This is a genomic window from Jejuibacter sp. L23 (assembly GCF_050815825.1).
In the GTDB taxonomy this organism is placed as follows: Bacteria; Pseudomonadota; Gammaproteobacteria; order Enterobacterales; family Enterobacteriaceae; genus Jejubacter; species Jejubacter calystegiae.
In genome coordinates this window covers 346,029-576,714 of record NZ_CP138199.1, presented here as the reverse complement: position 1 = coordinate 576,714, position 230,686 = coordinate 346,029, and the positions used below count along the sequence as shown (strand labels likewise).

The window sequence follows — 230,686 nt, the reverse complement described above, 5'->3', positions numbered from 1 at the left end:
AACGGGCTGCCGCCCAGCCGCGCCGACACATCGAAGTTGCCGGGAACGCCGCCGATGACAAAGCCTGGCTGATAGCCGCAGGATTCCAGAATCCAGGTGACCATGCCCGCCGTGGTGGTCTTGCCGTGAGTACCGGCCACTGCCACAACCCAGCGGTCGCGCAGCACGAAGTCGTGCAGCCACTGGGGGCCGGACATATAGGGAATGCCCTGTTCCAGTACCGCTTCCACGCAGGGGTTACCGCGTGTCATCGCGTTACCGATAATCACCATGTCCGGGCGCGGCTCCAGCTGCGCGGGGTCATAGCCCTCGGTTAACTCAATTCCCTGCTGTTCCAGCAGTGTGCTCATCGGCGGATAGACATTGTCGTCCGAGCCGGTGACCTCATGGCCCAGCGAGCGTGCCAGCATCGCCAGCCCGCCCATGAAGGTGCCGCAAATCCCCAGAATATGAATGCGCATAATCACTACCTTTGTTTGGTTCGGCGCACATTCTACCCATATGTCTGCGCAGTGGCACCTGATTTCAGGTTTTTCTGGTGTCTGCTGATGCGATTCACCTGAGCGCAGAGTGTTCAATGTTTGTTAAGCTAACCTCCACTTTTTTTTAACCGACTGATGCAGGGATCGTGTTATGAAGACGTTAGGTGAATTTATTGTTGAGAAGCAGCATGAGTTTCCTCATGCAACCGGTGAGCTGACCGCGCTGATCTCAGCGATAAAACTCGGCGCTAAAATTATCCATCGCGATATCAACAAAGCCGGACTGGTTGATATTCTGGGGGCCAGCGGCGCCGAAAACGTTCAGGGCGAAGTGCAGCAGAAGCTCGACCTGTTCGCCAATGAAAAACTGAAGGCCGCGCTGAAGGCCCGCGACATCGTGGCGGGTATCGCCTCTGAAGAAGAGGACGAAATTGTGGTGTTCGAAGGCTGCGAGCACGCGAAATACGTGGTATTGATGGATCCGCTGGACGGCTCTTCCAATATCGATGTTAACGTCTCCGTCGGCACCATCTTCTCTATCTACAGCCGCGTAACGCCGGTCGGCACGCCGGTTACCGAAGAGGACTTCCTGCAGCCGGGCAGCCGCCAGGTCGCAGCGGGCTATGTGGTTTACGGCTCATCCACCATGCTGGTCTACACCACCGGCTGCGGCGTCCACGCCTTCACCTACGATCCCTCCCTTGGCGTCTTCTGCGTCAGCCAGGAGCGCATGCGCTTCCCGGAAAAAGGCAACACATACTCCATCAACGAAGGGAACTACATTAAATTCCCGATGGGGGTGAAGAAGTACATCAAGTTCTGCCAGGAAGAAGATAAAGCGACCCAGCGCCCTTACACCTCGCGCTATATCGGTTCGCTGGTAGCCGACTTCCACCGTAACCTGCTGAAAGGCGGTATTTATCTCTACCCCAGCACCGCCAGCCACCCTCAGGGCAAGCTGCGCCTGCTGTATGAGTGCAACCCAATGGCCTTCCTGGCCGAGCAGGCGGGCGGTAAGGCCAGCGATGGCAAAGAGCGCATCCTGGATATTATTCCGGATAGCCTGCATCAGCGTCGCCCGTTCTTTGTCGGCAACACCCATATGGTGGATGACGTCGAGCGTTTTATTCGCGAATTCCCCGACGATTAATTTTCCCGGGTGTAAAGCCCCTCTCTCGTGAGAGGGGCTATCTTCAAATCACTCCGCCGTGGTTCGCGTCACCGGCGAACTCTGACGGTTTTCCCACAGTACGGTCAACCCGCGCTGAAGAGCGATAAACACAAACAGTAGAATGCCGATGGCGATTTTCGTCCACCAGGAGCTGAGCGTGCCGTCGAAGTTAATATAGGTTTGAATCAGCCCCAGAATCGCCACCCCGAATAACGTGCCCAGCACGGTGCCAACCCCACCGCTCAGTAGCGTACCGCCAATCACCACCGACGCGATGGCATCCAGCTCTACCCCGACGCCCGCCAGCGCATAACCGGCCTGGGTATAAATGGAAAAGACAATCCCCGCCAGCGTCGCCAGTCCGGTAGAAAGCATATAGATGCGGATGGTGGTGGCACGCGTTGAGATCCCCATCAGATTTGCCGAGGTTGCATTTCCGCCGATCGCGTAGACCTGGTTACCAAAGCGGGTACGGTGGGCAAGAAAAATACCGATAACCACCACGGCCAGCATCAGCAGCCCCATGGCGCTGAGTCGCCCGCCGCCGGGAATCTTCCACGCCAGACTGGAGAGCATATCGTAGACGGGATGATTAATGGGGGTCGAGGCTTCAGAAACCAGATAGCTGACGCCGCGCAGGAAGAACATGCCGGCCAGGGTGATGATAAATGCCGGGATCTTCAGCGCATCGATCAACAGCCCCATAAAGGCCCCGAAGGCGCAGCCCATGATCAGCACCAGTGAAAAAGCCAACCATGGCGATAACCCCCAGGTACCAATCACCTTAGCCAGAAAAACGCCGGTAAAAGCGATCACCGATCCCACAGAGAGATCGATACCGCCGGACAGAATCACAAAGGTCATTCCGACAGCGATAATTCCAAGAAAAGCGTTATCCGTCAGTATATTGCAGATAACCCGCGTCGTGGCAAAGCCTGGAAATTGCGTCAGGCAGTAGAGATAGCCCAGAACAAACACGCCCAGGGTTATCGTTAACGGCAAATTACGTTTTATCATTAGCGCGCCCCTTCTTAATCAGATTGATAAAGCGCGGCGACTGAACAATCAGCACGCAAAGTACTACCACGGCTTTCACGACCAGGTTAAGTTCCGGTGGAAAACCGGACAGCAGGATACCGGTATTCATACTCTGAATAATCAGCGCCCCAACCACCGATAGCGCCATATTAAAGCGCCCGCCCATCAGCGAACCACCGCCGATAACCACCGCCAGAATCGCGTCCATTTCCAGCCATAATCCGGCATTATTGGCATCCGCGCCGCGAATATCCGCCGCTACGATAACACCCGCGATCGCCGCACAGAGACCGCTCAGAACATAGGCCAGAATCACCATAGTTCGGGTTTTCACCCCGGCATTTTTGGCCGCCCGGATATTAATCCCCACCGCTTCAATAAACATCCCCAGCGCCGTTTTACGCGTAAGCAGCCAGAACAGCAGTAGCGTGACCAGCGTGATAATGACCGGCACAGGGAATAGCAGCAGCGAGCCGCTACCCAGCCACGCCAGGCTGGGATCGTTGAAGGTGACGATCTGGCCGGAGGTGATCAACTGCGCCACCCCGCGCCCGGCGACCATTAAGATAAGCGTCGCAACGAACGGTTGGATTTTAAGGACCGCCACCAGAATGCCGTTCCACAAGCCCGCCAGTACGCCAGAGCCCAGCGCCGCCAGTAACACCACGAAAAGGGGATATCCGGCCACCGTCATTGAGGCCGCCGTGGCGCCGGCAATGGCCATCACCGCGCCAACGGAAAGGTCGATACCGCCCGTGGCGATCACCAGCGTCATTCCAATAGCCAGCAGCGCCACCGGCGCCGCACGGTTAAGGATATCTATCGGGCTGCCAAACAGGCGGCCATCCTGTAAGACAATCTGGAAAAAGTGCGGCGCCACAAGGCTATCCACCGCCAGAATCAGCAATAGCGCCAGAATTTGCGGCGTGCCTGTGGGCCAGTTGAAGCGCCGCTTCCGCTGCCCGGTTTGAGGTATCGTCGAACCCATCACGCGTTACTCCTTATGCCGCAATGGCCGTCATGATGGCGGGAACCGACAGCTCATGCAGCGGAATTTCTGCCACCTGTTGCCTGTCACGCATAATGATGACGCGATCGGCATAACCGACCAGCTCTTCCAGCTCGGAAGAGATCACCAGCAGCGCCAGGCCGTCGGCACAGAGCGACTCCACCAGCCGGATAATTTCCGCGTGAGCGCCAACATCAATGCCGCGGGTTGGCTCGTCGAGTATCAGGAAGCGAGGTTTGGTCAGCAGCCAGCGCGACAGCAACACCTTCTGCTGATTGCCCCCCGACAGAAACTCCACCGGCTGTTCGGCGTTTGGCGTGCGAATGCCAAGCTGGCGTATAAAACGCTGCGCAATCGCATTCTGTTCTTTGCGGGAGATAGGCCTCAGCCAGCCACGCTGGGCCTGGAGCGCCAGCATAATATTCTCGCGCACCGACGCAGCGGCGATAATGCCGTCGGTTTTTCTGTCTTCCGGGCAAAAGCCGATCCCCTGGCAGGAGGCCTGCCAGGGCGACCGCAGTACCTGCGGCTTGCCTTTGATCTGCACGCTGCCGCTGTCCGCAGGCTTAATGCCGAAGATCACTTCTGCCGTTTCGGTTCGCCCGGAGCCCAAAAGTCCCGCCAGGCCGACAATCTCACCGGGACGAACCGCCAGATCGAAGGGAGCGACCGTCCCTTTCCGGCCATAATTTTTAAACACCGCAACGGGTTTATCGCTCAGTTGGGTGCGGCCCGCACGCCGTAAGGCGTTGTCCATCAGATCGCGCCCCAGCATCATTTTTACCAGCTCGATTTTCGGGAGAGAGCGGGTTTCGCGACAGCCCACAAAGCCACCGTTGCGCAACACGGTAATGCGATCGCTGACTGCGTAAACCTGGTCCAGGAAGTGCGTCACGAAGATCAGGCTAATGCCGCGATCGCGCAGCTGGCGCATCAGCGTAAACAGCCGTTCCACTTCTTGCGCATCCAGACTCGCCGTAGGTTCATCCAGGATCAGCACGCTGGCGGAAAGGGAGACCGCACGACAAATGGCGACTATCTGCTGCATCGCGACAGAAAACCGGTGCAGCGGCTCGCGGACATCGAGTGAAAAGCCATAAGAGGCCATAAGCTCGGTGGCGCGCGTCTCCATTTCTTTGCGCCTGAGCAGACCAAAGCGGCGGGGCTCGCGGCCAATAAACAGATTATCCGCCACCGACATATTCGGTAGCAGATTCACTTCCTGATACACCGTGCCGATCCCTAATTTCTGCGCGTGGGCGGTGTTTTTCGGTGAAATCGCGACATCATCCAGCCAGATGGTACCGCGATCGGGTTGATACACGCCGGTTAGCGCTTTGATTAGCGTCGACTTCCCGGCGCCGTTTTCTCCCAGCAGCGCCATAATCTCGCCGCGATTCAGGGAAAAATCGACGTTATCCAGCGCCTTTACGCCGGGAAAGGATTTGCTAAGGCCTTCGGTACGAAGGAGTGCCTGGTGTGGTTGAGTCATATTTTCCCCTCACCCTGGCCCTCTCCCCGACGGGGAGAGGGGAAAGGCTTTAGTAACCCATATTTTTCTTCTTCTCTAACTCCTCTTTCGCGGTATCCGGCAGGTAGAGGGTAGACTTTGTCATGGTCATCTTTTCTGGCAGGGTGCCATCTTTTTTGAACTTCTCCAGCGCATCGAACGCCGGGCCTGCCATGTCTGGCGTCAACTCCACGCTGGCGTTTGCTTCGCCGTCGATCATCGCTTTATAGATATCCGGTACGCCGTCGACCGAGCCAATCAGAATATCTTTGCCCGGCTTCAGACCCGCCTCTTTGATGGCCTGGATGGCGCCGATCGCCATATCATCGTTATGGGCATATACCATGCAGATGTCTTTGCCGTTGTTTTCCGCTTTGATAAAGCTTTCCATCACCTCTTTACCTTTGGTGCGGGTAAAGTCGCCGGACTGGGAGCGAACGATTTTGATACCGGGGGCCTGGCCGATAGCCTCTGCGAAGCCCTTCTTACGGTCGATAGCTACGCTGGCCCCGACGGTGCCCTGTAATTCAACAACGTTACACGGCTTGCCGTTGACCTGTTTTACCAGCCAGTCGCCAATCATTCGGCCTTCCAGAACGTTGTCCGCCGTCACCGTGGTCATATAGAGCGAGGGGGTCTTTCACATCGATGGAACGGTCGAGCAGAATGACCGGTATTTCCGCGTCTTTCGCCTCTTTTAATACCGGTTCCCAGCCAGTTGCGACGACAGGCGCGATAAAGATAGCATCCACCCCCTGCGCAATGAACGAACGTACGGCCTTGATCTGGTTTTCCTGCTTTTGCTGACCATCGGCGATTTTCAGGGTAATACCGCGCTTCTGCGCTTCAGTTTTCGCCACGTTGGTTTCTGCCGCTCGCCAGCCGGATTCCGACCCGACCTGCGAGAATCCTACGGTTAAAGAAGAGGCTAACGCCATAGACGACATGGCTGCTGAAACGGCCGTCACAAGAAGTAAACGCTTCCACATATGAGCATCCCCGTCAGTTGTTAATTATTAGTTAAAATGCCGTGCGGACAAACTATAGCCAATAGGGGAAGTGGCTTATTGCGCCACTTCACATTTCAGCAATGTGAATAAATAGTTAAATAAAAATCTGTAAGCGCTTTCACTTTGTCAGGAAAAAAACTGACTGAGTTTATGGACTTTTGGGTTATGGAAACGGTCTGAAAACGGGTCATCAGGAGGCCGGAAACCAAAACAGGCAAAGACTTTCAGCACCAGTTAGCTATAATACCCGCCACGTGTTTGCTACACATTTCAAAGGAAACAGACATGAGCTTAAACAACGTTCCCGCGGGCAAAGATCTGCCGGAAGACATCTACGTCATCATCGAAATTCCGGCCAACGCCGACCCCATTAAATACGAAGTGGATAAAGAGAGCGGCGCCCTGTTTGTGGACCGTTTCATGTCCACCGCAATGTTCTATCCGTGCAACTACGGCTACATCAACCACACGCTTTCTCTGGATGGCGACCCGGTAGACGTGCTGGTCCCGACGCCGTATCCGCTGCAGCCGGGCTCCGTGATCCGCTGCCGTCCGGTTGGCGTTCTGAAAATGACCGACGAATCCGGTGAAGATGCCAAACTGGTTGCCGTACCGCACACCAAACTGAGCAAAGAGTACGATCACATCAAAGATGTGAACGACCTTCCGGAACTGCTGAAAGCGCAGATCACCCACTTCTTCGAGCACTACAAAGATCTGGAAAAAGGCAAGTGGGTGAAAGTAGACGGTTGGGACAACGTCGAAGCCGCGAAAGCCGAGATCGTCTCTTCTTTCGAGCGCGCCGCGAAGAAATAATTCGCGTGCGATGATATTCGTTATGAGAAACGCCGCCCATCCGGGCGGCGTTTTTTTATCCGGATCGCATTTCCCTTTATAAATAATAAACAAATCGTAAACGAGATTTAAAAATAACTTTACTACCCGAATAAAACTGAGTACCAGGCCATTCTTCGATGCATTCGTATAAATAATAACTCTGGTTTCAGTCAGATGCGCTCATTATAATGATCTGCCGTTCTTCCCGTCGTGCATGTTATTCATGCAGTAAAGGAAATGTAACCACCGGCTAATACATCTATAAAAACCAGGTATCTTCATGAGAAAGCTTTTTCTTTTTACATTACTTAATGTTTTGCTTTCAGCCCTTATTGCCGTCAGATATTTTATGGTACCTGGCGCGTCTGTCACCCTTTACGGCAGCGCCTTCTCCTTTTTGGCCGTACCGGCCCACTTCTTCTCGCTGTATCTGATTCTGTTTTTAATCTGTACACCGCTACTGTGGGTGAATAAATATGTCAGATACTCGTTGCTGGCCATCCTGTTCGGCTTTGCGCAAATCGCGCTTTATGTCGATACCATCGTCTTCGAACAGTACCGTTTCCATATCAATGAATCGGTGCTGATGATGGTGCTGTTTGGCCAGGTGGTGGATTTCTCGTTTGCCACATACCTGCTAATGGGCGCGATTATTATCGGGGTATTCGCGGCCGAATACCTGGCCGCGTGGAAAATTGACCGCAAACCGACGCAACGGATACGGCAGAGTGCCGCCAAACCCCGCACGCTGTTAACCACATCGCTATTCCTGGTGGGCGCACTGCTGGTCAGTAATATCGGCTATATGATCGCATTCTACTACGCCTGGTCCCCCGTGATGGTAGTGAAAGAGTATCTGCCGCTTTATTACCCTTTGACGTCAAAGAAAATCATGGGTTTCTTTGATAAAAACGGGCAGCGCCGCAATCTGCTGGCTAATCCTAACGATCGGCAGCATATTCGTTATCCTTTACGGGAGCTGGTGATTAACCCGCAAAATAAAAAACCGGCTAACATTATGTTTATTGTGGTCGACTCCTGGCGTTTCGATACCTTTAATGAAGCGGTCTCTCCGAATACCTGGAACTTTGTTAAGCAGCATAACGGCGTCGCTTTTAATAATCATTACTCCACCGGTAACGCCACCCGAACCGGTATCTTTGGTCTGTTTTACGGCATCCCCGGCACCTGGTGGCAACCCTTTCTGAATAACAGCATTCCGTCGTTATTTGTCACGACCATGCAGAAAGAGGATTACAACATCGGGATATTCACCTCCGCCAAAGTGACCTTCCCGGAATTCGACCGCACGGTTTTCGCCACTATTAAAAACCTGCGAATCAATAGCGAAGGCAAGAGCACGCCAGAGCGCGACGCCCGTCTGACCGAAGACTGGCGCGAATGGTACCAGAAACGCGACGCCAGCCGTCCGACCTTTTCATTCCTGTTTTATGATTCGGCGCACGCCTATGATTTCCCGAAGGATGAGCCGCTGAAGTTCGGCCCGGTTAGCGACCTGAACTATATGACGCTGAAGAACGATACCGACCCAACGCCGCTGTTCAACCGCTACAAGCAGAGCGTGTATTACATCGACAGGCTATTACAACAAGTCTACGACCAGCTTGCCGCCTCTGACTCTCTGGACGATACGCTGATTATCCTGACCGGCGATCACGCCCAGGAGATGAACGACAATAAAATGGGGTTCTGGGGTCATAACGGCAACTTTACCGATGCCCAGACCAAAGTGCCCTTTATCATCGTCGGCGCAAAAAATGACCGCTGGCTGCGGGAAAACGCCGGTAAGCTCACCAGCCACGAAGATGTGGTGCCGTCGCTGATGAAGCACTATCTGCATGTCGATAACGATACCCGCGACTACGCCACCGGCTACGATCTGTTCAGCCAGATGCCGGATCGTAAGTGGCTGCTGATGTCCAGCTACAGCGCTTATGCCATACGCACGCCGGAGAATATCTATACCGTCAACGGCGTGGGGATGAGCCACTATCTGGACAGCCATAACCGCCAGGTGAGCGGCCAGCCGGATTACAGCTACGTCTACGAAGCCATGAACGAGATGAAATACTTTGTCGATCAGGGCGATAAAAAGGCGCAGTAGCGGTTACACGCGCCTGACTCTCTGGCCCCACCGTCTGGTGGGGCTTTGTTCTACCCCACTACTCCGCCTCCGGCACCAGCAGCACCTTCACCGCCTCCGGTGTCCCAAAGGTCTTAAACGCTTCCTGCCAGTTATCCAGACTGAATTTATGGGTGACAATCCCTTCGGCGGTCATCAACCCGCGGTGAAACAGATCGATAACCGTCTCGTAGCAGCCCGGGCCAAGGTGGGCGCCGCGAATATCCAGCTCCTTGCGATCGCCAATGATGGACCAGTCTACCGACGTTTCCCGGCTGAATACGCTGAACTCCACAAAGCGCCCCAGCTTACGAACCATCTGTAGCCCCTGGTTCACGGCGGCAGGATTACCGGTCGCCTCAATATAGACATCGCAGCCGTAACCTTCGGTCATCGCCTTCACCCGGGCGACCACATCTTCATCCAGCGCGTTGAGCACTTCGTCGGCACCCAACTGTTTTGCCAGCGCCAGGCGATGGGGCATGGTATCAATGACGATCAGCTTTTTCGGGGTTTTCAGCCGAATGGCCTGCACCATTCCCAGCCCCAGGGTTCCCGCCCCAGCCAGCACCACTACATCATTAAATTCAATGCTGGCGCGGTTAACGGCATGCACCGAACAGGCAAAGGGCTCGATCAGCGCGCACTCTTCCAGACTCAGGCTTTGGGGAATCTTATGAACCCGACTGGTGGGCTTAAACAGCATGTAATCCGCCATGCCGCCATCGGCATCCTGAGCCTGAAAGCCATAGATATCGTGCTTTTCGCACATCCAGTACTGCCCGGAGCGGCAGAAGCGACACTTGTCGCAGGGAACAATCTGTTCAGCAATGGCCCTGTCTCCTGGCGCGACACCAAAATGCTCTTCAGCGCCCGGTCCCGCCGCCACCACTTCCCCGTAAAACTCATGGCCCGCCACCACCGGCGTTTTCACATAGCGGGGAAAGGTCTCGTTACCCCAAAACATCGGCGCGCCGTGATAGCAGTGGAAGTCCGATGCGCAGATGCCGCAGGCGCCAATCTTCACCAGCAGCTCGCGCTCACCCGGCTGCGGGAGAGCAGCCGTTTCCAGTCGATAGTCTTCAGGGCCATGATTCACCAGCCGCTTAATGGTTGTGGGTAAAGTCGTCATAAATGCTGCTCCACACAGTGAGGTTATCATGTCATCTACGCTAAAATGTTTTCGTAAACATTTCCATGCATTACTCACCCTTATGTGATCTAAATAACAAATCAAAATAAATACTTTTTATATCAATAAAATAAACACAAGAAGCCACCGACCAGTTCAAAAAAACATCACAAAATCCTGGATCGACATCATAAAAAACAGTCAAAAATGTTTACGTAAACATTTTGTACACTAGAGTAATCCCCGGACTGTTTATTCACATATCAATAACAACCGGGTGATTTATGAGCAGATTACCGACAGGCAACGATGCACAATGGCTGGGCATGCCCCTGCGCCTGACAGGCGGCTATATCGCACTGTTTTTGTTTATGGCCGGGGACGGTTTTGAGCTGGCGTTCCTTTCTAAGTATATTGTTTCTCTTGGCTTTCCACCCGCCAGTGCCTCTCTGGTTATCGCCGTTTACGGCCTGGTGGCGGCACTGGCCGCCTGGGGAACCGGCGTGGTGGCCGAAATCCTTACCCCGCAGAAAACCATGAAGATAGGCCTTGGGCTGTGGCTTATCTTTCACGTGTTGTTCCTCTGGCTCGGGCTACACCAGGCCAACTATCCACTGATGATCTTCTGTTACGCCATACGCGGCATCGCCTATCCGCTGTTCTGCTACGGCTTTCTGATGATGATTATCCATCAAGTGAAAAAGGAGCAGGTCGCAGCGGCCAGCGGCTGGTTCTGGGCCGCCTATTCGCTGGGCATTGGCGTGATTGGCAGCGCGCTGCCGGGGCTGATGATTCCGTGGATTGGCGAATTTAAGATGCTGTGGGTATCGCTGCTGTTCGTGGCTCTGGGAGGCGGCGTGGCGCTGGTGACGTTGCGCAACGTCACCACCCCTGAATCTCTTGCCGGGCGCAGTCATAAAGAACGGTTAAGGGAGTTGCCTATGGCGCTGACCCTGCTGAGCCGTAACCGGAATATCGCCCTGTCATTTGTGGTACGCATCATTAATCAACTGGCGGTGTTCGGGTTTTCGGTGGTGATGCCGTTCCAGTTTGTACGGGTGGGTTTTACGCTGTCGCAGTGGTTGCAGACCTGGGCCGTTTTCTTTGCCAGCACTATCGTCTTCAACATCTTCTGGGGCGTGCTGGCGGAACGGCTGGGGTTGTTGCGTATTATCCGCTGGTTCGGCTGTGTGGGTTGCGCCGTAGCCTGCCTGGCGTTCTACCACGTTCCACTGGCCATGGGGCCGAATATGCTGGCTGCTGTGGGTTGCGCGCTGGCGTTGGGCTTTTTTATGTCGGCTTTTGTCCCCATGACCGCGCTATTCCCCGCGCTGGAGCCGCATCACAAAGGGGCGGCAATTTCGGTCTATAATCTGGCCGCCGGACTGAGCAACTTTGTGGGGCCAGCCATTGCCACTCTGGCGCTGCCGGGGCTGGGCGTTCAGGGAGTGGTCTATATCTACAGCGCGCTCTACCTGGGCGGCGCCGTGCTAACGCTGTTTATTGGCCGTCAACCTGAGCGAGTCGCGCAGATCAGGGGAGTCACTCAGCGGTGATTTTTAAGAAAGCCGTTAATCACCGTGCGCCGCTGCCAGGGCCGCCCTTCAATTGCCGAGATCAGGTTTTCAGCAACCACGGTGGCCCACTGCTCGTAGTCGTGCACCACGCAGGTATAAAACAGTCCGAAATCTTCGGCATTGGGGATTTCATCAATCGACAGGAAATCAACCTTTGGAGACAGAGACCAGCGCACGGCCACGTTGCTGGCCGCCAGCGAAATAGCGCCGTTAATGCCGACGATAGCGTCGTAGTCGATAGACCCGCAAGAGAAGTGGTTGGCGATGATCTCCTTCGCCGCATCGTAACGATAGTCGGCGTAGAGTCGGGTTACGCGAATGTCGCCCGGGATGTTATCGCAAATGCTGGTTACTCGTTCCCGGGTAATGCGCGACTGTTCGCCGCCGCCAACAATCAGGATATTGCGATAACCCTTTTCACGAATAACCGAAGCTATCAGCTCGCCCGCACGCTGGTCGTTCACACACACCGCCGGTAGCGAGGTATCAAACTGGCGATCCAACTGAATAAGCTGGGTCGCGGAGTTTTTCAGAATATCCAGGTGGCTACTGTCGTAATCCGGCGCATCGCTGATGGCGGAAAGCACCACCCCGGCCGCCTTGTAGCTGACCAGAGTATTCACGGCCCTGGCTTCGGATTCCCGGCTGCCGCGCGTGGTAAAAATCATTACCGAATAGTCGCGCTCTTCGGCGTGGCGGCACAGCTCCTGAATCACCCAGCTATAGCTTTGGTTAAAGGTGTCATCGGTGACGATGCCAATAACCGGACTCTGGGCGTTCTTGATGTTTTGGGCGAACACGTTGGGCACGTAGTTCATCTGACCCGCTATCTGCAAAATCCGCTCGCGAGTCTGCGGCTTCACCTTTTCCGGGGCGGTAAAGGTGCGCGAAACGGTAATGCTGCTCACGCCTGCAAGGCGGGCGATATCTGTAATGGTCGGAGATTTATTATCAGACGCTTTCATAACCAGAGAGTTACCGGGCACCAAAGGAGGTGCAGTATATCATTGAACGCCTGACGAGCCGCGGCGCAGACAAGAAAAAAGCGACCGTGCCTAAGCACGGTCGCTCTGGATTATCCGCAGAGACTGACTGCTCATTTATACTTATCGCGATCGATCCAGTCTCCACTTTCAATGAGCGTCAGACCCCCTACCGGGCGCTGGTAGACATACATCCACGCGCTACCGTAAGGCGTCTGAATCAGCTTTCGCTGATATTCGCCCCCCTGGGTACGTAAATCGTCAAGCTCGGCCAGCGTAGAGGCATCCACCCGGTAGACTTCGCCATAGACTGAACCATCACCCGGTACCGCCCCAGGATAGTGCCCCAGGCTGTACAGTTGGTAACCCTCAAGACTAAAGCTGCCCAGTAGCTGTGCGTTGGTCATCCAGTGGCTGTTGCCCTGTTTGTGCCGTAAACTGCCGTAGACAAATATTCGCATTGCTAAAACTCAAACTGATAGAGCAGATCCAGTGCCTGATCCAGTCCAGACACCGCTTCCAGATACAGTTTAGGCATCAGACGGTAACGTAGCGTCAGCGTCGCCAGCGAATCAAAAATGCCCATACCATATTTCACCTGCAGGCCCGGTAACACATAGCCACTGACCACCACCTGGGACGAGTCACCCACCCCTTCGGTATCCAGCGCCAGATTACTCACGCCAAAGGTTTCGCCGATTTTACCCACAACCTGACCACTCTGTGCAACCCCCAGGCCAATTAGCATTGAAGTCATGGCCTGACTGTCGGTACCGGAAGAATCCAGACCCTGGCCACGCAGCAGGTAAGAGAGCGCCTCCTGCTGGGAGAGAACCGGGTCGGAGAAGACCTCCACCTTGGGTTCATCCGCAGAGCCGGTAACCCGCACCCCCGCGGTCACATCGTCTTCGGTGGCATCCGGATTTCGGATTGCCTCGATATTCAGCAGCGGCTGATCCGGCGGTCCGGAGAACAGCAGCTCCCCTTTACGCACCAGCAGATCCTGGCCATAGGCGTGGAAACGGCCTTCCGGAATATTGATCTGGCCATTCAGACCCAACCCCTGTTTATCCTGAGCCACTTTCAGATCGCCGTTAAGTTTCGCTTTCAGCCCGAAAGCATCCAGCCGCACGTTATCACCTACGTGGATATTCAGGTTGCTGTTGATCGGGATCCCGGCGCTGACCGCCTCTTTGGGTTTGAGATCTTTATCCAGCATCACTTCGTCGCTGGAGACCCCTACCGCGCTTTCCGGCAGCTCCTGTACCGTGATCCGCGCCCAGGGCACATCCACGTTACCATTTAGCGTGAACAGGCTGGGGTTGGCTTCAAACACCACATCCGGCGACACGTCCAGCCGCACCATCGGCGGCACGGTGACCCGCACCCGGTTGCCCTTCGCCGCCACCCTGGCACGCCAGTTATCAAGCTGGCTCCAGTCGGCGTCGCCGCTCAGATTGATCTGGCCACGACCGGTACGCACCACGCCCTGCAGGGTGGAACTCATGCCGTTAAAGGCCAGTGACAGCTCGCTGGGCTCCATATCGAAAGGCATAAAGTTGCCGTCGATATCCAGATTACGCAAGCGCAGATCGCCAAACATTTGCGGACTCTGGGCATTGCCCCCCAGCCGCAGATTGGCGTTCAGATTGCCTGCCGCTTTTTCGCCGCGCGAGAAAATAGCATTCGCCATTGCCAGCGAAAAGTCGCGAATATTAATGTTACCGGCCAGGTTTCGCTGACCCATGGGGTCGCTGACCTGCACCTGACCGTCGAACTGGCCATTGTTGGCGATGCGGAGAGTCCAGCCCATCTGGGCGCGATTATTGCGCAGCTCGGCATCCAGATTCAGGGTATCGAACGCCACCGGCAGCGGGTTGTTATTCACCTCCTGCACGACCTTGACGCCACGCCCCTGTAAGGTCACTTTGCCCTGAGGCAGACCGCCTTCGCTATTCCAGGTCACGTCAGCGTTACCGCTGAATACCCCGCTGGCCTGGGTGGTCTCCGGCATAAATGGCTTGAGCATCGCCAGGTCAAAGCGGTTAAGGTTCACCACCGCGTGGCCGCTGGCTCCGGCCTCAATAGTCTGAGGTACGCAAAGCTCAGCATTCGGGTTATTCCAGCAGTGAGGCCCGACGCTGACCTTCTGCTGCTGGTTGCGGTAATCGAGCGCAATAGCGCGCGACAGCGACCAGGGGCCGACCGGCGTATCAAAGCGTGTATCGCTAAGTTGCCCCTGCCAGCGTTCGGCTTTACGATCAAAGCTACCGCTCAGGCGCAGCTGGCCGGATACCGGTTCCCCCTGGATTCTGAGCTGTAGCTGGTGCTGTTTCTCATTCCCCTTTGCATCCATGGTTACCTGGCTGATATCCAGGCCCGGCTGTTTCACGCTATCTACCTGAAGCGAGAGGTTCCCGGCAATCTGGTCGCTGGAGGTGACATCCCCCAACAGCCGTACGCGATTGATGGAAAGCTCCTGCCAGCGCAGGCCGTTAGCGGTGAGATCCGCCAGCACCTTCGGCGCCTGCAGATTACCGCGTAGCTGAATCATCCCTTTGGCCGTACCGCCCAGGCCGGGCAGCGCGTTATCCAGATTAGGAGCATCGATGCTGGCGTCCAGCGCCATGGCTTTATCGCTCACCTGCCCCTTCACGTCGGCGCGGTTATGGCCCAGCGCCACATGCAGGCCCGGAATATCCCACTGCATATAGCTGTTGCCTTTGAGCTGACCTTCAACGTTAACCGGGTTCTGCTTTACGTTGCCGCTCAGCTTCAGCGTCGGCACTTCCATCTGCCAGGTTCCGCCGTACAGACTGCCGCGGGTTTTCACCAGGCCATTCAGCCTGGCCGGCCAGTCCGGATACTGCTTCGCCGTGTTGATGCCGTCCAGATTCAGCTCGCTGCGCCAGCTGATGGCCTGCTCCCAGTCCAGCACCGCTTTAAGATCGATATTGCCCTGAAGCGCCGCAACCCGCAGCTTATCCAGATTGATCTGGCGCTCGTTGCCTTTCGCATTCAGGGTGATGGTGGCGGGCGGCACCTGATCGCCCTTCACTGCGGTACGGAACGACAGCAGATAGTCGGTCGCCTTGCCGCTAAGCTTCAGATGGAGGTCGTCCGCCTGGTACTGCTTCGCCCCGCTCAGAGGCCAGTAGAGCTGCGGACTGTTAATTTCGACGTTGAGCGGCAGCCCCGCCTCCGCCAGCCTGGCATCGGCCTTCAGCGCGACCGCCACCGGCCCGCTCAAATTAAGCCCCAAATTCAGGGTGTCGCGTAGCGCGCCGCCCACTTTCAGCTTGATCTTCTCACCCTTAAGCGGCTCCACGTTCAGCGCACTATCCAGGGTGATATCCACCGGCCAGTTGCCGCGCAGCTCGGCGCCGCCGCTGGCGGTCACCTTGCCCTGATCGGAATCGATATCCAGAGTGTCGATCTTCATATGCCCGTCACTGCTGCTTACCTTCAGCAGCAGGTTATGCACCATCAGATCGGTATCGCCAGTCATGCGCAGTTGTTCGCCCTTGAACGACTGGATATTCAGGTTGACCGGCAGATGCACATCGGTCATTTCCGGCAGCAGCGGTTTGGCGAACATCTGGCGTAGCGTCTCGCCCAACGGCGGCGCATTGGGATCCGGTTTTTCTACCGGTTCCACCACCTGTTCCTGCGCCACATCGGCGGCTTTCGGGAGTGCTATCAGCAGCCCTTTCAGCGAGGTAGGGGTCAGCGTCAGGTTACGCTGCTCCCACGCCATGCCCGACGAAAAATCCATCACCGATACTGTGGTGTCGTCAATTTTAATATTGACGTTATTCAACGCCAGGCGGCTGAGGGTTATGGGGTAAGGGGTGCTGAGATTGAGCGGCCCGCTCTCTTCCGGCTCCGGCGGCGAGGCAGAAGGCGGCATCTTTTTGGTATCCACCACCACATTGACATCGCGCAGGGAGATATCGTTAACGCACAGGCTGGAGTTCCACAGGCAGGCGGGCTTCAGCGCAAAATGAAACTCACCGGCGCGTACCGCCACGCCAGGCTGTTGATAGCTCAGCCCCTTTACTGACAGATCGCGCCAGCCGCCGGTGACCTGAGCTATCTCCAGCCCCGGCACCCAGCGATTGGCAGCCTTAAAGATCAAATGCAGACCCGTAGTGGTCCCGACCAGAAAGGCCACGCTGCCGAAAATCACCAGCAGAACCACCAGCACCGCGAGGCTTATCTTCTTCCATCGACTCATAATTCAGGCCCCAGACCGATGTAGAACTGCAAACCATGCTCCTCGTCATCCCCAACCGGCACCGCGAAGTCCAGCTTGATGGGGCCAACCGGCGACTGCCAGCGCACCCCGACACCGGCGCCGGTCTTGAAATTACTACGTTTGATATCATTCACCGCCTCGCCGCCATCGACGAAGACGGCGCCCCACCATTTGCCGGTCACGTTGTACTGGTATTCCACCGAACCGGTGGCCAGTTTGGAAGCACCGGTCAGCTTGCCTTCGCTGTCTTTAGGCGAGATCGATTTGTAGTCATAGCCGCGAATACTGCGATCGCCCCCGGCAAAGAAACGCAGGTCCGGCGGCACCATATTGAAGTCATTGGTTTCGATCCATCCCAGGTTGCCGCGGAAGACAAAGCGGTGACGATCGTACAGCGTGCGGATCCAGACGTTCTGGGCCTGCATCACGATAAAGTCGACGTCAGAGCCCCACATGGTGTTGGAGTAGTCAACGGAATAGCGCTGGGAATCGCCCCAGGTGGGCATCAGACCGCCGCGCGAACGGGTACGGCTGATGCTGGCGCCAGGGTAAAGCAGCATGGTGGTGTTGGTGATTTGCCCCTGGGTAAAGTGGTCGAGACTCCAGCGCAGGTTCAGCGCCTTGTTCCAGCCGCTCTCGTTATCCCAGTTGCGCGACACCGCAAGCGTGGTGGAGTCCGCTTCGGTATCGTTCAGATCGGTACGCTTAAAGCCGCCCTGCACCGTGTAGTACTGCTCCAGCGGGCTTTTCAGCAGCGGGATCTTATAGCTAAAATCGAGGATCTGCTCCGGCGAGGAGACGCTGGCGCTGGTGGTAAAGCTGTGGCCTCTGGAGTTGACCCACGGTTTTTTCCAGGTGGCTTTCACCCGCGGCCCCACGTCCGTGGAGTAGCCGATCCCGGTTTCGATAGTGTTGCTGCTGCGCGGCGTCATCACGCCATTCAGGGGCAGGATTTTGGTTTTACGCGATTTTTCGAAATCCGGCGCCACCACCACCGAGTTAAACCAGCCGGTAGCGGCCAGTCGCCGGTTCAGTTCCGCCAAATCGCTGGAGCTGTAATAGTCCCCTTCTTTGAAGGGCACCAGCTTATCGAGATATTCGGTACGAATCTGTGAGCCCTGGAAATTGACTTTGCCAAAGCGATAACGTTGACCGCTGTCGTAGTCGAAATCCCAGAAAGCCTGATGCCGGTCGAGAGAAACCCCCAACTGGCTCTTTTTAAATTCGCTGTCGAAGTAGCCACGGCGCAACGCAATGCTGGTAAAACCTTTTTTAAAACTGTCGTAGTCGCCGTGATTCAGCACCGTGCCCTCTTTCGGGCGCTTTTTCAGATGAGCCAGGTAGGCTTCATCCGTGCGGGCGCCGCCGCGCAGAATCACATTGGTCCCACCAATGCGAATCGGCTCACCGGCGTTGACATGAACCTGCAGCACCTGACGGCCCCCATTCGCAGGGGGCGGCTGCAGATTGAAATCGATTGTCGGCTCATAGTAGCCCAGCGCCTTCAGTCCCTCACGGATGGCGTCATCCACGCGCGCCTGGAAACGTCTGTCAGGCGTGACCTCATCGCTCTGGATGGTAGATAGCTGCGCCCGGACGTTTTTTTCCAGCTCTCCGCTAAGTCCCTCAACCTTTAGCCTCACGCTGGCGGCGTTCGCCAGGCCGCTGATCAGCCACAGGCTGGCCAGACAAATAATTCGAATTCGTGGCACGTATTCTCCTGATATCCCTTGTCTCCACTCCATGAAAAAGCGTCTCGCCACTCCACGGCGTCGCAAAACCCCAAAGCCAGGGGGTTGAAAAATTATCGATGCCCCAAATAATTCTTATAGTTTAAGGATAACCCGATTGAAGCGTTTATTGTCCGCAAATGGGCGCCGGGTTACAACCTTACAACGCCAGTCTGTTCATTTTCTTACTCTCTTCGGGGGCAACACCGTGACTCTCTTTGATAAAACCCACCTTGTGGCACCGTCGGAAGCGCTACCAGGCCGTAGTACACCTATGCCGGTTCCAACGCTGAATACCGTCACCGGCCACTCGATGACTAACGTACCGGAAGGCATGGAGGTCGCGCTGTTCGCGATGGGCTGCTTCTGGGGCGTGGAGCGCCTGTTCTGGCAACAGGAAGGCGTTTACAGCACGGCGGCGGGCTACACCGGCGGCTATACGCCTAACCCCACCTACCGCGAAGTGTGCAGCGGCCAGACCGGCCATGCCGAAGCGGTGCGGGTGGTTTACGATCCCAAAATCATCAGCTATGACCAACTGCTGCAAATTTTCTGGGAAAATCACGATCCGGCTCAGGGCATGCGTCAGGGCAACGATAACGGAACCCAGTACCGTTCCGCGATCTACCCTTTAACGCCGGAGCAGGAAAGCGCGGCCCAGGCCAGCCTGGAACGCTACCAGCAGGCGATGATTCAATCCGGCGACCAGCGTACCGTCACCACCGAAATCGCCCACGCCACGCCATTCTACTATGCCGAAGAGGAGCATCAGCAGTACCTGCACAAAAATCCTTATGGATACTGCGGCATTGGCGGTATCGGCGTCTGTCTGCCTCCTGCCAGTTGAGCCACTGGCGGCCAGAGGGGAGCCCCTGCTATAATGCAGGGCGTTACCCCGCGATATCGATAGCTTTGTTGATGTGACATCGCGGGGAGCATTAACCGGCTATAGTCTCCTTCGGCCGGTTTTTACGTGTTTACCCGTCATACTTCAGGCTGCCGATGCGTTGGCTGCGCTTGCTCACCCCAGTCACATAGTACGGCTATGCTCCCGGGGATTCACAAGCTTGCCGCCTTCCTGCAACCTGAATGATTTAGGGTAAAACTCACACGGATTATCAACTTCCCTTCCGAGGATCTGGCCAGACGGCCGGATAAGATATGTTAAACAGTATTTTACTGATACTTTTCCTGATCGCTGTCAGTGCGTTCTTCTCGATGTCCGAGATCTCTCTGGCCGCTTCCCGTAAGATTAAGCTGAAACTGCTGGCAGACGAAGGCAACGTTAACGCCCAGAAAGTGCTGGCGATGCAGGAGAACCCCGGCACCTTCTTTACCGTGGTGCAGATTGGCCTGAACGCCGTCGCCATTCTGGGCGGTATCATCGGCGATGCCGCGTTCTCTCCGGCCTTTCGCGAGGTACTCGACAACTTCGTCTCCCCTGAGCTCTCTGAGCAAATCAGCTTTATCCTCTCGTTCTCGCTGGTCACCGGCATGTTTATTCTGTTCGCCGACCTGACCCCGAAACGCATCGGTATGATCGCGCCGGAAACTATCGCGTTACGGATCATCAACCCGATGCGCTTCTGCCTGGTGGTCTTTAGTCCGCTGGTGTGGTTCTTCAACGGCCTGGCTAACTCCATCTTTCGCCTGTTTAAGCTGCCTATGGCGCGCAAAGACGACATCACGCCGGATGACATTTACGCCGTGGTGGAAGCCGGGGCGCTGGCCGGAGTGCTGCGAAAATCAGAACATGAGCTGATCGAAAACGTCTTCGAGCTGGAATCACGCACCGTGCCTTCGTCCATGACTTCCCGCGAGAACATCATCTGGTTCGATCTGCATGAAGACGAACAGAGCCTGAAGACCAAGATCGCCGAGCATCCGCACTCCAAGTTCCTGGTGTGTAACGAGGATATCGACCACATCATCGGCTATGTCGATTCAAAAGATCTGTTGAACCGCGTACTGGGCAACCAGAGCCTGGCGCTGACCAGCGGCGTACAGATTCGTAATACGCTGATCGTGCCGGATACCCTGACGCTTTCCGAAGCGCTGGAAAGTTTCAAAAGTGCCGGTGAGGACTTCGCCATCATCATGAACGAGTATGCGCTGGTGATGGGGATCATTACCCTGAATGACGTAATGACGACCCTGATGGGGGATCTGGTGGGTCAGGGCCTGGAAGAGCAGATTGTGGCCCGCGACGAAAACTCCTGGCTGGTGGAAGGCGGAACGCCCATCGACGACGTGATGCGCGCGCTGGATATCGATGAGTTTCCACACTCTGACAACTACGAAACCATCGGCGGTTTTATGATGTATACGCTGCGTAAGATCCCCAAGCGTACCGATTCGGTGAAGTATGCCGGTTACAAGTTCGAGGTGGTGGATATCGACAACTTCCGCATCGACCAGTTGCTGGTGACGCGCCTGGACAAGCGAGCCACGCCGCTACTGCCCAGACTGCCTGACGAACAGAGTGTCTCCTGACGCCAGAAACATCAACGGCCCCTGCGGGGCCGTTAAGACTGTTGATAAACCTGGGCCGAACGCGTTCGGCCAGAATCATCAGAAAAAAAAGGAAAATCAATTCATTGGTTTTCAGCTGATAACCACAAAGAGGGAAAAACCACGTTTTTTTCCTCTTTGTTATAAACCTGAACGGCCCCTGCGGGGCCGTTTTACTTCACTCCATTCATGCTCCGAACGGTTATGCCATCTCTGTCTGTAGACGCATAACCTGACGGTTGACTTCGGACATGACAGATAAGTGAAGCTTATCTTTCACTTTCGGGATCAGGATTTTACCTTTATCAAACTCGAAAGCGCCAACGTCCTTGATATACAACCGTCCACGGAACAGGATCTTCACGTACTTCGCCACCTGAAGCGGGTTGTAACGTTGGAAAATTTTCATTCTCAATTCTCTCCTGCTTTTGGGTCTACGCCCCGCGGTGCCAGACCTGGCTAACCGACATAGTGAGACGTAAATTTTAGTGCCCGAAAACTATAGACCATAAATCACAGGGTACCCAGTCTGCCTGATGTTATTTACCGTTTTATTACACTTTTTCAGAGCTTTCTTTTCAGTTCCCCACAGAACTCAGAATAACAATCCAAATATTTCAGGATATGTGCGCCAGCCCCCAGACTGGCATTAACCTTGCGTGAAAGGGGTTGAAAGCGGGCATATGCTTTAGTGACGCGCTGAAAAAAGAGGAACCGCTATGTCGCTACGTACCGTTCTACCCCTGTTCTGTCTGCTGCTGCCGGTTATCGCTGGCGCCCATAATCTGGAAAACGGCCAACGTGTGGCTCCGGTGGGTATAACGGACCGTGGGGAACTGATGCTCAACCAGGATAAGTTTAGCTACAAAAACTGGAACAGTAGCCAGCTAATTGGAAAAGTGCGAGTGGTGCAACATATTGCCGGACGCGCTTCGGCAAAAGAGATGAATGCCTCACTGATTGAAGCCATCAAACAGGCCAGACTGCCGCAGGCGCGCTACCAGACCACCACCATCGTCAACACCGACGACGCCATTCCCGGCACCGGTATGTTTGTGCGTAGCAGCATTGAGGGTAATAAAAAGCAATACCCCTGGTCGCAGTTCGTGGTAGATGACCAGGGACGGGTACAGCAGGCCTGGAAGCTGGAGTCCGGCGGTTCAGCTATTGTGGTGCTGGATAGCGACGGGCGGGTGCGCTATGTCAAAGACGGCGCCCTGAGCGCTCAGGAAGTGCAGCAGGTAGTCGCCCTGCTGCATCAGCTGGTTAAAAAATAGAGACCCGGAAGCCCGGATTCAGGAAGGATTCACGCGGTGTGTAGTCCAGGGGCCGTCCCTGCCAGTCGTTAACGTGCGCTCCGGCGGCCACCGCCACCGCATGGCCCGCAGCGGTATCCCAGATATTGGTCGGCCCGAAGCGCGGGTAGAGCTGCGCCTTACCTTCCGCCACCAGGCAAAACTTCAGCGACGAGCCAATCGAAGTGGTCTGATGTTCGCCCAGTTGCTGGAGGTACTCATTCAGTTCAGGATCGTTGCCATGGGAGCGGCTAATCACCACCAGCGGCGGCTTGCCGTCGCGAATATGGATGGGATTATTCACCCCGCCCTCTTCCTTCCAGGCCTTCCCTTCCGCCGCGCTGTACATCTCTTTCAGCACCGGGGCATAGACCACCCCCATCACCGCTTTGCCGTTCTCGATAAGGGCAATATTCACGGTAAACTCGCCGTTGCGCTTCAAAAACTCTTTGGTGCCATCCAGCGGATCCACCAGCCAGTAGCGCTGCCAGCTCTGACGTTCGTCCCAGCTCTGGGGCGCCTCTTCTGACAGCACCGGAATCTCCGGCGTCAGCTTTTGCAGCCCTGCCATAATGATTTCGTGCGCGGCGATATCCGCCGCCGTCACCGGTGAATCGTCTGATTTACTGCTGGCTTCCAGCGGCTGCTCCCCGTTGTAGACCCGCATAATGGCATCGCCGGCCTCCCGCGCGAGCTGGCAAATATTCTCTAACATCGTTCACCTCGTGTTGTGTTGCCTGTTAACCACCTTCTGGCGATTAACCTATTGTTTTAACATATGAGTTTTTATATCTCATTATGCCAGACTGCGCTATCTGTGAAGGAATTCCGGTTTCCCCGCTTCGTTTTCTGGCAGGATTCACGCTTTTAACCGCAATTTACTCTTTCCTGCGCGACGTTTTGCGAAACAGTTCGGAAAAAAGGACGTTAATGATGATTAAGTTTAGCGCAACGCTTATTGCCATGCTGGTCGCGGTCGGCGCTCACGCTGTGACGCTCGATCTGCGGATTATGGAAACCACGGACCTGCACAGCAATATGCTGGCCTTCGATTACTACAAGGATACGCCGAGTGACAAATTTGGTCTGGTACGTACCGCCAGCCTGATCGGAATCGCCCGGGCAGAGGCAACCAACAGCGTACTGGTGGATAATGGCGATCTGATTCAGGGCAGTCCGCTCGGCGACTACATGGCGCATAAGGGACTGAGTAAAGGTGAAGTGCACCCGGTCTATAAGGCGATGAATACCCTGGATTACGCCGTCGGCAACCTGGGAAATCACGAATTTAACTACGGGCTGGACTATCTGCGCCGGGCGCTGGCGGGGGCTCGCTTTCCCTACGTTAACGCGAATATCCGCAGTGTAAAAACTGGCGAGCCGCTGTTTACCCCATACCTGATAAAGAAAACCCGGGTAAAAGATCGCGACGGGCAGCCCCATACGCTGAACATCGGCTACATTGGCTTTGTGCCACCGCAGATTATGGTCTGGGATCGGGCGAATCTGAAAGGCCGGGTGACCGTGGATGACATCACTGAAACCGCCCGCCGCTACGTGCCGCAGATGCGTAAAGAGGGCGCGGATATTATAGTCGCGGTGGCCCACTCCGGTCTTTCCAGCGATCCCTGGCAGGCTATGGCTGAAAACTCAGCGGGCTACCTGAGCCAGGTGCCGGGTATTGATGCCATTCTCTTCGGCCATGCTCACGCCGTTTTCCCGGGTAAGGATTTCGCCAGCATTCCCGGCGCCGATATCGAAAAAGGCACCCTTAACGGCATTCCCGCCGTGATGCCAGGGATGTGGGGCGATCACCTCGGCATTGTGGATCTGGCGCTCAGTAACGACGATGGCAGTTGGAAGGTGGAGCAGGGCCGTGCTGAAGCACGCCCCATTTACGATAACGTCGCCAAAAAATCGCTGGCCCCGGTAGATAAAAAGCTACAAAACATTCTGAACGACGCCCATAACGCCACCCGAGACTTTGTCAGCCAGCCCATTGGCCGCTCGGCGGACAATATGTACAGTTATCTGGCTCTGGTGCAGGACGATCCCACGGTGCAGGTGGTGAACAACGCCCAACGCGACTACGTCAAACGCTATATTCAGGGCGATCCCAATCTGGAAAACCTGCCGGTACTTTCCGCCGCCGCTCCGTTTAAGGTCGGCGGACGTAAAAACGATCCGGCCAGCTTCGTGGAGGTGGAAAAAGGCGCACTCACCTTCCGCAATGCCGCCGATCTCTATCTCTACCCCAATACCCTGGTAGTGGTGAAAGCCAGCGGCCGCGAGGTTCAGGAGTGGCTGGAGTGTTCCGCCGCCCAGTTTAACCAGATAGACATTAACAGCAGTAAACCTCAGCGGCTTTTGAACTGGGAAGGCTTCCGCACCTATAACTTCGATATTATCGATGGGGTAAATTATCAAATCGATGTTACCCAGCCCGCACGCTACGACGGCGAATGCCAGTTGATTAATCCGCAGGCCCATCGTATTAAAGCGCTGACCTTTAACGGTAAGCCTGTCGATCCTACGGCCACTTTCCTGGTGGCGACCAATAACTATCGCGCCTGGGGCGGTAAATTCGCAGGTACCGGCGAGGAGCACATCGCCTTTGCTTCGCCGGATGAGAACCGCGCGGTGCTGGCCACCTGGATTGCCGAACGCACACGCAGCGACGGCGAAATCCGTCCGGCGGCGGACAACAACTGGCGGCTGGCCCCCATCAACAGCAAAACGCCGCTGGATATTCGCTTCGAAACCTCGCCGACAGAAAAAGCCAGCGCCTTCATTCAAGCCAACGCCCGGTATCCAATGACCCGGGTAGGCAGCGATGATATCGGTTTCGCTATCTGGCAGTTGAATCTGCAACAGCCGTAACGGACTGTCTCGCCTCGCCGGTGCCGCGCTCTTCGGCCCGGCTGACTTCCTGCACCCGTGGCAGATTGTCCTCTATCCAGTCGGCCAGCGCGGCCACCTTCTCGCTCACCTCCCAGCCCAGCGGCGTCAGGCTATACTCCACATGAGGCGGCACCACCGGGCGGGCGCGTCTGAGTACAAAACCATCGGCTTCCAGCCATTGCAGGCTTTGGGCCAGCATCTTCTCACTTACCCCCCCCATCTTACGGCGCAACTCGCTGAAGCGATGAGTGCCATCGCGCAGCGCCACCATAATCAGTACGCCCCAGCGACTGGTAAGGTGCTTCAGGACTTCGCGTGACGGACATTTTTCGGCAAACAGATTCCCGGTCCGCAGTTTTTCACTCAGGGAATTGGCCGACTCGTTCTGTTTCATAGTTACCTTCTGGTACGTACTTACTAAAAGTTAGTCAGGGTGATATTGTGCCACAGCAAACCCACAATAAGGAGCAGAAAAATGATTGCTGTCACTGGTGCATCCGGCCAACTGGGCCGTCTTGCCATTCGCGAACTGTTAAAAAGCATTCCCGCCAGCCAGCTTATCGCCATCGTGCGCAATCCGGCGAAGGTCAGCTACCTTGCGGAAGCGGGCATCAGCGTCAGACAGGCTGACTATAGCGATGAAACCGCGCTCAGCAATGCACTCAATGGCGCAGAACGACTCCTGTTTATCTCGTCCAGCGAGGTGGGCCAGCGTAGCGCTCAGCATCGCCATGTAATCAACGCAGCACTTAGCGCAGGCGTAAAATTTATCGCCTATACCAGCCTGCTGCACGCCGATCGTTCACCGCTGGGACTGGCGGCGGAACACGTGGAAACAGAAGCCATGCTGGCCGAAAGCGGCATTCCTTATGCACTGCTGCGCAACGGCTGGTACGTAGAAAACTATCTGGCAAGCCTGGGTCCAGCCCTTGAACATGGCGTCTTTATTGGCTGTGCAGGTAACGGCAAAATCGCCGCCGCACCGCGTGCCGACTATGCCGCTGCGGCCGCCAGCGTCATGACTCAGGACAACCCGGCCGGTAACGTCTGGGAACTGGCCGCGGACGAAGGCTGGACGCTGAGCCAGCTGGCGGAGGAAGCCGCGCGCATCAGCGGAAAGCCGCTGGTCTACCGCAATCTGAGCGAGGCTGACTATCAGGCAGCGCTGCTCGGAGCCGGGCTGCCGGAAGGACTGGCCGCCATGCTGGCGAATTCCGACAGCGGCGCCGCCCAGGGAGGGCTCTATGACGACAGCCATCAACTCAGCCAGTTGCTGGGGCGCCCCACTATCCCACTAACCCAGAGCCTGAGCGCAGCGCTGTCATAATCCCGCCATCCCCCTATAATGGGGGGAGGCTAACGGGAGAGCGGTATGCAGGGCGTTCCTGACGAGTTCAACGATATTCGCGACCGCGCCAGCTTCCGGCACCTGCCGGGGCTGCCTGGCGTGGAGCTTTATCGCGCCCATATCGCACGCTACGCCTTTGAACCCCATACCCACGAGGGGTTCGGCATTGGCGCCATCGAGCAAGGGGCCGAGCGCTTTCGTTACCGCGGCGCCTGGCATGTCGCCGGAGCCGGTTCGCTGGTCACCATGAATCCCGACGAGCTGCATACCGGCCAGGCTGAAAGTCAGGACGGCTGGCGCTACCAGATGATCTATCTGGATCCTCACACCCTGAGTGAGATCAGCGGCGAGCCGGTATGGTGGTTTCACGATGCGGTCCGCCAGGATCCCGCCCGCGCCAGTGCGACGCTGGCGCTGATTCAGGCTATCTGGCAGCACGACGATCCGCTGGCCCGTCAGGGAATTCTGTTGCAGCTGGTGGAACTGTTACGCCCGATTGCCTCGGCGCCCCCCGCGCCGCGTGAGGCTACCCGGCGCTTCTCGCGGGTGCGGGAATATCTGCATGATAACTACATGCGCCCTGTGACTCTGGATGAGCTAGCCGCCATCGCCGCCCTGAGCCCCTGGCACTTCCAGCGCCAGTTCAAAGCCCACTTCCACGTCACGCCGCACCAGATGCTGATGGCGATTCGCCTGTGGCGCGCTAAACAGTTGCTGACCAACGGCATGGCCCCCGCCGCCGTTGCCGCCGCAACTGGCCTGAGCGATCAGTCCCATCTGACCCGCGCCTTCTCGTGGCGCTATGGCATTACTCCTGCACGCTATCAGAAGCAGGTACGCGGCTAATACCGCAAGCTGCGACAATATTTCCACCTCCCATCTCCCTACACTCGCCGCCAGACAGTTAAGAAGGATGAAAAGATGCTGAGCGGTATTATCTGGGCCCTGATGGCGGGGCTGATGTGGGGTTTGATCTTTGTGGGGCCGATGCTGGCGCCAGACTATCCGGCGGTGCTGCTGTCGACGGGGCGCTATCTGGCGCTGGGGGTGATTGCGCTGCCACTGGCCTGGCTCGGACGTCGACGCCTGCGCCAGCTCAACCGCCGGGACTGGCTGACCGCACTGCGCATCTCCACCATCGGTAATCTGGTCTATTACCTGTTCCTTGCCGCCGCCATTCAACGTACAGGTTCGCCGGTATCCACCATGATCGTCGGCGCCCTGCCGGTAGTGCTGCCCATCTGCGCCAATCTGCTCTACAGCCAGCGCGACGGCCATTTGCCCTGGCGTCGACTGCTGCTGTCGCTGACGATCGTCGCCGTAGGGCTGGTGCTGGTGAATATCGCCGAACTCCGCCACGGACTGCCCAATTTCAGCCCGCTGCGCTACGGCGTGGGTCTGGGCATGGCGCTACTGGCGATGATCTGCTGGGCCGTCTATGCCCTGCAAAATGCCCGCTGGCTGCGAGAAAACCCCGATAAAAGTCCGATGATGTGGGCCACGGTACAGGGGCTGGCGATTCTGCCGCTGTCGCTTATTGGTTATCTGGGGGGTTGTCTCTGGCTCGCCTGGCAGGAGCCCGACTTCCCGCTGCCCTTTGGTCCGCAGCCGGGTCAGTTTATCGCCCTGATGTTCGTTATTGCCATTCTCTGCTCCTGGATTGGCGCCCTGTGCTGGAATGAAGCCAGTCAGCGACTTCCCACCGTGATCCTCGGCCCGCTCATCGTCTTCGAAAATCTGGCAGGGCTGCTCTACGCGTTTGTGCTGCGTCATAGCTGGCCGCCACTGGCGACGCTGTTCGGCATTGCAGCCCTGATTGTTGGTGTTGTGATGGCGGTACGCGCCAGACCGGCACCGACCGTTGTCAGCGCCAATGTAAAAGAGTGATAGCTTTCCCTTAAAGATGTATTTAAAATGCAATTTATAATTTACTGATGAGGATTTTGGCTATGGCTTTCCGTGACCAGGCTTTAGGGGAACTGGCGTTAACGATTCCGCGTGCGTCAGCGCTGTTCCGTAAATACGATCTCGACTTCTGCTGCGGCGGTAAGCAAACTCTGGCGCGCGCCGCAGCCCGCCGCGAGCTGAACCTGGAGGCCATTGAAGCCGAACTGGCTCAGCTTGCCACCGAACAACCCGAAAAAGAGTGGCGCAGCGCACCACTAAGCGAAATCATCGACCATATCCTTGTCCGTTACCATGATCGGCACCGCGAGCAGCTTCCTGAGCTTATTATGCAGGCGACTAAAGTCGAGCGCGTTCATGCCGATAAACCGGGTGTGCCGCGCGGCCTGGCGAAATATCTGACCATGCTGCATGAAGAGCTGAGCAGCCACATGATGAAAGAGGAGCAGATTCTGTTCCCAATGATCAAACAGGGTATGGGCACCCAGTGCGCTGGCCCCATCAATGTGATGGAGAGCGAGCACGATGAAGCGGGTGAACTGCTGGAGGTGATTAAGCACACCACGAATAATGTCACGCCGCCGCCGGAAGCCTGCACCACCTGGCGCGCCCTGTATAACGGTATTAATGAAACCATTGACGATCTGATGAACCACATCAGTCTGGAAAACAACGTTCTTTTTCCGCGCGCCCTCGCAGGAGATAAATAACAAAAAGGCGCCCTTAAGGCGCCTGCGTTGTCTCCCATTCGGCCCCATTACGGGGCCATTTTTTATCCGTTAGCGCGTGCGGCCTTACGGCGCAGCATCAGCCAGCCCAGACCCAGCACCACGAACCAGAGTGGCGTAACCATCAGCGCCTGGCGGGTATCCTGTTCCAGCGTGAGCAGTACGATCACGCAGGCGAAGAACGCCATGCAGACCCAGCACATCAGTTTCCCCATCGGCATCTTATACACCGACTTCTGGTGCAGCTCCGGACTGCGCTTACGGTAGACCAGGTAAGAGCAGAGAATAATGGTCCAGACAAACATAAACAGGATAGCGGAAACGGTGGTGACCATAGTGAAGACCTTCATCACATCCGGAATCAGGTAGATCAACACCACACCGCCCAGCAGACAGATGCAGGAGAAGGTCAGGCCGGATGCCGGTACCGCACGACGCGACAGACGGGCAAAACGCTGAGGCGCCACGCCATCCTGGGCCAGACCGTAGAGCATACGGCTGGTGGAAAAGACCCCGCTGTTGGCCGAAGAGGCGGCAGAGGTCAGTACCACGAAGTTGATGATACTGGCTGCGGCCGGAAGTCCCACCAGTACAAACAGCTCCACAAACGGGCTCTTGTTTGGCACCACCGAGCCCCAGGGGGTGACCGACATAATAATGATCAGTGAGCAGACGTAGAACATGATGATACGCAGCGGAATGGAGTTGATCGCCCGCGGCAGCGTCTTCTCCGGATCTTTGGTTTCTGCGGCGGTGGTCCCCACCAGTTCGATCCCCACAAAGGCGAATACCGCTATCTGGAATCCGGCAAAGAAGCCGCTGATGCCTTTCGGGAACCAGCCGCCGTCATTCCACAGATGGGAGAACGACGCCTGAACGCCAGAAGGCGCCTGGAAGTGCATCAGCACCATCACCAGCCCCACCACAATCAGCGCCACGATAGCGACAATTTTGATCATGGCGAACCAGAACTCCATTTCACCAAACATCTTTACGGTCGCCAGGTTCAGCCCCAACAGCACCAGCACCACGGCCAGCGAAGAGACCCAGTCCGACAGCCCGGGGAACCAGAACTGGGCATAGGAGGTAATCGCCACTACATCGGCCATTCCTGTCACCACCCAACAGAACCAGTAGGTCCAGCCAGTGAAGTAGCCAGCCCAGGGGCCGAGCAGATCGGCAGCGAAGTCGCTAAAGGATTTATATTGCAGATTAGAGAGCAGCAGCTCCCCCATGGCCCGCATCACAAAGAACAGCATAAAGCCGATAATCATGTAGACAAAAATGATCGACGGCCCGGCAAGACTGATAGTTTTTCCCGATCCCATAAACAGACCGGTGCCAATGGCGCCACCGATCGCAATCAGCTGAATATGGCGGTTGCTTAGATTACGCCGCAGCGAACGTTCGGCGGGATCGTCAGACACCTGTCCATCCACGTTCTTTACCTCATCTACCATGTTATTTTCCTGTACTTGTGTTGTGTTTTGCCAGGCTCTGATGGCCCTTATCTGTCCTGAGATCTGACACCGGGTCGCTCCCCGGGTGCGCAAGTCGTAAAGCCTTTCTTACTCCATCTTCAACAAGATGTTAATATCTTGTTGATATTCAGTATCAAGTTATTCTCATTTCGCGAAATGACTCACAAAAATACCCCTGACGGGGGCATTTGCAAAATAAAATTATCTTTTCGCAGAAAAATTGAAACGAAACTTCGGATTTGGCAGGGATATTGTCCGGCGCGCCATGGACAGCGCGCCGCAAGACGGGGCAATCAATAATGACGCGTCTGGCGGCAGTCCGGCAGCAGTCGCCCCTGATGCAGATGCCAGCACTGTTCCGCCAGTGCCCTGGCCTCACGGGGTTCATGGGTGACCAGCACCAGAGCGGTGGCGCCGCCACGCAGTTCGCGAATCACGCGCCAGAGCCGGGTCCGGGTCGCCCAGTCGAGGCTGGCAAAAGGTTCATCCAGCAGTAGTAGCGGCGGGCGGGAGATCAGCGCCCGGGCCAGCGCTGCCCGCTGCCGCTCGCCGCCGGAGATCTGTCCGGGGTAGCGATCTCTCAGATGCTCAATCTCCATCTGCACCAGCACCTGCCGCCTGGCCAGGGGACATAAAGGCTGGCCCGCGGCATACTGCGCCAGTCTGAGATGTCCGTCCAGCGTCAGCCAGGGGAAGAGCCAGAGCTGTTGATCCAGATAGCGACAGGGGCGGCGCCAGGGCGGTAGCCGCGCTACGCTACGGCCATCAATCTCCACCGCTCCACGGCTGGAGATCATACCGGCAATCGCCTTCAGCAACGTCGTCTTTCCGCTTCCCGAAGGACCACAAATCGCCGCAACCGAACCTGCGGGCACCCGCAAACTGATCGGCTTCAGCACACCTGCGGACAGATTATCCACGCGCAGCACTGCGGCTTTCCCCCAGATATTGCAGGCCGCGCAACACCAGCAGTAGCACACCCGCCAGCAGTATCAGCGCCAGCGCGCAGCCAATGGCCCGCGAGAAGTCCCCGGTCGCGATATTCAGATAAACCGCGACCGGCAGCGTTTCGGTTTTCAGTCTGACGGCGCCTGCCAGCATCAGCGTGGCGCCAAACTCGCCGCAGGCCCGGGAAAACGCCAGTACGCAGCCGCTAAGCAGCGACGGCCAGCACAGGGGAATTTCTACCAGTATCAGTGTCTTCAGCGGCGTCAGCCCCAGGTTCTGCGCCGTCAGCAGATAGCCGCTCTCAATCGCGCTGAAAGCGCCGCTGGCCGCACGCAGAAGGATCGCGCTGGCGACGTAGGTCTGGGCGATGATGACGCCTGCTGGCGAAAAGAGCAGACCAGACAGTACGGGAGAGAACGGCCCCTGCTGCCCCAACAATAACAGTAGCCCCAATCCGACGACCAGCGGTGGCGTAACCAGCGGCAGGTCAAGCAGCACATTAACGAGGCCGCGACCTGGGAAGTCGAGCCGCGTAAGCGCCCAGGCCGCCGGAACGGCGATAATCAGCGCCAGCAGCAGTGAGCAGCTGGACGTTGCCAGTGAAAGCAGCAGCGCAAAGCGCAGTTCGGGATCGCCGGACATACTCCGGAGTATGCCCGGCTCCAGTTGGAAAATCAGTGAACAGAGCGACCCTGCCACCAGCAGCAGCATCACTCCTAAAGGAAACAGCGCCAGCTTTGCCAGAAGACCCCCTTACTGCGCTGGCGCCAGAAAACCCGCATCGAGAAACGCCTGACGTCCCTGGGGCGACACAAAGCGTTCGGCGAGCTGGCGGGCCAGTCGGGGATCGGTGCTGGAAGAGAGCAGAGTCAGCGTGGCTACCTCTTCAGGCCCACCGGATGGAGAAGGCAGAATCACCAGACGGTCACGATGTTTTAGTGCATCGGAGCGCCCCAGAATGGCCGCGTCCACATCACCGTTCAGCAGGTAGATCACCAGTTGTTTAATGGTGGCCGTGCGCACCACCACCCGGCTACGCAGCGCGTCTCCTGTGCCGGAGGCGTCAAGCAACTGTTCGCCGCTCTTCCCCAGGGCAATCGCACTGGCGTCGCCCATTCCCAGAGTCAATGAGCTGGCAGCCAGATCCTGAAGCGAATGAATTCCCTCAGCTCTGTCTTTACGTACCGCCACCACCGGGATATGGCGCGCAACGGGGAAAGAGGCGATCGCATTGCCACGCAGCTCATTGATATAAGCCGCCGAGCCAGCCAGGAAAAGATCGCCCTTCCCCGTGAGTCGATACCGGGCCAGGATCTGGCCAGATCCGCCATATTCGACAAGCACCCGGTTCCCGGTTTCCTGTTCAAAACGGCTTACCACCGCCTCCACCGGTTTTCGTAATCCGGCTCCCGCATAAAGATGGAGTTCGGCGCCATAAAGCGGCGAGACCAGCAAAGCCAGTAACAGAAAGCGTAAAAAGAAATGGGTCATCCTGACCTCCGGAAGAGATAGAGTCGGTATATATCAATATATATAGCGATTAATGCAATCACGGAAAATAAAGATCGGGGTGGCGGTCACAAACAAAAAGAGGCGGACCAGTGGCCCGCCTCTTTTGTATCGCGCTGTGCTGTTACAGGATATCCAGCAGCTCGACTTCAAACACCAGGGTGCTGAACGGCGGGATAGCCGCGCCCGCGCCACGCTCGCCGTAGGCCAGCTCGTAAGGAATCGCCAGTTCCCATTTGGAGCCGACCGGCATCAGGGTCAGCGCTTCAATCCAACCTGCGATCACGCCGCTTACCGGGAATTCAGCCGGTTCGCCGCGGGCGACGGAGCTGTCGAACACGGTACCGTCAATCAGCTTACCGGTGTAGTGAACGCGCACGTGATCCTGACGGGAAGGGATAGATCCTTCGCCCTGAGTGATAACCCGGAACTGAAGGCCAGACTCGGTGGTGCTGACGCCTTCTTTCTTCTGGTTCTCTTCCAGGAATTTCTGGCCTTCCTCCGCCATGGCCTGCTGGCGCTCGCGACGTACGCCGTCCGCACGCTCGTGAACTTCGCGCAGGGCGCGATGAACCACGTCTACCGGTACTGCCGGTGCGTTCCCTTCCAGCGCATCGCGCAGGCCAGCCAGCAGAGCTTCCGGCAGCAGACCCTGCAAACCGGACTCGCGCAGCTGCTGGCCCACCTGTAAACCAATACCGTAACTTGCTTGCGCCTCTACGCTTTCAAAAGAAGGGGTCGTCATGGCTTTTCCTTTTTTATTGCGGTTTATGAAAATTAGCGGGCAGCATATCAGCCAGGCCGCGTCGGGTAAAATGCTCATCGGTGATGACAAATCAGCGCGAAAGAGAAACAATAGCGGGAATACGGTCACGGAACCTTACATTGCTACCTGCATCAAGCAGTTAGCAGGCTATACTAAAGGACAGACGTGGCGCCATCAGGCTATGCCACGCAGACATCGGGAAACGGCATGGTGCAGACATTTTTCACGGAGCAGGAGGTCGCATGCCAAAGCGAGTCGTAAACAACCCCATTCTGGCGCGGATTTGGCACGCCCCGGACCAGGTACGCCTGATGGATCCCCTACCGCCCATGCATCGCCGCGGTATTATTATTGGCGCGCTACTGATCGTTATTGGCATTCTGCTGCCGGGTTCCAAACCGGCCCCTGAAGCCGATCGCGACTCCCGCGAAGCGCAGTTGCATATGAATAATGATGCCCCTGCCCCCATGCCTTCCGTGGTAAATAACCGCGGCAGCGGATCCGCACAGCCCAGCCAGCCCGCTACGCTGCCGACGGAGTCCGCCCGGGTTCAGGAGCAGGATGAAAGCCAGGCCCCCATTCCTTATCAGAATAACGATATCGAGCAGCAGTGGCGCAGCTATCGCGTGGAGTCAGGCAAAACTCTGGCCCAGGTTTTCCGTGACCACGGACTGCCGCCAGCCGACGTTTACGCTATGGCGAAGGTTGAAGGGCAAGGCAAACCGCTAAGCAGCCTGCAACAGGGCCAGGTGGTGAAGATTCGCCAGAATGCAGGTGGCGTGGTGACCGGTCTGACGGTCGAGGGCAGCGAACAGCAGGTGCTGTTTACCCGCCAGCCGGATGGCAGCTTCCTGCGGGTACGCTAACCTCGAATCTGAAATGAAAAAGCCGACCCTGAGGTCGGCTTTTTTACTTAAACGAAACGCGTCGCTTATTCAGCAACCACGTTCACGTTCAGCTTAGCGAATACTTCGCTGTGTACCTGGAAGCTAACTTCGTGCTCACCGGTAACGCGCAGAACGCCTTCCGGCAGACGAACTTCGCTCTTGGCCACTTCAACGCCAGCTGCGGTAACAGCATCAGCGATGTCGCGAGTACCGATAGAACCGAACAGTTTGCCTTCGTCGCCCGCTTTGGACGCGATGGTCACAGAGCCCAGCGCATTGATTTTCTCTGCGCGAGCTTCAGCGGCCGCCAGAACGTCAGCCAGTTTGGCTTCCAGTTCAGCGCGACGCGCTTCAAAGAACTCGATGTTCTTTTTGGTTGCCAGGACAGCTTTGCCCTGAGGAACCAGGAAGTTACGTGCGTAACCCGCTTTAACATTTACCTGATCGCCCAGGCTACCCAGGTTTGCTACTTTATCAAGCAGAATAACTTGCATTACCTTATCCTCTCAAAGTCGTATTAATGGACCGTGGCCGATTACTGATGACGATCAGTGTACGGCAGCAGAGACAGGTAGCGCGCGCGCTTGATAGCACGAGCCAGCTGACGCTGGTATTTTGCACGGGTACCGGTGATACGGCTCGGGACAATCTTACCGCTTTCGGTGATGTAGTTTTTCAGCGTTGCGATATCTTTATAGTCGATCTCTTGAACGCCTTCCGCGGTGAAACGGCAGAACTTGCGACGACGGAAATAACGTGCCATTTGGCTAGTCTCCAGAATCTATCAATTCAATCTGCTCGGCATGCAGTACCAGTTTATTGAGGCCATTTCGCGCCTGATGGCAGCTGAGAAAGCCATGAACAATAATATGCGTGCCGACCGTTATACTGTGAGTAATGGCCTGGTTGTCCTGCCCGCTAACAATAACCGGCATTCTGCACCACGCCTGCCGGTGAAAACCGGCTTCCTCCTGCACGGAACGATGCTCAAGCACGAACTGGCAGTGAGGAATTCCTGACGGACTGACCTTTCGAAGGGGCTCCCGACACACGGTACCGGATAGCGCCAGACGGTTGGCCATCAGTAATTACTCTTCAGAATCCCCAGCATTAGAGGCTTCAGCGTTGTCGCTGGTAGAAGCGCTATCTTCACGACGCTGTTCGCGACGCTCATCTTTCGCTTTAACCATCGGGGAAGCTTCAGTCACAGCCTGCTTGGTACGCATGACCATGCTGCGGATAACGGCATCGTTGAAGCGGAAGCTGGTTTCCAGCTCATCGATCGCTTCCTGCGGAGCTTCCACGTTCAGCAGAACGTAGTGTGCTTTGTGCAGTTTGTTGATCGGATAAGCCAGCTGACGACGGCCCCAGTCTTCCAGACGATGGATCTGGCCTTCAGCACCAGTGATAACACCGGTGTAACGCTCGATCATGCCCGGAACCTGTTCGCTCTGGTCAGGATGGACCATAAAAACGATTTCGTAATGACGCATCGATTTTGCTCCTTACGGATTATTCAGCCTCCTGTCTGGGTCAGCCGGGGCCCGGGGAGGCAAGGAACGTGTTTAGATCGGCTGAAAAATTGACGCGCCATTCTACTGGTAACCGGCTACAAACTCAACGCCGCGCAGCAATAAAAAGGTGAAATAAAGGCACGCATCGCCACACTGCCGCTCCTGGAGAAATCTACAATTAATAACATTAGTGATTATACCGTTGCGTTATCGGGTAACCAGGGACAAAACGATCGTCGGTTCACAGCGGGCAAGGCGCCGTGGAAAAGGAGCCTGCTCACGCAGTAGTGGAGCGCATCATCATGAAAACATTATTTTTTATTATCGTCACGCTGATGCTTATTGTGTCCGCGCCCGTTACCGGCGCCATCAGCGCCCAGTCGCCTCAGGCGCTGGCACGCGATATGGATGACGTCCAGAGCCTTGGGGTGATCTACATTAATCGTCATAGCGCCAGTGAAGCGCCCGAAGAACAGGAACCGCCTGAAGTCGTCTCACCCGCTGAAATGCTGTGAGCCCCTACAGATGCTGCCCGAAAAAATCCACCGTGCACGCCAGCGCTTCTGGCGTGATGCGGTGTCGCACGCCCTGCTGCCATTCGCAGCGCAAGTTACCGTCCAGCCCTTGCTGTATCAGCGCCTGCTGGAGCCTTAGCGTCTCTACGGCGGGCACCACATCATCCTCTTCGCCATGCCAGAGCAGTAACGGGCGCGTTGCCAGGCTCGCCAGTTGATGCCCCACGTCATAGGCCGCCAGCGCGGCGATGGCGCGCTCAACGTTGCCGACGGGCGGAAACAGCGTATGCGCCAGCGTCATATAGTAACCCGAACCCATCAGGCTGGCGCCGCAGCGCAGTTGTGGATGACGGGCCAGCAGGCCCAACGCGGTCATGCCTCCCATAGAGGCACCGCCAACGCCCAGACGCCCTTCAGCCACCAGCCCCCGGTCTTCCAGCTCGGCGGCCAGCGCCGGAAACTCCTCAAAGTTACGCAACAATATCTGCCAGAAACGACCCAGCCGCCCTTCCGCATCCCCGGAAAACCGTTCACCGTGATCGAAAGCGTCGGGCATGACGACCCGAAATCCCGCCTGAGCCAGCGCTACGGCGAAATAGCTATAAACCAGTTTCGATGAGGTAAACCCATGATAAAAAATCAGGGTGGGCAGCGGCCGGTTTGCTTGCCCGGCAGGTGCCGCGCGCAGCACGCTTATGTCCGCCAGGCGGTCGGTTTCAATCTCAATCATTTTGGCATCCCGTTGTCTCAGCGCTCTGACACTGACTTTCGCGCAATGCCCAACGACTGGCAAGATGTGTTACGTAGTGGGTGATCAATTGTTGCCAAATAGTAATCCGAAGCCGCTCAGGTTAACAGAATTGCGATCCTGTCCCTGGTGATACCGCATCTACTGGCTACAATAATTCCTAAAAGGAAATGAACGATGTTTATACGATGGTCTGCATCCGTGCTACTGGCACTCTCTCTGACAGCCTGTTCCGTGCTTCAGGGAACGCCGCAGCCACCGCCGCCGGTAAGCGATCACCCCCAACAAATTCAGCGCTATCAGACTCAGGGGTTGCAAAGAATCGGTTCGGCGAGCGTTATCGTTCGGGGGGCCCCCTCGGACGGCGAAGCTGCCATCTATAACAAGGCCGTGGCCGCTGGCGCCGATTTCTACGTTATCGTCATGAATGATGAAACGGTGGTGCCAGGACAGTGGCACGTACAGGCGACTCTGTACCGTGATCCAGGACACGTGCCCTTTTCTTAGTCTTACACGTCTTTGCACGCACTTATCCGTTTCGTGTGCACAATGGAAGCCAGACCTGCGGCAACAAAGGACGAAGTGAATCAAGGAAGACCCTAAGACCGGGGTATATGAAAAGGAGCTGCTTATGACACGAACGCTGGCACTACCCGCCGTACTGTCGTCTGTCGGGCTGATCACCCCCTTTGCGCGCTCCGCTGAAGAAGCGCGCGCCGACCGGGTGACCGGCCTGAATGAGATAGGCACCATCTGGGTGAACGCACTCAGTGAAGATATGCAGGATATGGAACATATTGTGGCGCAGAAGGCGGATGAACGGGGCGCCTCTTACTATCGTATTGTTCGGGTGCAGGAAAATCAGATCCCGGACAACTGGCGCGTGCAGGCGATACTCTATGCCTGAACCGTCGACTCCCTGACAACGGCCCCGTTCACTCATCTGACCGGGCCGTTCGTTCCCCTCTGTTAGCACACACCTCCCGATGCCCGCAGCAGTAAATTGCCAAGCTGGCGCTCTGGCAGCAGCGTATCGCCACGCGGATCGAGCCGTATTCTGCACCAGGCTTCGGCCAGCGGCGGCGAAAGGTGGCGCAGCAACTGGGCACCGCTTGCCAGTAGCGCCAGCTGTCGGGTTATCGTCCGGCCATACTCTTCGCGCGGATTGGTGAGACGCCGCTGGAGCTGACGCCAGGCGCGATCGAAATGGCGACTCTGCCCTTTGACCTCATCAAACTCCACTTTTAACATCTCTATCATACCGCTCTGGGTGGCGAGCGCCCGCAGCACGTCAAGGCACATGATATTTCCAGAGCCTTCCCAGATACTGTTGACCGGCATTTCACGGTAGAGACGCGGCAGTTCGCTCTCTTCACAGTAGCCGATGCCCCCCAGCGCTTCCATCGCCTCGGCCACGAAGGGGATGCCATCTTTACAGAGGGTAAACTTGGCCGCCGGGGTAAACAGCCGCCGCCAGGCACGCTCCCGCTCGTCATTTCCCCCTTCCCACGCCCGGGCCAGCCGGAACAGGAAGGCGGTTTGCCCTTCCAGAATCAGCGCCATGCGCCCCAGCGTCTGGCGCATCAACGGCTGGTCAATCAGGTTCTTTCCGAAGGCCTGACGCTGATGGGTATGATACAGCGCAATGGAGAACGCCCGGCGCATCAGGCCATGGCTGCCCAACGCGCAGTCGAAACGCGTCATGCCGCCCATCTCCAGAATCCGTCGAACCCCTTCCCCCTCTTCACCGATAAGCCAGCCTGCGGCATCCTGAAATTCGACTTCAGCGCTGGCGTTAGAACGGTTACCCAGCTTGTCTTTCAGACGTTCCATACGAATGGCGTTACGCTGGCCATCCGGCAGGAAGCGCGGCACGAAGAAGCAGGAAATGCCCCCTTCTGTCCGGGCCAGGACCAGATGGGCATCGCTCTGCGGCACTGAAAAGAACCATTTATGGCCCACCAACCGGTAGGCCTCTCCAGGGCCGCGCTGTTCAAAAGGGGTGGCCTGGGTGGTGTTGCTCAACACATCAGAGCCACCCTGTTTTTCGGTCATTCCCATCCCAATCAGTAATCCGCGTTTCTGGCCACCGGGCAGTAGATGAGCATCGTAGCGATCGCTCATTAACGGTTTGCGCCAGTCGGCAAAGACCGCTGGCAGGTGGCGCATCAGTAACGGTGTGGCGGCCATGGTCATGGTCACAGGGCAGAGCGTTCCCGCCTCCACCTGGGCATGCAGCATAAAGCGTGCCGCCCGGGCCACGAAGGCGCCTTTACGGACATCTTCCTGCCACGGCAGGTTGTGCACCCGGTTAGCGCACAGCCCCTGCATCAGCAGATGCCAGGCCGGATGAAAGCGCACGTCATCCAGACGCTGCCCACTGGGATCGTAGCGCAGCAACTCGGGGGGATTAGCATTCGCCAGCCTGCCAAGCTCCAGCGATTCGGCAGTGCCCAACTGCTGGCCGATACTGGCGAGCACGTCGACATCCCAACCGCCCCCCTCACGATTAACCGCATCGAGCAACGGGCAGTCAGACAGAAAGAGGTTGCTGTTGTGTAACGGAGTGGGTTGATTAAACACGGTGTGAGTGTGCCATTGCATCACAGGAATCCCTCCATAAATGTGGCTATGGCTTAAGTATGGACGGTACAGCGGGCTTCGCGCGAGCGGAGTCAGGAAAATTGCGGAACGTCGGGCAACTGACCCGGGCGATACAGCAGGTCAGGGAGGGGGGGAGAAAAGCACCCTCACCTTAAGTCGTGAGGGTGCCAGTCGCTATCAGCCGCGCTGTCTGACGGCTTCGAACAGACAGACACCGGTCGCGACCGATACGTTAAGCGACGAGACGCTGCCCGCCATAGGGATGCTGATCAGCTCATCGCAGTGTTCACGGGTCAGGCGGCGCATGCCTTCGCCTTCCGCGCCCATGACCAGCGCCAGCGGCCCCGCCAGCTTACTCTGGTAGAGCGTATGGGAGGCTTCACCTGCGGTTCCCACAATCCAGATATTCTCCTGCTGGAGCATACGCATGGTGCGGGCCAGATTGGTCACGCGGATCAGCGGAACAGTTTCTGCTGCGCCACAGGCGACCTTTTTCGCCGTAGCATTCAACTGGGCGGAACGATCTTTGGGAACGATAACCGCATGCACACCAGCCGCATCGGCGCTGCGCAGACAGGCGCCCAGGTTGTGCGGATCGGTAACGCCGTCCAGGATCAGCAGAAAAGGCTGTGGTACGGCGGCGATCAGATCCGGCAGATCGTTTTCCTGATACTGGCGCCCGGGGCGAACCAGCGCAATGATCCCCTGATGCACCGCGCCATCGGACTTCTCGTCCAGCCACTGACGGTTGGCCATCTGAATCACCACTCCCTGCGCTTCGAGCGCCTGGATCAGCGGGTGCAGACGCTTGTCGTCGCGCCCTTTCAGGACAAAGACCTGCAGAAAGCGTTCCGGCGCGCGTTCCAGCAGGGCCTGAACGGCGTGGATGCCATAGATGGTTTCACTCATGAAGACTACTCGTTTACATTCTGTTTAATGAACTACCCCTCTCCCCACAGGGGAGAGGGGCTCAGAGGACGATGCCTCAGTGGGGGGCTCAGTCCGCCTTCTTCTTCGCACGTTTCTCTTTCGCAGCGGCGGCTATCTTACGGGTTTTCGCGGACGGCTTTTTGCCTTTCTTCCCTTTATCCGATTTCTTCCCGGGCTGGCTTTCCGCCTTTTTCCCGTCACGGAAAGCACTGTCCGGCTCGAAGTTCACCCGACGACTGGCATCACGACGTCCGCCGCTTCTCCCTTTGCCGGTATTCTTCTTCGCCTTATCGCGCGCGGTCTTGCCCGCGCCGCGCACGACGCGCTGGCTGGAGATCAGCGAGAAGTCGATCTTACGTTCGTCCATATTGACCGCTTCAACCTTCACTTCCACCCGATCGCCCAACCGGTAGGTCTGACCGCCGGATTCACCGATCAGACGCTGACCCACCTGGTCAAAGCGGTAGTAGTCATTATCAAGCGAGGAGACATGTACCAGACCGTCGATAAACAGCTCATCCAGCCGTACGAAGAAACCGAAGCCGGTCACGCTGGAGATCACGCCGTTAAAGACATTGCCCACCTGGTCCAGCATAAAGTCACACTTCAGCCAGTCCGCCACTTCGCGGGTGGCTTCGTCAGCCCGACGCTCGGTCAGCGAGCAGTGATCGCCCAGTTGCAGCATCTCTTCCATGCTGTAGTGCCAGCTACCGGTCTGCCCCGCATGGGTCTGTTCATTACGCTGCTTTTCCAGCAGGTACTTAATGGTGCGATGCAGCAGCAGGTCGGGATAGCGGCGAATCGGCGAGGTAAAGTGACCGTAAGAAGAGAGCGCCAGCCCAAAGTGACCACGGTTTTCCGGATCGTAGATCGCCTGTTTCATAGAACGCAGCAGCATAATCTGCAGCATTTCGTGATCGGGACGATCGGCAATGGAGTCCAGCAGCGCCGCATAGTCGCCCGGCTGCGGCTTATTGCCACCCGGAAGCTCCAGACCCAGTTCCGACAGTACCGAACGGAACGCCGTAATCGCTTCAGTTGTCGGACGATCGTGCACCCTGAACAGCGCGGGCTCTTTATGTTTTTCCACAAAACGCGCCGCCGAAACGTTAGCGAGGATCATGCACTCTTCGATCAGCTTATGGGCGTCGTTGCGCTGGGTTTGCTCAATACGCTCGATGCGACGCTCGGCGTTAAAGATAAACTTCGCCTCTTCGCTCTCGAACGAAATGCCGCCGCGCTCGCCGCGAGCCTGTTCCAGCGTCTTGTACAGGTGATGCAGCTCTTCAATAGGCTTCACCAGCGGCTGATACTGTTCGCGCAGTTCGCCATCGCCCTGCAGGATGTGCCACACCTTAGTGTAGGTCAGACGGGCGTGGGAGCTCATCACCGCTTCATAGAATTTATACGACGAGAGATTGCCGCGCGCGGAGATGGTCATCTCGCATACCATACACAGGCGGTCCACCTGCGGGTTCAGCGAGCAGAGACCGTTAGAGAGCACCTCCGGCAGCATCGGCACCACCTGAGAGGGGAAGTAAACCGACGTACCGCGGCTACGCGCCTCTTTATCCAGCGCCGTGCGCGGACGCACGTAGTAGCTTACATCGGCGATGGCGACCCACAGGCGCCAACCGCCGCCGCGTTTTTTCTCACAGTAAACGGCGTCGTCAAAATCTCGGGCGTCTTCACCGTCGATGGTGACCAACGGCAGATCGCGCAGATCCACTCGACCCTGCTTGGCCGATTCCGGTACCTGCTCGCTCAGGCCCGCGACCTGCGCTTCTACCTCTTTAGGCCATACGTAAGGAATATCATGGTTGCGCAGGGCGATATCCACCGCCATACCGGTCCCCATATTGTCGCCCAGGACTTCGACTATCTTACCCACGGCCTTGGTACGCCGCGTCGGGCGCTGGGTCAGTTCGACCACTACCACAAAGCCCATGCGCGCGCCCTGAATCTCTTCAGGTGGAATCAGGATGTCAAAGCTCAGGCGGCTGTCGTCCGGTACCACAAAGCCGACCCCGGCTTCGGTAAAGTAACGTCCGACGATCTGGCCGGTACGCGGCTCCAGCACTCGCACGATACGCGCTTCGCGGCGCCCTTTACGATCTGCGCCCAGTGGCTGGGCCAGCACTTCATCGCCGTGAATACAGCGCTTCATCTCTTCGGATGAAAGATAGAAGTCGTCTTTGCTTCCTTCGGCTCTCAGGAAGCCATAGCCATCACGATGGCCGATAACCCTGCCCTTCACCAGGTCAAGGCGCTCCGGCAGCGCATAGCACTGACGACGGGTAAAGACCAGTTGTCCGTCGCGCTCCATAGCGCGCAGACGGCGACGCAGCGCCTCTTCCTGCTCTTCGCCTTCAATATTCATTTCACGGGCCAGCTCATCGCGGCTGGCCGGTTTTTCGCGTTTAGACAGGAGATCGAGAATGAATTCACGGCTGGGAATTGGGTTGGTGTATTTCTCGGCTTCTCGTTCCTGAAATGGATCTTGTGACATTGCGGTTCCTCCGTTGTCATCCGCTGGCGGAATTTTCGTCATTCCACCAGCAATAATTTGTATAACGGCTGGTTTTCTTCCACTAAATCGGCCAGCGTGTAGTTATCCAGTTCCTGAAGGAAGCTTTGCACCGCCCGTGAGAGCGCCTGTTTCAGACGACAGGCCGGTGTGATATGACAAAACTCGCTACTGCAGTTAACCAGAGTCAACGGCTCGAGATCGCGAACGACATCGCCCACGCGGATCTCATGCGCCGCTTTGCCTAACCGGATACCGCCGTTCTTACCGCGCACGGCGGTAACATAGCCGGCGCGGCTAAGCTGATTGATGATCTTCACCATATGATTACGGGAGACACCATACACCTCAGTCACTTCTGAAATGCTGGTCATACGCCCCTCCGGCAAAGCCGCCATATAAATTAAAGCTCGCAGGCCGTAATCCGTAAAACTCGTTAACTGCACATAAACCTCGGGTAAAGGGAGGGAAAACGCTCTTTATTTACAATGATGATAAACCAGCCGACGGCCTGGCCGCTAATTAATTTGGGCGTACCTGGCTGAAAGTGGGTTATATGGTGGACGGGAATATGAGGAATGGGCAGACCATGTCGGGCGCGTGACCGCGCCCGATCTTTGATTATGCGTCGTACGGGTCGCGCAGAATCATGGTTTCGCTACGGTCCGGGCCGGTAGAGATAATATCCACAGGAACCCCGGTCAGCGCTTCGATGCGCTCAATGTAGTTCAGCGCAGCCTGAGGCAGCTGGTTACGATCCTTCACACCGAAGGTGCTCTCGGACCAGCCCGGCATGCTTTCGTAGATCGGCTCAATACCATCCCAGTTTTCAGCCGCCATCGGCGTGGTGGAGACTTCACGGCCGTCCGGCATACGGTAAGCCACGCAAATCTTCACCTCTTCCAGACCGTCCAGAACGTCCAGCTTGGTCAGGCAGAAACCGGACAGCGAGTTGATCTGTACGGCACGTTTTACCGCCACGGCATCCAGCCAGCCAGTACGGCGGCGACGACCAGTGGTGGCGCCAAATTCGTTACCCTGCTTACACAGGTACTCACCCACATCGTCAAACAGCTCGGTCGGGAACGGACCGGCGCCCACGCGGGTGGAGTATGCCTTCAGGATACCCAGCACGTAGTCAACGTAACGCGGCCCCAGACCAGAGCCGGTGGAAACGCCGCCAGCGGTGGTGTTGGAAGAGGTCACGTAGGGATAGGTACCGTGGTCGATATCCAGCAGCGTGCCCTGCGCGCCTTCAAACATAATGAAGTCGCCACGCAGACGCGCCTGATCCAGCAGGTCGGAAACGTCCACCACCATGCTGGTCAGCAGATCGGCCACCGCCATCGCATCGTCCAGCACTTTCTGGTAGTCCACCGGAGAGGCTTTGTAGAAGTGCTCCAGTTGGAAGTTGTGATATTCCATCACCTCTTTCAGCTTGCTGGCGAAGGTCTCTTTATCGAACAGATCGCCAACGCGCAGACCGCGACGGGCCACTTTATCTTCATAGGCCGGACCGATACCACGACCAGTGGTGCCAATAGCTTTGGCGCCGCGCGCTTTTTCACGAGCCACGTCCAGCGCAATGTGGTAGTCCAGGATCAACGGGCAAGCTTCGGATAACAGCAGACGTTCGCGAACCGGAACACCGCGATCTTCCAGCTCTTTCATCTCTTTCAGCAATGCTTCAGGAGAAAGCACCACACCGTTACCGATGATGCTGATGACGTTCTCACGAAGAATACCTGATGGAATAAGATGGAGGACGGTTTTTTCACCGTTAATGACCAGCGTATGACCTGCGTTGTGACCGCCCTGATAGCGCACAACATATTTGGCCCGTTCAGTCAGAAGATCAACAATTTTGCCTTTACCTTCGTCACCCCATTGGGTGCCCAGTACGACGACGTTGTTACCCATTTTTCAATATCACCGTTTGCTTAAAAATGGATTCTACCATCGGTTTTGCAGATGTTCAGCTCCTTTTGGCTATAAAAACGCGCATGTTATGCCAGTTTTTTCATCAGACAATCGTTTTCCTCAACATGTAGTAGATGACGATGCCGGCAACCACAAGAGCGCCGCCATAACGTCTTAATATTCCATCAGGCAACTGGGTTATGCTGCCGATCATTCGACGCCACAGACCGGGAAACAGCATCGGGCCAAGGCCTTCCAGCACCAGTACCAGCGCCAGTGCGGTCAGAATTGTTGCGTTCATTCGCTTTCCATCACATAAAAAAAGAGCCGGAGAAATTCCGGCTCTTTATATCACACTCAGCGAGATGCTGGATTAACGTGAGCTATGGGTCGGCGTCTTCATATAGCGGAAGAAGTCGTTTTCCGGGCTCAGCACCATCACATCCTGGTTAGAGTTAAAGCTGGACTCGTAAGCGCGCAGGCTACGGATAAAGGCATAGAAATCCGGATCCTGACTAAAGGCGTCGGCAAACAGCTTCGCCGCTTCGGCGTCGCCTTCACCGCGCGTCATACGCGCCTGACGTTCGGCCTCCGCAAGTGTGCGGGTAACCTGGTAGTCCGCGGCAGCGCGCAGCTTCTCGGCCTCTTCCTGACCCTGGGAGCGGTGACGACGGGCAACGGCGGCACGCTCGGCGCGCATACGGTTGTAAATCGCCTCGGACACTTCGGTCGGCAGGTTGATCTGCTTGATACGCACATCCACCACTTCGATACCCAGCGCCGCCATACTGTTCGGGTTAATAACCGGCACCTTACCGTCGGTCTCTTTCGCTACGCGCTCCGCCGCTTTGGCAATAGCGTCGTCAGCGGCTGGCGTTTCGACTTCATCTTCAGTACCGGCAGAGCCAGAGTTCAGGGCTTCACGCACTTCAATGGTCAGACGGCCTCGGGAATCGGTAACGATATCCTTCACATCCAGACGACCGATTTCAGAACGCAGACGGTCACTGAATTTACGCTTCAGCAGCACTTCGGCCTGAGAGATATCGCCGCCGCCCGTCGCCAGGTAGTAACGGCTGAAGTCGCTGATACGCCACTTGATGTAAGAGTCGACGATCAGATCTTTCTTCTCTTTGGTCACGAAGCGATCCGCCTGGTTATCCATGGTCTGGATACGGGCGTCCAGGGTCTTTACAGACTCGATAAACGGCACCTTAAAGTGCAGACCCGGCGCATAAACCAGCGGCTTATTCTCGTCGTCGCGCACCACTTTACCAAAGCGCAGCGTAATACCGCGCTCGCCCTCTTTCACCACAAAGATGGAGGCGTAGAGCACGACCAGTACAATCACGATGATTGCAATTAATGACTTCCGCATCGTTATTCACCCCCCCGGCGCTGAGTATCGTTGCGCTGCGCGTTAGCACGGCGCTGGTCCATGATGTCGCCACTGCTGGATGACGATGACTGGCTGGCGCTACTGCTGGACTCCGGCGCAGGCGGCAGACGCAGCAGATCGCTGCTGTCCGAATTTTTGGCCGGTGCTTTAGCGCCGCCCTTCAGCATCTGGTCGAGCGGCAGCACCATCAGGTTGCCTCCCTTATCGTTGACCAGCACTTTCCGGGTATGGCTGAGCACTTTCTCCATGGTTTCAATGTAGAGACGCTCACGTGTGATTTCCGGCGCAGCTTTGTATTCCGGCAGAATTTTAGCAAAGCGAGAGACCTCACCCTGGGCTTCCAGAACGGTCTGGGTCTTATAGGCCCGGGCCTCTTCCAGAATACGCTGAGCGCGACCGTTAGCACGGGGCTGAACTTCGTTAGCGTAAGCTTCTGCTTCACGGATGTACTGCTGCTCGTTTTCACGGGCGGCAATGGCGTCGTCAAACGCGGACTTCACCTCTTCCGGCGGACGTGCGGCCTGGAAGTTCACGTCCAGCAGCGTAATCCCCATATTGTAGGGCTTAATAGTCTCTTCCAGCTCGCGCTGGGTATCGCTACGGATAACGGTACGCCCTTCGGTGAGGATGCGATCCATGGTGTACTTACCGATGACGCCGCGCAGCGCGCTGTCGGTTGCCTGGCGCAGACTGTCGTCGGCGCTGGTCACAGCGTACAGATATTGTTCGGGATCGGTCACGCGGTACTGCACGTTCATTTCCACGCGCACCACGTTTTCATCAGAGGTCAGCATCACGCCGGATGCGGCCAGTTCCCGCACCGATTCCACGTTTACCGCTCTGACGTTATCAATAAAGGTAGGTTTCCAGTTCAGACCCGGCTCAACCAAATGACTGAACTTGCCGAAACGCGTCACGACGCCGCGCTCCGCTTCTTTGATGGTATAGAAACCGCTGGCCGCCCAGATAATCACCGCCGCTACCGCGACAATGCCGACTACCTTACCGCCCATATGACCGCGCGGACCTTGTCCGGTACCGCCGCCTTTGTTGCCGCCGCCAAAGCCGCCAAGCTTTTTGCTCAGCTTGCGGAAGATATCATCCAGATCGGGAGGCCCCTGATCGCGGCCCCCTTTATTTCCCCCAGAATTTCCCCCAGAGTCGCCGCCAGGTTTGCTGCTTCCCCACGGGTCGCGGTCCTGTCCGTTATTACCGGGCTGATTCCACGCCATGTATGTGCTCCATATTTGTTGTGCGGTGATATACCCTTCATTCAACATTCCGGGTATTCCCCTCTCAGGGGAAAGTCTTCAGGCCAGCTCGACGATTAAACCAGATAATCCACCAGTGCCGGTTCCTGCTTACAGAGGCGACGCCATTCCACCACGGGCAAACGAATCTCCAGCCCGACGCTGCCGTCCTCCTCCATCCACTCTTTTTCTATCGCCTGAAGCTGATAAAACCGGCTTCGCAGACGCCCCTCGCGCGGAGGAAGCCGCAGGGTATGCTGCGCGATCTCCCCGGAAAGCCGCTCCGTCAGAGCCTGGAAAAGCAGTGGTAAACCGTCACCAGTCTGCGCTGAAAGCCAGACCCGTACCGGTACATTCTCTTCATCGCGATCGATACGCGGCTCAAAACCATCCAGCATATCGATCTTGTTCATCACCAGTAGCGTCGGCAGTTCCCTGGCATCAATTTCCTCAAGAACCGACTCTACGGCTTCAATGTTCTCCTGCACCCGGTGATCCGCAGCGTCAATAACGTGCAGCAGCAGCGTTGCCTGACGGGTCTCCTGCAGCGTCGCCTTAAACGCGGCGACCAGGTCGTGGGGCAGGTGGCGGATAAAACCTACGGTGTCCGCCAGCACCGTTTCACCTACGTCCGCCACGTCGATACGACGCAACGTGGGGTCCAGCGTGGCAAACAGCTGATCTGCTGCATAGACGCCGGACTCGGTGACCCGGTTAAACAGCGTGGATTTACCTGCGTTGGTATAGCCGACCAAAGAAACGGTAGGCACATCGGCACGGGTACGGGCGCGTCGGCCCTGCTCACGCTGCTTCTCAACTTTTTCCAGCCGCGAGAGGATCTGGCTAATGCGGTTGCGCAGCAGACGGCGGTCCGTCTCAAGCTGGGTCTCCCCCGGTCCACGCAGACCAATCCCCCCTTTCTGGCGCTCAAGGTGGGTCCAACCCCGAACCAGTCGCGTCGCCAGGTGGCGCAGCTGCGCCAGTTCAACCTGCAGCTTACCCTCATGTGTACGGGCACGCTGGGCAAAAATATCCAGAATCAGTCCGGTGCGGTCGATAACCCGACATTCGCACAGGCGCTCAAGATTACGTTCCTGAGCGGGGGTTAACGCATGGTCAAAGAGCACGACTGATGCCCCAGTGGCTTTAACTGCGTCGGCAATTTCAGTTGCCTTGCCCTCACCAACAAAATACTTCGGGTGCGGCGCCTTTCGGGTACCGGTCACCACCTGCAAAGCCTCGACACCGGCGGAAGAAACCAGGGCTTCAAACTCCTGGAGATCCTCCATGTCTTTGTCTTGCGAAAAATAGATGTGTACCAGTACCGCCTGCTCACCGGCATCATAACGGTCAAACAAGCGTATAACCTCTCAAAAAGACCAGCGGGGAACGCAGATAACCTGGTTCCCCGGCATGGGATTACAGCCCGCCACCTTATTCAGTTGCGTCGCTGTCCTGCTGCCCGGCGGAACCCGCCTGCGCGTTATTGCTGTTGCCATGGTGATAGTTGCTGGAACCGCCGCCGGCATTGTTGCTGTGATGAGATACCGGACGTGACGGAACAACAGTAGAAATCGCGTGCTTATAGACCATCTGGCTGACCGTGTTTTTCAACAGGATCACAAACTGATCAAAAGACTCAATCTGACCTTGCAGCTTAATACCATTCACCAAATAAATAGAAACCGGAACACGTTCCCGACGCAGCGCGTTCAGAAACGGGTCTTGCAAAGATTGCCCCTTAGCCATTCTATCTTTTCCTTATAGCTTGTTGTTTGTACTCATGAACCCTTGGGCTCTGAAAAAACTGTCTAAAAAATTTGCACACACACGAGTCGCCATAATTGTACACGTTCAATACGCTCACGCACCAACTACCTGCAACACTCGCTGCAGAGATTGCCGGGGATGGTCGCTATCCAGCCATTCCACCCCTTCCCAACCCCTCAGCCAGGTCATCTGACGTTTAGCCAGTTGCCTCGTGGCGCAAACACCGCGATAAACCATCTCATCGTAAGCGATCTCGCCGGTCAAATATGACCACATCTGGCGGTATCCCACACAACGAACGGAAGGCATATCCGTATGCAAGTCTCCGCGGGCAAAAAGTGCCCGAACTTCTGCTTCAAAACCTGAAGCCAACATCTGATGAAAACGCTGCTCGATTCGCTGATGGAGCAGTTCACGGCTCGCCGGGGCGATAGCGAACTGATGCACCTGATACGGTAGAGCGTCTCCGGAAGTTTGCGTCAACTCCGTTAAAGTTTTACCCGAAATGAAAAAAACTTCCAGTGCCCGGGAAAGTCTTTGCGGATCATTCGGATGGATTCGCTGCGCCGCCACCGGATCAATAGCTTCAAGCTCCCGGTGTAGTGCGCCCCATCCCTGCTCTGCCGCCTGTTGTTCGATTCGCGCACGCACCACGGGATCCGCGGAAGGCAGTGGCGAAAGTCCTTCGAGTAATGCCTTGAAATAGAGCATGGTACCGCCAACCAGTAGCGGAATACGGCCAGATGCCGTAATTTCTGCCATCTGTTCCAGCGCGCTTCGGCGAAAATCCGCCGCCGACCAGCTTTCGGCAGGATCCAGAATATCCAGCAGACGGTGCGGCGCCTGGGCCAGTTCGTCGGCCCCCGGCTTCGCAGTCCCCACATCCATACCCCGGTAAATCAAAGCGGAATCCACGCTAATCAACTCTACCGGTAGCAGAGTGCGCAGCTTAATCGCCAGCGCCGTCTTGCCAGAGGCGGTGGGTCCCATCAAAAAAATCGCCTTCGGCAGGCCAGCCTTACTTTCGTTACTCATGCTTCAGGGCATTCATCGCCGGATGTAGATCTACGGGTTGCAACAGGCCACCAGGCGGTGATTTCACCAGTTGCGGACAGAGGCGTTCCAGAGAGGCCAGCAGCGTTATCGCCTGCGCCTGGCTCCACTCGACTTGCTCGCTCGCTAAATGGCGGGCCAGCCAGTGGGCTATATGGGAAGCCTCGCACTCTGTCTGCTGCGCCAGGTAGCCTATCAGTTCAGGAATCAAGATTTGTAAATTTTGTTGTCGTAAGGGTAAAGGCACCGCGCGGAGCGTCACATGCCGCGCATCGATGGCGAATTCTACGCCTGTTTCCGCCAGCAGCGCCTGGTACCGGCTCAGAGTATCACGCTCTGGGGCCTGAAGCTGCAGGCGTACCGGAATCAGCAGCGGCTGCGGGCGTAGTCTTTCGCTGCCAGGTGACAGCTGTGCCTGACGCAGCCAGCGTTCCGCTACCGGCAACGCCAGTAATGTCAGCGCCCCGTCGCGCTCCAGTAGCGCCAGCTCGTTCTGCATCACCGCCAGCACCCGGCCAAAACTCTGGCTGTGGGCTGATAACGCAGCCTCACCCGATGCCGGAGCAGGCGCGGACGCCGCCTCTTCTTCCTGAGGCGTATCCAGTAGTTGGCGATACAGCGCCCCCTGCCGTTTCTGATAGCCCGGCGCGGCATGGGGCCAGTCGCCCGCGCCCTGGCCGCTCCCACCCGCCGAACCACTGCCGCGCCGCGTTTCAGATGTCGAAGAAGTGGTCGATGCGCTATAGCGCGGCTCCGGCTCCCGGGCCGGACGTGAAAAATGGTTTTCACCGGCAGCAGCCCGGTTTTCCGGCTGCCAGCGCGGCGATGTCGCCTCGCCGTTCTCTTCCAGCGGCAGCGCGCTTTCCGTTTGCTGATGCAGGACGCTCAGCACGCCCTGGTAGATAAAATCGTGCACCAGTCGCGACTGATGGAACCGCACCTCATGCTTGGCGGGATGGACGTTAACGTCCACCTGGTGGGGATCCACCTCCAGATAGAGCACGTAAGCGGGCTGCCCGGCGTCACCGCGCCCCTCTTCACAGGCCTGGCGAATGGCATGGTTAATCAGGCGATCGCGCATCATGCGCCCGTTAACATAGCAGTACTGAATTTCAGCGAAAGAAGCGTCAGAGCCGCGGGGTTCCGCCACCCAACCGCGCAGCGCCAAATCACCATGCTGCCACTCAATAGCCAGCGCGTGTTCCATAAAGGCAGTGCCGCAAATCGCCCCCAGCCGCCGCTCGCGCTGGCCGCCTTCCGGCACCGCACGATACTGGCGCACCAGCTTGCCGTTATGGGTCAGGTTGATGGCGACATCGAAGCGTGCCAGCGCAATGCGCCGCACCACTTCGTCGATATGACCGAATTCGGTCTTTTCGGTACGCAGAAATTTGCGGCGCGCCGGAGTGTTGTAGAACAGATCCAGCACTTCCAGCGTGGTTCCCGTGGGGTGGGCCGCCGGTTTTACCGTCACCGCCATCTCGCGCCCTTCGGCATAGGCCTGCCACGCTTCCTGCTGGGCTTCGGTGCGGGAGGTGAGCGTCAGCCGGGAGACCGAACTGATACTGGCCAGCGCCTCGCCGCGAAAGCCAAGGCTGATGATCGCCTCCAGGTCGTCGAGCGTGGCAATCTTACTGGTGGCATGACGCGCCAGAGCCAGCGACAACTCTTCTTTATTGATGCCGCAGCCGTTATCGCGGATGCGAATAAGTTTGGCGCCGCCGCGCTCGATATCGATATCGATACGGGTCGCGCCGGCATCGAGGCTATTTTCCACCAGCTCCTTAACCACCGACGCCGGCCGTTCCACTACCTCCCCTGCGGCGATCTGGTTCGCCAGCTGCGGGGGTAAGATCTGAATCGGCATACTCTCTCCTTAGTTAGTCGCGGTGGTACGTTCTCCCGCCCCTTCCGCATTGGCCAGCTGCGGCTGGGCCGGGTCCGGTGCGTTTTGCAACGGATGCGCCTGGAAGTAATCGCGCAGCCCCTGATAGATGGCGTTAGCGATCTGCTGCTGGTAGCTGTGGCTTCCTAACAAACGCTCTTCGCTGCTGTTGCTGATAAAACCGGTTTCAACCAGCAACGAAGGGATATCCGGCGCCCTTAGCACGCCCAGACTGGCATGCTGGGGGCGAAGCTTATGGATCTGCCCCACGCCATCCAGTCGTGACAGAACGCTGCGCGCCACATCATAGCCAACACGCTGCGAATGGCCGAACTGCAAGTCGAGCACCGCCTGGCTGAGATAAGGATCCGCCTGGCTGTTTGCCAGTACATCGCCCGCGCCGCCCAGCAGCTCGGACTGTTTCTCGTGCTGCTCCAGCCAGCTAGCCATTTCGCTGTTAGCGCGGCGGTTAGAGAGCACCCATATCGAAGCGCCCCTGGCCTGGCGATTTGGCGCGGCATCGGCGTGAATGGAAACCAGCAGATTAGCGTTATGGCGACGCGCCACATCGGAACGCCCCATCACCGAAATAAAGTAGTCACCGTCGCGGGTCAGAACCCCTTTAAACTGCGGATCGCTGTTCAGCAGGCTTTTCAGCTTACGGGCGATAGCAATAGTGACGTTTTTCTCCCGGGTGCCGCTCTGACCGATGGCTCCCGGATCCTGACCGCCGTGACCGGCATCGATGGCGATAATAATCGGCCCGCTGGTCGCACCGGTGTTGCGCGCCTTCGCCGGGCGGAGCGGTCGGTTATCACTCACGACGGTCGTAGCGCTGTTGCTATCTGCCCGGAAGGGATTTTTCGCAGGCTGAGTAGGTGCCTGCGTCGCTACCGGCGTGGGCGCTGGTGCCGGGGCAGGCTGGCGCTGGGCCACAACCGGGGCCGGAGCAGGCTTCGGCTTATCCGCGTCAATGGTAAAGACCAGGGTATAGCTGGCACCGCTGTTATGCTTTTCAACCCGCGGCTTGCCATCGCGGGTGAGATCCACCAGCAGACGCAGCATCTGGCTGTTTTCCGGTGTACCGGATCGAATACGCTGCACCAGGTTCTGCCCGCTAAAATTGAGCGGTAACCCCTGAATAATGCCGGTCTGGCGGATATCCAGCACCAGCGTGCGGCTCCCCTGGCGGGACCAGGTATACTCGGGGTCCCCCATGAAGCTAAAGGTAATACGAGCCTGGTCATCCTTGTTGGAGACCTGAATATCAGACAGACTCGCCGCCTGAAGCGGTGCGCACAGCACCACCAGTGCAGCTAACAGCCAACCTTTAACGCGCCACATAGTTAATCCCTGTTAAGCCAGACGAGCCAACAGCGCCTCTCCCGCGGGTGATACGGCACGGATTTCCGCTTCCCGCCCCTGCGCCTGGTAGCTCAGATAAATTTCTAAATCCGGTTCAGGCAGCACGCCTGCGCCCTGCTGCGGCCACTCCACCAGGCAGATAGCATCCCGGGTGAAATAGTCGCGAATCCCCATGAACTCCAGCTCTTCAGGATCCGCAAGACGATATAAATCAAAGTGATAAATTCGCTTATCCCCCAGCTCATAAGGTTCAACCAGGGTATAGGTCGGGCTTTTCACGTTGCCCTGATGGCCCAGCCCCTGAAGGAAACCACGGCTGAAAGTCGTTTTCCCGGCGCCCAAATCGCCATACAGCCAGAGGGTGGTCATTCCCTGAGTGGCCAGGGCAATACGTTGCCCCAGCGCCAGCGTGGCGGGTTCGTCGGGTAAAGGCGTTACAAGGTTCGTCATGATTCAGTTACTTCACATCCGGGTTAACAAAACGATAAAGCACAGTAAACAGATCGCTGGCCAGCATACCGCGCTGGCCATAGCGGAGGGCCAGTTCATCGGCTGCCGCACCGTGCGCGACGCAACCAGCACACAGCGCCTGCCAGAACGGGAGCTTTTGAGCCAGCAGGGCGGCGATAATGCCGGTCAGGACATCTCCCATACCGCCGCTTGCCATGCCGGGATTCCCGGCATCGATAATGCCAGCCAGCCCCTGTTCATCCGCCACCACGCTACCGGCCCCCTTCAGCACTACGCCGCCGCCATACCTTTTTACCAGAGCTTGCGCGGCAAGTAAGCGATCGCTTTCAACTTGTGTCACGCTACTGTTGAGCAGGCGCGCGGCTTCGCCGGGGTGCGGTGTTATAATGCGATTCTGACGTTTATCGGGATTGATTGCCAGCAGGTTAAGCGCATCCGCGTCCCAGACCATCGGTCCCCGGAAGTTTTCCACCTTTTGCAGCGCCTGTTTCCCCCAGTTACCCTGCCCCAGCCCCGGGCCTATCGCCACCACATCGGCCCACTCCAGGCTCTGACTCAGTCTTTCCGGTGTCAGTTCATGCACCATGAGCTCCGGACGGGCGCTAAGCAGCGGCGCGATATTCTCTTTGTGAGTAAGCACTCGCACAAGGCCCGCGCCAGCCCGCAGCGCGGCCTCGCCGGTCATACGAATGGCACCGGCAGTCCCCCGATCGCCGCCAATCACCACCAGGCGCCCGTTATCCCCCTTATGGGCGGTTGCGCGGCGCGGCTTCAGCCACTGGGCCAGTTGGGAGGCATCGTAGCGCATGATGGGCGCGCGCCGGGCGTTAAGCCAGGGCTCCAGTCCCAGCGCATGGTGGTGAATCTGGCCGGTGAAATCGCGGCCGCGACCGGTAAGCAGGCCGGGCTTCAGGGCAATAAAGGTGACGGTATGGTCGGCAGAAACGACAGCCCCTGGGGCCGCGCCGGTTTGCGCACTCAGGCCCGAAGGCACATCCAGCGCCACCACCGGTGCCGGATGCTGGTTGATATGGTCAATCAGCCGGGCCACCGGTGCCCGGGGCGCGGCATTCAGCCCGGTTCCCAGCAGACCATCAATAATCAGATCGACGCCCTGCGGCCAGGGCGCTCCGGCGCTATGAATGGTTCCACCGGCATCGAGCCAGGCGGCCCGGGCACTCTCTGCCTCTTCCGGCAGCGGCTTGTCGCTCTCCAGGGCCAGCAACGTTACGCTAATACCCGCGCCCTGAGCCAGACGCGCCACCACATAGCCATCGCCGCCGTTATTGCCATGACCGCAAAGCACCAGCCAGTGGCTGCTGTCAGAATAGTGAGTACTCGCAATACGAAATGCGGCCTCGCCGGCGCGCTGCATTAATTCGTACAGCGTCAGCCCCAGCGCATCTGCCGCCTCTTTTTCCGCTCCGCGCAGCCAGTCTGCAGGCCAGACCTCATGTGGTATGATACTGACGTCGTTGTTCTTCAGGTTATGGTCCATCATGTCACAGCCCCTCGATCTCAATCAGTTAGCGCAAGATATCAAACAGTGGGGCAAAGCGCTCGGCTTCCAGCATGTCGGTATTACCGACACCGATCTTTCCGCCAGTGAACCGGCGCTCCAGGCGTGGCTGGATAAGCAGTACCACGGTGAGATGGAATGGATGGCCCGCCATGGCATGATGCGCGCACGCCCCCACGAACTGCTGCCCGGCACCCTGCGGGTTATCAGCGTCCGTATGAACTATCTGCCTGCCAAAGCAGGTTTCGCCAGCACGCTGAAGAATCCCAGCCTGGGCTACGTCAGCCGTTACGCGCTGGGACGCGATTATCATAAATTATTGCGCAACCGACTTAAAAAGCTGGGCGAGACAATTCGCGGCCACTGCACCTCCCTGAATTTTAGACCCTTTGTTGACTCAGCGCCGCTGCTGGAGCGACCACTGGCCGAAAAAGCCGGGCTTGGCTGGACAGGTAAGCACTCACTTATCCTCAGCCGCGATGCCGGCTCCTTCTTCTTTCTGGGTGAACTACTGATCGATCTTCCCTTGCCCATCGATCGGCCGGTAAAGGAAGAGTGCGGGCGCTGCGTGGCCTGTATCACTACCTGCCCCACCGGCGCCATCGTGGAGCCATACGTGGTGGATGCCCGTCGCTGTATCTCTTACCTGACCATCGAACTGGAAGGCGCTATCCCTGAAGAGTTTCGTCCGCTCATGGGCAACCGCATTTATGGCTGCGATGACTGCCAGTTAATCTGCCCCTGGAACCGTTTTTCGCACCTGACTGACGAAACAGACTTTAGCCCCCGCCAGGCGCTGCACGCCCCACAGCTCGTTGAACTCTTCGCCTGGAGCGAAGAGAAGTTCCTGAAGGTAACCGAAGGTTCCGCTATTCGACGCATTGGTCATCTGCGCTGGCTGCGCAATATCGCCGTGGCGTTAGGGAATGCCCCCTGGGATCCGGACTGTCTGGCGGCGTTGCAGCAACGCCAGGGGGAACATCCGCTACTGGATGAGCATATCGACTGGGCCATTGCCCGCCAGCTTGAGAAACGCAGCGCCGATGCGGTAGAAGTACGGCCAGCCAAACAGCAGCAGCGCCTGGTCAGAGCCATTGAAAAAGGGCTGCCGCGCGACGCCTGATCCCCTTCCCTGAACTGTGCATAAAAAATAAAACCCGTTGCCATTCAATGAAGAAAAAATGGTCAAGTGATCTGGTTAACAGTTCGAAATGAAAAAAATGCGTTAAAAAAGAAGTGATTACAGAAATTATGTAAAAGAAATTCTCCAGCGCTGAAAACAAGCCGGATAAGAGGGGTTGTGGATAACTCTGTTCACAAAAGTGTGAAACACGGAAAACAGGAGCTCTTTTCAGGAGCGCCTGAACAAACAAAAGTGCTGTAAAATCTGGAGCGGGAAACGAGACTCGAACTCGCGACCCCAACCTTGGCAAGGTTGTGCTCTACCAACTGAGCTATTCCCGCATATGCTTTTGAGTACAACTCAAAACACATTGAATCTGAACTGGCTGCAGTCTCATGACTGCGATTTGCGATGGCGGAAGATTCTAAAAATCTAACTTACTGATTATTAACATCTTTCCTGGCCTTACCCTCAAGGCGTGGACGCAATTTTGGCGCCGTTTGGGTTCAGAGTCAAGCCTTGTGTTTAAAAAAATCATCACCGCTTTCCGATAAGGCCTGAAAGCGCGATTCTCCCCGAATGACGGGGTCCGCAGCCTGATAGTCACGCTGGCCCGCGCCCACAAAACGCAGAAACAGAACCCGCCAGTCGCGCAGAAAAAAGCGTAGACGAAAATCTGAAAATTGCTGAATAAAAAGAATGATGAAAACCGAAAACGCATTCAGAAAGATAGCATACAGGTTATATCCCCCGTGACGAGCACTACCCGTAAGTGGATAACGACCACTAACAGTCCAAAGCCATAGAGCTCACCTTAAAAAACGCCTTAATATGACACAAGTCCGGTGAAGGAAAAGTAAGCAGGCAGAATTTAAAACGAAGTTATCAGGATGCATACAAGTAAAACGTTCATATTGCCAGCTGATACGGACCGTTTTCCCTTTCCTTATACAAATTTCTGAACGAAACGGGATAACGCCACTACACTGTTAATTATAATTTAATATCAAGCTGTTAACATGTAACAAAAAAGAGGTTTGTTCTACCGTAAACGCTAAGTTTGCTACGGACTTACTCGTCTATTTCTGGAGACCGACAAAATATGAAATTTTCGTTTCGCCCACACTGGCTGCTCCTGTGCGTGCTGTCATTCCTTCTCATCGCCTGCGGTAATGATGAACCTGAACAACGCGCCGCGTTCACCCAGTTCCTGCAAACCCGTATCATTGACAAACCAGGTCTCCACATCCCCAAATTAACCCCGGAAGAGTCGAAATCATTTGGTGAATATGCAGACCATTACGCGGTCATCACTGACTTCAACAGCGCGTTAGATTCCAGCATGAAATCTATTGATACACTGCTTCAGAAGGGAGCGATACGCTCACTGAACGATCTGATATCACGCCGCGACGACATCCAGGCTGCACAACAAAACATCAGTGAAATGAGCGAACAGGTTAAACAAATACAGGCTAAAGCCGATAGCGCCCATCAACAGCTCAAACAACCGGAAGATTTAAAAGCTGTCTACGACAAAGCCTATGACAGGACCGTCAGCATTCCCGCCAACACCCTGATTGAGATACTGCCGCAAATCACCAACGCGCTGAACAGCAGCCTGAAAGTCGCTGATTACATCAGCGCCCACAAAGCCCAAATCGAAATCAGCGGTTCAATGGCGAGAGTTCAGGATCCGAAAGTACAGGCAGAGCTAAACGAACATCTGCAGGATCTGAATAGCCATGGCAAAACGATGATGCAGGCTTATGCGCGGATACAGACCTTAATAACCGGTCGCTAATCCTCTTGCACAGGGTCACCGCCGGATACCACATACAGAATAAATGGCGGTGACAGACTGTCTGCAGATCCTGTCAGGGGTAATCATGATGATAAAAAATGGGATGCTGGAACAGCATAGTCTGGTACGACGATGAGTTTGGAAGAACGAGGGACGATAAGAAAATCTGGAGCGGGAAACGAGACTCGAACTCGCGACCCCAACCTTGGCAAGGTTGTGCTCTACCAACTGAGCTATTCCCGCATTTAGAGATGTGCTGCCCAAAGGGCTAAAATTTGGAGCGGGAAACGAGACTCGAACTCGCGACCCCAACCTTGGCAAGGTTGTGCTCTACCAACTGAGCTATTCCCGCTCTGCGTAGCTACGCATTTCTGCGTCGTTACGGGAGGCGCATTATACGAGAAATCCGCAACGTCGCAAGCCCTGGAACAAAAAATTTCGCGTTTTTTGTTTGAGTGCCGCTTTCTTCGACGATTTGGCGATTTTCGCGGCACATTTCCAGGATTCTGGCGATTTATAGCTGAATAAAGTGCTCACGATAGTACGCCAGCTCAGCCACGGATTCACGGATATCATCCAGCGCCTGATGGGTATTCTGCTTTTTAAAGCCTGCCAGAATCTCAGGCTTCCAGCGCCGTGCCAGCTCTTTCAGGGTGCTGACATCCAGATAGCGGTAGTGGAAGTACGCTTCCAGTTCCGGCATGTACTTAAACAGAAAGCGACGGTCCTGGCCCACGCTGTTGCCACAAATCGGCGATGTGCCCTGGGGCACCCACTCCTTCAGGAATTCAATGGTGGCCTGTTCGGCGGCACGATCGTCATAGCGGCTCGCCTTAACCCGCTCCACCAGTCCACTGCCGGTATGGGTACGCACGTTCCACTCGTCCATCAGCGCCAGCTGCGCATCGGACTGATGGACCGCAATCACCGGCCCTTCGGCAAGAATATTCAAATTAGCATCGGTCACCAGCGTGGCAATCTCAATGATGCGATCCTGCTCCGGATCAAGCCCCGTCATCTCCAGGTCAATCCAGATCAGATTGTTTTCATTTCCACTCATGCTCTTTTCCACCTGTTTCACGATAGCCCCACCCCATGGGATGGGTTATTTCGTATAAAATAGCGTGTATCATAGAGGTTTTGTTCATCTGGAGCGACCAGGAGCCCGACGATTGAGTAAAAACAAGCTCTCCAAAGGCCAGCAGCGCCGCGTAAAAGCAAACCATCAGCGCCGCCTTAAAAAAACGGAAAGCGTCGATTATGACGACAGCCTGTTTGGCGAACCGGGCGAAGGCCGGGTCATTAGCCGTTTTGGTATGCACGCCGACGTAGAAGCCGGTGACGGTACGGTACACCGCTGTAATATACGTCGAACGATCCGCTCGCTGGTTACCGGAGATCGCGTGGTCTGGCGTCCCGGCAAAGAAGAAGGGCTCGGCACCAGCGTTAATGGTATTGTCGAGGCCGTACACGATCGCACCTCAGTGCTGACCCGCCCGGATTTTTACGACGGCGTAAAGCCCATTGCAGCGAATATCGATCAGATTGTCATCGTCTCGGCTATTCTTCCTGAGCTGTCGCTGAATATTATCGACCGCTATCTGGTGGCCTGCGAAACGCTGAACGTTGAACCGCTGATTGTGCTCAACAAAACCGACCTGCTGGACGATGAAGGAATGGCCTTCGTTGAAGAGCAGATGACGATTTACCGTGATATTGGCTATCAGGTGCTGATGGTCTCCGGCCTGCGGGAAGAAGGTCTGCAAGAACTGGAAGCTGCGCTGACCGGGCGCGTCAGCATTTTCGCCGGGCAGTCCGGCGTGGGGAAATCCAGCCTGCTTAATGCGCTGTTGGGCCTGAAAGAGCAGATCCTGACCAATGACGTTTCCGACGTATCAGGGCTAGGACAGCATACGACGACCGCCGCCCGACTGTATCATTTCCCCCACGGCGGCGATGTGATCGACTCCCCGGGGGTACGTGAATTTGGCCTCTGGCATCTGGAGCCGGAACAAATTACCCACGGTTTTGTCGAATTTCATGCATATTTAGGCAGTTGCAAATATCGCGACTGTAAACACGATACCGACCCTGGCTGTGCGATTCGTGCCGCCGTGGAGCGGGGAGAGATTGCGGAAACCCGCTTTGAGAATTACCACCGAATCCTGGAAAGCATGGCGCAGGTCAAAACCCGCAAAAGCTTTTCCTCAACCGGTGACTGACTTTTAAACCGGGCGCCGCTACAATTCGCCCCCTTTTCTGCAATGCCCGTCCTTCGTCCAGGAGGGCGGGGAAGGACTGACAAATCAGAGGCCTGGAGGCTACTTTGCTGAACGACATCAAGCTTTCGCTTCAATATATTCTGCCCAAACAGTGGCTTACGCGTCTGGCTGGCTGGGGCGCAAGTAAACGCGCTGGCTGGCTAACCAAACTGGTCATCGATCTGTTCGTTAAATATTACAAAGTGGATATGAAAGAGGCGCTGAAGCCGGATACCGCCAGCTACCGCACCTTTAATGACTTCTTCGTCCGCCCGCTGCGGGAAGAGGTACGTCCGCTCGATACCGACCCGGGCGTGCTGGTGATGCCCGCCGATGGCGCTATCAGCCAGTTGGGCGCCATTGAACAGAACAAGCTGCTACAGGCTAAAGGCCACCTCTACACGCTGGATGCCCTGCTGGCAGGTAACACCCAGATGGCGGATCTGTTCCGCGACGGCAGCTTTGTAACAACCTACCTGTCACCGCGTGACTACCATCGCGTGCATATGCCCTGTAACGGCATTCTGCGGGAGATGATCTACGTACCGGGCGATCTGTTCTCGGTAAACCATCTGACCGCGCAAAATGTCCCTAATCTGTTCGCCCGTAACGAACGCGTAATCTGCCTGTTCGATACCGAATTCGGTCCGATGGCTCAGATTCTGGTGGGTGCAACCATCGTCGGCAGTATTGAAACCGTCTGGGCTGGCACCATCACGCCGCCGCGCGAGGGGATTATTAAGCGCTGGAGCTGGCCGGAAGGCGAAAGCGAAGGCAGCGTGGCGTTGCTGAAGGGTCAGGAAATGGGCCGCTTTAAGCTGGGCTCAACGGTCATTAACCTGTTTGCCCCGGGCAAGGTCGAACTACTGGGATCGTTGCGCAGCCTGTCCGCCACGCGTATCGGCCAGCCTCTGGCGCTGTCGGCTGAAGCGGCTAAAGCCGCTGCCGACGCGAAGGCTGCCGAAGAGGCCAAAGCCGCTGCTGACGCTAAGGCCGCCGAAGAAGCCAAAGCTGCCGCTGAGGCAAAGGCCGCCGAAGAGGCTAAAGCCGCTGCCGACGCTAAGGCCGCCGAAGAGGCCAAAGCCGCTGCTGACGCTAAGGCCGCCGAAGAGGCTAAAGCCGCTGCCGACGCGAAGGCTGCCGAAGAGGCTAAAGCCGCTGCCGACGCTAAGGCCGCTGAAGAAGCCAAAGCTGCCGCTGAGGCAAAGGCCACCGAAGAGAACAACCCCACCGCGGGCCGCTCTTCGGCACCAGCACAGGCACCGGCCAGCGCTCAAGATGAGCAGCCGAACGCCTCCGCCAGCGATAAAACCGAACGTTAAGGTTCATCAGGGATAAAGGTAAAGCGACGTGCGCCTGTTGATGATCTTTCTGCTGGCCTTTGGCCTGAGCATGGGGGCGCACGCCGCCACCGCCGTTCCTGACGAAAAGCAGGTTGCCCAGGAGTTGGAGCAGGCCAAAGCGGCCAAAAACCAGCCAGGGCAGACGGAAACCGTCGATGCGCTCCAGTCGGCGTTAAATTCGCTGGAGGAGCGTAAAGAGTCTCTTGAGCGCACCCGCCAGTATCAGCAGGTTATCGACAACCTCCCCACGCTGACCCGAACCCTGCGCCAGCAACTCACCAACCTGACCGATGAAACGCCCGTTATCAGCGAGAACATCTCCACCGATGCGCTGAATCAGGAGATTCTCCAGGTCAGCAGCCAGTTGCTGGAAAAGAGCCGCCAGGCCAGGCTCGAACAGGAGCGCAATCGCGAAATCGCCGATTCTCTGGGTCAGCTCCCTCACCAGCAGACCGAGACCCGCCGTCAACTCAGTGAACTGGAGCGGCGGCTGAATAATCAAACCACGGCCACCACGGCGCTGGGCCAGGCGCAACAGCTGGCCAGTCAGGCAGATGCCGCACGCCTTAAAGCCCGGGTGGATGAACTGGAGTTGGCCCAGCTTTCCGCCAGTAATCGCCAGGAGCTGGCACGGCTGCGCGCCGAACTGGCTCAGAAACAGGCGGGCCAGCTGGATTCCCGACTCCAGGCGCTGCGTAATCACCTGAATGCCCAGCGCCAGCGCGAAGCGGAAAAAGCGCTGGAAAGCACCGAACTGCTGGCGGAAAACAGCGATAACCTGCCGCCGGATATCGTGGCGCAGTTCCGCATTAACCGCGAACTCTCCCAGGCCCTGAATCAGCAGGCACAGCGTATGGATCTGGTCGCCTCCCAGCAGCGCCAGGCGGCGCACCAGACTCTACAGGTGCGTCAGGCGCTGGATACGCTGCGCGAGCAGTCCCAGTGGCTCGGCGCCTCTAACGTGCTAGGTGAAGCGCTGCGCGCCCAGGTGGCGCGGCTGCCGGAGATGCCCAAACCCCAGCAGATGGATACCGAAATGGCGCAGCAGCGGGTACAGCGGTTGCGCTACGAAGACAGGCTCAATAAACAGGGCCAACTGCGTCAGATTCAACAGGCGGATGGCAAGCCGCTCACCGCCGAACAGCAACGTATTCTGAATGCCCAGTTAAAAACCCAGCGCGAACTGCTGAGCTCTCTGCTCCAGGGCAGCGACAGCCTGATTCTGGATCTCACCAGGCTCAAGGTCGCCAATAGCCAGCTGGAAGAAGCGCTGAAGGAGATGAACGAAGCCACCCATCGCTATCTGTTCTGGACCGCCGATGTCAGCCCGATGGGGCTCTCCTGGCCCATCAGCGTGGTGCAGGATCTGCGGCGCCTGATCTCTCTGGATACCCTGAGTCAACTGGGCAAAGCCAGCGCCATGATGCTAACCAGCCGCACTACCCTGCCGCCGTTGTTCTTCGCGCTGGTACTGGTCGCCTTCAGCATCGGCTCCCGCCGCCACTTTACCGCGTTTCTGGAACGATCCAGCGCCCGGGTAGGCAAAGTCACCCAGGATCACTTCTGGCTGACCATGCGCACGGTGTTCTGGTCGATTCTGGTCGCCTCGCCGCTACCGGTACTGTGGGCCACGCTCGGCTATGGACTGCGCGAAGCCTGGCCTTATCCGCTGGCGGTCGCCATCGGTGAAGGGGTGACCGCCACCGTTCCCCTGCTCTGGGTGGTGATGATCTGCGCCACCTTCGCACGTCCCAACGGGCTGTTCGTGGTGCATTTCGGCTGGCCGCGGCTCCAGGTGGGGCGCGCCATGCGTTACTACCTGATGAGCGTCGGCTTTATCGTGCCGCTGATTATGGCGCTGATCATGTTCGATAAGCTCAACGACCGCGAATTTTCCGCCTCGCTGGGGCGTCTGTGCTTCCTGCTGATCTGCGGCGCGCTGGCGATTGTCACCCTGAGCCTGAAACATGCCGGTCTGCCGCTCTATCTGGATAAAGAAGGCAGCGGCAACAATCTGGTCAACCGCGTGCTGTGGGGCATGCTCATCTGCGCCCCGCTGCTGGCGATGATGGCGGCCAGCATCGGTTATCTGGCCACGGCTAAGGCGCTGCTGGCGCGCCTGGAAACCTCGGTGGCTATCTGGTTCTTCCTGCTGGTGATCTACCACATTATCCGGCGCTGGATGCTGATTCAGCGTCGGCGTCTGGCCTTTGACCGCGCCAAACAGCGCCGCGCCGAGATGCTGGCCCAGCGCGCCCGGGGCGAGGAGGAAGCCACTCACCCGCACAGCACCGAAGGCAACCAGGAGATTGAAGAGCCGGTGGTGGATCTGGATACCATCAGCGCCCAGTCGCTGCGGCTGGTACGCTCCGTGCTGATGCTGATTGCGCTGGTGTCGGTGATCCTGCTGTGGTCCGAGATCCACTCCGCCTTCGGTTTCCTGGAGAATATCTCGCTATGGGACGTAACCACCACGATACAGGGGGTCGAGAGCGTCGAGCCCATCACCCTTGGCGCGGTGCTGATCGCCATTCTGATTCTGATTATCACCGCCCAGCTGGTGCGTAATCTTCCGGCACTGCTGGAGCTGGCGCTGTTGCAGCATCTGAGCCTGACGCCGGGCACAGGCTACGCCATCACCACGATCACCAAATATCTTCTGGTGTTGATCGGCGGCCTGGTGGGCTTCTCGATGATCGGCATTGAGTGGTCGAAGCTCCAGTGGCTGGTGGCCGCGCTCGGTGTCGGTCTTGGCTTCGGTTTGCAGCAGATCTTCGCCAACCTGGTCTCAGGTCTGATCATCCTGTTTGAGAAGCCGATCCGCATTGGCGATACCGTAACGATCCGCGAGCTGACCGGCAGCATCACCAGGATCAATATCCGCGCCACCACCATCAGCGACTGGGATCGCAAAGAGATCATCGTCCCTAACCAGGCGTTTATTACCGAACAGTTCGTTAACTGGTCGCTCTCTGACGCGATCACCCGTGTGGTGCTGACGATCCCGGCCCCCACGGAGGCCAATAGCGAAGAAGTCACCGAACTGCTGACCACCGCCGCAAACCGCTGTTCGCTGGTGCTGGAGAACCCGCCGCCGGAGGTTTATCTGGTCGATTTGCAGCAGGGTTTACAGATTTTCGAACTGCGTATCTATGCCGCCGAAATGGGCCACCGTATGCCGCTGCGCCACGAAATTCATCAGTTGATCCTTCAGAGCTTCCGCGAACACGGTATCGATCTTCCTTTCCCGCCGTTCCAGACGCGTCTGGAAACGCTGGGCGGCGGTCAGCGAACCATCTCCTCAGCCGGACGACGCAGCGCAGGGAGCCTGTAAGGCTCCCTGATTTACCCTACTTCGCCGGAATATCGCTCACCACCGGCTCCATGGTTTTGGGATCGAGCGTTATCCAGTGGCCGGTTTTCCGATCCACGCCGGCATACTCGATCGCTTCTCCACGGGCTTTGATCACCATGGTGTCATCAGCAAACTTACGCCAGGCTTCGCTCAGCTTGCGGACTTCATCAGGATGGCTGGCGGCAACATCATGGGTTTCCAGCGGATCCTGGCGCAGGTTGAACAGCCCCCAGGGGGCATCCCCAGCCTCCGGTCCGCGCTTCACCAGGCGCCTTAGCTTCCAGTCGCCGTCTATCCAGGCCACCTGATTATGGAGCTCCACGCCAATCTGCCTGCGTGGCCCCTGCTCCGCTTTCCCTGTCAGATAAGATTTAAAACTGACGCCGACCATCGGCAGCGTAGCCTTATCCTTAATCTGACGCCGGGGATCGATACCCGTCAGGTCATAAAGCGTGGGCGCAACATCATAAACCGCCATCGGGGTATGGCTGACGCTCCCCTGCCTGGCGATCTGCGGTGCGGCGATAATAAAATCGGTATTGATACCGCCCTGACCGCTACTGGTCTTATGGAAGCGGGCATAAGGCGCATTACTGACGTTCGCCCAGTGTGGGCCATAAGAGACAAAAGAGCCTCTGCGCCCGATATTGTCATAGCTGTTGTCGAACTGCTTCCAGTATTCCGGTTTAGAGCCGTAGTGGAAGCCGGGCGCCGCATTGGCGCCGTTATCGGTCAGGAACACCACAATGGTGTTTTTGTCGCGCCCGGTTTGCTTTAACGTCTCCATCACCTTGCCAATCTGGGCATCCATATTGGCGATCATCGCCGCATAAACCTGCATCACCTTCGCGGTATAGCGCTGCTGTTCTTTGGTCAGGCTGTCCCATTCTTTGTCGAGCTCAAGATCCGGCAGCGGCGTCTGATCGTTAATTATGCCAAGCTGTTTCAGTCGGGCGAGACGCTGACGGTATACCGGCGCATAGCCCTCTTCATACTGGCCCTTAAACTTCGCGATCCACTCATCCGGCGCCTGTAGGGGGTCGTGGGGCGCAGTAAAGGCCAGATAACCGAAGAAAGGCTGGTCGCGCGGCGTCTCTTTAATCCAGCGGCTCATCTGCCGCGCATAGGATTCACTCGAATAGAAGTCCGACGCCAGCGCGATACGCTTGCCATCCAGGGTATACCAGGTATGGAACTCTTCACCAGTGCCTAGCGGCATAGCGTCGCTATAGTGGCTGGCGCCACCGCCCATTAGTGCAAAAGCGTGGTCGAAGCCGCGATCGGTCGGCATAGTGCCCGGCAGGTGTCCAAGATGCCACTTACCCGTCATCAACGTGGCGTAACCGGCATCCTGAAAACGTTCCGCCATAGTGGTCACCCGTGGGGTCAGGTGTAGCTCATAGCCATCTTTCCCCATGGTATTTTGGTACCACCACATTCCCCCCATACCCGCCTGCTGATTGGTGTTTCCGGTCATCAGCATCGAGCGGGCCGGGGCCGACATCGGCGAGGTGTAGTACTGACTCATCCGCAGCCCCTGTTCGGCCAGGTGCTGCAGATTAGGGGTAGGGATCTCTCCGCCGAAGGGGCTGATATCGGAATACCCCATATCATCGGCGACAATCAACAACACGTTAGGGCGTGCCGGAGCGGCTCCCTGGGCGCTGCCAACCATCAGGCCGCCAAGCGCCAGTGCGACTGCTGTCTTTCTCACTGATTTCTCCCATGTCACTGTCAGGATGGAACTGACCGGCGCTTACAGCGTGGCCCGCCAGGCATTGAACCCCGCCATATCACGCGGCCAGCGCCGCAGCGGAGTGACTAACTCGTTGAAGAAACGGAAATACCCGGCACAGAGCGCGTTCTGACCGCGAGCGTCAAGATGAGCGGGACATCCTCCCTGGCACAGGATACGCACGCTGCATCGCTGACACTCCGGCCGCGTGCTCTTACGATGCCCGAAAGGCAGCCGGGTGGAGGCCTCCACCATGTCGGCCAGGGGGGTATCGCCGTTCAGGTTTCCCAGGCGGTGCTTATCATCAATCAGGTGGTCGCAGGCGTAGATCTGCCCATCCTGTTCCAGTACCAGGTTGGTGCCGCAGCGTGCCGAATGGACGCATACCGGACTGACGCCGGTGAAATACTGCGCCAGGGCGTGTTCGATATTCATCACGAAAACCCGGCCGATATCACGCCGCTTCTTCCAGCGCCGCAGAATGGTCACCATAAAGCGTCCCCACCCCTCGGCACTTAGCTGGTAACCCTGGTCTACAGCATCGCCTTCCGCCATCAGCGGCTGAAACTGAAGCAAACGCGCGCCCAGTCCCACCAGGTGGTCGTAGATCTCTCTTGCCCGCTCCACCACGCCGTTATGCACCACCACCAGCACATTGAACTCCACACCATGCTGTTGCAGCAGGCGCACACCGCGCAGCGCATCCTGATAGCTGCCGTTGCCACGCTTATCGGGGCGATGGCTATTCTGTAACGTTGCGTCGCCATCCAGACTGACGCCAATAATGAAGCCATACTGGCGAAACAGCTGGCACCAGGCTTCCGTCACCAGGGTAGCGTTGGTTTGCAGGCTGTTGCTGACCGTAACGCCCGGCGGGGTATGCCGCTGCTGTAACGCCAGCGCCCGCTTGTAAAAACCAATTCCGGCCATCAACGGCTCTCCCCCCTGCCAGACGAAGTTAATCTCCTTTACGCCCGGAGGCTGAGCCGCAATATATTGACGAATAAAGGTTTCCAGCACCTCATCATCTATTTTTCCCGGCGGCGTATCGCGCTGCGGATAGTAGCAATAGCGACAGGCCAGATTACAGGAGGGACCAACGGGCTTAATCAGCAGATGAAAAGGAACGGCGGCGCGCGGCACCATCCGAACAGGAATCTGGTGCTGACGCAGGGTCGAAATATTCATAGCGAGCGTCCCTTTTATTTATGGCGGCTCCACAGATTATCCGGCGCAAAAGCGTCAGTTCTCCGTTAACCAGCAAAGGAATAAAATATGGTTCTCAGAAAATACTAAGAAAAGAAAGTACCGTGAACCCTAAAACAAATAAAGCCGATACAGAATATGATTCAATAATTGTGACCTGCACAACGTTCATTAGGCTAAAAACAGCCATTAAAATATAACCCTATGTCAGCAAAGGACTATTTTTAACAGGGATAATCGAAGAATAACGTATAAGCTAGCGACAAAAATGTATAACGCATTTTCATATAAAATAATGCATTTAGTTCTGGAAATAAAATAGCGCCGCAGTTTCATATATTAAACCATGGCGCCATTAATAATGGTAATAATAGTATCGCGAATCAGGCGCGATCGACCGTAAAGGCAATCACCTCGCTCAGACTTTCTGCCCCCAGCGCCAGCATAATCAGACGATCGACCCCCAGCGCTACGCCGGAACAGTCGGGCATCCCCGCTTCCAGGGCCGCCAGCAGGTTGTTATCTATCGGCTGCTGCGGCAGTCCCATTGCGGCGCGCTTGCGATTATCCTGCAGAAAGCGCTGATGCTGCTCTTTCGCATCGGTCAACTCGTGGAAGCCATTCGCCAGCTCCACGCCTTTAAAATAAACCTCAAAGCGCTCCGCCACCCGGTGATCTTCAGAGCTGATCTGGGCCAGCGCCGCCTGGCTGGCGGGGAAATGGTAAATAAAGGTCGGTCGCTCTTTGCCGATATTCGGTTCCACCCCGGTGACAAACAGCAGCTGTAGCAGGGTATCGCGATCCTCTTCTGTATCAGCCACATTGCTCACATCGAGCCGCGCCGCCACTTCACGCAGTTGTGTCTTATCCGCCGACAGCGGATCCACTTCCAGATAGCGCTGAAACGCCTGCTGGTAGGAGAGCGTTTCGGCGGCTTCGCATTCCAGAATCTGTTGCAGCAGGTCGTCGACTTCGTTCATCAACCGGTACATGTCATAACAGGGGCGGTACCACTCCAGCATGGTGAATTCCGGGTTGTGATAGCGACCCATCTCTTCATTACGGAAGCTACGGCAGATCTGATAAACCGGCCCACAGCCTGCCGCCAGCAGGCGCTTCATATGGTATTCCGGGCTGGTCATCAGCCAGAGGGGCGTCCCCGCAGAATGGCCGGGGCCAATAAGACGGGTTTCAAACGGGAACAGATGGACATCTGTCACCGTGGCCTGACTCATGCAGGGCGTCTCCACCTCCACAACGCCGCGATCGGTAAAAAAGCGTCGGATGTCTGACACCAGTTTCGCGCGTTTCAACAGATTAGGAATCGGGGCGCCAGGCTGCCAGGTGGCCGTCTCGCTCATGGGAACGTCTCCAAAAATAAACCAGCCCGGAAGTCTACTCGCATCTCATGGGCGAAACAAACTTTGGCCAGCTGTTTTCGCGCTTTTTACCCCGGGGGGTTTTTTGGGATCTGCATCATCAAATCCAGTGATAAATCACCCGCGATAACCGCAAAAAAATCGAACACATCAAATTTCCTTATTAACACCCCGGTTATACTACGCTACCCACAAAGGGGCAGGTGAATATGCTGCGACTCATGGCTCCCCGCCACAGTGTGGTCTATACCTTTGGTCAGCAATAGCCTTACGAACGATAAAAATTACGGAGGAATGTCGTGCAAACTTTTCAAGCCGATATCGCCATTATTGGCGCTGGCGGAGCGGGATTGCGAACTGCCATTGCGGCAGCTCAAGCGAACCCCGACGCCAAAATTGCACTGATATCTAAAGTCTATCCCATGCGTAGCCACACCGTGGCAGCCGAAGGCGGTTCCGCCGCGGTGGCTCAGGATCACGACAGTTTTGAATATCACTTTCACGATACCGTCGCCGGTGGTGACTGGCTGTGCGAACAGGATGTTGTCGATTACTTCGTTCATCACTGCCCCACCGAGATGACCCAGTTCGAACAGTGGGGATGCCCCTGGAGCCGTCGCCCGGATGGTTCCGTCAACGTCCGCCGCTTTGGCGGCATGAAGATTGAGCGCACCTGGTTTGCCGCCGATAAAACCGGCTTCCATATGCTGCACACCCTGTTCCAGACCTCACTTCAGTTCCCCCAGATTCAGCGCTTCGACGAACATTTCGTTCTCGACATCCTGGTGGATAACGGCCACGCACGCGGTCTGGTGGCCATGAATATGATGGAAGGCAGCCTGGTGCAGATCCGCGCCAACGCGGTGGTAATGGCGACCGGCGGCGCCGGGCGCGTCTATCGTTACAACACCAACGGCGGTATCGTCACCGGCGACGGGATGGGCATGGCGCTGAGCCACGGCGTGGCGCTGCGCGATATGGAGTTCGTGCAGTATCACCCCACCGGTCTGCCCGGCTCCGGCATCCTGATGACCGAAGGCTGTCGCGGCGAAGGGGGCATCCTGGTCAACAAGGATGGCTATCGCTACCTCCAGGACTACGGTATGGGCCCGGAAACGCCGCTGGGCGAGCCAAAGAACAAATATATGGAGCTGGGCCCGCGCGACAAAGTCTCTCAGGCCTTCTGGCACGAGTGGCGCAAAGGCAACACCATCGCTACGCCGCGCGGCGATGTGGTCTGGCTGGATCTACGTCACCTGGGCGAAAAGAAACTGCTGGAACGCCTGCCGTTTATCTGCGAGCTGGCCAAAGCCTACGTCGGTGTGGATCCGGTCAAAGAGCCGATTCCGGTTCGCCCCACCGCGCACTACACCATGGGCGGTATCGAAACCAACAGCCACTGCGAAACCCAAATCCAGGGGCTGTTTGCCGTGGGCGAATGTTCCTCCGTTGGTCTGCACGGCGCTAACCGCCTGGGCTCCAACTCGCTGGCTGAACTGGTGGTGTTTGGCCGTATGGCGGGTGAACAGGCCATTGAGCGCGCTCGTCAGGCCACGCCCGCCAACGACGCCGCGCTGGAGGCTCAGGTCGCCGATGTCGAACGTCGGCTGAAGGATCTGGTGAACCAGCAGGGTGGAGAAAACTGGTCGAAGATCCGTGACGAAATGGGGCTGAGCATGGAAGAAGGCTGCGGCATCTACCGCACCCCGGAACTGATGCAGAAAACCATCGACAAGCTGGCTGAACTGCAGGAGCGTTTTAAACGCGTCACCATTACCGATAATTCCAGCGTCTTTAATACCGACCTGCTCTACACCATCGAACTGGGACACGGGCTAAACGTCGCCGAATGTATGGCGCATTCCGCCATGGCACGTAAAGAGTCACGCGGCGCCCACCAGCGCCTGGATGAAGGCTGTACCGAGCGCGACGACGTCAACTTCCTGAAGCACACCCTCGCCTTCCGCGAGGCGGATGGCACCACCCGTCTGGCGTACAGCGATGTGAAAATCACCACGCTCCCGCCCGCGAAGCGCGTCTACGGTGCCGAAGCGGAAGCCGCCGAGAAGAAGGAGACGACCAATGGCTGAGATGAAGCAGATGAAAATCGAGGTGGTGCGCTATAACCCGGAAACGGATGACGCACCGCACAGCGCCTGGTATGAGATTCCCTGGGATGAGCAAACCTCCCTGCTGGACGCTCTGGGCTATATCAAAGACAACCTTGCGCCGGACCTGAGCTACCGCTGGTCCTGCCGTATGGCTATCTGCGGCTCCTGCGGCATGATGGTCAACGGCGTGCCAAAACTCGCCTGTAAGACCTTCATGCGTGAATATACCGGCGGCATGAAGGTAGAAGCGCTGGCGAACTTCCCCATCGAGCGCGATCTGGTGGTGGATATGACTCACTTTATCGAAAGCCTGGAGGCGATTAAGCCTTACATTATCGGCAACGCGCGCACGCCGGATCAGGGCCCCAATCGCCAGACTCCGGCGCAAATGGCGAAGTATCACCAGTTTTCCGGCTGTATTAACTGCGGCCTGTGTTATGCCGCCTGCCCGCAGTTTGGTCTGAACCCTGAGTTTATCGGCCCGGCGGCGATTACCCTCGCCCACCGTTATAACCTGGACAGCCGCGATAACGGGCGGAAGGAGCGTATGCCCCAGCTCAACGGCCAGAACGGCGTCTGGAGCTGCACCTTTGTGGGTTTTTGCTCCGAAGTCTGCCCCAAACACGTCGACCCGGCTGCGGCCATTCAGCAGGGCAAGGTGGAAAGTTCGAAAGACTTCCTTATCGCTACCCTGAAACCACGCTAAGGAGTGCAGCATGACCACGAAACGTAAACCTTATGTACGGCCCATGCCGTCCAACTGGTGGAAAAAGCTGGGCTTTTACCGCTTCTATATGCTGCGTGAGGGCACCTCGGTACCCGCCGTCTGGTTCAGTATTGTGCTACTGATTGGTCTGTTTTCGCTGAAAGGCGGTCCGGAATCCTGGGAAAACTTTGTTGGCTTTCTGCGTAATCCGGTCGTTGTGATCCTGAACCTGATCGCTCTGGCCGCCGCGGCTTTGCATACCAAAACCTGGTTCGGGCTGGCGCCTAAAGCTGCCAATATCATTGTGAAGGATGAAAAAATGGGGCCAGAGCCGGTGATTAAGGGACTCTGGGTGGTAACCGCCGTCGTCAGCGTGGTGATTCTGCTGGTCGCTCTATTCTGGTAAGGAGAAAACCGTGATCAATCCTAATCCTAAACGTTCCGACGAGCCGGTCTTCTGGGGCCTGTTTGGCGCTGGCGGCATGTGGAGCGCCATTGTGGCGCCGGTCATCATTCTGCTGGTGGGCATTCTGCTGCCGCTGGGGCTGTTCCCCGGCGATGCGCTGGGCTTTGAGCGGGTTCTGGCCTTTTCCCAGAGCTGGATCGGCCGTATTTTTATCTTCCTGATGATTGTACTGCCGCTGTGGTGCGGCCTGCACCGTATTCACCACGGCATGCACGATCTGAAAATTCACGTACCTTCCGGTAAGTGGGTATTTTACGGCCTGGCAACAATTCTCACCATTGTGACGCTGATTGGCGTTATCTCGATCTAAAATATTAAGGGCCAGCAGCTCTGCTGGCCCACCTTCATATTACGCTATCGTTCACCCGGTTTTCGCAATCACGAACTCAACTTCAGACCAACAGCCCGGATAATTTCGAGTAAACCGGCAATAAAAAGAATAATCCAGGACATAACGGACTCCCATCAGGATCCGGGACCGTCCCCTTTCAATTCAGACGCGCCTGCGGATCGTCCCACAGGGCCAGGTACGTAAGTAGGTGATGTCTCCTGACCATTTCTGGTTCGGGCCACTGGCGTAAAAATCCTGCTTCAACAGGTTCTCTGATACTGGCAGACCATGCTCGCGGTGACTCACCGGGCTGAATTTCCGTGACGTTTTCGCCCCCCTGACGACGCAGGCTGGCTGCCACGGTTTTCACGTTGAAGCGATAACCCTGAGCATGCAGTTCATCGGTCAGGCGCGGTGCGCCGTAGCTTTCAGGCGCTTCGCGAAGTATATCGCGGCCTTTTGGAGGATGGCCAGTTCTTCAGCCTGTTCAGCCAGTTGCCGTTTAAGACGGGCGTTTTCAGCAGCAAGTTCGTTTTCACGTTCAGATGATGCCATTTGCTGCTGCTGTTTGCTTCGCCAGGCATAGCGCTGAGATTCATACAGGCTGAACTGGCGGGCTGCGGCAGAGACGCCGATACGTTCAGCAAGCTTCTACGGATAAAGCACATTAATCTGACTGAGTCGCATTATTTTCTATATCTCACCTGTCTAACTTCTTTTATCAATATTGTTCACCATTTAAAATCACCAGACTAATAAATATCACCAGACATACCAGAAATAACCTATACATTGCTCTGCCACCTTTAATTATTCACCACAACAAGAAACAGACAAATCTATCAATTTCAACATTGACAAAATCTCAACTCACTATATTCACAAAAAAAGATAATTACCCCACCAATACAGAAAAATAAAAAACACAGTTAAGAAAAAACATAACAATCAGAAAGTTCAACAAAAACAACAGCAAAACACATGGTTAAAAAAGAAAAAACACAGGTATAATAATGCCCTCCCCCACCATCAACACAGAAAAACAATCAATTATACTAATGTATCCAGAAACACAGCCCTTATTCACGGCAGCTCAGACTTCTTATAAAAAATTTGACATATAAAAAAAATAAATCATTATACTCCATGCAGAAAAGGAGCTTTGTTTAACGCTGTAAATATCTTATGTAATAGAAACAAGGATGAGTGATGAAAGAAAACCCACTGGCATATTTGTTGCGTTCCCATCTTATTGCATCTTCTTTAATAGCCTCTCCGATGGCAATAGCGGCAGATTACACCAACACGGTTGATTTACCCCACCAGCAACTTACTGTTAATGATAGCGTTGATACTGCAGACGATAACGGAGTCATATCCGGAACCAGCGATACGACCGGCCTGCAAATTAACGGCGGGAAAATAGATATAAGGGTTAATAACGCACCATCATCTGAAGAGGCTGCGGGGCTTAACCTGAGAAACAGTAACGCCAACGCCCATGCGATCGGTTCCGGTTCCGTCATTAATGTAACCAGCGAAAACTCAGCCTACGGTATAGTGGCCACAGACGGCGCCAGAACCAACATCTCAGGGTCGGGCCTCAATATCAGCGTCGTTTCCGATGCCCAGGGCTGCGCTATCTGCAATATCAGCGGAAAGCTTGAACTTGGCGATAACTCAAACATTTATACCTCCAGCGGAGGCAGTGCCTCAAAAGGCATCAGCCTGGCGAATTCCGGTGAACTGACGGCGAATAATCTTCAGCTCACAGCGGAAGGTACCGCGAATGTCATCGGCATTGGCACCTCATCGGCATCCGATAGCAGCAACAGGATAGACCTGGGCAACGGCGGGAAAATTGTCGTCAAAAGTAACGGATCTGGCACTTCTGCCGGTATTTATGTCAGCAATGCAGCAAATATTATCGCCGATGGGCTAACCATAGAAACCAGTAACGCAAACGGGATTCAGGTTCATGAGGGTGCGGCGAACATCAATCTGGGCAATAACTCTTCGATCGTTAACAAGAATAATAGTGCCATCTGGTTGAACGACGATAACGCCGTTCTACGGGCCAATGCATTAACCATCCATTCCTCCGGGGAGAACGCCGAAGCCGTGACGATCAACAAGGGGACGGTGATCATTTCAGGAAACAGTACGATAACCTCTGAAAATTACCGCGGCGTCGTAGCTGCCGGTAGTTTTATGGGTCAGTCTACCGGTGGAAAGGCCTTTATCAGCGACTCGAGCATTACCGCCGGGTTTATTGCCGCCTATGCGTTAGGCCAGGGGGCCGAGATAAATCTGGAGCGGGTCGACGCGCGCAGCACCTATACCGGCACGACCAACACGGGTTTCGGCCTGTGGGCGGCAACCTCCGGTGTGATAAACGCTACCGATACCTCCGTGACCGCTAACGACAGTGATGCTATCCGGGCCTTTAACGGTGGAATAGTGAATCTGGCCGGTACCACGCAAATTAGCGGCGCCAATAACGCGATGAATGCCTATATGTCATCGGCCAAAATTCAGGGCAGCGGCATGATGTTGATCGACGGTAATCTTACCGCCCGCAATACCGGCGTTATCGATCTCAATATGTCCTCAGGCTCCATTCTGAACGGCCGAAGCACCCTTAGCGACGCCAACGGCGTGATTAACCTGACAATGACCGACAGTCGCTGGAATATGACGGACTCCTCCACGCTCACATCGCTTAACCCCGATAACAACTCCGTTGTGGATTTCAGCCATTCGCCGACCTTCAGCACGCTCGAAACCCGCGATCTGAGCGGTAGCGGCCTGTTCATTATGCGCTCTGCCCTGGTCGAGGGCGAAGGCGACAGGCTTTCGGTCACCGGTACCACCCGCGGCGACCACCGGCTCTCCGTAACCAATAACGGCAGTGCCGCGACCAATGGCAGCGAGGTTCTCACCATGGTCGATACCGCCGATGGCGGCGGTAACTTCGCGCTCACCCACCAGGTGGAGCTGGGCGGATATCTCTACGATCTGCGTCAGCAGGGCAATAACTGGGAGCTCTACGCGGCCGGCACCACGCCTCCTCCGTCACCACAGCCGGAGCCCGTACCTGAACCCGAACCGACACCAGCCCCCGAGCCTGCACCGACCCCCGAGCCTGCACCGACCCCCGAGCCTGAATCGAAACCCAATCCAGAACCAGCGCCAACGCCCGCACCAAAACCAGAGCCTGGCCCGGCGCCCATTACCCCGGCCGCTGACGCTTCAGCCAGCCTTCTCAATGTCGGCTATCTGATGAACTTCGCCGAACTTCAGACCCTCATGCAGCGTGTGGGACAATTACGCAACGGCAGCGGAGAGCATAACTTCTGGCTGCGCGGATTTGGCGGTAATTTCCGCTCTTTCAGTGGCGGCAAACTCAGCGGTTTCAATATGAACTATCGCGGTATGCAGATGGGTATCGACAAACAGTGGAATCATGCTGATGGCCTCTCCTGGCTGGGGCTTGCCGTTGGGACCACCCATTCCGATCAGGACTATCTCCATGGCGATGGCGGAATGAAAAACCACAATCTGGCGCTGTATGCAGGATATATGCACGACGATGGCTTTTATTTTGACGGCGTGGTGAAATTCAACCATCTGCGCGATCACATCAGCGTCACCGATACGGCCGGCAATAACGTTAAAGGGACGGGAAAATCTAACGGCCTTAGCCTGTCAGGCGAAACGGGCTGGCGTTTATATTTCTCCGGAACCAGAAACGGTCTCTACCTGGAGCCCCAGACGCAATTCGTTCTCACCCGTCAGGGAGACAGCCGAATCGCTAACAGCAACGGCCTGAAGGTAGATCTCGGCAGTTATACTTCTCTCATTGGCCGGGCCGACGCCCAGTTTGGCTACCAGGTAGGGGAAGGCAGCGCCACCCCAGTTAATTTCTACGTCAAGAGTAGCTATCTGCGAGAGTTCGACGGCGATACTAACTACCGCCTTAATGGCAACAAAGAGAAACACAGCTTTAAAGGCGGCTGGTGGTCCAATGGGGTGGGAGCGAACGTTAATGTCGCCGAACGCCACAATCTCTATTTCGATATGGAACGACTGACCGGCGAGCGCTTTAACAGTTATCAGATTAACGGAGGCTACCGCTACAGCTTCTGATGTCATACCGCCGCCACGACACAGAGGTAAGTCGTGGCGACAACGAACGGTCAGAGCTCTGGCCGTTCGTGAATCGACTCGTCAGCGACAGATATGAACGCGCCTGTCCCTGAATTCGCCATGGGTCAGTTCTGCGCCCGATCTGCCGCATTACTGATAGCAGAACCCCCTCGCTGCACATCCTCGCCAATGCCCCGGGTAGTATTACAACCGGCCAGCAGCGAAGAGAGCACCACCAGAGAAAAGAGTGCCGCAACAACTTTTTTGACCATAATAAGGTTCCTTCTATTGCCAGTATCGTGGGTGTACCGCTACTAACAGAATAGCCAAAAATCCGCTGCTGGAGCGGTATAAAAAAGTGTGGGGAAAATCAGTTTGTTGCGCGTTGAATGGCGCCACCCAGATGCTGGACGTCCTCGCCAAAGCCGCGGAACGTATTGCAGCCGCTCAGCAGGGCGCTGGCGACAAGAAGAGGGAGCAGAAATCGAGTCAGACGGTTCATCATCCATGCCTTTTGCAAGCGGCGGCGTGATGTGCACACCACGCCGCAACGAATCTGCGTAATAATTACTTCACGCGAGAAACGTACTCACCGGTGCGGGTGTCAACTTTGACCACTTCGCCAATCTGTACGAACAGCGGTACTTTTACCACAGCGCCGGTGCTAAGGGTAGCCGGTTTACCGCCGGTACCTGCGGTGTCGCCCTTCAGGCCGGGATCGGTATCCACGATTTCCAGCTCAACGAAGTTCGGCGGGGTGACGGAGATCGGCTGACCGTTCCACAGCGTCACAATACATTCAGCCTGGTCCAGCAGCCATTTCGCGTTATCGCCCACGGCTTTAGCATCGGCAGCCAGCTGCTCGAAGGTGTCGTTGTTCATGAAGTGCCAGAACTCACCGTCGTTGTAGAGGTAAGTCAGGGTCATATCCATGACATCTGCGCCTTCTGCGGAGTCAGTGGATTTAAAGGTTTTTTCAACGCGGGTGCCGGTCAGCAGGCGGCGCAGCTTCACGCGAGCAAAGGCCTGGCCCTTACCCGGTTTAACGAACTCACTGGACTCAACCGCGTACGGCTCTCCGTCCAACATGATTTTAAGACCGCCGCGAAAATCGTTGCTATAGTACGTTGCCATGAAAGGCCCTCTGAAATATGTTAACTGGTAGCTAGCCAAAAAAATGGCACACATTGTAACCCCAAACACCCCCTCCCGAGAAGATTGGTTATTACAACTTGCCGATGTAATCACCGATCCGGAGGAACTTCTGCATCTTTTAAATGTAGACCCGGATGAGGTCCTGCGGGCAGGATATGACGCCCGGCGACTGTTCGCCCTGCGCGTTCCGCGCGCGTTTGCCGCCCGCATGGAGAAAGGCAATCCGCACGATCCGCTGCTGCGCCAGGTCCTGACCGCCCGCGAAGAGTTTATCGAAGCCCCGGGCTTTAGCACCGATCCGCTGGAAGAGCAGCACAGCGTGGTACCGGGGCTACTGCATAAATATCGCAATCGCGCCCTGCTGATGGTGAAGGGAGGCTGCGCCGTCAACTGCCGCTACTGCTTCCGCCGTCATTTTCCCTATGCTGAAAATCCGGGGAATAAACGCAGCTGGCAGGCGGCTGTCGATTATATCGCCCAACGCCCGGAACTGGATGAGATTATCTTTTCCGGCGGCGATCCGCTGATGGCGCGCGACGCGGAGCTGGCCTGGCTTATCGAACGGCTGGCGGCGATCCCGCATCTTAAGCGATTGCGTATCCACAGCCGCCTGCCGATTGTAATTCCGGCGCGCATTACCGACATGCTGACTGAACTGCTGGGCGGCACTCGCCTGCAGGTCCTGCTGGTCAACCATATCAATCACGCCAGAGAGATCGATGACGATTTTCGCGTCGCGATGGCACGCCTGAAGCGAGTCGGCGTCACGCTACTGAACCAGAGCGTTCTGCTACGCGGCGTCAACGACAGCGCGTCAGCCTTGGCAGAGCTGAGCAATGCGCTGTTCGACGCCGGTGTGATGCCTTACTACCTTCATGTACTCGACAAGGTTCAGGGCGCAGCCCACTTTATGGTGGATGACGAAACTGCGCGACGCATTGTACGTGAACTCCTGACCCGGGTTTCCGGTTATCTGGTTCCCCGACTCACCCGGGAGATCGGCGGAGAACCCAGTAAAACCCCGCTCGATCTGCACCTTCCCTGACGCCCTTCCCGGCCAGCGGCCGGGATATTTCCCCCTCCAGTTTGATACCAACAAAATTTTAACTTTTGATGCGATATTTTAGACAATTGTCGCTAATTTGATCTGAGTCCGTAAAAATGAATTAACAAAAAGTTATACAAATAGAGCATCTAACCGTCCGTGGTTAAGGAAAACTTCTGTACCCAAAGGAAGAATAACAATGAACGACTACCTGCTGTTCCTGCTGGGCGTCTTCCCGTTGCTGGTGATGATCGTCCTGATTCTGAAAGTAAAAACCCCCATCCACTACGCTGTGCTAATCACCCTGGCCATCACTCTGGCCTTTGCCTGGCTGTTCTGGGATACCCCGCTCCAAACTCTGGGCTCCGCTGTAGGCTATGGTATCGGTAAAGGGCTGTGGCCGATTGTCATCGTGATTTTGGGCGCGATTTACAGCTATAACCTGATGATAAAAACCGGCGGCATGACGGTTCTGAAAGATGTCCTCGCCAGTATCAGCGACGACAAACGTATCCAGGTGCTGCTCATCTCCTGGTGTTTCGGCGGCTTTCTGGAAGCCGCTGCCGGTTACGGTACCGCGGTGGCAATCCCTATCGGTATTCTGATCGCCCTCGGTTTTAATCCGCTGAAAGCGGCTGTCGCTTCACTGGTCGCCAACACCGTGCCCACCGCGTTTGGCGCTGTGGGCATTCCGGTGTCGATTCTGGCGGAACAGGCCAATCTGCCGGTCACTACCCTGAGCGGCGTGGTGATCGTCCAGCTGGCGTTGTTCAATATTCTGCTGCCCTTTGTGATTGTCGCCATCATCGGCGGCGGCATTAAGGCCATTCGCGGCGTGTTTCTGATTACCCTGTTATGCGGCATCACCACCCTGATTCCTCAGTATATTGTGGCGATCAACCTGGGTGCCGAACTGCCCGCTTTCGCCGGTAGCCTGGTAAGCCTGATCGTGGTAGTCATTATGGCGAAGAGCCGTAAAGCCCCCTCCGAACCCGCCTGGCGTATTGAAACTGCTGGCGAGTCTCAGGGGCTGCACTACTCCGGCCCCCAGATTTTGCGGGCCTGTACCATCTACATCCTGATCTTTGTCTTTATTATGCTGTGCTCGCCGCTGTTCCCGGGGCTTAAAGCCAGCGTGTCGCAACTGGCCAGCACCTTCCACTTCCCGCTGGCGCATGGCAGTTCTCTACCGCTGAAAATCGAATGGATTGCCACGCCAGGCGTGCTGATTATTATCGCCTCGCTGCTGGGCGGCATTATTCAGGGCGCCTCTGTGCCTACCCTGTTTAGCGTCTTTTTCAGTACCGTGAAGCAGCTTAAAAACTCCATTATCGCCATTACTGCCATCGTGGCGATGGCAACTGTGATGGACATCAGCGGCCTTATCGCTTCGATGGCGCATACTATGGTGGATGTTACCGGCGGCGCTTACCTGTTTATCGCCCCCGTGATCGGGGCAGTCGGCACCTTTGTGACCGGCAGCGACACCAATGCCAACGTGCTGTTCGGCAAGCTTCAGGTTATGGCCGCCGACAAACTGCATGTCGATCCCAACTGGCTGGCGGCGGCCAACACCGCGGGCGCCACGGGCGGAAAGATGATTTCCCCACAGAGCATCGCTATTGCCGTCTCCGCCACTCGTATGGAGGGTCAGGGCGACAAGATTATGTCCGGCACCCTTAAGTACTGCTGTGCCTATATCGTCGGTCTGGGCCTTATAGTAGGTCTGGGCTGGTATCTGGTTATGGCCTGAATCTACTAAAAAATAAGAGAAAATTGCGTTAGCAATGGGAGAAATGTCGTGAATGTTAACTTTTTTGTCACCTGTATCGGTGACGCCCTGAAGTCGCGCATGGCGCGCGACTCGGTCCTGCTGCTGGAGCAGTTGGGCTGCAACGTCAACTTCCCGGAAAAGCAGGGCTGCTGCGGGCAGCCAGCCATCAACGGCGGTTACATTGAAGATGCCATCCCAGGGATGAAAACGCTGATTGCCGCACTGGAAGAGAACGACGATCCCATTATCTCCCCCGCCGGCTCCTGTACCTATGCCATTAAAAGCTACGCCGAATGGCTGTCTGGCGAGCCGGAGTGGGCCGAGCGCGCGCAGCGCGTCGCCGATCGTATGTTCGATCTGACCACCTTTATCGTCAAGGAGCTAGGCGTCACCAGTGTGGGCGCCCGACTGCCCGGTAAAGCGGTCTATCACCCCTCCTGCAGCCTGTTTCGTAAAATGGGCGTGAAAGATGAGCCCCTGACCCTGCTGAATCACGTTGAGGGACTGGAACTGCTGCCGTTTGACGCCCAGGAAACCTGCTGCGGCTTTGGCGGTACCTTCTCAGTCAAGATGGCGGCGATCTCCGGCGAAATGGTTAAAGAGAAGGTCTCCCACATGATGGAAGTACAGCCCGATTACCTGATCGGCGCTGACGTCAGCTGTCTGATCAACATCGGCGGTCGTATGCAGCGTGAAGGCCAGCCGGTTAAAGTGATGCACATTGCTGAAGTTCTGATGAGCCGTTAAGGAGACGCTATGTACCTGAAAACCAGCGATCTCAACTTTAAAGATCGCATCCGCGAAGAGATTAACGATCCCATCATGCGTCACGCAGTGGCCAGGGCTCAGGAGACCATCGGCGCCAATCGCCAGAAGATGGTGGACGAACTCGGGCATTGGGAGGAATGGCGCGAACGGGCAGAGCAGATTCGCAATCACGTGCTGGAAAACCTGGACGCTTACCTGTATCAGCTTTCCGAAAAAGTCACCGCCAACGGCGGCCAGGTGTTTTTCGCCAGCACCAAAGAAGAAGCGACCGACTATATCGTTAAGGTCGCCCGGGCGCAGAACGCGCGCAAGGTGGTGAAGGCGAAATCGATGGTCACCGAAGAGATCGGCATGAACCATGCGCTGAACGAGGCGGGCGTCGACGTACTGGAAACCGATCTGGCGGAATATATCCTGCAACTGGACAAGGATGCGCCATCGCACATCGTGGTGCCCGCCATTCATAAAGATCGCCAGCAGATCCGCCGCGTACTGCATGAAAAGCTGGGCTATGACGGCCCGGACACGCCGGAAGCGATGACGCTGTTTATCCGCCACAAGATCCGCGAAGATTTTCTGAGCGCCGATATCGGCGTCACCGGCTGTAACTTTGCCGTGGCCGAAACCGGCTCGATCTGCCTGGTCACCAATGAAGGCAACGCGCGCATGTCCACCACCCTGCCGAAGACCCATATCGCGGTGATGGGGATGGAGCGTATCGCCCCCACCTTCAAAGAGGTGGATGTGCTGATCGCCATGCTGGCGCGCAGCGCGGTCGGCGCCCGTCTGACGGGCTACAACACCTGGCTGACCGGCCCCCGGGAAGCGGGCCACGTCGACGGCCCGGAAAACTTCCACCTGGTGATCGTCGATAATGGTCGTTCTAAGGCGCTGGGTACCCAGTTCCAGGACATTCTGCGCTGCATTCGCTGCGGCGCCTGTATGAATACCTGCCCGGCCTATCGCCATATTGGCGGCCACGGCTACGGTTCCATCTATCCCGGCCCGGTCGGCGCGGTTATTTCACCGCTGCTGGGCGGCTACGAGGACTTTAAGGATCTCCCCTACGCCTGCTCGCTGTGTACCGCCTGCGACAGCGTCTGCCCGGTGAAAATCCCGCTCTCTAAGCTTATCCTGCGCCATCGCCGCGTGATGGCAGAAGGCGGTATGACGCCAAAAGCCGAACAGCGCGCCACCCGGATGTTCACCATGGCCAACAGCCACCCCGGCCTGTGGAAAGTAGGGATGGTGGCCGGTGCCAAAGCGGCGAGCTGGTTTATTAAGGGCGGCAAAGCGCCGATTAATTCCGGCGTTATCGGCGACTGGACCGAGGCGAGGGACCTTCCGGAAGCAGACGGCGAAAGCTTCCGCAGTTGGTTTAAGAAACACAAAAAACAGGGGAATAAATAATGGAAAATCGCGATGCTTTTCTGGCGAATATCGCCCGCCAGCTCGGGCGCGAAGTTCGCACCACGCCGGAAGCGCCCCCTGAACCGGTCAATGACTATGCCACCACGCGTCTGACGGAGCTGGATGCCCGGCAACGCTGCGATGCGTTTATTGCCTTCGCCTCCGGGGCCATGCTGGTCAGCTGTGAAATGACCAGTGAAAGCGAAGTGGCCGATGCGGCACTGCGCCTGTGCGAAGAGTACGGCGGCGCGCCGGTGGTGGTCAGCGGCGACGAGCGCCTGAAAACGCTGGGTGTCACGCAACGTTTGACTAACGCGCTGCATGCCGATATCTGGGATCCCGCCGTAGGCGAACAGAATATCCAGCGGGCGGAACAGGCGAAGGTCGGCGTGGTCTATGCCGAATACGGGCTCACCGAATCCGGCGGCGTGGTGCTGTTTTCCGCGCCGGAACGTGGGCGCTCCATCAGCCTGCTGCCGGAATCCTCTGTCTTTATTCTGCGCAAGAGCACCATTCTGCCAAGGGTGGCGCAGTTGGCGGAAACGCTGCATCAGCGGGCGATACAGGGCGAGCGGATGCCCTCCTGCATCAATCTGATTAGCGGCCCCAGCTCTACGGCGGATATTGAGCTGATTAAGGTGGTGGGCGTTCACGGCCCGGTTAACGCAGCTTATCTGATTATTGACGACTGCTGATCTCTGGAGTGACGCCAAAAAAATCTAAGGCCATGCATCGCATGGCCTCTTTGTTGGTCAGCATCATCCAAAAATCAGTTCGGGCACTTATAGACCTGGCCGGCCATCGTGCTGGCGGTGGGCACAAAGCTGGAAAGCAGGTTTTGATCCGGGCTGCTGACGCCATAGAGTACGTTCCCCCCCATAACCGCGGCCTGATTGCGCAGGTCGTTAGCCGCGCTGCGCATAGAGCCGCCCTCGCCGCCTCCGGGGCCGGATAGCCAGTTGCTCTGCTCACCCGTTGCGGTACCCAGCAGCTGACACTCGCTGCCCGGCTGCTCCTGAACAAAGCGGACGCTCTCACCAGCCGTGGACAGCGACTTGCTGCTGCTACAGCCTGCCAGCAGCAGTGCCGCCACAACCATTCCTGCTGAAAGTTTTACGCGCATGTTTTTCCTCATTATTCAATAATCAGACACTGGCTGTCGGTATGTCCTTATACCACGCTCTGTTACAAAATTATACACAGCGCCCCGGGCGGTGGTGGTTACAGTGACGGCGCCCATAAAAAAACCCCCGGCCAGGGCCAGGGGGTTTTTATCACACACGGATTTTGCGCAATAAGCGCGGCTTACATCATGCCGCCCATACCGCCCATGCCACCCATGCCGCCAGCTGCGCCTAAGTCAGCTTTGTCTTCTTTCGGCAGGTCGGTCACCATGCACTCGGTGGTGATCATCAGACCAGCAACAGAGGAAGCGTACTGCAGCGCAGAACGGGTCACTTTGGTCGGATCCAGGATACCGAAGTCGATCATGTTACCGTACTCTTCGGTCGCTGCGTTGTAACCGTAGTTACCGTCGCCCGCTTTCACGTTGTTAGCAACCACAGACGGCTCTTCGCCAGCGTTGGAAACGATCTGACGCAGCGGAGCTTCCATTGCGCGCAGAGCGACTTTGATACCCACGTTCTGCTCTTCGTTCTGACCCGTCAGGCCAGCAAGCTTCGCAGCTACGCGCACCAGCGCCACGCCGCCGCCAGCAACCACGCCTTCTTCTACCGCTGCGCGGGTTGCGTGCAGGGCATCTTCAACGCGGGCTTTCTTCTCTTTCATTTCAACTTCAGTCGCTGCGCCAACTTTGATAACGGCTACGCCGCCAGCCAGTTTAGCCACGCGCTCCTGCAGTTTTTCACGATCGTAGTCAGAGGTGGCTTCTTCGATCTGCTGACGAATCTGGGTAACACGCCCCTGAATCGCCGCTTCTTCACCAGTACCGTCGATGATGGTGGTGGTGTCTTTGTTGATAGCAACGCGTTTTGCCTGACCCAGATCTTCCAGAGTCGCTTTTTCCAGCTCCATACCGATCTCTTCAGAGATTACGGTACCGCCGGTCAGAACAGCGATATCCTGCAGCATGGCTTTACGGCGATCGCCGAAGCCCGGCGCCTTAACGGCAGCCACTTTCACGATGCCACGCATGGTGTTAACCACCAGGGTCGCCAGCGCTTCGCCTTCAACATCTTCAGCAACGATCAGCAGCGGCTTGCCAGCTTTAGCAACGGCTTCCAGCAGCGGCAGCAGTTCGCGGATGTTGGAGATTTTCTTGTCAGCCAGCAGGATGAACGGGTTTTCCAGTTCAACGGTACCGGTTTCCGGCTTGTTGATGAAGTACGGAGACAGGTAGCCACGGTCGAACTGCATACCTTCAACCACGTCCAGTTCGTCCTGCAGACCGGTGCCTTCTTCAACGGTGATAACACCTTCTTTGCCCACTTTTTCCATCGCTTCGGCAATCAGCTTGCCGACAGTCTCGTCGGAGTTAGCGGAGATGGTGCCTACCTGAGCAATGGCTTTGGAGTCAGAGCAAGGTACGGACAGCGCTTTCAGCTCTTCAACCGCGGCGATAACGGCTTTATCGATACCGCGCTTCAGATCCATCGGGTTCATGCCCGCAGCAACGGCTTTCAGGCCTTCGCTAACGATAGACTGCGCCAGTACGGTCGCGGTGGTGGTACCGTCGCCTGCAGCGTCGTTCGCTTTAGAGGCCACTTCTTTCACCATCTGCGCGCCCATGTTTTCGAACTTGTCTTCCAGTTCGATCTCACGCGCAACAGAAACACCATCTTTGGTGATGGTCGGCGCACCGAAGGACTTGTCCAGCACGACGTTACGGCCTTTCGGGCCCAGAGTGACTTTTACTGCGTCTGCCAGTACGTTAACGCCGCGCAGCATTTTGGTGCGGGCGTCATTACCGAATTTTACGTCTTTAGCTGCCATATGTTCTTTCCCTTAAATTCGTACGTTCTTAGTTACTTCACGTGTGAGATTAAGCTTCAACAATCGCCAGAATGTCGCTTTCGGACATGATCAGAACTTCTTCGTTGTCGATCTTTTCAGCTTTAACACCGTAGCCATCGTTGAAAATCACGATGTCGCCGACTTTCACGTCCAGCGGCTTCACTTCGCCATTTTCAAGGATGCGGCCATTGCCTACAGCCAGCACTTCGCCACGGGTGGATTTACCCGCCGCAGAGCCGGTAAGAACGATGCCGCCAGCAGATTTGGATTCGACTTCTTTACGCTTGACGATCACACGATCATGCAATGGACGAATTTTCATTGATAGCTCTCCTATGAGAAAGTCCGTATCAGTTTAGGGTTACGCCAGAGCCGTTATCGTCTCTGGCTTGTGACGAGAGAGATGGGGATCTCCCAATTCCCCTTCAAGGGGGAAAATGAAAATTTTTTTGTTTTTTTATCGCTCGTCGCGATCGCGCTCTTCCAGCGACTTCGGCGATTCATCTTTGCGCCGGAACTCCCCGTCGAAGGTCTGGCCCCCGCCAGCCCCAGGTCCCTGACCGAAACCGCCGCCAGGCATACGGGTAAAACGCAGATGGGGAAGCAGCCGCACCGTCAGCAGTTTCTGCACTGGCGGCAGCAGCAGCAGTAATCCCAGAAAATCGGTAAAGAAGCCTGGCAGCAGCAGCAAGATACCGGCGATAATCAGCGATACGCTCTTAATCATTTCTGCTGCCGGATTCTCTCCTTCCGACATTTTCTGCTGCATCAGAATAAAGTTTTTAAACCCCTGATTACGCACCAGCGACATGCCAATCACCGATGTAAAGATCACCAGCACCAGGGTTAACAGCACCCCTATCACATGGGCGACCTGAATAAAGATGGACATCTCTATGTAGACGTAGAGGAAGATGGCGATTAAAGGTATCCAGCGCACCCGCAGCTCCTGTAAGTGGCGGCGGTCGCGATAGCGCGACCGCGGAAAAAATGGGCCCTGAAGGCATTAGCAAGAGATGGCGACGCCTTAGTCAAAAATCAATCCTCCGTCTGTCGATTTTTACGCTAAATTTTCAGGCAGTGATATGACTCACATATTAGGAAATCTGATGAAGCGGCACCCATAATAAGTGATCCAGCTTACGGCTTTTTGGCCGAAGCAGCATATGATCATGGCAACCTGGTCGTATATGGAAATAATCATCGGCCAAATAGCTCTATAACCACAGATCCTGTATGAGTTCTTAACAATTCATCCTGCAGCTTGCATAAGAAGGTTCACATGTTAAACAACATTCGTATCGAAGAAGATTTGTTGGGTACCAGGGAAGTTCCGGCAGAGGCCTACTACGGTATCCATACTCTGAGAGCGATTGAAAACTTCTATATCAGTAACAACAAAATCAGTGATATCCCTGAGTTTGTGCGCGGTATGGTCATGGTCAAAAAGGCCGCCGCGCTGGCGAACAAAGAGTTGCAGACCATTCCGCGCAGCGTCGCCGACAGCATTATTGCCGCCTGCGATGAAGTGCTGAACAACGGTAAGTGCATGGATCAGTTCCCGGTGGATGTCTATCAGGGCGGCGCCGGTACTTCCGTAAACATGAACACCAATGAAGTGTTAGCCAACATCGGCCTGGAGCTGATGGGGCATCAGAAGGGGGAGTATCAGTACCTCAACCCCAACGACCATGTGAACAAATGCCAGTCTACCAACGACGCCTATCCCACCGGCTTCCGTATCGCAGTCTATACCTCCATCGTGAAACTGGTCGATGCCATCAACCAACTGGGCGAAGGCTTCCAGCGTAAAGGCGTTGAATTCGAAGGCGTGCTGAAAATGGGCCGCACCCAGTTGCAGGACGCTGTTCCCATGACCCTGGGGCAGGAGTTCCATGCCTTCCGGGTTCTGCTGAATGAAGAGACCAAAAACCTGCTGCGTACCGCAGAGCTACTGCTCGAGGTAAACCTGGGCGCTACCGCTATCGGTACCCGCCTCAACACCCCGGACGGCTATCAGCAACTGGCGGTGCAAAGGCTGGCCGAAGTCAGCAATCTGCCGGTGGTACCGGCCGAAGACCTGATCGAGGCCACCTCCGACTGCGGCGCCTACGTTATGGTGCACAGCTCCCTGAAGCGTCTGGCGGTGAAGCTTTCCAAGATCTGTAACGACCTGCGCCTGCTCTCTTCCGGACCGCGTGCGGGCCTGAACGAAATCAATCTACCGGAACTGCAGGCGGGCTCCTCCATTATGCCGGCCAAGGTCAACCCGGTGGTGCCGGAAGTGGTCAACCAGGTCTGCTTTAAGGTCATCGGCAACGACACCACTGTCACTATGGCGTCGGAAGCCGGTCAACTGCAGCTGAACGTCATGGAGCCGGTGATTGGTCAGGCGCTGTTCGAATCCATCCATATTCTGACTAATGCCTGCTACAATCTGCTGGAAAAAACCGTGAATGGCATTACTGCGAATAAAGAGGTGTGCGAGAGCTATGTCTACAACTCTATCGGCATCGTCACCTATCTGAATCCGTATATTGGCCATCACAATGGCGATATTGTCGGGAAAATCTGTGCCGAAACCGGTAAGAGCGTGCGTGAAGTGGTGCTGGAGCGCGGTCTGCTGAGTGAGGCGGAGCTGGACGATATCTTCTCGGTGCAGAATCTGATGCACCCCGCTTATAAAGCCAAACGCTATACCGATGAAAGCGAACAATAAAACTAAACCAGGTTAGCAATCAAAGGCACGTCCATCGCGACGTGCCTTTTTTCTTTTATGCTTCTACGAATACACAACAATTTATTTTCAACTTAGCAATCTTGTAAGGAAACCATCATGTTTGGTGCTGAACTTGTCATCGTTTTGCTGGCTATCTATCTGGGAGCCAGACTCGGCGGTATCGGGATCGGCTTTGCCGGTGGTCTGGGAGTACTGGTGTTAACGTTACTCTTTCAGGTCGACCCGGGAGCCATTCCCTTTGACGTTATTGAGATTATTATGGCGGTCATCGCCGCTATCGCCGCCATGCAGGTGGCCGGCGGTATGGACTATCTGGTGAGCCTTGCCGAACGTCTGCTACGCCGTCATCCGAAGTACATTACCTTTATCGCCCCGCTGGTGACCTGGTTTATGACCATCCTGGCTGGCACCGGCCATACCGCGTTTTCCACCATGCCGGTAATTACCGAAGTGGCGAAGGAGCAGGGCATCCGCCCCTCTCGCCCGCTTTCCATCGCCGTGGTCGCCTCACAGATTGCGATTACCGCATCGCCAATCTCCGCCGCCGTGGTGTTCTTTGCCGGAATCCTGGAGCCGCTGGGCGTCAGCTACCTGACCCTGCTCGGTATCTGCATTCCGGTCACCCTGGTGGCCGTGATGCTGACTGCCGTGGTCTGTAACTTCCTGGGCTGCGAGCTGAAAGACGATCCGGTCTATCAGGAACGACTGGCCAAAGGCGAAGTCACCCTGCGCGGCAGCAAGGTGTTTGAACTGAAGCCCCACGCCCGCCGTTCGGTGCTACTGTTCCTGGTAGGCATTGTCGCGGTGATGTTCTACGCCACCGCCATCAGCGACACGGTGGGGCTTATCAGCAACCCGGTTCTGCCGCGTAACGAGGCCATCGTGGTCTTTATGCTGACCATCGCCACCCTGATCTGCATCACCTGTAAAGTGGATACCGGCGAAATCCTCAATGCCGCGACCTTTAAATCCGGGATGAGCGCTTGCGTCTGCGTGCTGGGCGTGGCCTGGCTGGGCGACACCTTTGTAAAGCACCATATCGGCGATATTCAGGAAGTTGCCGGCGAACTGTTGCATAACTACCCGTGGCTGCTGGCGGTGGTCCTGTTCTTCGCTGCGACCCTGCTCTACTCCCAGGCCGCCACCACCAAGGCACTGATGCCTGCCGCGCTGATGCTGGGCGTCACCCCGCTGACGGCTATCGCCTCTTTTGCCGCCGTTTCCGCACTGTTTGTTCTGCCTACCTACCCCACTCTGCTGGCGGCGGTAGAAATGGACGATACCGGTTCTACCCGCATCGGCAAATATGTCTTTAACCACTCTTTCCTGCTCCCCGGAGTTATCGCCATCGCGCTGTGCGTGATTCTGGGCTTCCTTGTCGGTGGTCTGGTCCTCTGAGGCTCCACGCCCCCTTCCTGTTTAAGGGGGCGATTTACTCATTTTGTAACCCAACCGCCGTGATATAGTCTGCTGACGACTTGCTGATACGGAGGTTTGCCATGACCACGCCCGATGCCGTTGTTATCCTTTGCACCGCCCCCGATGAATCCGCCGCGCAGGAGCTGGCCTCTTACATACTGGGAGAAAAGCTCGCCGCCTGTGTGACGCTACTGCCCGGCGCAACCTCGCTATATCACTGGCAGGGAAAGCTGGAGCAGGAATACGAGGTGCAAATGCTGATTAAAAGCGACAAAGCCCACGTGGATGAACTCCTTATCAGTCTGAAACGCAACCACCCCTATGACACGCCGGAACTACTGGTTTTGCCCGTCATACAAGGAGATAGTGAGTACCTGTCATGGCTCTACGCCTCTTTACGTTAATCGTTTTACTCTTCACCAGCTCAGCCTTTGCCGGGTTATTTAACCACCAGGGACAGAGCCAGTTTGTGCCGGTGGATCGCGCATTCGCCTTCGATTTTCAGCAGAACGGCCGCGCCCTGGCGCTGCAGTGGCAGGTGAAGCCGGGTTATTACCTCTATCGCCAGCAGATCAAACTGGTGCCGGAAGGCGCCGAACTGGCAACCTTTACCCTGCCGCAGGGCAAATGGCACGAGGATGAATTTTACGGCAAGAGCCAAATCTTCCCGGATAATCTGAGTCTGGCGCTGTCGATAAAACAGGCCGGTCCTGGAGCCAGTTTACGCGTAACCTACCAGGGCTGCGCCGAGGCGGGCTTCTGCTATCCGCCAGAAACGAAAACCGTGCCGTTAAGCGCCGTTGCGACATCAAGCGGAGGCGAGAGCAAACAGGCGGTTCAGACAGCCCCGACTGCCGACCCAGCCCCCGCGCCCGCCCTGCCTTTCTCCACGCTCTGGGCGCTGCTGATTGGCATTGGTGTGGCCTTCACCCCCTGCGTACTGCCGATGTATCCGCTGATTTCCGGCATTGTGCTGGGCGGGCGCCAGCGCCTTTCCACTGGCAGGGCGCTGCTGTTGGCCTTTATTTACGTACAGGGCATGGCGCTGACCTATACCGCACTGGGTCTGGTGGTGGCCGCCGCCGGTCTGCAGTTCCAGGCGGCGCTTCAGCATCCTTACGTGCTGATTGGCCTTTCTGTCATCTTCGGGTTGCTGGCGCTGTCGATGTTCGGGGTATTTTCACTGCAACTGCCCTCGTCACTCCAAACCCGACTGACGCTGATGAGCAATCGTCAGCGGGGAGGCTCGCTGGCGGGGGTCTTTGTGATGGGCGCCATCGCCGGGCTTATCTGCTCCCCCTGCACCACCGCACCGCTGAGCGCCATTCTGCTCTATATCGCCCAAAGCGGCGATATGCTACTGGGCGGCGTCACCCTCTGGCTCTACGCCCTGGGTATGGGGCTGCCGCTGATTCTGGTGGCGGTGTTCGGCAACCGTCTGCTGCCTAAAAGCGGCCCGTGGATGGAAAATGTTAAGGTGGCCTTCGGCTTCGTGATTCTGGCGCTGCCGGTCTTTCTGCTGGAGCGAATTGTGGGCGAGCCCTGGGGCATCCGGATGTGGAGCGCCCTGGGCGTCGCCTTCTTCGGTTGGGCCTTTATTGCCAGCCTGAAGGCCAAAATGCGCTGGCTGCCGCTGCTGCAAATTCTGCTACTGGGGGCTGCGCTCATTGGCGCCCGACCGCTCCAGGACTGGGCCTTCGGCACGGTTCAAAGCACGCAGCAGTCGCACCTGAACTTTACCCGTATCGCAAGCGTAGAGGATCTCGACCAGGCGCTGGCCCAGGCCCAGGGAAAACCGGTGATGCTGGATCTCTACGCCGACTGGTGCGTGGCCTGTAAAGAGTTCGAAAAGTACACCTTCAGCGACCCTCAGGTTCAGCAGGCGCTGGAGAACAGCGTGCTGTTACAGGCGGATGTCACCGCCAACGGCCCGCGTGATGTGGCCCTGCTAAAACGGCTTAAGGTATTGGGGTTACCGACGATTCTGTTCTTTAATAAGGAAGGAGAGGAACAACCTCAGGCGCGCGTAACCGGATTTATGGATGCCGAACGCTTCCACAACCATTTGCAGAATAGCCTTAAGTAAACAACACTCAGGCTGTGCCCCGTTGCGATTTATTCGCGCACAGCCTGACAAGGGAACAATGAGGAGACAACCGTGCAACGCGAAGAAGTGTTAGAGCAGGCCCTGCATCTGCTGGAGCGGGAGGGACTTGCCAGCACCACACTGGAAATGGTGGCCGCAGAGGTCAGCTACTCACCCGACGAGCTCCGCCATTTCTGGCCCGATCGGGAGGCACTGCTCTATGATGCCCTGCGCTACCACAGTCAGCAGATTGAAGCCTGGCGCCGCCAGTTAATTCACGACGAAACCCAAAGCCCGCAGCAGAAACTACTGGGCCGCTACGATGCGCTCACCGAATTTGTAGGCAACCAGCGCTATCCCGGCTGCCTGTTTATTGCCGCCTGTAGCGTGTTTCCGGACGCCGACCACCCCATCCACCAACTGGCCATCGAACAGAAACAGGCGGCGTGGAATTATACCCACGAGCTACTGACGATGCTGGAAGTGGACGATCCGGATATGGTGGCAAAACAGATGGAGCTGGTGCTGGAAGGCTGCCTCAGCCGGCTGCTGGTACACCGCAGCCAGCAGGACGTGGATACCGCCCGCCGACTGGCGGAAGATATCCTGCGTCTGGCCCAATGCCGCACCGCGGGCGCCCTGACCTGATATTTGCCGTTGATTGCCTGAAAAGCAGGCAATCAACGCTGTTAACAGCATTTTTTCCCGAAAAGCCGTTGACGATGGTCACCCTTTAAGGTTTAATGCGCCCCGTTGCCCGGATAGCTCAGTCGGTAGAGCAGCGGATTGAAAATCCGCGTGTCCCTGGTTCGATTCCGGGTCCGGGCACCAATTAACAAATTTGCATCAAAGCACGCTGGTTAAGGATTGAGAGCCTTAACGGGCGGTAAATGCAGGGGCCGGTCATACGAAATAGCCTCCGGTGTTATCTGAACCTGAGCACTGGTTGATGATTCGGACTTGTTCCCTCAAGTCAGGGAGTCTGCTGTCACAGGCTCCCTGCTCTCGATCACCCTGAATAATTCCAGTCAATCAGATTAATGTCAATACCCACACTCCCGGGCAGTATATTTGTCGGTGTGTAATGACAACTCCTGTTCGAGCGTTTTACCCACAATATCCATCTGCAGCTCCACATATTCCATCGTCGTATTCACGTTCCTGTGCCCCAGCAAATCTTTCACCAGTTGAAGGTTACGCTCCGGTGCTTTCATCAGTTCTGTCGCCAGCGTATGCCGAAACCGATGAGGAGAGATGGTAAATCCGCATTCACGGGAAAGACGCCGAAAAAAAGACCGCACTTTTTGTTGTCTTTTTTTGGGGCTGCTTTCCTTTTCTGAACGTTCGGGGCTCTCTACATATCGACTGACATCAAAAAGTCTCTCTGACGGTTTAAGCCCCCGCTTTTCCGCCTGTTCCAGCAAATAAGCCAGTCCCTGCCGCAGTTGTTTTACAGCAGGAACCCGCCACTCCCGGTGCGTCTTGCTGCCTTCCAGCATCAGATTGATATATCCCTCATCCAGGTTGATATCCCCCAGGCGAACGTGCAGCAGCTGATTCAACCGCATACCGGTATATCGGAGCGTATCCAGTACAATTATCCAGTACCAGCCCGGTGACATTGCATTATTCCAGCTATACCGGATACAATGCCTTTTCTCATCTTCATCAAACTGCTGCATGATAAGATACGCACGCGTTAATTGCGCTCGCGACAGTGTTTTTTTCTTCTTTTTCTCACGCTGGACACTACAATCGTAAAACGGATTTTTATCCAGCGATATATAATCCCTCGATATCCATAAATTATACAGTGCCCGCATATGAGCAACTTTATTATTCCAGGTCTGCGCCGAGCGTTGTTTTTCCTTCAGTAACTCCCGTCTCCACATAAGAACATCTTTATGTGTAATATCTTCAGGTATTTTATCCCTGCAAAACTGGCGAAACACATTAACAACCTTACGGTAACTTTCCTCCGTGGCAGGCCTGATGTTTTTTTCAAAAAAATACTCCTCCAGTAATTCATCCCAGGACCAGGCTATCTTATTATCCACACTCATAATGCACTCCTGTTGCTGAAAGTTTACACCTCATCGGAGAGGTAACTCCATCCATAAACACTCCCTCAGTTAGGAAAAAACAAGAGGCCACTTTCCGGGGGAGTGATGCCTTTAAAAATATGCACAACCTTGACAAGATAACCATTAATTTTTTGGTACTTCCCGGTTCTTTCCCCCGTTTCATAAAGCCGGGCTTTCGTAAAGCGTTCTCCCTGATGGACCCGATGCAGCTGGAGTTTTTCGAATGATGACTGAAGGGCATCTCTGCTGCAGTTACTTCCTGTTTCACGAAGAAAAAGCCAGAAGATATCCGGCACGCATAGAAAAGCAAAACCGGCAACAATATGAACGCGGGAATCGATCTGATTAATGCTGACTTTTCCATCAACAAGATTTTTTGAAAGCCATGATATAAACTCCTCCCCGGCTGACAGCGATGTATTTCTTTCCCCCTTTTGATTACCTGAGACATTCTGGCTGACATCTTTGTTATTTATCTCAACAAAATTAACATCCTGCCCCCCCTGATTAATGCCTGGCTCTTTATCTGTTTCGGTATTAACCGCCCCACTATCTTCTTCATTTGAAAAAGAGGGTAATACATCCCCAAAAAGTGCAAGCAGCGCTTCAGTTTCTGCACCACTGGATTCATCCGATTCATGAGATATTTCTGAATCAATCACATTTTCGAATGTCGCTGGCACTATTAAAACGTCCACATCAGGCGTTAAGTTTGAAATAATGCTAACTTCATTATTATTATCAGGCGCAGGAATACCAGGAGACTCAGTCAGTCCGGCAGCCCGCTGCAATATTTCCCCGATAACGGGCATAGTGGTCTGTTTATTCCAGAGTGCCACTGACAGGTTTTCCATTCCTCCAGGAAGACGACAAATCCAGGGCGCCGCATCTGCGGGAAGCAGTTGGCCAGCAATCAGTGAAGCCAAAGCCTGCGCATAGTTGTCTGAAGGCACTTCAGCAAACCGGAACCGGTAAGCCCTGTCCGGTACGGAAATTCCCGGACACCAGGTCACGCCATTCTCCAGCTCCCCCTCAATATCGGCCAGCAACGGCAGATGCCAGAGCAGAGCCTCCCAAAATATAATCGCCTGCCATGCCGTTCCCTGTTCAGCCTGTTCTTCCGGTGCAGCACCTGGCGGAAACATGTACCCTTTGGCCAGCCTGACAGCATATGACGTAAACTGCAGCGTTAAATCACCAAATCCGCCAGCGCCAGCCCATATCCCCTCCCCTGTAGCCGGTACATTCTGTACCCGTTCAAGCAGGGTGTTAACAGGCGCCAGATAAAGCCGCTGCCACACATCCGTCGGCAGCGACGAACTTTCCTGGATCTTCTTCAGACACTCCCTGCGACGGGGAGTATCAAGCAGAGTCGCCGCTTTTTCCGGTAAAAAATATCCGACCGGCGCTGCAACACGAGCGGGAGAAGGAGCAACAGTATCCCCGGCGCGGGATAAAAACGTTTTGAATTTTGCGAACATGGCTTCTCCTCATAAAAACCAGAGGAGTGTTATCCTGCCCCTCCGGTCTTTCCACGAAAAACCAGTTACGCTTCATGAAAGATTTTTTTCTGTTCGCTTTCCACAGTCTCTTCAATTGCGGCTTCATCCTCCCGTACCTCATTAGCCCTGAGCATTGTCATCAGCTCATTCAGTACCAGAACCTGCCGGGCTCGCGTGACGGCCACGTACAGCAAATTCGTCTCGTCCTGGCGTTCTTCAGCAGAAAGTAACGGATCTGTGATGTCGCTAAAGTCTTCGTTCAGCACAACAACCGGCCACTCCAGCCCCTTGCTACGATGTGCCGTGGATACCGTCACCTGCGCCGCCTGCTCATTCGTCACGGCCTGACTGCGCATAATGGCCAGTTTTTCCGGCAACGGGAAGAACTCATCCAGCAGCCGGATGGCCTGGTTCATTTCCACATCCTGCGTTGCTTTTGCTATCGAACAGTACTCCTCAAAATCTTTGTAATCCCGGGTCAGACGTGGTGACTGCATACGTTCCGGCATATCAACAGAAAACCAGTAGAGGTCTTCCAGCTCTTCCGTTTTGTAGCCTGCAATTCCTCCAACCCAGAACACATTTTTATCGCGCAGGCTGGCGGCCAGTGCGGTACCAATCACGCCAGCAACCGTCCTGCTGAGTACTGAAAAATGGGGCACATTGGCAGGCAGCCGTTCAGTCACTTCATCCTCACCACCACTTCCCGTTACCTGCATAGTTTCCCCGGCCCGGGTCAACAGAATATTCGCCATCCGGGCCACTTCCGGTCCGAACCTGAAACTATTTGTCAGCCACAGCCGGTCAGCGCTCTCCAGCAGTGGTGCACTGAGCGCATTATTTGCCCCCCGAAATCGATAAATCTGCTGATAGCGATCGCCCACAAGGATGACCCGACATGGCTGGTTGAGTACAAACGCGCTGGTGACAGGGTTAGCATCCTGCGCCTCATCGAAAAGGATGGTATCCCAGCGGCGGGTAAGATCCGGCCCGGACAACTGAAACAGCTTCAGATAGGCATCATGAGTGACCGGAAATGTTGAATCGGTACTGCTCATCTGATGCCAGAGTATTTGCGTTGCTCCCAGAATTTTATCAGCCGAAAGACCGTTACGATCATCCTCCGACAGCAGGTGCATCACTCCAGGCTCTGACTCTGCGCTGCAGAGGAAAGCATTCAGGGCCGCAATCGCCTGGCGGGCAAGCGGCCAGTGCCGTGTATTCAGCATTCTGGCCACATCAGTGATCCGCAGATTAGCAACAAGCCGGTGTCGGAAATGCCGGCCAAAATGAGCCCAGGCCAGTTGATGAGAGGTCTTACATTCAACATTAAACGGAAATTTCTGCTCCGCTTCATCCCGGATAGCCCGGTTGTAGGCCAGATACAACATCCGGCTGTCCGGGTTAGCCTGCGCAAACCGGACCAGTGTGGACGTTTTGCCGGTGCCGGCAAACGCATTGACAACAAGATGGGTACCCTTCCAGTGAATAATCGCATCCTGCTCAGGGGTCGTATTCCAGGACATATATGCCTCCGGATAGGCGAGAAAGGTTTCTCACTCTGAAGAACGTGCCAAAAAACATCGACGAAAAACTCAACATGTCCAAATAAAAATAAAAAACTGGCCCTGAGACCAGCAATCCGCTAAATATTTTCCGGATACAATTCAATTTATTAGGCGACAATTACCATCCCACAGCAAATCCTGCAGCCCCCACACCATTTTGCGAATCCCAATCCACCCGCATACCAATACTATTGCTATGGTTATACACTGACGGATCGGGGAGCAGATACCCGCCTAATTCAGGATTACCCAAGCCACAAAAATATCTGGCATACAGTGACCTACACGTCAGCGAATTCACAGTGTTTTATCAATGTTCGGGAAGAACAGCAGGGAAGCATCAATACAGGACAGGAATACAACATACATCCAATTCCATCATCCATATCGGACTGCTAGTTATGCGATAAATCAGGCTGTTGTTGGATTATTTATCAGATTTATCCTAGCCAGGGACGGCCAGGGGAAATATACAGTTTTCCTGATGTTTTATGTGATAAATCCGAGTGATAATTGAGAGATAAATATGCCCAGCCTGCACCAGAACGTCTGATTTTGAGAGATATTTTTTGCATAACTAAATGATTTTATAGTAAAAAAAACAGAATAATGCTTGGTATGAATATTGAGCGGACTGGGCAACATCCATTCAGCATCATAAGTTGCATTTAATATGGCTGTTTTAACATTTTCAATCAGAAACAAGTAGTTGGCTACTTTATTCCTTATCAGATTATTCCTTGACAGATATGGGGGGGGAGTTCTAGAATTACGTCACTTTAGTGCAAAAAGTAAAAGTTCATTTCTCTGCTAGGAGATGTGGCAATTATTATCATCCTGCTGTTAACTTCAAAAGATCTTATGACATAACTCATTGTTTTTTTTCAATGTATTTGTTAATCGCACAGGCTACATATTCCCGGCGAGGGAAAATAATAAAAGGTGTTCAATATGATGCATCATCTTCCTGGTAGAAGAATACGACCAGCGTTGTTGGCCATGTTAGTAAGTATGAACAGGATATATCGTATTGTCTGGAATTCTTCATTAACAACAAATACCACAGAGTCGTGCCCCAACCCTGGAAAGCCAACTGAATTACCGCTGGCAAAAATCTCCCGCCGGTTCATTATCAGCCACAGCCTCATGATCCCGGCCCTGTTACTCAGTGCGGGTGAAGTTAGCGCCCAGCCTATTAATGGCTATACAAATTACACTTCTCCCACATCTGTCAGTGACGGCTTACAGTGGCAGACAACGGCAGCAGTAGAAGTGGGGAGCGATGTCCAGGTAGCTCCGGCAGCGGATGGTACCGCCCTGAATATGGCTCCGTCTGTAGATGCAGATACCTCATTATGGATTCATGGAGGAAACCTTAACGCGACCGGCGGGCTGTTGATGGGGAAAAACAGCATGCTGCAAATTGGAGGAACGCAGCTCGGCGGCCTGACGTCTGAGCAGTCCCCCAGCTCTGGCGGCGTTTTAACCGTCGGAGATATTCAGACCGTCTCTGGTGCGACAGATATGCATCTCTGGATGTTTGGCTCTACAAAGGCAACCGAGCTGAACGCATCAAATATAACCCTGACTGCCGATAATAACGAGATCTGGATAGATCGCCCGAGCAATACAGAGCCCGGCGCGGATATTACCGTCACAGGTAACATGAAAGTGGTAAACGGCAGTGAAGGATCTTTCTTACTGGCCGGAGATTCGCAGTTAACCGTCGGAAATAATTTGTATCTCGATACGTCGAATGGTTCATTTCTGGTCAGTAATGGAAGCAGCACCAGAGGAATAACCGTCGGCGGCGACTTAACGCTCACGAACAACGTTACGCTGTCTTCTGATATTAACAGCGTGAGTACAGAGGCCGGTATCTATTCTGCCGTTGTCGATGTGACCGGAGACATCAACGTACTTGGTAACAACTCCGGAAATACGGGGCTGCAAATCATTAATGCAGGAGGAACTGGCGTTACCACGGGAGGAGACTTTAATATCTCTTCTAAGGCCTCCGGAAACACCACTTCTGTTATTTTTGGACACGGCGCAAAAATAACAGCTACCGATAACATCAACCTGCAAAGCGTTAACGGTGGGGCAATAAACCTTTATATCGGTGATTCAAAATATGGCGCTCCGACAGATATCAGCGCCAGTGAAATCATGATGGGTGGAGAAGGTAATAATAATATCATATTTAATAACAATCAGCCAACGCAACCCGGTACAGATGGATACGTTTTCGATGTTCCCATCAACGGAAACGGAAGCGTTGAGCAGCAGTCAGGTCATACTACCCTGGCTTCCGCCTCTGACTATTCAGAAGGGACACTCATCAGTGGAGGATTGCTTTCCATCACAGATCATGACGCGCTGGGCAGCGCTACCGTTACGATAAATACTGACTCATCTGATAATACACAGGGGCTTGATATTGCCTACACGGATGGCTCCGAGTTTTCAAATACGCTGAATGGTAGCGGTGCAACAAACGTTACCGGCAATTCCCAAATTATGGGAGATAACAACGGGTATACCGGCAACTGGTATGTATCGGGAAAAGCATTAGAGAATACCAGTGCCACATCATCATCTAAAGGTTTTGGTTCCGGTAGTATTGATATCGCGTCCGGCGGGCAGTTTATTGCAGGAACATCCGGGGATTACAACTTTAATAATAAACTGACCGGAGCGGGCGACTTTCTTACCAACAACCAGAACGGCGCATTTAACTTTACCACCAACGTCGGTAATGAATTCACAGGCAACGTTTTCCTGGATAACAATACCTTCGAATTAGCAGGTGATAATACTTCAGCACTGACAAATGCAACAGTTCACATTGAGGATGGCAACGTAACAACCGTTGGTAACGGGACGCAGGATATTGGCGGTCTGGGTTTTAATGGCGGCACACTGGTATTCGGTGACGTATCTCCCGGCACCTCCGTTAGCGATCAATTCATTGAAACAGCAGGAAATCTTAATCTGACCGGTAGCGGTAAGATACAGATTACTGACGGAACTGCGTTTGAAAATACACCAGCGCACCCGGATACCACGCTTCCCTTGCTTCAGCAGGATGAGCAGGGAGTGATGGTGCAGGTGGCCGGAAGCCGGGGAACCCTCACAGGAGCGGCAGGAAATCTGGGGTTAATCGACCAGGATGGCAATACCGTTTCTACGGCCTTAATGAACCCGATTACCCAGAATGGCGAAACCGTTGCTAACGGAACCTATGATTATCGCCTTACCAGCGGAGACAGTCAGGACGGTCTCTATATCAACTATGGCCTGACGGAAGTGGAGCTACTGACTCAGGGCGATAATGCCCTGACCCTGAATGCAGAGGGAAATACCAGCAATGCCGCCGACCTCAGCGCAAAGGTCACAGGCAGCGGTGACCTGCGAATTGACACCGATACCGATGTCTCCCTGTCAAACAGTGAAAACGACTACACCGGAGCAACGTGGGTAACGGCCGGTACCCTTAAGATGGGAAATAACAATGTCCTGGGCAATACCCGTCTGCTGAACCTGGCTGACGCTACCCGGCTGGATATGAATGGCTATGCCCAGACGCTGCAAAATCTGAATACCGAAACCGGTAGTACGCTGGATTTCAACGGTGGTGACCTGACGGTAAATAACGGTACCGTAGTCGGCAATCTGACCGGTGGTGGCTCACTGAACGTCACTGGTGGGGAACTAGACATCAGCAGCGATAACCCAAGCATGACGGCGCAAACCACTATCGTAACAGATGGCACGGTACGAATGCTGGCCAACCATGCGCTGGGAACCGGCGATGTCAATAACCAGGGCATCCTGTATCTGGGGCAGCAGGGTAGTACTCTGGCGTCGTATCAGACAGGAAGTCTGACCAACAGCGGTACGGTGGTCATCGGACATAGCGACGGCACCGGTAATGCCGTTGCCGGAACCTCACTAACGGTAAACGGCGATTATACGGGCGACAATGGTCATCTGCGCTTCAATACCGTACTGGGCGCGGATGACTCTCTGACCGATAAAATGGTGGTGACAGGCAGCACGAGCGGCAATACCGGCGTCAGCGTGACCAATGCCGGCGGCACGGGCGATGAAGCGCTGAACGGCATAGAGCTCATCAGTGTGACGGGCGCGTCGGACGGTACCTTTACCCAAGAGGGTCGCATCGTGGCTGGAGCCTATGATTACTCCCTGGTACGTGGCCAGGGTGATAACATCGGGAACTGGTATCTGACCAATAATGGTACAACTCCCGACCCCGACCCGACACCCGATCCGGATCCGACGCCTGACCCCGACCCGACACCCGATCCGGCCCCCAATATTCGCCCTGAAGGTGCCAGCTATACAGCAAACCTTACTGCAGCTAACACAATGTTTGTCACCACTCTGCATGATCGTCTGGGCGAAACCCAGTATGTGGACGCGCTGACTGGCGAGAAACGCGTTACCAGCCTGTGGCTGCGTCAGGTGGGCAATCATAACCGCTGGCACGATCGCAGCGGCCAGCTCTCCACACAGAGCAATGGCTATGTTGCTCAGTTGGGTGGGGATATCGCACAGTGGTCCGGCGATGGACTGGCCCGTGGTCATCTGGGATTAATGGCCGGTTACGGCAACAGTAAGAGCAACACTTCATCCTCCCGCACCGGTTACGGCTCGCACGGCAGCGTTGATGGCTACAGCGCGGGGATTTACGGTACCTGGTTTGCCAACGACGCTGAGAAGGCCGGTCTGTATGTCGACACCTGGCTGCAGTACAGCTGGTTTGACAACCATGTAAGCGGAGAAGGTCAGACCTCTGAGTCCTATAAATCAAAGGGTTTGACGGCCTCACTGGAAACCGGATACACCTGGAAGGTCGGCGGCAACACCGGCAGCCAGGGAGTCCACACCGACTGGTTTATCCAGCCTCAGGCTCAGGCCGTATGGATGGGCGTGAAATCGGATGACCACCGTGAGGAAAACGGTACCCGTGTGAAGAGTGAAGGTGATGGTAACGTCATGACCCGCCTGGGCGTACGGACCTTTCTGAAGGGCCACCACCAGATGGATGAAGGAAAAGGGCGTTCCTTTGAGCCCTTTGTCGAAGCGAACTGGATACACAATACCCGCAACTTCGGGGCCACCATGGATGGCATCTCTGTCAACCAGACCGGTGCCCGCAATCTGGGTGAGGTGAAAGTGGGTGTGGAAGGTCAACTAAATAATCGTTTGAATATGTGGGGGAATGTTGGCGTCCAGGTGGGTGATAAAGGATACAGCAATAGCACAGCGATGCTGGGTATAAAATATAACTTCTGATAATGGCCCGAGGCCCGTCGTTCTGGCGGGCCTGATCAGTCAGTTCTGATTTCTGCATAACCGTGAAATACGGTCACTGTATTCATAATAATTTTATCCGGAACAGAGCATTTTCAGGGTGCCTTTCATTTTTCGGAATATATTAGTGGAGCAGTGTAATGAAAGTGATAACAAAAAATATCTACCTCAGCCACGGGATTACTGAGATGATGCGTGAATTTTTCCCATGGATGACGGATGTGGTTTTCCTGGATGTTACAACACCATCGCTGTACTCTGCTATTGAGCCCAGCCCTGATAATATGCTTTGTTATATTACTGCAAAGCCTACATCACAGGCACTGAGATTTCTTTTCAACCAACAGGTCGGCTCCGGAATTTTTATCAGTTTGACACAGCCATTTGATGAAATTATCCAACAGATCCGTAGCGGGTTGCCACAGCGATTTCGTTATCGCATGGCGGATCATCTCAGACTGACAGCAAAAGAAATACGGGTGATGCAGCAGCTATTTCTGAATGGACAGTCCACAGCCGTTTGTGCCCAGATGACAGGAATGGATACCAAGGCAGTGAGCCGCTACAAGCGAAGCATTATGAGTAAACTGGGTATTCAGACGCTCTCGGAGATGTGCTCTCTGACTGTCACTCTACATTCCCTGAACAGGATAGCAGGTATGTCCAGAAATGCCGTGCCAAAAAATCAAATGGCAATGACAATAAAAACCACAGAATAACATCCGAGACCTGTCACTGTTTCTGTCATTATTATTAAGCATAACAACACGAGGACTTAAATTATTCATAAAACCATCCATTTTATTGTTTTAATTTCCACATAAAACAACACCCACAAATAACAAACCTTTATATCAAACTGTACCATTCATAATTTTGAGTGGTACAGCCTTTATTTTAACCATGCAGCCACCAGACATTATCGGTAAATTTCATTGGCTGGTTATCTTATTTTTATATTACAGGCATAGCGTCATTCACTACTACCGGATAACATTGGCGCATTCAGGGACCAACGGTTTCAGCGTCAGCCATCTTTACTCTGGTAGAAGAACCATAACCCATATCAGATAGTGGGTAAGGGCCAGTACCGGTAGCGGATGTGACAAGAGGTATCCCTGCTGCAGGCGAACACACCGTACCAGCGAAGCGACAACAATCACTGTCATCAGAGTGCTTATCTAGCAGCTCCCGCCCGGTACCTACTGAGTGTGTCCGGACACTTTCTCCGTTAGCGGCGCCATAAAGTGCCAGAGCTCCATGTCCGAATTCAGGCCCAGCTAGTGCATAGCGCTACGCTTGTGCCCGCTGAACACAGCGGTACTCATTTTCAGCAGTCGTGCACAGCGCCAGGTCGGCAGCCCGAGACACAGAAAGAACACTATATCCATTTCCATTTGCGCCAGCCATTCATCAACGTCCCGCGGCTCTGGCGGAAATTTATCGCTCAACGCCTGACGCAGCGCAGCGGCAATGCCGTTGACCGGTAGAGGCCAGTTCGTCTTTCTCGGCAGCCCGGGTTGACGTTGATACGGATAAAGCGGTCAGTAACAGCAGGACAGTCATGCCCGGAATACGGGCGCTCAAATGCCGGGCCGGACGGGATGGGTTCATACACACCTCCAAAGGGAGTTAAAAAGGTGCATACAGAATGCGCAGGACAGGAGAGACGGTCAGCGATAAACTCTTTTTGCGATTATGAAAATTAATGGTTGTGGCTGTTATGATGGTGCCAGCCTTTTAAGCACAACAGGGAGTCCCGGATATGACAGACGATAGTGGGGTCAGAATGGCCCTCTCCCCGGTTCAGCTTGCCGCTGTTCTGACCGATAAATCCGTCAGTGAGGGAGAAACCCTCAGTAACCGTCTGTGGGGAGGTCTGGGGCTGGCAGGTGGCGTGGCAGAAATGTTTGGGGCGGGCGTCATGTGTGTTGCGCCCGATCCCACTATGCTCACTAAAGCGGGTTGTGTCATCGTAGGCACCCACAGCCTGGATGCCATACAGGCTTCCGTACGCCAGATGTGGACCGGCAGGCAAATCAATACTGATACTTACAATACAGCCGTGTCCCTGGCTGAAGGGCTGGGAGCAAATCGCCAGACCGCTGCTCACGTTGGAATGACAGTTGATCTCGCTATCCCGATGGGATTTGCACTGGCAGTTGGGGCCGTTCGCGTTGCAGCCGTGCGTGGTGGGCGAATAAGGTTGGCTGAACATGAATCCCGAACCGGGCGTATTCCTGGTGGTCATACCCTTGAAAGTCATGTTGGAAAAACACCAGAAGATCTGAGCGCCAGACTTGAGAATAATCCCCGGCTAAAGTCGGTCAGTAGTTTCAGGACCACACGTGAGGCTGAACACCTGATTTCTGCGGTTATCCGGAATAATAAGCGCCAGATTGAAATGTGGGTAAAGCATCTGCCTCCCGGAATGAATGCGAAAATGCAGCTGGATCGTGCATTTTCACGTCAGACGGGAATACTGTTATTCAAAGGCGCGAGAGAGGTGACAACCTGTCGCAAAGTCCGGGTCGTCATCCGGTTTGAGCACTGGCATGGAAAACCCTATTTCGTACTGACGGCCTTCCCTCTCCCCTGAGCAGGGTGTGAATATGAAAAAAATGAACCTTAATGAGCTTGACTGCTTTATCACTGTTTACTTCGGGCAGGATTACGATCTTATCGATGACAGTGATGAAATCGAACCCAAAATTGACGCATTTATCGCCGATAGCCATTTTGCTATGCGCTATGGGTTAATCGCTGATATTGACCTTTTCCTGGAGGAAGTTGACGATCCGGAAGAAACGTTCAGGAAGCGCTACGATCTGGAGTTTGATCCTGACTTATGGGGTACTGATGCCCTCAGTTTCCTGCAACGCGTAAGAGAAAAGGTGAGTTCGTCTCTGAAGGAATATGAAAGCGACTGACGCGCCAGTAACCGTTGTTACGGGGCTTGTCTGCTGACGGGAGCGCACAAAAGCAAGTTTTGTACGCCCCCGTCCAGCTTACAGGTACTTTTTAAATGACGCGGTGGTCACCGTAATCGCCGTTCCCAACAAAATTGCAGCCGGCAGCAATAGCAGGTTGGGATACACTGCCGTTGGCCAGGAAAGATACAGCATCACCGGCACCACCACTGCTGGCTTCACCATTTTTTTGGCATGGTGATAAACAAACGAACTCTCATAACCGGCACCATAGCGACGCAGATCGCGCTGCCCCAGCCCCTCGACCAGCGCTACCAGCACCGCCATGGCAAATAGCGGCAGTGACAGCGCCAGAATCGTCACCCGGATCAGGGTGATTATCGTGACCCACACCGTGGCCATCAGATATTCATGCAGATACCCGGCGAGCCATCCGCTCCAGCCACTCAACTGGCGGGTCAGTTCATTATCACTGCCCATCTGCAGTGCATACTGCTGCTGTATCCAGTCCGTGACACCGCTGTTCACAAACAGCCACTGATATGCTGTCGTCAGGGCTTTCAGCTGGCGCGCCTGCGCCAGCTGTGTTTCCCGTAGGCTCTCCAGCGTCTGCCGTAATGAGGCCGTGTCCTCACCCTGTGCGGCCTTCGCTGTCACCTGCGCCTGCAACTCCGCCACACGCTGTTTTCCCTCTGCCAGCCCTGTCTGCAGCACCTTCACATCTGACTGCAGGACAGATAACTGCGCAGTGGTCGCAACGGAACTGTTTCGGGACTCCAGCCGGGCGAGGCGCGAATCCAGATCCGTCAGCGCCAGTGAGACAATTTTGATGCCCCCGGCCAGGCTCCCCACGACAACAACCGCCGCCAGGCAGCCATAAATAAGCCCCCGGCTTACCCGAAAGCCTTTTTTATTACGCTCCCCGGGCACCGGAGCCTGTGTTTCATTGTTCATACTCATTTTTTCAGAAACCCTCCCTGCGCCGAACGGGGGGGCGGAAGCTGTCTGGCCGGCAGCTGATAACCGCTGCGCAGGCTGTGGCAGACCACCCGCTGGACATCGTCAGTCTCCAGTTGCCAGGCTGGCCCGGCCATCACCTGCAGGGCGGTACGCAGACGCATCGGCCCCAGATGGTACTGTACAGCCGGCAGCGGCTGACGATACAACACACCATTTGCCGGGCCGGTCGCGCAGAGAGAGTAGCCGGACTGCTTCAGCGCGTAGCGCAGGGCATCAGCCACGGTCGGTTGCAGGGAGGCAGGAATACGAATATCAATAATCTGGGAGAGCGGATCACGCTGTGTTGCCTGTGGGTCCGTACTGACCAGCAGATAGCGGTCGTAGCGCACCACTTCCGGCGTCCGGGCATATTCGTCTGGTGCAACCGGTTGTACGTTACGGGTGACAGTGACTGGAGGAGTGGGGTCAGCCATGTCGCGCTGCTGCAGTTTCTGCGGCTGGCTGGCACAACCGGCCAGCAAAACCAGCGGCAACATGGCAGTAAGGGCATGATATCGGGTATTCAGTTTCATTCGGGGTTTTCCTGTACAGTGTAAAAACAGGCCCCACTGTGCGAAATCCCCCCGCATTCACTCAATTAACAACTGATTATCCGCGGATAAAAAAAACGCCATCCGAAAAGATGGCGTATCAGATAACAGGTATGCTCATAAATCACAGCACAAACACTTCTGGACAGGTCCGCTCAGAGCGAGGAACGGACATTGGTCTTATAGGATAATTGAACCGTTCTACGGATAGTCTCTAAAAGTGAATGGTTCGGATTACAGAGATACTTGCTCTTACGCAACCATCAGTGTTAAAACTCTACATTTCCTAAGTGATTACCTTACAAATCACACAGTTGTGATATCATGCAATAGAATTAGTATACCTATGGGTATCTGGCATATGAAAATAATAATCATTAGTGATTTACACGTTGGCGACGCGGCTGTTTCAAATGAGTTTTCAGTAGGAAGCTCTAACAACGCTGTAAAAAATCAGTTCCTAAATGAATTACGGCAGCTTTCTAATCAAGAGGATATAAGAGCTGACTATCTTGTTGTCGCGGGTGACATCACCAATAAAGCAACCAGAGAAGAATTTGAACTTGCATCCACACGCTTGAAAGAAATTGCGGAGATTGTGGGAGTAGAGCAAGAAAAAGTCTTCTTTGTTCCAGGGAACCACGATGGTAACTGGGCTGAAGAAGAACGCTCAATGACCTCAAAAGAAAGCATTAAAATGACAATTGAACGCAAATATAGCAACTTGCGGTTCAATGACTTTTTTAAACAATGTTTAGACCGAGCTCGTTTCGGCTGTTATTTCAATGAACCGTATTTTGCTATTTGGAGTGATGAGCACCTAAATATCATTGGCGTGAACAGTTCGGTTTTTGACCACTATGACAGAAAGCCTCATCACGGTGTAATCCGCAAACAGGATTTAACAGAACTGGATAGAAAGCTTCAAGAAATGCAGATTGCACATAGCGGGAAGATTAATCTGCTAGTTGTACATCACCATCCAATCCAGCAGCCAGATTTACCTTTTGACGCCGCTGACCATAGCATCTTACAAAACGCAGCTATCCTGATGGAAATTGCGTCTAAGCATAACGTTAATTTTATTGTGCATGGACATAAACATATACCGAGGCTTGCACAGTATTCTGATGACTATCAGCATCCTATTAATATACTGTGCGCTGGAAGTTTCTCTGCGCGTTTAGATGATAGGTGGTTCCAAGGAGTACCAAATACTATTCATCAAATTGAAATTGATAAAATTTGTGATGTAAACAAAACCCCTTTAGGGAAGGTGGTAAGTTGGTCACACAACACAGGGCATGGGTGGACAAAAGATGAGTCCATTAATGGAATACCTCACAAAGAGTTTTTTGGTAATCGCATGTTACCTGTTGAACTAAAAAAGCAGCTAAAAGAATCTATTGAGCGATTTTTTGAGACGCAGACACATGTTAAGTGGAGTGAACTATCTAACCATTATGCTGATATAATATATACTTCCAGAAAACTTCTAGAAAAGACCATTATGGATTTATCGGACGAAGTTGGCTTTACAATATTTAAAACTCCAGGACAAGATGAGTTATTCATTTTGCTAAAGGGAAAATGACATGCATAACTTATTTGGATTTAACAATATATTTGAGCACTCTAATGCTAGATATTTTACGTCTAATCAATTAGCTGAAGAATTTGTTTGGACACCAGCATTTGAATCTCTAATTTCTAACAAAAATCATATAATACTGGGTTCTAGAGGCTCTGGTAAGACTGCTCTAATTAAAATGCTTTCTCATGAATGTCTTACTAAGTTAAATGATGAAAAAGCAAGAAAAATAGTAAATGAGCGCTCATTTATTGCTACGTATATTCCCTTAAAAGTTGAATGGGTAAACTCAATAGGCGACATTGATGATAATAACCAGCTTTTTAGGTGGAGTTTGAACTTATCTTCATGCGCAAGATTTCTAGATACCATACGAAGCTGCCTTCATTCGTATGTTGAGGATGAAATAGATAGAATTACCAAGGAGAAAGCTATTTGCAATAAAATATCAGAATTGTGGCTATCTAAAAAATTAAATACAATTACCGATATTTATAACGAATTAGAGATTATTGAGTATAAAAAGAATATTATATTCAATAAAATTAAATTAGGCCTAAAATTAAGTGATGATGATCTTATGGTTGGTCTTAACTTTAATGCTGATTTATTTAAGCCTCTAATAATGGCACTTTTTACGGTAAGAAAAGAAATCGGACTTTCTAATTCCTCCACATTCTGTGTTTGTATTGATGAAGCTGAATTTTTAACAAAAGATCATCATAGAATATTGAATACTCATATGAGGTCATATAATGAGATCGTGTTCAAAATAACAACAATGCCATACCGGCACTACACCCTAGAAACTGATACGGGTACTCCATTAAATATGGGGCACGACTTTGATTATTTAAATATTGATAAGCAAGGCCTACATGGTAGCTCAAAGAATAACTCTCATAATTTTTTCGAAAATTTCGCAGAGAAGCTTTTTAAAAAAAGAATAAAAAACTCATCCATTATAAATAAAGAAATAACACTCGAGTTTCTTCTAGGCAATTCAGTGTTAGTAGACTCCCCAAAAGACGCACTCCCTGATGATAAACTGATGGAGAAAGTGAGAGAGTATTGTGATTCCAGTACGATTAAAAGAGCGGAGAGGTTACTGGATCAAGATTATTCATTGTTCGAAAGCTCAATATCAAGGAAGTTGAGAGGGACTTTGATGTTAAAGGATTCCTTCCAACGTTATAAGGGTAATGCTTCACCATTTATATTTTCTGGATATTCACTTATAGTAAGATGTTCTGACGGAAACCCGCGTCGTCTATTACGGTTATTCAATTATCTTTTCTCAAATAACATTGATTCTTGTACTGAGCTTAAGCCTCTATCAGATAAGGAACAAGGTGCGAAACTAAAAGAGTTTTCATACTCAGAGTTAGATGGTTTAAACCTAGAGGTGGATGGAAAGAAAGCTTTCGATTTGTTTACAACAATTGGTAGATTTTTAAAAGACAAGCTTCATACTGATAAAATAAATACAGATACATACAACTCATTTTCATTCGATGTTGAAGATGACAAAGTATGGAAATATATAGAAACAGCTGTAGATCTAGGTTTAATCTACCCAGATTTTAGAGGATTGGACAATGATAATAAAATGCCAAATAGAAAAGGTAGATTCTCATTAGCCTTTTGTTTAGCACCTCATTTTTACTTAATGCCAAGAAAAGGAAACTCCATCAAATTATCTGTGATAATGAACAATTATTCATACAGTCGATTTAAGGCTATAAATAAGAATAATGACGATGGACAATTTAGTCTAGATTGGGAGGGAGATGATGAATAAATTACATGTTGATGACTTATCAATAGGTGAGCTAAGCCAGTCAAAATATGATATTGCATTATTTTCTTGTGGCTACGAAGAACGCTGTATTGACGTGGCTACGCGATTGCATAAAAACAATATAAACAATGTTATTGTTTTAGCTTTTGACCAACATAAAGAAGATCCAGTTCGTATCGATAGTTTAAATTACTTTTCAGAAAGTTGGACTGGCTTCAAATTACTTGAGATTTCACAAAGGGAAATTGCAAAAATACAACAGGTGCTAAGTGAAATAATTGAAAAAATTAACACTACAGAATTAAAAGTATTAATTGACTATACTTCGATGTCTCGAGCTTGGTATGCTGCGATTTTAAACTATCTAGTCAATTTTTGTGAATTAAGAGTAACTGTTGATTTGACATATGCAACTGCTGTCTATAGAAATTTAGATCTCAACGTTGAACTAGGTGAGTTGCGCATAATTCCGGGCTGCGAGGGTATTTCATTAACCAAAAGACATAATGCAGCAATATTCATGTTGGGTTTTGATAGATATGGTCCTCAACGTTTATATAACTTACTAAACCCAAACAAATGCTTTGGTATCATGGCCGCACCAGCTGCAACCTATGATTATGAGAATACTTGTTTAGAAAAAAACAAAGACTTTATTTCACACTACCTTGGCGGTGAAGATAAACTTATAAAATTACCAATCAATAGTATTGCGACATGTTATGACAACATGTCGCAAATGCTCTCTCCCCTAAGATCTGATTATAACGTTTCCATCATTCCATTTGGGCCAAAACCACATATATTAGCCGCGATATTATGTAGTTTTAATTATCCCAACGTCACTTGCCTATATTCTGAATATATTCGAAATGAAACTACAAAAGTCGAATCTTCCGGAGATTTTGTAATATCTCGCTTACATATAAAGAAAAATGAATAGATTAATCCCCCTACTAAATTACTTGATGATTTAGTAGGGGTACTGGTATATTCTTGGACCAAAAACAACACCATACTAAATTAGGATAATTTATCTTTCTGCTCTGGCAAGAAACCAGTGCACGTGCACGTTCAGTCACTCGCCCCTAAAACTGCCATTAAATGACTCGAACAACACGTTGTCCATCGACACTAAGAAGTCTTAACGGATCCCTCATTCATATATAATCCGTCCAAGAAGGTAATGTATTTTTTGATAGCTGACCTAACGAGCAATAGCTTTCTTGATGTCTTTTTTTTGGCATTTAGCAGACAGGTTCAGGGCAAAACGTCGACTATGAGCGAGGAGTGAAAGTTGGCACTTTTGTGGGTCAGTCCAGTTCCCACAAAAGTGATTACAGAAATATTTGCAATTCTAGGGACGGATTTGCATTAAGCAACCACGAGGGGCGATATAGTTTTGCATATATCAAATTTTATTTATTAGTTGAATTATTTTTTATATTTAGCATTTTAGACGAAAAAGAAAGCTATGCTTATACAATATTCATTGCATGTTAGTGATAACTATCTCCATTAGATAAAATTGACCTGCTCCCCGTTGATTAATACACCCCGATGTTAGTAATGTCTTCATAAGCCACATGAGGACATCCCCATGAAGAAGCGTTTTTCCGACGAACAGATCATCAGTATTCTTCGCGAAGCGGAAGCCGGAGTTTCTGCCCGTGAGCTCTGCCGTAAGCACGCCATTTCCGACGCCACTTTCTACACCTGGCGCAAGAAGTTTGGTGGCATGGAAGTTCCTGAGGTGAAGCGGCTCAAATCTCTTGAAGAGGAGAACGCCCGCCTCAAGAAGCTACTTGCCGAAGCCATGCTGGATAAGGAGGCACTTCAGGTGGCTCTGGGGCGAAAGTACTGACGACAGGCCAGAAGCGGGAAGCCGTTGAGTTTATGTGTGATGCGACCGGTCTGTCGCAACGTCGTGCCTGCAGGCTTACAGGTTTTGTAAGTATCCCGCATAATCGTGCCATTCACATTTAGAGATCATCCGGCATAATCAATCTGCCAACGAAGGAGATCGCTATGCGTAAAGCCCGTTTTACTGAGCATCAGATCATCGCCGTGATTAAGTCGGTTGAAGCCGGACGAACTGTTAAAGATGTCTGTCGCGAGGCCGGGATCTCTGAAGCCACCTATTACAACTGGAAGTCCAGATACGGCGGCATGGAGGCTTCTGATATTAAGAAAATCAAGGAGCTTGAGGACGAGAACCGCCGTCTAAAACAGATGTTTGCCGACCTGAGTCTGGAGAACCGGGCGCTGAAAGACGTTATCGAAAAAAAGCTTTAAAACCAGCCTTTAAGCGTGAGCTGGTTACTCATCTGATAACGACCTTCGGACTCAGTATCCGTCAGGCCTGCCGGAGTCTGAACCTGAGCAGAACGGTTTATCATTATCGTCCGGATACCACGCGTGACGAACCCGTTATTGTTGCGTTGCAGGCGGTGGCAGAGCGGTATCCCCGATATGGTTTTCCGAAACTTTTTCAGGTTCTGAGGCGGCAGGGACACCTGTGGAATCACAAAAGGCTCCATCGTATTTACTGTCTGCTGAAGCTGAATTTTCGTCGTAAGGGCAAACAACGGTTGCCGGTGCGTAATCCCTTGCCACTGGCCACGCCGGAAGCGCTGAACCAGAGCTGGTCTGTCGATTTTATGCATGATGCCCTGGTCTGTGGCCGTCGTTTTCGCACGTTCAATGTCGTTGATGATTTTAACCGTGAGGCATTGTCGATTGAAATCGATCTGAATCTGCCAGCTCAGCGAGTGGTCCGTGTACTCGACAGGATCGCGGCAAACCGTGGCTATCCGGCCATGCTTCGTATGGATAACGGCCCGGAATTTATCTCCCTGGCACTGGCTGAATGGGCAGAGAAACATGCAATAAAACTGGAGTTTATCCAGCCGGGCAAGCCGACGCAGAACGCTTTCATTGAGCGCTTTAACCGGACATACCGAACAGAAATACTCGATTTTTATCTGTTCAGAACGCTGAATGAAGTACGGGAAATCACGGAAAAATGGTTATCAGAATATAACTGTGAACGCCCGCATGAATCACTGAATAACATGACACCGGAGGAATACCGACAGCGCCATTATTTGGCCGGGATCTCAAAAAGTGTATGGAACTAAAACGGGTCTATTTACAGTTTGTCCCTGTCGACCTGCCGCTATGAGGCTCAGCGTCCGGCAGCTGATGCGCATTTATCAGGGCGCATCACTGAGCTGGCACTGGAGCGCAGGCGTTTTGGCTACCGCCGCATCTGGCAGCTGTTGCGTCGGGAGGGCCTTCACATCAATCACAAGCGGGTATACCGTATTTACCACCTTAATGGACTGAGCGTAAAACGCAGACGACGCCGTAAAGGGCTGGCAACCGAACGGTTTCCGCTTCTGCGCCCGGATGCGCCGAACCTGACATGGTCGATGGATTTCGTTATGGACGCACTGGCCAACGGTCGGAGGATCAAGTGCCTGACCTGTGTGGATGATTTCACGAAGGAGTGTCTGACGATAACCGCTGCTTTCGGTATTTCAGGCGTTCAGGTCACGCGTATTCTGGACAGCATCGCGCTGTTTAGGGGCTATCCGGCGACAATAAGAACCGATCAGGGCCCGGAATTTACCTGCCGCGCGCTCGATCAATGGGCCTTTGAGCATGGTGTGGAACTACGGCTTATCCAGCCAGGTAAGCCAACGCAGAACGGATTTATTGAGAGTTTTAACGGACGCTTTCGCGATGAGTGTCTGAATGAACACTGGTTCAGCGATATTCTTCATGGGGTCAGTTTGGATATCGAAAATTATTGTACGTTAAGGCTATTTTTTGACCTTTCGACTTTAGCTGGTCTCAGCCGACGAAACTTACCGGAAGCCGGTATCCGGTTGCTTTTCCAGATGTAATCGCCTGTCAGATTGATATGCTCCCAGCCTAATGGCGACAGATGCGACAGCAGTTGCTCGTTGATCTTAAGCCCCTTACGTTTCAGGGCATCGATCGCTCTTTCCATATACACGGTATTCCACAGCGAGATCGCAGCCGTCAGCAGCGTCAGCCCGCTGGCGCGATAGCTCTGATTTTCCGGTTTTCGGTCCCTGATTTCTCCCAGCCGATGCATAAATACCGCCCGCGCCAGCGCGTTACGGGCCTCACCTTTATTCAGCCCCGCCTGTACCCGCCGACGCAGTGCAGGATCGCGGAACCAGTCGAGCATAAACAGCGTTCGTTCAATACGGCCAATTTCCCTCAATGCTTTGGCAAGTCCGTTTTGCTTGGGGTAGCTGGCAAGCTTTTTCAGCATCAGGGATGCCGTCACGGTTCCCTGCTTTATCGATGTCGCCAGACGCAGCACTTCACGCCAGTGAATTTCGATCTCTTTCAGATTCAGGCTGGTTGTTGATATCAGTGACTGAAGCGCCGGATATTGGTCCGCTTTCCCTTTGATAAACAGTTTCTTGTCGTGGAGATCCCTGATCCGCGGACAGAACGCAAATCCCAGCAGATGCATCAGGGCAAAGACATGATCGGTGAAACCAGCGGTATCGGTGTAATGCTCCCTGATTTCCAGGTCGCTTTCGTGGTACAGCAGGCCATCGAGAACATGGGTTGAATCCCTGACCCGACTGATTATGCAGGTGTAAAACGGGCTGTATTGATCAGAAATATGGGTATAAAACTGACGTCCAGGCTCCTGCCCATATTTCGGGTTAACCTGCCCTGCGTAGCGGCCTGAGCTGCCTGTTCTGAAATTTTGTCCGTCTGATGATGACGTTGTCCCGTCTCCCCAGAATGCCGCCAGTGGTCTTTTCCCCTGCGCGTTTACCAGCTCTGCCAGGGCGGCTGAATAGGTTTCATCGCGGATGTACCATGCCTGAATATCTTCGAGTGATGATTTGGTGCTCCCGGGGCAGGCTTCTGCCATTTTGGTCAGGCCAAGATTGATGCCATCCGCAAGAATGGTGGTGAGGAGCAGGCGGGTATCGGGACGGGTAATGTCATTTTTTATATGCGAAAAATGTCGGGTAAACGTAGTCCAGCTGCTTACCTCATCGAGAATTTCCGTGATTTTAGGTCGCGGTAGCATGCTGTAAACCAGCTCTGCCAGCGGTGAAACCTGCTCCGGAACGCAGTTATCCAGCGGAGAGACTTTTACGCCCCTGTCGGATATTTCCACATCGAGCAGTTCACCAAGGGCAGCCATGGCATTGACCTCTTCAAGTCTGGACTGAAGCAGGGTCATACGGCTGGTAATGTACTCATGATAATCAGCAGATACGGGCAGGGGCAGCGCTGATGTGAGTTTGTCAAAGTCCTTTTCGGGAATGAGGTAATCATCAAAGTTTTTGTAGCGGCGTGAACCTTTAACCCAGATGTCCCCGGAGCGCAACGCCCCCTTAAGCTCGCTGAGCGCACAAAATTCATAGTACTGCCGGTCAATACCCGCAGGTGTAATCACCACCTTGCGCCAGCTTTCAGGGACAAACTCAAGCGGCGCTGTCGCCGGAACTTTACGTGACTGTTTCCGGTACATATCCTTAATCACAACCAGCGCATCAGCCAGAGGCTGCGCTGCCGGGGTGGCGACTAACTGTAAAGCGGACAACATGCGCGGGGCATATTTCCGTAATGTGCTGTATTTCTCAGTAATAATATGCAGCGGATCAAAATTATTTTTCCTGGCGAGATGGCGTGTTTCCTCCAGACTGGCGACAAATTCAGGCCACGGGAGTATGTTTTCTATTGCGAGCCATGGATCGCCACCGGAATCGCGGGCATCAGACAGCGCCTGACCGACATCGATGTACTGCCTCAGTTTTGACTGGATCAGCTTTCCGGTCTGCTGAAGGCGCTCAGCCTGTGTTCTTTTGGCTTTGCTGAAAAGGCTGTTCAGCATTCGCTCATGCAACTCAATCACTTCGTCTGTCAGTATGGCTCTGGCTTCTTCCAGCACGCACACCAGGATCGCATGACGCCGGGCTGCTGAAAATCGGGTCAAATCCCGGCTGCTCATCTTTCGGCCTTCCCGCGCCAGTTTCAGCAACCGGTTCTGGTGAATGGTACGATCTATACCTTCCGGTAATGCCAGCGATTCAATGCTACTGAGCCGATCAAGATGTTGCAGCACGTTCTTACCATTGATTTTACCCGGAGGTTGCAGAAGCCAAGTCAACCTGGAAGACTGATTATCCGATGACTCAAGTAAACGATCCAGAGCATCCCTGTGAGCCGGAGTTAACGGGGCATTCAGGGTCTGAAACACGATTTTATCGCCGCCTGCCATGGCCTCAGCACAGGTACGCTCCACGACATCAATCGCGGGGATTATCACGTTGTTCTGCCGGAGATAGATTAGTAACTCTTCAGCCAGGAGAATACCTTTATTGTTACCAACGGTGCGAAAGTGATCCATATCCGGCGCCTGAAATCAGATCCAGGGGTTAATCTGCTCTCCTGATTCGGGAGAGCTTATGGTCACTTTTGAGACAGTTATGGAAATTAAAATCCTGCACAAGCAGGGTATGAGCAGCCGGGCGATTGCCAGAGAACTGGGTATCTCCCGTAATACCGTAAAGCGTTATCTGCGTGCGCAGTCTGAGCCGCCAAAATATACGCCGCGTCCTGCAGTGACTTCGCTTCTTGATGAATACCGGGATTATATTCGTCAGCGCATCGCTGATGCCCACCCTTATAAAATTCCTGCGACGGTTATCGCCCGCGAGATCACTGAGCAGGGTTATCGTGGTGGCATGACCATCCTGAGGGAGTTTATACGTTCGCTCGCCACACCTAAGGAACAAGAGCTCGTTGTTCGCTTCGAAACTGAGCCCGGACGGCAGATGCAGGTTGACTGGGGCACCATGCGTAACGGCAAATCACCGCTTCATGTGTTCGTTGCCGTTCTGGGATACAGCCGAATGCTGTACATCGAGTTCACTGATAACATGCGCTATGACACGCTGGAAGCCTGTCACCGTAACGCGTTCAGCTTCTTCGGCGGTGTGCCACGGGAAGTGCTGTACGACAATATGAAAACAGTCGTGCTACAGCGTGATGCTTACCAGACCGGCCAGCACCGGTTCCATCCATCCCTGTGGCAGTTCGGCAAAGAGATGGGCTTCTCTCCACGGCTGTGTCGCCCCTTCAGGGCACAGACTAAAGGCAAGGTGGAGCGGATGGTGCAGTACACCCGCAACAGCTTCTACATCCCGCTAATGACGCGCCTGCGCCCGATGGGGATCACCGTTGACGTTGAAACAGCCAACCGATACGGCCTGCGCTGGCTGCACGATGTCGCTAACCAGCGGAAGCATGAAACTATCCAGACCCGTCCCTGCGATCGCTGGATCGAAGAACAGCAGTCCATGCTGGCCCTGCCACCAGAGAAAAAACAGTATCACGTACAGGTAGACGAAAGCCTGGTGACCTTCGACAGGCAGCCACTGCATCATCCGCTGTCCATCTATGACACGTTCTGCAGAGGAGCCGCATAATGGTCGAGCTGCAACATCAGCGGCTGATGGTTCTCGCCGAACAACTGCAACTGGACAGTCTTATCAGCGCAGCGCCGGCGCTGTCGCAACAGGCTGTGGATCAGGAATGGAGCTATATGGACTTCCTGGAGCATCTGCTTCATGAGGAGAAACTGGCCCGCCATCAGCGTAAACAGGCAATGTATACCCGGATGGCGGCCTTCCCGGCGGTGAAAACGTTCGAAGAGTATGACTTCACCTTCGCCACAGGTGCCCCGCAGAAGCAAATCCAGTCGCTGCGTTCACTGAGCTTCATAGAGCGTAACGAAAACATCGTGTTGCTGGGGCCATCCGGCGTGGGGAAAACGCATCTGGCAATAGCAATGGGCTACGAAGCGGTACGTGCGGGTATCAAGGTTCGCTTCACAACGGCGGCGGATCTGTTACTTCAACTGTCCACCGCGCAACGTCAGGGCCGCTATAAAACAACGCTTCACCGTGGCGTGATGGCACCAAAGCTGCTCATCATCGATGAAATAGGCTATCTGCCGTTCAGCCTGGAAGAAGCAAAACTGTTCTTCCAGGTCATCGCCAAACGTTATGAAAAGAGCGCGATGATCCTGACCTCCAACCTGCCGTTCGGGCAGTGGGATCAGACGTTCGCCGGTGATGCGGCGCTGACATCCGCGATGCTGGACCGGATCTTACACCACTCACACGTTGTTCAAATAAAAGGAGAGAGCTATCGACTGAAACAGAAACGAAAGGCCGGGGTTATCGCTGAAGCTAATCCTGAGTAAAACGGTGGATCAATATTAGATCGTCGGTGGAGATGTAAGTGGATCACTTTTTACCCGTCGTTGACATTTATCGGTGCGTGTCGCCATCGGCAGCAGGTGTGTAATACAGTTCTGCTGTATTTTGCCGGTGAACGATTTTACGCCAAGATAGCGGTACAGTTCGGTTAAATGTTCGCGTCGCGTGGTTTCCCTGCCGGAAAGGTAAGCAGGCCAGAGATCCCCGGTAAGTTTTAGCCTGCTGGCGATATGCTTCAGCAGCGCATCAGAGGGTGGGATTTTTTTATCCGGTGCAAAGCCGACATTTTTCAGATAGCAAAGAAGGACGGCAAAACCAAAACGGCTGGCGGGTTTACGGTGAGCACTGATAAGCGCCAGATCATGTTCACTGAAATAGGTCATTCGTGTCAGCGTTAACTCATCGTCCGGTAATGCCAGTAATGATTCTCTTTCCGACAGAGAAAGAATCTGCCTCCTTGCTATATAGTTTCCCTCATAAATTATTCGGTACGGTATTTTTAACAAAAATGCTTATCGCATAAGGGTACACCCTGACGCCACAACCAAAACGTGACGGCACACGATGAATGACATAACCTATATGCGATAGAATGAATGCAATAACTTAAATGCGATAATATGGTGAAAAAATGTTCATCAGAGCTTATTTGAGGGCATCGACGGAAGATCAGTTCGCCGATCGGGCAAAAGAGATGCTGGAGCAGTTTGTTCAGGAGCGGGGACATAAAATCGCCAGTTACTACCGGGAGAACATCAGCGGTACAAAACTTGACCGCCCGGAACTGGGACGCTTACTGATGGACAGTCACCGCAATGATATTTTGCTGGTCGAGCAGATAGACCGCCTGACCCGTCTGAGTAACAGCGACTGGATGACGCTGAAAAAGCAGATAGAACAACACGAGCTGCGGATTGTCAGCCTGGATGTGCCCACCTCATGGCAGGCGCTATCAGATAAAGCCCCTTCGCAGGCTGACCCGCTCACCCGCGCCGTGATAACCGCCATCAATAACATGCTTATCGACCTGATGGCCGCTATGTCGCATAAGGACTGGCTGATTCGCCGCCAGCGCCAGAAGCAGGGAATTGAACGGGCTCATACGCTGGGTAAATACAGGGGGAAACAGGCGGACCAGGAGCGGCACCAGAAAGTACTGTATTACCGCCAGATAAAAAAGCTGAGTATAAGGGAAACAGCTGATGCGACAGGATACAGTCCCTCCCAGATATGTCGAATTCAGGCACTGTACCGGAAGATACAGACAGAAGTCGAATAGATACGGATACTGAGAGAAGTTGGTCAAAAGTCAGGCTTAACGACAATAATTTCCGATATCAAAACTGTCCCTAAGCAACACAAGGACAGTTCCTTAAAATCCCCATCTACTTAATTTTCGTTGCGTTATAAGTTTGTGTAACTCCTCTCAAAACTGAATGGTTGTACTTGATACCATCACTACTGTATTTTTTAAAACAGGGACTAAGAACTTGATGAAAAGACGTTTTGCACTGACTATAGCGGCACTGGCATGTCTGGTAGCCCACGTACAGGCTTCTGATAAACTTGCAGGTAATGAGATACTTGCCGTGCAAAAAGGTGGTGTGCCCGATAAAGTCTACACCCAGCATAAGCCAGCGCTGCGAATAGCCACCTATAATATCGGTAAGAACGAAGCCTCCGATAATATAACTGATTTTACGGCACTTAATTCAGCGATTAAAAAAATTAACGCTGACATTATTGCGATACCGGAAGTGGATAACAAAACCCAGCGTAGTCAGAAAATTGATCAGTTAAAAACTATTGCCGATGCTAATAAAATGCATTACGTGTTTGGTAAGGCGTTGGATTTTGACGACGGTGAATATGGTCTGGGGCTGCTGTCAAAATATAAAATTCTGCATTCACAGGTGGTTAAGCTGCCATCAGGCAATGCCGAACAGCGCGTTGCCCTGCTGGTGCAAGTCGAGGTTCCGGGGTTTGATTCTGCACCGATAATCATGGTAACACATCTCGACTGGCAAAAAGATCCCACAATCCGTACCGAACAGGCCCGTTACTTGTTGGATCTTAGTATCGGTGATGCGCCTTCTGATTTTAAAGATATTGCCTCTGCCATTAAGATCCTGGCCGGTGATTTCAATTCCACGCGCGAAGAGCAGCCGGTAAAAGAGATAGGTTATTTCTTTAATGAAGTCTCGAAGCCAGGAACCGACACTCGCAGCTGGCCGGCAGTCAATCCCGCGATTGATATCGACCATATTTTTACCTTCAAAGGACAAAAATGGGACACGAAAAAGCTCGAAATCCCGCATAATTCTCCAGAGTTTAACTGGTCGGCGGCCAGTGATCATCTGCCAGTTATTGCCGAGATTGAACTCACAGAACAGTAAAATGACATAGGGCTTTCCTGATGAAAGCCCCGTTTCTGTTGGCTGGCTGAACTCGCCAGCTCAAAGCGTAAACCCCATCCCCGTACCTGTTCAAAAAGTAGTCTTAACGTACAATAATTTTCGATATCCAAACTGACCCCTTCATGCCCGGAAAACGATTAATGACTGGCGGCAGGATTATAACGAGTGCCGTCCTCATTCATCGCTGGATTACCAGACACCAGCTGAATTCGCAACGGACTGGCGAAACAGGAAATATGAAGAAAAACCAACCGACATTACTAACTGAAGGTTGTATCTAATCCTGGGGGCAGGTCAACGAAATCGTGATGGCTATCATTTTGAGTGCTGATCAGAACCTTTCTAACATCATCGGGAATAGGCTTACCTTCACGGCTTGCTCTACCCCATGCCTTAATAGCTTCTAAGCGTGTCATTTTCATGCTAGTACCTGAAAAATCTTTAGATGTGGATAAGTATATAAACCATTCTTATCATTCGTCTATCCATGCGACATCAAGCACTGCAAGAACTGATGGAATGAAGGCAGGCATTACAGTCATACAGTAATCCACATAGATACGGCGTAGGCGTTGTGTAAGTATCCATGTAAAACAAACCATCCTTTTTAAGGGCCTCTGAGACTCCAACGTCCGCTCTTGCCACAGAGCAGCCCTAAACTATCACTCGAGGCTGGCAGTTCCCTGATTACCCTTTGCACTCCTTCGCGGTAACACCCAAAAGTTCCCAGTCAAATTTACCCTGCCCCAAAATAAAGAAAGCCCCGAATATCGGGGCTTCTGGAGTTATGACTCACATAAAGGCCAGGGTAAATCCTAGAACGGGATATCATCGTCAAAACCAAATGGCTCACCCGCAGCATTACCTGCTGACGACTGCGCGGTTTGAACGGATTGCGCTTTATTAGCTGGCTTATTAGCCGGCTGCCCGCTGTAAGCTGGCGTGGTGGGTTGCTGAGGTTCGCCCCATGAACGGGAAGATGCCTGCGAACGGCCACCCAGCATCTGCATAACGCCATTCACGGAAACCACCACCTCGGTGGAGTAACGATCCTGACCATCCTGCCCCTGCCATTTACGGGTACGCAGCTGGCCCTCGATATAGACCTGAGAGCCTTTACGCAGATATTCCCCGGCGATTTCAGCAAGCTTTCCGAATATCACCACCCGGTGCCATTCAGTCACTTCCTTCATCTCGCCGGACTGCTTATCGCGCCACTGCTCTGAGGTCGCCAGTGATAATGTCGTTACCGCTCCGCCATTATTGGACATATACCGAACTTCGGGGTCCTGACCGAGATTTCCAATCAGGATAACTTTGTTAACACCACGTGAAGCCATGATATGTCCTCCTTATGCCCACTGACGCTGAGTCCAGGTACCGCCCTGCAGTGCCTTCGACGCTTTATCATGGGTTCTGAAGTACTCCTCAGACTCACGGGAGACAGGCCCTTCGTCGTTCATAGTCCCAATGTAGTAACCACGACCGCTCTGAAGAACCTGAAGAGGTAACTGAAAACCTGTGGCCGCAGCCAGAATACCGGTTGAATGATGCATGATGTGTTTCCTTAAAAATAAGAAAACAGGCCTCCCTGATGGGGAAGACCTGTTCAGGGAGGTGAAGGTAAAAATGATTCAGAAGGAGTTTTCAGCGTATTCGCGCTGAGCAGCACCATTCTGGGGCGGTACGGAGTCCGATTTTTCAGCTTTGAAAACCATCTCCTGGCCAATCTTGATCCAGTCCACTTTGATTAAGCGGGCTTTCAGGCTGACACGCTGTTCGCCAGCATGATCACCGTTGTTCAGCGTAAAAATGTCGGTGGAAGGATTGCTTAAGCAAAACCCCACCATAACCTTTTTGTTTTCATCGACAGCCTTCTGGCAGCGGGCAATCAGGCTGGTAGCCTCTTTACCAGCAACCACGATATCGAAACGGACATACGACGGGTTATCAGTCGGACCACTCAGTGCGTTAATAACGCAGCTGAGAAACAAGCCGTTCTGATGGTTTACCTGTCGGATATTACTGACATACCCCAGACCTCTAATGGTCAGATTGAAGTATTCAGTTTTGGCAGTAGTGTTGTTAGCAGACATGATGTTTTCTCCATGGAGTTAAAAAGAGGTACGACGGAGAAAACCTCTGCCCTGACGGGAGAAGTCTTCCCGTCGGGGAGTCAGAATCAGCTGTATCCTGACTTATCTGGTATGTTGAGTGAAATGACCTTCATCGCCGCGTCATAGCGCGCATTTCCGGCGATATCTGCTTGCAAAGGTTCGCAGATTTCCCCACAGAATTTTCTGTGCTCTCCCTTCTCAGGATACGGGAGAGTTTATCGATGTAGCCACCCGAAGGCGTCCCTCACAGGCTACCGGAACATTGGTGGTCGTAAAAACGACAGTTCAGCCATGCCATAATTAAACTGTCGTTAAAGAATGTCAACCCTGAAACAATAAAGAGAATTGCCAGTTAGTTACCGGGTTACTGTATGTCATAGGTCAGCCGTACGGTTACGGGTTTTCCCGCGTATTCATACGTCGTCGCCGGATCGAGACTGTATACCCGGCCACTGTATGCCACGGCAACGCTGTCACCATCACGGGTAATCGCCGAAACGCTGCCTGTTCCGGTCAGAAATGGCATTCTGTCATGCAACACTTTTGTGATCTGCTCCGGTGAGCCTGAGAGCTGCTGCGAAAGATAGTACCGGTAAACGATCGGAACGGTTGCATTGCCACTGCTATTTTTCGTTGTGTAGAGCCACAGGTCCTGGCTGACCTGGTGGCTGCCCTGATATACGTCATCAGCTTTTGCATCCCCGCCAGTCAACCAGACGAACCCGATAACAACAACCAGCAGAACTATTGTCACCAGGCCGTGCAGAACCTTAAAAACCGCACTGACGCGCATACGCAATTCCCTCTCTGATAGCAGCCTGGTCCTTCGGGTCATCGCCATACGGTGGCCCCTGCCATGGGTAGCCCCACTGCGGATCTGACGTTTTTGCTCGCATCTGAGCGGCGCCAGCGCCCATCAACAGGATGTTCTCCGGGATGCCCGCTGCGGTGCCGGTGGCGCCATAATTGAAGTTCCCAAACTCAGCCCAGTATGGATTGAACTGTTTGTAGTCCCATGGTCCGCGGTTCCTCACCTTCTGATAGAACCAGATATACGTCTGCGGCGGTGCCATATTCTTGCCGTAGCTGTGTTGCCTGGCCTCGGCCATATTATTCCTGATTATCTGCGGCCCCGGGCCGACAAGTGGTATCGATGCCATTCCTGCCTTTCCCTTTCCTGTTGTGACTCCCTCCTGCATAGAGAATCACAGCTCTATTTGTGGGTCAATATCAGTCCGGGATGGGAGATGGGATACGCCTGAAGAATAAAGTCAGTATTCGGGAGAAGGTGGTGGAGGTTGCTATAACAAAAAAGGCGCTGTTGCCAGCGCCCTGGGGTCAGTACGTAACCCGTGGTCATTATCCTGTTCTCCGGGGAGTATCCATGTTCTCCCTGGCGCGGTTTTCACGGAGATTTTGCGTCTTACAGTCCGGTAGTGTGCAAGTACCGACTGTCGGGCCGGCCAGCGATAAACCCCGTTATAAGTTTATCGACAGCCCCTCGGCCAGCGGGGCACCCTGCATCAAAGCCCTGCAACCATAGCAGAACTGATTCACGATGTGTAGATGGAATCAGTTGCCAGTTGCCGATGATTTCGCGGCTGTACCTTTTCCCTTACGGGCGCCTGTTTTTTTCTTTTTCCCGCCGATAATGCCGTTACAGTCCGGATAGCGAATACATCCCCAGAAATCTCCACTCTTCCCCTTCCGTTTGCGGGTCGGCCCCTTGCAGACCGGACAGGGCGGTGTGACCGGCGCCGTGATTTTTATTCCCTGGCTACGCCCCTTTTCAACCAGGTGGCGGGTCCATTGCTGCTGCTTTTGCATGAAGACATCCAGCGACATTTTTCCCTGCGCGATATCGTCCAGCGCCTGCTCCCACAGGGCGGTCATCCCCGGGCTGGTCAGGGTATCAGGCAAGGCGGCAATAAGCTCCCGTGCCAGCTGCGTCGAACGGATATATTTCCCCTTCTTCTCCAGGTAGTTACGTTTAAACAGCGTCTCCAGTACGCCAGCGCGGGTCGCTTCGGTACCCAGCCCTGCATTATCCCGCAGCACCTTTTTCAGCTTCGGATCGCTGACCTGGCTGGCCGCGTTTTTCATGGCCGCAATCAGTGTCCCCTCAGTAAACGGCTTTGGCGGCGTGGTGACCTTATCATCCACCACCGCGCCACTGACTGTACAGTTGTCGCCATTGTTCAGTGGCGGCAGCAACAACTGCTCTTCTTCGCCTTCAGCGCCGTCTTCCGGCTTTTCTGCCTGGAACAGACTTTTCCAGCCGGTGACCACATTCACTTTTCCGCGGGTTCTGAACAACTGCCCACCGATATTGAATGCGGCATCGGTAACATCAGATTCCTGCAGTGGCAGGAGCTGAGCCAGATAATGCAGGCGAATCAGCTGATAGACCTTCAGCTCATCGTCACTCAGGCGTGAAATATCAAACGCCTGCCGGGTCGGAATGATGGCATGGTGCGCTGTAATTTTTTTATCATTCCAGACACGGGAAACGAATCCCCTGTCCAGTTGTGCCAGCACCGGCGCCACTGAAGGATCGGATTTAGCGACGGCAGATAATACCTCCGGAATTTCCTGCTGCATGGAAGTCGGCAGGTAGCCACAGTCAGTACGTGGATAGGTCGTCGCTTTATGCGTCTCGTACAGCGACTGGGCAATGGAGAGCACTTTCTGGGCACCCAGACCAAATTTTCGGGAGCAGACCTGCTGCAACGTCCCGAGATCGAAGCACAGCGGGGCAGGCGTTTTCTCCCGCTTCTGACTGACCTCCAGTACCGCGGTGCTTTTATGCTGCTGACACAGATGTGCAACCGCCTGCGCAGCCTGTTTATTGATGCAGCGCTTTTCATCGTCACAGTACTGCGCAACGGGTACCCAGGTTGCCCGGAAACGAACTCCGTCTTTCGCCAGACTGGCCTGAACCTGCCACCAGGGGACGGGGACAAAACGGGCAATCTCGCTATCGCGATTCACCACCATGGCAAGCGTGGGCGTCTGCACCCGCCCGACCGACAGAACTTCTGAGACACCGGCATCACGGGCCTTCAGCGTATACAGGCGCGTCAGGTTGGGGTCCAGTTCAATCATCCAGCGGTCATAGTTCAGCTCAGGATGGGGCAGCGCCTGCAGCAAATCGCCAATCAGCTCATCCCGGAACATATCCGGTGACCACAATTCAGGAGAGTTGAACTTACGGCAGCATGCCCCAAACACGTCGGTAAAGCAGGCACCGCCACCATCAGACAGCAGCACAAACTCATCCCAGACCCGCTCCGCCTCCTGCCGCAGGGACAGAAGCGACAGAACCTGAGGTCTGCCCAGTCCGGATTCCAGCAACTCCGCCATAAAGGGATAGAGATATCTGACGGTATCTTCCATGCGATTTATGGAGGAGTAATGAACCGGCAACCCTTCCTGCGCCAGCTAGGGGAAATAACGGGGAGTATTTTCATATTGCACACTCATAAAAGTGTGCACAGGTTCAAATTAACATTTTGTTAACCTAGACACGAGGATTGAAAATCCGCGTGTCCCTGGTTCGATTCCGGGTCCGGGCACCACTAATTTGCATCAAAGCACGCTATAAATCTCTGGCCATCCCCAAATGACCTCATCATTTTGGACAACAAGGTTTGTCTGAATTGACGTGGGCTCATCTTGAAACCGCATTCTTTCGTTAACCTGGCGGAGAATATGCGAACAGGTTGAATAGCCTGCCCTGAGTCACCACCATCTGATAGATTAAAGAATCCTTCCATATCAAACAGTTCAACTAAAAGTAAAGTCTGGAAGGCGATTCCTGGCTGACTGCCTGTTCCAGGATAGTGATAGTAGTAAGAACCTCTTCTTCAGAAATATAAGGTTTACTCCCATATTTAATCGTCTGGTAAATTGAATCATAAACCTCACCATAATCGCCACGCTCATTAATAACATATTCTCTTTGTTTTTCCCCATTTTCATCTAACCACTCCAGAAGACCAGCACGGATATCCTCACCAAAACCCGTTTCCTGGGGCATTATTCCTGCCTTAAGACAGGCTTCCTGCTGATCGATACCATACTTTATAAATGATCCTTTGGTTCCGTGAACAATAAACCTTGGGTATTCACTCATGACAAGATGACTGGTTTTTAATATGACCCGTTTATCATTATAAAATAAACTAATAGTAAAATTATCATCGGGCTGGTCTTTATTACGTAGTCTTCTTACATCGCATATAACCGTTTCCGGACATCCGAATAGCGCTATCATTTGATCAATGGTGTGTACACCCAACCCATAAAGGGCGCCGTTAACAGAGATATTGTTCACTTGTGATACCTGGGGGCGGAAATAATCGAAATGACTCTCAATTTCTACAATATCTCCCAGGGTCCCACTGTCCAGGACTTTCTTTAACGTCAGATAACAACTATCAAATCGTCTGTTCTGATGTGGTAACATCACTACATCATGCTGTTTAGCAAGATAATATAGCTGCCGTATCTGCTCAGATGTTGCAGAAATGGGTTTTTCCACAAGAACATTTTTTTTGTGCTCAATACAACGCATAGCTAAGTCAAAATGCGTATCCGGTGGGGTACACACAATAACAAGATCAACCTCCTGATCCTTCAGAACCTCATTAATATCATCAGTAAATTTAATATTCTGATACTCTGGCATGACTTCCTGCTCAGTCTTGCGTACGGGTGTGTATATCGTTTTTACATTCCAGTCCTGGCGAATCAAAATATAAGGTAGATGGTAGCGTGTGGTACTTTTTCCAAAGCCAATATAAGCGCATGTCAGCATATCAGATCTCTTTTGAGTGACGGGGGGATGGTACTGGAATACCTTCGATAAACACTTCACGAAGATTAAAGTCTCGGTCCAGGATAACGTAGTCAGCCCAGGCACCCACCTCTATACGTCCACGGTCATTCACCCCCAGGAATTCAGCAGGATAAAGAGAAAGGCGTGCGGATGCCTCTTCGGGTGTCATTCCCAATTTTAGAAAATTACGCAGTGCCTGATCCATACTGAGTGTGCTGGCTGCCAGATTTCCATCTTTAAGGCGTGTAGCCGACATGCAGGGATATTTATAGATGGCATGCGTTCCCAGTCTGTATTCTCCGTCCGGCATTCCCATGGCGGAACAGGCATCAGTAACGGCATAAAGTTTTGGAATCGCCCTCCGGGCGGCAAGCAGTGCGCCGGGATGAACATGCTCAAAATCCGGGATTATCTCGGCAAACTCGGCATGTGCCAGGGCCGTTGCCAGTACACCCGGGTTGCGGTGATGAATTCCGCTCATTGCGTTATACAGATGAGCAAATCCTTTTGCCCCAGAGTACATCGCCTGAAGACTCTGCTCATAAGTCGCAAGTGTATGACCCTGTTGCACCCGAACATTTCTTTCAGTCAGATAAGGTATAAGTTCGAGATTTTCTTTGAACTCTGTTGCCATCGTAATCAGACGAACATCAGCAAGTGCCAATAGATGGTCAATTTCCTCACGGGTCGCCGCCCGTGATTCAGGTGGCTGAGCGCCAAGTTTATCCAGATTAACAAATGGCCCCTCAAGATGAACGCCGAGCACCCGGCTTGTATCGGTACTGCGCGGTTCCTCCATGAATTTACGGACATCACTAAGCACAGATGTCAGTGACTCAGGGCTAGCTGTTACCGTTGTCGCCAGTAAACTTGTTGTGCCACAACGGGCATGCGCTTGCGTCAGCGTGCGTAGCGCGTCTTTCCCCTCCATTAAATCCTTACCGCCACCGCCATGAATATGCAAATCGATAAATCCGGGCAAAATCCAGCCCTCCGCTTCCCCCTGCAGTGTTTTTATCGCACTGATCCTGCCTTGTGAATCAACTTCCAGAGCCCCTCTTAACCTGCCAGCAGGTGTAATGATGTTCCACATAAAAAGTCCTCTATCCTGGTCCAATATTTCACCAGTTTAGAACCCATGAGGTTATAGTTATAATGCATTCAAATGTTGAATATATGCGGAGCGTGCATGGAAACTCATTTACTAAAAGCATTTGTGACCGTTGCGGAGTTGGGGTCAATAAGCCGTAGCGCTGATGTGCTGGCAGTCAGCCAGCCTGCGCTGACAAGACAACTACAACGTCTTGAAGAGACTCTTGGAGGAGTATTATTTACCCGGGGGCGCCACGGTAGTGAACTGACGCAATTTGGAGCACGAATGTTGCCTCAGGCACGAGAAGCAGTTCTTCAAACGCAAAGGTTGGAATCGGAAGCTCTTAGCTATCATCAGGGCGTAAATGATCGCCTGCGTATAGGTTTTGGTTTCTGGGCAATAAAAGAAGTCACCAGACTGTCTGCCCTCTTCCATAAAAATTACCCCACGGTAGACTTTGAGCTTCGCGATATGTCAAGTATGGATCAGCTTTCCGCCCTGAATGAGGGAATTCTTGATATAGGATTTATGCGATTAAGACCCTGCAAAGGTCTTTCCAGGATGACATTAAAACATGACAGTTTATTATTTGTTTTTTCATCAGAATATACAGCTGATATAGATAAGCTACATTATGCCCCTTTAGTATTAATGAGCCAGTCCTGTGCTCCGGATTTCTGGCTTCAGGTTCATAGCTACTATTCCGGGAAAAAGATTACTCCTCATATAGTACAAATAGTGAATGAATTTCATTCAGCAATAGCCTGGGCCACCACAGGAAATGGTATAACTATCATACCGAAAAGTATGGAATCTCTGTTAGCGATTATGCCGGAGGTACAATATATTCCAGTGGATAACGTAAGCTGGGAGCTTGGTGTTATGTGGCGTCCTCAGCTACATCGCAAAGCTTTGATGAGGTTTATTGAGCAACTCAGAAATGAAAAATCAATATTCCATGTTTAATCTGTACCAACATGCCGTTCCCTTCCAGCACTGTGTTTTTATTAACTTGCTGGAATCGGAAACTCAGAAGATTTATCAGTATCCGTGGCATTACAACCATTAATGATCATTAATAAAATTTCCAAACACAACCGTATTCTTAATGTCATTCACCAGGTAAAACACAAAACGCCTGTTTTACAGGCTTCAGGTTATATTCATCAAAATGTCTGTTTAAAATAAAATCGCCTCCGTCCCTGATGTTATATAAAAAGCCGCTGACAATGCCAGCGGCTTTTTATATAAGATAATATCCCAATAAACATCTGATTCAACCAACTGGATATATCAATTATCTCTCTAATAATCCGGTTGCGTTGACGATAGCCACTTTTGCTCTGCCGGAATATGTCAGTCATACTCAATTCTCTGATATGGAGATTCTGATGGACAAACCAATAGATCACCTCCCGAATGTCCGCGACGGCCTGACGCAAACCGAACGCACCATCCTGTGGGTGCTACATAATACCCAACGCGAACTGGGTGGACGTTCGGTGCCCACCGCGATGCTCTACGGACGGGTGCTGGAGTATATCGATATCAGTCAACAGGAGCTTATCGCCTGCCTGCAACATCTGGGGGCCGGTGACCATAACTAAAAAGGCGCCACCGCAAGCGGGGCGCCTTCTGGCCACAGAGAATTTTAGTTACATCCGTTCAACGGTCTGAATCCCCAGGGTTTCCAGGCCCTGCTTCAGGGTACGCTCCGTGAGCGCCACCAGCTTCAGGCGGCTGACGCGCAGCGCCGACGAGTCGTTGTTCAGTATCGGGCAGTCGGTATAGAAGCGTGAAAATAGCCCGGCCAGATCGTAAAGGTACGCGCACATCACATGGGGGGTTCCCTCCCGGGCGACGGTCTGTAGCGTCTCTTCAAACTGCAACAGACGTACCGCAAGCATCCTCTCTCTGTCAGTCTTCAGTGAAATCTCACCTTCAAGTTGTTCCACCGTCAGATTCGCTCGCCTAAAGATAGAGGCGATGCGCGCGCAGGCGTACTGAATATAGGGCGCGGTATTGCCCTCAAACGACAGCATGCTGTCCCAGTCGAAGATGTAATCGGTAGTGCGATTCTTCGAAAGATCCGCATACTTCACGGCGCCAATGCCGATAATTTCCGCCAGCGAATCCAGCTCCGCTTCCGGCAACTGCGGCGACTTTTCCGCCACCAGTTTGCGGGCACGGACCACCGCCTCGTCCAACAGCTCGGAAAGCTTAACGGTACCGCCTTCACGGGTCTTAAACGGGCGGCCCTGTTTATCCAGCATCATACCGAACATATGGTGCTCCAGGCTGACCGATTCCGGCACATAGCCCGCCTTACGGACAATCTCCCAGGCCATCATCAGATGCTGGTGCTGACGGGCATCGATATAGTAGATCATGCGATCGGCGTGGAAATACTCGTAACGATACTTCGCGCAGGCGATATCGGTGGTGGTATAGAGGTAGCCACCATCGCTTTTACGGACGATCACCCCCATAGGTTCACCTTCCTTATTACGGAAGTCGTCCAGATAGACCACCACGGCGCCGTCGCTTTCGCTGGCGATACCGCGCTTAAGCAGATCGTCCACAATTCCGGGCAGCATATCGTTGTACAGGCTTTCCCCCATAATATGCTGCGGCTTCAGGGTGACATTCAGGCGATCGTAGTTGCGCTGGTTCTGCGCCATCGAGATCTCGACCAGCTTGCGCCACATCTTGCGACACCATTCGTCCCCCTGCTGCAGGCGAACCACATACTGGCGAGCGCGGCGGGCGAACGCTTCATCGTCGTCATAACGTTTTTTCGCCGCCCGGTAGAAACCTTCAAGGTCGGAAAGCGAAATATCATCGCGGCTTTCAGCCTGTTCCAGAAAGGCAATCAGCATCCCGAACTGAGTGCCCCAGTCGCCGAGATGGTTAGCGCGAATCACCTTATGGCCCAGGAAGGTCAGGGTACGTACCGAAGCGTCGCCGATAACGGTCGATCGCAAATGCCCGACGTGCATCTCTTTCGCCACGTTCGGCGACGAGTAGTCCACCGCAATGGTCTGCGGCGCCACGCGATCCACGCCCAGCCGCGGATCCGCCAGTGCCGCACTCAGGCGGTTCGCCAGCCAGTCGGGATTCAGAAAAATATTAATAAACCCCGGGGCCACAACCTCCAGCTTCGCAATAACGCCATCGTCATTGGCCCGACTTTCAATATAATTAGCCAGCTCAGTCGCCATTTCCACAGGCGTTTTACCATTCTGCTTCGCCACGCCCATAATACTATTGACCTGATAGTCACCAAAATTAGGGCGAGCCGAAGGACGTACAGATACTTTCTGAAAGCCATTCAAAGACAATGCCTGAAATGCCTGCTCAAGCTTATTATTAAGGATATTCCTAACATCCATGGATACGATTCCTCTTGTTGAGTGAGAGGACCCTGAAAATATAATTCAGTGATTTTAAATACCGTCAGTATTTAAAAAAATACTCTCAATGTCATTTAGTGCTAAGGATATCGATAACCGAATGATAAAGCTGTTGGGGGGTTGTTCCGGCAACGGGTGCAATAAAGATAGTATCGTCGCCCGCTACCGTTCCCAGGATCCCCTTTGTCTTTCCGCAGGAGTCCAGCAGCCGGGCAATAAGTGGTGCTGCGCCAGGCATGGTATGAGTGACAACCACGGTATCATTGGCGGCGATATCCAGAATAGAACTCTTTAAGGTGGCATCCGTCGTTGGCACGCCCAGCTCCACCGGCAGGCAATACACCATCTCCATTTTAGCATTGCGGGTACGCACGGCGCCGAAATTCGCCAGCATGCGTGACACTCTTGACTGATTAATATGGATAAAGCCTTTATTTTTAAGATACTCAACTATTTCGGACTGAGAACCAAAGCTTTCTTCCTTGAGCATCTGGCGAAATATTTTTTCCAGCTCCTGCTTATCTGTTCTATCTCTCATACTCCGCTAACCTCGCTAAGATACTTAGAAAGTTGTTTAAGACTAATCCTGGTATTATGCCCTGTAATAATTACCAGACAAGCGTGGAATTAAAACTGCCAATGACGAATTTTTATCACGGAACAAATAACGCTATTTTATTTAACCTCCCATATACATTTTTCGGCACGAAATGCGAAGATCCTTGATCCAATTCGCTTCACAGCCCTGAAACTGGCCGTTATTTTGTTTCTGGATGCTATTTACTCATGAAAAAAAATTATGTATGAAATAAAAATATTTCAATAACAAGGTAATAATTTCCCCATGCAAACGAATAGATATGCTGTCATTTGTCATACTTATGGGGTTTTACTCTATTACTCCCCAATAGTTACCCGTATCAACAGCAAAAAAATGGGGTTACCGCCTGTAGCCGTAACCCCATTTTGGGTTATTTAACGCACATCACGTGGTAGATGCCGTCTTCTTTTTCCGCCCCTTCGGTCTCATGCTCGAAGCCGGGAAAAGTGTCATCCCACGCCTGTAGCGCTTTCAGATAGGCGATCTGCGGACTCTCTTCGTCACCGAAGTTCTCGCCGGACATCAACATCGGGATTCCCGGCGGATAAGGGATAACGGAGTTCGCTGCCGTGCGACCCGCCAGGTCAAAGATGGATACCAGCTCCACGTTATCCTTAACCAATTGGGTGTAGGCTTCACGCGGCAGCATATCGATCTGCGGCAGCATTGAGTAGGCCTTATTCAGCTGTTCACTCGGGTTGTGCTGCTTCAGGAAGTCCATCATGCGATCGCCCAGCTGCTGCATGGTCATTCCGCGATACACCTCCGGCGCGCTCTCAACCAGCGATGGCAGAACCTCTTCCAGCAGCGCATCGGCATCATAATGACGTTTAAAGGCCATCAGGCTGTTCATCAGCGTGACCCACTTACCTTTAGTGACCCCCATAGAGAACAGGAACATCACCTGGAAGTCAGTGGTACGGGTCGGCACAATGCCCAGGCTTGAAAGATACGCGGTGACCAGCGCAGCCGGCACGCCATTCTCCTGGAGCGAACCGTCGTCATTCAGGCCCGGGGTCAGCAGGCTGACCTTAACCGGATCCAGCATCACCCAGTCTTCATCCAGATCGCTGAAGCCGTGCCAGCGGTCTTCCGGACGCAGCTTCCAGCAGGCCTGTTCAGTAGTCAGCAGGGAAAGCGGCGCATCGGCAAAGTCATAGCGCTCGCCGGTGGCGGGGTCGGTCACCACTTCCGCATTCCAGGGTTTAAAGAACCAGTCATGATGCTTCTCTGCCTCGTGATAAGCGCGCGCTACCGCCTGACGGAACTCCACGGCCTCTTCGATCACTTCCGTGGTCAGGTTAACGCCCTGCCTACCGTCCATCATCGCGGCAGCCACGTCGTTGGAAGCGGCAATGGAGTACAGCGGCGAGGTGGTGGCATGCATCATATATGCCTGGCTGAACTGCGCCGGTTTAATGTTGCCGCGACCTTCACGGATATGGATATAAGAGGCCTGCGACAGCGCATTCAGCAGTTTATGGGTCGAGTGGGTCGCAAACAGCGTAGGCTGATCTGCAGTATGCTCGGCTTTATCGCCGCGCATGGCGTGGAACCCTTTATAGATTGGGTTAAAGCGTGAGTAACCGAACCAGGCTTCATCGAAGTGGATACGGTCGCAGCTCTCTCCCAGCAGCGTCTGCACGGTATCACCGTTATAGATCAGACCGTCGTAAGTACAGTTGGTCACCACGCTGTAAGACGGGCGCGGGTTTTTCGCTTCGCGAGCGAAACGGCTCTCTTCGATCTGGCGAGAGATAGCCTCGCGGGCCATCTGTTTTTTCGGGATCGGCCCGATAATGCCGTAGGCGTTACGGGTCGGAGTCATGTATACCGGACGAACCCCGGTCAGCATCAGCCCCTGTTCAATGGACTTATGGCTGTTACGGTCGCAGATCGCAATGTCTTCATCGGAGCAGCAGGCCTGCATGATGGTACGGTTGGCCCCGGAGGTCCCGACTACCAGCGAATAGGAGCGATCGGCGCCGAAGACCCGGGCAATATATTTTTCACTTTCGCCGAAAGCGCCGGTGTGATCCAGCATTGAGCCCAGGCTGGCGCGTTCAATGCCCATATCGGTACGGAAGATGTTCTCTCCGTAGAAGTCGAAGAATTTACGGCCTACCGGCGTTTTACAGAAACCGATACCACCCTGATGACCCGGCGCTGACCAGGAGTACTCTTTCTCTTTGGCATACTCCATCATTGCGGCCATCAGCGGCGGCATAATAGTTTTTTCATAGCGAGCGACGGCTGCCTGCAAACGACCCACAATAAAGTCGGTGGTATCATCCAGTACCAGGAAGGTTTCAGTCACTTCGCTCATCACTTCCGCAGTAACGGAGCGGTTATCCTGATGAGAGTTGATCAGCAAAAAGACCGGTGCCTTTTCATGGCGTATACGCAGATGGCGCAGCAGAGACAGGACATTCTGTTCCTGCTGAGGGAGCCACTCCACCATAATGCAGTCGATAGAAGCGGTAGAGGTAACATAGGTCTCTGCTTCTTCATAGGTTGGGGTAAATTTTACATGCTCGCCTTTATTGGTCAGCGACGTAACAATCTGATCGATGGTTTCTTCGAGCGGTGTAAGCGGTTTGGCATGGCGGCTAATGGCGCCCCCCGCAACAACTAAATAGTTCTTATCACACATAAAGACCTCGTGACGATTTTATATATCTATATTTGGCTAACTTATGTTTATTATTTTTCGCATTGTTATGGCACCTGGCGCGAACGCCTTAATACAATCTATCTGACCTGTGTCGGATAAACGCCAGGCTATATTCAAGCCATCATGAGAAAACGTTCCGTTCGGAAAATGAAGATAAAGCAAAATAAAAGAGTTTACCAGACCAAAAAAATCAGAAAATGACCAGATAAGATAATCATTATCGCACCATGAATTTTTATCTGTAATAAAACGGCTACAGGTAAATTAATATTCTAAAAAAAATCGGCCTTTAAATCACGGTAAAAAAACAGCACAAATAGCATATAATATTGATTTATAAGAATATATTTCCACAACACCTTCCCCAATCGGTATCAAGAAAACGTACTATTCATTTGTTTTTAAAAAGAGTTTACGGCCAGACAATCAACTCACTCGCCACACAATATCAAATTTGACTTTCCCCTCAAATTAAATACTATGCAGCTACACAAGTTTTGCGCCGCAGAATATTAACCCAGGAAATAAAGATAATTACTCAAGCCATGAGTAATGACCACCTGTATTTCAAACTGGAGCCCTTTGCCCCGGATAATAATATTTATTAGCCGCGAGTGAATTTAAATTTATTCAGAGGTACTTCTCTCGCCTTCTGAAAACAATAAGCAGGAGAACAGATATGGCCACAAACTCGAAGAAAATGGGGGTCGTTGACCTGACCATTTTAGTTGCCGTCAATATGATGGGTTCGGGAATAATTATGTTGCCCGCCAGCCTGGCCGAAACTGGCGCGATTTCCGTACTGTCATGGGTTATCACCGTGCTGGGAGCAATGTGTATCGCCTACACCTTCGCCAAGTGCGGCGCCTACTGTAAGCGTTCGGGCGGTATGTCGGCCTATGCCGCCGAAGCCCACGGCAAATCATCTTTCTTTATCGCTTCTTATACCTACTACGTCTGTCTGGTGATTAGCTGCGTGGCCATCGCCGTTTCTGCGGCGGGTTATCTGGCCCCCTTCTTCCCGTGGATTAAAACCTCGCCCATGCACACTTTTGTCACCGTGGTCGCGATTCTGGTCGTGACCATGGTAGCCAACTTCAAAGGGCCGAAGATTACCGGGCGCATTTCCGGGATCACCGTCTGGGGAATAATTATTCCGGTAGCGGGTCTGTCGGTACTTGGCTGGTTCTGGTTCGATCCGTCTATCTTTAAAGCCGCATGGAACCCGCATCATATGTCCACCGGCAGCGCAATCTCTTCCGGTATCTCTCTGACCCTGTGGGCCTTCCTGGGTGTGGAATCTGCCGGTGCTAACTCCGACACGGTGGAAAACCCGGAGAAAAATGTACCGCTGGCCTGCCTGTTCGGTACCGGATTCGCCGCTGTGGTTTATATCGCCTCAACCTCTGTGATTCAGGGTATTATCCCGAACGAGGTGCTGGCCACTTCGGATGCACCTTTCGGCCTGGTCTTCTCCATGATGTTTAACCCGATTGTGGGCCAGGTTGTCACCGCTCTTGCTGTTATCGCCTGTATCGGTTCGCTGCTGGGTTGGCAGTTTACCAATGCCCAGGTTTCTAAAGCAGCGGCGGATGACCACCTGTTCCCGGCTATCTTCAGTAAAATCAGCAAAGACGATGCGCCTGTCGCCGGGATGCTGATTATGCTGGTACTGGAGCTACTGCTGGCCACCATGACCATCTCCCCGAACCTGCTTAAGCAGTTCAACATCCTGCTGAACCTGGCGGTCTTTATCAATATGGTGCCTTATGTCCTGTCCATGACCGGCCTGCAGGTGATGCTGCGTAAAAACCACGTGACCCAGAAGCAGTACTATGCCGCTTCCGCTATGGGCACCGCGGCGGTGGTCTACAGTATCTATGGCGTCTATGCCTGCGGCGTCGAAGCAGTATTCGGCGGTACCATCATCACCATGATCGGCTATATCTTTTACGGCTTCCTTGCTGGTCGTGATACTGAAGAGCGCATCAGCCACTCTCATTGATGACCTTGCATGTTTACCGGCCACCTTCATCGCTTGCGGTGGCCGGTTATTTCCTCCCTCCCCCGCCCGCTTCATTAACACATTGCTCCAACATTAGTTTAATCAACAGAACATTTATGTTTTGTTGTGGAAAAATCAGGATAATAAAATAGTCTGTTAGCAATTATTGCCACACTGAATGAGGGAATTATGAAAAAAGCGACTTTACTGCTCGCTGGCCTGATGGCGCTGGCTTCAGGTAACGCGCTGGCGGCGGATAACGCGCAGCAGCAGGATCCCAGCAAGCAACCGCTGGAAAAAGTGGCCCCGTATCCGAAAGCGGAAAAAGGAATGACCCGCCAGGTTATTTGGCTGCCGAAGCAGGAAAACGAGCACGACTACAAAGTCGAATTGATGATTGGTAAAACCATGGAAGTGGACTGCAACACCCGGGGTCTGGGCGGTAAGCTGGAGACGAAAACGCTCTCTGGTTGGGGCTACGACTATCTGGTCATCGACAAGCTGACCGGCCCGGTCTCCACCATGATGGCCTGCCCGGACGGCACCAAAAAGCAGGCTTTTGTCACCGCACATCTGGGCGACAATGCCCTGCAGCGCTATAACAGCAAGCTGCCGCTGGTGATCTACGCGCCGAAAGACGCTCAGGTGAAATACCGCATCTGGAAGGCGGAAGAAAAAGTGCAGGACGCACAGCCGCAGTAACACTCAGGCTGCCGCGCCATGCGGCAGCCTTATCCTCTACTCCGCGCCGGAAACGCTCAGCAGCGTCTCGATAAGCGACGTGCCAAACATGGCGCCATGGGTCAGCCCCGGATACGATTTATAGCTTGCCTTTACCCCTTTTCCGGAAAGAATCTGCGCCAGCCGTGCATTTCTGTCCTGCCCGTCTTCACCGCGTAGCTCCGGGCGATCGCTATTGCTATTGCCATCTCCTTCCATCAGCTTTAGCGTGCGGGCATCAAATGCTGTTCCCGAAAGTCGCTGCGCCTGACGCAACATCATGTCGCCGCCCCACCCCAGCGACGGGCTGGCCGCATAGTAATGGCGGAAGCTTTCCGGCGCCTGATACAGCGTTTCCAGCACAAACAACCCGCCGAAGGAGTGGCCCCACAGACTGCGCTGTTGATGATTAACGGCGGCCTGCTTTTCCGCCCAGGGAATAATCTGCGACATCAGCAACTGACGAAACGCCTTGCTGTGCCCGCCTTTATGACCGTGTATACGCGGCGCCGATTCGCTGCCGGGATCGGGCGTGTAATCCCACGCTCTGGAGGAGACGTCAAAGGGCAGCGGCGTCTGGTATCCCACCGCTACCAGCACCGGCGGATGCGCGGCACTCATGCGCTGCAATAATTTATCATCAAGCCGCGCCATTGCGGCGTTGCCGTCAAGCATATAGAGCGCCGGATAACCGCCAGCAGACGCCGCCGCTTTGGGAATACCCACCCACACTTTGTAATGGCGCTGACCGTCAACGGAGTCGAAGATAGCACTACGGAAGCGGTACCACTCAGAGCCGGTGTCGGCAATATTGGGCCCCAGCGGCTTCAGTTGCGGCTTTGCCTGCCCGGCTGCGGCTGTCAGTAGCAGTATCGCGGGTAAGCACCACGCCAGCATAACGCGTAATGACACACTCTCTCCTTTCACTTCGATCAACGCCGCTCACCCTCAGGTCGCAGCCATATGGCAAAAAAATATACCGACTTTGCCAGAGCGCCGCAAACCCAGTCTCCGGGAAAATAACCGTAAAAAATGCAAGGAATTTATTGTGTTAGAGGAATATCTGGGGCCGGTATCTGGCCGCGTCGGAGCTGTCTTCACCCCTCACCCCGGCCCTCTCCCTGAGGGAGAGAGAGAATAATCCCGGTCTGCCATTCAGCCCCCTCTCCCCTTTGGGGAGAGGGCTGGGGTGAGGGGAGAGGGTTGGGGTGAGGGGAAGGTTTAATTGCTGTAGTTATAGGGCTTGCCGATGTAAAACCCCTGGCAGTGATCGACTCCCATCTCGAACAGCATCCGCTGCTGCTCTTCGTTTTCCACATACTCCGCCACCACGGTCATCTCCCTGGCCCGGGCGATTTTACAGATAGATTCAACAATCATCTGATCGACCTTGTTGATCAGGATATCCTTCACGAAAACGCCGTCTATCTTGAGGATCTGAGCGGTAATATTGCGCATTCGTTCGTAATTGGACTGACCGGTGCCAAAATCATCAATGGCGATCTTCACGCCGTGCTCCACCAGCCTGCTGATATTATTCATGGCGTTTTCCGAAGAGAGTATGCCCTGCTCTTCGGTAATTTCCAGAATCACCCGCTCGGCGCTAATACCATAGCGCGCCATCAAATCGATAAAATGCCCGGCAACACCTTCATGGAACAGCGTGGCCGGCATGATATTAATCGACACCGTATCGCCAACGTGGTCGTCCAGCATCGACATGCTCTTTTCGAATACCGCAGAGTCAAACTCGCAGGCGTAGTCGAATTCACGAATCACCGGCAGAAACACATCCGGCATGATAATCTGGCCGCCAATGCGCAGGCGCGATAGCAGTTCGTGATACACCACTCTTTCCCGGCTGGTAATCGGCTGAGCGTAGATTTCAATATCCCGGTTTTCAATGGCAGCCTTCACGCTCTTAATCATCTGAATCGACTGAGCCATTTCATCGTCCAGATTGCGCATGCTGCTGTTAATGCAGTGGGGCGCCTTCACCACTTTGTTCACTTCAGAGAACCAGGCAAGCCGCTCCACAAAAGGAATCAGCGGCGTCTGACCGTCAATATCCCCCCAGGAAAGCCGGTAATCGATATCCAGTTTATCGCCCTTCCACAAAATGCTCAGACTGGAGAGCAGACTGTACAGCTCATGAATACGCGGCTCATGTTCGCCGCTCACCAGGCAGATCAGCTGGTTGCCGGTAATGTCATAAACCTGAATATCACAGCCGAACTCCTCATAAATGCTCTGCGATAGAATTCCCTTCACCCAGGTCACTACGGCAGTACCGTAATACTTCTCAAAGACGGCAATATTGGAGAAGGCGATACGGCAGATACAGGTGCCCCCGGTTTCCGCCACGCTGTTTTCCAGAGCGCGCATATTCGGCAGCCGGGTCAGGGGATCAATGCGGGAATAGAGCTGTGTTTGATTCATCTGCTGCTCATACTTACGGCGATTGACGGCAAGATAGTGAAGCGCGATAGCAAACACGATGATCATCGACATCAGACATGCCAGCACGCTGTCGTCGCTATACATCGAAAAGAAGACCTGATTAGACGCCATCATCACATAAATCGCGATGCTCCATAGGATCTCGGTCAGACGTGGATTCTGGTGCAGAACGCCATAAATAAAGAGCAGGAACACAAAGGGCATCAGATAGCCCACAAAAGCCCCGGACACTTCCGCCTGCCAGAACAGCAGGATGCTTGCCAGGCAGAGCGCGGCCCAACGGATATCGCGTTGATTGTGATTTTCACTATTCCATAACCGTTTCACACTGAAACGACGACCGTCGCTGAATAAAAAGCGCTGCAGGTTATAGAAGAAGGGGTTCATCACCACCAGGGCCAGCACCAGATACTGGTAGCTAACCAGGTTAAAGGCGACTCCCTTAACGTAGAAGTAGGGCGCCAGCGCTGGCGGAATCGGGAAGATCATACCGCTCAGACACATCAATCCCCGACTCAGTAGCGGGCAGATAAAACAAAACAGCACCACGCGCTTAATGGTGTTAAAGCGTAGAAAACCGGCATTCCAACGTCGGCCAAGCCGCCAGTGCAGTAGCAGTACTGCGACTGCCGATGGCAGCAGAATACAGAACGACAGCAGCATTGCGGCAAAGGGCTTCACATCCTGATACTGAATCCAGCTACTGGCGCTGTAAGCGACCATCAGCGGCAACAGCGCCGTTTCCCCCAACAGAATGATCTGAGTAATCACCCATGAGTAAGGCAGATACAGCATATAGATCTGCCAGCCGTCCACGGAGACGGTAGGTGATATGGCGCGCAGAAGGTAAATCGCCAGCATGTTAATCAACGTCAACGCCAGTAGCCGCGGCACAGTGCCGGAATAGCCTTTAAGCCTCATCATTCACTCCCCCGAAACTGGCGTTTGGATAAATACATCTGCATATCGGCCTCATTCAGCGCCGCTTCGAAAGTGGTTTCCGAATGCAGCGCCGCCAGACCATAACTGGCGGAAAGCGCAACGTCGGGTTCAAACATCGTGATATCCCGGGCGATTTTGTCCATCTTCTCGCGAACGCTGTGAAGGTTATCGGTCGCAAAAAGAATCACGAACTCATCGCCTCCCAGCCGTACCGCATGGTCGGTCCGGGCGCGAATATTGCAACTGATACAGCGGCCTACGTGCTGTAGCGCCCTGTCGCCACACAGGTGTCCCCAGGTATCGTTAATCAGCTTAAAGTCGTTGCAGTCCATCACCACCAGGACATGACTTCCCGTTAGCTTCCGTTTCTGCACATTCAGGTATGCCCGGTTATACAGGCCAGTCAGTGAATCTTTGTACCTGGCCGAAGCCTCTATCTTCACCCGCCGGTGATGCAGCAGCGTCATCACGATAAAGCCCAGGATCAGCATCACCCCGATGGCGGTATCTACGGAGCCGTCGTGCGAAAAAAAGTAGCGCCAATGATTAACCGAAACCCGCACCTGGTATTCGCCGTTAATCGAGGCATCGCTGTAATCCGCGTGTACCAGGCCGCCACTGACCGGGATCAGGACGCCATGGTGGTCGATAATACTGACATTCAGATAGTGCTCTACATGACCCTCCCCCATCGCCCGGTTAATCATCTCCCTGACGTCGGACAGGCTGTAGTCAAAGCACATAATGCCGATCACATCGTCTTCCGTTTTCCGGGAAGATTGATCGTAAACCACATGTTGAACGCTCATAATGGAGCGCTCGCCGTTAAGATATTGATGCACCCGATCGATATGGCCGGTAATAGCCCGTGAAGCGTCTTGTAACTTGCGAAACAGAAAACCACCGGAATGTTCGGCGTGTAGCATGCCGTAGCGTTCCGCCACCTCCTGGCGAAAACGATACTTTTCCAGGCTCTGCTGGCCGGGGAAATAGATGTAATCGCCCAAGGCGGAGATAAAGTAGCGGGGATATTTATTGGAATAGGACGACGCGCTCTGCTCCAGGCGATACGCTTCATCAATAGAGCGCGCCACCAGCCAGGCTTTCTTCGTTACCGGCCCCAGCGACTGTAGCGAACCTTCCAGCCCGTGCTTATTGGGGGAGTTCCCATCCAGATTAAAGCCATACAGCCCGGAGGTCTCGTCGTGTTCGTCATACGCCATCTCACCCCGGGCACCGTGGAAGGCGCTACGCAACAGCAGCACGGAAACCGCATCCGAGAAGTTCTCGTTGCGGTTAAAATCTTCCGCGATATCTTTCGCTATCGCCTGTGCGGCAATATCGGCCAGATCGCTCTGGTGGCGCCACGATATATTCGTCAGAACCATAAAGATCAGGAAAAAAATCAGCGTGGCGCCAATATTGAAATTGGCATTATTTATTTTTAATAACACGCTGTTATTTCTGAACTCAATAACTGGAAAGTAATTTGCTATACCAGACAACATCATTAACTTTTATTACCTGAATGCTAATTAATATCCCAAAAAAATTAACATTCTGTTTTTTAGAATGACAAATAGCCTTACCGCCATTTGCACGTTCAAATACGGTCACGCTGACGCGCAGGCACAGCACTGTGCCGCGTCCGGACGCGGAATAAATGAAAAATCACTATCGTATTCAGGGTATAAGCGCGATTCAGGGCATCCCGTTCACCGGGAACGTAGCGTTGTGTTAAGTCGGGAAAATTCCTGGACCGGCGCGCGAGTTTAAATGGTTATTAAACGGAACAGAAGAAATTAAAAAATCAAAAACAATAGCTGAAACCTATGAACAGAATAATAATCACCTGCGGCATGACACCTTTTTGATTTTAAATATAAACCAGGAAAATCATCGGTCGCATACGTCTCTCAGAAAATGTCATTCTTTCCTGCCCCGCTAAAAACCCCGACAACACCAGGTAATTGCGCTATACTTTCGCCACTTTTGGCCCTCTGCACCGCTTTTAACGCTGAGTTGCCATTTTTTCTCATTTTTCATGCTGATAGCGAGGACAAAGCATGTCACTGCCAAACTGCCCCAAGTGCCACTCTGAATACACCTATGAAGATAACGGTATGTACATCTGCCCGGAATGTGCCTGGGAGTGGAACGACGATCCGGCGGCTAGCGAAAGTGATGAGCTGGTTGTAAAGGATGCAAACGGCAATCTGCTGACCGATGGCGATAGCGTCACTGTAATCAAAGATTTAAAAGTAAAAGGCAGCTCCACGCCGCTGAAGATAGGTACAAAAGTGAAAAATATCCGCCTGGTGGAAGGCGATCACAACATCGATTGCAAAATTGATGGTTTCGGTCCAATGAAGCTCAAATCCGAATTTGTGAAGAAGAACTAATTTCTATCCGCCAGGCGCGTCTGCCGCCTGGCTTAGCGCTGCGCCACCTGCCAAACTTTCTCTGTTTCCGTCACACAGAGGTGTCCACCATGGCACTGATACCCTATATCACCTTTTCCGGCTCCTGCCGGGAAGCAATCACCTTTTATCAGAAGGCGCTGGACGCCGAGATTCTCTACAGCATGACCTTTGCCGAAATGCCGCCGCGTGAAAGCGGCGAACAGCAGGAAGGCTGTGCCGCAACCGTAAAAATGGCGCCGGACGATATTCTGCATGCCAGCCTGCGCATCGCCGGGTGTGAAATCATGATTAGCGACGGCGCCGCGGATAATATTCCCCACCACGGCTATGCCCTGAACCTGATGACCACCGATGTGGAAGAGGGTAAACGCTGGTTTCAAAACCTGGCGGTGGGCGGTCATATCACCATGCCCTGGCAGGAGACCTTCTGGGCCTTCGGATTCGGTATGGTCACCGATCGCTTCGGCATTCACTGGATGGTGAATATTGCTAAACCGGCGGAGTAGCTGCTTAATTTTCCCGGTTGTCAGCGTGGTTAATGTGCGCTACATTGTTTACATAATGTAAACAGCCGAATGGAATCGCTCAATGCACGTCATTTCCAAAGAACCATTTGAGCAAGCGGCAAGGCTTTATCCTAATGATGCCATTGCCATCAAGGCACTGTATCGCCTGGTTCGCGAAAACGATTTTACATCGCCCACCGAACTACGTACTGCAGTGCCCAGTCTCGACAATTTTAAATACCGTAATAAATGGTGGGTTTTAGATGTTGGTGGCAACAATCTGCGAGTGATCGCCTACATCAACTTTGTGAATAAACGCTTCTACGTTAAGCACATAACCACCCACGCTGAATACGATAAGTTGACTCGCAACTATCGGGAGAACAAAGAATGATTGCCGACACCGATAAAGCCATCGAAGCAACGAAGCAACTGGTTGCTGCTGTCCCCTTTCTGGGGGGCAGTGTCTCAGAGCAGGACTACCGTGACGCCCTGGCCCTGGTGGACTACCTGATTGAACATGATGAGGAAAGCCCATTGATTGACTTCCTGGCGGCCAGGATTGCCGACTATGAGGATAACAGCGAACAATTCGCAGAATTTAATCAATCAGTGAACGAAATGCCATCTGGCGTCGCGCTACTGCGCACACTGATTGATCAATACCAGCTATCCTATTCCGACCTGAAAAATGAGATTGGCTCTAAACCACTGATAAGCCAAATCCTTTCCGGTCAGCGTTCTTTGACTATCTCACATATCAAAGCACTCTCGAAGCGGTTCGGCGTTAAACCGCAATGGTTCCTTTAAGCGCCTGGCAGCCCGCCTGACCGCGGGCTTTCCCCCCTCCGTCATCCAACCGTCCCCGATTCTTCATCATACAGACACACAGGGTTAACCAAACCGTCATTTTCTCCCGGCACCATGAGTCAAACTTCAAGGAGGCCGGGATATGCAAACGATTATCCGCGTCGAAAACCTACGCAAAACCTTCAATCAGAATCGGGCGCTGCACGATGTCTGCCTGACTATTAACCGGGGCGAAATGGTCGCCCTGCTCGGGCCGTCCGGTTCCGGTAAATCCACCCTGCTACGCCACCTGAGCGGCCTGATTACCGGCGATAAACAGAGCCATTCGCATATTGAGCTCCACAAGCGCACGGTACAGCGTTCGGGCCGCCTTGCCAGCGACATCCGCCGCAGCCGCGCCGGTACCGGCTACATCTTCCAGCAGTTCAACCTGGTCAATCGCCTGTCGGTGATGGACAACGTCCTGATCGGCGCCCTGGGTTCTACGCCCTTCTGGCGCACCTGCTGCCGCTGGTTCAGTACCGAACAAAAGCAGCAGGCGCTCCAGGCCCTGACCCGGGTCGGCATGGCGCACTTCGCCCACCAGCGGGTCTCCACCCTTTCCGGCGGACAACAGCAGCGCGTCGCCATCGCCCGGGCGCTGATGCAGAAGCCGCAGGTGATCCTGGCCGACGAACCTATCGCCTCGCTGGATCCGGAATCGGCACGCATCGTCATGGAAATTCTACACGACATTAATCGCAAGGAAGGGATCACCGTGGTAGTGACGCTGCACCAGGTGGAGTACGCCCTGCGCTACTGTCGCCGCATCGTCGCGCTGCGCCAGGGACACATTTTCTACGACGGCGCCAGCCAGGCCTTCAACCACGAACATATCGATCATCTCTACCGCAGCATTGACCGCATTGAAGCCAATGCGGCTGCGGCCTGATTGCCACGGGAAGGAAAAGTTATGAATAACAAAATGGTCACCGCCCTTGCCTTCACCAGCCTGTTCAGCGTGACCAGTCTGCTGATGCCGGTCCAGGCCGATGAACCTGATGCGCTGAACTTCGGCATTATCTCTACCGAATCCCAACAGAACCTGAAATCGCAGTGGCAGCCTTTTCTGAAAGATATGGAAAAGCAGCTGGGCGTGAAGGTGAACGCCTTCTTCGCGCCGGATTACGCGGGCATTATCCAGGGCATGCGCTTTAACAAGGTGGATCTCGCCTGGTACGGCAACCTGTCGGCCATGGAGGCGGTAGACCGCGCGGGCGGTCAGGTATTTGCCCAGACGGTGGCCGCCGATGGTTCGCCGGGCTACTGGAGCGTGCTGATAGTCAACCAGAAGAGCCCGATCAAAAACCTGGATCAACTGCTGGCCCAGCGTCAATCGCTGACCTTCGGCAATGGCGATCCCAACTCTACCTCCGGCTTCCTGGTCCCCGGTTACTACGTGTTCGCTAAACACCATGCCGCGGCCAGTGACTTTAAGCGCACGGTGAATGCCAACCATGAAACCAACGCGCTGGCGGTCGCCAACGGCCAGGTGGACGTGGCGACCAATAACACCGAAAACCTCGATCGTCTGAAGGTCACCGCACCAGAAAAATATAAGCAGCTACGGACGATCTGGAAGTCGCCGCTGATCCCAGGCGATCCCATCGTCTGGCGCAAAAACCTGCCCGAAGGCACCAAAACCAGGGTACGCGACTTCTTTCTGAGTTACGGCAAAACGCCGGAACAGCAGCAGGTGCTGAAAGGACTGGGCTGGGCGCCGTTCCGCGCATCCAGTGACCAGCAACTGGTGCCCATTCGCCAGCTCACGCTGTTTAAAGAGGTACAGAGCGTGAAGAACAACAAGGGGCTCAGCGAATCCGAACGCGCCAGCAAGCTGGAAACGCTCCAGAAGCAGCTCGATGCGCTGGAAAGTCAGGCTCCGCGTGAAACCGCAAGCGCTCAGTAACGGGAGGTAACGATGCACAGCCAAAGCATGACTCTGAATCCCCCCAAACGCAGCGCCTTTTCGCTTATCGGCTGGGGCCTGGTGCTGGCGGTTCTGGCCGCCTCCTGGCACGGTGCCGAAATGGCGCCGCTGACCCTGATACAGGATGGCGGCAATATGGCGACCTTCGCCGCCGACTTCTTCCCGCCTGATTTCAGCCAGTGGCCGCTCTACCTTGAAGAGATGTTGGTGACGCTGCAAATCGCGGTGTGGGGCACGGCACTGGCGGTGGTGCTTTCCATCCCCTTTGGCCTGATGAGCGCCGAAAATATCGCCCCGTGGTGGATTTACCAGCCGGTACGCCGCCTGATGGACGCCTGCCGCGCCATTAACGAAATGGTGTTCGCCATGCTGTTTGTCGTCGCCGTGGGTCTTGGCCCGTTCGCCGGGGTGCTGGCGCTGTTTATCCACACCACCGGCGTGCTCTCCAAGCTGCTTTCCGAAGCGGTGGAGGCCATCGACCCCGGCCCGGTGGAAGGGATCCGCGCCACCGGCGCCAATAAGCTGGAAGAGATTCTCTACGGCGTTCTGCCCCAGGTCATGCCGCTGCTGATCTCCTACTCCCTGTATCGCTTCGAATCCAACGTCCGTTCCGCCACGGTGGTCGGCATGGTGGGCGCAGGCGGTATCGGCGTCACCCTGTGGGAAGCCATTCGCGGCTTTCAGTTCCCCCAGACCTGCGCCCTGATGATTGTTGTTATCGTCACCGTCAGTCTGCTCGACTTCCTGTCGCAGCGGCTGCGTAAGCAGTTTATCTGACCCGAAAGGAGCCTGTGCGATGAACCTGTCCAGACATCCGACCACATACCCCACCCGTTATCAGGAAATAGCCGCCCGGCTGGAGCAGGAGTTAAGCCACTACCGCTGCGGCGACTGGCTGCCCGCCGAACAGCAACTGGCAACCCGCTTCGGGGTGAATCGCCACACCCTGCGCCGCGCCGTAGACCAACTGGTGGAGCGCGGCTGGGTACAGCGCCGTCAGGGAGTTGGCATTCTGGTGCTGATGCGCCCGTTTGACTACCCCCTGAATGCCCGGGCGCGCTTTAGCCAGAACCTGCTCGACCAGGGCAGCCATCCAACCAGCGAACGCCTGCTTTCCGTGTTGCGCCCGGCCTCCGGTCCGGTGGCTGATGCTCTGGGCGTGGCGGAAGGGCGCGACATTATCCACCTGCGCACCCTGCGCCGGGTCAATGGCGTCGCCCTGTGTCTGATCGATCACTACTTCTCCGATATCGCCTGGTGGCCCAGCCTGCGTGAATTCACCAGCGGTTCGCTGCACGACTGGCTGGAAGCGCGTCTCGACATCCGCCTGATCCGCCATCAGACGCGGATTAGCGCCCGCCGGGCCCAGGCTAAAGAGAGCCGGATGCTGGAGATCCCTAATCAGGCGCCGCTGCTCTGCGTGCGCACCCTTAACCATCGTGAAGGCGCGCACAGCGTGGCGGAATACTCCGTCAGCCTGACCCGCGCCGACATGATCGAATTCACCATGGAGCACTGAATGAATCCGCAATCTGCTACCCCCCTGCGTCAGCGCTGGATGGCAGTACTGGCCCACAGCCAGCCACGGGAACTGGCCGAACGCTTCGCCGCGCTGAATCTCACCCCGGAATACGAAGTTCTGCGCCAGGCCGAAACCGGGCTGGTGCAAATTCAGGGCCGGATGGGCGGCAGCGGCAATCCCTTCTTCGCTGGTGATGCCACCCTGACCCGCGCTGCGATACGCCTTGGCAGCGGCGTCTGCGGCTATAGCTGGGTGCTGGGCCGCGACTGCCAGCACGCCGAACGCTGCGCTCTGGTAGATGCCCTGCTCCAGGAGAGCGCCCACCACGCCACATTGATGGAAACCCTGATTAACCCGCTGGAAGCCAGCCGCGACGCCCGCCTGCGCGAGCGTCAACGCAAGGTCGCCGCCAGCCGGGTCGACTTCTTTACTCTGGTACGCGGAGACAATGCATGACGTTAACCACCGCCTTTCCCCTGCCGGTGCAGGATGCCCAGCACTGCTTTCGTCGCCTGCTGAAAGCCATGAGCGAACCCGGTCTTGTGGTCAATCTGACGGCGCTCAAACACGGCTGGCCGCCGCTGGACATCGCCACCACCAGCGCCCTGCTAACCCTTGCGGATAACGATACGCCGCTATGGCTGTGCGATGCGCTGGGCAACGACATGGTGCGCCAGAATCTGCGCTTTCATACCAATGCGCCGCTGTGCGACACCCCGGAGCAGGCGCAGTTTGCCATCGCCGACGACAGCCTGAGCGTAGAGCAGCTACGGGCGCTGTCCCAGGGCAGTGCCGCCCGGCCAGAAAGCAGCGCCACCCTGGTGCTGCAACTCCCGGCCCTGAGCGGCGGCCTGATGCTGCGCCTGACCGGGCCCGGCATCGCCGATGAACGAATGATCGCCCCCGTTCTGCCGGAGCCGGTACTTCAGGAGCTGATTGAACGCCCGCAGCCGTTCCCGATGGGCATCGATCTGATTATCACCTGCGGCGAGCGGCTGCTGGCCCTGCCGCGCACAACCCATGTGGAGGTGTGCTGATGTACGTTGCCGTTAAAGGGGGCGAAAAGGCCATCGACGCCGCACACAAACTCCAGCAGGAGCGGCGGCGTGGCGATAGTAGCCAGCCCGAACTTAGCGTTGAACAGATAGAGCAGCAGCTCGGTCTGGCGGTGGATCGGGTGATGACCGAAGGGGGCATCGCCGACCGCGAACTGGCGGCGCTGGCCCTGAAGCAGGCGAGCGGCGACAGCGTCGAAGCCATCTTCCTGCTACGCGCCTACCGCACCACCCTGCCGCGCATCGCCGTCAGCCAGCCGCTGGAAACGGCCCGGATGCGCCCGGAGCGCCGGGTTTCTGCCATCTATAAAGATATTCCCGGCGGCCAGATGCTCGGCCCCACTTACGACTACAGCCACCGGCTGCTGGATTTCAGCCTGCTGGCAGAAGGCAAAACGCCGAGCCCGGAGCCTGGCGACGCCAGCCCCGAACCCATGCCCCACGTCTTTAGCCTGCTGGCAGGCCAGGGGCTGGCAAAGCCGGAAGTGGATAACGGCGCACAGCCCGACGACGTGACCCGCCAGCCGCCGGTTTATCCCTGCTCGCGCTCTTCGCGCCTGCAACAGCTTACCCGCGGTGACGAAGGCTATCTGCTGGCGCTGGCCTACTCCACCCAGCGCGGCTATGGCCGCAATCACCCCTTCGCCGGGGAGATCCGCAGCGGCTACGTGGCGGTGGAGATCGTCCCGGAAGAGTTGGGTTTTCCGGTCTGCGTTGGCGAACTGCTGATGACCGAATGCGAGATGGTCAACGGCTTTGTGGCGCCAGAACAGGAACCGCCGCACTTTACCCGCGGCTACGGTCTGGTCTTCGGCATGGGTGAACGTAAAGCCATGGCGATGGCGCTGGTGGATCGCGCGCTTCAGGCGCCGGAATACCATGATCCGATCACCGGTCCGGCTCAGGACGAGGAGTTCGTGCTGGCCCACGCCGACAACGTTGAAGCGGCGGGCTTTGTCTCGCACCTGAAACTGCCCCACTACGTCGACTTCCAGGCCGAACTGGAACTACTCAAACGACTGAAAAGCGCAAGGGAGGCGAACAATGGCTGACGCACTGACCGGTTACAACTTTGCTTATCTCGATGAACAGACCAAACGCACGCTCCGTCGCGCCCTGCTGAAGGCAGTGGCGATCCCTGGCTACCAGGTGCCGTTCGGCGGGCGCGAAATGCCCATGCCTTACGGCTGGGGCACCGGCGGGATCCAACTAACCGCCAGCGTCATCGGCCCCCAGGACGTGTTGAAGGTCATCGATCAGGGAGCGGACGACACCACCAACGCGGTTTCGATCCGCAACTTCTTTAAGCGCGTGACCGGGGTGGAAACCACTGAATCCACCGCCGACGCCACGATTATCCAGACCCGCCACCGGATCCCGGAAGTGCCGCTTCAAGAGGATCAGATCCTTGTCTATCAGGTGCCGATCCCCGAGCCGCTGCGCTTTATCGAACCTCGCGAAACCGAAACCCGCACCATGCACGCGCTGGAAGAGTACGGCGTGATGCAGGTAAAGCTGTATGAGGACATCGCCCGCTTCGGCCATATCGCCACCACTTACGCCTATCCGGTGAAGGTGAACGATCGCTACGTGATGGATCCCTCGCCGATCCCCAAATTCGATAACCCGAAGATGGACAGGATGCCAGCGCTGCAACTGTTTGGTGCCGGGCGTGAAAAGCGCCTGTACGCAGTACCGCCCTGGACCCGGGTGGAAAGCCTGGATTTCGACGATCACCCCTTCCAGGTACAAACCTGGGATGAACCCTGCGCCATCTGCGGTTCGCGCCACAGCTACCTGGACGAAGTGGTGCTGGATGACCAGGGCAACCGCATGTTCGTCTGTTCCGATACCGATTTCTGCCGCCAGAATAGCGAGGCCACGCGCTCATGACACCCCTGCTCTCCGTCAATAATCTGACCCATCTCTACGCGCCGGGTAAAGGCTTCAGCGATGTCTCCTTCGAACTGTGGCCCGGTGAAGTGCTGGGTATCGTTGGTGAATCCGGCTCCGGCAAAACCACACTGCTGAAGGCCATTTCCGCACGGCTGCCTCCTCAGCGCGGCGAAGTCATCTTCCGGGGCGAGTCACTGTACGCCATGAGCGAAGCCGAACGCCGCCGCCTGCTGCGTACCGAATGGGGCGTGGTGCACCAGCATCCGCTGGACGGACTGCGCCCTGGCGTTTCGGCAGGCGGTAACATCGGCGAGCGCCTGATGGCCACCGGTGTGCGCCACTACGGCGATATCCGCGCCACCGCGCAGCGCTGGCTGGAATCGGTAGAGATCCCCGCCGCCCGCATCGACGACCTGCCCACCACCTTTTCCGGCGGTATGCAGCAGCGCCTGCAAATCGCCCGCAATCTGGTGACTCATCCGCAACTGATGTTTATGGATGAGCCCACCGGCGGACTGGACGTGTCGGTACAGGCGCGCCTGCTCGACCTGCTGCGTGGCCTGGTGGTGGAGATGAACCTGGCGGTGGTGATTGTCACCCACGATCTGGGGGTGGCGCGGCTGCTGGCAGATCGCCTGCTGGTGATGAAACAGGGCCAGGTGGTGGAAAGTGGGTTAACCGATCGGGTACTGGACGATCCTCATCACGCCTACACCCAGCTGCTGGTCTCTTCGGTACTGCAAAATTAAGAGGGCGCTATGAAAGCTTCGATACGGGTGGAAAACCTGAGTAAAACCTTCGTATTACATCACCAGAACGGCGCCCGCCTGCCGGTGCTGCGCAATGCCTCGCTGGAAGTGAACTCCGGCGAGTGCGTGGTGCTGCACGGCCATTCCGGCAGCGGCAAATCCACCCTGTTGCGCTCGCTGTATGCCAACTACCTGCCGGATACCGGGCATATCTGGATCCGCCATGAAGGCGGCTGGCTGGATCTGGCCTGTGCTCCGGCGCGGGAGGTGCTGGCGGTACGCCGCCGCACCATCGGCTGGGTCAGCCAGTTCCTGCGGGTTATTCCGCGCATCAGCACCCTGGAAGTGGTGATGCAGCCGCTGCTGGATCTGGGCGTTCCCCGTGAACAGTGTTCAGCACGCGCAGCCGCGCTTTTGAAGCGCCTGAACGTGCCGGAACGTCTGTGGCACCTGGCGCCGTCCACCTTTTCCGGCGGCGAACAGCAGCGGGTGAACATCGCCCGCGGTTTTATCGTCGATTACCCCATCCTGCTGCTGGATGAGCCGACTGCCTCGCTGGACGCCACCAACAGCGCCGCCGTGGTCGGCCTGATTGACGAAGCAAGAGCGCGCGGCGCCGCCATCGTTGGCATTTTCCACGACGCCGCGGTACGTCAGCGGGTGGCCGATCGCCTTCATACCATGACCAGCAGCGGGGAAACCGTATGATTATCAATAATGTAAAACTGGTTCTGGATGATGAGGTGGTGGCAGGCTCGCTGGAAGTGGCGGACGGAAAAATACGCAGCTTCGCCGATACCCCCAGCCGCCAGCCCGGCGCTCTGGACGGCGACGGCGGCTGGCTGCTGCCGGGCCTGGTGGAACTGCATACCGACAATCTGGACAAATTCTTCACCCCGCGTCCTAAAGTGGACTGGCCCGCCCATTCGGCCATGAGCAGCCACGACGCGCTGATGGTGGCGAGCGGCATCACCACGGTACTCGACGCCGTGGCGCTGGGTGATGTGCGCGACGGCGGCGACCGGCTGGAGAATCTGGACAAAATGATCGGCGCCATCGAACACAGCCAGCGGCTGGGGGTTAATCGCGCCGACCACCGTCTGCACCTGCGCTGCGAGCTTCCGCACCACACCACCCTGCCCCTGTTTCAGCAACTGGTCGGGCGGGCAGGCGTATCGCTGGTTTCGCTGATGGACCACTCGCCCGGTCAGCGTCAGTTCGCCAGTATCGAAAAATATCGCGAATACTATCAGGGCAAATATCAGCTCAGCGCCGAACAGATGGCGCACTATGAAGAAGAGCAGTTACGGCTCGCGGAGCGCTGGTCGCACCCCAACCGCCAGGCCATTGCCGCCGATTGCCGCGCGCGCGGCATTGCGCTTGCCAGCCACGACGACGCCACCGCCGATCACGTGCAGGAATCCCACGATCTGGGCAGCGTGATTGCCGAATTCCCCACCACCCTGGAAGCCGCACAGGCATCGCGTCGCCACGGCCTTCAGGTATTGATGGGCGCCCCGAATATCGTGCGTGGCGGTTCTCATTCCGGCAATGTAGCGGCCCACCGGCTGGCGCAAACCGGGCTGCTGGATATTCTCTCTTCGGACTACTATCCCGCCAGCCTGCTGGATGCCGCCTTTCGCATCGCCGACGACCCCGAATCGGGCTGGCGACTGCCCCAGGCCATCCGTCTGGTGACCCGTAATCCGGCCCGGGCCATTAACCTGACCGACCGGGGCGAGCTGGCCGAAGGCAGGCGCGCCGACCTGGTGCTGGCCCACCGCATTGACGGCCAGATACGAGTCGGGAACGTCTGGCGCCAGGGGAGGCAGGTATTCTGATGACGCGACTCATCTGGCTTATCGGCCCTTCCGGCGCCGGAAAAGACAGCCTGCTGGCGGCCCTGCGCCAGCAGCAGATACCAGAACTGCTGGTGGCTCATCGCTATATCACCCGCACGGCGGACGCCGGTGGCGAAAACCATATCGCCCTGAGCGATGCCGAATTCAGCCAGCGCGCGGCCTGCGGCCTGTTCGCGCTGGCCTGGCAGGCCAACGGCTATCGTTACGGCTTAGGGATCGAACTGGATCACTGGCTGGCGGCGGGGATGAACGTGATCGTCAACGGTTCCCGCCAGCATCTTCCCCACGCTATGGAACGCTACGGCGCCAGGCTTCTGCCGGTGATGCTTCAGGTATCAAACGACGTTCTGCGTCGCCGTCTGGAAGCCAGAGGCCGGGAGACGCCGGACGCCATCGAACAGCGGCTGCGCCGCGCCAGCCATTTTGGGACACATCTGCCTCACTGCGCCATACTCAACAACGATGGCTCCCTGCAACAGTCGGCCACGGCATTAATTCAGCTAATTCGTCACGAACCGGAGGAAAAACGGAATGTCTGTTGAACTGCGTAGCGCCACTTTGAACGACTGGCAGAGCGTCTATGGATTAATCTGTGAACTGAAACAGCGGGAGTTCGACCGTGACGCTTTCCGCGCCGGGTTTGCCGCGAATCTGCTCGACTCCCGCTTTCGCTACCAGTTAGCGCTACACAATGGGCACCCCGTCGCCATGGTGGGGCTGCATCTGCAATTCCATCTGCATCACGTTAACTGGATAGCCGAAATCCAGGAGCTGGTGGTGATGCCCCAGGGCCGGGGGCTGGGGATCGGCAAACGGCTGCTGGCCTGGGCAGAACAGGAAGCCCGCCAGGAAGGCGCTGAGATGATCGAACTTTCCACCAGCTCCGGTCGCCAGGACGCGCATCGCTTCTACCAGCGCGAAGCGTACCAGCCGACCCACGTTCGCTTTACCAAAGCGCTTTAGGTGCCGCGCCATGAGCCTGAAGATTGTACTTAGCGGCACCGGCGATGCCCGCCAGGTCCCGGCCTTCGGCTGCCAGTGCGCCGCCTGCCAGCGGGCGCGGCGCGACCCGGCTTTCCGGCGCGGCCCCTGTAGCGGCACCGTGCAATTTAACGACAGCGTGACGCTACTGGACGCCGGTTTCCCTGATTTAATGGAGCGCCATCCCGCAGACAGCTTCTGCCAGATACTGCTGACCCACTACCATATGGACCACGTCCAGGGACTGTTTCCCCTGCGCTGGGGCGTAGGCTCCCGCATTACGGTCTACGGCCCGCCAGACCCCGTCGGCTGCGACGATCTGTTTAAGCACCCCGGCCTTCTCGACTTCAGCCACACGCTCACCCCGTTCGTCGCCTTTACGCTTCAGGGGCTGAGGGTAACACCGCTACCCCTGAATCATTCGAAACTCACTTACGGCTATCTGCTGGAAAGCCCGCACGGCAGCCTGGCCTGGCTGTGCGACACCACCGGGCTACCGGAAAAAAGCATGAAGTTTCTGGCCGCTAACCGGCCGGACGTGATGGTGATTGACTGCGCTTATGAACCCCGGTCAGAAACTCCGCGCAATCACAACGATCTCAATACCGTCGTGGAGCTAAAGCGCCAGATAGCTGCGCCGCGAGTGGTGCTGACCCATATCGGCCACCACTTCGATCTGTGGATGATGGAGAACCCGCTGCCGGAAGGCATCGAAGCCGGATTCGATGGACAGACAATTTGCCTGGATTTGGCGGAGGTGCGGTCCTAACGCCAGCGCGCCTCGCTAAGCCGCCGCTCCTCTTCGCTTAACTGGCGACGTCGTTCGTCCAGCCGCCGCTGCTCTTCATCAAGCTGGCGCCGCTGTTCATCTATCTGGCGTCGCCGGTCGTCATACTGTCGCCCGTCATCATAGCGGCGATTCTCGTCGTCGCGCCAGCGCCCGTCGTCGTCGTTATAATCGCCATCGTTGCGATTGCCGTTCAGCGCCCCGGCAATCGAATTAATCGCGTCGTTGACCACACTATCCAAATCGTCCGCCCGGGCGCTGGCGGAACTCATTCCAACCAGCGCCACCAGCAGCAGCGCACTATAACTTTTCATAGAAGACCACCCTGCCGTTAACCGGCTTTCACCCTACGCAACGGTCCGTCGGCGCAACAGCGGAGGAGTCTCAAAGCGGTTATTTATGGAACACCACGCTCTGTTCCAGCGGAATACGGTCCATTCGCAGTTGGTTGGCCCGGGCATCGGGATCTTCATAGCCGAAGGAGATGCCAAACAGCAGACGGTACTGGTCGGAAACGCCGAGGATTTTGCGCACGCTGTCGGCATGGAATCCCAGCAGAGTTTGCGGAATACCGGCATAGCCGCGGGCGGTCAGTGACAGCAGGAAGTTCTGCCCGTACATACCGATATCCCCGGCAACCCGCACGTTATCGCCAAACGACGGCATAAACAGAAACGCCACATGAGGCGCACCGAAAAAGGCGTAGTTGCGCAGTAGCGCCTGATGGCGACTGTCTTTATCTTCCCGGGCAATCCCCAGTACATCGTAGTACTGCTTTGCCTGCTCCTGGCTGCGGGCAAAGTAGTCGCCGTAAAAATCGGCGTAATCAAAGCTGAAATCAGGCGTCACTTGCCCCAGCTCATCATTGCGCAGCATTGCTTCGGTCAGCGCGCGCTTTGTATCGCCGGAAGCGATATGCACATGCCAGGGCTGAGTATTGCAGTTGGAAGGCGCGTGCTGCGCATCCTGCAAGACTTCATGGATTTGTTCGTCAGTCAGTGGGGTAGATAAAAAGGCGCGCGGCGAATGGCGCAGGCGAACGGTATCTTCAAAGGACAGCATAAGGGGGCTCCCGAATTAATATTATTGCAGGGGACAATCCTATACTGGAATTTACTATCCATCCCGGGTAAATATTCCATACATCCTGGAATTTAATTCAACAATCAGAGGCGCTATGTTCTCTTCCGAACGCCTGAAAGGCATTGATGTGTTTGTCTGCGTCGCCGAAGCGGGCAGCTTTACCGCTGCGGCGGAGCGCCTGCATCTGACCACTTCGGCGGTCAGTAAAGCGGTGGCGCGACTCGAAAAGCGGCTCCAGGTGCGGCTGTTTCTGCGCACCACCCGCCATCTGGCGCTGACCGAAGAGGGGGAATCCTTCTACCGGGCCTGTACCGGCGTGCTGAGCCACCTGGAAGAGGCCGAGCTGGCACTGCATCGCCAGAGCCACGAGCTGCGGGGGCGGATCCGCATCGATCTGCCGGTGAGCTACGGGCGCCTGCACGTACTGCCTGCCATTCTTTCCTTTCTGGAACAGCACCCACTGCTGGAGCCCAATATCACCTTTTCCGATCGCTTCGTCGATCCGGTAGAGGAAGGTATCGATCTACTGGTGCGCAGCGGCGGCTCCGGTATCTGGCCTGGTGCGGTGGAGCATCATCAGTTAGGCATCCAGCGTCTGATCCTCTGCGCCTCGCCGCACTACCTTAAGCAATGGGGCGTACCGCAGGACGAACAGGCGCTCAGCCAGCACCGCTGCATCCTTTACTGCCGCGGTGACGGCAGTCTGTCTCCGCTGCGTATTCCCGGTCAGGAGGGCGCGTTAAAGTCTCAGCACAGCGGACTGGCGCTGGGTGATACCGAAGGGCTGGTCATGGCGGCAGTGGCGGGACAGGGGATTGTCCAGTTACCGACCTGGCTGCTCGCCAGACCGCTGGCCGAAGGCGCGCTGGTGCGGGTACTGCCCGAGCTTTCCATCTCGGGCATGCCGATCAGCCTGGCCTGGCTAAAGAGCCGGGCCAGGCTACCCAAAGTGAGCGCCCTGCGCGACTGGCTGGCGGAAAACCTGTCCCCTTCGCTGGCGGAATAGCCAGTGCCGTAGCCTGTTACCTTTTTCCTCTTCATCATTCGTGGAATCAGTTATGAACCAGCTTAAGGTCGCCCTGATTGTTATGCCGGGATTCAGTCCGTTTCACATATCGGCGCCCGCCATTATTTTCGGCCCTGTACTGCCGGAACAACCGCTGTTTCATCTGCAATATTGCGCCGAGCGGCCCGGTATGGTGGCCTCGGAACAGGGGATGTTTGTGGAAGCCAGCGGCGATCTGTCTGCGGCAGCCCAGGCGGATATTGTGATTGTGCCCTGGTGGCCGCATCTGGAAGCATCGCCCTCTCCCGCGTTAATTGCGGCGCTACGTGAAGCCCGGCAGCGCGGAGCCCGGGTGGTGGGGCTGTGTCTGGGCACCTGGGTTCTGGCCCGGGCCGGTCTGCTGGATGGTCGCCGCGCCGCCACCCACTGGGAATCAGAGGCGGATTTTGTACGCCACTTTCCCCGGGTTCATCTGGATACCAACGCGCTGTACGTCGATGACGACGGGCTGATTACCTCTGCCGGTACCGCCGCCAGCCTGGACTGCTGCCTCTATATCGTGCGTCAGTATTACGGCAGCCGTATCGCCAACCGTATCGCCCGCCGCATGGTAATTCCCCCCTACAGAGAGGGTGGCCAGGCGCAGTTTATTGAACGACCGGTACCGGAAACCACCCGGGATACCCACATCAACATACTGTTGGATCACCTGCGCAATAATCTGGACAGCCAACACAGTCTGGACACTCTGGCCCACTTTGTTGCCATGAGTCGCCGTACCTTTACCCGACACTTTCAGCGTGCCACCGGCATGAGCGTAGGAGAATGGCTCACGGCGGAGCGTTTAAGTCGCAGCCAGGAGCTTCTGGAAAGCAGTAGTCATTCGGTAGACTTTATCGCCAGCACTACGGGATTTCAGTCACCAGTCACGTTCCGGCAGCGGTTTAAGGCTCGCTATGGCGTCAGCCCCAGCGAGTGGCGGCGGACATTTCACGGCAAAGAGGGATAAACAGAAAGCGCCAGGGAGCCCGGCGCCTTTGGGATGTGATTAACCGCGAATAAAGTCGAGCAGATCCTGGTTAATCCGGTCTTTATGGGTGCTGCACAAGCCGTGTGACGCGCCTTTGTAGCACAGACCGCGACCGTCCGGCAGCAGTTTCAGCGCCGCTTCGCTGGAAGAGACCGGCGGTACTATCTGGTCGTCATCGCCGTAAATCACCAGCGTCGGGATAGTCATTTTACGCAGATCTTCGCGCTGGTCGGTTTCCGAGAAGGCTTCAACGCAGTCGTACAGCGCTTTAATGGACCCCATCATACCCTGCATCCAGAAACTATCGCGCAGTCCCTGAGAAACGGCGGCCCCCGGGCGGTTGAATCCATAGAAGGCTTCGGACAGATCTTTAAAGAACTGAGAACGGTCGTTGCGCACGCCTTCCCGGATACTGTCAAAAACATCACGCGGCAGGCCCGCCGGGTTAAAGTCGGTTTTCAGCATCATCGGCGGAACCGCGCCAATCAGTACCGCTTTGGCAACGCGTTCAGTGCCGTGACGGCCAATATAGCGTGCGACTTCACCGCCACCGGTGGAGTGGCCCACGTGAATGGCGTTTCGCAGGTTAAGCGCTTCGGTCAGTTGCGCCAGATCGTCGGCGTACTGATCCATGTTGTGACCGTCCCACGGCTGAGAGGAACGCCCGTGGCCGCGACGGTCGTGGGCAATCACCCGGTACCCGGCATTCGCCAGAAACAGCATCTGATCTTCGAAAGCATCAGAAGAAAGCGGCCAGCCGTGGCTGAAGACGACCGGTTGGCCTTCACCCCAGTCTTTATAATAAAGTTGAGTGCCGTCTTTCAGTTCCAGGTAGCCCGAATTGTTTCTCATGATAGTTTCCTTAAGAATAAGCTCGATATTTACGGCAAGTCAGTCTGTTGTCATCTGATGTCGTTCCCTTGCCTGCCGATAACAATACTCGCCTTACGCTAAATTCCCAGAAGGAAACATCATGTTTAATGATTGATGAAACCAAATTGTCTTTATGAGGAAGTACGCTAATCTTAAGCGCGACTACCCTCAGTCAAAATTAAGCAAGACTTTTCTTACCTTAAGCTGTTCCCGGGACTCCCCCTGACGATCGATGGTCGCGACCATAATGTGCTTTACAGTAGAGCGCACCGTGGTCCCCTGCTCACCGCTACAGCGCTGGCTAATACCCTGATGGATAGCTTCAGAAAGACATTTTTTTACCGCCGCTGCGGCATTATCAACAATATATCCACGAAAGGAGATCTGGCCACTCCCAATATTCGCTGCGGCAGAAAAGCTGACACTCACGATAAACAAAATAAACATTGAAAACATTTTTTTAAATTTATCCGCCATCATATTTTCACCCTCACCATGACCGCAAGGCGCCACGCCACATGTCAGGCTACTGATTATTTACTGAGTTATTTCGCAATACGACAGACAATAAATGGATATTTAACGGAGAGCAATAAACAGTGAGATGAAAGCGCAATAAAAGCTCAGAACACATTATATAAGATGCAAATGACGACTTTATTCATAATGAGCTTAACAATTTACTATCATGATAAAACACCTCTTTTGGGTAATATTTATCATTTATAGCCGATCCGGGAATAATTCCCCGGACCGGCAAACATTCAGCCTCCACGTTTCGGGAACGCCGTCGTGCGACGGCGCGCCGTGGCTTTTTGCGCCACTTCACCGGCAGTGACTTTTTCCAGCGCCGCCGTCGGACACACGGCAACGCAGGCCGGTCCCGATTCACTGGCACAGCATAGATCGCACTTTACCGGTTGAATGCCCCCCGGCCCTGGGTGGCCTACAATCTCGATCACACCAAAAGGACAGGCCACGACACAGCCGCTACAGCCAATGCATAACGCACCTTCTATCTCTACGCTCTGTTTCCCCTGAATTAGCGCGCCGGTGGGGCACACCGCCACGCAGGGCGCGTTCTCGCACTGATGGCACATCACTGGGGCACTGACCTCTTCCCGCTTCACCACCTTCAGGCGCGGGTAAAAAGGACCTCCCGGACGCGTTTCCCCATCATGGGCCTGAGCACAGGCAATTTCACAGGTGCGACAGCCAATACACAAATTTGCCTGAACCTGAATAAAATCGCTCATCATCCCGCCTCCCGCCCCGGCTGGTCATCCAGGAACGCCACGATATCCCGGGCCGCCTGACGCCCCGCGGCCATGGCGGTCACCACCAGATCGGCGCCGTGTACCGCGTCACCACCGGCGAAAACCCTGGGATGACTGGTACGGGTAGAACCGTCGGTCTCAATCAGTCCCCAGTCGTCGCAGCGCACGCCGTGGCGCGTCAGCCAGGGCATGGGATGCGGCTGAAAGCCAAAAGCCATAATCAGGATCTGTGCCGGTAGCACAAACTCCGAACCGGCTATCGGCTGAGGACGGCGGCGGCCATCGGGACCCGGCGCCCCCATGCAGGTTTTGATCATCCCCACCCCTTTCACCCGCCCCCGACGGTCGAGAGCGATATACTGAGGCTGCACGTTAAACAGGAATTCAGCCCCCTCTTCCCTGGCGTTAATCACCTCTTTTTTCGACCCCGGCATACTGGCCTCATCACGCCGGTAGGCGCAGGTTACGCTGGCGGCACCGCTTCTGACCGAGGTGCGCAAACAGTCCATGGCGGTATCGCCGCCCCCCAGCACCACTACCCGCTTGCTGGTGACGTCAATAAAGGGAGTCTGAGGATCTTCTTCCAGCCCCATGACTCGCCGGGTGCTGGCGATCAGAAATGGCAATGCCTGCACCACGCCAGGGGCATCTTCATGCTCCAGCCCTGCCGCCATCAGTCCGTAAGTCCCCACGCCCAGAAAAACGGCGTCGAACTCTTCCAGCAGCGTATTAAATGCGATATCACGCCCGATTTCACAATTCAGTTGAAAGCGGATGCCCATCGCGCTGAAAATTTCACGCCGGGTTTGCAGCAACTGCTTATCCAGCTTGAAGGGAGGAATACCGAAGGTCAGCAGACCGCCAATTTCAGGATGGCGATCGAAAACCGTCGCCTGAATACCGCTACGGGCCAGCAGATCGGCACAGCCCAGGCCGGCAGGCCCGGCGCCGACAATCGCCACCCGCTCTGGTCGCGGCGATACCGCGCTCAGATCCGGGCGCCACCCCAGGGCCAGCGCGCTATCGGTGATATAGCGCTCCAGATTACCAATGCTGACCGCTCCGCCCCGCGGCTGCATGGTGCAGGCCCCTTCACACAACCTATCCTGGGGGCAAACCCGCCCGCACAATTCTGGCAGCGAGCTGGTCTGGTGGCAGAGTTCGGCCGCCGCCAGAATCTCGCCCTGGTTGACCAGCCGGATGAAGTCAGGAATTGCGTTGTGCAGCGGGCAGGTCCAGTTACACCACGCCTTATCGGCGCAATACAGGCAGCGTTCGCTTTCGCGGGTAGCCTGGCGGGCATCCAGCGCCTGATAGATCTCGTTAAAATGGCTTTTACGCTGGTCGGCGGGGAGCTTCGCGGCCCCTTTACGTTCGGGTCTGACCAGCAGCGCCTGGCTGCGCAACGGTGCCTGCCCCCCACCAAAATCGCCGCTGGCCGTTGCCCGCTGACGATGCTGACGCAGCGCGCTTAGCGCCGCGCCGTCCATCAGCGTGATCGCCTGAGTGGGGCAGTGGGTCACACAGGCAGGCTGGCCTTGCGCCGTCGATTCACAAAGGTCGCACTTCTGCGCAATGCCACGCTGCTCCGCCGTGACCATCTCAATAGCGCCGAAGGGGCAGGCCAGCACGCAGTTTTTACAGCCGATGCACAGCGCCTCATCCAGATGGATCTCCTGCTCGCGGTGGGTCAGCGCCGCCACCGGGCAGCTATCGACACAGGGGGCGTCATTACAGTGGCGACAGGCCACCGCCACGCTCTCTGCCCCCCGGAACACCACCCGAATGCGGGGGAAAAACGCCGTTTTATCCGGCCAGGTTTGCTGATTATGCGCCACCGCGCAGGCCACTTCACAGGCGTGACAACCAATACACTCCCGGGCATCGACGGTAATGAATCTGTTCATGCATTATCCCTTATTCTTTTTTCAGCATTGCTCTTCGGGGATAAATGCAAAAACGGGGACAGTTCGCCTCCCGCGCCCGCTTCGCGGCCAGGTTTGTGAACTGCTTCAAAAATAATGCCCCTGGCCCGCAACCGGAACACCGCAATGCCTCAGACAAAACGTCTCACTTTGAGAATAAACGCCTCACAGTGAAAACCGCATCCCCCAGGCGAACGGCCTCACTCTTACGCCTGACGGCGGCTTTTATTGCGGTACTTCACAACTCCATCGCCCCATAACCATGCTCAGGCACTCTGGCACAGCCATTGCTTTATCGATGACAAACAAAGGATAAGCAGCACCTGACTCCATCCATTAAGGGGAGATTTGATTCAATGGAAACAGCAACTGTGGGCAGTGAAGTGCCGCGTACCGACGGCATGGCCAAAGTAAAGGGGCTTGCGGTATACGGCGACGATATAGTGATGAAGGATATGCTTTACGGCGTCTGCCGCTATGCCGATATCGCCGCCGGACGCATCGAGTCACTGGATCTGTCAGAGGCAGAAAAGGTACCCGGCGTGGTCCGTATCGCCACCTGGCAGGATATTCCGGGCGAAAAGCAGATTGGGGTGGTCGTTCCCGACTATCCGCCCATCGTCGAGCGTGAAATCGCCTTTCGCGGCGATGTGGTGGCCATCGTTGCAGCGGAGACCTATGAAGCGGCCTGCCTGGCGGCGGAAAAAATTAAAGTCACCTATACACCGTGGACGCCGATAACCTCCGTAGAAGAAGCGCTGCGTCCCGGCGCACGACTCATCCACGGCGAGCGCGAGAATAATATTATCGTTTATCACCATACGGTGAAGGGGGATATTGAGGCGGGCTTCGCCGATTCCACCCATATCTTTGAACGCGAATACCGGGTTGGCTTTCAGGAACACGCCTATATCGAGCCCGAATCGATCACCACCTGCTTCGACGACAACGAGCAGATTATGACCGTTTATGGCTCAATTCAGAATGCTCACCGGGTACGCGGCTTCGTGGCGAAATTCCTGGGACTGGCTCAGTCGAAGGTGAATGTCCGGCGTTCAATTCTGGGCGGCTCTTTCGGCGGTAAGGACGATATTATCGATAACCTGGCCTGTCGCGCCGCACTGCTGACCTGGCTGACTTCCCGCCCTGTCAAGATGAGCTATAACCGTGAACAGTCGATGCGCGAAAGCTATAAGCGTCATCCCTATATTATGAAATATAAAATCGGTCTGGATGATAAGGCTAAAATTCAGGCGATCAAGATCGATATTCTGGCCGACGCCGGTGCCTACGCCGGGCAGACCGCCTTCGTCACCTGGCGCAGTTCCGTCCAGGCAGCCGGACCTTATAACATCCCTAACGTACGTATCGACCTCTCCGGCGTCTATACCAACAATAACTACACCTCAGCCTACCGCGGCTTTGGCGCTCCTCAGGTGATCTTCGCCAACGAATCTCTGATGGATGAAGTCGCCGATGCGCTGGGTATGTGCCCCATTGAATTACGCCTGCGCAACATACTGCATCAGAACGATATCAGTATGGCGGGTCAGGCGTTTACCGATCACACCGTCTCCGCCCAGGAGGTTCTGGAAAGAGCTATCGAAAGCACCGATTTTATTGAGAAGCGCCGTCGTTACGCCGAACTGAACGCTCAGGGAGGACCGCTCAAATACGGTATCGGGCTGGCGGTTAGCCACCGCGGCTGTTCACTGGGCGCGGAAGGGCTTGACGCCTCATCAGCGTTAATCCAGATAAACGCCGACGGCAGTGTGAATATCTCGACTTCTGTTTCCGAAAATGGCCAGGGGCTACAGACCACCATGTCGATGATCGCCGCCGAGGCGTTCGGCATCGGGCTGGATCAGGTGATGTTCAGCGAACCGGATACCGCCATGATCGCCGACGGCGGTTCGACGGTGGCTTCCCGCGGTACTTTGATGGGCGGCCAGGCTATCCTGAACGCGGCCAATAAGCTCAAGAGCCGCATGGTAGCGGCGATTACCGAAAAACTGTCGGTGGAAAGCCCCGACGATCTGGTGTGGGAAAACGGTAAAGTCTTCAATCGCCGCCACCCCTACAATCGTCTGGCATTTCGGGACGTCGTCAATATCACCCACGCTACCGGTGCCAACCTTTCCGCCTATGGCTGGCACGTTGCCCCGCCAATCCATTGGGACGAAGAAAAAGGGACCGGCAGCCCCTACTTCACCTGGGTTTACGGCTGCCAGATTGCCGATATCGTGGTGGATACCCGAACCGGCAAAATCACCATCAATCATGCCACCGCAGTCCACGATGTCGGCAAAGTCATCAACAAAGTCGGCTTCGAGGGGCAGGTCAGCGGTGGCATCGCCCAGGGGATGGTCGGCTACGGCATGCTGGAAGAGTTTAATATTGAACAGGGCGAGGTGAAGTCTGAAAACTTCGACACCTACCTGCTGCCCACCATCAAAGATATCCCCCCCATGACCATTATTCCGGTCGAAAACCACGATAACGCGGGCCCCTTCGGCGCTAAAGTTATTGGCGAACCAGTGCTGGAACTGGGTGCCGCGGCACTGAATAACGCCGTCAGCTTTGCGATGGGTAAGCGTAATTACGCCCTGCCCCTGACTCTGGAGCAGGTCAAACTGGGTCATCCGCTGAAAAAACCGGTGCGCCAGAGCGAACTGATGGCCGAATCGGCGGAAAAGAAACAGGTGTTGCGGCTGAATACCCTGGCTCTTACCCGGGCCCGCACTCTGGAAGAGGCGCTGTTCCTGCTCAGAGAAGATCCACAGCGGCGGGTTATCGCAGGCGGAACCGACGTGCTGGTTCAGGCCCGTCTCAACGCCGCACCGATACCGCTGGTGGATATCTCCGGCATTAAGGCGCTGAAAACCATTACCGCCCAGAAGGATGGCAGCGTGCGGATCGGTGCGGGTGTCTGCTTTAGCGATCTTACCCGTCATGAACGTATCGCCTCCCGGTATCCGCTGCTGGTAACCGCTTGCAACACCATAGGCTCACTTCAATTACGTAACCGCGCCACCGTGGGCGGCAATATCGTCAACGCCGCGCCCTGCGCCGATTCCGTGCCGCCTCTTATTATCTACGATGCCCGGGTCGAGCTTCAGCGCCACGGCGCAGAGCCCCGCCTGATGCCACTGAGCGACTTTATTACCGGGGGCTATAAGACCCAACTTGAATCCGGTGAACTGCTGACCGCGATTCTCCTGCCGCCGCCACAGCGGCATACGGGGCTTCAGCAGCGCTATCTGCAGCTCGGCCGCCGTAATGCGCTGAATATCACACGCCAGAGCTTCACTGGGCAGTTCGTGGTGGACGAATCCGGCATGCTGACCTTCTGCCGAATAGTCGATGGCGCCCTGTTTAGTCACCCCCAGCGGCTGATCGCCCTGGAGAAATGCCTGACGGGCCGTCAGCTTAATGCGTCGCTGATTCAGGAAGGCGCAACGCTACTGCAGCAAATGCTGGAACAGGCCATTGGGAAACGCTGGTCCGCGCCCTACAAGGTGCCGACTGGAATCGAAATGTTTACGCAGCTGCTGGAAGAGGTTCTGGCGAACAAAGGCAGATAAGGAGGAAACATGCATCGTATTGAACTGAAAGTGAATGGTATCAGCGTTCATCACGACGTCGAAGATAACCAGCGGCTGATCGATTTTCTACGCGACGACCTGCGACTGACGGGAACCAAAGAAGGATGCTCCGTTGGCGAATGCGGCGCCTGTACAGTTATCGTTGACGGCAAGGCGGTCTGTTCCTGCCTGCTGCTGGCGGCCCAGTGCGATGGCGCAGAGGTCGTTACCGTCGAAGCACTACGTCACGACAAGGTCGGCCAGCGGCTACAGGCGGCTTTTGTTCGCCACGGCGGCGTCCAGTGTGGATTCTGCACGCCCGGCGTGTTAATGAGCGCCAAAGCGCTGCTGGATAGCACGCCACAGCCAACCAATGCGCAGATCCACGACGCGCTGGAAGGCAATCTGTGCCGTTGCACCGGCTATGCGCCAATTATCAAATCGATAAAAGCCGTTCTGAAACCAGCCTGAGCATCATGAAACAGTGTCTGATGCTGGCGGCGGGCCTGTCGTCGCGAATGGGGCAGTGGAAGATGCTGCTGCCCTGGGGTGACAGCGGCTGCGTACTGGACAGCGCGCTGGATAACGCGCTCGCCTTCTGCGAGCGCGTGGTGCTGGTCACCGGCTTTCGGGGCGAAACCCTGCGCCAGCGCTATGCCGCCCGTTCCGGCGTAGTGCTGTGCCATAACCCCGATTATGTTCAGGGCATGTTCTCATCGCTGCGCTGCGGCGCCCGAGCGCTGACGCCGGGTCATCACTTTTTTATGGTGCCTGGCGATATGCCCGCCATTCATCCCGGTATTTATGCCGCGCTGTGGCGCCACCGCGGCAACATGAGCCTCGTCCCCTTCTGCAACGGAGGACGAGGCCATCCGGTACTGCTGCCCCCCGTGCTACGCGAGCACATTCTCAACGCCGGACCCCAGGATATTCTACGACAGCTAATGGAACGCCAGGGTCGCAAAACCCTGCTGGTGGACAGCCACACCATCCACCAGGATCTGGATACGCCATCGCAGTATCGTGAAGCGTATGAACGCCTTACGCCAGGTCGTACTTTTTAATCTTGCGGTACAGGGTGGCCACGCCAATGCCCAGTTCATCGGCCACCTGTTTCTTATTACGGGTGCGCTGTAATGCCTCTTCAATCAGCGTTCTCTCTATCGATTTAAGATTCGATTGGGCGCTGTCCACCACAGTGGTGACGCCAGCACAGCCCTCTCCCGGCGCCTTCGGGACAGGCGCGTGGAAATAGTGGGAATGGAAGACCGGCGGCAGTAGCGCACTGTCGATCACCTCACCTTCCGGCACGATATTGATCAGATACTCCACCAGATTACTTAATTCCCGTACATTGCCCGGCCACGAGTGGGCACATAGCATCTTCATCACTTCCGGACTAACGCCAGCCCAGCGTCGACCAATGCGTCGGGCATGCCAGGCCATAAAGTGGTTAATCAGCAACTCCACATCGCCTTCCCGTTCCCGCAGCGGCGGCAGCCAGAGTGGAATCACATTAAGCCGGTAGAAAAGATCTTCGCGGAAATGACCTTCACGAATATGCGCCTCCAGATTCTGATGAGTGGCGGAGATGATCCGGATATCCACCGGCACCGGTACGCTGGAACCAACCGGCATCACCTCCCGGCTCTCGATGGCGCGTAACAAGCGAGCCTGCAGGCCCTGAGGCATATCGCCAATTTCATCCAGGAACAGGGTGCCGCCGTTAGCCACCTGGAGCAGGCCTGGCTTGCCACCAGGCGACGCACCGGTAAAGGCCCCTTTTGCATAGCCGAACAGCTCGCTCTCCAGGAGATTTTCCGGTATCGCCGCGCAGTTGATGGCGACAAAGGCTTTATCGTGGCGCGGGCTAAGACGATGAATAGCACGAGCCACTACCTCTTTACCGGTGCCGCTTTCCCCCAGAATCATCACACTGGACGGGCTACCGGCAATGCGGCCAACCAGGCGCCTGAGTTTGCGAATGGCCACCGATTCTCCGATCAGATTCTTAATGGTGGGCACCGCGGGTTCCGGCGCCTCCCCTTCCCGTTCGGCTGGCAGACAGGCGGAAGGCAGCAAAAACGCGCCGTTTTCCGCTTCGCTAAACTGGCCGGTAATTCGCCAGCGCCGCTCCCCTGCGCGCAGCAAGAAGGTCTGTTGCCTGGGGGAAGATTCCAGCACGGCATTTTGCCACAGCAGCGCATCTTCGCCCGGACCTATCATCTCTCTGGCCCGATCGTTAATCAGTACCACGTTTTGCTGACGATCGCAGAGGATTACGGCGCGATCGATACCCGCAGCCAGACGTTGCAACAGGGGATCAAGAAGCGGTTCCTTCCTGTGCAGCACGGCAAGATTAGCGGCCAGCAGCGTGGAAATATGGCGAATATATTCAATAAACATACTGGTATGTTCGCGCAGGTGACGCAGTTGCGTAATATTCACCGCCACCAGACTTATCACCCCCAGACAGCGCTGCTGATGAACAATCGGTACGCCGATGAACCCCCGTTCCCGGCAGCTTTCGCGCTGGGTACAGTCCTGGCACAGCAGGTTCTGCCGGGAATCAAAGATCACCACCTCCTGCTTTTTTTCCATCACCTCTTTCAGTAACACCGTATTACTGGCCGGTACCTGGCCGAACCGCTGGCCGTACGGGCCAGTACCGGCAATGCGCAGCAGCTGGTTATCCACCACTTCCACTTCAAGATGCAACACATTCGCCAACAGACTGGCGAAATGTTGAATGGTTTTTTGAATTGGCATCAGGAGTGAATGGGTTGGAGGGGCACTATTTATGGTGACACAGGCATTTTTGATATTTTCACAGACGTTATCCGCCTCCTGCTCTCTCATTTTGATAACTGAGTTTCCTTTTCTCATTTTGATCCCCCTTGATCCGCACACTTTGATTCAAAAAACGGCGTTGTTCGAGATTACTCCCTGGGGGGTATGAAAAAACATGACTGATGCCAAACATTTAGCACTGGCCCACAACCTGGCACAAAACTTGTTTGTTAGTTGCTGCGCGCCTTCAGGAAAACGAAGTCGCTTCCTCTCATACACCCGAACTTGTCAATTTGTGTTCGTAAGGGATCTCATAAATGAAAGAGATAAAACATCTGATTAATATCATCAACGATAAGCTGTCCGAACTACATAAAAAGGATTTTTTACTGACATGGGAACAGAGCCGCGACGAGCTGGAACAGATTCTTTACCTGGCCGAAGCCCTGAAATCCCTGCGCGCCAGTAATATTGACACCCGCGTATTCAATAATGGCCTGGGCATCTCGCTGTTTCGCGATAACTCCACCCGAACCCGTTTTTCCTATGCCTCTGCGCTTAACCTGGTCGGTCTGACTCAACAGGATCTGGATGAAGGCAAGTCGCAAATCGCCCACGGCGAAACGGTGCGTGAAACCGCCAATATGATCGCCTTCTGCGCCGAAGCTATCGGTATCCGCGATGATATGTATCTGGGAGCCGGTAACGCCTATATGCGCGAAGTAGGACAGGCGCTGGATGAAGGGTTCGCCGAAGGCGTGCTGCCGCAGCGCCCCGCCATCGTCAATCTGCAGTGCGATATCGACCATCCGACTCAAGCCATGGCCGATCTCGCCTGGCTTAAAGAGCATTTCGGCAGCCTGGAAAACCTGCGCGGTAAGAAAATCGCCATGACCTGGGCCTATTCCCCCAGCTACGGCAAACCGCTGTCGGTTCCTCAGGGCATTATCGGCCTGATGACGCGCTTTGGAATGGACGTCACTCTGGCCCATCCCCAGGGCTACGACCTGATTCCCGATGTCATTAACGTGGCGAAGAATAACGCCCGGGATTCCGGCGGTAGCTTCCGTCAGGTCAGCAGTATGGAAGAGGCCTTCCAGGGCGCCGATATCGTCTATCCCAAATCCTGGGCGCCATGGCAAATCATGCAGCAGCGTACCGAGCTACTGCGCCAGAACGACAGCCAGGGGCTGAAGGCGCTGGAACAAACCTGCCTGGCGGAAAACGCCCGCCATACCCACTGGCACTGTACCGAAGAGATGATGGCCCGTACCCGCAACGGCAGCGCGCTCTATATGCACTGCCTGCCTGCGGATATTACCGGCGTCTCCTGTGAACGCGGCGAAGTGGAAGCCAGCGTGTTCGAACGCTACCGCATCGCCACCTATAAAGAGGCCAGTTGGAAGCCCTGGATCATCGCCGCTATGATCCTGGCCCGCAAGTTCGCCAGACCTGGCGATGTGCTGGCGCAGCGTCTGGAAGCAGCCACTCCCCGTATTTACGGCTAACGACCTCTCCGGACGCCGCCATAGCAGGCGTCCGGGATGTTTGAGGAATTCTCGTATGTCACAGTTTGAACTGAAAATAGCGATCGCCGACAACGGGCGTTTTCATCCCAAAACGGATCCGCGCTTCGGTCAGCAGACCGCCCGGGAAGCGCGCCACTTCCATCGCACCCTGAATGGCTATCGCCCCACGCCGCTGTATGCCATGAACCACTTCGCCCAGGCCCTTGGCGTCAGTCAGGTGCTGGTGAAGGATGAATCGCAGCGCTTCAGCCTTAACGCCTTCAAAATGCTGGGGGGAACCTGGGCCATTGCCCGCCTGCTGTGCCAGAAGCTGAATCTCGATATTCAACGATTCTCCTTCGAAAAGTTTCGTCGGCAGGGCATCCCTCCCATGACCTTCGCCACCACTACCGATGGCAACCACGGCCGCGGCGTCGCCTGGGCCGCACGGGAGCTGGGGCAACATGCGGTTATCTATATGCCAAAAGGCTCTTCGCCGTTCCGTGTGAAACACATTACCGATCTGGGTGCGGAGTGCATTGTCACTGATATGAACTACGACGATACCGTACGCCTGACTATGCGTATGGCCGCCGAACGCGGATGGGAGGTGGTCCAGGATACGGCCTGGGAAGGCTATACCGACGTGCCGACATGGATTATGCAGGGCTATGCGACGCTTGCCGACGAGGCGGCGGAACAGATGGGGTCCATGCTGAACGCGCCGCCGACCCACCTTCTGCTCCAGGCCGGAGTCGGCGCTATGGCGGGTGGCGTCCTTGGCTACTTCGCCGATCGCTACGGCGCTGACCGGCTACACACCATTGTAGTGGAACCCGATCGGGCCGACTGCCTGTACCGCTCCGCCCTTCAGGGTGACATCGTCAATGTCTCCGGCGATATGAACACCATTATGGCGGGCCTGGCCTGCGGTGAACCTAATCCCCTCGGCTGGCCGCTGCTGCGCGATAACGTCAGGCAATTTATCTCCTGCGAGGATCGGGTCGCGGCACTGGGCATGCGCGTGCTGGGCAATCCACTGGAGGGCGATCCACAGATCGTTTCCGGCGAATCGGGCGCCGTCACCGTCGGCCTGCTGGCCGCAGTCATGCATCACCCCAAGCGTGCGGCACTGATGAAGCAATTAAATCTCACCCCGGAATCACGCATTCTCGCCATCAGCACCGAAGGCGATACCGATCCGCAACACTATCGCGAAGTGGTATGGGAAGGGAAAGACGCAATTTAAGCAATTAAGAATAAGTGAGGAAATCTGTTATGGCTAAATCTGTACCCTTCAACGACATTCTGAAACTGGCTCAGCGCTATCAGCCGGAAATGACGCGCTTTCTGCGCGATATGATCGCGATCCCCAGCGAAAGTTGCGACGAAAAGCGCGTTGTCCAGCGCATTAAGGAAGAGATGGAAAAGGTCGGCTTCGACAAAATCGAGATCGACCCCATGGGCAACATTCTGGGCTATATCGGTCACGGTCCGCGTCTGCTGGCGATGGACGCTCATATCGATACCGTCGGTGTCGGCAACATCAATAACTGGAAATTCGACCCTTACGAGGGCATGGAAGACGATGAAATTATCGGAGGACGCGGCACTTCGGACCAGGAAGGCGGTATGGCGTCAATGGTCTATGCCGGTAAAATTATCAAAGAGTTAGGACTGGAAGATGACTATACCCTGCTAGTGACCGGCACTGTACAGGAAGAGGACTGCGACGGCCTGTGCTGGCAGTACATCATCGAACAGTCCGGCATTCGCCCGGAATTTGTGGTCAGTACCGAACCCACAGACTGTCAGATTTACCGCGGCCAGCGTGGACGTATGGAGATCCGGGTCGAGGTGGACGGCATCAGTTGCCACGGCTCTGCGCCGGAGCGCGGCGATAACGCGATCTTTAAAATGGCGCCGATCCTGACGGAGTTGCAGTCTCTGGCTGGTCATCTGGGCAACGACGACTTCCTTGGCAAAGGTACCCTGACCGTTTCAGAGATCTTCTTTACCTCCCCCAGCCGCTGTGCGGTAGCGGACAGTTGCGCTGTCTCTATCGACCGCCGCCTGACCTGGGGCGAAACCTGGGAAGGGGCGCTGGAAGAGATCCGCGCACTGCCCGCCGTCAAGGCCGCCAAAGCCCGGGTGTTACTCTATCAGTACGATCGTCCTTCCTGGACCGGCCTGGTCTACCCCACCGAATGCTACTTCCCCACCTGGAAAGTGGAAGAAGATCACTTTACGGTGCGTAGCCTGAGCGCGGCTTATCAGGGGCTGTTTAACAAGGATCCGGTGGTCGACAAATGGACCTTCTCAACCAATGGAGTTTCTATTATGGGTCGCCACGGTATTCCAGTCATTGGCTTCGGCCCCGGTAAAGAGCCAGAGGCCCACGCACCCAACGAGAAGACCTGGAAATCACATCTGGTGACCTGTGCGGCAATGTATGCAGCGATTCCGTTAACCTGGCTGCAGCAGTCCTGAGACACCCTTACCCCGGTCCTCTCCCATCAGGGAGAGGGAGATCCAGTCTGAGGCTATAAGCCGCGACATGTGCCCCCTCTCCCTCCTCGGGAGAGGATGTATTCAGTCTGAGGCGCCCTGTGCAAGCGCCCCGGGAGCAGAGCCATGAAAGTATTAATTAAGGGCGGTACCCTGGTGGATGCCAACAGAGAATATCGCCGCGACCTACTGATTGAGAATGGAAAAATCGCCCAAACCTCTGCCGATATCCCTGATAAACAGGTCGACCAGGTGATTGACGCCAGCGGCCTGCTGGTGATGCCTGGCGGTGTGGATGTCCATACCCATTTTAATATTGACGTTGGAATTGCGCGCAGTTGTGACGACTTCTTTACCGGTACCCGCGCCGCCGCCTGTGGCGGCACCACAACCATTATCGATCATATGGGATTCGGCCCTACTGGCTGCAATCTGCATCACCAACTTGAACTGTATCATCAATATGCTCGTGATAAAGCCGTCATTGATTACAGCTTCCATGGCGTAATCCAGCATATCAATGACGCAATTCTGGATGAACTGACATCAATGGTTCACGAGGAAGGGATTAGCAGCTTTAAATTCTACCTCACTTATAAGTACAACCTGCAGGATGCCGACACGCTTCATTTGTTACGTCGTCTGAAAGAAGTTGGCGCTCTGGCAACGGTGCATCCGGAAAATAATGCAGTAGTGAATGACAACCGCGAGCGCTTTATCAAAGAGGGGAAAACTGCCCCCATCTGGCATGCGCGCAGTCGCCCAGTCGCCTGCGAAGCGGAAGCGATTGCCCGAACCATCAATCTGGCACGCCTGGCAGGTGATGCCCCACTCTATATCGTCCACCTGTCAAATGGACTGGGGCTGGAATATGTCAAACTAGCACAAGCGCAGCGCCAGCCAGTGTGGGTAGAAACCTGTCCACAGTATCTGCTGCTGGATATCAATCTCTATCAGCGGCCAGATGCCCTGAAATATATATTAACGCCTCCTCTGCGTCCTCACGGCGAACAGGACAAACTATGGGTCGGCATTACCGACGGCAGTATCAACACCGTCGCCACCGATCACTGCACCTTCCCGCTCTCCTTGCGCCAGAGGATGGCCGCTGACGATTTCACCCGCTGCCCGAACGGTTTGCCCGGAGTTGAAAACCGGATGGCGTTGCTGTTTTCCGAAGGGGTCGCGACCGGGCGCATCAGCCCTTCACGCTTCGTGGCACTGACCAGCGCCACGCCGGCGCAGCTTTTTGGCTTATGGCCGCGTAAAGGCAATCTGATGCCCGGCAGTGATGCCGACCTGGTGCTGTTTGATCCCCACTGTCGTACCACCATTCACCACAGCGAACTGCATGATAACGTCGACTACTCCCCCTGGGAGGGATTCACCTGCCACGGCTGGCCGGTCATGACCCTTTCCCGCGGCGAAGTGGTCTGCGAACGCGGACGCTTTACTGGTCGGGCAGGGCACGGACGTTTCCTGCACCGGCAACCTTTTTCCGTTAATCGGGGGTAGATCCATGAAGAAAAGAATCGTACTGGCACTGGGCGGTAACGCGCTGGGCAAAGATCTGGCAGAACAAATGCAGGCAGTACAAGGCACCGCACAGGCGCTGGCTGGCCTGATTGAAGAAGGGCACGAGCTGGTAATTACTCACGGTAATGGGCCCCAGGTCGGCATGATCCATCAGGCTTTTGAGTCTGCGGCCCACACTCCGGCCCATTCACCGGTACTGCCGATGTCGGTCTGCGTGGCGCTCAGCCAGGGCTACATTGGTTACGATCTGCAAAATGCGCTGCGTGAAGAGCTGCGCAAACGCGGTATCAATAAGGGCGTGGCGGCGCTGATTACCCAGGTTCGGGTCGATGAGCGCGACCCAGCGTTTCACCAGCCCGACAAACCCATCGGCTCCTTTCTGAGCGAGAATAACGCCCAACAGCTGGCACGGCAAGGCGTGCGGGTTCGGGAAGAACCGGGGCGCGGCTGGCGTCGCGTGGTGGCCTCCCCCGAACCAGTCGAAATCATCGAGCTGGATGCCATTAAGGCGATGCTGGCCGCCGGTCAGGTACCCATCGCCATCGGCGGCGGCGGAATCCCGGTGGTGGCGGAGGGGGCCCATTTACGCGGCGCCAGCGCCGTAATCGATAAAGATCGCGCCAGTGCGCTACTGGCCCAGGCCATAGACGCGGATATGCTGATCATCCTGACCGCGGTAGAGAAAGTGGCAGTACACTTTAATACCCCACAGCAGCAATGGCTGGATAGCATGACCCCCCAGCAGGCTCACGCCTATATCCGCGCCGGCGAGTTCGCACCAGGATCGATGCTGCCAAAGGTAGAAGCGGCACTGGCCTTTGCGGAGTCGCGCCCGGGCCGTCAAGCGCTGATTACCCTGCTGGCGCGTGCCAGCGACGGCATTGCCGGGAGAACCGGCACCATCATCAGCCAGTAACGGCAATCTCCTGCTGACAGGCGGCAGCTTGTGCTTCGCCGTCTGTCGGTGTCACTTGCGGCGTTACCCGATGGCCGCGATACAGACTGACGAGCTCGCCCAGAATGCTGATCGCAATCTCTGCGGGCGTTTCGGCGTGAATATCCAGACCAAGCGGCGCATGCAAACGCGCGACCTCTTGTTCCGCCAGCCCCAGCTCTTTACGCAGGACATTGCGGAAATGGTGGGCCTTGCGTCGACTGGCCAGCAGGCCCAGATAACGTACCGGCAGCCCAATGACCCTGGTCAGCGCTTCTCTGTCTTCATGATTGGTGGCGATCACCACATAGCTTTGTTCATCCAGCCCTAGTTGGGGAACAATCGCGGCATAATCCTTACCACTCACCCGCCGACAGGCTGTCGGTAGTTCGGGATGCTCCAGGTTGGCCTGCCAGGTATCCGCCACGGTCACCTGGAAATCCAGCGCCAGCGCCGCCCTGGCCACTTCCCGATTCACATGACCGGCCCCCAACAGGAACAGCTCAGGGCGCCGGGGATAAACGGCGATATGCACCGTCACCGCGCCGCCACAGTCGGAACCGACCGCGTTCTCTCCCTGACGCGCCAGCCGACCGTGAAACAGGCAGGAGGCACCTTCCACTACCGCCGCTCTGGCACGCTCAATGGCAAGCCGTTCCAGCATACCGCCACCAATGGTGCCATGTACCTCGCCGCCTTCGGTCACCACCATGCAGGCGGAATGGCGCGGCGTTGAGCCCCGGCTTTCCACAATCTGCAACAGGGCAAAGCTTCGGTTTTCCGCCTCCAGGCGGGACAGGGTAGAAAAAATAGTCATCACACGAGCCCTCGTCATTCCGGAATAGATTCCAAAAAGAAGCAACTCTTGTGCCGCCCCCGATTTTCGGGCTATCCGCCCCGAATTTTATCATTTTGATACGGCCCGGCGGCCAGAATGTCTCACCCTGCGAGAGTCGCTCCAGGCTCCCCTGCCCCATACCCGCTTTTGCCGTGCAGAGTGCGAATCCAGTCACGATACCGGCGCGAAATCCGCCACAGATGCACCACTGGCTCAGATGTTGCTTCCCGGTAGCTGCGATCCTCCGTCACCGGCACCGCGCCGGGCACAAAAGAACAACAGAGCAAGGAGCAATGTATGGCTGACATCATGCGTCCCATTCCTTTTAGTGAGCTTTTAACGCGCATCTGCGCCGAATATGAAGAGACGGGTGCCATCTTTGGCATCCCCGAAACCGAATTTTATACCCGCGATCCCTCGCGCCAGATTTCGCTGTTCGGCGAAACCTGCGACACCCCCGTAGGCCCGGCAGCGGGCCCACACACCCAACTGGCCCCTAATATCATCGTCGCCTGGCTGACCGGCGGCAGTTTTATCGAACTGAAAACGGTGCAGATCCTTGACCGTCTGGAGCTGGAAAAACCCTGTATCGACGCCAGCGATGAGGCCTTTAACACCGAATGGTCCACCGAGTACACGCTGGAGAAAGCCTGGGACGAGTATATGAAGGCCTGGATGGCGCTCTGGCTGCTGGAAACGCTGCTCTCCCCACGTGGGCCGCTGCAGGGGCGCTCATTTATCTTCAATATGAGCGTCGGTTACGACCTTAAGGGCATCACCCAACCGCCGATGCAGAAATTTATCGACGAGATGATGGATGCTGGAAAAAACAGCAAATTTGGCCGCTACCGTCAGGAACTGGCGCAGTTTATCGCCCGGGGCAGCTGGAAATTGCTGGCCAAAGGCGATGCCCGGGCGCTGCGCGAGCTGCCGGAAAATATCTCACCGCGCATGGTACGCAGCGTAACGCTTTCCACCATGCATGGTTGCCCACCGGATGAAATTGAGTCCATCTGCCGCTATATGCTGACGGAAAAGAACCTTCACACCTACGTGAAGCTCAACCCCACCCTGTTGGGTTACGCCCGGGTCCGGGCCATCCTCGACGGTAACGGCTTCGACTATATCTCCCTCAGCGAGGAGTCGTTCAGTCACGACCTCCAGGCGGAACAGGCGCTGGAGATGCTGACACGCCTGATAGCGCTGGGCGCCGAGAAAAAGCTCTCTTTTGGCGTGAAGCTGACCAACACTCTGGGCGCCCGCAACCATAAAGGCGTACTGCCCGGTGATGAGATGTATATGTCCGGACGAGCGCTGTTCCCGCTCTCCATTAACGTGGCGGCCATGCTGTCGCGCCATTTTGATGGCCGCCTGCCCATCTCCTATTCCGGCGGCGCCAGCCAGTTCAACATCGTCGATATCTTCAGCGCCGGTATCCAGCCCATCACCATGGCAACGGATCTGCTGAAACCCGGCGGCTACCTGCGCATGGCCGAATGTGCCCGTCTGCTGTCACAGATTGAGGACTGGCAACATGACGGGATCAACGTTGCCGCGTTAAACCGCCTGGCGGATAAAGCACTGAGCGCCGACTGGGCCCAGAAAGCCTGGAAAGGCAAAGAGGAGATCGACACTGGCGAGGCGCTACCGCTGGTGGACTGTTACGTCGCTCCCTGCGTCACCGCCTGCGCCATTAAGCAGGATATCCCGGAATATCTGCGGCTGGCAGGCCAGGGGCGCTATGCCGATGCCCTGTCGCTGATTTATGAACGCAACGCCCTGCCGTCCATTACCGGCCATATCTGCGATCACCAGTGCCAGTTTAACTGTACCCGTCTGGACTACGAGAACGCCCTGAATATCCGGGCCATTAAAAAGATTGCCCGGGAAAAAGGCTGGGAGGAATATCGTCGCCGCTGGCATAAGCCTGCGGGTACCGGCAATCGCCATCCGGTGGCGGTGATAGGCGCCGGTCCAGCAGGTCTGGCGGCCGGTTACTTCCTGGCTCGGGCCGGACATCCGGTGACCCTGTTCGAACGCGAGGCCAACGCTGGAGGTATTGTCAGAAACATCGTGCCACGTTTCCGTATTCCAGCGGAACTGGTACAGCAGGATATCGACTTTATCGCCGATCACGGGGTGAAATTCGTCTACAACTGCGATCCGCACCTGACCATAGACACGCTACGCCAGCAGGGATTCCACTATATCTGCATCGGTACTGGCGCAGGCCAGAGCAATGTGCTGCAACTCGCAGGCGACAATCCTGACGTCTGGCGATCCTTCGACTTCCTGCGCGCCTTTAACAGCGACGCCCCACCGCCCTTGCGTGGCGAAATCGCCATTGTCGGCGCCGGTAATACCGCTATGGACTGCGCCCGTGCAGCGTTGCGGCTACCGGAAGTCACCGGCGCCACCATCGTTTACCGCCGGGATCGGGACGCCATGCCCGCCTGGCCTGAAGAGATTGAAGAAGCCGAACAGGACGGCGTGCGCTTCGTGACGCTGGTGAACCCGGAACGCTACGATGCCGATGGTCAGTTGCATCTGCGGGTAATGCGCCTGGGCGAGCCCGACTCAGGCGGGCGCCGCCGCCCGCTGCCCACCGATGAGCAGCGCACCCTGCACTTCGATGCGCTCATTACCGCGACCGGCGAATCTCCGGACTGGCAGGCACTGCGAGCCATGGGGCTGGAGAGCAATAATGGCGACGCCCCGTCGGTCGATCCTCAAACGCTGGAAACCGCGCTACCAAACGTCTTTCTGATTGGCGATGTACAGAGCGGCCCGGCCTCTATCGTGGGCGCCATCGGCGGTGCACGTAAGGCCTGTGACACCATCCTTAAACGTGAAAATATTACCGTGACTCATACCCGTCGCGACGCCATGAATACCGATCCCCTGGAGGTCTACAGCCGTAAAGGCGCCATCGCCGTGCGCCAAATAGCGCCCGACGCGCCGGATGCGTTCGCCCGCCAGGAAGCGTCGCGCTGTCTTTCCTGTAACTACGTGTGCAGTAAGTGCGTGGATGTCTGCCCCAACCGCGCCAATATCGCCATTCCGGTACCGGGCTTCCACAGCCGCCAGCAGATCCTTCACCTGGACGCGCTGTGCAACGAATGCGGCAACTGCGCCCAGTTCTGTCCGTGGCAAGGCAAACCCTACAAGGACAAGGTTACGGTCTTTAGTCTTGCAAAAGATTTTGAGCAAAGCGATAACCCGGGCTTCCTGCTGGACGGAAAGCAAATACATATTCGTCAGGATGGACGCACCTGGCAGTTTGCGCTTGATGAAAACGGAGAACCTGTCGGTCTGCCAGACACGCTGGCGCAGATGGACCGGATTATCAACTACACCCGGCAGCATCATGGCTATCTGCTGGGTGCCGTGGAGGAATAACCCCTATGCTACTGCTAAAAAACTGTACCGCCGTTGAGTTTTCTCCGGCCCAGGTGACGCCCGGCATCGACATTTTGATTCAGGGCTCGCGCATCATTGATGTCGGCCCTGGCCTGGCAACCCGCTATCCCGATGCCCCCGTGAAGGAGATGTCCGGCAAGCTGGTGATGCCGGGACTGGTATGCGCCCATAATCACTTTTACTCCGGCCTGTCGCGGGGCATTCTTGCTCCCATCGCCCCGTGCCCCGATTTTATCTCCACCCTGAAAAACCTGTGGTGGCGGTTGGATCGCGCGCTGGATGAAGAGTCGCTCTACTACAGTGGCGTGATCTGCGCGCTGGAAGCAGTGCGCAGCGGCTGTACTGCCGTTATCGACCACCATGCCTCGCCGCAGTTTATCCACGGTTCGCTGGCGCTGCTGCGCGAAGCCTTTATCACCGTTGGCCTGCGCGGTATGACCTGCTTTGAAACCACCGATCGCAACGGCGGCTTGAAGGAGCTGGAAGCAGGCGTGGAAGAGAACATTCGCTTCGCCCAACTGATTGATAGCGATAAAGAAAAATCCCCCGATGATTATCTGGTTGAGGCGCATATCGGTGCCCATGCTCCCTTTACGGTACCCGATGCCGGACTGAAACTGCTACATGAAGCCTGCGAAGTTACCGGCCGCGGGCTGCATATTCACGTTGCGGAAGATCGTTACGACGTTTCCTGGAGCCGTGATAAGTACGGAATGGAGCCGCTGGCCCGCCTGGATCAATATGGTCTGTTGGGGGAAAAAAGCCTGATTGCTCACGGCCTGTGGCTGTCACCCGACGATGTGCTGCTGCTTAATGAACGCCACGCGTTCCTGGCGCATAACCCCCGCTCAAATATGAATAACAACGTCGGCTATAACCCGCATCTGTCGATGCTCAGGCACGTCGCGCTGGGTACCGATGGTATCGGCTCAGATATGTTTGAAGAGCTGAAGTTCGCTTACTTTAAGCATCGCGATGCAGGTGGCCCCCTATGGCCAACCGATTTCCTGAATATGCTTCACAGCGGCAATCAACTGCTGGAACGCAATTTCAACCAGCCTTTCGGGCGTCTGGCAAAGGGCTATACCGCCGATCTCACCATCTGCGATTACCCGGCCCCCACACCGCTGTATCCGGAAAACCTGGCAGGCCATTTTGCCTTTGGCCTGAGCAGTGCGTCCGTTCACAGCGTGATGGTGGCGGGCAGCATGATCTACGAGGATCGCCAGTTCTCCTTTGACGCCGCCCGACTATACGAAGAAGCGCGACCGGTGGCAGAAAAAATGTGGCAACGCATGGCGGAACTCTGATCTCAGCCAGGCTCCCAGGCGGCGGGACTCTGTCCCGCCGCTGCTTTTTATTCCGGTATGACTCCCCATCAATACGATTTATTCATTCTCATTGTGATAGCCGCCAGTGAAAAATCCTCTCCCGCGCTATCCACATTCCTCCTCCTGTTTTCGCCAGTCTATGGCTATTTGCGTGACGATTTTCACAGTTCATCCATCAAATGCCGCCACAGACAGCAATCTGGCACCGCTTACGCATTCTGTTTCCTGCGTTTTCCGTATTTACGCGTTCCGGATAACGACGTACCTAAGGGAGGCAGCACGCCTTCGAATCGTAGCCCGCATAGCTGTTATCTGGGCCGTACAGGAGAAAAATATTCGATGAAAGAATCCACCCTGAACCCTACGAAATCCCTGATATCACCAGGCCCGGTTGATGAAATTCTGCCTCCGGGCCAGATGATTCTTTATGGGCTGCAACATGTGCTGGTGATGTACGCTGGCGCCGTCGCAGTCCCCCTGGTTGTCGGCACCGCCGTGGGGCTATCCGCCGAACAGGTGATCATGCTGATCAGCACCGATCTATTTATCTGCGGCGCAGCCACCATTATTCAGGCGCTGGGGATCGGAAAGTGGATAGGTTGCCGCCTGCCGGTAGTGCAAGGCTGTACCTTCGCGGCACTGGTGCCCATGGTGCTCATCGGTAAGGAGTACGGTATCGGCGGCATTTCAGGTGCGGTGATCGTCGCTGGCATTTTCACGCTACTCTGCGCCCCCTGGATCTGCCGAATGGTACATCTGTTTCCCAAAGTCGTCATGGGGGCCATCGTCACGCTTATCGGACTGTCGATTTTGCCCGTCGCTGGCGGCTGGATCGGCGGCGGCAGCAGCGATATGGAAAGTTTCGGCAATATGACATCGCTGATTATGGCCTTTATTACTCTGGTGATTATCCTCAATATCTACACCTTCGCATCAGGTCTGATTAAAAATATCGCCGTGCTGATCGGCCTGATTATCGGCACTATCCTGTGGGGCTTTTTTAATCCTCTCGATTTCCAGGTGGTTTCTCAAACCTCCTGGCTTAACTTTCCGCGCCTGATGCACTTTGCAACCCCTGAATTTCATCTGCTGCCTATCGTGCTGCTCTCAATGGTGATGGTGGTGGTGATGGTGGAAACCATGTCCTCTATGATGGCGACCGGAGAAATCGTCGGCAGGAAAGCCGACCAGGCGATGCTGCGTCGGGGGCTGACCGCCTGCGGGCTGGCAACCACCATTGGCGGCATGTTTAATCTTTTTCCCTACTCCGCCTTTGCCCAGAATGTCGGGCTTATCGGTCTGACTGGCGTGCGTAGCCGATTTGTGGTGGCAGTATCGGGCTGCATTCTCATTTTGATGGGAATGTTCGCCAAAATGGCCGCGCTGGTGGTGATGATCCCGAAGCCAATACTTGGCGGCGCGGGCGTGGTGATGTTCGGTATGGTGGCAGTGTCCGGCATCCGCACCCTGGGTAAAGTAAACTATCGTAATAATAACAACGGAATGGTGGTTGCCCTGACGCTCGGACTGGGCCTGATGCCGGTACTGGTACCCGGACTGTTCAGCCAACTGCCGGAAATGGCACAGCTGTTTCTGCACAGCGGTATTACCATCGGCACCGTCACCGCCATTGTAGCGAACCTGGTGCTTAACGGCGCCGACCGTACTGCCCGCCACGCGACGGAAAACATTGCCCCGGATCCTGCTCCCGAGCCGACGGCGGCACGGAAGGTGGCGGTAAGAACGGTACGCATGTGGCTGCTGTTGCGTAAAGTGCAGCAGGAGCATGAGCGCGAGGAGGGATGATGGCGTCGCTATCGCTCCGCCTGCTGTGCGCCCTGGGGCTACTGGGCATAATGGCGCTACCGGCGTTCGATGGCCTGGCCTCAGGCCTGGAGAGCCGGTTTATCTGGCTCTGTTTTTAACCGGCCACCACCAGCAGTTCGGTCAGCCGCCGGCGTTCCTGCACGCCGATGCCCAGCGCATCGCGCAGAAAGGCGTCGGCGCTGCCGTAGCCGTCGTCCATCGCATTCAGCGCATTTTGCAGCCAGGCTTCCTGCACCTCCAGTAGCGTCAGGATCTCTTCTGGCCGCTTGTCCGGCGCAAACGCTATAAATTTCGCCAGCAGCCGCTGATTCTCTTCTTTGCGATAGCGGTTACTAAGCAGGTAATCGGCGACAATCAGTTCCGTTTTCGCGCCCAGAGCCAGCAGTACCAGCGCCGCGGCAAATCCCGTACGATCCTTTCCGGCGGTGCAGTGGAAATAGACTGCGCCATCTTCGGACTCCAGCAGGGTGTTAAAGAAGCCGCGCCAGGCCTCCAGGCATGCGGCGTCGGTGATAAATGCGCGGTAGACCTCAAGCAGTATCTGAGTCGGGTCGCGTTGACCCAGCCGGGCCACCATCTCTTTCGGATCGGCGCTGTGCCCTTCCATCACCGCCTTGAGCACATCCAGCCGCACCAGTCGTGCGCTTTCGGGATAGCGATCGGGCGCTTCCGCAACCTCACCATCGGTTCTCAGATCGATAATCCTGTTCACTGACAACTGAACCATCTGCCGCTGACCTGGCAGCGTAAGCATGCTGAGATCTGCGCCCCGCAAAAGGCGGCCCGGGCGAATGACTCCCTCACGCACCGGGTAGCCTCCCAGATCCCGAACGTTACATACACCATCGAGCGCGACAGGCCGCGCCGTTATCACATCCTTCATCTCCATGCTCCTTGCCGTTAACGGTTAGGGGTATCCAATTTCATGTTTTCAATCAGGGAATTGCTGCTTTTCTCTCCGCTATCATGCCCGATATCAGTCTGAAATGCATGGCACAGAAGATGCATCAGACAAGGAGAACTTCATACCATAAGGCGGCTGACGACCGCCAGAACAGGCTACAAGGGAGTGATTCACCATATGAACAAGGTTATGACCGTCTGCCCCTACTGCGCCTCTGGCTGCAAAATGCATCTGCTGGTCGACGATGGCAAAGTCGTCGGCGCCGAACCCGCTCCTGGCAGGAACAACCAGAGCACGCTGTGCCTGAAAGGCTACTATGGCTGGGACTTTCTTAACGATACCCAGATCCTGACGCCCCGTCTGAAAAATCCAATGATTCGCAAGAGCCGTGGCGGCAAGCTGGAATCGGTCTCCTGGCAGGAAGCGCTGGATTATGTCGCCGACAAATTTCTGAAGGTACGGGAAAAGTACGGCCCCGACGCCATTATGACCACCGGATCTTCCCGGGGGCCCGGCAACGAAGCCAACTATCTGATGCAGAAATTCGCTCGGGCCGTCATCGGTACCAATAACGTCGATTGTTGCGCGCGCGTCTGACACGGCCCCTCGGTTGCAGGTCTGCACCAGTCAGTGGGCAATGGCGCTATGAGCAACTCAGTCACCGAGATTGAGGATACCGATTTACTGCTGATCTTCGGCTATAACCCGGCAGATTCACACCCGATTATCGCCAACCGGGTGATTCGGGCAAAACAGAAAGGCGCGAAACTTATTGTCTGCGATCCGCGGCGTATTGAGAGCGCCCGTATCGCCGATCTCCACCTTCAGTTACACAATGGTTCCAATATCGCGCTGCTGAACGCCATGGCCCACGTGATTATTGAAGAGGGACTGGAGGATCGCGCCTTTATCGCATCACGCACAGAAGGGTTCGACGCCTGGCGTGAGATCGTCGCCCGCTATACGCCGGAGTCGGTAGAAGAGGTGACAGGGGTCACCGCCGCCGACATTCGCCGGGCCGCCAGGCTCTATGCCACGGCCAAAACCGCCACCATTCTGTGGGGCATGGGCGTGACTCAGTTCTATCAGGGAGTGGAGACGGTACGCGCCCTGACCAGTCTGGCACTGCTGACGGGCAACCTGGGCAAGCCCAATGCCGGCGTTAACCCGGTACGCGGCCAGAATAACGTTCAGGGCGCCTGCGATATGGGGGCGCTGCCGGACACTTTCCCGGGCTATCAGTCGGTAAGCGTAGCGGAAAACCGCGACAAATTCGCCAAAGCCTGGGGCGTGCCCTCTCTGCCGGAAAAAACCGGTTATCGCATCAGTGAGCTACCGCATCGCGTGGCCCACGGCGAAGTCCGTGCTGCTTACATTATGGGGGAGGATCCCATGCAGACCGACGCCGAACTGTCAGCGATACGCGAAGCGATGGACGGCCTGGAGCTACTGGTGGTTCAGGACATCTTTATGACCAAAACCGCCGCGGTGGCGGACGTAGTGCTACCCGCCACTAGCTGGGGCGAGCATGAAGGGGTATATACCGCGGCGGATCGCGGCTTCCAGCGCTTCTTTAAGGCAGTCGAGCCCCAGTGGGATCTGAAAACCGACTGGCAGATTATTAGCGAACTCGCCACCCGCATGGGCTACCCGATGCAGTATGAAAACACTCAGGCCATCTGGGATGAGATGCGCCACCTGTGCCCCTCTTTCTATGGCGCCACTTACGAAAAAATCGGCGAGCTGGGCTACATTCAGTGGCCATGCCGCAGCGAATCCCCCGAGGATCAGGGAACTCCCTGGCTTTATGAAGGGCGTTTCGACCGACCCAACGGTCTGGGGCAGTTCTTCACCTGCGACTGGCTACCGCCCCAGGATCAGCTTAGCGAAGACTATCCTATGGTGCTGTCGACGGTGCGCGAGGTGGGGCACTACTCCTGCCGTTCAATGACCGGTAACTGCGCGGCGCTGGCGGCGTTGGCCGACGAGCCAGGCTATGCCCAGATCCATACGGACGATGCCGAACGGCTGGGCATTCACGATGAAGCGCTGTTGTGGGTAACGTCACGCAAAGGGCGGGTGATCGTTCGTGCCCAGGTCAGCGATCGCCCCAATCGCGGCGCGGTCTATATGACCTATCAGTGGTGGATTGGCGCCTGTAATGAACTGGTGAGCGAAAATCTGAGTCCGATAACCAAAACGCCGGAGTATAAATACAGCGCGGTCCGTCTGGAGCCCATTGCCGACCAGCAGGCGGCAGAGCGTTACGTTCAGGAAGAGTATCAACACCTGAAGTCCAGGCTGCGTGAAAGCGCGGCGGGCTAATATAAAAAACCCCCGCACCGATACGATGCGGGGGCCTTTAACCGACGTTGTGTGTTGCTGCCGTGTTAACCCTGTGCGGTGGTATCAAACTTGCCCAGAACCTCGCGTTCATAGGCCAGCGCTTTCTTCTTATCGAACCGATGCTCCCACTTGGCAATCACCAGTACCGCCAGCGCGTTACCAACAACATTCAGCGCGGTACGCGCCATATCAAGGATTCGGTCCACCCCGGCAATAAAGGCCAGGCCTTCCAGCGGAATACCGACGCTACCCAGCGTCGCCAGCAGAACCACAAAGGAGACGCCCGGAACGCCGGCAATCCCTTTAGAAGTCACCATCAGGGTCAGCACCAGAGTGATCTCCTGCCAGATGGAAAGCTCAATGCCGTAGAGCTGCGCGATGAAGATAGCAGCAATACTCTGATATAGCGTGGAGCCATCGAGGTTAAACGAGTAACCGGTCGGCACCACAAAACTGGTAATCGACGAAGGCGCGCCATAGGCTTCCATCTTCTGGATGATGCGCGGCAGTACGCTTTCAGAGCTGGCGGTGGAGTAAGCCAGGATCAGTTCATCCTTCAGGATACGAATCAGCGTCCAGACCCGCAGGCCGCAGATGCGGGCTACGGCCCCCAGTACCACCAGTGCGAAGAAGATAATCGCCACGTAAACCAGGATGACCAGCTTAGCCAGCGGCCACAGCGAGGCGAAACCGAAGTTCGCTACCGTCACCGAGATCAGCGCAAAGACCCCTACCGGAGCGTAACGCATCACCATGTGAGTCACTTTAAACATAGTTTCGGAAACGCTACGGAATACGGTCACCAGCGGATCGCGATTTTTCGCCGGCAGCGATGACAACCCTAAGCCGAACAGTACCGAGAAGAAGATAATCGGCAGCATGTCGCCCTTCACCATGGAGGCGAAGATATTGGTAGGCACCAACGACAGAATGGTTCCCATCAGACCTTGAGAGTGGTCCGCCACGGCATTCGTAGTGGCTTCATACTTTGAAATATCCACTGTTGCCAGCTGAGACATATCAATACCATGGCCTGGCTGGAAGACATTGGCCATAGTGATACCCAGGACAATGGCGACCGTTGTGATCACTTCAAAGTAGAGAATGGTTTTTACGCCAATACGGCCTAACTGCTTGGCATCCCCAACGCCGGCAATACCCACCACCAGCGTAGAGATAACAATAGGCACCACGATCATTTTGATCAGGTGAATAAAGATGTCGCCCGCAGGTGACAGGAGGTTGTTGATCAACCATTCACGGCTGTCGCTTTGATAATGGAGGAAACTCCCAAGAATAATCCCCAGAACTAACGCCAGCAGAATCTGCCAGGCAAGTCCGAACTTTCTGTTTTTCATAACAACTGTACTTCCTGAATCCAAGCGTCATTCCCGGCCCGTTGTGGGCGGGAATGCCACAAACTGAAAAAGGGGTATGACAAACGTCGGGTGATGTGTGGAGTTTTAACGCCCTTAATCAGTATCATCTGAATGGCCATTCGCGCAACCCTTGAAATTCAAAGCCATTCACGCAAAATGCATATATAAGCATTATTTTTTAGCGCTAAACAAAACTAACACACTGTTATAAAAAAAGATTATATCGCTTGTTTTCAAATAATCATTACTGGTTATTATTTCTTCTCTCGGTTTCGTTTGCTCATTTAATGTACATTTACGCCAATGCGTGATCTGTCGCCCAAATAGTAAACAAAAACGCCGATACCCCTACAATTAACGTTTGGTTGACATATTATTAACATCCTGGAAGGAGAAAATAACTATGAGCCAAATACACAAACATCCGATTCCCGCCCATATTGCGGAAGACTGCCTGATCACCCCGGAACAGTACGCGGCCAAATACCGCCAGTCCATAGAAGAGCCTGACGCCTTCTGGGGCGAGCAGGGAAAGATTCTGGACTGGATAAAACCCTATACTAAGGTGAAAAACACCTCTTTTGCACCGGGAAATATTGCTATCAAATGGTATGAGGACGGCACCCTCAACCTGGCGGCTAACTGTCTGGATCGCCATCTGGAAAAGAATGGCTCCCGCCCCGCCCTTATCTGGGAAGGCGACGACGCCAGCCAGAGCAAGACTATCACTTATCGCGAACTGCATGCCGACGTCTGCCGTTTCGCCAACGTGCTTCTGAGTCAGGGCATCAGTAAAGGCGACGTGGTCGCTATCTATATGCCGATGGTGCCAGAAGCCGCCGTTGCGATGCTGGCCTGTGCCCGTATCGGCGCTATTCATTCCGTGATCTTTGGCGGTTTCTCGCCAGAAGCCGTCGCGGGCAGGATTATCGACAGTAATGCCCGACTGGTAATCACCGCCGATGAAGGGGTGCGCGCCGGTCGTAATATTCCGCTGAAGCGCAACGTTGACGATGCGCTGAAGAATCCCAACGTGAAGAGCGTGGGCAACGTCGTGGTGTTCAAACGCACTGGCGGCGATATAGCCTGGCACGAAGGCCGCGACCTGTGGTGGAGCGACCTGATGGCCAACGCCAGCGCGGAAAATCAGCCGGTAGAAATGAATGCGGAAGACCCGCTATTCATCCTCTACACCTCTGGCTCCACCGGTAAGCCTAAAGGAGTGCTGCATACCACTGGCGGGTATCTGGTCTATGCCGCCGCCACCTTTCAATATGTCTTCGATTATCATCCCGGCGAAGTTTACTGGTGTACGGCCGACGTCGGCTGGGTGACCGGCCACAGCTACCTGCTTTACGGCCCGCTGGCCTGTGGGGCAACCACCCTGATGTTCGAAGGGGTGCCGAACTGGCCTCAGCCCAACCGTATGGCCCAGGTGGTGGACAAACACAAGGTTAATATCCTCTACACCGCCCCAACCGCTATTCGCGCCCTGATGGCCGAAGGGGATAAAGCCATCGAAGGCACCGATCGTTCGTCGCTGCGTATTCTCGGTTCAGTGGGAGAACCCATTAACCCGGAAGCCTGGGAGTGGTTCTGGGATAAAATCGGCAACAGACACTGCCCGGTAATGGACACCTGGTGGCAGACCGAAACCGGCGGCTTTATGATCGCCCCGATGCCAGGCGCCACCGAGCTTAAGGCCGGTTCCGCCACCCTGCCCTTCTTCGGCGTACAGCCGGAACTGGTGGATAACGAAGGCAACGCGCTACCTGGCGCCACCGAAGGCAATCTGACCATTACCGACTCCTGGCCGGGCCAGGCCCGTACCCTGTTCGGCGATCACGAACGCTTTGAACAGACCTACTTCTCCACCTTTAAAAATCGCTACTTCAGCGGTGACGGCGCCCGTCGCGACGAGGATGGCTACTACTGGATCACCGGACGCGTGGATGACGTGCTGAACGTCTCAGGCCACCGCCTGGGCACCGCCGAAATCGAATCAGCGCTGGTTTCGCATCCGAAAATCGCCGAAGCCGCGGTGGTGGGAATCCCACATAACATCAAGGGGCAGGCCATCTACGCTTACGTCACTCTTAACCACGGCGAAGACCCCACGCCGGAACTCTACGCTGAGGTGCGCAACTGGGTGCGCAAAGAGATCGGCCCGCTGGCTACGCCAGACGTGCTGCACTGGACCGACTCCCTGCCGAAAACCCGCTCCGGCAAGATTATGCGCCGCATTCTGCGCAAAATTGCCGCCGGCGACACCAGCAACCTGGGAGATACCTCCACGCTCGCCGATCCTGGCGTGGTGGAAAAACTGCTCGAAGAGAAATCAGCTATCGCGATGCCTTCCTGAACCCCACACCAGTCAGGGGGCCGGAATGGCCAGTAGTCCACTGCATGGCGTATCGGCTCAGGCCGGACGCCATCGGTATAAATTCGCCGGGAATATCCCGGTGGTACCGGGTATGCGGAGGGTTTCCCCTGCGGTCCCTTACCCCTGAAAAAAACAACAATTGAAACTGACCTCTGGAGAACTCTGTGATGAATGATGTCATTTGTCAGCGGATAGAAGGGAGTGCGCATTTCAGGGAACTGGTAGCCAAACGTCAAAAATTCGCCTGGACTCTATCCGCCATTATGCTGGTGATTTACGTGGGCTTTATTTTTCTGATCGCCTTCGCCCCGGCCTGGCTGGGTACCCCCCTGCACGGGCAGACCAGCGTGACCCGGGGCATTCCTATCGGTATCGGCGTTATCGTTATCTCTTTTATTCTGACCGGTATCTACGTCTGGCGTGCCAACGGCGAGTTCGATCGCCTGAATAAAGCCGTACGTCAGGAGGTGGATGCATGAAGGCACTCTATCTCCTGCTGCTGGCGACCCCCGCCGTCACGGCCGCCGATGCCATTAGCGGCGCGGTGGAGCGCCAGCCCACCAACTGGCAGGCCATCATTATGTTCGTGGTGTTCGTGATGTTCACCCTGGGCATTACCTGGTGGGCCTCAAAACGCACCCGCTCGCGCAGCGACTACTACACGGCCGGGGGCAATATCACCGGCTTTCAGAACGGGCTGGCGATCTCCGGGGACTTTATGTCCGCAGCCTCCTTCCTGGGCATTTCAGCGCTGGTCTATACCTCCGGCTACGATGGCCTGATCTACTCGCTCGGCTTCCTGGTCGGCTGGCCCATTATTCTGTTTCTGATCGCCGAGCGTCTGCGTAATCTGGGGCGCTATACCTTCGCCGACGTCGCCTCTTATCGTCTGAAGCAGCGCCCGATTCGCACGCTTTCCGCCTGTGGATCGCTGGTAGTGGTCGCCCTTTACCTCATTGCCCAGATGGTGGGCGCCGGTAAGCTTATCGAACTGCTGTTCGGCCTGAACTACCATGTGGCGGTCGTGCTGGTGGGAGTTCTGATGGTGATGTATGTGCTGTTCGGCGGCATGTTGGCCACCACCTGGGTGCAGATTATTAAGGCGGTACTACTGCTGTTCGGCGCCAGCTTTATGGCCTTTATGGTAATGCGCCACGTCGGTTTCAGCTTCAGTAATCTGTTCAGCGAAGCGGTCAGGGTGCATCCTGATGGCCTGGAGATTATGCGCCCAGGCGGGCTGGTCAAAGACCCCATCTCTGCACTGTCGCTGGGCCTGGGGCTGATGTTCGGTACAGCGGGGCTGCCCCATATCCTGATGCGTTTCTTCACCGTTAGCGACGCCCGGGAAGCCCGTAAGAGCGTATTCTATGCCACCGGATTTATGGGTTACTTCTACATCCTGACCTTTATTATCGGCTTTGGCGCCATCATGCTGGTGGGCGCTAACCCCGCCTTTAAGGATGCGGCGGGCGCGTTGATTGGCGGCAACAATATGGCGGCGGTGCATCTGTCCAACGCAGTGGGCGGTAACCTGTTCCTTGGGTTTATCTCCGCAGTCGCCTTTGCCACCATTCTTGCCGTGGTGGCCGGACTAACGCTGGCGGGCGCCTCTGCGGTTTCCCACGATCTGTACGCCAACGTCTTCCGCCAGGGCGCCAGCGAGCGCGATGAACTACGGGTATCGAAAATCACCGTACTGGTGCTGGGCGTGGTGGCGATCCTGCTGGGGATTCTGTTCGAAAATCAGAATATCGCCTTTATGGTAGGCCTGGCCTTTTCCATTGCCGCCAGCTGTAACTTCCCCATCATTCTGCTGTCGATGTACTGGTCGAAACTGACTACCCGCGGCGCGATGATCGGCGGGTGGCTGGGGCTATTGACCGCAGTTATCCTGATGATTCTGGGACCCACCATCTGGGTGGAGATTTTAGGTCATGGCGCGCCAGTTTTCCCGTATGAATACCCGGCGCTGTTCTCGATTCTGGTGGCCTTTGTCGGAATCTGGTTGTTTTCGATTACCGATAACAGCGCCGAAGGTGCCCGGGAACGCTCCCAGTTCCGTGCGCAGTTTATCCGCTCCCAAACCGGGATCGGCATTGAGCAGGGCCGCGCCCACTAACCGCTTTACTCCCGGCCTGCGGGCCGGGATTCTCCATAAGTGATCTCAATCACTTTTTAGCGCCCCTTCAACCAACGCCTTCACACTTCTTCCGGAAAGAAATGCGATGTAGATCGCATGAAATAGCGCCAGTTTGTTATTCAACTCACATCTTTCCCTTTCTGCTCGCCAACGCTACCGTCTGCTTCCCTCCGTACGCTGACAGCGCCATCACTGCCCCTTACTCTTATTTCAGTAGCGAAGCCGCCAGGGAGCGTAGCCGTTCCGGTGCGAAAAGCTGAGGTATCACCAGCGGCGCTGTGGCGGGTAGCGTAGAGAACCAGCGTTCCAGCTCATCAGCGCAGCGCTCCAGCGCCTGAGCATGAGGCGTGAGCGGCTCCGGTTGCGCGCCGTAGCGTTCACGCCACAGCGCCGCAACCACCGCTTCTGTCACCAGACTAAACATCTGGCTGTAGCGCCCGGCGCTCTGCCAGGCCGCCTGCACAACGGCAAAGGCATCGCTCTGAGATGGGATCTCCCGAAGGCGCGCCATGGCGGTGGCGCACAGATGCGACGATGAGGATTTTTCCAGCTGGATTAGCGAGCGCTGCTCATGGCCCAGTTGAAGGTCGTCGGCTGGAAGCAGCGGCTGGAACGCCAGCGCCCAGCGGGCGCTGCGGGTATCCATATGCAGCAGTTGTTCGGCCTGAGCCAGGCTTTCCGGCACCTGGCTCTGACGATGAAGAGGTCGGCCCAGCAGATTACAGGTTTTTGTTAGCCAGTCAGCACTGGCGCCGTAGAGCTCCGCCAGTTGCTGCCCCTGCTGACGGGTGCGGAAGCTGATGCCCTGCTCCACAAACCAGGTTTCCAGCAGCGGTTCAGCGGGTTCGCCAAGCCGCGCCGCCTGCAGGCCGCTGAGATTAACCTCGTTAACGGAGCCGATAAGCGAGCTGTCGCTCAGCCACTGCCAGTTGATGCGGGCAGTGACCGCCTCTACACCGCCGGGGGCCACGCTCTGAGCCCAGCTCAGGCGTCCGCGGATCTCATCGGCCAGATAACAGGGCAGTACCGACCAGCCGTAGCCGATCCCCCACAGATCGAATTCGATCCACTTGTGATGGGGCAGCGTGGCAATCAGTGGGTGGTTAGCGAAGCCGGGGTGATAGTCGAGCTCCGTCGCCTTTAGCGAGGCGCGAACTTCCCCGGGCAGCGATGCCAGTACCGTCTGGAGCTGCTGGCGCGGCCAGGAGGCATCGATAAAGTCGCGTAACACCAACTGCTTACCCGCGGCTCGCAACGCCCGCCAGACATCCTGCAGCGCCGCCCGCCAGGGCTCGGGCTGCCAGGCGGGGGTCGTCAGGCTTAGTACCAGGCCGCGCAGTGACGGTATCGCCAGCAGCGGCGTCAGAGTCGAGCGGTAAAAATCGGCCCAAAATGACGAAGCGCCGTCCGGCGCCTGTTCGGGAAATTTCTGACGCAGCGTCTCCTGCGGCGGTGCCGCTTCGGCCTGTAACCAAAAGGCAAGATGGTGCCGTTCCAGCCAGTCAGCTACCCGCTGCAGATAGAGCAGCGCGTGGCGCCGCTGATGGCGCAGATTCTCTGCCTCCAGCCGGGGAGCGAACGGAGAAGGCTCCGCCAGCAACGCCAGCAGCTCCTGCTGGTGCAGGATGATGCCGGTAAAGCCATAGCGCTTCGCCACCGTAACTGCCTGTTCCAGCCAGGGCCAGTGCCAGATAAAAGGGCTGTTCAGCTCCAGCAGTTGATGAGGAATTCGCGCCATGCCGCTCTCCGTACCGGGAAGTGTGTCAGGCACTGTTTTACCCCGGATGACCCGCGCGTCAAAGGGGGATTTTTAACGACTTAGCGTCAGGAGAGAAAAAGTGAAACGTTACGCACTGGTCGGCACCGGCGGTCGCGCCGGGCTCTATATTGAGGCTATCGGTGGTACCTTCCGCCACAACGCACGGATGGTCGCCTTCTGCGACACCAACCAGACCCGCATGGACTACGCCAATCGGCTACTGGAAAAGACGGGGGCAGCACCGGTCCCCACCTGGAAGGCGGACAGTTTCGAGGCGATGATTCGCGAAACTCGTCCCGATGTGGTGATCGTCACCACGGTGGATCGCACCCACGATGACTATATCGTGCGCGCCCTGCATGCGGGCTGCGACGTGATTACCGAAAAGCCAATGACTATCGACGAACAGCGCGCGCTGCGCATTCTCGACGCCATTGAACAGACCGGGCGTGAGGTGCGCGTCGCCTTTAACTATCGCTACGCCCCGCACCACAGTAAAGTCCGAGAACTACTGCGCGACGGCGTCATCGGCGAAGTCTTTTCGGTGCACTTCGAATGGTTGCTCAATACCGAACACGGCGCCGATTATTTCCGGCGCTGGCACCGGGAAAAGCGCAACAGCGGCGGACTGCTGGTACACAAATCCACCCACCATTTCGATCTGATGAACTTCTGGCTCGACAGCTATCCGGAGCGGGTGTACGCCGAAGGCGATCTGCGTTTCTACGGGCGTGAAAACGCGGAGCGGCGCGGTATTACGCAGTTTTACCCCCGCGCCCACGGCTATCCGGCGGCAAAAGACGATCCCTTCGCCCTGAATATGGCCGAGAATCCTCAGCTTAAAGCGCTCTATCTGAATGCCGAACACGAAGATAACTACTTTCGCGATCAGAGCGTCTTTAGCGATGGAATCACCATTGAAGATACGCTCTCGGTGCTGGTGAAGTACCAGAATCGGGTGCAACTGACCTATTCGCTCAACGCATACCTGCCCTGGGAAGGGCTGAACATTGTGTTTAACGGCAGCAAGGGGCGGCTGGAGATGAAGCTGGTGGAGATGTCTTACGTTAACGCCGGCGGCGAACGGGATAACGAAGGCAGTCTGGAGAGCTGCGATATCACGGTATTCCCGATGTTTGATGCTCCCTGGAAAGCGAAATTTACCGTCGGCGAAGGGGGGCACGGTGGTGGCGACAACGCGATGCTGGCGGACCTGTTCGGCGAACCAGGCGAAGACCCACTGAAACGCGCCGCCGATCACCGGGCCGGCGCCCTTTCCATTCTGACCGGTATCGCAGGCAACCGCTCCCTGCAACTCCAGCGTCCGGTTCAGTTTAAGGAGTTTGAACTACTCCGCCGTCTGAAAGGCTAGAACAGCAGGCGGGCCACCAGCGGGGCGGCCAGGACCATAATAACGCCGGAGAGCATCATCACCAGGCTCGCCACCATTCCCTCCTGCGGACCCATTTCGCAGGAGCGGGCAGTCCCTGCACCGTGAGAGGCGGCGCCCAGCGCGGCGCCTTTCGCCACGCCTTCGCGAATCGCGAGTCGCAGAAACAGCACGTCCCCCACCGCCATTCCAAAGACCCCGGTCACGACCACGAACAGCGCCACCAGATCCGGCTGTCCCCCCATGGGCGCTGCCGCCGCCAGGGCGAAAGGTGTGGTGATGGAGCGTACCGCCAGACTACGCTGGATCTCGTCGGACAACATCAGCCAGCGCGCCAGCCAGACCGAGCTGGTCACCGCGACCACCGTGGCGGTCAGCGTTCCGGCGCACAGCGACATCCAGTGGCGACGAATCAGCGCCAGATTCTCATACACCGGCACGGCAAAGGCGATGGTCGCAGGTCCCAGCAGCCAGATCAGCCAGTGGCTCTGGGCGATATAGTTCTGGTAAGAAATATGCCCAAAGACTAGCACGGCCACCAGTAGCAGCGGCGTAAAGACCAGCGGCATCAGCGGCAGTTTGCGAAAACGGCGCCACAATCGCTTGTTGAGATAGTAGAGCGCCAGGGTCAACCCCAGACAAAAGAGACTCAGCGGCAGATTAGTCACTGGCCGCTGCCTTGCGCGCCGCACGCGTCACCTCGAAACGGTAGATCTTTTCCACCACCCAGCCGGTAGCCCCCAACACCATCAGCGTACTGAGCGCAATCACCAGCAGAATACGCCAGCCATCGGCCAGCAGCAGTTGGGTGTAGTTCACCACCGCCACCACCGCCGGAACAAAGAACAGCAGCATCTCTGCCAGCAGCCATCGGGCACCATCACGTACCCAGTTAACGGGTACAACGCGCAGCATAATTAATGAAAATAGCAGCAACATTCCTACCAGGTTAGCAGGCAACGGAAGATGGAACTGCCCTACCATCTGTTGCGCCACCAGAAACAGACCGGCGTACAGCAACACCTGGAAGGGCGTGGTTAAACGGGAAACAGCAGGCTTGATCGCGCGTGGCGCCGCAGGCATAGCATCAGACCCTGATAAAATAGCGGAGAGTGCAGTATAGTAAGCCTTCGATAATGCAAATAATGAATTAAACTCATCCCAGGTATAGTTAACAGGAATAGTTATGGACATCAGAACGCTGCGCTACTTTGTTGAGGTGGTTCGTCAGCAGAGCTTCACCCGGGCAGCGGAGAAGATGTTTGTCACCCAACCCACCATCAGCAAAATGTTGCGCAACCTGGAAGACGAGCTGGGCAGTACGCTATTACTACGCGAAGGGCGCCGCCTGGTACTGACCGATACCGGCCGCGCCGTGTTTGAGCGCGGCGTGGCGATTCTGGGTGAGTTTCGTCAGCTAAAAAACGAACTGGCAGACATTAACAACCTGAACAAAGGGGTGTTAAGACTGGGGATTCCGCCCATGGTAGGAATGATGATGGCAGGGCCGATCGCCGAATATCGCCGCCAGTATCCAGGTATTGAGCTTAAGATCGCCGAATTTGGCGGTCTGAAGGTACAACAGGCCGTTATGAACAGTGAGCTCGACCTGGCCATGACCGCCCTGACCTCAAATCCGGATGAAAATCTGGAAACCCTGGCGTTCTCCAGCCATCCCATGTGCGTACTGGCGCCGCGCAGCGAGCCCTGGCTGTCACGCAGCGGTGTGGCCCTGGAAGAGCTCGAAGCCTGGCCGCTGCTGGTCTATAACGAAGATTTCTCCCTGAGCCGCCAGATGACCCAGCTATTCGCCGAACACCAGATCTCACCGCGCATCGCGGTACGCAGCGGCCAGTGGGATTTCCTGGCTGCCATGGTGCAGGCCAATGTCGGCATCGCCATTCTACCGGAGCCTATCTGTCAGCGGCTGGATAAAACCAACCTGATGTGGCTGCCATTGCACAGCCCGCTGCGCTGGCAACTGGGCATGATCTGGCGCCGCGATGGCTATCTTTCCCAGAGCGCACGAGCCTGGATCGACTGCTGTAAGGCGTTCTGGTCGGTGGAGCCATAAAAAAGCCCTCTCCAGGGAGAGGGCTCGGATGAGCGTCGCTATCGCTTAGTTGTTCTCTATCAACAGCGCTTCCAGCAGGTCGAGATCGTGCAGTAGCTTTTGCAACGTCTCATTGCTGATCTTCTGGGTAGCGCGCAGATGGTACAGTTCCGCCCGCTCAGAACGCAGCGCCGTCAGGCGGAAGCGACGTTCAAGGTTCTCTTCCAGCTCCGAGTTTTCTACATCGTTACGACCATCGGCCCGGCGCCTCAGGTTACCGATAACCCGTGAACTGACTTCGCGCAGCAACTGATCGTCGATATTCTCTTCGGTGTCCGCCGCCAGCCGCTCCTCCATTTTCTGGATAGAGACAATAGCCACTTCGGCAATGGCCGCCTTAGCCAGACGCTCCTCTTTGCGGGTCTGTGCGTTATCCGGAAGCTCCACGTGACGCAGCAGGATCGGTAGCATAATCACCCCCACAAACAGCGAGAACAGGATGACGCCGGCCGAAAGGAAGATCAGCTCATAGCGCGCCGGAAAGGGATCGCCCCCCGGTAGCAGCAGCGGGATAGAGAGCACACCGGCAAGGGTAATGGCGCCGCGTACCCCGGCAAACGAGGCGATCAGCAACTCACGGGTAGTGTAAGAGCTAAACTCCATCGGGCGTTTTTTCAGGAAACGCAGGCTAAAGCGCTTCATCAGCCACAGCCAGATAAAGCGTACCAGAATCAACGCGAAGTAGATCAGCACCACATCCATGAACAGTATCCAGACTTCTACATTGGGATCGGCTTCCGCCGCCGCCAGCGAGTTCTCCAGAATGCCCGGTAGCTGCAGGCCCAACATCAGGAACACCATGCCGTTAAACACGAATTCCAGCATCGCCCAGACGCTGTTGGCGCGCAGGCGCATCGCCAGAGGCGCAGTACGCATCACGCCGGAACGGGTGATGGTCATCCCCGCCGCCACCGCGGCCAGAATGCCGGAAACGCCGATATGTTCCGCAATCAGATAAGAGGCGAACGGCAGCAGGAACAGCAGTACGATCTGAGTGGCCGGCTCGTCACCGCTCCAGCGGCTCATCAGACGCAGCGAGCGGCCATACAGCCAGCTCACCACAAAGCCCGCCAGCAAGCCGCCGATAGCTACCTTCAGGAACTCCAGGGTGGCGCCACCTACAGTAAAAACCATGGTGCCCATGGCCACCGCCACGGCGAATTTCAGCGAAACCAGGCCGGAGGCGTCATTCATCAGCGCCTCGCCCTGCAGGATCCCCATTATCTTCTTGGGTATGCGGCCTTCCCCCACGATGCCGGAAAGCGCCACCGCATCGGTCGGCGACAGCACGGCAGCTAGCGCAAGGGCGGGTATCAACGGAATGCCCGGCACCATGTAGTAAATCAGGAAGCCGATCCCCACCACGGTCAGCAGCACCAGCACCAGCGCCAGCCCGATAATCTCACGACCATGATTAATGAACTCCCTGGTCGGCGTCTTCCAGCCATCCGCAAACAGCAGCGGCGGGATAAACAGCACCAGGAAAAGCTCCGGATTAAAGTCCACGTGCAGGCCAAATTTAGGCCAGGCCAGTAGCGCGCCAATGGCGATCTGCATCAGCGGCAGCGGAATCTGGAACGGCAGAATCCGCGTCACCACCCCTGACAGCGAAACCACCAGCGTCAGAATCAAAATGGTAAAAAAGATTTCCATACTATCCTTAGTTATACTGCGATGTGTTTGTCATGAAATGAAGAGAAGCGTTCTCATCATAGAACACTATCTTTACATATGATGATACAGGATGTGCCCTAAACAGCGTAGAAATCAAGCGGGCCAGAGAATCCGGCCCGGGGAAGAGTCTGAAAAATAAGGAAGGATTAAATCGCCCAACCGCCTGCGTAAAACGTCACCAACACCACGGCAATCAGTATGGTACCCAGATTCAGTTTGCGCCATTCGCCAGAGAAGATACGCCCGACCACCAGGCTGGCGAAACCAATCATAATGCCGGTCACGATGTTGCAGGTGAAGACGATAATCACCGCCGTCATCAGCCCTGCCATGGCATCAACAAAGTCCTCGAAATTCAGCTTCGCCACGTTGCTCAGCATCAACAGCCCCACGTACATCAACGCTGGCGCAGTAGCGTAGGCCGGTACCAGGTAAGAGAGCGGCGAGAGGAACAGAATCAGCAGGAACAGCACACCGACCACAATGGCGGTCAGGCCGGTCTTACCGCCAGCAGCGGTTCCCGCGGCCGATTCGATGTAAACCGCAGCGGGCGAGGCCCCAACCAGGCTGGAGAAGATGCTGCTCACGGAGTCGGTGGTCAGCGCCTTGCCTCCATCGATAATCTGTCCGTCTTTATCCAGCAGGTTGCCCTGTTCCGCCACGGCGCGAATGGTGCCGGTGGCGTCGAAAACCGCCGTCATCACCAGCGCCAGCACGCTGGGCAGCACCAGCGGATTCAGCGCCCCCATAATGTCCAGACTGCCGATCAGCGAATTCCCGTTTTCATCGTTCAGGGAAGGCATGGCAAACAGAGAGCCGCTAAAGTGCACCGCGGGATCGAAAATCATACCGATAATTGAGATGGCAATAATGGTCAGCAGAATGCCACCTGGCACCTTGCGCCGCTCCAGGCCAATAATGGTCGCCAGCCCCAGCAACGACATCATCACCGGAAAGCTGGTGAAGTCGCCAAAAGCGACTGGTAACCCTTCCAGCGGATTTCTTACCACCAGTTTGACGCTATCAGCCGCAATGAGCAGCAAAAACAGGCCAATCCCGACGCCGGTCCCCTGAGCGACGCCCATGGGTAGGTTGCGTAAAATCCAGCCGCGAATACCGGTCGCAGAGATTACCGTAAACAGTACCCCCATCAGGAAGACCGCGCCCAGCGCCACCGGCACGCTGATCTGCTGGCCCAGCACCAGGCTGAAAGCGGTAAACGCCGTCAGCGACAGGGCACAGCCGATCGCCAGCGGCAGATTTGCCCACAGCCCCATGGCAATGGAGCCGACGCCCGCCACCAGGCAGGTCGCCACAAACACCGCGGCGGGCGGAAAGCCAGCCTTGCCGAGCATGCCCGGCACCACAATCACCGAGTAGACCATGGCCAGGAAGGTGGTAAGACCCGCCACCACCTCGCGGCGCACCGTACTGCCGCGCGCGGATATCTTGAACCAGGCGTCCAGAGAGCCGCCGGCACGCGGAGAAGGAGTAGACATAGTTGAAATATCCCCTGATGCTTTTTTATGAAGTTACCGTTACGCGCAGTGAACAGCCCTATGCTGGCTAAACGTCTTTCGTCCCGGGCATTGCCATGGCGTTAAAAAGGGGGTACCCCGGCAATGCAAACGTTTAACCCCGCGCGTAAAAAACGGTCGGAAATTTAAGGCAAACGATTATCCTGGCATCATTAGGGGGTTTTCAACCAAACTTTGCCCCTTTTAGATAAAAAAAACCAATACTGTCTGTTTTTCACCCAAAGGATGCGCAAACGATGTCGTTGCTGCGCAAACCGTTAACAGACGCGCGAACATTTGATCAACCTTACGCCGTTAATCGTCATCCGTTCCGGATCTATGCGGCGCCCGATCGGCGGGCTCTTCCAGCAGTCGTGCCCCGGCTCCTTCGGCGCCCAGTCGGTCATTCGGGTTACGTAGCGGGCAATCCTTACGCGACAGGCAGCCGCAACCGATACAGCCATCCAGCTCATCACGCAGGGCAACCAGCGTATTGATGCGTCGCTCCAGCTCTTCGCGCCACGTCGATGACAGCGCCTTCCACTCTTTGGCGCTCAGCGTATGGCCTTCGGGCAGCACGCTAAAGGCTTCGCTAATGGTTGCCAACGGAATGCCGATACGCTGGGCTATCTTGATGATCGCTACATAACGCAGCACATCGCGGGTATAACGCCGCTGATTACCGGCATTGCGCTGACTGTGAATCAGTCCTTTGCTTTCATAAAAGTGCAGCGCCGAAACGGCAACGCCACTACGCCTGGCCACTTCACCCGGCGTCAGCAGGGTTTTTAGTCGGGATGATTTCTTTTCCAAAACCGCTTTACCTCAAGTTAACTTGAGGAATTATACTCGTCGCCAGTAAAAAGTACGATACCCAACTCGCCAGGAGCCTGGCGACCGGGGGTATAAGAAGATAAGAGAGGATGCCTATGTCGCCACATCAGGAGATTATCCATACCTTAACGCAATGGATTGATGATCATATCGACCAGCCGCTCAACATTGACGCCGTCGCACAAAAATCCGGTTATTCGAAGTGGTACCTTCAGCGGATGTTCCGCTCGGTCATGCACCAGACGCTGGGCGAATATATCCGCCAGCGGCGCCTGGCCATGGCGGCCGAAGCGCTACGCACCACCCAACGGCCTATTTTTGATATCGCCATGGATTTTGGCTACGTCTCACAGCAAACTTTCTCACGGGTTTTCCGCCGCGAGTTTGACCGCACGCCTACCGACTATCGTCACCACGCCTGAAGACCACGGGCGGCGTCGACTGCCGCCCGAATAGTTTTTTTGTTGCTAAAAAATCCCTCAACCCCTGGTGAATTAATCAACAAATGTGATATAGTTCACATGTCCTATGCAACAGGACACCCATTTACATTTTCTGTTATGACTTATTCCCTTTGACGGCCCCGGGTCACCCTTATCGCGCGCTCTGCGTCATGCCGTTATGCGTAATAGGTTTGCTTCGAGGATGAGGTTTCATGGCTACGATCACCACGGGTGTGGTTCTAATGCGCTGGCAGCTGTTAAGCGCACTGTTGATGTTTTTTGCCAGCACGCTGAATATTCAGTTTCGTCGTTCCGAGTCCCCTGTACTGGCGGTACTTTCCACCGGACTGGGCATTGCCGCTTCATGCTGGTTCGCTACCGGACTGCTGGGCATGAGCCTCGATTTCGCGGCGATTTGGACCAATGTTAAAGACGTAACGATGGAAGTAATGAGTCACACCCCGCCCGACTGGCCGGTCGTTATGACCTGATTCAGAAGGCTCCCTCTGGGGAGCCTTTTTAGCGTTTAAGCAGAGTGCGCAGCCTGACTCTGTCCCGCAACAGCCCAATAACTACCCCCAGCAGCGCATAAAATGCCCCCAGCAGTAGCAGCATCGCCACATCATTGAGCGCACTTTGCCAGGATAGCCCCATCTGGTTCACTCCGGCTATCGCCTTGGCCGCCCAGGTTGAAGGAATCATAAAGGCAATGCCCCGCACCCAGTCCGGCATCGCCTGTAGCGGCCAAATGGTTCCCGACAGATAAAACACCGGCATGGTGATAAACGACAGGGTCAGGTAGATCATCTCCACGCTGCGCAGGCATTCGGTCAGGAACTTGCCCAACCCCAATACCGCCAGCAGGAACGGGAAGGTTAATAGCAGTAGCTCTGGTATCGCCGCAGTCTGACGATAACCCAGCACCCAGGGCCACAGCACGAACAGCACAATGGAGAGAAACAGCCAGATAGGCAGCAGCGCCGATAGACCGCCCAAATAGACCGGCAGCGGCGGCTTGCCCTGTGCATTCAACACAATGCTGACCCGCACGCTGGCGATCATCAGCGAGTGCTGAAGTAACAGCACCAACAGCCCGGGAAAGACGATTGCCGCAAAGCTGATTCCCGGATTAAACAGATCCCGGGCCTGGCCGATAATGGGCGTCATGACAATCTGCGCCTGGCGTTCGCTAAAGCCACTGCGCAGCAACAACGCCTGATCGTAGTGGTTCAGCATCTCCTGATACGCCGACTGCACATCCTGCTGAATCTGGCCGTTAGCCAGTCGGTTGGTCGCATCGCCATACACCGGCACCGTGACCGCCTTACCCGACAAAATCTTCTGTTCCAGATCGGTCGGCATAATGATAACGGCAAACAGCTTACGCCAGCCCAGATCGTGAATCGCTTTATCCAGACTGTCGTAACCCACCATTTTGACTTTAGAGGTGGCGTCCAGGTTGCGAATCAACAGACGGCTGGCTGAACTGTGGTCCTGATCGATGACCGCTACTGGTAGATCCCAGACCGTGCGATGAACGTATACCGTACTCATTACGCACAGCGAGATCAGCAACATCATCCACATCGGCCGCTCCAGCAACCCCATCAGCACCTTACTGAAGGTGGCCCAGTACGCTTTCACAGCACCACCTCCTGCTTACGCAAGCGCGCCGGAAGACGACGACACACCAGCAGTCCGGTCACCAACGGGTAGACGAGTAGCAGCGCGCAGACACTGAATACCGGACGTACCGGTACCTGACGCAGGAAAATATCAAACATGGCATAGAGCGCGTGAGTCAGCGGCTCGAGATTAGAGATAATCTGCGCTGGCAACGACATTGACAGTTCCGGCACCACGGTACCGGAGAAGGTCAAGGCGATACTGACCATAATCCCCATCATGGTGTAGGCGGTTATCGCACTGCCGGTAAAGGTGAACAGCAGAATCCCCAGACTCTGGGCCGCCATCACGTAGAAGAAGCCAACAAGCAGCATATAGATGGGATTCCCCACCACCCGGGCGTCGAAGATCCACACCAGCAACGCCAGTTCCGCCATCAGTAACGTGGTATAGCACAGGGTGTATGGTGCCAGTTTTCCCAGCAGCGACATACTGAAAGAGCTGGAATAAATCAGCGGCTTACTGCGCGCCAGCACGTAGATCATGCAGGTCACAACAAACAACTGTATCAGGTGGATCGTGGCAGCAAACTGCTGATAGTAAACGTAGCTGCCGCTGGCGTTAAACAGACTGTCGTAGGAGAGTGAGACCTGCGCCAGGGCCGGCAACGTTTTACCAATGCTGGCCGCAATAATCGAACGATAGTTGCTGTTGAGATCGGATATCAGCCCGCTAAAGTCCTGAGTAGAGTAGAGCCCGGCCCCGTAAAACAGCGCGTTATAATAGAACACCACCTGGGGCTGGCGACCCGCCAGCGCATCCGACTCAAAGTCTGGCGGGATATAGACCATGCCGTAGTCCAGCGCATTGCGCAAACGACTCTGCGCTTCTTCCAGTCCACCTGCATGTTGGGTAATGCGGGCGTGAGAACCGGCGTCGAGCTTGCGAATGAGCTGACGTGACAGGTTGCTGTGATCGTTGTCCACCACCGACACAGGCAGATCCAGCAGCGTCCCTTCCGAAAAGTTGCTGCCGATCAGCCCGAACAGCAGCAGCGGAAAGATCCAGCCCAGCCAGTGGAAAACCGGTTTGCGAAAGGCGGCGCGAATCTCACGGCGGAAGGCAAGACTGAAGCAGCGCCAGCCGGTCCTTAAACCTTCCATTGCCATAGCGTGCTCATCCCCTGTCGCAGCCCCTGCACCGGCTGAGTCGGCCACAGGCGCACTTCGAAAGTTTTCAGGTCGAAGTCGCCGGTGGCACGGGTGGCGCGTTTGGTGGAGTAATCCCCCAGCGGCGCGATGTAATGTACTTCAGCCTCGATAATCTGGTTATTGAGCGCTGGAATCCGCAGCTTCACCTTATCGCCCTTGCGAACGTGGGCCAGGATATCCTCGCGCAGGTTAAAGACAAAGTAAGCCTGGGGCTGACGCACCAGGGTCAACAGCGGGCTGGAGGCGTTCAGTAGTTCGCCCACCTCAGACGGAATCGGTCCCACTTCGCCATCGACCGGCGCCGTGACATTCAGATCATCGGCCTGAACTTTCACTTCCAACAGCTCCTGCTCCGCCTGGCGCAGCTGCGCGGCGTAAGCGGCACGCTGCTCGATACGGTCACCGTGAATGCCTTCGTCCAGATTGGCTTTCGCCCCCTGAACTTTCTGCCACGCGGTATCCCGGGCATTACGCAAATCCTGCAGATCCTGTGCAGAGATATAACCCTGGGCCGCCACCTTCTGGTTACGGTTAAGGGTCGCCTGCGCATTGCGGTAGTCAGCCTCGGCCTCGTCCAGAGTCGCTTTCAGGTTGCGAATATTCTCTTCGCGGGTGCCGTTCATCGACTGGTCGAGCTGGGCTTTCGCCTGATCGCGCGCCGCTTCCGCCGCACGCAGTTGCGCAATAATTTCCGGCGCGTCCAGCTTCATCAGCAGCTGCCCGGCCTTCACATCGTCGCCCCTTTCCACCAGACGCTCTACCACGCGCCCCTTCGCTTTCGATGTAACGATAACCTCCGGCGCATCCACCTCACCCTGCAGCAATAAATCCTGGTTCTGCGCCCTGAAAAGTACTGCCAGTGCAATCACAATCACGACCAGCAGCAACGTAAATAACGTCTTTTTCTTCACTGGCCAGGCCTCCACTGTTGATTCAAGAGTTCCATCTCAACTCCCTTGTTTTATTTTGTCTTAAGCGTAACACAAGCAAAAAAAACCGCTTAAACATAGAAAGTCACTATCGGGGGGGGATGCTCGGGGTGTAACAGGCTGATGTCAGGAAGAAAACACCGCACGACCATACCGTTGGAATAAAACGGCGCATAATATTGTGATCCGCGTCTCATTCAAGACAATTCTGACGGAAAACGATCGGCAACGCAGCCTGGAAATGGCTGATTATCGTCATGCAGAGGGAGTGCCGTGCATCGCTGCCTCAGGCGCCACGCACGGTGGTTATTAGATTCTCGCTCGTTTTTTTATCTGATACATCCGGCTATCGGCCCGGGACATCGCCTCGCTCAGCGTCATTCCGGGCGTCAGCTCGCAAACACCGTAACTCACGGAAAACGGCACCTCGGCGCTAAACAGTCCGATATCATGCGCAATACGCCGCATGCAGGCTTCCACCGCTTCAGAGCCCCCCTGGCTGAAGGTGATCAAAAACTCATCGCCCCCCATACGCACCGCGTAGTCCCGATTCGGCTGAATGCGATGGACAATCGACTTTGCCACATGCTTTAACGCCATATCGCCCATCTGGTGGCCCCAGGTATCGTTGATGGTTTTGAAGTCGTTGCAGTCGAGCATCACGATCGTCCGGGCCCGCAATCCGCCACGGGTATCATACTTTTCCAGCCATGCCCGATTATAAAGCCCGGTGAGAGGGTCGATAAGCGAATTGCGACGCTGAACGCGCAGAATGCGATCGTAGATTAGCCCCAGTCCCAGGAAGCAAAGCGACAACAACGCCAGAATCAGCAGATCGCTACGCCCGGTCGACGCCAGATAGTAACGAAGCGGATCGATAGAAACGATCACCTCATAGCGATCGTTAATGGCGGAACGTACTTTCTTACCCCAGTTATCGACGCCCAGCACGCCTAATTCGGTGCGACTCTCTTTATCCAGCAGATAAATATTCAGGAAATTATCCTGCTGATTAATCTCCAGGCTGCGGGCAATCGCCAACAGATCTTCACGCTGGTAGTCAAAGCAAAGCGAGCCCAGCACCTTGTCCTTCATTCCCTGGCTCTGGTCAAACACCACGTGCTGCACGGTAATCACCGGATCACCGGACAGGGAGTCGAGATATACCGGGGAAAGCTCCCCGAAGCGGGCACCAGGATCGTCATGCAGTTTCTGATAGAGATAGCCGCGGGTTTCAATATGGCTGAACAGCCCATAACCCCGCCCCCTGCTGGCCTTAAACACATATTCGCTCAGCGGCACCTTCGTAGTGATATAGATAAAATCGTCCTGTTTAGACAGGAAGTAGCGTCGGCTGATATGACTATAGTGAGAATTACGGCTTTCGATACGCATGGCCAGATCCACGGCTCTGGCCAGCAGCAGCTTGTCTCTCGTCAGGGACTCGTCTGATTGAAGCGTGCCCATAAAAGCATTATTGGTCTGATCCGCAAACAGGTTAATACCGTAAATACGGTGCTGTTTATCATACTCTTGCCCGACATCGCCCAGCTGGTAGCGACTGCTTTTAAGCCGCAGATAGAGCACCGAAACCGCATCTGAAAAGTTTTCGTTATAGTGCAGATCGCTTTCAATCACCCGCGAGAATTCATTCGCCACCGTTTCCGCGACCGAAATCTGACGCCGGTAAGAGATATAGCTAAACAAAATAGCTGCCAGCATAAAAACGATCAGCGTTACGGCGATCGCTACCTGCTTTGACTCAACGAAAAAGCGCCGATTGGGGCTTCGACTAAGCTGTCCGGCATTGATATCTGCCACCAGTTTTTACTCCAGAGGGGAAATAATAACAACGAGATACATACTATTCGGTCAATGCTAACCGCGGTCAAAAAAGAATGTTCAAGAAAATCCTCAATTTAAAACTTCAACTGAGAAGAGGATAACAGCAGGCGACGAGCTTATTTATTTCCGCATTTTTACATGACTGTTAAATAAATGATAAATAATTTAATAGATACAAAATTTTACGTAGAAGAATCTATCATTTATTAAGAAAATAGCAATTTATTTATTGCATTACAGACGAAAATAAACACATATAGCATTGATTTTAAATGACAAAACAAAAACAACCCATTACCCACATATTTTACATGGCTAAATTAGGCTTTATCCGAATGTTATTATTTATCAAGTCTCTTTAAATTATTTGTATATAAAAATAACGATGTTATTCGTGTTCAAAAAGTCCAGCGCATTCGCCAGATAATTCTCTTAATGTGTGGCAACCACGGCTGCCAACTGTACAGAAGGCAGTAATGAAAAGGCGTGCCTCATCACCCGCGCTTCTTCCCCCGGAGGGCGGCCAAATAAACGGCGAAATTCACGGTTAAATTGTGAAGGGCTTTCATATCCGACCCGCTGTCCGGCCGATGCGGCCGTCAGGTTGTCACGAATCATGAGTAAACGCGCCTGCTGCAACCGTACGGATTTAATGTACTGCACCGGTGAAGTGTTGGTTATCGCCCGGAAGTGAGCATGAAATGCCGGGATACTAAGACCGGCCCGTTTTGCCAGCTCACCGACGCTTACCGGTTGATAGTAACAGCGATGAATATGCGCCAAAACCCGGGAGATACGCGCAAAATGGCCCTGACTGGCAAGCGCTGCGCGAATAGCACCGCCCTGCTCGCCAATCAACATCCGGTAATAGAGTTCCCGAATAATCGAAGGCCCCAGAATCCGCCCCTCCAGTGGTGACGCCAGCGCACGTAGCAAACGCAGCGTCACATCGGACAATGCGCTATCCAGCGGTGTTGAAATAATTCCCTGAGGCGGTGATGCGGCACGATATCCTTCTTCATCCAGCATAACGATCAGTTCAGTCAGTACCGTCATATCCAGACCGACGGAAAGCGCCAGAAGGGGTTCCTGCGCAGTGGCATCCGTCTCTGTTGAGAATGGCAGCGGCACGGAAAGCACCAGATAATGCTGGCTGTCATAGCGATACACTTTGTCTGCCAGATAACCACGTTTGGAACCCTGACATACAATCACAATCCCCGGCTCATACAATACCGGCGTGCGACCTATCGGCCCATTGGCACGCATAAAACGAACCGAATCCAACTGCGAGCGCGTGTAACCTTCATGAGGCGCCAGCTTCGCCAGTAAGTCAACCATTTGCTCAGCCTGATGATTGCTTCCCATCGTTCCTCGACCACCGGGTATTAGTGAGCAATCATAGCGCCATAGTTAGCTGATAAAGTAAACAGTACAAATAGGAACAGGCAATCATCCAATAGCCCTGTGTCTTTTGGCTTTTCCAACGACAACGTAGCCTGCCAGGACATCCATACAGAGGTAAAGAGACATGTCCAACGCAACGCACGCTTCACATCCACAACCCTTCGCAGGTCAGGTCGCGATTGTTACCGGTGCAGCCAGCGGAATTGGCAGGGCAACCACAGCACTGCTGCATCAGCGGGGCGCCGACATCGTCGCCATCAGTCTGGAGCAGGAAGTTCGCGATCTGGAATGCCCCGGCATCGTGTCGCTGGTTGCTGACGTGGCCGACGAAGCCAGCGCGACGCAGGCGGTGGAAACCGCAATGCGTCATTTTGGTCGCCTGGATATTCTGGTGAATAACGCGGGAATTATCACAAACAAGGCTGTGGTGGATATGACGCTTGATGAGTGGAACCGAATTCTGGCCGTCAACGCGACGGGCGCCTTTTTGTTTGCGCGTGAATCGCTGCGCCAGATGATGAGTTCAGGTAAAGGCGCTATCATTAACGTTGGCTCCTACGCCTGCTACCAGACATTTCCCTCCATAGCAGCTTATGCCGCATCTAAAGGCGCGCTGGCGCAGTTAACCCGCACTCTGGCGCTGGAAGCAATTCCTTACGGTATCCGCGTAAACGCCGTTGGCTCCGGAGATGTCATCACCAATATCGCCAACAGGATCCACCCTGACGGCCAGGCATTTCTGGCCGGTCACGGCGCAGGCTCCCCCATCGGCCGCGCCGCGCAGCCTGAAGAAATTGCAGAAGCCATTGCCTTTCTGGCATCGGAGCAGGCCAGCTATCTGGTGGGCTCCGTGGTCATGGCCGACGGAGGAATGAGCGTGGCGATTAAATAATGCCGCTGAGAACAATAAGCCCTGTGAAAACAGGGCTTGAGACTGATGACAAACCCCAGGCCGAATTCGTTCGGCCAGAATCACCAGAAAAATAAACAAGGAAAATCAATTTATTGATTTTCGGCAGCTCAACCACAAAGAGGGAAAAACCACGTTTTTTCCCTCTTTGTCATCAATCTGAAGCCCTGTGAAAACGGGGCCTTTAAAAATGACGAGACTAACGATAGACGGGTCGAACACTCCAGTGGTAAAAAGTGAATCTTTACAGTAGCATTCACGCTTTCGGAGACAGAAAATGCCCGTTGCTGATTCACTGATTGCTTTTTCCTTTGCCGCACTCCTGCTGACGCTCACCCCCGGACTCGATACCGCACTGATCTTACGAACCGCCACCGTCGAAGGCGGGAAGAAAGCTTTCCAGGCCGCCATAGGCATCGACACCGGATGCTTTATTTGGGGAGCGCTGGTCGCCTTTGGTTTAGGTGCGTTGCTTGCTGCGTCGGAACTGGCCTACAACCTGCTAAAATGGTGTGGCGCCGCCTGGCTGTGCTGGCTGGGGATACAGCTTATCTTCAAACCCCGTCATAGCTTTAATCCCTGTCAGACAAGCATCCCATCATCCAGTAACTGGTTCCTGCGTGGAATGCTCGGCAATGTGTTAAATCCCAAGATGGGCGTCTTTTATGTCTCGTTTTTGCCGCAGTTTATTCCCACGGGCCACTCACCGGTTGTCTGGACCTTCCTGCTGGTGACCGTCCACGTGCTAATCGGTACGCTCTGGTCCCTCATGCTGATTTTAACCACCCGTTATGCATCGGCGGTCTTTACCCGACCGTCGGTAGTGAAATGGATGGATCGCGCCACAGGCGGCGTTTTTATGGCTTTCGCCGCCCGGCTGGCGTTGAGCAGTCGGTAATGAAGAAAGTGAACATCTGATACCAGAGCCAACGTCTGTATAACAAAAAGCCCCGTAATAACGGGGCCTTATACGATATATCTTCTGAAAAGGTTTATCAGAACGGAATATCGTCGTCGAAGTCCATCGGCGGTTCGTTAGAAGGTGCCGGTGCACTGTTCTGCTGCTGAGGACGAGACTGAGCCTGCTGCTGACCGCCGCCGCTGAACTGGTTGCCGCCCTGAGGCTGCTGAGGCTGACCCCAGCCACCGCCCTGCTGCTGGCCGCCGCCCATGCCGCCACCGCCGCCCTGACGGCCGCCCAGCATCTGCATGGAGCCGCCCACGTTAACCACGACTTCGGTGGTGTAACGATCCTGGCCATCCTGCCCCTGCCATTTGCGGGTACGCAACTGGCCTTCGATATAAACCTGGGAACCTTTACGCAGGTATTCACCCGCCACTTCCGCCAGTTTGCCAAACAGCACTACGGAGTGCCATTCGGTCACTTCTTTCATCTCACCGGTCTGCTTGTCGCGCCAGGATTCGGAAGTCGCCAGCCGCAGGTTAGCCACGGCCCCGCCATTTGGCATATAGCGCACTTCCGGGTCCTGGCCCAGATTACCGACGAGAATCACCTTGTTTACGCCTCTGCTGGCCATGTTCGAGTCTCCTGAGAAGGTTTTCCTGATAGTGTAAACCCGCGATTCTATCACGCCACTGTTAGAGTTTATAGCTGTGCCCGTCGTTCCATTAAAGTTGCCTATGCTTCATTTGTTACAGAGGAACACTGGATATCCATTCAGGATTAATTGTGTCATAATTAGCCGTTTCTGGCAGCGGGTTAGTATCCGGGAAAGCTAAATGGACAAGATAGAAGTCAGGGGTGTCCGCACCCATAATCTCAAGAATATCAATCTGGTAATTCCCCGAGACAAGCTGATCGTCGTGACCGGCCTGTCGGGTTCGGGTAAATCATCGCTGGCGTTTGACACCCTGTATGCGGAAGGTCAGCGCCGCTATGTCGAGTCCCTCTCCGCCTATGCGCGTCAGTTTCTGTCGCTGATGGAAAAGCCGGACGTCGACCATATCGAAGGGCTCTCCCCGGCCATCTCCATTGAGCAGAAGTCGACATCCCATAACCCGCGCTCTACCGTGGGCACCATTACGGAAATCCACGATTACCTGCGACTGCTGTTTGCCCGCGTGGGCGAACCCCGCTGCCCGGATCACGACGTGACGCTGGCGGCTCAAACGGTTAGCCAGATGGTGGACAATGTCCTGAGCCAGCCGGAAGGTAAGCGGCTGATGCTACTGGCACCGATTATCAAAGAACGTAAGGGCGAGCACGTTAAAACCCTGGAGAACCTGGCAAGCCAGGGCTATATCCGCGCCCGTATCGATGGCGAGGTATGCGATCTGTCGGATCCGCCAAAGCTGGAGCTTCAGAAAAAGCACACCATCGAAGTGGTGGTGGATCGCTTTAAGGTACGTGAAGATCTGACGCAGCGTCTGGCGGAATCTTTTGAGACAGCGCTGGAGCTTTCTGGCGGTAGCGCGGTGGTCGCCGATATGGACGTTCCCAAAGCCGAAGAGCTGCTGTTTTCCGCCAACTTCGCCTGTCCCATCTGCGGTTACAGCATGCGCGAACTGGAGCCACGCCTGTTCTCCTTCAACAACCCGGCCGGTGCCTGTCCCACCTGTGACGGTCTGGGCGTTCAGCAATATTTCGATCCCGATCGGGTGGTGCAGAATGGCGAGCTGTCGCTGGCCGGGGGCGCCATTCGCGGCTGGGATCGGCGCAATTTCTACTATTTCCAGATGCTGCGTTCGCTGGCGGAGCATTATAAATTCGACGTTGAGGCCCCCTGGGAAAGCCTGAGCGATAAAGTGCGCAACGTAGTGCTCTATGGCTCCGGTAAGGAGTCTATCGAATTTAAGTATGTGAATGACCGCGGCGATACCTCGGTACGTCGTCATCCCTTCGAAGGGGTGCTGCACAATATGGAACGCCGCTACAAAGAGACCGAATCCAACGCGGTGCGCGAAGAGCTGGCCAAATATATCAGCAACCGCCCCTGCACCAGCTGTAACGGCACCCGTCTGCGGCGCGAAGCGCGCCACGTATTTGTGGAAAACACCACGCTGCCGACCATCTCCGATATGAGCATCGGTCACGCCATGGCGTTCTTCGCCAACCTGAAGCTTGCCGGACAGCGGGCAAAAATCGCCGAAAAAGTGCTGAAAGAGATTGGCGATCGCCTGAAGTTCCTGGTCAACGTGGGGTTGAATTACCTGACGCTTTCCCGCTCCGCAGAGACGCTCTCCGGCGGCGAAGCCCAGCGTATCCGTCTGGCAAGCCAGATTGGCGCCGGTCTGGTAGGGGTCATGTACGTGCTGGACGAGCCTTCCATCGGCCTGCATCAGCGCGATAACGAACGCCTGCTGGGTACCTTGATCCATCTGCGCAATCTTGGTAACACCGTGATTGTGGTGGAACATGATGAAGACGCCATTCGCGCCGCCGACCACATTATCGATATCGGCCCCGGCGCCGGTGTTCACGGCGGTCAGGTGGTGGCGGAAGGTTCGCTGGACGCCATTATGGCGGTGCCGGAATCCCTGACCGGCCAGTATATGAGCGGCAAGCGCCAGATAGCGATACCGAAAAAACGCGTTCCCGCCGATCCGGAAAAAGTGCTGAAGCTGACCGGCGCTCGCGGCAACAACCTGAAGGACGTCACCCTGACCCTGCCAGTTGGACTGTTTACCTGCATCACCGGGGTATCCGGATCGGGGAAATCGACGCTGATTAACGATACGCTGTTCCCCATCGCTCAGCGTCAGTTGAACGGCGCCACCAGCGGCGAACCGGCCCCCTACCGCGATATTCAGGGACTGGAGCACTTCGATAAAGTGATCGATATCGACCAGAGCCCCATCGGCCGTACGCCGCGCTCCAACCCGGCTACCTATACCGGCGTGTTTACACCGGTGCGCGAACTGTTCGCCGGAGTACCGGAGTCCCGTTCACGCGGCTATACGCCAGGCCGTTTCAGCTTTAACGTCCGCGGCGGCCGCTGCGAAGCCTGTCAGGGCGACGGCGTGATCAAAGTTGAGATGCACTTCCTGCCGGATGTTTACGTGGCCTGCGACCAGTGTAAGGGCAAGCGTTACAACCGCGAAACCCTGGAGATTAAGTACAAGGGCAAGAATATCCATGAAGTGCTGGATATGACTATTGAAGAGGCGCGGGAGTTTTTCGACGCCGTGCCCGCCCTGGCGCGCAAGCTCCAGACTCTGATGGATGTTGGTCTCTCTTACATCCGGCTGGGCCAGTCGGCCACCACGCTTTCCGGCGGCGAGGCCCAGCGCGTGAAGCTGGCACGCGAGTTGTCGAAACGCGGTACCGGCCAGACCCTGTATATTCTGGACGAACCGACCACCGGTCTGCACTTCGCCGATATTCAGCAACTGCTGGACGTGCTGCATCAATTACGCGATCAGGGCAATAGCATCGTGGTTATCGAACATAACCTGGATGTGATTAAGACAGCCGACTGGATTGTCGATCTGGGTCCGGAAGGCGGCAGCGGCGGCGGTGAGATTCTGGTCTCCGGCACGCCGGAAACGGTGGCGGAGTGCGAAACTTCTCACACCGCGCGTTTCCTGAAGCCGTTACTGGAACAGAAGTAACGCTGATGGCGCTTTTCCTCGCTGCGGGGAAAGGCGCCGATTCCCTTCATCCCCCCATCAGTTTCCTGCGTTTCTCCTCCGACAGCAGATCCAGCGCCTGCTGGTATGAATCATTCACCAGAGAGTATATCTGCGAAGCCGGAAGCGATCCGTCCAGAAACAGCGTGCTCCATTTATCCTGATTCAGATGCGGAGTGGGAAACAGATCCTGATGCCGCTGACGCAGCAAATCCGCCAGGGGCGTACTGGTCTTCAGCGATACCGCCGGTCGCCCATCCACCTCCTGCACCATGGCAAACAACACATCCCCCACCTTAATCTGGGTTGCCTTCCAGTCACTGTGGACGCTTTGCTGCGCTCCGGTCTTCGCCATGCAGTACTGCAACAACTCCGAACTGGTCATCGTTTTACTCCCCCTGTAGCGTCGCGACGATTTGCCGGGAACCGCCGTGAATCCGGTGCTCCCCCAGCCAGATCCCCTGCCAGCGCCCCAGCTCCACGCGGCCAAGACGAACCGGTAGCGTCAGCGAGGCGCCAAGCAGCGACGATTTAATATGGGCTGGCATATCGTCCGGCCCCTCATAGTCATGCTGATAGCGGGCATTTTCCGGCACTGTCCGCAGGAAGTGCTGCTCCATATCCTGGCGCACGGTAGGATCGCAGTTCTCATTCAGCGTCAGGGAAGCGGAGGTATGCTGGAGCAGCAGATGCAGTAACCCAATCTGAATATCGGCCAACTCGCGCATTTGTCCCAGTAACTCGTCGGTAACCAGGTGAAAACCGCGCGGTTTTGCGCTCAGAATCAGAGTTTGTTGGTACCACATAAACGGCTCCGTATAACGAATGGATCTCTTTAAGTGTGTATCAGACCGGGAAAAGGTAAAACCCGGCGCTGAAAATTTCCGGGCCAGCGCCATGACTGACAGGGAAAGGTGCCAGCACACTGCCGATGTGACAGCACCTTAAAGGTAAGTGAGTATTTACATTACAGCCGCAAAAGCCTGTGCCACACGCGTGACGTTTCGGCTATTAAGGCCCGCTACGCACATACGGCCGCTGGCGATCAGGTAGACACCAAACTCTTCGCGCAGCCGCTCGACCTGCTGCGGGCTGAGGCCGGTATAGCTAAACATGCCGCGCTGGCGCAGCAGATAACCAAAATCACGGCCCGGCAGCGCCTGGTCCAGCACCTCTACCAGCGCCTGACGCATAGCGATAATACGCTTACGCATCGCTTCAACATCCGCCAGCCAGCTCGCCTTCAGTTCGGGATCGTTCAACACCGTGGCAACAAGACGCGCGCCGTGCTCTGGCGGGCTGGAATAGATACGGCGCACCGTCGCTTTCAACTGACCAAAGACCCGGGAGGCAGCATCGCTATCTTCACAGACCACTGACAGCCCTCCCACCCGCTCACCGTAGAGCGAAAAGGTTTTAGAGAAGGAGTTACTGACCAGCGCAGGCAGCCCGGCACCGGCAATAGCGCGAATCGCGTAAGCGTCCTGCTCCATACCGCCGCCAAAGCCCTGATAGGCGATATCAAGGAATGGAATCAGATCGCGCGCCTTCAGCACTTCGACCACGCCGTCCCACTGGGCATCGGTCAGATCGGAGCCGGTGGGGTTATGGCAACAGGGATGCAGCAGCACAATGCTGCGCGCTGGCAGGTTGTTCAGCGCTTCAAGCAACGCTTCATAGCGCACGCCTTTGGTTTCATCATCAAACCATGGGTAAGTGTTTACTTCGAATCCAGCCCCCTCGAATATTGCTACGTGGTTTTCCCAGGTCGGGTCGCTGACCCAAACGCCGGAATCAGGGAAGTAGCGTTTCAGGAAGTCGGCTCCCACCTTCAGAGCGCCCGAGCCCCCCAGGGTCTGGATGGTAGCGATGTTTCCCGCTTTCAGCAGCGGGCTGTCGGCGCCGAACAGCAGCGGCCCGATGGCGCTGCGATAATCGCCCAGCCCTTCCATCGGCAGATAGAGCGAAGCGCCGTGGGGTGTGGCGCTCAGGCGCGCTTCGGCCTCAGCTACGGCAGGAAACTGGGGAACGATCCCCTCTTCGTTATAGTAAAAGCCGATACTGAGGTTAACTTTATCGCTGCGGGGATCTTCCCGAAAACGTTCCACGAGCGAGAGGATGGGATCGCCTGCATAGGCGTCAACATTCTGAAACACGCCGGATTCTCCTGATTGTTATTGGCTGTTGTGAGGCAGCCTCCGCCCGTGGCGACACGGCGAGGCATCAGTAACACAATAAACCGGAAGTGCAGGGAGATCGAGGGGCAGGTTATGGATTCGTTAAAACGCCCGCCAGGGGAAACAGGCGCCGGACAGCATACCGGCAACCTGTCGATGAGTCAGTCGATATATTTCAGCATCAGCCGCGGCGTCAGGCGCGTGATAAGTTCGTAAGCACTAACTTTTGTTATCTCCGCGATACGCTCGACGGGCAGCCCTTCGCCCCATAGCACCACCGAATCTCCAGCACGTGCCCGGGTTTCAGGCCCAAGGTCAACGCAAATCATATCCATCGCCACCCGGCCGACAATGGGCCGCTCTTCGCCATTTACCAGCACCGGCGTGCCGGAGGGGGCACAGCGTGGGTAACCATCGCCATAGCCCATGGCCACCACGCCCAGCCGCGTATCACGCTCGCTGACCCAGCTACCGCCATAGCCCACCGGCTCCCCTGCCTTATGGTCGCGAACCGCGATCAGAGACGACATCAGCGACATCGCAGGCTCGAATCCCAGCTCCGCTCCCCAGGGACGCTCTTCAAGCGGCGATACCCCGTACAGAATAATGCCGGGGCGTACCCAATCGAGGTGTGAATCGGGCCAGAACAGCAGCCCACCGGAAGCGGCAATCGAACGCAGCCCCGGTTTACCGGCGCTGAAGCTATTAAAGATATCGAGCTGACGCGGTGTGGCATCCGATTCCAGCTCATCGGCACGAGCAAAGTGGCTGATGATATTGACCGGCTGACGCACGTTGCGGCAGCGCGACAGCCGCTGCCAGAAGGCTTCCGCCTGCTCCGGACGTACACCGAGTCGATGCATTCCGGTATCAAGCTTCATCCAGACGGTCACCGGCTCGCTCAACTGCGCCTGCTCCAGTGCCACCAGTTGTTCTTCGCTGTGGACCGAGGTCATCAGTTGATGCTGTGCCAGCAGCGGCAGGTCGCTTGGGGAAAAGAAGCCCTCCAGTAGCAGAATGGGCTGGCGAATGCCCCCTTCCCGCAGGCGCAGCGCCTCTTCCAGCCTTGCCACGCCGAAAGCGTCGGCATCGCTCAACGCACGGGCCGTCTCCAGCAGACCATGACCGTAGGCGTTGGCCTTCACCACCGCCACCAGGCGGCTGTCCGGTGCCCGCTCACGCAGGCGTTGCAGATTGTGTCGCAGGGCGCGGCGGTTAATGACCACGGTTGCCGCTTGCATGTTCATTCCTTAATTCTTTTCGATTAGCCATTTGGCGTTATTGGTGCAGCGAGTTTGGGTGCGGCCAGCGCGTAACCACCGGAGCGTACTGAAGTACGTGAGGATGGCGAGCACTGCCCAATCCCAAAATCGCAAATAAAATAGCCAAATAATTATTCGTCGTCGTATTGCGGCCCGGCATAGTTATCAAACCGCGACCACTGACCATTAAAGGTCAGACGCACCGTCCCGATAGGACCGTTACGCTGTTTACCGAGGATGATCTCCGCAATGCCTTTGAGGTCGCTGTTTTCGTGATAGACCTCATCACGGTAGATAAACATGATGAGGTCGGCATCCTGTTCGATAGAGCCAGATTCACGCAGGTCGGAGTTTACCGGGCGCTTATCGGCTCGCTGCTCCAGAGAGCGGTTAAGCTGGGAGAGCGCCACCACCGGCACCTGAAGCTCCTTGGCCAGCGCCTTCAGGGAGCGGGAGATTTCGGCGATCTCCAGGGTACGGTTATCGGAAAGCGACGGCACGCGCATCAGCTGCAGGTAGTCGACCATAATCAGACTGAGCCCGCCGTGCTCGCGGTAGATGCGGCGCGCGCGGGAACGCACTTCGGTCGGCGTCAGGCCTGACGAGTCATCGATATACATGTTTTTCTTTTCGAGCAGAATGCCCATGGTGCCTGAAATACGCGCCCAGTCTTCGTCATCGAGCTGGCCGGTACGAATGCGGGTCTGATCCACCCGGGAAAGTGAAGCCAGCATACGCATCATAATCTGTTCGGCGGGCATCTCCAGCGAGAAGATCAGCACCGGCTGATCCTGCAGCATGGCGGCATTTTCGCACAGGTTCATGGCGAAGGTGGTTTTCCCCATGGAGGGACGCGCCGCCACAATAATCAGATCCGAACGCTGCAGACCGGCAGTCTTTTTATTCAGGTCCTGATAACCGGTATCGATACCCGTGACCCCATCGTGGGGCTGTTGATACAGAGTTTCGATACGGGAGACGGTGGCCTCCAGAATCTTATCGATCCCCTTCGGACCTTCATCTTTATTAGCGCGGTTTTCGGCTATCTGGAAAACCCGCGATTCTGCCAGATCGAGCAGATCTTCGCTGGTACGTCCCTGGGGATCGTAACCAGCATCGGCAATCTCGTTGGCGACGGAGATCATCTCGCGCACCACTGCCCGCTCGCGCACGATATCGGCGTAGGCGCTGATATTGGCCGCACTCGGAGTGTTCTTCGACAGCTCCGCCAGATAAGCAAATCCCCCCACGCTTTCCAGCTGGCCCTGGCGCTCCAGAGATTCGGAAAGGGTAATCAGATCGATGGGCTGCCCCTGCTCCTGCAGGCGGTGCATTTCGGTGAAGATCAGGCGATGCTGACGGGTATAGAAGTCTTCACTCACCACGCGCTCGGCCACATCGTCCCAGCGTTCGTTATCCAGCATCAATCCACCCAACACCGACTGCTCAGCTTCCGACGAATGGGGCGGCACTTTCAGCGCATCGACCTCCCGATCGCGCGGCTCGCGGCTTTCGGAGGGTTTGTTGAAGGGGGTTTTTCCTGCCATAGTGAATTAAATGCTCAGGTATCTGTAGAGAGAGACCGGGAAGTATACCCTTTAATCTTGCCTCGACCCAAAAGGAGATCACATGGCAACGCGAATTGAATTCACTGAACACGGCGGACCGGAGGTACTGAAAGCGGTCGACTTTACCCCCAAAGATCCGACCGATAACGAAGTTCAGGTCGAAAACAAAGCCGTTGGCATCAACTATATCGACACCTACGTGCGTAGCGGGCTCTACCCACCACCAACGTTACCCAGCGGTTTGGGGACCGAAGCCGCAGGCATCGTAAGCAAAGTCGGCTCCGCCGTCAGCCACCTGAAAGAGGGCGATCGGGTGGTTTATGCCCAGTCGGCCCTGGGTGCCTACAGTTCGGTGCATAACGTGGTTGCCGATAAAGTGGCGCGCCTGCCCGATGCCATTAGCTTTGAACAGGCGGCAGCCTCTTTCCTGAAAGGACTGACCGTCTTTTATCTGCTGCGCAAAACCTATGAGGTGAAACCGGATGAACCCTTCCTGTTCCACGCTGCGGCTGGCGGCGTAGGCACTATTGCCTGTCAGTGGGCTAAGGCGCTGGGCGCCCGCCTTATCGGCACCGTCGGCTCGGCGGAAAAGGCGGAAAAAGCGCAACAGGCCGGCGCCTGGCGCACCATTAACTATCGGGAAGAGGATATCGCAGAGCGGGTGCGTGAACTCACCAATGGCAATAAAGTGGCGGTGGTATACGACTCGGTGGGCAAATCGACCTGGGAAGCCTCACTGGACTGCCTGCAGCGGCGTGGACTCATGGTCAGCTTTGGTAACTCTTCCGGGCCGGTCACTGGCGTGAATCTGGGCATTCTGAATCAGAAGGGCTCGCTCTATGTCACCCGCCCTTCCCTGTTCGGCTATGTCACCACTCAGGCCGAGCTGGATGAGGCCAGCAGCGAACTGTTCTCGCTGATCGCCAGCGGCGTGATTAAAGTCGACGTACGGCCACAACAGATTTTTTCTCTGAGCGACGCCGCCCGGGCTCATAAGGTGCTGGAAAGCCGAACCACCCAGGGCTCCAGCCTGTTGATACCCTAGAAAGAATTTGGGCTTCCCGAAGGAAGCCCATTCTTTTTTATCGTTCGCCTGGATGTAGGGTACAAGCGATGAATTCGGGGCACAGAATAACAGATCTCTGAACCAAATCCTGGGACAGCTTCACAAAGCCGACAGAAATCTGCCGGTCTGTGATCGACACCGCATTACCGGGTGTAACGGCGGCGGGTGCGTCGATACGGACGCGGCTGACCAAAGATAATCTCATCGCGATTGTGTGATTTTTTCTCTTTAAAAGCGCGGATAATCCAGACCACCGCCACGGCCAGCAGCAGCCAGGGCAGCACTTTAATCATCAGGGCGAACAGGCCGCCGGCAAACATCAGCAGGGTAGCGACAAACAGCGCGCAGACGATCCCCAGCAGGGAGATTCCCGTCAGCAGCAGCATAAAAAAGAATCCCAGGACAAAAATCAGTTCCAGCATGGTTTGCTCCTTATTACAGACCCCCGAAGTATTACAAGAATCGTGCCAGAAATAATTTGTTGAAAAATAACAAAAACGCCCGAAGCGTTGCCCCGGGCGTAGTGAAATTCACCATTAAGTGGCGCAGAAATTAACGATCCCTGACGACTTTCGCCAGCGCCTGCTCCACCACCTGGATACCTGCGCCAGGTTTGTGGGCGTTTTCGCTCAAATGACGTCGCCACTGGCGCGCGCCCGGCACGCCCTGGAACAGGCCCAGCATATGGCGAGTAATATGGCCCAGATAAGTTCCGCGGCTCAGTTCCTGCTCAATATAGGGATACATGGCCCGCACCGTCGCCGCCGGGTCGGCATCCGGCCCGGTGGTGCCAAAAATCACCCGATCCACCGCTGCCATAATGCCCGGATTCTGGTACGCCTCACGCCCTACCATCACGCCATCCATGTGCTGTAAGTGGGCCTGCGCCTCCTCCAGGGACTTAATGCCGCCGTTAATCGACATCGTCAACTGCGGGAAATCGCGCTTAAGCTGATAAACCCGCGGATAGTCCAGCGGCGGAACCTCGCGATTCTCTTTCGGGCTCAGGCCGGAAAGCCAGGCTTTGCGGGCATGGATAATAAAGGTTTCACAGCCGCCCTGCTCCGCCACTGTACCGACGAAATCGCACAGGAATGCGTAGCTGTCCTGGTCGTCAATGCCGATACGGGTCTTTACCGTTACCGGAATGGAAACCACGTCGCACATGGCTTTAATGCAGTCCGCCACCAGCTGCGCTTCGCCCATCAGGCAAGCGCCGAAGCGCCCATTCTGTACGCGATCCGACGGGCAACCCACGTTCAGGTTAACCTCATCATAGCCGCGCTCTTCCGCCAGACGGGCGCAGTGCGCCAACTGCTGGGGATCGCTACCACCCAATTGCAGCGCGACCGGATGTTCCTCTTCGCTGTAAGCCAGGTAGTCCCCTTTACCGTGAATAATGGCGCCGGTGGTTACCATCTCGGTATAGAGCAACGCATGGCGCGATAACTGGCGCAGAAAATAACGGCAGTGTCTGTCCGTCCAGTCGAGCATTGGCGCAACGGAAAAACGATGGGGGAGAAAGGAAGTTACGGCAGCGCCGTTTTGCAATGCGTTTTGCGATTCTGGGTTCTGGTGCATGTTTACACTTGTTGGCGTATTTTGGACTTATCTGTCTCCCGTATGTCTCCTGAGGAGTGTACGAATGGAAACGGCGATGGCGGATTATACTACAGAAAGAAGGTGCAAAGCAGATTCCCGGGAAACTGGTCGGTACATTACGTATTCTCAAAAATACAGGCCCATCAAATAGCAGCCTGCATTCTAAAATGGACGATTAACCAACTATTCGCCGCAGTGTTTCAAACAGGCGATCGATATCGCTGCGGGTGTTGTAGTGCATCAACCCAATACGCACCACCCCGCCCCGCTCTGCGAGCTCCAGTTGCCGGATAAGCCCCTGAGCATAGAAGTGACCGTTCCCCACGCAGATATTTTCATCCCCTAAGCCTCTGGCGATCCGCTCGGGCGACCGTCCTTCAAAGGTCAGCGCGAACGTAGGCGTTCTGAGTCGGGCATCGGCACTGTTAACACCGTAGAGACGTACACCGTTTACTGCCTGCAGACGCGCCAGAAAATATTCGCTCAGCGCCTGTTCATGAAGCTGATAGCAGGCATAGCTCTCCTGCAGACGCTGGCGTAACGGTGCTTCTTCCGTTCCCCACTGGGCCAGGTACTCAATAGCGGCCACCACACCTGCCAACCCTTCAAAGCTCAGAGTCCCGGTTTCAAAACGCCCGGGGCCAATATCGGTCGCTGGCGCCACCTTATAAGGCCGAAGCGCCTGTAACCAACGCGGCGCGATATACGCCATACCAACGTGCGGGCCACAAAATTTATAGGCGGAGCAGACCAAAAAATCACAGCCCAACGCCTGCACATCCGGCAGGTGATGGGGCGTATAATGCACGGCATCCACGTAAACCATGGCCCCGACCTTATGCGCTGCCTCTACGATGCGCCGCACATCGACAATACTGCCAGTGGTATTGGAAGCAAGGCATACCGCCACCAGTCGGGTGGCGGGAACAATCTGCTCGCAGATACGCTCCACATCCAGCGTGCATTCTGGTTCGTTAACCGGCACCTGGCGAACAACCACCTGACGATCGTCCGCCGCCTGCTGCCAACTGGAAACATTGGCATAGTGATCCAGCGCGGTGACGATAATCTCATCGCCAGGTTGCCACTCACGGCTGATAATACGGCTAAGATGGAAGGTCAGCGCCGTCATGCTGGCGCCAAACACGATGTTGTCCGGCGCGTATGCATTCAGCAGCGCCTGCACCGATTCCCGGGCGCGGCGTACCAGGGCTTCCGTTTTACGGCTGGAGAAATAATGGCCCCCCAGGTTGGCATTGTTGCGCCCCAGGTAACCCGCCATCGCCTCCAGCACCGATACCGGCACCTGGGTGCCGCCGGGTCCATCAAGAAACACCGGCGGCGGCGATACTTCCGGGGCGGAAAGTGCGCCAAACTGCGCGCGTACCGCTTCAGGCGTGAAGTTCATTGGGCTGCTCCCTGGCCGTGAGTACGAAGACATCCATATGCCCCTCCTCACCCTGCCTGACGGCCCGGATTGGGCTGGCGTTATGCCATAACGTATGGTCGGCCAGCATGGCTACTTCACCATTTTCCAGCACCTTGCGGAAGAATGGCGCCTCATGGTTGTTGCTGTACAGCATGACGTCACCGCCGACGATATTTTCACGATCGATCGCCACCAGCGCGATATGATCAAACCCGTCCTGATGGATCCCTTCCGGCGCCACCTGGGTTTCATCGTAGATCGCGGTAACACGCATCTGGTGGATCTCAATCTCCTGTCCGTCTGGCAACCCGTTACTTTCCACAAACAGTCGGCAAACCTCACGCAGACCGTCGCTTTTCAGCGTGGTGGACTCCAGCGGTTCAAAGCGGCGCACCACATTGCCCTGAAAGCGGTTAATATCGCTGGACTGAACAAAATCATGCTTATCAACTTCTTCCACCTCTCCGTGGCGGAATCGAACAACGGAATAGCGTCGCAGCCGGTACTGACCATCGGCGTGAGCCGTGGCAGGCAGCGTGGCGAATGTGGGTGCCAGTTGGGCGACGGAAACCTGACTCAGGCAGGTGAGATGCAGGACGGACTCATGCTTATGTAACATTCTTACTTCCCTCTTTATAAGAATCATGACGGGTGAATAAAAAATGCCCTTAATCAAGGTAGTCATCCGCCTGATTCCGGTCAAAGAGCAAGCAGTAAATAATGCTATCAAAATCACAATATGCGATATATCGCCAGGAATCAGATCTTATTTACAGAAATATATATGATAAAAATGCATTTCATCATGCAATAACACTTCTCTATTAAGGTGCGTAATCCTCCGCCTTAACACCTGACTGCCGCGCCGTATCACACTCCAGGTGACGACGGCGTTCAGGATATCGGCGTTTTAGCGGGTTCATGATAAAATTGGGCAAGATTCCGAGATAACGAGGCAGACTGATGGATATGACGACACCGCAAGATGTGCTGGCGCGTGCAGAGAAACTGTGCCAGCAGCGCAACGTGCGCCTGACGCCTCAGCGCCTTGAAGTACTGCGTCTGATGACGCTGCAGGATAGCTCCATTAGCGCCTACGATCTGCTCGATCTGCTGAAGGCCAGCGAACCCCAGGCCAAGCCCCCTACCGTATACCGGGCGCTGGATTTTCTTCTGGAGCAGGGGTTTGTACACAAAGTTGAGTCCACTAACAGCTATGTGCTGTGCCATCACTTTGATGAGCCTATGCACACTTCCGCCATGTTTATCTGCGATCGCTGCGGTTCGGTGAAAGAGGAGAGTGCGGAAGGTGTGGAGGAGATAATGCACAAGCTGGCGGCCGGTAACGGCTTTGCTCTACACCACAATGTGATCGAAGCACACGGTCTGTGCGCGCCCTGCGCCGAAGTGGAAGCCTGCCGCAACCGCGAAATCTGCCAGCACGATCACAGCGTCGCCGTGAAAAAACGCGGGCGCTAAACCGCGCCCACGCCCTGCTACCAGCGGTAATCGTTACGCTTTTCCCACTGGGTCACCTCTTTTTCTGCCTGGGCTCTGGCGTAGCCATAGCGTTGCTGAAGCCTGCCAATCAGCCGCTCATGACGGCCGCTGGCAATGGCGCCGTCATCGTCGGTCATCCTGCCCCAGGCTTCGCGGACTCTACCCACCAGACGGCGGCAGCCGCCTTCGATTTCGTCTCTGAGCATTGCGTACCTCCGCGCCGGATTTAGCCTCACTCACCCATAAAGTATAGCCTTGCAGGCTCACTGGTGGCCCGGCACCTTAAACCAGGTATCGTTACGCCAGTGACGGCGCCAGATCCAGCCCAGGGAGAGGCCACGCAGCCCCAGGAATACCGTCAGAGCCAGCCACAAGCCATGGTTGCCCAGCCAGGGCAGCGTCAGTAGCGTCAGTCCGAATCCCAGCGCGGCAACCGCCATGCTGTTACGCATTTCCGCGCCGCGGGTGGCCCCCACAAACATGCCATCCAGCAGATAACACCAGACGCCAACCAGCGGCAGCACCGCCTGCCACAGCAGATAGCGATCCGCCTGAGCCTGAAGTTCGGGGATTGAGGTTAACAGGGCCACGATCTGCGCCCCCGCCAGGGCGTAGATCGCAGCGAAGCAGAGCGCCACCAGACCCGCCTGGCGGCAGGCTGCTCGCCATACGCTCAACAGCTGGCCGGTACTGCGCGCGCCAAAGGCCTGGCCGGAGTGGGCCTCTACCGCATAAGCAAAACCATCCAGCGCATAGGCGGTGAAGGTCAGCATGGTCATCAATACCGCGTTAATCGCCACGATTTCGCTACCGAGGCGCGCACCGCAAATGGTAATACCGGCAAAACAGAGCTGAAGCAGCAGGGAACGCAGCATAATGTCGCGGTTCAAAGCCAGCAGGCGGCGAATATTGCCGCGCCAGGCCTGCTTCAGCATATCCATCGAGATGCCACGTAGCCGCAGTACCCGCCACACCATCACCAGCCCGATAAGCAGCGTCGCATATTCGGCAATGACCGTCGCCAGCGCCGCCCCCTGCACGTTCATATGCAGGCCTACCACAAACCAGAGATCCAGCGAAATATTCAGCAGGTTACCCACCACCAGCAGAATAACCGGCGCACGGGCGTACTGGACACCCAGCAGCCAACCCAGCAGTACCAGATTGGCGAGCGTTGCCGGAGCGCTCAGCCAGCGAATGGCCAGGAAGCGCTGCGCCTGATACAGAACCTGCTCGCTGCCGCCGACAATGTACAAAGCCAAATCAATCAGCGGAGTACGTAACGCCACGATCAGCACACCGGCAATCAACGCCAGCATCAGCGGCTGAACCAGCGCTCTGGCCAGCGCCGGCGCATTTTTCGCGCCCCATGCCTGAGCCGCAAAGCCGGTGGTGCTCATCCGCAGGAACAGCAGCAACATAAACAAAAAGCTGGTCGTCGTAGCGCCAACGGCAACGCCGCCCAGATAATCCGGCGAGTCGAGATGACCAATGACCGCAGTATCCACCAGCCCCAGCAGCGGTACCGTCACGTTAGAGAAAATCATCGGCAGCGCCAGCCGCCATAATGCTTTATCGGTTTTTTGGAAAAGGGGCATGGCCATTATCCGGTTATGCAGTCAGGAGAGTTAAAGCAGAGACGCGCCCGGGAACGGACGCGTCAGCAGGGGGATGCGTTTATAAATTCAGAGCCATTCGCCGTTGCGGATCACCCCGACGGCCAGCCCTTCAATAGTAAAATTCTGTTCGCGCAGATCGACCACAATAGGTTCAAACTCGCTGTTTTCCGGCAGCAGTTGTACCGTGTTGCCCTGCTTCTTCAGGCGTTTAACCGTGACTTCATCTTCAATGCGAGCCACGATGACCTGACCGTTGCGCGCCTCCTGAGTCTTATGTACCGCCAGCAGGTCACCATCCATAATGCCGATATCTTTCATCGACATACCGCTCACTCGCAGCAGGAAGTCCGCACTCGGTTTAAACAGGGAAGGGTCGACCTGATAGTGGCCTTCAATATGCTGCTGGGCCAGCAGCGGCTCACCCGCGGCAACGCGCCCAACCAGCGGCAGCCCCTCTTCTTCTTCATGCAGCAGTCGGATACCGCGTGAAGCGCCAGAGACGATTTCGAGAACCCCTTTGCGCGCCAGAGCCTTCAGGTGTTCTTCTGCGGCATTAGGCGAACGGAAGCCCAGTCGCTGCGCGATTTCCGCACGGGTGGGCGGCATTCCCGTCTGGCTGATATGCTCCCTGATGAGATCAAAAACCTCTTGTTGCCTGGCCGTTAACGCTTTCATTCCGCCCCCTGGGTGTATATACAGTTATGCTGTGAGTATATACAGCAGAAGGCGATTTTGGAACCACAACGTGGTAAAAAGTCAGCGTTTTATCCGTTTCCTGAAGCTTTACCGCAAATGCGACCAGAGTAGCGTGACCCAGGTGAAAAGCGCGACGATAATCGCTAACAGCACGGCGGCGGAGCCCATATCTTTCGCGCGACCGGAAAGTTCGTGATACTCGCTGCCGATCCGGTCAACAACGGCTTCGATGGCGCTATTCAGAATTTCGACGATCGTGACCAGCATGACGGAGCCAATCAGCAGCACGCGCGTCATGGCGTCAACATCCAGCCAGCAGGCCACTATAATGGCAATAACCGCGGCGACCCCTTCCTGGCGGAAGGCCGCTTCGTTACGCCACGCCGCGCTCAGACCTTTCCAGGAATAGCCGGCAGCTTTGATGATA

The 230,686-nt window shown here is 55.3% G+C and carries 198 protein-coding genes, 4 tRNA genes and 10 pseudogenes (2 of these 212 only partly in view); 101 read left to right on the top strand and 111 right to left on the bottom strand.

Translation table 11 applies throughout. The features are described 5' to 3' along the window. Nucleotides 1-461, bottom strand: the 5' end (the start) of a protein-coding gene (gene mpl / locus SCU88_RS02635; protein WP_138095503.1) for a UDP-N-acetylmuramate:L-alanyl-gamma-D-glutamyl-meso-diaminopimelate ligase. It extends 910 nt beyond the left edge of the window; 461 of the gene's 1,371 nt are visible here — the first part of the coding sequence; its start codon is at nucleotides 459-461; its stop codon lies off the left edge, out of view. Nucleotides 462-633: 172 nt separating this feature from the next. On the opposite strand from mpl, the gene fbp reads away from it, so the two are divergent. Beyond that, a complete protein-coding gene (gene fbp / locus SCU88_RS02630) occupies nucleotides 634-1,632 on the top strand; it encodes a class 1 fructose-bisphosphatase (RefSeq protein WP_138095502.1) in 999 nt (332 codons plus the stop codon). 48 nt (nucleotides 1,633-1,680) lie between these two features. Here the strand turns inward: fbp and yjfF are convergent, their stop codons facing one another. The 4 genes and pseudogenes from yjfF to ytfQ form a co-directional block, all read right to left on the bottom strand. Then, nucleotides 1,681-2,670, bottom strand: a complete 990-nt coding sequence (gene yjfF, locus SCU88_RS02625; RefSeq protein WP_138095501.1) for a galactofuranose ABC transporter, permease protein YjfF — start codon at nucleotides 2,668-2,670, stop codon at nucleotides 1,681-1,683. Next, on the bottom strand, nucleotides 2,657-3,682 hold the full coding sequence (ytfT, locus tag SCU88_RS02620; RefSeq protein WP_175341549.1) for a galactofuranose ABC transporter, ATP-binding protein YtfT: 1,026 nt from the start codon (nucleotides 3,680-3,682) through the stop codon (nucleotides 2,657-2,659). The genes yjfF and ytfT overlap by 14 nt, the downstream gene beginning before the upstream one ends. 10 nt (nucleotides 3,683-3,692) lie before the next feature. Further along, nucleotides 3,693-5,192 (bottom strand): sugar ABC transporter ATP-binding protein, encoded by a 1,500-nt coding sequence (locus SCU88_RS02615; RefSeq protein ID WP_138095499.1) that lies wholly within the window; start codon nucleotides 5,190-5,192, stop codon nucleotides 3,693-3,695. 49 nt (nucleotides 5,193-5,241) lie between these two features. Continuing rightward, a pseudogene (gene ytfQ / locus SCU88_RS02610) lies at nucleotides 5,242-6,199 on the bottom strand (galactofuranose ABC transporter, galactofuranose-binding protein YtfQ). Between the two features lie 306 nt (nucleotides 6,200-6,505). On the opposite strand from ytfQ, the gene ppa reads away from it, so the two are divergent. Then, nucleotides 6,506-7,036: an inorganic diphosphatase gene (gene ppa, locus SCU88_RS02605; protein WP_138095497.1), complete on the top strand. Its 531-nt coding sequence runs from the start codon at nucleotides 6,506-6,508 to the stop codon at nucleotides 7,034-7,036. Between the two features lie 370 nt (nucleotides 7,037-7,406). After that, nucleotides 7,407-9,182, top strand: a complete 1,776-nt coding sequence (locus SCU88_RS02600) for a sulfatase-like hydrolase/transferase (RefSeq protein WP_431810080.1) — start codon at nucleotides 7,407-7,409, stop codon at nucleotides 9,180-9,182. Nucleotides 9,183-9,240: 58 nt separating this feature from the next. On the opposite strand, the gene SCU88_RS02595 is transcribed toward SCU88_RS02600, so the two are convergent. Beyond that, nucleotides 9,241-10,332: a zinc-binding dehydrogenase gene (locus SCU88_RS02595; protein WP_138095495.1), complete on the bottom strand. Its 1,092-nt coding sequence runs from the start codon at nucleotides 10,330-10,332 to the stop codon at nucleotides 9,241-9,243. Between the two features lie 284 nt (nucleotides 10,333-10,616). On the opposite strand from SCU88_RS02595, the gene SCU88_RS02590 reads away from it, so the two are divergent. Further along, on the top strand, nucleotides 10,617-11,888 hold the full coding sequence (locus tag SCU88_RS02590) for an RbtT/DalT/CsbX family MFS transporter (RefSeq protein WP_175341551.1): 1,272 nt from the start codon (nucleotides 10,617-10,619) through the stop codon (nucleotides 11,886-11,888). On the opposite strand, the gene SCU88_RS02585 is transcribed toward SCU88_RS02590, so the two are convergent. The 4 genes from SCU88_RS02585 to tamA form a co-directional block, all read right to left on the bottom strand. Further along, a complete protein-coding gene (locus SCU88_RS02585; protein ID WP_138095493.1) occupies nucleotides 11,879-12,874 on the bottom strand; it encodes a LacI family DNA-binding transcriptional regulator in 996 nt (331 codons plus the stop codon). The genes SCU88_RS02590 and SCU88_RS02585 overlap by 10 nt on opposite strands. A 131-nt stretch (nucleotides 12,875-13,005) precedes the next feature. Further along, entirely contained in the window at nucleotides 13,006-13,353 is a 348-nt protein-coding gene (locus SCU88_RS02580) for a gamma-glutamylcyclotransferase family protein (protein ID WP_138095492.1), read from the bottom strand. Nucleotides 13,354-13,355: 2 nt separating this feature from the next. Further along, nucleotides 13,356-17,129 carry an autotransporter assembly complex protein TamB gene (gene tamB, locus SCU88_RS02575; RefSeq protein ID WP_175341552.1) on the bottom strand — a complete coding sequence of 1,258 codons (3,774 nt, stop codon included), beginning with the start codon at nucleotides 17,127-17,129 and terminating at the stop codon, nucleotides 13,356-13,358. Further along, entirely contained in the window at nucleotides 17,126-18,895 is a 1,770-nt protein-coding gene (gene tamA, locus SCU88_RS02570; protein ID WP_421805172.1) for an autotransporter assembly complex protein TamA, read from the bottom strand. The genes tamB and tamA overlap by 4 nt, the downstream gene beginning before the upstream one ends. A 193-nt stretch (nucleotides 18,896-19,088) precedes the next feature. On the opposite strand from tamA, the gene msrA reads away from it, so the two are divergent. Beyond that, a complete protein-coding gene (gene msrA / locus SCU88_RS02565; RefSeq protein WP_138095489.1) occupies nucleotides 19,089-19,727 on the top strand; it encodes a peptide-methionine (S)-S-oxide reductase MsrA in 639 nt (212 codons plus the stop codon). A 314-nt stretch (nucleotides 19,728-20,041) separates the two neighbouring features. Next, on the top strand, nucleotides 20,042-21,373 hold the full coding sequence (locus SCU88_RS02560) for a CNNM domain-containing protein (RefSeq protein ID WP_175341553.1): 1,332 nt from the start codon (nucleotides 20,042-20,044) through the stop codon (nucleotides 21,371-21,373). Between the two features lie 220 nt (nucleotides 21,374-21,593). Here the strand turns inward: SCU88_RS02560 and SCU88_RS02555 are convergent, their stop codons facing one another. Then, nucleotides 21,594-21,800: a DUF1107 domain-containing protein gene (locus tag SCU88_RS02555; RefSeq protein WP_000689228.1), complete on the bottom strand. Its 207-nt coding sequence runs from the start codon at nucleotides 21,798-21,800 to the stop codon at nucleotides 21,594-21,596. A 310-nt stretch (nucleotides 21,801-22,110) separates the two neighbouring features. Here SCU88_RS02555 and SCU88_RS02550 point away from each other — a divergent pair, with 310 nt between their 5' ends. Then, nucleotides 22,111-22,668 (top strand): YtfJ family protein, encoded by a 558-nt coding sequence (locus SCU88_RS02550; protein ID WP_175341554.1) that lies wholly within the window; start codon nucleotides 22,111-22,113, stop codon nucleotides 22,666-22,668. On the opposite strand, the gene cysQ is transcribed toward SCU88_RS02550, so the two are convergent. Further along, nucleotides 22,658-23,401 (bottom strand): 3'(2'),5'-bisphosphate nucleotidase CysQ, encoded by a 744-nt coding sequence (gene cysQ / locus SCU88_RS02545; protein ID WP_138095486.1) that lies wholly within the window; start codon nucleotides 23,399-23,401, stop codon nucleotides 22,658-22,660. The genes SCU88_RS02550 and cysQ overlap by 11 nt on opposite strands. 218 nt (nucleotides 23,402-23,619) lie before the next feature. On the opposite strand from cysQ, the gene SCU88_RS02540 reads away from it, so the two are divergent. Next, complete coding sequence (locus SCU88_RS02540) at nucleotides 23,620-25,566, top strand: bifunctional 2',3'-cyclic-nucleotide 2'-phosphodiesterase/3'-nucleotidase (RefSeq protein WP_175341601.1); 1,947 nt, start codon at nucleotides 23,620-23,622, stop codon at nucleotides 25,564-25,566. Here the strand turns inward: SCU88_RS02540 and SCU88_RS02535 are convergent. Further along, nucleotides 25,535-25,981: a winged helix-turn-helix transcriptional regulator gene (locus tag SCU88_RS02535; RefSeq protein WP_175341555.1), complete on the bottom strand. Its 447-nt coding sequence runs from the start codon at nucleotides 25,979-25,981 to the stop codon at nucleotides 25,535-25,537. The two genes, SCU88_RS02540 and SCU88_RS02535, sit on opposite strands and share 32 nt — an antisense overlap. Nucleotides 25,982-26,062: 81 nt before the next feature. On the opposite strand from SCU88_RS02535, the gene SCU88_RS02530 reads away from it, so the two are divergent. From SCU88_RS02530 to ytfE, 4 genes are all read left to right on the top strand, one after another. Further along, nucleotides 26,063-26,914 carry an NAD(P)H-binding protein gene (locus tag SCU88_RS02530; RefSeq protein WP_175341556.1) on the top strand — a complete coding sequence of 284 codons (852 nt, stop codon included), beginning with the start codon at nucleotides 26,063-26,065 and terminating at the stop codon, nucleotides 26,912-26,914. Nucleotides 26,915-26,959: 45 nt separating this feature from the next. Continuing rightward, nucleotides 26,960-27,781 (top strand): AraC family ligand binding domain-containing protein, encoded by an 822-nt coding sequence (locus SCU88_RS02525; RefSeq protein WP_175341557.1) that lies wholly within the window; start codon nucleotides 26,960-26,962, stop codon nucleotides 27,779-27,781. 75 nt (nucleotides 27,782-27,856) lie between these two features. Next, nucleotides 27,857-28,822: an EamA family transporter gene (locus tag SCU88_RS02520; protein WP_175341558.1), complete on the top strand. Its 966-nt coding sequence runs from the start codon at nucleotides 27,857-27,859 to the stop codon at nucleotides 28,820-28,822. Nucleotides 28,823-28,884: 62 nt separating this feature from the next. After that, nucleotides 28,885-29,550: an iron-sulfur cluster repair protein YtfE gene (gene ytfE, locus SCU88_RS02515; protein WP_138095481.1), complete on the top strand. Its 666-nt coding sequence runs from the start codon at nucleotides 28,885-28,887 to the stop codon at nucleotides 29,548-29,550. Nucleotides 29,551-29,612: 62 nt separating this feature from the next. Here the strand turns inward: ytfE and cycA are convergent, their stop codons facing one another. The 5 genes from cycA to fklB all read right to left on the bottom strand — a co-directional run bounded on the left by cycA (nucleotide 29,613) and on the right by fklB (nucleotide 34,251). Then, nucleotides 29,613-31,028 carry a D-serine/D-alanine/glycine transporter gene (gene cycA / locus SCU88_RS02510; RefSeq protein ID WP_175341559.1) on the bottom strand — a complete coding sequence of 472 codons (1,416 nt, stop codon included), beginning with the start codon at nucleotides 31,026-31,028 and terminating at the stop codon, nucleotides 29,613-29,615. Nucleotides 31,029-31,342: 314 nt separating this feature from the next. Then, complete coding sequence (locus SCU88_RS02505) at nucleotides 31,343-31,978, bottom strand: ATP-binding cassette domain-containing protein (RefSeq protein ID WP_175341560.1); 636 nt, start codon at nucleotides 31,976-31,978, stop codon at nucleotides 31,343-31,345. After that, nucleotides 31,962-32,741: an ABC transporter permease gene (locus SCU88_RS02500; RefSeq protein WP_138095478.1), complete on the bottom strand. Its 780-nt coding sequence runs from the start codon at nucleotides 32,739-32,741 to the stop codon at nucleotides 31,962-31,964. The genes SCU88_RS02505 and SCU88_RS02500 overlap by 17 nt, the downstream gene beginning before the upstream one ends. Nucleotides 32,742-32,750: 9 nt before the next feature. Then, entirely contained in the window at nucleotides 32,751-33,488 is a 738-nt protein-coding gene (locus tag SCU88_RS02495; RefSeq protein WP_175341561.1) for a substrate-binding domain-containing protein, read from the bottom strand. A 142-nt stretch (nucleotides 33,489-33,630) separates the two neighbouring features. Continuing rightward, complete coding sequence (gene fklB, locus SCU88_RS02490) at nucleotides 33,631-34,251, bottom strand: FKBP-type peptidyl-prolyl cis-trans isomerase (RefSeq protein ID WP_138095476.1); 621 nt, start codon at nucleotides 34,249-34,251, stop codon at nucleotides 33,631-33,633. Between the two features lie 263 nt (nucleotides 34,252-34,514). Between fklB and SCU88_RS02485 the strand changes: the two genes are divergently transcribed. Further along, nucleotides 34,515-35,138: a LysM-like peptidoglycan-binding domain-containing protein gene (locus SCU88_RS02485; RefSeq protein ID WP_138095475.1), complete on the top strand. Its 624-nt coding sequence runs from the start codon at nucleotides 34,515-34,517 to the stop codon at nucleotides 35,136-35,138. A gap of 65 nt (nucleotides 35,139-35,203) precedes the next feature. Here SCU88_RS02485 and rplI read toward each other — a convergent pair whose 3' ends face one another. From rplI to rpsF, 4 genes are read right to left on the bottom strand one after another with little or no spacing between them, the layout of a single operon-like run. After that, on the bottom strand, nucleotides 35,204-35,653 hold the full coding sequence (gene rplI / locus SCU88_RS02480) for a 50S ribosomal protein L9 (RefSeq protein WP_138095474.1): 450 nt from the start codon (nucleotides 35,651-35,653) through the stop codon (nucleotides 35,204-35,206). A gap of 41 nt (nucleotides 35,654-35,694) precedes the next feature. Then, nucleotides 35,695-35,922 (bottom strand): 30S ribosomal protein S18, encoded by a 228-nt coding sequence (gene rpsR, locus SCU88_RS02475; RefSeq protein WP_000135199.1) that lies wholly within the window; start codon nucleotides 35,920-35,922, stop codon nucleotides 35,695-35,697. A 4-nt stretch (nucleotides 35,923-35,926) separates the two neighbouring features. Beyond that, on the bottom strand, nucleotides 35,927-36,241 hold the full coding sequence (gene priB, locus SCU88_RS02470; protein ID WP_138095473.1) for a primosomal replication protein N: 315 nt from the start codon (nucleotides 36,239-36,241) through the stop codon (nucleotides 35,927-35,929). A gap of 6 nt (nucleotides 36,242-36,247) precedes the next feature. Beyond that, complete coding sequence (rpsF, locus tag SCU88_RS02465) at nucleotides 36,248-36,652, bottom strand: 30S ribosomal protein S6 (RefSeq protein WP_175341562.1); 405 nt, start codon at nucleotides 36,650-36,652, stop codon at nucleotides 36,248-36,250. Nucleotides 36,653-36,975: 323 nt separating this feature from the next. Here rpsF and SCU88_RS02460 point away from each other — a divergent pair, with 323 nt between their 5' ends. After that, a complete protein-coding gene (locus SCU88_RS02460; protein WP_138095471.1) occupies nucleotides 36,976-37,188 on the top strand; it encodes a hypothetical protein in 213 nt (70 codons plus the stop codon). Between the two features lie 4 nt (nucleotides 37,189-37,192). On the opposite strand, the gene yjfP is transcribed toward SCU88_RS02460, so the two are convergent. Further along, nucleotides 37,193-37,918 carry an esterase gene (gene yjfP, locus SCU88_RS02455; RefSeq protein WP_138095470.1) on the bottom strand — a complete coding sequence of 242 codons (726 nt, stop codon included), beginning with the start codon at nucleotides 37,916-37,918 and terminating at the stop codon, nucleotides 37,193-37,195. Nucleotides 37,919-38,113: 195 nt separating this feature from the next. Between yjfP and bsmA the strand changes: the two genes are divergently transcribed. Beyond that, nucleotides 38,114-38,443, top strand: a complete 330-nt coding sequence (bsmA, locus tag SCU88_RS02450) for a biofilm peroxide resistance protein BsmA (RefSeq protein WP_175341563.1) — start codon at nucleotides 38,114-38,116, stop codon at nucleotides 38,441-38,443. A gap of 124 nt (nucleotides 38,444-38,567) precedes the next feature. Beyond that, nucleotides 38,568-38,843: a DUF1471 domain-containing protein gene (locus SCU88_RS02445; RefSeq protein ID WP_138095468.1), complete on the top strand. Its 276-nt coding sequence runs from the start codon at nucleotides 38,568-38,570 to the stop codon at nucleotides 38,841-38,843. A 62-nt stretch (nucleotides 38,844-38,905) separates the two neighbouring features. Here the strand turns inward: SCU88_RS02445 and SCU88_RS02440 are convergent, their stop codons facing one another. The 15 genes from SCU88_RS02440 to nnr form a co-directional block, all read right to left on the bottom strand. Then, a complete protein-coding gene (locus SCU88_RS02440) occupies nucleotides 38,906-40,540 on the bottom strand; it encodes an isovaleryl-CoA dehydrogenase (protein WP_138095467.1) in 1,635 nt (544 codons plus the stop codon). A 177-nt stretch (nucleotides 40,541-40,717) separates the two neighbouring features. Further along, entirely contained in the window at nucleotides 40,718-41,449 is a 732-nt protein-coding gene (rlmB, locus tag SCU88_RS02435; RefSeq protein WP_175341564.1) for a 23S rRNA (guanosine(2251)-2'-O)-methyltransferase RlmB, read from the bottom strand. A gap of 88 nt (nucleotides 41,450-41,537) precedes the next feature. Further along, on the bottom strand, nucleotides 41,538-43,979 hold the full coding sequence (gene rnr, locus SCU88_RS02430) for a ribonuclease R (RefSeq protein ID WP_138095465.1): 2,442 nt from the start codon (nucleotides 43,977-43,979) through the stop codon (nucleotides 41,538-41,540). Nucleotides 43,980-44,017: 38 nt separating this feature from the next. Continuing rightward, entirely contained in the window at nucleotides 44,018-44,443 is a 426-nt protein-coding gene (gene nsrR, locus SCU88_RS02425) for a nitric oxide-sensing transcriptional repressor NsrR (RefSeq protein ID WP_138095464.1), read from the bottom strand. 175 nt (nucleotides 44,444-44,618) lie between these two features. Then, nucleotides 44,619-45,917 (bottom strand): adenylosuccinate synthase, encoded by a 1,299-nt coding sequence (locus tag SCU88_RS02420; protein ID WP_138095463.1) that lies wholly within the window; start codon nucleotides 45,915-45,917, stop codon nucleotides 44,619-44,621. Nucleotides 45,918-46,020: 103 nt separating this feature from the next. Next, nucleotides 46,021-46,218 carry a DUF2065 domain-containing protein gene (locus SCU88_RS02415; RefSeq protein ID WP_138095462.1) on the bottom strand — a complete coding sequence of 66 codons (198 nt, stop codon included), beginning with the start codon at nucleotides 46,216-46,218 and terminating at the stop codon, nucleotides 46,021-46,023. A 72-nt stretch (nucleotides 46,219-46,290) separates the two neighbouring features. Then, on the bottom strand, nucleotides 46,291-47,295 hold the full coding sequence (gene hflC / locus SCU88_RS02410; protein WP_138095461.1) for a protease modulator HflC: 1,005 nt from the start codon (nucleotides 47,293-47,295) through the stop codon (nucleotides 46,291-46,293). Nucleotides 47,296-47,297: 2 nt separating this feature from the next. Next, on the bottom strand, nucleotides 47,298-48,548 hold the full coding sequence (hflK, locus tag SCU88_RS02405) for an FtsH protease activity modulator HflK (protein ID WP_138095460.1): 1,251 nt from the start codon (nucleotides 48,546-48,548) through the stop codon (nucleotides 47,298-47,300). Between the two features lie 95 nt (nucleotides 48,549-48,643). Next, nucleotides 48,644-49,924 carry a ribosome rescue GTPase HflX gene (gene hflX / locus SCU88_RS02400; RefSeq protein ID WP_138095459.1) on the bottom strand — a complete coding sequence of 427 codons (1,281 nt, stop codon included), beginning with the start codon at nucleotides 49,922-49,924 and terminating at the stop codon, nucleotides 48,644-48,646. 76 nt (nucleotides 49,925-50,000) lie between these two features. Continuing rightward, nucleotides 50,001-50,315, bottom strand: a complete 315-nt coding sequence (gene hfq / locus SCU88_RS02395) for an RNA chaperone Hfq (RefSeq protein ID WP_138095458.1) — start codon at nucleotides 50,313-50,315, stop codon at nucleotides 50,001-50,003. A 114-nt stretch (nucleotides 50,316-50,429) separates the two neighbouring features. Continuing rightward, entirely contained in the window at nucleotides 50,430-51,371 is a 942-nt protein-coding gene (gene miaA / locus SCU88_RS02390) for a tRNA (adenosine(37)-N6)-dimethylallyltransferase MiaA (RefSeq protein ID WP_138095457.1), read from the bottom strand. Continuing rightward, complete coding sequence (gene mutL, locus SCU88_RS02385) at nucleotides 51,364-53,256, bottom strand: DNA mismatch repair endonuclease MutL (RefSeq protein ID WP_175341565.1); 1,893 nt, start codon at nucleotides 53,254-53,256, stop codon at nucleotides 51,364-51,366. Before mutL ends, miaA begins: the two co-directional genes overlap by 8 nt. Before the next feature lie 9 nt (nucleotides 53,257-53,265). After that, nucleotides 53,266-54,618: an N-acetylmuramoyl-L-alanine amidase AmiB gene (gene amiB, locus SCU88_RS02380; protein WP_175341566.1), complete on the bottom strand. Its 1,353-nt coding sequence runs from the start codon at nucleotides 54,616-54,618 to the stop codon at nucleotides 53,266-53,268. A 12-nt stretch (nucleotides 54,619-54,630) separates the two neighbouring features. Next, nucleotides 54,631-55,089 carry a tRNA (adenosine(37)-N6)-threonylcarbamoyltransferase complex ATPase subunit type 1 TsaE gene (tsaE, locus tag SCU88_RS02375; RefSeq protein WP_138095454.1) on the bottom strand — a complete coding sequence of 153 codons (459 nt, stop codon included), beginning with the start codon at nucleotides 55,087-55,089 and terminating at the stop codon, nucleotides 54,631-54,633. A 7-nt stretch (nucleotides 55,090-55,096) separates the two neighbouring features. Next, on the bottom strand, nucleotides 55,097-56,611 hold the full coding sequence (gene nnr, locus SCU88_RS02370) for a bifunctional ADP-dependent NAD(P)H-hydrate dehydratase/NAD(P)H-hydrate epimerase (protein ID WP_175341567.1): 1,515 nt from the start codon (nucleotides 56,609-56,611) through the stop codon (nucleotides 55,097-55,099). On the opposite strand from nnr, the gene queG reads away from it, so the two are divergent. Continuing rightward, complete coding sequence (queG, locus tag SCU88_RS02365; protein WP_175341568.1) at nucleotides 56,610-57,752, top strand: tRNA epoxyqueuosine(34) reductase QueG; 1,143 nt, start codon at nucleotides 56,610-56,612, stop codon at nucleotides 57,750-57,752. The two genes, nnr and queG, sit on opposite strands and share 2 nt — an antisense overlap. 265 nt (nucleotides 57,753-58,017) lie before the next feature. Here the strand turns inward: queG and SCU88_RS02360 are convergent. Next, nucleotides 58,018-58,093: transfer RNA gene (locus tag SCU88_RS02360), tRNA-Gly, on the bottom strand. A 761-nt stretch (nucleotides 58,094-58,854) separates the two neighbouring features. Here SCU88_RS02360 and SCU88_RS02355 point away from each other — a divergent pair. Next, nucleotides 58,855-59,556, top strand: coding sequence for a DUF3053 domain-containing protein (locus tag SCU88_RS02355; RefSeq protein WP_138095451.1), 702 nt, complete (start codon nucleotides 58,855-58,857; stop codon nucleotides 59,554-59,556). Between the two features lie 167 nt (nucleotides 59,557-59,723). Here the strand turns inward: SCU88_RS02355 and SCU88_RS02350 are convergent. The 3 genes from SCU88_RS02350 to orn form a co-directional block, all read right to left on the bottom strand. After that, nucleotides 59,724-59,799, bottom strand: a tRNA-Gly gene (locus SCU88_RS02350). Nucleotides 59,800-59,832: 33 nt separating this feature from the next. Further along, nucleotides 59,833-59,908: transfer RNA gene (locus SCU88_RS02345), tRNA-Gly, on the bottom strand. Between the two features lie 162 nt (nucleotides 59,909-60,070). Next, the gene (orn, locus tag SCU88_RS02340; protein ID WP_138095450.1) at nucleotides 60,071-60,616 is read right to left on the bottom strand and encodes an oligoribonuclease; all 546 of its coding nucleotides are present in this window, start codon (nucleotides 60,614-60,616) and stop codon (nucleotides 60,071-60,073) included. A 112-nt stretch (nucleotides 60,617-60,728) separates the two neighbouring features. On the opposite strand from orn, the gene rsgA reads away from it, so the two are divergent. The 3 genes and pseudogenes from rsgA (at nucleotide 60,729) to mscM (ending at nucleotide 66,494) form a co-directional block, all read left to right on the top strand. Then, entirely contained in the window at nucleotides 60,729-61,778 is a 1,050-nt protein-coding gene (gene rsgA / locus SCU88_RS02335; protein ID WP_175341569.1) for a small ribosomal subunit biogenesis GTPase RsgA, read from the top strand. A gap of 104 nt (nucleotides 61,779-61,882) precedes the next feature. After that, nucleotides 61,883-62,785: pseudogene (gene asd, locus SCU88_RS02330) on the top strand (archaetidylserine decarboxylase); the annotation flags it as partial. A 382-nt stretch (nucleotides 62,786-63,167) separates the two neighbouring features. Further along, entirely contained in the window at nucleotides 63,168-66,494 is a 3,327-nt protein-coding gene (gene mscM, locus SCU88_RS02325; RefSeq protein WP_175341571.1) for a miniconductance mechanosensitive channel MscM, read from the top strand. A gap of 16 nt (nucleotides 66,495-66,510) precedes the next feature. On the opposite strand, the gene SCU88_RS02320 is transcribed toward mscM, so the two are convergent. The 3 genes from SCU88_RS02320 to epmA all read right to left on the bottom strand — a co-directional run bounded on the left by SCU88_RS02320 (nucleotide 66,511) and on the right by epmA (nucleotide 70,817). Beyond that, nucleotides 66,511-68,229: a sulfatase-like hydrolase/transferase gene (locus tag SCU88_RS02320; RefSeq protein ID WP_175341572.1), complete on the bottom strand. Its 1,719-nt coding sequence runs from the start codon at nucleotides 68,227-68,229 to the stop codon at nucleotides 66,511-66,513. A 42-nt stretch (nucleotides 68,230-68,271) separates the two neighbouring features. After that, the gene (locus SCU88_RS02315) at nucleotides 68,272-69,438 is read right to left on the bottom strand and encodes an anaerobic sulfatase maturase (RefSeq protein WP_175341573.1); all 1,167 of its coding nucleotides are present in this window, start codon (nucleotides 69,436-69,438) and stop codon (nucleotides 68,272-68,274) included. Between the two features lie 401 nt (nucleotides 69,439-69,839). Next, nucleotides 69,840-70,817, bottom strand: coding sequence for an elongation factor P--(R)-beta-lysine ligase (gene epmA, locus SCU88_RS02310; RefSeq protein ID WP_175341574.1), 978 nt, complete (start codon nucleotides 70,815-70,817; stop codon nucleotides 69,840-69,842). A gap of 317 nt (nucleotides 70,818-71,134) precedes the next feature. On the opposite strand from epmA, the gene frdA reads away from it, so the two are divergent. Genes frdA through frdD form a run of 4 tightly spaced genes read left to right on the top strand, consistent with a single transcriptional unit; the run spans nucleotide 71,135 to nucleotide 74,428 of the window. Further along, nucleotides 71,135-72,925 (top strand): fumarate reductase (quinol) flavoprotein subunit, encoded by a 1,791-nt coding sequence (gene frdA, locus SCU88_RS02305; protein WP_175341575.1) that lies wholly within the window; start codon nucleotides 71,135-71,137, stop codon nucleotides 72,923-72,925. Beyond that, nucleotides 72,918-73,652 (top strand): succinate dehydrogenase/fumarate reductase iron-sulfur subunit, encoded by a 735-nt coding sequence (locus tag SCU88_RS02300; protein ID WP_175341576.1) that lies wholly within the window; start codon nucleotides 72,918-72,920, stop codon nucleotides 73,650-73,652. The genes frdA and SCU88_RS02300 overlap by 8 nt, the downstream gene beginning before the upstream one ends. Nucleotides 73,653-73,662: 10 nt before the next feature. Beyond that, nucleotides 73,663-74,058, top strand: a complete 396-nt coding sequence (gene frdC / locus SCU88_RS02295; RefSeq protein ID WP_175341577.1) for a fumarate reductase subunit FrdC — start codon at nucleotides 73,663-73,665, stop codon at nucleotides 74,056-74,058. Nucleotides 74,059-74,068: 10 nt separating this feature from the next. Continuing rightward, nucleotides 74,069-74,428, top strand: coding sequence for a fumarate reductase subunit FrdD (gene frdD, locus SCU88_RS02290; protein ID WP_138095440.1), 360 nt, complete (start codon nucleotides 74,069-74,071; stop codon nucleotides 74,426-74,428). A gap of 216 nt (nucleotides 74,429-74,644) precedes the next feature. Here the strand turns inward: frdD and SCU88_RS02285 are convergent. Continuing rightward, nucleotides 74,645-75,100 (bottom strand): annotated as a pseudogene (locus tag SCU88_RS02285) (IS3 family transposase); the annotation flags it as partial. A 558-nt stretch (nucleotides 75,101-75,658) separates the two neighbouring features. Between SCU88_RS02285 and SCU88_RS02280 the strand changes: the two are divergent. Further along, the gene (locus tag SCU88_RS02280; protein WP_175341578.1) at nucleotides 75,659-78,598 is read left to right on the top strand and encodes an autotransporter outer membrane beta-barrel domain-containing protein; all 2,940 of its coding nucleotides are present in this window, start codon (nucleotides 75,659-75,661) and stop codon (nucleotides 78,596-78,598) included. Between the two features lie 125 nt (nucleotides 78,599-78,723). Here SCU88_RS02280 and SCU88_RS02275 read toward each other — a convergent pair whose 3' ends face one another. The 3 genes from SCU88_RS02275 to efp form a co-directional block, all read right to left on the bottom strand. Beyond that, nucleotides 78,724-78,870 carry an entericidin A/B family lipoprotein gene (locus SCU88_RS02275; RefSeq protein WP_138095439.1) on the bottom strand — a complete coding sequence of 49 codons (147 nt, stop codon included), beginning with the start codon at nucleotides 78,868-78,870 and terminating at the stop codon, nucleotides 78,724-78,726. Between the two features lie 98 nt (nucleotides 78,871-78,968). Then, entirely contained in the window at nucleotides 78,969-79,100 is a 132-nt protein-coding gene (locus tag SCU88_RS02270) for an entericidin A/B family lipoprotein (RefSeq protein WP_421805418.1), read from the bottom strand. Nucleotides 79,101-79,165: 65 nt separating this feature from the next. Then, nucleotides 79,166-79,732 carry an elongation factor P gene (efp, locus tag SCU88_RS02265; protein ID WP_138095437.1) on the bottom strand — a complete coding sequence of 189 codons (567 nt, stop codon included), beginning with the start codon at nucleotides 79,730-79,732 and terminating at the stop codon, nucleotides 79,166-79,168. Nucleotides 79,733-79,775: 43 nt separating this feature from the next. Here efp and epmB point away from each other — a divergent pair, with 43 nt between their 5' ends. The 5 genes from epmB to SCU88_RS02240 all read left to right on the top strand — a co-directional run bounded on the left by epmB (nucleotide 79,776) and on the right by SCU88_RS02240 (nucleotide 85,445). Then, complete coding sequence (epmB, locus tag SCU88_RS02260; RefSeq protein ID WP_175341579.1) at nucleotides 79,776-80,798, top strand: EF-P beta-lysylation protein EpmB; 1,023 nt, start codon at nucleotides 79,776-79,778, stop codon at nucleotides 80,796-80,798. Nucleotides 80,799-80,997: 199 nt separating this feature from the next. Further along, the gene (locus SCU88_RS02255; protein WP_175341580.1) at nucleotides 80,998-82,551 is read left to right on the top strand and encodes a lactate permease LctP family transporter; all 1,554 of its coding nucleotides are present in this window, start codon (nucleotides 80,998-81,000) and stop codon (nucleotides 82,549-82,551) included. A gap of 48 nt (nucleotides 82,552-82,599) precedes the next feature. Beyond that, nucleotides 82,600-83,319 (top strand): heterodisulfide reductase-related iron-sulfur binding cluster, encoded by a 720-nt coding sequence (locus SCU88_RS02250; protein ID WP_175341581.1) that lies wholly within the window; start codon nucleotides 82,600-82,602, stop codon nucleotides 83,317-83,319. A 9-nt stretch (nucleotides 83,320-83,328) separates the two neighbouring features. Further along, entirely contained in the window at nucleotides 83,329-84,750 is a 1,422-nt protein-coding gene (locus tag SCU88_RS02245; RefSeq protein WP_175341582.1) for a LutB/LldF family L-lactate oxidation iron-sulfur protein, read from the top strand. Continuing rightward, nucleotides 84,750-85,445 (top strand): LUD domain-containing protein, encoded by a 696-nt coding sequence (locus SCU88_RS02240; protein ID WP_175341583.1) that lies wholly within the window; start codon nucleotides 84,750-84,752, stop codon nucleotides 85,443-85,445. Before SCU88_RS02245 ends, SCU88_RS02240 begins: the two co-directional genes overlap by 1 nt. Nucleotides 85,446-85,519: 74 nt before the next feature. Here SCU88_RS02240 and SCU88_RS02235 read toward each other — a convergent pair whose 3' ends face one another. The 4 genes from SCU88_RS02235 to SCU88_RS02220 all read right to left on the bottom strand — a co-directional run bounded on the left by SCU88_RS02235 (nucleotide 85,520) and on the right by SCU88_RS02220 (nucleotide 88,663). Beyond that, the gene (locus SCU88_RS02235; protein ID WP_138095431.1) at nucleotides 85,520-85,873 is read right to left on the bottom strand and encodes a DUF4156 domain-containing protein; all 354 of its coding nucleotides are present in this window, start codon (nucleotides 85,871-85,873) and stop codon (nucleotides 85,520-85,522) included. 182 nt (nucleotides 85,874-86,055) lie between these two features. Continuing rightward, complete coding sequence (gene groL / locus SCU88_RS02230) at nucleotides 86,056-87,702, bottom strand: chaperonin GroEL (protein ID WP_138095430.1); 1,647 nt, start codon at nucleotides 87,700-87,702, stop codon at nucleotides 86,056-86,058. Nucleotides 87,703-87,751: 49 nt separating this feature from the next. Continuing rightward, complete coding sequence (locus SCU88_RS02225; protein ID WP_138095429.1) at nucleotides 87,752-88,045, bottom strand: co-chaperone GroES; 294 nt, start codon at nucleotides 88,043-88,045, stop codon at nucleotides 87,752-87,754. 135 nt (nucleotides 88,046-88,180) lie between these two features. After that, nucleotides 88,181-88,663 (bottom strand): FxsA family protein, encoded by a 483-nt coding sequence (locus tag SCU88_RS02220; protein WP_175341584.1) that lies wholly within the window; start codon nucleotides 88,661-88,663, stop codon nucleotides 88,181-88,183. A 342-nt stretch (nucleotides 88,664-89,005) separates the two neighbouring features. Between SCU88_RS02220 and aspA the strand changes: the two genes are divergently transcribed. The 6 genes from aspA to SCU88_RS02190 all read left to right on the top strand — a co-directional run bounded on the left by aspA (nucleotide 89,006) and on the right by SCU88_RS02190 (nucleotide 94,799). Continuing rightward, the gene (gene aspA / locus SCU88_RS02215) at nucleotides 89,006-90,442 is read left to right on the top strand and encodes an aspartate ammonia-lyase (protein ID WP_175341585.1); all 1,437 of its coding nucleotides are present in this window, start codon (nucleotides 89,006-89,008) and stop codon (nucleotides 90,440-90,442) included. 117 nt (nucleotides 90,443-90,559) lie between these two features. Then, on the top strand, nucleotides 90,560-91,861 hold the full coding sequence (locus tag SCU88_RS02210) for an anaerobic C4-dicarboxylate transporter (protein WP_138095426.1): 1,302 nt from the start codon (nucleotides 90,560-90,562) through the stop codon (nucleotides 91,859-91,861). A 101-nt stretch (nucleotides 91,862-91,962) separates the two neighbouring features. Continuing rightward, nucleotides 91,963-92,286 (top strand): divalent cation tolerance protein CutA, encoded by a 324-nt coding sequence (cutA, locus tag SCU88_RS02205; protein WP_138095425.1) that lies wholly within the window; start codon nucleotides 91,963-91,965, stop codon nucleotides 92,284-92,286. Then, nucleotides 92,262-93,968: a protein-disulfide reductase DsbD gene (locus SCU88_RS02200; RefSeq protein WP_175341586.1), complete on the top strand. Its 1,707-nt coding sequence runs from the start codon at nucleotides 92,262-92,264 to the stop codon at nucleotides 93,966-93,968. Before cutA ends, SCU88_RS02200 begins: the two co-directional genes overlap by 25 nt. Before the next feature lie 72 nt (nucleotides 93,969-94,040). Beyond that, on the top strand, nucleotides 94,041-94,616 hold the full coding sequence (locus SCU88_RS02195) for a transcriptional regulator (RefSeq protein WP_175341587.1): 576 nt from the start codon (nucleotides 94,041-94,043) through the stop codon (nucleotides 94,614-94,616). A 107-nt stretch (nucleotides 94,617-94,723) separates the two neighbouring features. Continuing rightward, nucleotides 94,724-94,799 (top strand) — tRNA-Phe (locus SCU88_RS02190). Nucleotides 94,800-95,011: 212 nt separating this feature from the next. Here SCU88_RS02190 and SCU88_RS02185 read toward each other — a convergent pair. The 3 genes from SCU88_RS02185 to SCU88_RS02175 all read right to left on the bottom strand — a co-directional run bounded on the left by SCU88_RS02185 (nucleotide 95,012) and on the right by SCU88_RS02175 (nucleotide 99,080). Further along, nucleotides 95,012-96,031: a tyrosine-type recombinase/integrase gene (locus SCU88_RS02185; RefSeq protein WP_175341588.1), complete on the bottom strand. Its 1,020-nt coding sequence runs from the start codon at nucleotides 96,029-96,031 to the stop codon at nucleotides 95,012-95,014. Between the two features lie 65 nt (nucleotides 96,032-96,096). Then, a complete protein-coding gene (locus tag SCU88_RS02180) occupies nucleotides 96,097-97,533 on the bottom strand; it encodes a TraI domain-containing protein (protein ID WP_175341589.1) in 1,437 nt (478 codons plus the stop codon). A gap of 65 nt (nucleotides 97,534-97,598) precedes the next feature. Beyond that, entirely contained in the window at nucleotides 97,599-99,080 is a 1,482-nt protein-coding gene (locus SCU88_RS02175) for a UvrD-helicase domain-containing protein (RefSeq protein ID WP_175341590.1), read from the bottom strand. A gap of 993 nt (nucleotides 99,081-100,073) precedes the next feature. Between SCU88_RS02175 and SCU88_RS02170 the strand changes: the two genes are divergently transcribed. Together SCU88_RS02170 and SCU88_RS02165 are read left to right on the top strand one after the other, a co-directional pair. After that, nucleotides 100,074-104,444 (top strand): autotransporter outer membrane beta-barrel domain-containing protein, encoded by a 4,371-nt coding sequence (locus tag SCU88_RS02170; protein ID WP_431810079.1) that lies wholly within the window; start codon nucleotides 100,074-100,076, stop codon nucleotides 104,442-104,444. 158 nt (nucleotides 104,445-104,602) lie between these two features. After that, nucleotides 104,603-105,181 (top strand): LuxR C-terminal-related transcriptional regulator, encoded by a 579-nt coding sequence (locus SCU88_RS02165; RefSeq protein ID WP_175341591.1) that lies wholly within the window; start codon nucleotides 104,603-104,605, stop codon nucleotides 105,179-105,181. 721 nt (nucleotides 105,182-105,902) lie between these two features. Here SCU88_RS02165 and SCU88_RS02160 read toward each other — a convergent pair. Further along, nucleotides 105,903-106,076: a hypothetical protein gene (locus tag SCU88_RS02160; protein WP_175341592.1), complete on the bottom strand. Its 174-nt coding sequence runs from the start codon at nucleotides 106,074-106,076 to the stop codon at nucleotides 105,903-105,905. Nucleotides 106,077-106,227: 151 nt separating this feature from the next. Between SCU88_RS02160 and SCU88_RS02155 the strand changes: the two genes are divergently transcribed. Together SCU88_RS02155 and SCU88_RS02150 are read left to right on the top strand one after the other, a co-directional pair. After that, nucleotides 106,228-107,061, top strand: coding sequence for an RNase A-like domain-containing protein (locus SCU88_RS02155; protein ID WP_175341593.1), 834 nt, complete (start codon nucleotides 106,228-106,230; stop codon nucleotides 107,059-107,061). Between the two features lie 13 nt (nucleotides 107,062-107,074). Further along, complete coding sequence (locus tag SCU88_RS02150; protein ID WP_175341594.1) at nucleotides 107,075-107,392, top strand: contact-dependent growth inhibition system immunity protein; 318 nt, start codon at nucleotides 107,075-107,077, stop codon at nucleotides 107,390-107,392. 78 nt (nucleotides 107,393-107,470) lie between these two features. Here the strand turns inward: SCU88_RS02150 and SCU88_RS02145 are convergent. Next, nucleotides 107,471-107,947: pseudogene (locus SCU88_RS02145) on the bottom strand (TIGR03747 family integrating conjugative element membrane protein); the annotation flags it as partial. A gap of 401 nt (nucleotides 107,948-108,348) precedes the next feature. Beyond that, entirely contained in the window at nucleotides 108,349-108,924 is a 576-nt protein-coding gene (locus tag SCU88_RS02140; RefSeq protein ID WP_175341595.1) for a pilus assembly protein PilL, read from the bottom strand. 379 nt (nucleotides 108,925-109,303) lie between these two features. Between SCU88_RS02140 and SCU88_RS02135 the strand changes: the two genes are divergently transcribed. The 6 genes and pseudogenes from SCU88_RS02135 to SCU88_RS02110 form a co-directional block, all read left to right on the top strand. Then, nucleotides 109,304-110,536: a metallophosphoesterase family protein gene (locus tag SCU88_RS02135; RefSeq protein ID WP_431810078.1), complete on the top strand. Its 1,233-nt coding sequence runs from the start codon at nucleotides 109,304-109,306 to the stop codon at nucleotides 110,534-110,536. A gap of 1 nt (nucleotide 110,537) precedes the next feature. Next, a complete protein-coding gene (locus SCU88_RS02130) occupies nucleotides 110,538-112,334 on the top strand; it encodes a hypothetical protein (protein WP_175341597.1) in 1,797 nt (598 codons plus the stop codon). Continuing rightward, nucleotides 112,324-113,277, top strand: coding sequence for a hypothetical protein (locus tag SCU88_RS02125; RefSeq protein ID WP_431810077.1), 954 nt, complete (start codon nucleotides 112,324-112,326; stop codon nucleotides 113,275-113,277). Before SCU88_RS02130 ends, SCU88_RS02125 begins: the two co-directional genes overlap by 11 nt. A gap of 657 nt (nucleotides 113,278-113,934) precedes the next feature. Then, a pseudogene (locus tag SCU88_RS02120) lies at nucleotides 113,935-114,281 on the top strand (transposase); the annotation flags it as partial. A gap of 81 nt (nucleotides 114,282-114,362) precedes the next feature. After that, nucleotides 114,363-115,474, top strand: a protein-coding gene (locus tag SCU88_RS02115) for an IS3 family transposase (RefSeq protein WP_175341598.1) whose coding sequence is annotated in 2 segments (ribosomal slippage) — nucleotides 114,363-114,624 and nucleotides 114,624-115,474 — 1,113 coding nt in all. Because the reading frame shifts where the segments join, the coding sequence is not laid out codon by codon here. 18 nt (nucleotides 115,475-115,492) lie between these two features. Then, nucleotides 115,493-116,122: pseudogene (locus SCU88_RS02110) on the top strand (IS3-like element ISRaq1 family transposase); the annotation flags it as partial. A 23-nt stretch (nucleotides 116,123-116,145) separates the two neighbouring features. On the opposite strand, the pseudogene SCU88_RS02105 reads toward SCU88_RS02110, so the two are convergent. Next, nucleotides 116,146-118,725 (bottom strand): annotated as a pseudogene (locus SCU88_RS02105) (Tn3 family transposase); the annotation flags it as partial. A gap of 85 nt (nucleotides 118,726-118,810) precedes the next feature. Between SCU88_RS02105 and istA the strand changes: the two are divergent. Further along, entirely contained in the window at nucleotides 118,811-119,833 is a 1,023-nt protein-coding gene (gene istA / locus SCU88_RS02100) for an IS21 family transposase (RefSeq protein ID WP_431810023.1), read from the top strand. Next, on the top strand, nucleotides 119,833-120,612 hold the full coding sequence (gene istB / locus SCU88_RS02095; RefSeq protein ID WP_431810022.1) for an IS21-like element ISSen3 family helper ATPase IstB: 780 nt from the start codon (nucleotides 119,833-119,835) through the stop codon (nucleotides 120,610-120,612). Before istA ends, istB begins: the two co-directional genes overlap by 1 nt. A 66-nt stretch (nucleotides 120,613-120,678) precedes the next feature. Here the strand turns inward: istB and SCU88_RS02090 are convergent. Continuing rightward, nucleotides 120,679-121,092: pseudogene (locus SCU88_RS02090) on the bottom strand (DUF4158 domain-containing protein); the annotation flags it as partial. 167 nt (nucleotides 121,093-121,259) lie between these two features. Between SCU88_RS02090 and SCU88_RS02085 the strand changes: the two are divergent. From SCU88_RS02085 to SCU88_RS02075, 3 genes and pseudogenes are all read left to right on the top strand, one after another. Then, on the top strand, nucleotides 121,260-121,907 hold the full coding sequence (locus SCU88_RS02085; protein WP_175341909.1) for a recombinase family protein: 648 nt from the start codon (nucleotides 121,260-121,262) through the stop codon (nucleotides 121,905-121,907). Between the two features lie 214 nt (nucleotides 121,908-122,121). Then, nucleotides 122,122-123,024, top strand: coding sequence for an endonuclease/exonuclease/phosphatase family protein (locus SCU88_RS02080; RefSeq protein ID WP_175341908.1), 903 nt, complete (start codon nucleotides 122,122-122,124; stop codon nucleotides 123,022-123,024). Nucleotides 123,025-123,163: 139 nt separating this feature from the next. Next, a pseudogene (locus SCU88_RS02075) lies at nucleotides 123,164-123,313 on the top strand (integrase core domain-containing protein); the annotation flags it as partial. Here SCU88_RS02075 and SCU88_RS02070 read toward each other — a convergent pair. From SCU88_RS02070 to nagA, 9 genes and pseudogenes are all read right to left on the bottom strand, one after another. Continuing rightward, the gene (locus SCU88_RS02070; RefSeq protein WP_175341829.1) at nucleotides 123,306-123,467 is read right to left on the bottom strand and encodes a hypothetical protein; all 162 of its coding nucleotides are present in this window, start codon (nucleotides 123,465-123,467) and stop codon (nucleotides 123,306-123,308) included. The pseudogene SCU88_RS02075 and the gene SCU88_RS02070 sit on opposite strands and share 8 nt — an antisense overlap. A gap of 393 nt (nucleotides 123,468-123,860) precedes the next feature. Further along, the gene (locus SCU88_RS02065; RefSeq protein WP_175341907.1) at nucleotides 123,861-124,385 is read right to left on the bottom strand and encodes a single-stranded DNA-binding protein; all 525 of its coding nucleotides are present in this window, start codon (nucleotides 124,383-124,385) and stop codon (nucleotides 123,861-123,863) included. Nucleotides 124,386-124,397: 12 nt separating this feature from the next. Further along, nucleotides 124,398-124,601: a hypothetical protein gene (locus SCU88_RS02060; protein WP_175341906.1), complete on the bottom strand. Its 204-nt coding sequence runs from the start codon at nucleotides 124,599-124,601 to the stop codon at nucleotides 124,398-124,400. A 78-nt stretch (nucleotides 124,602-124,679) separates the two neighbouring features. Next, a complete protein-coding gene (locus SCU88_RS02055; RefSeq protein WP_175341905.1) occupies nucleotides 124,680-125,141 on the bottom strand; it encodes an STY4534 family ICE replication protein in 462 nt (153 codons plus the stop codon). Nucleotides 125,142-125,526: 385 nt separating this feature from the next. Then, a complete protein-coding gene (locus tag SCU88_RS02050; protein WP_175341904.1) occupies nucleotides 125,527-125,955 on the bottom strand; it encodes a hypothetical protein in 429 nt (142 codons plus the stop codon). Continuing rightward, on the bottom strand, nucleotides 125,933-126,322 hold the full coding sequence (locus SCU88_RS02045) for a polymorphic toxin type 44 domain-containing protein (RefSeq protein ID WP_175341903.1): 390 nt from the start codon (nucleotides 126,320-126,322) through the stop codon (nucleotides 125,933-125,935). The genes SCU88_RS02050 and SCU88_RS02045 overlap by 23 nt, the downstream gene beginning before the upstream one ends. Nucleotides 126,323-126,734: 412 nt before the next feature. Beyond that, nucleotides 126,735-128,249, bottom strand: a pseudogene (gene topB / locus SCU88_RS02040) (DNA topoisomerase III); the annotation flags it as partial. A 703-nt stretch (nucleotides 128,250-128,952) separates the two neighbouring features. Continuing rightward, on the bottom strand, nucleotides 128,953-129,981 hold the full coding sequence (locus SCU88_RS02035) for an oxidoreductase (RefSeq protein WP_175341902.1): 1,029 nt from the start codon (nucleotides 129,979-129,981) through the stop codon (nucleotides 128,953-128,955). 1 nt (nucleotide 129,982) lies between these two features. Next, entirely contained in the window at nucleotides 129,983-131,095 is a 1,113-nt protein-coding gene (gene nagA / locus SCU88_RS02030; protein ID WP_175341901.1) for an N-acetylglucosamine-6-phosphate deacetylase, read from the bottom strand. Between the two features lie 96 nt (nucleotides 131,096-131,191). Between nagA and SCU88_RS02025 the strand changes: the two genes are divergently transcribed. Beyond that, on the top strand, nucleotides 131,192-132,061 hold the full coding sequence (locus tag SCU88_RS02025) for a LysR substrate-binding domain-containing protein (protein WP_175341900.1): 870 nt from the start codon (nucleotides 131,192-131,194) through the stop codon (nucleotides 132,059-132,061). Nucleotides 132,062-132,486: 425 nt separating this feature from the next. Beyond that, nucleotides 132,487-132,702: a hypothetical protein gene (locus SCU88_RS02020; RefSeq protein WP_175341899.1), complete on the top strand. Its 216-nt coding sequence runs from the start codon at nucleotides 132,487-132,489 to the stop codon at nucleotides 132,700-132,702. Between the two features lie 48 nt (nucleotides 132,703-132,750). On the opposite strand, the gene argS is transcribed toward SCU88_RS02020, so the two are convergent. The 3 genes from argS to adiA all read right to left on the bottom strand — a co-directional run bounded on the left by argS (nucleotide 132,751) and on the right by adiA (nucleotide 137,762). Continuing rightward, a complete protein-coding gene (gene argS / locus SCU88_RS02015; RefSeq protein WP_175341898.1) occupies nucleotides 132,751-134,487 on the bottom strand; it encodes an arginine--tRNA ligase in 1,737 nt (578 codons plus the stop codon). Between the two features lie 91 nt (nucleotides 134,488-134,578). After that, on the bottom strand, nucleotides 134,579-135,046 hold the full coding sequence (argR, locus tag SCU88_RS02010; protein WP_175341897.1) for a transcriptional regulator ArgR: 468 nt from the start codon (nucleotides 135,044-135,046) through the stop codon (nucleotides 134,579-134,581). A gap of 433 nt (nucleotides 135,047-135,479) precedes the next feature. After that, nucleotides 135,480-137,762, bottom strand: a complete 2,283-nt coding sequence (gene adiA / locus SCU88_RS02005; RefSeq protein ID WP_175341896.1) for an arginine decarboxylase — start codon at nucleotides 137,760-137,762, stop codon at nucleotides 135,480-135,482. Between the two features lie 700 nt (nucleotides 137,763-138,462). Between adiA and potE the strand changes: the two genes are divergently transcribed. Beyond that, nucleotides 138,463-139,788 (top strand): putrescine-ornithine antiporter, encoded by a 1,326-nt coding sequence (gene potE, locus SCU88_RS02000; RefSeq protein ID WP_175341895.1) that lies wholly within the window; start codon nucleotides 138,463-138,465, stop codon nucleotides 139,786-139,788. 189 nt (nucleotides 139,789-139,977) lie between these two features. Then, nucleotides 139,978-140,490, top strand: a complete 513-nt coding sequence (eco, locus tag SCU88_RS01995; protein WP_175341894.1) for a serine protease inhibitor ecotin — start codon at nucleotides 139,978-139,980, stop codon at nucleotides 140,488-140,490. A 36-nt stretch (nucleotides 140,491-140,526) separates the two neighbouring features. Here the strand turns inward: eco and SCU88_RS01990 are convergent, their stop codons facing one another. The 3 genes from SCU88_RS01990 to SCU88_RS01980 form a co-directional block, all read right to left on the bottom strand. Then, nucleotides 140,527-141,420, bottom strand: a complete 894-nt coding sequence (locus SCU88_RS01990; RefSeq protein WP_175341893.1) for an alpha/beta hydrolase-fold protein — start codon at nucleotides 141,418-141,420, stop codon at nucleotides 140,527-140,529. A 309-nt stretch (nucleotides 141,421-141,729) separates the two neighbouring features. Beyond that, nucleotides 141,730-143,892 (bottom strand): EAL domain-containing protein, encoded by a 2,163-nt coding sequence (locus tag SCU88_RS01985; RefSeq protein ID WP_175341892.1) that lies wholly within the window; start codon nucleotides 143,890-143,892, stop codon nucleotides 141,730-141,732. Further along, nucleotides 143,889-145,364, bottom strand: coding sequence for a diguanylate cyclase domain-containing protein (locus tag SCU88_RS01980; RefSeq protein ID WP_175341891.1), 1,476 nt, complete (start codon nucleotides 145,362-145,364; stop codon nucleotides 143,889-143,891). Before SCU88_RS01980 ends, SCU88_RS01985 begins: the two co-directional genes overlap by 4 nt. A gap of 612 nt (nucleotides 145,365-145,976) precedes the next feature. Here SCU88_RS01980 and SCU88_RS01975 point away from each other — a divergent pair. The 18 genes from SCU88_RS01975 (at nucleotide 145,977) to phnP (ending at nucleotide 158,452) form a co-directional block, all read left to right on the top strand. Further along, a complete protein-coding gene (locus SCU88_RS01975) occupies nucleotides 145,977-146,312 on the top strand; it encodes a zinc ribbon domain-containing protein YjdM (protein ID WP_138095408.1) in 336 nt (111 codons plus the stop codon). Between the two features lie 89 nt (nucleotides 146,313-146,401). Next, nucleotides 146,402-146,839 carry a VOC family metalloprotein YjdN gene (gene yjdN / locus SCU88_RS01970; protein ID WP_138095407.1) on the top strand — a complete coding sequence of 146 codons (438 nt, stop codon included), beginning with the start codon at nucleotides 146,402-146,404 and terminating at the stop codon, nucleotides 146,837-146,839. 82 nt (nucleotides 146,840-146,921) lie between these two features. After that, the gene (locus SCU88_RS01965; protein WP_175341890.1) at nucleotides 146,922-147,233 is read left to right on the top strand and encodes a type II toxin-antitoxin system HigB family toxin; all 312 of its coding nucleotides are present in this window, start codon (nucleotides 146,922-146,924) and stop codon (nucleotides 147,231-147,233) included. After that, complete coding sequence (locus tag SCU88_RS01960; protein WP_175341889.1) at nucleotides 147,230-147,649, top strand: helix-turn-helix domain-containing protein; 420 nt, start codon at nucleotides 147,230-147,232, stop codon at nucleotides 147,647-147,649. The genes SCU88_RS01965 and SCU88_RS01960 overlap by 4 nt, the downstream gene beginning before the upstream one ends. Nucleotides 147,650-147,791: 142 nt before the next feature. Beyond that, nucleotides 147,792-148,580 (top strand): phosphonate ABC transporter ATP-binding protein, encoded by a 789-nt coding sequence (gene phnC, locus SCU88_RS01955; protein WP_175341888.1) that lies wholly within the window; start codon nucleotides 147,792-147,794, stop codon nucleotides 148,578-148,580. A gap of 21 nt (nucleotides 148,581-148,601) precedes the next feature. Continuing rightward, on the top strand, nucleotides 148,602-149,597 hold the full coding sequence (gene phnD / locus SCU88_RS01950) for a phosphonate ABC transporter substrate-binding protein (protein ID WP_175341887.1): 996 nt from the start codon (nucleotides 148,602-148,604) through the stop codon (nucleotides 149,595-149,597). Nucleotides 149,598-149,609: 12 nt separating this feature from the next. Next, nucleotides 149,610-150,395, top strand: a complete 786-nt coding sequence (gene phnE, locus SCU88_RS01945; protein ID WP_138095404.1) for a phosphonate ABC transporter, permease protein PhnE — start codon at nucleotides 149,610-149,612, stop codon at nucleotides 150,393-150,395. A 19-nt stretch (nucleotides 150,396-150,414) separates the two neighbouring features. After that, on the top strand, nucleotides 150,415-151,137 hold the full coding sequence (gene phnF, locus SCU88_RS01940; protein WP_138095403.1) for a phosphonate metabolism transcriptional regulator PhnF: 723 nt from the start codon (nucleotides 150,415-150,417) through the stop codon (nucleotides 151,135-151,137). Beyond that, nucleotides 151,138-151,596 carry a phosphonate C-P lyase system protein PhnG gene (gene phnG, locus SCU88_RS01935; protein ID WP_175341886.1) on the top strand — a complete coding sequence of 153 codons (459 nt, stop codon included), beginning with the start codon at nucleotides 151,138-151,140 and terminating at the stop codon, nucleotides 151,594-151,596. Further along, complete coding sequence (gene phnH / locus SCU88_RS01930; protein ID WP_138095401.1) at nucleotides 151,593-152,177, top strand: phosphonate C-P lyase system protein PhnH; 585 nt, start codon at nucleotides 151,593-151,595, stop codon at nucleotides 152,175-152,177. Before phnG ends, phnH begins: the two co-directional genes overlap by 4 nt. After that, nucleotides 152,177-153,247, top strand: a complete 1,071-nt coding sequence (locus SCU88_RS01925; protein WP_175341885.1) for a carbon-phosphorus lyase complex subunit PhnI — start codon at nucleotides 152,177-152,179, stop codon at nucleotides 153,245-153,247. The genes phnH and SCU88_RS01925 overlap by 1 nt, the downstream gene beginning before the upstream one ends. Further along, a complete protein-coding gene (locus SCU88_RS01920) occupies nucleotides 153,240-154,088 on the top strand; it encodes an alpha-D-ribose 1-methylphosphonate 5-phosphate C-P-lyase PhnJ (RefSeq protein WP_175341884.1) in 849 nt (282 codons plus the stop codon). The genes SCU88_RS01925 and SCU88_RS01920 overlap by 8 nt, the downstream gene beginning before the upstream one ends. Next, entirely contained in the window at nucleotides 154,085-154,840 is a 756-nt protein-coding gene (phnK, locus tag SCU88_RS01915; RefSeq protein ID WP_175341883.1) for a phosphonate C-P lyase system protein PhnK, read from the top strand. Before SCU88_RS01920 ends, phnK begins: the two co-directional genes overlap by 4 nt. 9 nt (nucleotides 154,841-154,849) lie before the next feature. Continuing rightward, entirely contained in the window at nucleotides 154,850-155,548 is a 699-nt protein-coding gene (gene phnL, locus SCU88_RS01910; protein ID WP_175341882.1) for a phosphonate C-P lyase system protein PhnL, read from the top strand. Then, nucleotides 155,545-156,681, top strand: coding sequence for an alpha-D-ribose 1-methylphosphonate 5-triphosphate diphosphatase (phnM, locus tag SCU88_RS01905; protein ID WP_175341881.1), 1,137 nt, complete (start codon nucleotides 155,545-155,547; stop codon nucleotides 156,679-156,681). The genes phnL and phnM overlap by 4 nt, the downstream gene beginning before the upstream one ends. Continuing rightward, the gene (gene phnN, locus SCU88_RS01900; RefSeq protein WP_175341880.1) at nucleotides 156,681-157,244 is read left to right on the top strand and encodes a ribose 1,5-bisphosphokinase; all 564 of its coding nucleotides are present in this window, start codon (nucleotides 156,681-156,683) and stop codon (nucleotides 157,242-157,244) included. The genes phnM and phnN overlap by 1 nt, the downstream gene beginning before the upstream one ends. Beyond that, nucleotides 157,234-157,665: an aminoalkylphosphonate N-acetyltransferase gene (gene phnO / locus SCU88_RS01895; RefSeq protein WP_175341879.1), complete on the top strand. Its 432-nt coding sequence runs from the start codon at nucleotides 157,234-157,236 to the stop codon at nucleotides 157,663-157,665. Before phnN ends, phnO begins: the two co-directional genes overlap by 11 nt. 10 nt (nucleotides 157,666-157,675) lie before the next feature. Beyond that, nucleotides 157,676-158,452 (top strand): phosphonate metabolism protein PhnP, encoded by a 777-nt coding sequence (phnP, locus tag SCU88_RS01890; RefSeq protein WP_175341878.1) that lies wholly within the window; start codon nucleotides 157,676-157,678, stop codon nucleotides 158,450-158,452. Here the strand turns inward: phnP and yjdP are convergent. Next, the gene (gene yjdP / locus SCU88_RS01885; protein WP_138095392.1) at nucleotides 158,449-158,784 is read right to left on the bottom strand and encodes a DDRRRQL repeat protein YjdP; all 336 of its coding nucleotides are present in this window, start codon (nucleotides 158,782-158,784) and stop codon (nucleotides 158,449-158,451) included. The genes phnP and yjdP overlap by 4 nt on opposite strands. A 79-nt stretch (nucleotides 158,785-158,863) precedes the next feature. After that, nucleotides 158,864-159,532: a nitroreductase family protein gene (locus tag SCU88_RS01880; RefSeq protein ID WP_175341877.1), complete on the bottom strand. Its 669-nt coding sequence runs from the start codon at nucleotides 159,530-159,532 to the stop codon at nucleotides 158,864-158,866. 115 nt (nucleotides 159,533-159,647) lie between these two features. Here SCU88_RS01880 and SCU88_RS01875 point away from each other — a divergent pair, with 115 nt between their 5' ends. Next, complete coding sequence (locus SCU88_RS01875; RefSeq protein ID WP_175341876.1) at nucleotides 159,648-160,559, top strand: LysR substrate-binding domain-containing protein; 912 nt, start codon at nucleotides 159,648-159,650, stop codon at nucleotides 160,557-160,559. A 52-nt stretch (nucleotides 160,560-160,611) separates the two neighbouring features. Then, nucleotides 160,612-161,568, top strand: a complete 957-nt coding sequence (locus SCU88_RS01870; protein ID WP_175341875.1) for a helix-turn-helix domain-containing protein — start codon at nucleotides 160,612-160,614, stop codon at nucleotides 161,566-161,568. 39 nt (nucleotides 161,569-161,607) lie between these two features. Here the strand turns inward: SCU88_RS01870 and SCU88_RS01865 are convergent, their stop codons facing one another. From SCU88_RS01865 to SCU88_RS01850, 4 genes are all read right to left on the bottom strand, one after another. After that, a complete protein-coding gene (locus SCU88_RS01865; protein WP_175341874.1) occupies nucleotides 161,608-162,441 on the bottom strand; it encodes an alpha/beta fold hydrolase in 834 nt (277 codons plus the stop codon). A 189-nt stretch (nucleotides 162,442-162,630) separates the two neighbouring features. Next, entirely contained in the window at nucleotides 162,631-162,942 is a 312-nt protein-coding gene (locus tag SCU88_RS01860; RefSeq protein WP_175341873.1) for a type 1 fimbrial protein, read from the bottom strand. A 284-nt stretch (nucleotides 162,943-163,226) separates the two neighbouring features. Next, on the bottom strand, nucleotides 163,227-163,718 hold the full coding sequence (locus tag SCU88_RS01855; RefSeq protein ID WP_138099132.1) for a 4Fe-4S dicluster domain-containing protein: 492 nt from the start codon (nucleotides 163,716-163,718) through the stop codon (nucleotides 163,227-163,229). Beyond that, a complete protein-coding gene (locus SCU88_RS01850) occupies nucleotides 163,718-165,646 on the bottom strand; it encodes an FAD-dependent oxidoreductase (RefSeq protein WP_175341872.1) in 1,929 nt (642 codons plus the stop codon). The genes SCU88_RS01855 and SCU88_RS01850 overlap by 1 nt, the downstream gene beginning before the upstream one ends. A 374-nt stretch (nucleotides 165,647-166,020) precedes the next feature. Between SCU88_RS01850 and SCU88_RS01845 the strand changes: the two genes are divergently transcribed. From SCU88_RS01845 to SCU88_RS01835, 3 genes are read left to right on the top strand one after another with little or no spacing between them, the layout of a single operon-like run. Further along, on the top strand, nucleotides 166,021-169,248 hold the full coding sequence (locus tag SCU88_RS01845; protein ID WP_175341871.1) for a molybdopterin cofactor-binding domain-containing protein: 3,228 nt from the start codon (nucleotides 166,021-166,023) through the stop codon (nucleotides 169,246-169,248). A gap of 9 nt (nucleotides 169,249-169,257) precedes the next feature. Further along, nucleotides 169,258-169,719: a 2Fe-2S iron-sulfur cluster-binding protein gene (locus SCU88_RS01840; protein WP_175341870.1), complete on the top strand. Its 462-nt coding sequence runs from the start codon at nucleotides 169,258-169,260 to the stop codon at nucleotides 169,717-169,719. Nucleotides 169,720-169,724: 5 nt separating this feature from the next. Beyond that, nucleotides 169,725-170,312 (top strand): NTP transferase domain-containing protein, encoded by a 588-nt coding sequence (locus SCU88_RS01835; RefSeq protein WP_175341869.1) that lies wholly within the window; start codon nucleotides 169,725-169,727, stop codon nucleotides 170,310-170,312. Here the strand turns inward: SCU88_RS01835 and SCU88_RS01830 are convergent. Next, nucleotides 170,290-172,017, bottom strand: a complete 1,728-nt coding sequence (locus SCU88_RS01830; protein ID WP_175341868.1) for a sigma 54-interacting transcriptional regulator — start codon at nucleotides 172,015-172,017, stop codon at nucleotides 170,290-170,292. The two genes, SCU88_RS01835 and SCU88_RS01830, sit on opposite strands and share 23 nt — an antisense overlap. Nucleotides 172,018-172,355: 338 nt before the next feature. On the opposite strand from SCU88_RS01830, the gene ygeW reads away from it, so the two are divergent. The 5 genes from ygeW to arcC all read left to right on the top strand — a co-directional run bounded on the left by ygeW (nucleotide 172,356) and on the right by arcC (nucleotide 178,506). Then, nucleotides 172,356-173,546 (top strand): knotted carbamoyltransferase YgeW, encoded by a 1,191-nt coding sequence (gene ygeW / locus SCU88_RS01825; RefSeq protein ID WP_175341867.1) that lies wholly within the window; start codon nucleotides 172,356-172,358, stop codon nucleotides 173,544-173,546. Nucleotides 173,547-173,601: 55 nt separating this feature from the next. Continuing rightward, on the top strand, nucleotides 173,602-174,795 hold the full coding sequence (gene dpaL / locus SCU88_RS01820) for a diaminopropionate ammonia-lyase (protein ID WP_175341866.1): 1,194 nt from the start codon (nucleotides 173,602-173,604) through the stop codon (nucleotides 174,793-174,795). Between the two features lie 29 nt (nucleotides 174,796-174,824). Next, nucleotides 174,825-176,036 carry a YgeY family selenium metabolism-linked hydrolase gene (locus SCU88_RS01815; protein ID WP_175341865.1) on the top strand — a complete coding sequence of 404 codons (1,212 nt, stop codon included), beginning with the start codon at nucleotides 174,825-174,827 and terminating at the stop codon, nucleotides 176,034-176,036. A 144-nt stretch (nucleotides 176,037-176,180) separates the two neighbouring features. Then, a complete protein-coding gene (hydA, locus tag SCU88_RS01810) occupies nucleotides 176,181-177,569 on the top strand; it encodes a dihydropyrimidinase (RefSeq protein ID WP_175341864.1) in 1,389 nt (462 codons plus the stop codon). 4 nt (nucleotides 177,570-177,573) lie between these two features. Next, complete coding sequence (gene arcC / locus SCU88_RS01805; RefSeq protein WP_175341863.1) at nucleotides 177,574-178,506, top strand: carbamate kinase; 933 nt, start codon at nucleotides 177,574-177,576, stop codon at nucleotides 178,504-178,506. Here the strand turns inward: arcC and SCU88_RS01800 are convergent. After that, nucleotides 178,496-179,341 carry an XdhC family protein gene (locus SCU88_RS01800; RefSeq protein ID WP_175341862.1) on the bottom strand — a complete coding sequence of 282 codons (846 nt, stop codon included), beginning with the start codon at nucleotides 179,339-179,341 and terminating at the stop codon, nucleotides 178,496-178,498. The genes arcC and SCU88_RS01800 overlap by 11 nt on opposite strands. Nucleotides 179,342-179,659: 318 nt before the next feature. On the opposite strand from SCU88_RS01800, the gene ygfK reads away from it, so the two are divergent. From ygfK to SCU88_RS01780, 4 genes are all read left to right on the top strand, one after another. Further along, the gene (ygfK, locus tag SCU88_RS01795) at nucleotides 179,660-182,761 is read left to right on the top strand and encodes a putative selenate reductase subunit YgfK (protein WP_175341861.1); all 3,102 of its coding nucleotides are present in this window, start codon (nucleotides 179,660-179,662) and stop codon (nucleotides 182,759-182,761) included. 5 nt (nucleotides 182,762-182,766) lie between these two features. Next, on the top strand, nucleotides 182,767-184,092 hold the full coding sequence (gene ssnA / locus SCU88_RS01790) for a putative aminohydrolase SsnA (protein ID WP_175341860.1): 1,326 nt from the start codon (nucleotides 182,767-182,769) through the stop codon (nucleotides 184,090-184,092). A gap of 360 nt (nucleotides 184,093-184,452) precedes the next feature. Continuing rightward, on the top strand, nucleotides 184,453-185,919 hold the full coding sequence (locus SCU88_RS01785; protein ID WP_175341859.1) for a solute carrier family 23 protein: 1,467 nt from the start codon (nucleotides 184,453-184,455) through the stop codon (nucleotides 185,917-185,919). Continuing rightward, nucleotides 185,916-186,038 carry a hypothetical protein gene (locus tag SCU88_RS01780; protein WP_277752996.1) on the top strand — a complete coding sequence of 41 codons (123 nt, stop codon included), beginning with the start codon at nucleotides 185,916-185,918 and terminating at the stop codon, nucleotides 186,036-186,038. Before SCU88_RS01785 ends, SCU88_RS01780 begins: the two co-directional genes overlap by 4 nt. Here the strand turns inward: SCU88_RS01780 and SCU88_RS01775 are convergent. After that, on the bottom strand, nucleotides 186,035-186,823 hold the full coding sequence (locus SCU88_RS01775) for a tyrosine-protein phosphatase (RefSeq protein ID WP_175341858.1): 789 nt from the start codon (nucleotides 186,821-186,823) through the stop codon (nucleotides 186,035-186,037). The two genes, SCU88_RS01780 and SCU88_RS01775, sit on opposite strands and share 4 nt — an antisense overlap. Nucleotides 186,824-187,021: 198 nt before the next feature. Here SCU88_RS01775 and fdhF point away from each other — a divergent pair, with 198 nt between their 5' ends. After that, nucleotides 187,022-189,169 (top strand): formate dehydrogenase subunit alpha, encoded by a 2,148-nt coding sequence (gene fdhF / locus SCU88_RS01770; protein WP_175341857.1) that lies wholly within the window; start codon nucleotides 187,022-187,024, stop codon nucleotides 189,167-189,169. A gap of 65 nt (nucleotides 189,170-189,234) precedes the next feature. Here fdhF and gltP read toward each other — a convergent pair whose 3' ends face one another. Beyond that, a complete protein-coding gene (gene gltP / locus SCU88_RS01765) occupies nucleotides 189,235-190,548 on the bottom strand; it encodes a glutamate/aspartate:proton symporter GltP (protein ID WP_175341856.1) in 1,314 nt (437 codons plus the stop codon). Nucleotides 190,549-190,972: 424 nt separating this feature from the next. On the opposite strand from gltP, the gene acs reads away from it, so the two are divergent. From acs to actP, 3 genes are all read left to right on the top strand, one after another. Further along, entirely contained in the window at nucleotides 190,973-192,931 is a 1,959-nt protein-coding gene (gene acs / locus SCU88_RS01760; protein ID WP_175341855.1) for an acetate--CoA ligase, read from the top strand. Nucleotides 192,932-193,119: 188 nt separating this feature from the next. Beyond that, entirely contained in the window at nucleotides 193,120-193,431 is a 312-nt protein-coding gene (locus tag SCU88_RS01755; RefSeq protein WP_175341854.1) for a DUF485 domain-containing protein, read from the top strand. Continuing rightward, nucleotides 193,428-195,071 carry a cation/acetate symporter ActP gene (actP, locus tag SCU88_RS01750; RefSeq protein ID WP_175341853.1) on the top strand — a complete coding sequence of 548 codons (1,644 nt, stop codon included), beginning with the start codon at nucleotides 193,428-193,430 and terminating at the stop codon, nucleotides 195,069-195,071. The genes SCU88_RS01755 and actP overlap by 4 nt, the downstream gene beginning before the upstream one ends. 226 nt (nucleotides 195,072-195,297) lie before the next feature. Here actP and SCU88_RS01745 read toward each other — a convergent pair whose 3' ends face one another. After that, nucleotides 195,298-196,830 carry a hypothetical protein gene (locus SCU88_RS01745; protein WP_175341852.1) on the bottom strand — a complete coding sequence of 511 codons (1,533 nt, stop codon included), beginning with the start codon at nucleotides 196,828-196,830 and terminating at the stop codon, nucleotides 195,298-195,300. A gap of 100 nt (nucleotides 196,831-196,930) precedes the next feature. Here SCU88_RS01745 and SCU88_RS01740 point away from each other — a divergent pair, with 100 nt between their 5' ends. Next, the gene (locus SCU88_RS01740; RefSeq protein ID WP_175341851.1) at nucleotides 196,931-198,223 is read left to right on the top strand and encodes a Gfo/Idh/MocA family oxidoreductase; all 1,293 of its coding nucleotides are present in this window, start codon (nucleotides 196,931-196,933) and stop codon (nucleotides 198,221-198,223) included. Here the strand turns inward: SCU88_RS01740 and SCU88_RS01735 are convergent. Together SCU88_RS01735 and SCU88_RS01730 are read right to left on the bottom strand one after the other, a co-directional pair. Beyond that, nucleotides 198,220-198,909, bottom strand: coding sequence for an LrgB family protein (locus SCU88_RS01735; protein WP_138095364.1), 690 nt, complete (start codon nucleotides 198,907-198,909; stop codon nucleotides 198,220-198,222). The two genes, SCU88_RS01740 and SCU88_RS01735, sit on opposite strands and share 4 nt — an antisense overlap. Continuing rightward, the gene (locus tag SCU88_RS01730; RefSeq protein ID WP_175341850.1) at nucleotides 198,902-199,324 is read right to left on the bottom strand and encodes a CidA/LrgA family protein; all 423 of its coding nucleotides are present in this window, start codon (nucleotides 199,322-199,324) and stop codon (nucleotides 198,902-198,904) included. The genes SCU88_RS01735 and SCU88_RS01730 overlap by 8 nt, the downstream gene beginning before the upstream one ends. Before the next feature lie 103 nt (nucleotides 199,325-199,427). Between SCU88_RS01730 and SCU88_RS01725 the strand changes: the two genes are divergently transcribed. After that, nucleotides 199,428-200,315, top strand: a complete 888-nt coding sequence (locus SCU88_RS01725; RefSeq protein ID WP_175341849.1) for a LysR substrate-binding domain-containing protein — start codon at nucleotides 199,428-199,430, stop codon at nucleotides 200,313-200,315. A 45-nt stretch (nucleotides 200,316-200,360) separates the two neighbouring features. On the opposite strand, the gene SCU88_RS01720 is transcribed toward SCU88_RS01725, so the two are convergent. The 3 genes from SCU88_RS01720 to soxR all read right to left on the bottom strand — a co-directional run bounded on the left by SCU88_RS01720 (nucleotide 200,361) and on the right by soxR (nucleotide 204,358). Continuing rightward, nucleotides 200,361-202,007: a Na+/H+ antiporter gene (locus SCU88_RS01720; RefSeq protein ID WP_138095362.1), complete on the bottom strand. Its 1,647-nt coding sequence runs from the start codon at nucleotides 202,005-202,007 to the stop codon at nucleotides 200,361-200,363. 167 nt (nucleotides 202,008-202,174) lie between these two features. After that, nucleotides 202,175-203,527 (bottom strand): NCS2 family permease, encoded by a 1,353-nt coding sequence (locus SCU88_RS01715; RefSeq protein ID WP_138095361.1) that lies wholly within the window; start codon nucleotides 203,525-203,527, stop codon nucleotides 202,175-202,177. A gap of 333 nt (nucleotides 203,528-203,860) precedes the next feature. Next, nucleotides 203,861-204,358 carry a redox-sensitive transcriptional activator SoxR gene (soxR, locus tag SCU88_RS01710; protein ID WP_138095360.1) on the bottom strand — a complete coding sequence of 166 codons (498 nt, stop codon included), beginning with the start codon at nucleotides 204,356-204,358 and terminating at the stop codon, nucleotides 203,861-203,863. 116 nt (nucleotides 204,359-204,474) lie between these two features. Here soxR and soxS point away from each other — a divergent pair, with 116 nt between their 5' ends. Together soxS and SCU88_RS01700 are read left to right on the top strand one after the other, a co-directional pair. Further along, nucleotides 204,475-204,801, top strand: a complete 327-nt coding sequence (soxS, locus tag SCU88_RS01705) for a superoxide response transcriptional regulator SoxS (protein WP_138095359.1) — start codon at nucleotides 204,475-204,477, stop codon at nucleotides 204,799-204,801. A gap of 233 nt (nucleotides 204,802-205,034) precedes the next feature. After that, the gene (locus tag SCU88_RS01700) at nucleotides 205,035-205,313 is read left to right on the top strand and encodes a YjcB family protein (protein WP_138095358.1); all 279 of its coding nucleotides are present in this window, start codon (nucleotides 205,035-205,037) and stop codon (nucleotides 205,311-205,313) included. Nucleotides 205,314-205,341: 28 nt separating this feature from the next. Here the strand turns inward: SCU88_RS01700 and SCU88_RS01695 are convergent, their stop codons facing one another. The 5 genes from SCU88_RS01695 to SCU88_RS01675 form a co-directional block, all read right to left on the bottom strand. Continuing rightward, nucleotides 205,342-206,466 carry an ABC transporter permease gene (locus tag SCU88_RS01695; RefSeq protein WP_138095357.1) on the bottom strand — a complete coding sequence of 375 codons (1,125 nt, stop codon included), beginning with the start codon at nucleotides 206,464-206,466 and terminating at the stop codon, nucleotides 205,342-205,344. Then, nucleotides 206,463-207,617: an ABC transporter permease gene (locus SCU88_RS01690; protein ID WP_138095356.1), complete on the bottom strand. Its 1,155-nt coding sequence runs from the start codon at nucleotides 207,615-207,617 to the stop codon at nucleotides 206,463-206,465. Before SCU88_RS01690 ends, SCU88_RS01695 begins: the two co-directional genes overlap by 4 nt. Beyond that, nucleotides 207,599-208,570 carry an efflux RND transporter periplasmic adaptor subunit gene (locus SCU88_RS01685; RefSeq protein WP_175341848.1) on the bottom strand — a complete coding sequence of 324 codons (972 nt, stop codon included), beginning with the start codon at nucleotides 208,568-208,570 and terminating at the stop codon, nucleotides 207,599-207,601. The genes SCU88_RS01690 and SCU88_RS01685 overlap by 19 nt, the downstream gene beginning before the upstream one ends. 327 nt (nucleotides 208,571-208,897) lie before the next feature. Beyond that, entirely contained in the window at nucleotides 208,898-210,409 is a 1,512-nt protein-coding gene (locus SCU88_RS01680; RefSeq protein ID WP_175341847.1) for a diguanylate cyclase domain-containing protein, read from the bottom strand. Nucleotides 210,410-210,865: 456 nt separating this feature from the next. Further along, nucleotides 210,866-211,774, bottom strand: coding sequence for an AraC family transcriptional regulator N-terminal domain-containing protein (locus SCU88_RS01675; RefSeq protein ID WP_175341846.1), 909 nt, complete (start codon nucleotides 211,772-211,774; stop codon nucleotides 210,866-210,868). Nucleotides 211,775-211,964: 190 nt separating this feature from the next. Here SCU88_RS01675 and SCU88_RS01670 point away from each other — a divergent pair, with 190 nt between their 5' ends. Both SCU88_RS01670 and SCU88_RS01665 read left to right on the top strand, forming a co-directional pair. Next, nucleotides 211,965-212,732 carry an SDR family oxidoreductase gene (locus SCU88_RS01670; RefSeq protein ID WP_175341845.1) on the top strand — a complete coding sequence of 256 codons (768 nt, stop codon included), beginning with the start codon at nucleotides 211,965-211,967 and terminating at the stop codon, nucleotides 212,730-212,732. 295 nt (nucleotides 212,733-213,027) lie between these two features. Beyond that, nucleotides 213,028-213,648, top strand: coding sequence for a LysE family transporter (locus SCU88_RS01665; RefSeq protein WP_175341844.1), 621 nt, complete (start codon nucleotides 213,028-213,030; stop codon nucleotides 213,646-213,648). A gap of 97 nt (nucleotides 213,649-213,745) precedes the next feature. Here the strand turns inward: SCU88_RS01665 and ssb1 are convergent, their stop codons facing one another. Beyond that, nucleotides 213,746-214,288 (bottom strand): single-stranded DNA-binding protein SSB1, encoded by a 543-nt coding sequence (ssb1, locus tag SCU88_RS01660; RefSeq protein ID WP_138095350.1) that lies wholly within the window; start codon nucleotides 214,286-214,288, stop codon nucleotides 213,746-213,748. A 202-nt stretch (nucleotides 214,289-214,490) separates the two neighbouring features. On the opposite strand from ssb1, the gene uvrA reads away from it, so the two are divergent. Further along, entirely contained in the window at nucleotides 214,491-217,322 is a 2,832-nt protein-coding gene (gene uvrA, locus SCU88_RS01655) for an excinuclease ABC subunit UvrA (RefSeq protein WP_175341843.1), read from the top strand. A 46-nt stretch (nucleotides 217,323-217,368) separates the two neighbouring features. Here uvrA and SCU88_RS01650 read toward each other — a convergent pair whose 3' ends face one another. The 5 genes from SCU88_RS01650 to dnaB all read right to left on the bottom strand — a co-directional run bounded on the left by SCU88_RS01650 (nucleotide 217,369) and on the right by dnaB (nucleotide 222,326). Continuing rightward, nucleotides 217,369-217,725, bottom strand: coding sequence for an MmcQ/YjbR family DNA-binding protein (locus SCU88_RS01650; RefSeq protein WP_168198870.1), 357 nt, complete (start codon nucleotides 217,723-217,725; stop codon nucleotides 217,369-217,371). 4 nt (nucleotides 217,726-217,729) lie between these two features. Next, nucleotides 217,730-218,146: a secondary thiamine-phosphate synthase enzyme YjbQ gene (locus SCU88_RS01645; protein ID WP_175341842.1), complete on the bottom strand. Its 417-nt coding sequence runs from the start codon at nucleotides 218,144-218,146 to the stop codon at nucleotides 217,730-217,732. Between the two features lie 156 nt (nucleotides 218,147-218,302). Beyond that, on the bottom strand, nucleotides 218,303-219,496 hold the full coding sequence (locus SCU88_RS01640; protein WP_138095347.1) for an amino acid aminotransferase: 1,194 nt from the start codon (nucleotides 219,494-219,496) through the stop codon (nucleotides 218,303-218,305). Nucleotides 219,497-219,678: 182 nt separating this feature from the next. After that, a complete protein-coding gene (gene alr / locus SCU88_RS01635) occupies nucleotides 219,679-220,758 on the bottom strand; it encodes an alanine racemase (RefSeq protein WP_175341841.1) in 1,080 nt (359 codons plus the stop codon). Between the two features lie 152 nt (nucleotides 220,759-220,910). Next, on the bottom strand, nucleotides 220,911-222,326 hold the full coding sequence (gene dnaB / locus SCU88_RS01630; protein WP_138095345.1) for a replicative DNA helicase: 1,416 nt from the start codon (nucleotides 222,324-222,326) through the stop codon (nucleotides 220,911-220,913). 82 nt (nucleotides 222,327-222,408) lie between these two features. Here dnaB and SCU88_RS01625 point away from each other — a divergent pair, with 82 nt between their 5' ends. Beyond that, nucleotides 222,409-223,392 (top strand): quinone oxidoreductase, encoded by a 984-nt coding sequence (locus tag SCU88_RS01625; protein ID WP_138095344.1) that lies wholly within the window; start codon nucleotides 222,409-222,411, stop codon nucleotides 223,390-223,392. Between the two features lie 164 nt (nucleotides 223,393-223,556). Here the strand turns inward: SCU88_RS01625 and pspG are convergent, their stop codons facing one another. The 4 genes from pspG to SCU88_RS01605 all read right to left on the bottom strand — a co-directional run bounded on the left by pspG (nucleotide 223,557) and on the right by SCU88_RS01605 (nucleotide 227,063). Beyond that, entirely contained in the window at nucleotides 223,557-223,835 is a 279-nt protein-coding gene (pspG, locus tag SCU88_RS01620) for an envelope stress response protein PspG (protein ID WP_138095343.1), read from the bottom strand. 130 nt (nucleotides 223,836-223,965) lie between these two features. Then, nucleotides 223,966-224,994, bottom strand: coding sequence for a tRNA dihydrouridine(20/20a) synthase DusA (dusA, locus tag SCU88_RS01615; RefSeq protein WP_175341840.1), 1,029 nt, complete (start codon nucleotides 224,992-224,994; stop codon nucleotides 223,966-223,968). 196 nt (nucleotides 224,995-225,190) lie between these two features. Further along, nucleotides 225,191-226,423: a cysteine desulfurase-like protein gene (locus tag SCU88_RS01610; RefSeq protein ID WP_175341839.1), complete on the bottom strand. Its 1,233-nt coding sequence runs from the start codon at nucleotides 226,421-226,423 to the stop codon at nucleotides 225,191-225,193. Then, nucleotides 226,407-227,063: a 2OG-Fe dioxygenase family protein gene (locus SCU88_RS01605; RefSeq protein ID WP_138095340.1), complete on the bottom strand. Its 657-nt coding sequence runs from the start codon at nucleotides 227,061-227,063 to the stop codon at nucleotides 226,407-226,409. Before SCU88_RS01605 ends, SCU88_RS01610 begins: the two co-directional genes overlap by 17 nt. A gap of 344 nt (nucleotides 227,064-227,407) precedes the next feature. Here SCU88_RS01605 and zur point away from each other — a divergent pair, with 344 nt between their 5' ends. Then, entirely contained in the window at nucleotides 227,408-227,923 is a 516-nt protein-coding gene (gene zur, locus SCU88_RS01600; RefSeq protein ID WP_138095339.1) for a zinc uptake transcriptional repressor Zur, read from the top strand. Nucleotides 227,924-227,940: 17 nt separating this feature from the next. Here zur and SCU88_RS01595 read toward each other — a convergent pair whose 3' ends face one another. The 4 genes from SCU88_RS01595 to SCU88_RS01580 form a co-directional block, all read right to left on the bottom strand. Beyond that, nucleotides 227,941-228,150 carry a CsbD family protein gene (locus SCU88_RS01595; protein WP_138095338.1) on the bottom strand — a complete coding sequence of 70 codons (210 nt, stop codon included), beginning with the start codon at nucleotides 228,148-228,150 and terminating at the stop codon, nucleotides 227,941-227,943. A gap of 57 nt (nucleotides 228,151-228,207) precedes the next feature. Continuing rightward, entirely contained in the window at nucleotides 228,208-229,542 is a 1,335-nt protein-coding gene (gene dinF, locus SCU88_RS01590; protein ID WP_175341838.1) for an MATE family efflux transporter DinF, read from the bottom strand. Nucleotides 229,543-229,629: 87 nt separating this feature from the next. Then, the gene (lexA, locus tag SCU88_RS01585) at nucleotides 229,630-230,238 is read right to left on the bottom strand and encodes a transcriptional repressor LexA (RefSeq protein ID WP_138095336.1); all 609 of its coding nucleotides are present in this window, start codon (nucleotides 230,236-230,238) and stop codon (nucleotides 229,630-229,632) included. 108 nt (nucleotides 230,239-230,346) lie between these two features. Then, a protein-coding gene (locus tag SCU88_RS01580) for a diacylglycerol kinase (protein ID WP_175341837.1) crosses the window boundary here: on the bottom strand, nucleotides 230,347-230,686 show its 3' portion. It continues 29 nt past the right edge of the window; 340 of the gene's 369 nt are visible here — the last part of the coding sequence; its start codon lies off the right edge, out of view; its stop codon occupies nucleotides 230,347-230,349.

What these genes read in the sequence shown, in the direction of transcription:
- fbp (WP_138095502.1), top strand. Translation starts at nt 634, where the DNA reads ATGAAGACGTTAGGTGAATTTATTGTTGAGAAGCAGCATGAGTTTCCT.
- yjfF (WP_138095501.1), bottom strand. Translation starts at nt 2,670, where the DNA reads ATGATAAAACGTAATTTGCCGTTAACGATAACCCTGGGCGTGTTTGTT.
- SCU88_RS02615 (WP_138095499.1), bottom strand. Translation starts at nt 5,192, where the DNA reads ATGACTCAACCACACCAGGCACTCCTTCGTACCGAAGGCCTTAGCAAA.
- ppa (WP_138095497.1), top strand. Translation starts at nt 6,506, where the DNA reads ATGAGCTTAAACAACGTTCCCGCGGGCAAAGATCTGCCGGAAGACATC.
- SCU88_RS02600 (WP_431810080.1), top strand. Translation starts at nt 7,407, where the DNA reads ATGGTACCTGGCGCGTCTGTCACCCTTTACGGCAGCGCCTTCTCCTTT.
- SCU88_RS02595 (WP_138095495.1), bottom strand. Translation starts at nt 10,332, where the DNA reads ATGACGACTTTACCCACAACCATTAAGCGGCTGGTGAATCATGGCCCT.
- SCU88_RS02590 (WP_175341551.1), top strand. Translation starts at nt 10,617, where the DNA reads ATGAGCAGATTACCGACAGGCAACGATGCACAATGGCTGGGCATGCCC.
- SCU88_RS02585 (WP_138095493.1), bottom strand. Translation starts at nt 12,874, where the DNA reads ATGAAAGCGTCTGATAATAAATCTCCGACCATTACAGATATCGCCCGC.
- SCU88_RS02580 (WP_138095492.1), bottom strand. Translation starts at nt 13,353, where the DNA reads ATGCGAATATTTGTCTACGGCAGTTTACGGCACAAACAGGGCAACAGC.
- tamB (WP_175341552.1), bottom strand. Translation starts at nt 17,129, where the DNA reads ATGAGTCGATGGAAGAAGATAAGCCTCGCGGTGCTGGTGGTTCTGCTG.
- tamA (WP_421805172.1), bottom strand. Translation starts at nt 18,895, where the DNA reads ATGGAGTGGAGACAAGGGATATCAGGAGAATACGTGCCACGAATTCGA.
- SCU88_RS02560 (WP_175341553.1), top strand. Translation starts at nt 20,042, where the DNA reads ATGTTAAACAGTATTTTACTGATACTTTTCCTGATCGCTGTCAGTGCG.
- SCU88_RS02555 (WP_000689228.1), bottom strand. Translation starts at nt 21,800, where the DNA reads ATGAAAATTTTCCAACGTTACAACCCGCTTCAGGTGGCGAAGTACGTG.
- SCU88_RS02550 (WP_175341554.1), top strand. Translation starts at nt 22,111, where the DNA reads ATGTCGCTACGTACCGTTCTACCCCTGTTCTGTCTGCTGCTGCCGGTT.
- cysQ (WP_138095486.1), bottom strand. Translation starts at nt 23,401, where the DNA reads ATGTTAGAGAATATTTGCCAGCTCGCGCGGGAGGCCGGCGATGCCATT.
- SCU88_RS02540 (WP_175341601.1), top strand. Translation starts at nt 23,620, where the DNA reads ATGATTAAGTTTAGCGCAACGCTTATTGCCATGCTGGTCGCGGTCGGC.
- SCU88_RS02535 (WP_175341555.1), bottom strand. Translation starts at nt 25,981, where the DNA reads ATGAAACAGAACGAGTCGGCCAATTCCCTGAGTGAAAAACTGCGGACC.
- SCU88_RS02530 (WP_175341556.1), top strand. Translation starts at nt 26,063, where the DNA reads ATGATTGCTGTCACTGGTGCATCCGGCCAACTGGGCCGTCTTGCCATT.
- SCU88_RS02525 (WP_175341557.1), top strand. Translation starts at nt 26,960, where the DNA reads ATGCAGGGCGTTCCTGACGAGTTCAACGATATTCGCGACCGCGCCAGC.
- SCU88_RS02520 (WP_175341558.1), top strand. Translation starts at nt 27,857, where the DNA reads ATGCTGAGCGGTATTATCTGGGCCCTGATGGCGGGGCTGATGTGGGGT.
- ytfE (WP_138095481.1), top strand. Translation starts at nt 28,885, where the DNA reads ATGGCTTTCCGTGACCAGGCTTTAGGGGAACTGGCGTTAACGATTCCG.
- cycA (WP_175341559.1), bottom strand. Translation starts at nt 31,028, where the DNA reads ATGGTAGATGAGGTAAAGAACGTGGATGGACAGGTGTCTGACGATCCC.
- SCU88_RS02495 (WP_175341561.1), bottom strand. Translation starts at nt 33,488, where the DNA reads ATGACCCATTTCTTTTTACGCTTTCTGTTACTGGCTTTGCTGGTCTCG.
- fklB (WP_138095476.1), bottom strand. Translation starts at nt 34,251, where the DNA reads ATGACGACCCCTTCTTTTGAAAGCGTAGAGGCGCAAGCAAGTTACGGT.
- SCU88_RS02485 (WP_138095475.1), top strand. Translation starts at nt 34,515, where the DNA reads ATGCCAAAGCGAGTCGTAAACAACCCCATTCTGGCGCGGATTTGGCAC.
- rplI (WP_138095474.1), bottom strand. Translation starts at nt 35,653, where the DNA reads ATGCAAGTTATTCTGCTTGATAAAGTAGCAAACCTGGGTAGCCTGGGC.
- rpsR (WP_000135199.1), bottom strand. Translation starts at nt 35,922, where the DNA reads ATGGCACGTTATTTCCGTCGTCGCAAGTTCTGCCGTTTCACCGCGGAA.
- priB (WP_138095473.1), bottom strand. Translation starts at nt 36,241, where the DNA reads ATGGCCAACCGTCTGGCGCTATCCGGTACCGTGTGTCGGGAGCCCCTT.
- rpsF (WP_175341562.1), bottom strand. Translation starts at nt 36,652, where the DNA reads ATGCGTCATTACGAAATCGTTTTTATGGTCCATCCTGACCAGAGCGAA.
- SCU88_RS02460 (WP_138095471.1), top strand. Translation starts at nt 36,976, where the DNA reads ATGAAAACATTATTTTTTATTATCGTCACGCTGATGCTTATTGTGTCC.
- yjfP (WP_138095470.1), bottom strand. Translation starts at nt 37,918, where the DNA reads ATGATTGAGATTGAAACCGACCGCCTGGCGGACATAAGCGTGCTGCGC.
- bsmA (WP_175341563.1), top strand. Translation starts at nt 38,114, where the DNA reads ATGTTTATACGATGGTCTGCATCCGTGCTACTGGCACTCTCTCTGACA.
- SCU88_RS02445 (WP_138095468.1), top strand. Translation starts at nt 38,568, where the DNA reads ATGACACGAACGCTGGCACTACCCGCCGTACTGTCGTCTGTCGGGCTG.
- SCU88_RS02440 (WP_138095467.1), bottom strand. Translation starts at nt 40,540, where the DNA reads ATGCAATGGCACACTCACACCGTGTTTAATCAACCCACTCCGTTACAC.
- rlmB (WP_175341564.1), bottom strand. Translation starts at nt 41,449, where the DNA reads ATGAGTGAAACCATCTATGGCATCCACGCCGTTCAGGCCCTGCTGGAA.
- rnr (WP_138095465.1), bottom strand. Translation starts at nt 43,979, where the DNA reads ATGTCACAAGATCCATTTCAGGAACGAGAAGCCGAGAAATACACCAAC.
- SCU88_RS02420 (WP_138095463.1), bottom strand. Translation starts at nt 45,917, where the DNA reads ATGGGTAACAACGTCGTCGTACTGGGCACCCAATGGGGTGACGAAGGT.
- SCU88_RS02415 (WP_138095462.1), bottom strand. Translation starts at nt 46,218, where the DNA reads ATGAACGCAACAATTCTGACCGCACTGGCGCTGGTACTGGTGCTGGAA.
- hflC (WP_138095461.1), bottom strand. Translation starts at nt 47,295, where the DNA reads ATGCGGAAGTCATTAATTGCAATCATCGTGATTGTACTGGTCGTGCTC.
- hflK (WP_138095460.1), bottom strand. Translation starts at nt 48,548, where the DNA reads ATGGCGTGGAATCAGCCCGGTAATAACGGACAGGACCGCGACCCGTGG.
- hfq (WP_138095458.1), bottom strand. Translation starts at nt 50,315, where the DNA reads ATGGCTAAGGGGCAATCTTTGCAAGACCCGTTTCTGAACGCGCTGCGT.
- miaA (WP_138095457.1), bottom strand. Translation starts at nt 51,371, where the DNA reads ATGAGTAACGAAAGTAAGGCTGGCCTGCCGAAGGCGATTTTTTTGATG.
- mutL (WP_175341565.1), bottom strand. Translation starts at nt 53,256, where the DNA reads ATGCCGATTCAGATCTTACCCCCGCAGCTGGCGAACCAGATCGCCGCA.
- amiB (WP_175341566.1), bottom strand. Translation starts at nt 54,618, where the DNA reads ATGTGGCGCGTTAAAGGTTGGCTGTTAGCTGCACTGGTGGTGCTGTGC.
- tsaE (WP_138095454.1), bottom strand. Translation starts at nt 55,089, where the DNA reads ATGACGAACCTTGTAACGCCTTTACCCGACGAACCCGCCACGCTGGCG.
- queG (WP_175341568.1), top strand. Translation starts at nt 56,610, where the DNA reads ATGTCACAGCCCCTCGATCTCAATCAGTTAGCGCAAGATATCAAACAG.
- nnr (WP_175341567.1), bottom strand. Translation starts at nt 56,611, where the DNA reads ATGATGGACCATAACCTGAAGAACAACGACGTCAGTATCATACCACAT.
- SCU88_RS02355 (WP_138095451.1), top strand. Translation starts at nt 58,855, where the DNA reads ATGAAATTTTCGTTTCGCCCACACTGGCTGCTCCTGTGCGTGCTGTCA.
- orn (WP_138095450.1), bottom strand. Translation starts at nt 60,616, where the DNA reads ATGAGTGGAAATGAAAACAATCTGATCTGGATTGACCTGGAGATGACG.
- SCU88_RS02315 (WP_175341573.1), bottom strand. Translation starts at nt 69,438, where the DNA reads ATGAATATTTCGACCCTGCGTCAGCACCAGATTCCTGTTCGGATGGTG.
- epmA (WP_175341574.1), bottom strand. Translation starts at nt 70,817, where the DNA reads ATGAGCGAGACGGCCACCTGGCAGCCTGGCGCCCCGATTCCTAATCTG.
- SCU88_RS02300 (WP_175341576.1), top strand. Translation starts at nt 72,918, where the DNA reads ATGGCTGAGATGAAGCAGATGAAAATCGAGGTGGTGCGCTATAACCCG.
- frdC (WP_175341577.1), top strand. Translation starts at nt 73,663, where the DNA reads ATGACCACGAAACGTAAACCTTATGTACGGCCCATGCCGTCCAACTGG.
- SCU88_RS02280 (WP_175341578.1), top strand. Translation starts at nt 75,659, where the DNA reads ATGAAAGAAAACCCACTGGCATATTTGTTGCGTTCCCATCTTATTGCA.
- SCU88_RS02275 (WP_138095439.1), bottom strand. Translation starts at nt 78,870, where the DNA reads ATGGTCAAAAAAGTTGTTGCGGCACTCTTTTCTCTGGTGGTGCTCTCT.
- SCU88_RS02270 (WP_421805418.1), bottom strand. Translation starts at nt 79,100, where the DNA reads ATGAACCGTCTGACTCGATTTCTGCTCCCTCTTCTTGTCGCCAGCGCC.
- efp (WP_138095437.1), bottom strand. Translation starts at nt 79,732, where the DNA reads ATGGCAACGTACTATAGCAACGATTTTCGCGGCGGTCTTAAAATCATG.
- epmB (WP_175341579.1), top strand. Translation starts at nt 79,776, where the DNA reads ATGGCACACATTGTAACCCCAAACACCCCCTCCCGAGAAGATTGGTTA.
- SCU88_RS02255 (WP_175341580.1), top strand. Translation starts at nt 80,998, where the DNA reads ATGAACGACTACCTGCTGTTCCTGCTGGGCGTCTTCCCGTTGCTGGTG.
- SCU88_RS02245 (WP_175341582.1), top strand. Translation starts at nt 83,329, where the DNA reads ATGTACCTGAAAACCAGCGATCTCAACTTTAAAGATCGCATCCGCGAA.
- SCU88_RS02240 (WP_175341583.1), top strand. Translation starts at nt 84,750, where the DNA reads ATGGAAAATCGCGATGCTTTTCTGGCGAATATCGCCCGCCAGCTCGGG.
- SCU88_RS02235 (WP_138095431.1), bottom strand. Translation starts at nt 85,873, where the DNA reads ATGCGCGTAAAACTTTCAGCAGGAATGGTTGTGGCGGCACTGCTGCTG.
- groL (WP_138095430.1), bottom strand. Translation starts at nt 87,702, where the DNA reads ATGGCAGCTAAAGACGTAAAATTCGGTAATGACGCCCGCACCAAAATG.
- SCU88_RS02225 (WP_138095429.1), bottom strand. Translation starts at nt 88,045, where the DNA reads ATGAAAATTCGTCCATTGCATGATCGTGTGATCGTCAAGCGTAAAGAA.
- aspA (WP_175341585.1), top strand. Translation starts at nt 89,006, where the DNA reads ATGTTAAACAACATTCGTATCGAAGAAGATTTGTTGGGTACCAGGGAA.
- SCU88_RS02210 (WP_138095426.1), top strand. Translation starts at nt 90,560, where the DNA reads ATGTTTGGTGCTGAACTTGTCATCGTTTTGCTGGCTATCTATCTGGGA.
- cutA (WP_138095425.1), top strand. Translation starts at nt 91,963, where the DNA reads ATGACCACGCCCGATGCCGTTGTTATCCTTTGCACCGCCCCCGATGAA.
- SCU88_RS02200 (WP_175341586.1), top strand. Translation starts at nt 92,262, where the DNA reads ATGGCTCTACGCCTCTTTACGTTAATCGTTTTACTCTTCACCAGCTCA.
- SCU88_RS02185 (WP_175341588.1), bottom strand. Translation starts at nt 96,031, where the DNA reads ATGAGTGTGGATAATAAGATAGCCTGGTCCTGGGATGAATTACTGGAG.
- SCU88_RS02180 (WP_175341589.1), bottom strand. Translation starts at nt 97,533, where the DNA reads ATGTTCGCAAAATTCAAAACGTTTTTATCCCGCGCCGGGGATACTGTT.
- SCU88_RS02175 (WP_175341590.1), bottom strand. Translation starts at nt 99,080, where the DNA reads ATGTCCTGGAATACGACCCCTGAGCAGGATGCGATTATTCACTGGAAG.
- SCU88_RS02170 (WP_431810079.1), top strand. Translation starts at nt 100,074, where the DNA reads ATGATGCATCATCTTCCTGGTAGAAGAATACGACCAGCGTTGTTGGCC.
- SCU88_RS02165 (WP_175341591.1), top strand. Translation starts at nt 104,603, where the DNA reads ATGAAAGTGATAACAAAAAATATCTACCTCAGCCACGGGATTACTGAG.
- SCU88_RS02160 (WP_175341592.1), bottom strand. Translation starts at nt 106,076, where the DNA reads ATGAACCCATCCCGTCCGGCCCGGCATTTGAGCGCCCGTATTCCGGGC.
- SCU88_RS02155 (WP_175341593.1), top strand. Translation starts at nt 106,228, where the DNA reads ATGACAGACGATAGTGGGGTCAGAATGGCCCTCTCCCCGGTTCAGCTT.
- SCU88_RS02150 (WP_175341594.1), top strand. Translation starts at nt 107,075, where the DNA reads ATGAAAAAAATGAACCTTAATGAGCTTGACTGCTTTATCACTGTTTAC.
- SCU88_RS02140 (WP_175341595.1), bottom strand. Translation starts at nt 108,924, where the DNA reads ATGAAACTGAATACCCGATATCATGCCCTTACTGCCATGTTGCCGCTG.
- SCU88_RS02135 (WP_431810078.1), top strand. Translation starts at nt 109,304, where the DNA reads ATGAAAATAATAATCATTAGTGATTTACACGTTGGCGACGCGGCTGTT.
- SCU88_RS02130 (WP_175341597.1), top strand. Translation starts at nt 110,538, where the DNA reads ATGCATAACTTATTTGGATTTAACAATATATTTGAGCACTCTAATGCT.
- SCU88_RS02125 (WP_431810077.1), top strand. Translation starts at nt 112,324, where the DNA reads ATGATGAATAAATTACATGTTGATGACTTATCAATAGGTGAGCTAAGC.
- istA (WP_431810023.1), top strand. Translation starts at nt 118,811, where the DNA reads ATGGTCACTTTTGAGACAGTTATGGAAATTAAAATCCTGCACAAGCAG.
- istB (WP_431810022.1), top strand. Translation starts at nt 119,833, where the DNA reads ATGGTCGAGCTGCAACATCAGCGGCTGATGGTTCTCGCCGAACAACTG.
- SCU88_RS02085 (WP_175341909.1), top strand. Translation starts at nt 121,260, where the DNA reads ATGTTCATCAGAGCTTATTTGAGGGCATCGACGGAAGATCAGTTCGCC.
- SCU88_RS02080 (WP_175341908.1), top strand. Translation starts at nt 122,122, where the DNA reads ATGAAAAGACGTTTTGCACTGACTATAGCGGCACTGGCATGTCTGGTA.
- SCU88_RS02070 (WP_175341829.1), bottom strand. Translation starts at nt 123,467, where the DNA reads ATGAAAATGACACGCTTAGAAGCTATTAAGGCATGGGGTAGAGCAAGC.
- SCU88_RS02065 (WP_175341907.1), bottom strand. Translation starts at nt 124,385, where the DNA reads ATGGCTTCACGTGGTGTTAACAAAGTTATCCTGATTGGAAATCTCGGT.
- SCU88_RS02060 (WP_175341906.1), bottom strand. Translation starts at nt 124,601, where the DNA reads ATGCATCATTCAACCGGTATTCTGGCTGCGGCCACAGGTTTTCAGTTA.
- SCU88_RS02055 (WP_175341905.1), bottom strand. Translation starts at nt 125,141, where the DNA reads ATGTCTGCTAACAACACTACTGCCAAAACTGAATACTTCAATCTGACC.
- SCU88_RS02050 (WP_175341904.1), bottom strand. Translation starts at nt 125,955, where the DNA reads ATGCGCGTCAGTGCGGTTTTTAAGGTTCTGCACGGCCTGGTGACAATA.
- SCU88_RS02045 (WP_175341903.1), bottom strand. Translation starts at nt 126,322, where the DNA reads ATGGCATCGATACCACTTGTCGGCCCGGGGCCGCAGATAATCAGGAAT.
- SCU88_RS02035 (WP_175341902.1), bottom strand. Translation starts at nt 129,981, where the DNA reads ATGCTGACATGCGCTTATATTGGCTTTGGAAAAAGTACCACACGCTAC.
- nagA (WP_175341901.1), bottom strand. Translation starts at nt 131,095, where the DNA reads ATGTGGAACATCATTACACCTGCTGGCAGGTTAAGAGGGGCTCTGGAA.
- SCU88_RS02025 (WP_175341900.1), top strand. Translation starts at nt 131,192, where the DNA reads ATGGAAACTCATTTACTAAAAGCATTTGTGACCGTTGCGGAGTTGGGG.
- SCU88_RS02020 (WP_175341899.1), top strand. Translation starts at nt 132,487, where the DNA reads ATGGACAAACCAATAGATCACCTCCCGAATGTCCGCGACGGCCTGACG.
- argS (WP_175341898.1), bottom strand. Translation starts at nt 134,487, where the DNA reads ATGGATGTTAGGAATATCCTTAATAATAAGCTTGAGCAGGCATTTCAG.
- argR (WP_175341897.1), bottom strand. Translation starts at nt 135,046, where the DNA reads ATGAGAGATAGAACAGATAAGCAGGAGCTGGAAAAAATATTTCGCCAG.
- adiA (WP_175341896.1), bottom strand. Translation starts at nt 137,762, where the DNA reads ATGTGTGATAAGAACTATTTAGTTGTTGCGGGGGGCGCCATTAGCCGC.
- potE (WP_175341895.1), top strand. Translation starts at nt 138,463, where the DNA reads ATGGCCACAAACTCGAAGAAAATGGGGGTCGTTGACCTGACCATTTTA.
- eco (WP_175341894.1), top strand. Translation starts at nt 139,978, where the DNA reads ATGAAAAAAGCGACTTTACTGCTCGCTGGCCTGATGGCGCTGGCTTCA.
- SCU88_RS01985 (WP_175341892.1), bottom strand. Translation starts at nt 143,892, where the DNA reads ATGATGAGGCTTAAAGGCTATTCCGGCACTGTGCCGCGGCTACTGGCG.
- SCU88_RS01975 (WP_138095408.1), top strand. Translation starts at nt 145,977, where the DNA reads ATGTCACTGCCAAACTGCCCCAAGTGCCACTCTGAATACACCTATGAA.
- yjdN (WP_138095407.1), top strand. Translation starts at nt 146,402, where the DNA reads ATGGCACTGATACCCTATATCACCTTTTCCGGCTCCTGCCGGGAAGCA.
- SCU88_RS01965 (WP_175341890.1), top strand. Translation starts at nt 146,922, where the DNA reads ATGCACGTCATTTCCAAAGAACCATTTGAGCAAGCGGCAAGGCTTTAT.
- SCU88_RS01960 (WP_175341889.1), top strand. Translation starts at nt 147,230, where the DNA reads ATGATTGCCGACACCGATAAAGCCATCGAAGCAACGAAGCAACTGGTT.
- phnC (WP_175341888.1), top strand. Translation starts at nt 147,792, where the DNA reads ATGCAAACGATTATCCGCGTCGAAAACCTACGCAAAACCTTCAATCAG.
- phnD (WP_175341887.1), top strand. Translation starts at nt 148,602, where the DNA reads ATGAATAACAAAATGGTCACCGCCCTTGCCTTCACCAGCCTGTTCAGC.
- phnE (WP_138095404.1), top strand. Translation starts at nt 149,610, where the DNA reads ATGCACAGCCAAAGCATGACTCTGAATCCCCCCAAACGCAGCGCCTTT.
- phnF (WP_138095403.1), top strand. Translation starts at nt 150,415, where the DNA reads ATGAACCTGTCCAGACATCCGACCACATACCCCACCCGTTATCAGGAA.
- phnG (WP_175341886.1), top strand. Translation starts at nt 151,138, where the DNA reads ATGAATCCGCAATCTGCTACCCCCCTGCGTCAGCGCTGGATGGCAGTA.
- phnH (WP_138095401.1), top strand. Translation starts at nt 151,593, where the DNA reads ATGACGTTAACCACCGCCTTTCCCCTGCCGGTGCAGGATGCCCAGCAC.
- SCU88_RS01925 (WP_175341885.1), top strand. Translation starts at nt 152,177, where the DNA reads ATGTACGTTGCCGTTAAAGGGGGCGAAAAGGCCATCGACGCCGCACAC.
- SCU88_RS01920 (WP_175341884.1), top strand. Translation starts at nt 153,240, where the DNA reads ATGGCTGACGCACTGACCGGTTACAACTTTGCTTATCTCGATGAACAG.
- phnK (WP_175341883.1), top strand. Translation starts at nt 154,085, where the DNA reads ATGACACCCCTGCTCTCCGTCAATAATCTGACCCATCTCTACGCGCCG.
- phnL (WP_175341882.1), top strand. Translation starts at nt 154,850, where the DNA reads ATGAAAGCTTCGATACGGGTGGAAAACCTGAGTAAAACCTTCGTATTA.
- phnM (WP_175341881.1), top strand. Translation starts at nt 155,545, where the DNA reads ATGATTATCAATAATGTAAAACTGGTTCTGGATGATGAGGTGGTGGCA.
- phnN (WP_175341880.1), top strand. Translation starts at nt 156,681, where the DNA reads ATGACGCGACTCATCTGGCTTATCGGCCCTTCCGGCGCCGGAAAAGAC.
- phnO (WP_175341879.1), top strand. Translation starts at nt 157,234, where the DNA reads ATGTCTGTTGAACTGCGTAGCGCCACTTTGAACGACTGGCAGAGCGTC.
- phnP (WP_175341878.1), top strand. Translation starts at nt 157,676, where the DNA reads ATGAGCCTGAAGATTGTACTTAGCGGCACCGGCGATGCCCGCCAGGTC.
- yjdP (WP_138095392.1), bottom strand. Translation starts at nt 158,784, where the DNA reads ATGAAAAGTTATAGTGCGCTGCTGCTGGTGGCGCTGGTTGGAATGAGT.
- SCU88_RS01880 (WP_175341877.1), bottom strand. Translation starts at nt 159,532, where the DNA reads ATGCTGTCCTTTGAAGATACCGTTCGCCTGCGCCATTCGCCGCGCGCC.
- SCU88_RS01875 (WP_175341876.1), top strand. Translation starts at nt 159,648, where the DNA reads ATGTTCTCTTCCGAACGCCTGAAAGGCATTGATGTGTTTGTCTGCGTC.
- SCU88_RS01870 (WP_175341875.1), top strand. Translation starts at nt 160,612, where the DNA reads ATGAACCAGCTTAAGGTCGCCCTGATTGTTATGCCGGGATTCAGTCCG.
- SCU88_RS01865 (WP_175341874.1), bottom strand. Translation starts at nt 162,441, where the DNA reads ATGAGAAACAATTCGGGCTACCTGGAACTGAAAGACGGCACTCAACTT.
- SCU88_RS01860 (WP_175341873.1), bottom strand. Translation starts at nt 162,942, where the DNA reads ATGATGGCGGATAAATTTAAAAAAATGTTTTCAATGTTTATTTTGTTT.
- SCU88_RS01855 (WP_138099132.1), bottom strand. Translation starts at nt 163,718, where the DNA reads ATGAGCGATTTTATTCAGGTTCAGGCAAATTTGTGTATTGGCTGTCGC.
- SCU88_RS01850 (WP_175341872.1), bottom strand. Translation starts at nt 165,646, where the DNA reads ATGAACAGATTCATTACCGTCGATGCCCGGGAGTGTATTGGTTGTCAC.
- SCU88_RS01845 (WP_175341871.1), top strand. Translation starts at nt 166,021, where the DNA reads ATGGAAACAGCAACTGTGGGCAGTGAAGTGCCGCGTACCGACGGCATG.
- SCU88_RS01840 (WP_175341870.1), top strand. Translation starts at nt 169,258, where the DNA reads ATGCATCGTATTGAACTGAAAGTGAATGGTATCAGCGTTCATCACGAC.
- SCU88_RS01835 (WP_175341869.1), top strand. Translation starts at nt 169,725, where the DNA reads ATGAAACAGTGTCTGATGCTGGCGGCGGGCCTGTCGTCGCGAATGGGG.
- SCU88_RS01830 (WP_175341868.1), bottom strand. Translation starts at nt 172,017, where the DNA reads ATGCCAATTCAAAAAACCATTCAACATTTCGCCAGTCTGTTGGCGAAT.
- ygeW (WP_175341867.1), top strand. Translation starts at nt 172,356, where the DNA reads ATGAAAGAGATAAAACATCTGATTAATATCATCAACGATAAGCTGTCC.
- dpaL (WP_175341866.1), top strand. Translation starts at nt 173,602, where the DNA reads ATGTCACAGTTTGAACTGAAAATAGCGATCGCCGACAACGGGCGTTTT.
- SCU88_RS01815 (WP_175341865.1), top strand. Translation starts at nt 174,825, where the DNA reads ATGGCTAAATCTGTACCCTTCAACGACATTCTGAAACTGGCTCAGCGC.
- hydA (WP_175341864.1), top strand. Translation starts at nt 176,181, where the DNA reads ATGAAAGTATTAATTAAGGGCGGTACCCTGGTGGATGCCAACAGAGAA.
- arcC (WP_175341863.1), top strand. Translation starts at nt 177,574, where the DNA reads ATGAAGAAAAGAATCGTACTGGCACTGGGCGGTAACGCGCTGGGCAAA.
- SCU88_RS01800 (WP_175341862.1), bottom strand. Translation starts at nt 179,341, where the DNA reads ATGACTATTTTTTCTACCCTGTCCCGCCTGGAGGCGGAAAACCGAAGC.
- ygfK (WP_175341861.1), top strand. Translation starts at nt 179,660, where the DNA reads ATGGCTGACATCATGCGTCCCATTCCTTTTAGTGAGCTTTTAACGCGC.
- ssnA (WP_175341860.1), top strand. Translation starts at nt 182,767, where the DNA reads ATGCTACTGCTAAAAAACTGTACCGCCGTTGAGTTTTCTCCGGCCCAG.
- SCU88_RS01785 (WP_175341859.1), top strand. Translation starts at nt 184,453, where the DNA reads ATGAAAGAATCCACCCTGAACCCTACGAAATCCCTGATATCACCAGGC.
- SCU88_RS01780 (WP_277752996.1), top strand. Translation starts at nt 185,916, where the DNA reads ATGATGGCGTCGCTATCGCTCCGCCTGCTGTGCGCCCTGGGGCTACTG.
- SCU88_RS01775 (WP_175341858.1), bottom strand. Translation starts at nt 186,823, where the DNA reads ATGAAGGATGTGATAACGGCGCGGCCTGTCGCGCTCGATGGTGTATGT.
- gltP (WP_175341856.1), bottom strand. Translation starts at nt 190,548, where the DNA reads ATGAAAAACAGAAAGTTCGGACTTGCCTGGCAGATTCTGCTGGCGTTA.
- acs (WP_175341855.1), top strand. Translation starts at nt 190,973, where the DNA reads ATGAGCCAAATACACAAACATCCGATTCCCGCCCATATTGCGGAAGAC.
- SCU88_RS01755 (WP_175341854.1), top strand. Translation starts at nt 193,120, where the DNA reads ATGAATGATGTCATTTGTCAGCGGATAGAAGGGAGTGCGCATTTCAGG.
- actP (WP_175341853.1), top strand. Translation starts at nt 193,428, where the DNA reads ATGAAGGCACTCTATCTCCTGCTGCTGGCGACCCCCGCCGTCACGGCC.
- SCU88_RS01745 (WP_175341852.1), bottom strand. Translation starts at nt 196,830, where the DNA reads ATGGCGCGAATTCCTCATCAACTGCTGGAGCTGAACAGCCCTTTTATC.
- SCU88_RS01730 (WP_175341850.1), bottom strand. Translation starts at nt 199,324, where the DNA reads ATGCCTGCGGCGCCACGCGCGATCAAGCCTGCTGTTTCCCGTTTAACC.
- SCU88_RS01725 (WP_175341849.1), top strand. Translation starts at nt 199,428, where the DNA reads ATGGACATCAGAACGCTGCGCTACTTTGTTGAGGTGGTTCGTCAGCAG.
- SCU88_RS01720 (WP_138095362.1), bottom strand. Translation starts at nt 202,007, where the DNA reads ATGGAAATCTTTTTTACCATTTTGATTCTGACGCTGGTGGTTTCGCTG.
- SCU88_RS01715 (WP_138095361.1), bottom strand. Translation starts at nt 203,527, where the DNA reads ATGTCTACTCCTTCTCCGCGTGCCGGCGGCTCTCTGGACGCCTGGTTC.
- soxS (WP_138095359.1), top strand. Translation starts at nt 204,475, where the DNA reads ATGTCGCCACATCAGGAGATTATCCATACCTTAACGCAATGGATTGAT.
- SCU88_RS01700 (WP_138095358.1), top strand. Translation starts at nt 205,035, where the DNA reads ATGGCTACGATCACCACGGGTGTGGTTCTAATGCGCTGGCAGCTGTTA.
- SCU88_RS01690 (WP_138095356.1), bottom strand. Translation starts at nt 207,617, where the DNA reads ATGGCAATGGAAGGTTTAAGGACCGGCTGGCGCTGCTTCAGTCTTGCC.
- SCU88_RS01675 (WP_175341846.1), bottom strand. Translation starts at nt 211,774, where the DNA reads ATGGTTGACTTACTGGCGAAGCTGGCGCCTCATGAAGGTTACACGCGC.
- SCU88_RS01670 (WP_175341845.1), top strand. Translation starts at nt 211,965, where the DNA reads ATGTCCAACGCAACGCACGCTTCACATCCACAACCCTTCGCAGGTCAG.
- SCU88_RS01665 (WP_175341844.1), top strand. Translation starts at nt 213,028, where the DNA reads ATGCCCGTTGCTGATTCACTGATTGCTTTTTCCTTTGCCGCACTCCTG.
- ssb1 (WP_138095350.1), bottom strand. Translation starts at nt 214,288, where the DNA reads ATGGCCAGCAGAGGCGTAAACAAGGTGATTCTCGTCGGTAATCTGGGC.
- uvrA (WP_175341843.1), top strand. Translation starts at nt 214,491, where the DNA reads ATGGACAAGATAGAAGTCAGGGGTGTCCGCACCCATAATCTCAAGAAT.
- SCU88_RS01650 (WP_168198870.1), bottom strand. Translation starts at nt 217,725, where the DNA reads ATGACCAGTTCGGAGTTGTTGCAGTACTGCATGGCGAAGACCGGAGCG.
- SCU88_RS01645 (WP_175341842.1), bottom strand. Translation starts at nt 218,146, where the DNA reads ATGTGGTACCAACAAACTCTGATTCTGAGCGCAAAACCGCGCGGTTTT.
- alr (WP_175341841.1), bottom strand. Translation starts at nt 220,758, where the DNA reads ATGCAAGCGGCAACCGTGGTCATTAACCGCCGCGCCCTGCGACACAAT.
- dnaB (WP_138095345.1), bottom strand. Translation starts at nt 222,326, where the DNA reads ATGGCAGGAAAAACCCCCTTCAACAAACCCTCCGAAAGCCGCGAGCCG.
- SCU88_RS01625 (WP_138095344.1), top strand. Translation starts at nt 222,409, where the DNA reads ATGGCAACGCGAATTGAATTCACTGAACACGGCGGACCGGAGGTACTG.
- pspG (WP_138095343.1), bottom strand. Translation starts at nt 223,835, where the DNA reads ATGCTGGAACTGATTTTTGTCCTGGGATTCTTTTTTATGCTGCTGCTG.
- dusA (WP_175341840.1), bottom strand. Translation starts at nt 224,994, where the DNA reads ATGCACCAGAACCCAGAATCGCAAAACGCATTGCAAAACGGCGCTGCC.
- SCU88_RS01610 (WP_175341839.1), bottom strand. Translation starts at nt 226,423, where the DNA reads ATGAACTTCACGCCTGAAGCGGTACGCGCGCAGTTTGGCGCACTTTCC.
- SCU88_RS01605 (WP_138095340.1), bottom strand. Translation starts at nt 227,063, where the DNA reads ATGTTACATAAGCATGAGTCCGTCCTGCATCTCACCTGCCTGAGTCAG.
- zur (WP_138095339.1), top strand. Translation starts at nt 227,408, where the DNA reads ATGGATATGACGACACCGCAAGATGTGCTGGCGCGTGCAGAGAAACTG.
- SCU88_RS01595 (WP_138095338.1), bottom strand. Translation starts at nt 228,150, where the DNA reads ATGCTCAGAGACGAAATCGAAGGCGGCTGCCGCCGTCTGGTGGGTAGA.
- dinF (WP_175341838.1), bottom strand. Translation starts at nt 229,542, where the DNA reads ATGCCCCTTTTCCAAAAAACCGATAAAGCATTATGGCGGCTGGCGCTG.
- lexA (WP_138095336.1), bottom strand. Translation starts at nt 230,238, where the DNA reads ATGAAAGCGTTAACGGCCAGGCAACAAGAGGTTTTTGATCTCATCAGG.